Origin of the sequence: Natrialba asiatica DSM 12278, from assembly GCF_000337555.1 — an archaeon.
Taxonomy (GTDB): Archaea; Halobacteriota; Halobacteria; order Halobacteriales; family Natrialbaceae; genus Natrialba; species Natrialba asiatica.
The window spans coordinates 112,638-343,323 of the sequence record NZ_AOIO01000030.1 but is presented as its reverse complement, the minus strand read 5'-3'; the positions used below and the strand labels follow the sequence as shown (position 1 = coordinate 343,323).

Sequence of the window (230,686 nt, the reverse complement as noted above, 5' to 3'; positions counted from 1 at the left end):
GATAACTATCGGTATGGGGAGCCTCACTCAGTCTATGATCGAGAACCTCATCGTGTTCGCGGTTAGCCTGCTCATCGGCGCGCTCGGCATCTTCCTCGGTGCCAGGTTCGTCGTCGACACGGACGACTACACGTACGCGTTCATCACCGCGTTGATCGGGGCAGTCGTCTGGGCGGTCGTCGGATTCTTCCTCGGCTGGATTCCGTTGCTCGGCCCGCTCCTGGTATTCGTCGCGTATCTTGCTGTGATCAACGCCCGCTATCCCGGCGGCTGGGTCGATGCAATCGCGATCACGATCATCGCCTGGATCTCCGTCCTGGTCATCCTGTACGTCCTCGCGGTCCTCGGCATCACCGGTTTCGAGGCCGCCGGCGTCCCGGGCAGCTGATGGCGAGACGGGCGTCGGCTCTTGCTGGCTTCCGCTCACGCGTCGACCTTTCAGTCGGATCATCGTTCGCTGGTAAAACCGAATTACCGACGACTATGGGATCCCTCGAAACCGGACAGAGACGGCTCAGTATCGCGTCGGATTCCCGCACACACCACTTTCTGTGATATACTTACCAAGTAATAACAATACATGACCCATAAAAAATACTTTGAAGGCGGGTGTCGACGGTTCAGAAACGAGTGAGCGAGTCTTCGTTCGTCGTCATCATGAGCATCCACTTTCCCACCACCGTATCCGACGCGGGACTGCTTCGCTCGGCCAGCGACCACGCCGCGGTCGCTGAACGCGTCGGATTCGAGCCGACTTTTTCTGCAGTGCCGCTTCAGACAAGCAGTGGTGCCCATCTCGCAGCACTCCTCGGATTGCTCCTCTTGACCGCCCTGGGCACTATCCTCGTGGCTCGAGACCGGTTACAGAATCGCAGGACCGACAGCTACGGCGACACCTCCGAACGCGATTACGACCACGACAGCGAGCACGGACCCGGCTCCAATCGCCGACAGAAGCACAACCCCAACTACGACTCCCACCGCGACGAGTTCATGACCGACCAGGAGCGGGTCCACAAACTCATCCGCGAGAACGGGGGGCGCATGAAACAGTCCCGCATCGTCGATTCGGTCGACTGGTCGAAAGCGAAGGTGAGCCGGCTGCTGGCTGAACTCGAGGAAGACGATCAGGTTACCAAGCTACGGCTGGGGCGGGAGAATTTGGTCTGTTTGCCGGGGCACGAGCCGACGGCGTCGAAGTCGCCGGAGCAGTCGAACGAGTAGCATATTGCACATCGCGTATCATGTGTCATATGTCATAGTATATGATTCCGAGTAATGTGTGGCGAATCGGGTAACACTAAAGCGAAACAACAGGTACGGCGAATGGCGAACGGCGACTGGTGTCGTTGTGGTTCCCAATCCGTCCTTTCTGCGGGCGGCGGGATTGGCGTGTCTGGCGTCAGGAACGCGTAGTGTACAGTTTCCTGCCGAAATGGTTGTGGCGGTTTAAGCGCCACTCCAGCGATGAACGAGTGCCTTCAACGGCACACTATGAACGTACGCAAGAAGCTACTCGTACTGCTCATCACACTGATGATGATAACCTCGGGTGTTGCGATGGTTGCGGGGGCAACATCGGCAGCGAGTGCCAGTGGGAACACGAGTGACCAGGCACACGAGGAGAGCAGTAACGAGGGAGAGACAGCAACTGAGACGACAGCGTCGGAGACAGAGATGAATTCGGGGGCGACAGACGAGACGGAAGCCACCGATGAGACGGGAACGAACGGCGATGCAGAAGCCGGCAATAATGTGAGTGACGACGGACCGGCACAGACGGCAACGGTGACCTTCGAAGATCAGACGACGGCGGGCGAGACGGTCGTCGTGGAGGAGGCAACGCTTCCTGACGGGGGCTTCGTGACGATTCACAACAGTAGCCTTCTCGTTGGAGAAGCTATCGATAGCGTGATCGGTACGTCAGCATACCTCGAACCAGGGACGCACGAGAACATCGAGATTACGCTCGACGAGCCGCTTACCGAGGACGAAACGCTGGTCGCCATGCCGCACCTCGACACGAACGACAACCAGGAGTACGACTTTGTGGAGACTGACGGTCAAGAGGATGGTCCGTACGTCACCGATGCAGGCGACGCCGTAACTGCTGAGGCAGTTGTAACGGTCGAAGCAAACGGAACGGCCGACAACGGCGCTGCTGAGATGCCAGCTAACGACACCGAGTCGGGAGACGAGCAGCCGGCAGCTAACGAATCGGCCGCCGATGCACCTGAAGACGATCAGCCAGCGAACGAAACGCCTACAGCTGAGCAGCCGGCGGATGACGAACCGACGGATGACCAACCGGTCACCGATCAACCAGCCGACACCACCGCTGGCGATGGTGAACTCACCGTCACGATCAACCGGGCGACCCTTGTCGCACACGGCTTCGAGTGCAGTGACGACGACGCCATGTCCGACGAGAAACAGATCGAAGTGACGATCGAACAGCCAACGATCGCCTCGATCGGTCCAGGCGGAATGGAGTCGTCCATGGGCGACCATGCCGGTGACGGTGCGATGCAGCCGGACGGTGAAAACGAAACGGCTGCGGACACTGAGACAGACACCGAAACCGACACTGAAACTGAAACGACCACCGAGACTGAAACTGACACCGAGACGACTACCNCCCGCTCAGAGATGTGTATAAGAGACAGATCTTCGTCCTACTCCACAGCGCAGACGACCTGCCGGCGGACGAGATGACTAACGGTAACCAGAGCGAGATCACGATCGAGCGTGCGACGATCCTCGTCCTCGTTCAGGGACTCGATTCAGCGGGTGACGAACAGGTCGACACCACTGAATCCGAGGACGAAATGGATGTCGACACCGAAACCGACACTGATACCACCACTGACGCTGACACCGAAACCGACACTAACACCACCACCGACGACACCAACGACACTGAACTCGGCGACGAAAACGAGACGGTCGAGACGGATACCGAAACTCACGCCAACAACAGTGAGTCCGAAACCGCGTGCTGTGGCGCTGAAGACGGCGCGATGAACGAGACGGACACGACCACTGAAACTGAGTCATCGGAAACCAACGATACTGAACACGAACACGAGGAGAACGACACGACTGCTGCCGTCGAAAACGAGTCTGACGAAGCTGCCACGGAAGAGACGTGCTGTGATACTGGGGACGGCGCGATGAACGAGACGGAGACGAACGAGACCGAATCCCTGGAGACGGACGACGAGACTATTGAGACGGAGCCGTCGGAGGAGCGAGACGACGCCGCTGACGATGAGCACGACAACGCAACCGATGAACCAGCGGTCGGAGATGCCGATGCCGGTGAACACGAGATAACCATCGAACAGGCGACCATTTTCGTCTTCAGTGCTGACGGTGCTGATACTGGGGTCGAGAACGGTACCGACACCGGTGAGGACGGCTATGAGACGGATACCGAGACCGATTCGGCGGCGGCTGATACCAATGCTACTGACGACGGTATCGAAGACGACAATGGTGTCGCGGAGAACGACTCCACGACGACCGGCATCGAGGACTCGGACAATGCGAGTACCGAGACTGAGACTGAGGCCGAGAACGGCGTTGAATCGACGGATACCGAAGCGGACGACACGGACGACTACAACGATACCGAGACCAACGGCGATACTGACGATGCGATGACTGACGATACCAACACGGAGACCGACACTGACACCGACACCAGTGACGACTCCGAGATCTCCGTTACGATCGAGCAGGCAACCATCATTGTTGCCAGTATGCATGACTCAGGAATGGACGACATGATGACGAGTTCAGCAGCCGAGGAGTCGGGACCGAGCGCGAACGTGGCTACGGCGCTCGCGTAAGTCGGAAGTGCTGTCAGTCGCCGATTTTTTGTTTTGCGCGGATCAGGTGCAGGTGCTATCGTGAGAGCGAGCGTGGTAGTGTCGTCTCTGTTGTGCCGAGAGCGATAGTTGTAGGGAGTGAAAACGGGTCAGAGAGACAGTGTAGGTGGGTTTCATTACGGTGTTGGGTACGGCGGGCGTTGAGAGTAGCGAGCATTGAGTACGGCTGGCAAGCGGGTACTTGCTGGCGGGAGGACGAGGAGCGGCGGTGTGAGTGGCAGTCGTTTAAGCGAAGAGTCGGTAGAGGCTGCTCACGGCGATGGCAACTAGAATGAGGACGCTCCAGAGGACGGGATCGAGACTGGAAAGCAGCGGGAGGTCGAGACCGGTGAGGACGATGAGGCCGAGGCCGAGGACGCAGGCGGCAAGGTGGAGTTGAAGAACTCGGGTGTGATCACCATCGTGGCCGTCGATGTAGGTGATAACGTCCTCGAAGTTTGGTCCCGGTTGGATCGTTTTGGTATCTGAATCGTACTCGATGACTGCATCTTCCTCGAGTTGAGGGAGATGTGTCTGTTGGAGGGAGACGTAGACGCTTTTGTACAGATTGTTCGGCACTGACGTCGTTTCGGACTCGGTGGCGGCGATTTCGGTCGCGATGTCCGAGACATCGACCTGTCCGGATTGGTGTGCGAGTAGTTGGACGATTGCTCGCCGTCTGTCGTTGCCAAGGATGTGAAAGACCTCGCTTTCTGCGAGCGACTCGGGACGACTCCTCTGGACAGACATTGCTTATGTAACAGTTTGTTGTCGTGTCTCGACGCACAGTCCATCATCGTCTCTCATGCACGTCCTCCACTTTGCTGACCACTGACTTTAACCTGCGGTATTAGTTGTTATATGAATACAGTCGGAATCATCCGGCGGTGAATGCGGTCTAGATGGTACGGATGGCAGGATAACGCGATCACAATCAGATTTCCACACTGGATTGAATTTTATCAAGGACGGACAACTGAGATAAAAGACGGACGTAGTTCGACCGATTCTGGTCGTGTCTCGGCGGGCAGTCGCGAAGTCAGTCGGACTCGGAACCGGGAAGGTGGCCACCGGATTGCATCTCACGATATGTTGTACAGGCCGGACAGCCGTGGACGATGTCGCCGTTGTCGCCGAAGACGCGGGCGAACTGTTGGGTGACGTGTGTATCGCAGTTTCGACAGCGGGCACCTGCGGTCGACGATTCCATCGGTCGCCAGTTTTGGTGTGGAGAGTTCATGGGTGGATGGTGTATATGGGAGCGGTTTAGCGCATTCGAACCGAGGGGGGTAGATCCGAATAAAGGACTGCGACTGTTCACTCTCGTCGGTGGATCTGTGCTGGAGAAATACGCAGTTTCCCGCCGGATAGCGCCGCTCTTCGGATATCCTGGGCGTTCTGTTCGCAATCGATTCAGGTCGACCTCAACCCGAATTTGGATCGGTTAGACTGCGTTCGGTGGGAATCGACGCTGTGTCCGAGTATCTCGCCGATCGAAAGGGCCGATTTCGATATCGAAACCCCATGTTTCGCGCCGGAATGCGTGACTTTCCGTCCCGAAGGCACATCGTTATAAAATACCGCTTTCGCTTACCAATTTGATTGCTGGACCATACCAGGTGAGTACGACGATGTCCACGAAAGCGAGTAATACCCAATCGAACCCGGCGACTGAGTCGACAGTCCAACTCGACGTTCTCGGCGACGAATGTGCGCGGACGATCCTCGTCGCAACGAGTTCAGGACCGAAGACGGCGAAGGAATTGACTGATCGAACTGATAGCTCGTCCGCGACGGTGTACCGACGGATAAATAATTTGCTCGAGGGCGATCTCCTCGCCGAATGCGTTCGGTTCGAGGACGACGGATCGCACACGACGGCGTACGAGGCAACCGTTGAACAGGTGCGCGTCCGGATCGACGACGAGGGTATCGATGTCGCACTCTCTGTGACGGACGAGTGACGGAGTATGCGCGGCGGTGTATGCGTGCGTTTGTCATTCGCGCGTTCGTGATGGTGAGGTGACGCTAATTGGAGAAAACGCAGACAAGCCGATATTCAGGGTTCTTGGACAGTCATGAACGGATGGTTGTCACGGGAACAATCGATTTAGACACTTTGAAAAATACTGAAAGGAGTACTAACAGCGCTGTATGATACGGATAACAAATATCTATTCTGTGGTACGGTCACTGTGATTGAGCAATGCACGATCTGACCGGTTTCCAGCGCGATTTGCTGTACGTCATTGCAGGCGCAGACCAGCCTTCTGGACAGACTGTCAAGGACGAGGTCGAGAAGTACTATAGTTCGGAGATCAATCACGGGCGATTGTATCCGAACCTGGATACGCTCGTCAACAAAGAACTGGTCGAGAAAGGACAGCTCGACAGGCGAACGAACTACTACGCGATTACCGATGACGGGCGCCAACAGATCGATGACCGGCGAGAGTGGGAGGAACAATACGTCGACTTCTGACTGCGGTAGTCGTCTTTTTCTGCAGTTCCGTGTCCGTGCGGTGACGAATTCAGAGCGACTGCTCGAGTCTGTACGCCCCTGAGGGCGGGATAGAACGCCCGAGACGAAGCGGGACATCGGGAACTGCGCCGTGGGTCGTATACCGATGGCTGATAGTGGGATCAAAAAATGATAGTAAGCTGGAATATAGCGCACATAACAAAGCGGACATTCGTGGAGTCGAGAGACGAGATGGTTGTTACAGCGCGTTCGAGTTCCGCGACGAGTTCAATCACTGCGAGTATCGATGGCCCCGTCGGGCGTGCGGTGGTGTTGCACAGATGAGTTTACGAACGAGCACGCAGACCCGGCTCGGGTCTGTACGACGGTATCCGGGCGATCTGGCGATCGTGTCACTCGTTGCGATCGGCGCATACGTCGCCGTCACGGGTGTGGCTGACGAGACGGCATTGCGGCTGCTTGCGGCATTGCCGCTCGTGTTGTTCGTCCCGGGATACGCACTCGTTTCGGTACTGTTTCCAGCGGGCGAGCGCGACGCCCGGGAGACGGCCGCGACGGCCGTCGATGCCGAAACCTATCCGCGCGGCATCGACGTGGTCGAACGACTCGGGTTAGCGCTCGCGGTTTCGGTCGCCGTCGCGCCCCTGCTCGCACTCGGGTTGGCTGTTACCGAGTGGGGACTCGGAACTGCGTCGACCGCGGCAGCACTCTGCGTATTTACCGTCGTGGTGGCACAGATCGGCGTGGTTCGCCGGCTGCGCGTCCCCGAGGCGAAACGGTTCCGGGTCGCACCGCTTGCCGCTCTGGCCGGCTTTCGCCAGGGTGAGAGCGGAGCTGTAACCGTCACGTCGCTGCTCCTTGGAATTGCGGTCATCGTGGCGGCCGGAGCCCTCCTCGTTGGCCTGATCGCACCGGTCTCTTCCGGCGGGTTCAGTCAACTCGCTCTGTACACGGAAAACGAGAGCGGTGACCTCGTCACCGGCGGCATCCAGGACGAGGTCGCACCCGGCGAGTCAGTTCCCGTTACGGTCGAAATGGAGAACCAGGCGGGTGAAGAAATGACGTACACGGCCGTCGTCCAACAACAAACGCTCGAAGACGACGCGGTCGTCGACCGAACTGAACTCGACACGATCAGTGCGACCGTTACGGACGGCTCGAGTGTACAGGAAGAACTCGAGGTGACGCCGACGGCGGAGTCGGGTGAAACCGTCCGTATCAGCGTGCTCCTCTACGAGGACGAGCCGCCGAGTGAGCCGACGGCCGAGGACGCCCTCGCCGAGACGACCTTCTGGGTGACGGTGACCGAAGACCCCGGCGCGTAGCGGGTTCGGTGTCCCGCTCTTTCGTCGCTTCTCGGTAGAGAGTGCCACTTTTATTCAGTAATTTAGCTGTGGCTTCGCGAACGGATGCCCGAGGAGAGTTCTGTCGCCGCTACCGCCATCGCCGCCGTCCAGAGTGGCGATTGCGACGAACTGGAACCCGTGCGACGATGACCGTGTACGTGTTCCCAACATCTCAGAAACGGCGGTTAAGGGGCTCGAGATGACTGTTTCGGTGCTCGTGAGGAAAACGGAGGGTCCCGACGACATCGTGCCGGTCACTGCGGTCAACGCCGGGGGAGACAATCGCACTGGTCGAAGCGCTCGATCGCGAGGGTGCGTTCGCTGACCTCGTTGATAGCGTTTGGAGTCCGACCGAGCCGGACGGATAGTCGTCGAGCAGTTCGAAGTTGCCCCTGCAGACGAGCACGGCCAACTCAACGGGTCGTATCGCGTTCGCTTTCGCACGCGTTTCGTCGCCGATCCTGACGGAACGTGTACCGAACGGTTCGGCGCTGCCGATCTCGTCTACTATCCGCGCTCGTCTTGGCGATGGTTGCGCGACTTGGCGTGAGATACCGTGTGCGGCGTGACCGGCTCTGTCATCCAGCCGTCTTTCAGTCGGCCCGCGTCGCGGCGTTCGCACTCACCGGCGGGGGACGACGCGCCGACGAACGAACGGCTGTGAGAAGAGTGGGCGTTCGAACAGGGTCGAGGGCGCTCCTGTCCGAGAACACTATCGACTCGCGGAACCGAACGGAAACTCGAGGTCGGGCCGCCGCGAGACGTGCTGTGCGATCGAGACCACGAAGACGCCGACACAGACCACGAGTGCGACAAGCGGTGCGACAGCGGTCGTCAGCGGGCCAACGGCGAGCCACGCAACTGCGAACGCACCGACTCCGAGCACCGAGATGGCCGCGTAGAACCGGTGCCAGGGTCGCTGCGCACCGAGTCGTCGATCGAGGTACGGCTCGAAGAGTTCGTCGCTCGGCAAGAGCGTGATGCTGTGGCTGTCGGGGTCCCAGTCGACGATGCCGTGGTCTTCGAGCATCGGCAGGTGAGTCTGGTACAGCGAGATGTAGACCCGTCGGCGCTGGGTCCGCGTGACATCGTCGGGATCGGTATCGTTCTCCCAGGCGGCGACCTGTTCGACGAGCGGTGCGAGATCGCAGGTGCTGCCCTGGCGTTTCAGGTACTGTACCGCGCGACGCCGGCGGGCATTGCTGAACACGTCGAAGAGTTCAGCCTGTGTGAACTCCTGATCAGACATGGGTGCCCTCACGGTCCCGAATCGGCTGTCGATCGGGGGTGTTCGAATACCTCACGTCACTGAGTGAGAGACACTCGTCCTTTACTATCGCGCGGCTACCTGCTCGAAACCCGATTGTACCGGTTAGCACTCGTGAAAGACGCCGGATCCGACGATTCACGGCATCTATGGAGTGATACGATCGACGGGAGTGTCGGGTGTGGCCCGTCCTGTAAGGAGAGCGTAGCCTGGCCTCGTCGCTGTAGTTCGTGGCTACGAACTCGTCAAGACGGGGATAACAAAACCTCGTTACCGGCTGTATCAGGACGATTCCCTCGCGGGTATCGAGTAACCAATGACACAGCATAACCGACGACGATCCGCCGCGGTGGCGTGTACGACGGGGCTTCTCAGTCTCGAGCGGGTGATCGTCGACCGACCGCGGCAGCGACGGACCGAGCGACAGTCACGCGGTGGAGGGCCGAACAGATGACGGCGTTCGAATCCGGTGAGGACTGCACGATCGAGCCCGAGGCGACGGTTGGCTACGGCGAGTTCGACGAACCGACGCTGCTCGGCGACGGCGCGACGATCAGAGCCGGCTCGATCGTCTACGGGGACGTGACGATCGGTGACGAGTTCACGACGGGCCACGACGTGCTCGTCCGTGAGGCGACCGCGATCGGCGACGACGTGCTCGTCGGGACCAAGACGGTCATTGACGGGCAGACGACGATCGGCTCGCACGTGAGCCTGCAGACGAACGTGTACGTGCCGACGGAGACGCGCATCGGCTCGAACGTCTTCATCGGTCCCGGTGCGGTGCTGACCAACGACGAGTATCCGGTTCGTACCGACGACGGTCTCGAGGGACCGACGATCGAGGACGACGCATCGATCGGCGCGAACGCGACGCTGTTGCCGGGCGTGACGATCGGTGAGGGTGCGTTTGTCGCGGCCGGAGCGGTCGTTACGGACGACGTTCCGCCCGGGCGGCTCGCGGTCGGTGCGCCGGCGACGATCGAACCGCTTCCTGGGCCACTTGACGGACCGAACCAGCTCGCATGACTGAGAAATCGCCAGACGATCCGACGGAGGGTGAGACGAAGAGCGAAACGGACCGACCGACTCGACGGGGTCGAATCGCACCCGACGGCGGAACCGAGGCCAGAACCGACACGAGTACCGTCGAACCCGTCGACGACGTTCCGATCGCGGATCCGGATCTCAGTTCGACGGAGATAGAGCGCGTCAGGGCAGTGTTGGAGGACGGGATGCTCGCCGACGGGCCCGAAGTCAGGGCCTTCGAGGGCGAGTTCGCCGGATTCTGTCGGACCCAGGCCGCGGTTGCGACCTCGAACGGGACGACCGCCCTTCACGCCGCGCTCGAGGCGTTCGGCGTCGGCGAGGGCGACGCGGTCGTCACCTCTCCGTTCTCGTTCGTCGCGAGTGCGAACGCGATCCGGCTTACGGGGGCGACGCCCGTCTTCGCGGATATCGATCTCGGCACGTACACGCTCGATCCGACCGCCGTCGAGCGCGTGCTGGCGGAACGCGACGACATCGTCGGCCTCCTGCCGGTCCACCTCTACGGCCTGCCGGCGCGGATGCCGGCGCTGTGCGATATCGCCGAGGAGCACGATCTCTTCGTCCTCGAAGACGCCTGTCAGGCCCACGGCGCGACGGTCGACGGCAAGCGCGTCGGCGGGTTCGGCGACGCCGCTTGTTTCTCGTTCTATCCGACGAAGAACATGACGACCGGCGAGGGCGGCATCGTCACGACCGACCGCGAAGACGTTGCCGAGAGCGTCAGACAGTACGTCAACCACGGCCGGGCCCCCGGCGAAACCGGCGGCTACGACCACGTCGCCCTCGGTCACAACTACCGGATGACGAGCCTGGCCGCCGCCATCGGCCGCGTCCAACTCCAGCGCCTGCTCGAGTTCAACGAGGCGCGTCGGGAACACGCCGCCTCCTACGACGATCAGTTTGCGGAGCTACCGCTCGAGACGCCGACGGTGCCGGAGGGGTACGGCCACGTCTACCACCAGTACACGGTGCGGACCGAGGATCCGGCCGAGCGGGACGCGCTCGCGAACACGCTCGCGGATCGCAACGTCGACTCGGCGGTCTACTACGATCCGCCGATTCACCGCCAGTCGGCCTACGAAACGGTAAGTACGGCTGCTGCGTCGCTGCCCGAGGCGGAGCGAGCGGCCGAGACAGTTCTCTCAGTACCCGTCCATCCGGGTCTCTCCGAGCGCGAGCGCCGAACCGTCGTCGAAGCCGTCCACGATCACTTCAATCTATGAGTACGGAAGGAACGCGATCTCCATCGACACGACCGATCCGGGCCGGCGTCATCGGCGTCGGCTCCATGGGGAAGAATCACGCGCGCGTCTACAACGAATTGCCCGGCGTCGAACTCGTCGGCGTCGCCGATCACGACGCGAGCGTCGCAAAGCAGGTCGCGGCGGAGTACGGCGCGGCGGCGCTCGACAGCGAAACGCTGTGCCGGCGCTGTGATGCCGTCACGGTCGCCGTACCGACGCACGTCCATTACGAGACGGTGTCGGCCTGTCTCGACGACGGCGTCCACGTTCTGGTCGAGAAACCGATCGCCAGAACCGTCGAGGAGGGCCGCGCGCTGGCCGAACAGGCGCAGGACGCGGGACTCGTCCTGCAGGTCGGCCACATCGAGCGGTTCAACCCGGCCGTCCAGACGGTGATGGAACTCATCGACGACCTGGATGTGATCAGTCTCGAAGCCGAGCGCCTCGGCCCGCCGGTCGACCGGACGACCCGCGCAAACGTCGTTTTCGACCTGATGGTCCACGATGTCGACATCGTCGGCTCGATCCTCGATGACCGGCCCACCTCGGTCAACGCGATCGGCACCGACGACGGCCAGTACGCGACCGCAACGATGGCCTACGACGACGTGGTCGCCTCGTTGACCGCGAGTCGCGTCACCCAGAAGAAGGTACGCAAACTCACCGTCACGGCCCGCGAGTGTCTCGTCGAAGTCGACTATCTGGAGCAGTCCGTCTTAATTCACCGCGACTCCTACCCCGAGTACCTCACCGACGACGGGCCGAACCGCTACCGCCACGAGAGCGTCGTCGAAAACGCCCGCGTCGACAACGGGGAACCGCTGTGCCACGAACTGCGCTCTTTCGTCAACGCGGTTCGAACCGGCGTCGAACCGGCGGTTACGGCCGAAGACGGCGTCAGGGCGTTGCGGACCGTCCAGACGATCGAGTCGCTCGTCTCGGGGGAGGCCCCGCGCCGAGAACAGGAGGTGGAGGCCTGATGCAGACGGGCGACGCGCCGGAGCAACCGGAATCGGCCCGGAAGACGGCGCTCTACGGCACGGCCGTCCCAGCCGACCGTCAACGAGAGCTCCTTACCGACGGAGACGTTCCCGTCGCCGTCTACGGGCTCGGGAAGATGGGCCTTCCGCTCGCAGCCGTCTACGCCGAAACAGCCGGCAACGTGATCGGCGTCGACATCGACCCCGCCGTCGTCGAGACGGTGACCGCCGGCGAGAGTCACGTCGTCGGCGAACCCGACCTCGCCGAACTCGTCGCCGAACAGGTCCGGCAGGGACGGCTCGACGCCACGACCGATGGCCCCGCCGCCGCCGCCGAGGCCCGCGTTCACGTCATCATCGTTCCGACGCTGCTAGACGAGGAGAACGAGCCGAATCTGACGACGGTCGAGTCCGTCGCCGCGGACATCGCGGCCGGCCTCTCGCCCGGCGACCTGATCGTCGCCGAGTCGACCCTGCCGCCGGGGACCTGCCGGGACGTACTACAGCCGTTCCTGACAGCCGAAAGCGGACTCGATTCCGAGGAGTTCGGCCTCGCGTTCTGTCCCGAACGGACCTCCTCCGGAACGGCGCTGCGGGACATCCGCGGCCGGTACCCGAAGGTCGTCGGCGGCATCGACGACGAGAGCACCCGCGCCGCGGCGCTCGTCTACGACGAACTCTCGGCCAACGACGTGCACCCGGTCGCCGACGCGACCACCGCGGAGGCGGTCAAGGTGTTCGAGGGGATCTACCGCGACGTGAACATCGCGCTGGCGAACGAACTCGGTCGGCTCGCGGACGACCTCGGCATCTCGGTTCGCGAGGCCATCGAGACGGCCAACGACCTGCCGATGTGCCAGCTCCACGACCCCGGTCCCGGCGTCGGCGGCCACTGCATCCCCTACTACCCGCACTTCCTGCTCTCCCGGATGGACGAGCCGATGGCCCTCACCCGGACGGCGCGAGCAGTCAACGAGGCCATGCCCGCGGTCGTCGTCGACCGGCTCGAACGCGAACTCGCGGCCGTCGACGCCGACCTGGACGGCGCGTCGATCGCCGTCCTCGGAATCACCTACCGTCCCGGCGTCGAGGAAACGCGGGCCTCGCCCGCGCTGGGGGTTATCGACGAACTTCGCGAGCGCGGTGCCGACGTTGCGGGCGTCGATCCCCTCATCGACCCCGCCGACTACGGCGCGCGATCCCTTTCGATCGACGAGTTCGAATCGTCGGCGGTCGACGGCGCGGTCGTCGTCACCCCCCACGACGAGTTCGGTCGCATCGACTGGGACGCCGCGGAGCCGATGGTGGTCGTCGACGGTCGGGACGCAACTGAACTCGAGGAGACGACGCACCGCGTGTACACGCTTGCGGGGTCGCGACGCGGCCGACCGCCGCGGCCCGGCACTCGAAGCGCCAGCGGTGAGGGTGACGCCAGCCCGACGGACGCCGTCGGCGGGGAGAGTGACGACCGGCGGCCGAGCGAGGACGCCGGCGACGACGCGCCGAGCGGATCAGCGGCGAACCGAACGGGTGGTGGAACCGATGTACAGGGGTAAATCGATCGGCGTCGTCGTCACGTCCTACAAGGAGTCGGCGTTCGTCGATCGGGTGATCGAGACGGTGCCGTCGTACGTCGATCGGATCTACGCCGTCGACGACGCCTCGCCGGACGATAGCTGGGCGGTGATTCAGCGGGTTGCAGCCCGCGTCAACGCCGAAAGCGAGCCGGAGCGAGCCGTCGCCGACGGCGGCGACGGTCGCCGCGTCGTTCCGGTCCGCCACGACGAAAATCGGGGCTACGGTGCAGCGGTTAAGACGGGATACGAGCGCGCCGCACGCGACGGGATCGACGTCGTCGCCGTCATGAACGGGGACGGCCAGATGGACCCGACGATCCTCGAGCGGATCATTGATCCCGTCGTCGACGGCGAGGCCGACTACGCGAAGGGGAATCGGCTGCTGTACTCCGAGGACCGCGAAGGGATGTCGACGTTCCGGTTCGTCGGCAACGCGCTCCTCTCCGGGCTCTCGAAGTTCGCCTCGGGTTACTGGACGATCAGCGACCCCCAGAACGGCTACACCGCCATCTCGCGCGAGACCATCGACGAACTCGACCTGGACGCGATCACGGACCAGTACGGCTTTCTCAACCACATCCTCACGCATCTCAACGTCAACGACTGCCGCGTCGCCGACGTGTCGATGTCGGCGCTCTACGGCGACGAGGAAAGCAGTATCAGGTACGTTCCGTTCGTTCGGTTCGTCTCGCTGCTCCTCCTGCGAAGCTTTTACTGGCGGCTCAAACGCCAATACGTGATCGAGAGCTTTCACCCCGCCGTCGTGTTCTACGGGGCTGGAACGGCCGGCCTCGCCGTCGGGAGCGGCGGCCTGGCCGGTTCGATCGTTCAGGTTGCACGGGGAAAAGATGGGGTCACGGGCGCGCTCGTATCCGTTCTCGCAATACTGGTCGGCGTCGTCTCCCTCGGCGTCGCGATCTCGGTGGACGCAGCGGAGAACGAATCGCTCCAACGAACCCGGTACGAGGACAGTACCGACCGCGAACGAGCCGACCTCGAGCAGCCAGCCGAACCGAATCGGACCGGCGCGTCCGAGTAGCCCGTTTTTTGCCTCCCGACGTCACCGTACCGGCGATCGCGGGCGCAACACCGCGCGCGCCGGTGAGTCGAGTTCGGCGAGATCCCCGCGGACCTCCGCGACCGCGACGAGTAGATCGGTCAGGTTCACGAGATCGCCGACGTACGCCTGGCGGCGGCGCTGCCAGCGGTCGGTGGCGTCCGTCCGCACGAGTTCGACTGCCCGGTCGCGGACCGCGGCGTAGTCGTCGAACTGCTCGGCCAGGCCCGCGCGTTCGAGTTCGCTGAACTCGCCGTACTCGTGGTCGTCGGTTCCCTGGTAGCGAAGCGCCGGCGTCCCGAGCAAGCCGGCCTCGTTGACCATCGTGCCCGTATCGGCGACGAGCAGGTCGGCTCCCGCCATCGCGTCGTGGATCAGCGCCGGGTGGAGGTCGTAGGGCCGGGCCGGCAGGTCGCCGAAGTCCATCGTTCCGCTCTCGTCCGAGACGAAGACGGTCGCGTGCTCGCTCAGCCGTTCGAGGAGATCGCGTCGTTGGTCCCGTGAGAAGCCTTCGATGCCGGTATCGTGGAGCGCGTCCATCGCGTTGAAGCGAACGAGCGCGTACGACTCGTCCGGATCGAGCGCGAGGAACTCGTGGATCGCCCGATCCGCCTCGAAGATGTCGGGGTGGAGATACGCACACTCCTTGAACCCGTCGAAGGTGTAGTGATCGTCGCCGAGGTCGCGACGCGTGACTTCCGGCGACAGAATGCAGTCGGCGAACGGTCGGGAGACGGTGTGGTTGAAATCACCCGGCTCGTCGTCCAACACGAGGACGACGGGCGTTCGGGTGACCGTTCCCGCCAGCGCGGCGTAGGGACCACGGCCGAAGACGACATCGGGGTCGAACCGTCTCGCCTCCCAGACGATCCGACCGAACTGTTCGCCCAGTTCGTGAGCGAGCTCAAGATTCGAGGGTGCGCGCGTCTCGTGGGTCCCGTACCGCCGGTAGGGCAACCCGAAGAACTCGAGTAGGTCGGTCGTACAGGCGTACTCCCGGGTCAGAACGAGCACCTCGTGACCCGTCTCCGCGAGGTGATCGACGGCGTGCCGATACAGATGCACGTGCGCGGGAGTGTTGGCAAAGACGAGAACTCGCATCGCCCACAGCTAGACGCTTTGGCTGCTTTGTAATCGTACACGTACAGTAGCACGTGCAAAACGCCCATAATCGGCATATTCACTCCCGTCTGACCGTTCAGAAAAGGTTCTGGATAACAAAACGCCGCCGGTGAGAGACACCGATACCGAGATGCACGTGCTCACGCTGACGACGAACGCCGATGCGCCGTTTTTAACCGAGCAGATGCGTGCACTCGAACGGCGCGGCGTCACCTTCTCGACGCTATCGGTGTCGGGAACGGTCGACGGCGAAACGTCACGAAGCCCGCTCGAGTACCTCAAATTCTTTCCCTCGGTACTCCGCGAGGCCGGTAACGGCTACGACCTGATCCACGCCCACTACGGCCTGACGGCACCGATGGCACTCGCACAGGTCCGCAAACCCGTCGTCCTCTCGCTGTGGGGCTCCGATATTTACGGCCCCGTCGAACCGGTGAGTCGAGCCTGCGCGCCGCTGTGCGATGAACTCGTGGTCATGTCCGAAGCGATGCGGACGTACATGGGTAGAGACTGCACCGTGATCCCCGACGGCGTCGACCTCGAGAAGTTCCGGCCGGCCCCGCAGGATCGCGCCCGCGAGGCGGTCGACTGGGACGGCGACGCTCACCACGTCCTCTTTCCCTACACGCCCGAGCGCGAAGTGAAGAACTACCCGCGGGCGCGGCGGATCGTCAACGCGGTCAACGGCCTGGTCGACCGCCCGGTGCGGCTGCACACGGTCTACGACGTCGCACACGACGAGGTCCCGAACTACATGAACGCCGCCGACGCCCTGCTGTTGACTTCCCACAGCGAGGGCTCGCCGAACTCGGTGAAGGAAGCGATGGCCTGCAACCTGCCCGTCGTCGCGGTTGCCGTCGGCGACGTTCGAGAGCGACTCGAGGACGTCGCTCCGTCCTGCGTCGGAACGAGCGACGAAGCGTTGATCGACGGCCTCCGAGACGTCCTCGAACGCGGCGACCGCTCGAACGGCAGGGAAGCCGCGCGGGAGATCAGCGTCGACCGGACGGCGGATCGCTGGGTCGACGTGTACGAGCAGGTCGCGTACGGGAACTACTGAAAGTCAGTTCCCATCCGGTCGGACAGCCCTCGCGCGACCGATGTGCACGCGGTTCCATGTATTCCTCTAGCGAGGCGATTTACCGACTCTCGCCGGCACGCCCAGCATAACGACGCCGCCGAGTAACGGAACCGTCCCCTCTTCGCCATCCCGTCCCGTGGTGCGTTCGAGCCGAACCGCGGGCAGCCATACCCTTCCGACAGAAGGACCGGTGACAGCCACGCGGGAATCTCGATCTACTCGCCGCCGGCGTCACCGATGCGCCGCTCGATACCAGTCGACCGCCGCCGGCAAGTGCGCCTCGAGCGGCCGAGACTCGTATCCGAGTTCATCTCGGGCCTTGCGCGAACTGTAGAACAGCCGTTCGGTCGCGAGCCGCGCCATCTTCCGGTCGAACGGGAACACGTGCTGTTCCGTGACCGTTCCGACGACTTCCGCGACCGGCCCGGCCGCGTGGATCGCCGCCGCCGGCACCTGCACGCGCGCCGGTGAGCCGTCCGCGTAGTCCGCGATCCGCTCGATCGCCTGCTCGTAGGTGAGGTTCTCGCCGCCGAGGATGTAGTGCTCCCCCGACTCGCCGCGTTCGTACGCCGCCAGCAGGCCGCCGACCACGTCGTCGCGGCCGACGATGCTCAGTCCGCCCGGCAGGTAGGCCGGCATCGTCGGCTCGAGTCCCATCGAGAGCAACTGCGCGGTGAACTCGTCGTCGCCCGGTCCGAAGACCGATGTCGGATGGACGGTCACGGCGTCGCCGCCCTCGGCGGCGTACCTGTCGACGAACTGCTCTGCTGTCGCCTTCGAGCGCTGGTAGGCACCGATCGGTTCGACTACATCCGTCTCGGTCGCGAGTTCACCGGGCTGGTCCGGGCGGCGGGTGCCGGCGGTGCTGGTGAAGATCAGCCGGCCGGTGTCGGCGTCGCGGCAGGCGTCGAGGACGCTGCCGGTTCCCTCGCGATTGACGCGTTCGACCGTTTCGGGGGACGCGCTCCAGAGGCCGACGCCAGCGAGGTGGAAGACGGCGTCAGTGCCGTCGACGAGTTCGCGGAGCGTGGTTCGATCGAAGAGGTCGCCGACGTACCAGTCGACGCCGTCGCGGATGGTCCGTTTGCGATCGGAGGTGGGGCGACAGAGGCCGCGGACGGTCCAGCCGTCAGCGAGGAGTCGGTTGCAGAGCGCGGTACCGAGGAAGCCGGTTGCGCCGGTGACGGCGGCGGTGGGGGTGGCGGTATCGGTATCGGTGTCGGTTTTGGATGTCGTGTCGGTTGTGGCGGTGCCAGTACTGGTGTCGGTGCTGGTGCCTGGTTTGGTCCCGGCCGCAGACCCGTCAGCATCCGACTCCGCCTTCGATTCCGTCATCAGTGCCCACCTCGCGCGTCGAGCTGTGGCGGGACGGCGTCCCCGCCGACCGCAGCGTAAAGGCGGTACGCGGCTGAGACGGCGGGGTGCGTTGCGTCAGATGGCGGCAGCGACGCGCCGTCGAGTCGCTCCCGGAGCGTCGCGAGGTGCTGTTCGAAGTCGACGCCGCTGGCGTCCGCCGCGGTTCCAACCGGTGTGACGCGAACCGTCGATATCTCGCCGGCGCCGTCCGTCGTCCCCATCGCCTCGAGTTCAGCTGCGCGCGTCCGATCGGCGATGCTCGACTGGCCGAGTAGCGATGCGCCGAGGGTGTCGACGGCGGGCGTCGGACCGGAAAACAGGGCGTTCGCCGCGTAGGGCGACTCGCCGTAGGCCGTCGTCGCGTCGAGCAGGGAACCCCGTGGGTCGATCGCGTGGGTTGCTGCAACGGCGGTTGCCGCGGAGTCAGCGACGGCGTCGACCAGCCGCGCGAGCGTTCGCCGTCCGCCCGCGAACGTCCCGGCGTCGGTCGGCCGAAGCGTCGGAACGGCGATCACGGCGCTCTCTCGGAGGGGCACGGGAACCGATACCGCGACAGCGTGGTCGTCGTTCGTGAGGACGTATCGCTCCCGTTCGAGGTCGTCGTCGCTACAATCGACGAGTTCGGCGCCGGTGCGTGCCACCAGCGACGGATAGCCGAGGTAGTCGGTCGTGCGCTCGAACGCGATGGCCGCTGAACTCGTGCCGGCGACGGCGAGCTCGGCGTCCGTTCGGTCGTCGAGGAGGGAGAGGGTTGCACCGACGAGGGCGGGATCGGTCACCATGCCGGTGGAGGGGTGGAACGGGTAGTGCGTGTCGGGGACGAGGGTGATTCGCCCCGGGCCGGCGGTCGAAAGGGCGTCGAGGATCGGCGAGAGAACGTGCTCGACGGACGACTCGAAGGCGGCCATCCGTGCGTCGAGGTCTGGATTCCAGCGTCGAATGGGCGCGTTGTCACCGTCTCCGCCGCGGCCGTCGAGCAGGTCTCGGGGTTCGGTGCCGTCGGTGGTGTCGGCGTCAATATCGGTGTCGTTGGTACTTTCGCCGGCCTCGACGACCGTTCCGCGGACGACCGATTCGCCCGTCATCACGTCACCTCCATCGTCTCGAGTTCGTCGCCGTCGCCGTCGGCGGCCAGTTCGTAGGCGGTTTCGGCCAGTTCGAGGCTCCGCTTGCCGTCCCGGCCGTCGACCGGCGGCCGCTCGCCGTTGCGAATCGCTTCACAGAACGCCGAGAGCGCCTCGTAGTGGGCCTGCAGGTAGAACGTGGGGCCGAAGACGTCGGACTCGGAGCCGGTGACTCTGCTCGCGACGTTCGAGAGTGCGGATTTGGCTGCGCTCGCGTAGAAGTTTCCGGGGAGGTGGTCCTGGTTGCTGATCGTCCCGGTGATGCCCTCGAGTCGGAGGCGCGTGTTCACTTCGGGAAGTTGTTCCCACTGGTAGGAGCCACAGTGGAGCGTGATCGTCGTCTCCGTCTCGGGTGCGCGCAGCAGGACCGTCGCCGCGTCCTCGACGGGGATGTCGAGCGTCGCGTCGGTCGTGGCGTCGCGGACGTCGAGGTCGCCGAAGAGCCACTCGAGCACGTCGAAGCAGTGGATGCCGAGTTCGAGCAGCGAGCCGCCGCCGGCCGCGTCGGCGTCGAGCGGCCACGAGGGGGGCGCGTGTTCGACGGGCGGACGGCCGAGCGGGCCGTCGTTGAGCCGCGTAATCGAGGCGTACGGAACGCGACCGACGGTACCGTCCTCGTATTCGGATTTGACGCCGATCATGTCCGGCTGGTAGCGAAGCGTGTGGTCGACGCCGACGGCGATGCCGGCCTTCCGGGCCGTTTCGAGCAAGCGGTCGGCTTCCTCACTCGAGCGCGCGAGCGGTTTTTCGACGAACACATCGACGTCGTTCTCGGCGGCTCGTTCGACCGCGTCCGCGTGGAGAAACGGCGGCAGCGCGACGACGGCCGCGTCGAGTTCTTCCGCGTCGAGCAGGGTCGTGTAGTCGTCGTACGTGCGCGGGACGCCGGCGCGTTCGGCCCGGTTTCGGTTCTCGGGCATCGCATCGGCGGCGGCACGAACGTCGACCGCGGCCATCGAAAGCGCGGATTTCAGGTGAACCATGCCGATATTGCCGACGCCGAGCACGCCGAGCGCGAGGCCGCTCGAGCCAGAGAAGGGGAATCGACTACGAATTGCAGAGCACATCTACGCAAGAACGGGGCGTGGGTGGGCTTTGTTATCGCCGTCGTACAACGCGCTTCTCAGTCATCACGCGTGTGCCCGCCGTCAACGGCGACGACTCCGCCGTCGACGCCGCGGGCGACGGCTACCCGTCGCGCAACGTCGCCCATCGTTTCGACCGTCAGATCGGTCTCCGCCCGTCGTCGATCGAGATACTCGAGAATCGCCCGCATGCGTCGGTCGTCGCGGCGGTGTGTGAGGTTGTTTGGATGCAGCCACATGTGGAAGATGCCGTCGCTACCGACGGCCTCCTCGATCCCCCGCCTGGCCTGGACGACCATCGGGTCCTGCCAGATCGACTCCGCAACCGTCCGCGCCGGCCCCTCGAAGCCGAAGAGAAATAGCGAGGCCGGCACGTTCACCAACCCGAACTCGTCTCTGTACGGCTCGACCAGCATCGTCTGATCCCGAACCGTCGAAGCGAAGAGCCCGCGCACGCCGTCGTGCGTCGGCGACCGCCCTCTGTACGCGCTGATTCCGAACTCGGCAAGGACGTCCCGGTGACCGATGTCGTTGCGCGGATAGATGAACGAGTCGACGGGCTGGCTCCACGCATCCGCGATCTCGAGACTTCGTTCGAGTTCAGCCACGGCGAGGTCGCGGTCGGTCTCCGGGCGGCCGAAGAGGACGTGCGAGAACGAGTGGCTGGCGAACTCGTGATCGACGTCGGCGGTCAATAGCGCGTCGACGAGATCCGGGCCGAATCGGAGGTCGGGGCGGTCGTTCCAGTCGGTTTGCTCGTATTCGAACCAGCCGTCGGGAGCGGGGTGGTCTGTGTGAACATGGTCGCAGTCCTCGAGCATGAGATGGCCGACGACGGCCCAAGTGGCCGGAATCTTGTACTCATCGAAGAGGTCGAGCATGGTCGACCAGCCGCGGCGGCCGGCTTCGACCCGATCGGCGGGAGGTGTTTCGAAATCGTGAAAGCCCCAACCGAGTTCGGCATCGAGCGAACAAACGACGCTACCCATCGATCCCACCACGCGGTCGTAGCATACTCGTGGCGGATTTGATCTGCCGGTTTTGTTATTGGTCCCTTTGAGTGTGCAGGCGCGCGACCGCAAACGGTATGGTGAGCGAACAGCCGCGCCGTCGCTCGGACGACCTGGTAACGTGACCGAACAACGGTCGTTTCGCCTGATCAGTCCGTGAACGTTGCCTATAACAAAGCGATCATCCCGACACCTCCACGACAGCAGGTTTCTCGACAATCATGAGCGGATCTACTCAACGGACCGGACGAGCGTTCGTCCTCGGCCTCGACGGCGTGCCGTGGCGGTTGATCGAACAGTGGAGCGACGAGGGGGCGCTTCCCAACTTCGCCCGACTTCGAGACGAGGGCGCGTCCGGGACCCTCGAGAGCACGCGCCCGCCGACGACGCCACTCGCGTGGCCGTCGATCGCGACCGGCGTCTGGCCGGACAAACACGGGATCTACGGCTTCCAGAACCTCTCTAGAACCTACTCCCACGAGATGTACACAAGCCACGACGTTACCCAGCCCACCCTCTGGGATCTCCTCTCTCCCGCCCACGTCGGTAACGTCCCCATGACCTACCCCGCGCGTGAACTCGACGAGGGCGGCACGATGGTCACCGGAATGATGACGCCCTCGACCGACCAGGACTTCACCCACCCGCCCGACCTCCAGGCCGAGATCGAGTCCCAGGTGTCCGACTACGAGATCAGTCTCGACTACCCCGAGTACGCCGACCGGCTCGACGACTTCGAGGTCGCCGTCGACGAGATGCTGGCCAACCGCCGCAAGGTCATGGATCTCCAGTTCGATCGCGCGGGCGCGGACTGGCGGCTGTTCTTCTTCGTCTACACCGCCCCCGACCGGTTCCAGCACCTCATCTGGGACATGGACCGGCTTCTCGATCACTACCGCAAACTCGACGCCATCCTCGGCGACGTGATCGAGTTCACCGATCGCCACGACGCCGATCTCTACGTCGTCTCCGATCACGGGTTCGGCTCGATCGACCAGCTGGTCTACATCAATCACGTGCTGGAGCGAGAGGGCTACCTCGCCAGGCGCGAGGACGAGGGCACGCGGGGCGCGCTCGCGAGTCTCGGCATCTCCCGCGACCGGATCACCGACGTGCTGGCACGGGTCGGCATCTCCGAGGAACTGCTCGTCTCGACGCTCCCCCGGACGCTCGTCGACTCGGTCGCCGAACAGATTCCCGGTGATCACGCCCTCTACGATGTCAACTACGAGGAGACGACCGCGTTCGTCCACGGTGCCGGCAACTGCTACGTCAACGACACCGACCGCTTCGAACACGGCGTCGTCCCGCCGTCGGAGATCGACCGCGTCAAAACCGAACTCGCTGAACTCTTCGAGTCCGTCACGGACGAACACGGGGATCGCGTGCTCACCATCGCCGACGGCGACGAACTCTTTCCGACCGACGACGGCTCGCCGGATCTCGTCGTCAACGGCGTCGACGGCTACGACTGCCGGAACGCGATCACCGACCAACTGTTCGGCGATACCGGGACGTACGCGGCTAGCCACCGGAGCGAGGGGATTATTCTCTGTCGGGGTCCGTCAATCGAACCGGGAGCAACCCTTCGCGGTGCCCGCGTCGTCGACGTCGCGCCGACGCTGCTCCACGGCATCGGCGAGCCGGTCCCGAAGAACATCGACGGGCGCGTCCTCTTCGACGCGTTCGATTCGGCGGCGACGCCCTCCCAGACGAAAGTCGAGCGCACCGCCGTCTCACAGCCCGAAAACGAGGACGAAGAGGCGGTCGACGAGGACTTTACGGAGGTCGAAGACCGCCTGAAGGGACTCGGCTACATGGAGTGACCGCGACCGCGGGTCGTCACTCCGGTTGCACCGCTTATTTCGCACCCGATAGCGACCGTTCTAACTCTTGCAAGCACAGCGGCTACCGTTCTCGCGACCAACCCATCACTATGGTCGACGACGACCTCGAACTCGAACGCGACCTCGGTGAGGCAACGATCGTCTACGACGAACCCGACGAGGGAACGGTCCGAAAGACCGTCCCGAACGAACACGTCGCCTACTTCCAGGACCACTGGATCATCAAGACCGACGAGGACGACGAGGGCAACGATATCGTTCGGCGAATCCCGGCCCGACGAGTTCACTACGTCGAACGCTCCGTCGAGGAGTTCCAGTCGGAGGTCAAGACGCTGGCCGATCAGGTGCAGTCGGTCGCCTCGTCGCTCCGGACGAAGATTCCGGTCGGCGGTGAGTCGGGGGGCCGGGGTGGGAAAGCGGCGGACCGAAGCGAGACTGACGAGGAGGTCCACCCGATCGAAATCACGCCCGGGCGGGCGGACGAGTCCGATTCGGATACGGATACAGATGCAGATCGAGACGCAGACGCCGATTCCGACACCGACAACTAAGCAGACCGACGACTCGAATTCCGCTGAACTCGCGGAAAATCTCCGTTCACGGCTCCGCTCGTCGCTCCTTCTTATCGTCCCAGCCGCACCCGGTGGAGACCCGTCTTCATCGTCTTCCAGACCGGATACGCCGTGTTGTAGACGCTCGCGGGTGCGTTCCTCGCGCCCGCGCGAAGCACCCTATGCGACAGCGGCGGCCCCGATTCCGAGACGAGTTCGTCGAGCGACGCCGTCTCGAGCCACGCGAAGAACTCGCGTTCGGCGGCCGATTCGGGCTCGCGGTCCGTTTCGCGAACGCGCCTGCGGATGTCCGCCCACATGTAGCGTTCGTCCTGGCCGAGCACCCAGGCTCCGTTTTCGAGGGCGCGCCGGAGATCGCGGTAGTCGGCGTCGGTAAACGGGTAGCCGTGTGCCTGCGGGTCGAGTCCCGAGAGGCGGAGGCCGACGGCGGTCCGATAGCACTTTTCGCACTGCCCGCAGTTGCCGTCCAGCCGCGTGTTGCAGGTCTGGAGTTCGAGATCCGCGGCCTCGCGCTCGACGTAGTCGGCGATCAGATCGAGGCGCTCCTGGCGGGTGAGGTCGTACGCGTCGTGGTGACACTGCGTGCCGGTCCAGCGGACGTGGTCGTCGATATCGGGTCGCGAGCCCCACTCTAAGTCGATGCCGTCCCAGTGGGTCGCGGCGACGTACAGATCCTCGATGCCGCGAGTGTACGCCATCGGCGCACAGAGGCCGAGCAGACCGAGACCGTGGCCGACCGAGCTGTACCAGCCGCCGTCGACGTAGCGTTTGTAGTGAGCGAGAAGCATTGCGTGGTCGAGCGCCGACAGGGCGTTCGTCTCGATGAACGCCGTGTCGAGATCGCGCTCGTCGGCGAACGTCGAGACCCGCTCTCGCAGCGTCTCCCAGTCCTCGTCGTCGGCCGGATCTGGCGTGATCGTCCAGCCGCGGAGACTGACGAGCGTCGGCTCCTCCTCGCGGTGGCGGACGTACGAACAGGTCGAATCAACGCCGCCGGTGAAGAGGAGTGCGCTGTCGCTGTCGTCGTCGCTGGTGCGAGCGCTATCGTCGGTATCGCTACCATCGGTGCCGGTGCCGGTTCCAGGGACGTCGTCGGAGCCGCCGGAGCGCTCGTGAACTCGGCGAGCGTACAACTCGCCACCCTCGAGAAAGTCGTGCATTCCACACAGCGACTCCTGAACCGCCGCAAGCGCGTGCGCGAACGATCCATCGACCGTCTCGACGTACACGTCCGCACCGTTCGCCCAGGCGACGGGACACACCTGTGCGAGGATCGGAACCACGAGTATCCCGTCCGGAACGGATTCGATCGAACGGTCGTAGTTGACGGTAATCGGCTCACCGGTGAAAAAGCGCTGGAGATCGGACGACGGGTGCACCTCGCACGCGAGCGTCGACCCGGAGACGGTCGGCCGGTCGAGAGTGATCGATGACATAGCTGAACTCGTTGTCCCGAGGACTACGGAGGGCTACAAAAACCATCAGAACCGTTGATCGGTCGGGGACGATGAAATCGATCCATAGCCGACCCTCCGCTGTTCGACAACGACGCCGTACACGGCACAACGTCGTCCTTCACTGATCGGGACCGTCGCCCGGATTCCAGCGCAGTCCCCCGAGTTCAGCGTGTACGACAACCGTACCGGTCACGCGGCGACTCCGAATGGCGGCGGGGAAGTCGCCGGGCAACGCCGTGTCGACGAGTGTCAAACCCGTTCGTTTTTCCTGCACTCACACCCTGTTTGATAGGTTCCCTATAACAAACGCCCCATTCGACGAGGCTCCGAGCAAGCAATGTGTCCAACCAGTTGGCTGCATCGTGGAGGTCTGAGACGATGAACCGATCAGTGCTCAACGTGACGTACGCGGTCGGCTTTTTCGCCCTCGCTGCGGGACTTCTCGTCGCGAGGGCGAATCCGGCAACGGCGTACGAACCGTCGCTGTTTACCGCGACGCCGACGGCCGTCTGGGTCGGATTCGGGATCGCACTCGCAATCGCGCTCGTTACGGCACTCGCCTGCCGCGGCCGCCAGCAAGCGATCGGGATCGCACTCGGTGCGACGACGGTAACGGCGATCGTGAGCCTGCCGCTGATTCGGAACTACCGGTTTGCCGGGATGGGTGACGCGCTGACTCACCTCGGGTGGACGCGGGACATCGTCAGCGGCAACCTGCAGCCCCACGAACTGTTCTATCCGGGGCTGCACTCGCTCGCATCCGTCTTGCACTTCGTCGCCGGCATCCCTATCGAGCGAGCCCTGTTGCTCACCGTCGTCGTCCTGTTCGTTCCGTTCCTGGTGTTCGTGCCGCTCGTCGTCCGCGACATCTCCGGCAACGGACTCGCGGTCGGCGTCGCCGCGATCGTCTCGTGGATGGTCCTGCCGATCAACAACATCGCGACGCACATGGGCGTGCACACGAACTCGAACGCGCTGTTTCTGGTACCAGTCGTGTTGTTCGCCTTCGTCGCGTATCTTCACCGCCGGTCGACGGTCGAGCGGCTTCCGCTCGGACTCTCGCCGTTTAGTGCCCTGCTGTATCTCACCGGGATCGCGCTCTTGCTCGTGCACCCACAGCAGATGATCAACGTCGTCGTCCTCGTCGGTACCGTCGCGGGCGTGCAGTATCTCGCGCGCTGGCGGTACAGCGACCACCCGATGCTCGACCACCCGACGGCCTACACGCACACGATCGTCCTCGGCGTCATCTTTGCGGCCTGGGCGTTGACGAACGAGCGGTTTCAGAGTGCGCTGTCCGGGATGGCCACTGGAATGCTGTCCGCGGATATCAGCGGCGGACAGACGGTCGACCAACGCGGGGCGTCGCTTACCGAAATCGGCGGCAGCCTCGGCGAATTGTTCGTTCGGATGTTCCTCGATGCGGCCGTGATCGGACTGCTGGTCGCGCTCTTCGTGCTGGTCATGTGGCTCGGTTGGACGAAAGTCGACCGCGAGACCTCGGCGTTCGTCACCTACTTCGCGATCGCGCTCTTCCCGCTCGGCGGCATCTTCCTGCTTTACTTCGTCGGGACGCCGACGATGGCCTTCCGACAGATCGGGTTCATCTACGTCGTCCTGACGATCCTCGCGGGTGTCGCGATCGCCCAGGCTATCGGCGGGCTCTCACGATACTTCACGATGCCCGGAGCGAACACGGTCGCCGCCGTCGCCCTCGGCGCGTGTCTCGTCCTCGGGCTGGGGACAGTTTACGCATCACCGTTGATCTTCAGTCCGAACCAACACGTGACCGACCAGCAGTACAGCGGCTACGAGACGAGCTTCGATCACGGCGTCGATGACCAGCCGTACGCCGGGCTCGGATACGACCCGTACCGGTACGATCACGGTATCTACGGCCTCGAACGTGAGGCACCACTGACGAGCGCCGGCACGGCGAGCGGCGAAGTCGATCCCGACGAGTTCGAGGCGGGCAACTACACGGGCGCGTATCGCGGATCCGATTACTACTTCGCCGTCACGGAATACGACGTGACGAGGGAGATCGAGGTCTACCAGGAGCTACACCACAGCGAGGACGCATTGAGTGACGTCTCGCAGCAACCGGGCGTGAACAAGGTGGTCTCCAACGAGGAGTTCGAACTGTACGCGGTCGAGTCGACGAACGCGACTGACGGTGCCACCGTGTAGCGCAACGATCTCCGAAACGATTTCTCCGACCGATCTCGGCTCGCGACCGCGACGGACTGCTGTCAGTTAGCTCCGACACACCGCGACCTCTCCTACAGTTACGCCGGGGAATCCGTACCACAGTCTCTGAACTCTCGCCGACGGCGGCGCGGGTAAGTACGGACTGCCCACTGTTTCAGCGCGGATCAGCCGACCTGCTGTGGCGAGTTAGCACACCGGTCAGAAGACGGAAAACGGGGCGTATAGCTCCTGCAACCGCGAGTAAAAACGTATTGACTCGGAAAGCCCCTGTTGTGAGAACCGTTTTCACCGTTCATCGTTCGTATCTTCGTGAACGAGACGGGCTACATTGTGAGCGAAACCGTAGTGTTACAAAGAATCTCTATAAATTTAATCTTCAGATCCAAAGAAAGGTTTATGGGCATAAGGTGTTGTTACGGAATTGTATGGCGCAGCATTCCCGTACGTCCGAAACGGAGACGACTCCGAACAACGGCTGTAATTCCGGCTTAACACGCCGCAACTACGTCCAATCGGTCGCGGCGGTCGCGGCCGCAGCGACGACGCTCGGTGCAGCCGGGACGGCAGCGGGCCAATCGGACTACGAACGTATCGACGCCGAAGGGCAGACGATCACGGTCGAGTCCGGTGACACGTGGGAGAACAAACTCATCGACATGACCACCGGCCAGGATATCGTCATTACCGCGAAGGGTAGTGACTGGACGATCCGAAACATCGGATTTACCGGTAAAAACACCTCCGGAACCGGCTCCGCTACCTTCGGTATCTCCGACTCCGGGGGCGAGAGTTCGATCGAGAACGTCTACCTCGGAGATGGGACCGGCGAGCAAAACGGCAGCTCGAGCGGCCACGGCCAGACCGCCTTCTGGGTCAATCCGGATCACGCCGGGCACATCGACTTCCAGAACGTCAACATCCAGAACTTCGCGGACAACGCCATCTACGGCTCCGCGCCCGGGACGGGTGGCGGCGGTACCCTCCACATCGACAGCTGTTTCGCCGCAAACTGCTACGTCTCTCACTTCCGCGTCGCGACGGAAGGCAGCAAGATCACGAACTCGAGCGTCCTCGTCGACGACGAGGGTTACCAGGGCCGCGGTATCTGGGCCTGGGCACCCGGTCCGATCGAGGTCGACAACTGCCAGATCGAGATGAACGGCCAGAACACTGCTATCGAGGCCGGTGCGAACGGCTCCGCCACCGAGGTCAAGGTTAGCAATAGCGACTACGGCGAGGAAGCCGGTATCGCCGAAAACGCCGGCTCGACGGTCGAACTCGGTGACAGCGTCGGCACCGACCCCGAGGCAGTCATCCCCGACGGCGTCCCGACCGACGCCGAGGCTGCGGCCTCCGGCAGTTCCGACTGATCGCTCGCCGTCCTCGTCCCCCTGACGGCGGCCCTCCACCGCAGTCCCGCTGACGGATCCTCCTTTTGCTGTGTCGTCTTTCGCCCCCGATCTAGCCGTCGCTCTCCGTTCTTCGTGGCTCCCGCCGACTTACCACTCCCGTCGAAACGAGTTGAGAACGCGTCATGTTCTCGATTCGGACGCGATCGATAGTATAATCCATATGATATTAATTCACTGTGCCGAGCGGTAATACGGTATTACTCGCCAGACTGAGCCGACGTGGCGAAACGCGTTTCGGCTGTGAAGATAGATAGTTTTGTGATCGAATACTCAGACCATATCTACCGTCTGTAAATTTTAGAGATTAGATAAGAGAAAGTTTCTTGTAGTAGTCCCAAATTACTCGTAGTACATGGCACGCGAACGTTCGGTACCGGGTGACGGTTCATCCGGGGATAAGGCAATGACAGACGGTAATACTCAATTACTCGGCCGTCGATCGTATATGAAACTGGCCGGCGCAACGACTGCAGCAACGGCGTTTGCCGGCACCGTCGGCGCGGCCGACGAGGCCGACTACGAAACGATCGACGCACAGGGTCAGGTCATTCGGATCGGGCAGGGCGAGACCTTCGAGAACAAACTGATCGACCTGACGACCGGTGATAGCGTCGTCTTGCTCGTCGAGGGCGGCAATTCGACGATCCGCAACGTCGGCTTCGAGGGACTCCACCGCGGAGACGGCTTCATGATCTCGATCACGGCTCCGAGCGGAGACGTGCTGATCGAAAACGTCTACCTCGGCGATGGCTCGACCAAGGAAGGCGAGAGCTTCGTCCACGGTCCCGGCGCAGTGTTCTACCACAAGGAGTCGTCCTGTAACGTGACCTTCCGCCACTGTAACGTTCAGGGATGGCCGAACAACGGCTTTTACTGCTCCAACACTGCCTCCGGCGGGTCGGCCCACTTCGACCGCTGCTACGGCAAGAACAACGGCGTCAGCACGTACCGTGTCGCCGGCGGCGACGACGCGATCGTCGACTCCGTCGCGTACAACGACGACACCGACTACGGTCCCGGCTGGGGCGGCTACACCGAGGCCCACGGTCGCCCGGTCTGGGTCTGGCCCGGCGACACCGTCACGATCGAGAACTCGCACTTCGCCGACGGGCCGTACCCGCACGCGATGGTCCTCCGCGAAAGCGGGACCGCCCAGATGTCAGGTGGAGCCATCGACGGCAACGTCCAGGGCAGCGGTCTCGAACAGACCGACGTCTCGAGTTCACCTGAACTCTCGGTTCCCGAGGGGACGCCGACGTCGGCGGCGGAAGCCGCCTCTGGCGGGTCGAGCGACGGAACGACCGGCGGCGTGGACGACGCCGAGGACGGCGAAGATACCGAGGACGCCGAAGACGGGCAGTTGCTGCTCGTCGAAGGCGACAGCGCGGACGTGACCCGCTACGAGTTCGCGGTCGACGGATCGGTCGAGCAGGCGACTACCGACGGCGCGACGATCGATGGCGAAGACGAACTCGAAGACGGCAGCGTTCGCGGCGTCGTCGCCGACTGGAAGGACGCGTTCCGGTTCGAGGGCGAACTCTCGTCGCTGACCGTCGACGGCCCCGGTCGAGTGCTCGTCGACGGCGAGGAAGTCGATCCCGCAGACTACGGCGAGGAGCTCCCACACGAACTCGAAATCGACGGCCGCGGCGCACCGACGAGCTACGAGATCACGGTCGACGGCACGATCGAACTCGATGCCGACGAAGATCCGGACGACGAGGCGACGACGATCTCCGGCTCGACGGTCCAGAGTTCGGTGACGGACTCGTCGCAGGTGTTCCGGTTCTCGGGGGCGCTGACGGACGTGACGTTTACCGACGGCGAGGCGGCCGTCTTCCTCGACGGAGAACGGATCGATCCCGCAGCGTACGGCGACACTGAACTGCTGCCACACGCGCTGGTTATCGACGGCTCCGGCACCGACGACCCCACGTCGTACGCCGTGACGGTCAACGGAACGATCGTCAAAGCCGACCCCGGCGAAGCGACCATCGACGCCGATGACACGATTGCGGACGGCACCGTTCGCGGCGTCGTCGATACCGAACTCGACGCCTACTGGTTCGCGGGTGAACTCGGGGACTTCTCGCTCTGTGGGGACGCAACGGTGGACGTGCAGTACAACGCGCGGGATCAGTAGTTACGTCGGAATTGAGGGGTGATACTGTCGGATAGAAGTCGAGACGATGTCAGTCGCGAATCCGCGGCCGTCGAGCAAACCGTCGGTTTGCGATGCCCATCAGAACGCACGCGTTCTGCGGGCGTCTCCACCGGTGACGGCCCCAGCGGAGCGACCGTCTTCACGTCGTTCTACCCGACAGTATACGCAGCGTGCCGAGTCAAAACCACTCCTCTCGGTCGTCGGTCGTGAACGGATCGTGGTATCGTCTCGGCGCTGTATGATAACACACGCGGCGTTCGGTAGTCCCAATCTCTGACTGCCCAGGAGCTAAAGGCTAGTGATCGGTAATTAGATGGCTCCCGCGCGTGGAACAGCAAGCTGGCACGCGAACTGCTCCGGTACTGGATGACGGTCGCCGGGAGCCATCTAATGGTACGAACGGCCCGGATAAAAGTCCTTCTCGATTCTGTTCGTCGTTGAGAACGCCAGCGGGAACGACTGGTCAGATTCCGTGAGTCGTGGACGAGAGGGGGCGGATCCGAACGAAATGGACTTACTCGATTCGGGAGAGTTTGCCGTCGACATCGCGTTCGTGCTGGCGATTCGTCGCGACGTGGGCAAGCGAGAGGGCGAAAAACGCGACGACGACACCGCCGGCGATCGCAAGCGTTGGGAGGGCCGTGAGCCCAGGGAGACCAACCAGTGCCGCACTAACGAGGAGGCCACCGGCCACGCTCAGGCCAGCGTACCACCGATCCCAGCGGTCCTGTCGGTGGGTATCCGTGTCCAGGTACATCATCAGCAGGTCGGCGTTGTCCGCCAGCGAAATCAGTCCGCGATCCTGATCGTATTCGACGATACCGGCATCGTCCATTTTTGGGAGATGGGTCTGATAGAGCGCGACGTAGACCCGCTTTCGCTGGTCCGAACTGAGGGCGTTAACGCTCGTATCGTTCTCCCAGGCGGCGATCTGTTCGGCGAGTTCACCGAGCGTGACGGTTTCGTCGGCCTCGAGCAGGTAGGTGAGGACTTCGCGTCGGCGGCGGTTCTTCAGGAGTTCGAAAATGACGTCTTTGGAGAGTTGGTCGTCAGTTTCGGCGTCGCCGACGGAGGAGGAGAGTTCGTCCGGAAGGGAGGTATCGACGGAGGACATTATCGCGGGCCTCCGCCGGTTGGGAGCTGTCCGGTGGACCGGTTGCAGCGGTTGTGGACGAACTGTTTCCGGGTTGGTCGGGGTTGGGTTTGGTCCTGTGTGTGGGGCTGGTTGTAGAGTCGATTCCGGGGACGATTTTGGTATCGGTTCTGAGTTCGGGTTCGAGCCTGTTCCGGGTGAACACGTCGTCGCTCAGAGTTCGATTCCAGTGGTTCCGCTGGGACGGGTTGAGTCGAGGACTGCCGTCGCCAGGCCGTATCCGAACCACTGGACTGTCGGACCGGCAGCGGCCCCTGTACGCTCGAACGGCAATTCGCAGTCACGATTGACACACCAAGTTGTACACCAACAGAGACACTCTTAAGCACAGCCACGTTTCGCACCGGCTGCAAAGGGGGTACGGACCGGCTTCTCGACGCGACGCTGCCGAGGCGATGAGAGCGTGATCGCTGTCGACGATTCGAGATCGAGTGCAGCGTCAGTATCGATGGATTGGGCGTCTGTATCGACGCCGTACGACTGTGGCTCGAAACGCGGTATCGATGCGGAGAGTGGCGTCGGTGTGCGGGTCGGCAACACAGCACTGTTAGAAAACGTTTGACCCGAGCGACATAAATTCTCCTGACGGTTTGCACTCGAAAGCCATCTTTACGTGTGGAACTACGATGTTACTCGTCGTCCAGTTACTATCTTGACCCAGTCGTCGGTAGTGGACACCGCCTGCACCCTCTAGTATGACCCCGTCAGGAGACGAAATCGCCGGAGGTCCGGTCTGGGACGGGATCGATTCGGGCTCTCTCGCGCGAGACGAATAACCACTCTCGGACACTGCTTCGGGACGCGAAACACGCCGTCGTCGTGCTCTCTTCGGGTGCAGTAAGTCGGCGTTTCTCGCGAAACCATGTGAACCCCTTACAGTGACAGCACGGTTTCCGTCCACTACTGATGACGCAGTCCATCATCGACAAGACCAGAACCGAGGTCCAGGAGGCTGACCAAGGGTTATGTCCAGACTGCGAAACTGAGACGATCATTCACGATCCGGATCGCGGCGAACGCGTCTGCGGAGAGTGCGGGCTCGTCCTCACCGAAGATCCGATCGACTACGGCCCGGAGTGGCGCGCGTTCAACGCCCAGGAACACGACGAACTCTCCCGCGTCGGCGCACCCCTTACGCAGTCGATGCACGACCGCGGGCTGACGACGACGATCGACTGGCGCAACAAGGACGCAAACGGCCACTCGATGTCAGCCGACAAGCACGGCCAACTTCACCGGCTGCGCGTCTGGCAGGAACGCATCCGCACGAAAAACGCCGGCGAACGCAATCTCAAGTACGCTCTCTCGGAAATCGACCGCATGGTCAGCGCCCTCGGCGTCCCGAAGCCCGTCAAAGAGACGGCAAGCGTCATCTACCGGCAGGCTCTCGAACAGGATCTCATCCGCGGCCGCTCTATCGAAGGCGTCGCCACCAGCGCACTCTACACCGCCTGTCGAAAGGAAGGGATTCCGCGCAGTCTCGAGGAAGTAACATCCGTCTCGCGAGTCGACCAGCGCGAGATCGGGCGCACCTACCGCTACATCGCCGACGAACTCGACATCAATCTCGAGCCGACGAACCCGCGCCAGTTCGTCCCTCGGTTCTGCTCCGAACTCGACGTGAGCAAAGCCGTCGAAACCAAAGCCGTCGACATCATCGAACAGACGACCGAACAGGGCCTCCATTCCGGCAAATCACCGACCGGCTTCGCCGCTGCCGCTATCTACGCCGCCGGCCTACTCTGTGACGAAACGATCCCACAACGAGCCGTCGCCGACACCGCCCAGACCACCGTCGTCACCGTCAGAAACCGCTACCGGGAGCAACTCGACGCGATCGACCAGGCTCCGGCTACATGATCGACCGCTCGTTCTCGCTGTAGACGTCTTCGTTGAGCAACGCGTGTAAATTCGCGTACGGGACGAACGCGATGAACTCGCCGTCCTCGTCGTAAAGTCTGAGTCCGTCGTCCGTTCGATCGTAGTCCTCACACATGATCTGTCCCTCCGGGAGGATCGCGCGGAACATACGAGTTCGTACGGCCTCGGTCGGCATATAGTGTTGCGCTTTCACAGGCCACACCACACCGTGGAAACGACCGGCACGACTACTGCGCCCGTGTCGTCAAAACGGAACTAAGCTAAGCGAAATCTGTTTACTCCCGCCACCGCTAGGGTCGGCAGTGACAGACGAACGTTCGTCAGCGACGCGCAGCGACGAGCACCTTCCTGCCGCCGACGCCGCCGAGACCGACAGCGTGGACGCCGCCGACGGGAACGAACACGAGAATCCGAACACAGACTCGGATACGGACGCGGACGCACCCGCTAGCACAAGTGCGGACGGCGAGTCGCGCTCGCCGCTCCCACTCGAGACGTTCCACGACGCCTGCCAGCAAACCGGCCGTCCCGTCCTCACCGCCGGCGAAGTCGCGCGCACGCTCGATCACCACCCGTCGCACGACGCCGTCAGCGACCGCCTCGACGCGCTCACCGAGCGGGGCGATCTCGAACGCCTCGCCGTCTCGGCCGATCCCGTCGTCTGGTACCCGAGCGAACTCGAGGACCTCACCGACCGCGAGCGCGTCGTCGTCTTCCCCAAACGCCGGGAAATCGTCGTCGACCGCCCCGACCAGTTCACTCGCGCCCAGCTCGCCCAGTTCGCCCACCTCGCGGACGGCAACGGCGAGGAGGGTTACCGCTACGTCGTCAGACCCGAGGACGTCTGGCAGGCACCCCACGACTCCTTCGACGCCCTCGCGCGAACCATGCGCCAGGCGCTCGGCCAGCGCTCGGCCGAACTCGAAGACTGGGTCCAGAGCCAGTGGGACCGCGCCCACCAGTTCCGGCTCACCACCCACGAGGAGGGCTACACCGTTCTCGAAGCCAAAAGCCCCGAAGTGATGGGCAACGTCGCCCGCCAGAAACTCGACGAGGAACACGTCCACGCACCCATCTCCGACACCGAAGACTGGGTCCGCGAGGGCTCGGAAGCCGCGATCAAGCGCATCCTCTACGAAGCCGGCTACCCCGTCCAGGACGAGCGCGAACTCGACTCGGGCGAACAGCTCTCCGTCGACCTCGAAGTCTCCCTGCGCGAGTACCAGCAAACCTGGATCGACCGCTTCGCCGAAGCCGGCGAGGGCGTCTTCGTCGGCCCGCCGGGCAGCGGAAAAACAGTGGCCGCGATGGGTGCCATGGCCCACGTCGAGGGTGAAACACTCGTCCTCGTTCCGAGTCGCGACCTCGCCCGCCAGTGGGCCGAGACGCTCGCGGAGTTCACCTCGCTCGCTCCCCACCAGATCGGGCAGTACCACGGCGGCCAAAAGAACGTCCGCCCCGTCACCATCGCGACCTACCAGATCGCCGGGATGGACCGCCACCGCTCGCTGTTCGACGACCGCGAGTGGGGGCTCGTGATCTTCGACGAGTGCCAACACGTCCCCTCGGACGTGTACCGGCGAAGTACGCACCTGCAGTCGCGCCACCGCCTCGGACTCTCGGCCAGCCCCATCCGGGAAGACGACCGTCAGACCGAGATCTTCACCCTCGTCGGCCCCCCGATCGGCACCGACTGGCAGGCGCTCTTCGACGACGGCTTCGTCGCCGAACCCGAACTCGAGATCCGGTACGTCCCGTGGGGCGACGACGAACAGCAAAACGCCTACGCCTCGGCTGAAGGGCGCGAGCGGTACCGAATCGCCGCTCAGAACCGCGGCAAGATCGACGAGATCCGCTACCTCCTCGCCGCGGAGCCGAACTCGAAGGCCCTCATCTTTGTGGACTATCTTGACCAGGGCGGTGAACTCGCAACCGCGCTCGACGTCCCGTTCCTCAGCGGCGAGACGCCCCATCACGAGCGCCGGCGGCTGTTGGACGAGTTCAGGCGCGACGAACGCGACCTGTTGATCGTCTCGCGGGTGGGTGACGAAGGGATCGACCTCCCGACGGCGGATCTGGCGATCGTCGCGTCCGGGTTGGGCGGCTCTCGACGGCAGGGAACGCAGCGAGCGGGGCGAACGATGCGGCCGGCGGGCGGCGCATTGGTCTACGTGCTCGCGACGCGCGGCACGCGCGAGGAGGATTTCGCGCGGCGACAACTCCAGCATCTGGGCCGCAAGGGGATGACGGTTCGCGAGGAGACGATTGATCGAGACGGCGCTGAGAGCGATCAAGAGTGAGATTTCCCGGTGAAGCCGCACGATTTCTCGTCGTGTGCGACGTCCCGCTAGAACGGCAGCGGATCTCCGTGTTCGGCAGGTCTGAGCGGGGCGGGGCTGCATCGGTGAAACCACGGCAGTAAGCGGTCCGCACCGACAGTCTACGGTTCGAACTGCTCCCGGTGGACGACGGTTTCCTCGTCGCCGTCGATCGCGGTGACGACGATTTGGTCGCCCGCAGGATCGACTTCCACGTACAACGTGATTCCCGTCCAGGTTGCACCGAACTCCTCGTTATCGTAGGCACCCGTCTGTCCGCCGGCGACCGTCGACTCGACGCGAACTCGCTCCGCGTCGATCTCGGTCGAATCGGTGAGGACGACCGCCGCCTGGTTCACGTCGCTCGCGGGGCTGTCGTACTCCCAGTTGATTTCCTCGACGACGTCATTTGCCTCGTCCTCGATCGGTTCCTCGAACGCCTCCGACGGATCGTCCGGCGCGTCGTCCGCCGGACCCGAGAACAGATACTTCCATTCGCCGTTCTCGGTGGCGAGTACCCAGACGGTCGGGTCCCCACCGGACGGATCGTCGGCACTGACCTCGAGAAGCGCGAGCCGTTCGTCGGCAAGGTCGTCGTCGAGTTCGTCCCGGTCGAACCAGAACTCGCTTCCCTCGAGTTCGAAGACGGCGTCGGTGGCGGCGTCCCTCGATCGCACGGTGGTCTCGTACTCGTCGGGATCGGCGTCGCCGTTTCCGCCGCTGAACTCCCACCCTTCTTCTTCCCACGCGGCGGGGTCGAGGGGGTTCAGTCGATGGGATACCTCGCTCATCGTCTCCGTGTCCTCTTCGACGGCCGCGTTGAGGTACGTCTCGACCACTGCGGATAGCGCGGCATCGACGCTGTCGTCGCGTTCTTCGGCGGCGTTCTCCTCGGTCGGTTGATCGCCATCGTCGGCGGTTGTCTCATCGTCGGTACCGTCAGTGTCCGCTACAGTTTCGTTTCCGTCTCCGTCTCCGTCTTTCGGAGCCGACTCGTCGGCCAAGTCGCTCACACAGCCCGCAAGCGGCAGGGTCAGCGCTGCGATCCCGGCTTGCAGCGCGCGACGTCGCGAGAACGGGGCCGCTGAACTCGTCTGCTTGTCGGTCGGGTTCGAGAGGGCTGCATCTCGGCTGGGGACCATACGTCTCGTTTCCGTAAGGTATTATTGAGGGTTTGGATTCCTGACTACTTCGAGGCCTGAGACTGGGAGTGCTGTCAGTCAGTTTCGGCGCAACCGGAGAGCAGTTCGCGGTTGCGCCAGGAAATCGGTACAGCAGAGCGTATGAAGCGATGCTCGAAACGGACAGCGGCGACAACCGATGCGTCTCGAGCGACGGTAACGACGAATCCACTCTCTTCAGGGACCACTGCAGTCTGCCGACCGAAACGAGAACTCGATCCGGAACGTTCATCAGACGATCATGACAGTGTCGAGCTAGGTATGTCCGCCACTGCCGGCGTCGAAGTCCCGGATCAGATTCATACAATAACCGAACGGTATAAACGTACTGAACGAATTCTGACGCTTCTCGTCGCAGCGGTTGCTGTAACCGCTGTGTTTGGCGCGTTCATCGTTCTGCCGTATTTCGCGGCCCTCGGGCTTTCGCTCGCAGCTATCGCCCTCGTTCGAGTTCCGCTGCTCGAAACCGAGGGTGAGTTACACTTGCGAACGGATGCCGATCCCGATGCCGTACGGAACGAGTTCGCGAGCGCGCTGCCGCCGGTGCTTCCGTTCCAGTGGGGCGGGGCCGAGAGGGTTCGCTCGACGGCGGACGGCGGAGTGTACGAGTACTCGTATCTGTTCGGCCGGCGGTCGACGACGATGGCGGTAACCGTTCGCTCCGGTTCCGAGACGAGTTCCGCTGGTGCCGACTGCGAACTCGATATCACGGCGGGCGAGAAACCGTGGGGACGATACCGCGTCTCCGTCGAAGACGACGGGGAGAGCACAGCGGTCGTCGTCGCGTTCGAATCAACGCGCCGGTACGCGCTGAACCGGTTGACGCAGTTGGTGGCTGCGAATCGCTATCAGGAAGAAGCGTACGCGGCGCAGGGTTATACGGTGGTGGACAGAGACTGGTCGCTCACGCTCGGGAGCTGAGTTGTCAGCATCTTCGCTTTTCGCTTTCGGTGGTGCTCGCGAATCGCTGCGGTGGGCGTTGGAGCGAGGTCGGCAAGGGCCTGAGACTGGGAGTGCTATCCCGATCGAGTGGCGGCGATCGGAGCGACGAACTAGTCGACGGCCGAGAGCGTCGCGGGCGATCGCTCCGGTTCTGCCGTCTCTGCGGGCTCTGGTTCCACGTTTTCGACGGCTTTGATGCCGACGCCGGCCGCGAGTTCAGTTTTGGCGTCGGTCTCGTCGCGGCGGGCGGGGTCGCTGAACACGACTCGAACGCGGAGGTCGACCGTCGTGTCGTTCAGTGCGGGATCGATGCCGCGAACGGTGGCGTCTTCGAGTCGGTCGACGGCGTCGATTCGTTCGACGACGCGCGCTGCGCCGTCGGCGAGGCTGCCGGTCGCGTTGATCGGCACGCGAACGGTGAGCGTCGCCGCGATTTCGGGTTGGGTGCGATCCATAGGCCCCCGTCGAGAGTCGAACTCGGCGGTCGGACGGCCCGTGTTGTCGGGCGTCCGCCGGTGGCCAGTCCACTGCGGGGGCGTCGCCCCGCGCAGCACTCGCTGGCCGGTGTCGCGTGAACCGAACGGCGGAATCCCCGATTGCGTAACGGAGAAACCGGGAAAGGAACAGTCGTAGCGACCCCGGCCGGCGAAGACGTGCGCGGCGCGGACGGGGTCAGAGACGGCGTGGAGCCGTCAGCGATCCCGTCCACGGCCACCGATGAGCCCATTGCCAGCGAGATACCCGCTGGCGACGGACTCGAGAACTCGCCCGGCAGCGGCGATGACTGCCGCGTGGCGAGTGGATGGTGGCGTGGTCGGGATCATCGGAACGATCGATACGTTGGCCGCAAGTGGCATAATCTTTTCTCAGGTATGCTAGTCATGGACACACTATGTGTCGGTGAATCGGCGTCGAAATCGATCGCCAATCCGAACTCTCACGTCGAGGCCAATATTCAAGGTCGCGTGCCCGGAGTGTACTGATAATGACCGAGTCGCGCGCGGACGAGGTGGGGCGGCGGTGAGCGAGCAACGCGAAGTGCTCGTCGGCGAAACCGATGACGGGACGGACCTGTACTTACCGGTCGTCGAACTGCTGACCGGCCGCGGATTCGTCACCGGGAAGTCCGGGTCGGGCAAGTCGAACACCGCCTCCGTCATCGCCGAGGAACTGCTCGAAGCTGGCTTCCCGCTGCTCATCGTCGACACCGACGGAGAGTACTACGGCCTCAAGGAGGAGTACGAGATGCTCCACGCCGGAGCCGACGAGGAGTGTGACATCCAGATCGGCCCGGAGCACGCCGAACAGATGGCAACGCTCGCCTTAGAGGAGAACGTCCCCGTCATCCTCGACGTCTCGGGCTACCTGGACGAGGACGAGTCGGACGAGTTGTTACGAAAGATCGCCCGCCAGCTGTTCGTCAAGGAAAAGAAGCTCAAGAAGCCGTTCCTGCTCGTCGTCGAGGAGGTCCACGAGTACATCCCCGAGGGCGGCGGCGTCGGCGAAACCGGCAACCTCCTGATCAAGATCAGCAAGCGCGGGCGCAAGCACGGCCTCGGCATCCTCGGCATCAGCCAGCGCCCGGCCGACGTCAAGAAGGATTTCATCACGCAGGCGAACTGGCTCGTCTGGCACCGCCTCACCTGGGACAACGACACCAAGGTCGTTGGCCGAATCATCGACACCGAATACTCCGAGATGGTCTCCGACCTGAACGACGGTCAGGCGTTCGTCCAGACCGACTGGACCGACGTCGACGTCCGCAAGGTCCAGTTCCGCCGCAAGCGAACGTTCGACGCTGGCGCGACGCCCGGCCTCGACGACTTCGAACGTCCCGAACTCAAGTCCGTCTCCGACGCCCTCGTCGGGGATTTGCAGGACATCTCCGAGCGCAAGGACCGCGAACAGGACCGCATCCACGAACTCGAGGCCGAACTCGAGAAGAAAGAGAAACGCATCGAGACCCTGGAGGACGAACTCGAGTCCGCCCGAGACGTCTCGAGCGCGGCCAAACAGATGGCCGACGCGTTGAGCAATCCCGGCACGGTCCAGACGCAACTCGGCGGCGGCAACGACGAGGAACTGCGCCGCCTCCACGAGGAGGTCGTCGACTTGGAAGACGAACGCGACGCCCTCCGGGCTGAACTCGAAACGCGCAAGGAACGCATCGAAGAACTCGAACAAACACTCGAATCCCGGACGGGGACCATCGAGCGACTGCGAGAAGAGGCCGAACGACTGCGGTCGCGAGTTCAGGAACTCGAAGCCGAAACCTCGGCGGACGCTGACGAGGCCGTTGGTGGCGACGCCGACGCAGAGTCGGAGACGATCGTGCAGGCCGGCGGTACCCCCGTCGAACTGGGATACGTCGGTACCGGTGGTGACGGGGGGCAGTCGGCGCTCGTCGTCGCGAACGACGAGACGGAGTACGACATGGGAGATGTCGTCGCTTTGCTCGAGCCGACCTGGATCGGCGGGCGTCTCGAGCGGGCGAGCGAGGGCTCTCGGTGTACGGTCGAGACGGCCGCACACGTGCTCGTGGTGCTGGCTGGCGAGGGGCCACTCGAGACGGAACGGATCGCGACGGCGGTCGACCGCTCGACGGTCGCGGTTCAGAGTCTCCTTTCCGAACTGCGCACGGAAGCCGTCCTCGACCGGACCGGCGTGCGGTCGTACGATCTTGCGGATGCGGTTCGGTCGAAACTGCAGGCGCTGGCTACGGCTGAGGAAGCGGAGACTGCGAGCGACGACGGGGACGACGAGCGCGAACAGCAGCAGGAGACCGGAGGGACCGAGCAGGAAGCCGGTATCCGCCCGGAACGGCGCACGCAGTGATCGCTGTCGATACGACTAGCTGCGGACACAGCCGCTCCGCTGCTGACACGATCGACGACGCTGCTGTCACAACCGGAGAGCGAGTCAGCCACCCGCAACTACGGTCGGCGAAGCGACTCGCCGACCGCCTCGATCGCCGTCGTGTCGATATGCTGGTGAACCGGGAGCGTGACGAGTTCGCGTGAGAGTCGCGTCGCCGTCTCGTACTCGGACTTCCCCCGTACCGCCGTCGAGAGTCGCGGCCAGGTGTGGAGGTCACCGACGCCGCAGCGTTCGAGTTCGGTGATGAACTCGTGGGGGCTGTCGGTGCGGACCGGAACGACCTGGGGACAGATCCCCTCGGGAAGCGTGGTGAACACCGGGTCGACGCCCTCGTGACTGTCGAGGAGTTGCACCCAGGTCCGAAAGTTCGCCCGCCGTGTGCGACGGATCGCGACCGGATCGATGCCGCCGGCGACGAACGCGGAGAGTTTCGACATCGGCGTTTTCCAGGCTTCGTATCGCTGGCGCGGCGTCGGGACGGTCGGCGAACGCCGCCGGCCGGCGAGAAGGCGTTCGAACGAGTGTCTCGCTCCCGGCACGACATCGAGCGCCTCTCGAACGACCGATTTGAGGACGTACTGATAGTCTCGACCGTCGAACGCATCGTGAACACCGGCGAGCGGCGAGGGTTCGTACCGGTCGATCACGGCGTCGTCGGTACGGTAGAGAACCGCTCCGTTCGGAACCGGCAGGAGCTTCCAGAGGCTCGTGATCCCGAGATCGCCGTGCGTTCCGAGCAGCGTGTCGCGGTCGACGCTAAGCGGCGCGTGGGCGTTATCGTCGATGTGATAACAGCCGTAGTCGTCGACGATCGCCATCAGTTCGTCGAGTCCGGGCTGGGGGAACCCGAAGTAGTTGACCGACATGACCGCGAGCGTGTCGTCGTCCAATCGCTGTTCCAGGTCGACGAAATCGGGTGCGAGCGTCCGCTCGACGGCGTAGTATCGCGGTTCGAGTTCGAGTTCACGAATGGGTTCGACGACCGCGTCCGGAAGGTACGCCGGGACGAGAACGTTCTGCTCCCGGTCCGGATCGGCGTCGACGAGCACGGCGAGTCCGTCGCGAAGGGCGAGTTTGCCCGAGCCGTAGAAGCTGAACTCGCGGGCGTAGCGGTCGACGAACGGCTCGATGCCGGTCGACTGCCTGGATGGGAGCGAGGAGGCGAGCAGCGATGGCGTTTCGCTGATCATCGGTCCACAGCACGGGTCGCAATCCTTGTCACCACGAGACACATCACAGCCGAATGTAGCCGAAGACGCCCTTAGTGATGGAGACAGTACACTGGTCGTGCCGGTGACAGGATTGGCTTACAGCCCGGAGTCGTCGTCGGACGGCTGGCGAGTGAGTAAACAGACCCGGCTTACACAGACAAAACGCTCGCATAACAAAGCCCGGACGGAAGCAATCGCTCCGCCATGGATGATTCGACCGACGAAACTGGGCTCTCCTTACTGGTAGTCGGACTCGATGCTGCCTGTCGCCCGATCCTGCACCCGCTGTTCGAGTCGGGTGCGGTCCCGACGCTACAACGCGTGTTCGAAACCGGGACCAGCGGGCCGCTCGAGTCGCAGATCCCACCCTGGACGGCGAGCGCGTGGCCGTCGATGTACACCGGGAAGAATCCGGGTAAACACGGCGTCTTCGATTTCCTCTCGTACGACGGCTACGACTGGGACGTGGTGAACTCGACGCACGTTCGAGAACGGCCGGTGTGGGAGCTCCTGAGCGAGCACGGCATCTCGAGCGTCGTCGTCAACGTGCCCGTCACGCATCCGTCCCGCGAGTTCGACGGCGCGCTGATCCCGGGGATGACCGCCCCCGAGGACCCGGACTGCCACCCCGAGGGGATTCTCGAGGACGTGAAACTCGCCTGCGGGGACTACCGGATCTACCCCCAGAGCGGCCCCGAACCGGACCGCTCGATCGAGGGCTACGAGCGGACGATCGAACTCCGGGGGAAGGCGTTTCGATATCTCTGTCGCCGGATCGACCCCGGCTTCGGCTTCGTCCAGTTCCAGCAGACGGACTCGGTATTCCACGAACGACCCGGCGACAAGAAGGCCATCGAGGCTGTCTACCGCGAAGTCGATAGCCAACTCGCTGAAACGATCGAAGAAACCGACCCCGACAACGTGTTGGTGGTCAGCGACCACGGCATGGGACCAGTTTCGGGCCCCGAGTTCAGGATCAACGAGTTCCTCAGGGACGAGGGCTACCTCGGCGCGCGGAAGGGTGGCGAGGGGATGCCCGACTGGTCGAAAGCCTGGGAGAACGACCTGCTCGAGGGCGACGACGCCGGGTCGGACGAAACCAGCGCGATCGAGACGGCCATGAACGCGGCCGCGAAAGTCGGGATCACCACGCAGCGCGTCGCGACCGCGCTCGATTACGTCGGTCTCAAGGAGCCGATCGGCCGCCGCGTCCCGAACGACATGATCCGCGCGGCGAGCGAGCAAGTCGACTTCCCGAACTCGCAGGTCTACATGCGCTCGAAAAGCGAACTCGGACTCCGGATCAATCTCGAGGGTCGCGAGCCGAACGGCCAGGTAGCCGCCTCGGAATACGAGCAGGTGCGCGACGAGGTTATCGACAACCTGGCCGACGTTCGAACGCCCGACGGGGAGCCGATGTTCGACGCCGTCGCACCGCGGGAGGTGTACTTCGACGGCCCGCACATCGAGCACGCCCCCGACATCGTGACGGTCCCCGCCGCCTTCGACACGGCCGTCGTCGCCGACCTCGGCCAGGCGCAGTTCGGCGAGCCGATGGAATCCTGGAACCACAAACAGACCGGCGTCGTCGCCGCGGCCGGTGAGGCGTTCGACGAACAGGCGGGTCTCGAAGGGGCGACGATTTTCGACGTTGCACCGACGATCTGCTCGCTGTTCGACGTGCCGATCGACGCCGCGATGGACGGCACCACGCTCCCGATCGTCGAGGAAAGTACGACGACTGAGTACCCGGCCTACGAGCCGGCGCCGATCACGGCGACCGACGACGGCACCGTCGAGGATCGGCTCTCCGACCTGGGGTATCTATGACGATCGAAGTCACCGAACTCGATCCGTGGCAGGACGGCGCCGAGTGGGACCGGTACGTCGAGCGCTCGGACGGGACGAACCCGTTTTTTCGGGCGGACGCGATTCGGCTCCAGGCACAGGATACGGGCACGACGCCGCATCTACTCGTCGGCTACAAGGGCCAGGAAGCAGTCGGTCTCTTCCCGCTCTTCGAGTTCACCAGAGGGCCGATCACGGGGGTGTTCTCGCCGGCACCGCAGTCGTGGTCGTGCTATCTCGGGCCGGCGCTGTTGAACGTCGACAAGCTCAAACAGCGCAAGGCGGACCGGCGGATCAAGCGGTTTCTCGAGGGCTGTTTCGCGTGGCTCGATACGGCGGTGTCGCCGCTGTATACGCGGATCGTCGCCGCCGAGTTCGACGACGTGCGCCCGTTCGTCTGGAACGAGTTCGACGTCGAGCCGTCGTACACCTACGTCGTCGACCTCGCGAGCGCGGGTCGGTCCGAAGACGACCTACTCGATCGGTTCAGCAGCGACGCCCGGAGCAACATCCGGAACGCGGACGAGGACGACTACGTGATCGAGGAGGGCGACACCGACGACGTCGAGCGGATCGTCGAGCAGGTCGCCGCCCGCTACGAGAACCAGGGCCGGGCGTTTCACCTGAGTCCGGCGTTCGCCCGGTCGTTGCACCGGGTGCTTCCGGACGGCTCGATCCGACCCTACGTCTGTCGCGTCGACGGCGAGTTCGTCGGCGGTATTCTTGTCGTCGAGTCCGAGACGACCCGCTACCGGTGGCAAGGCGGCGTCAAGCCGGATGCGGACGTGAACATTGCCATCAACGACCTGCTCGACTGGCACGTCATGCGCGACGGACTGCGCGCTGAACTCGAGCGCTACGACCTGGTCGGGGCGGGGGTGCCGAGCATCAACCGGTACAAGGCGAAGTTCAATCCGCGCCTGGTAACGAACTACGTCATCACGTCGGGCGCGTTCGGCTTCGATGTGGCGGTCGATCGGTATCGAAAGTATCGGTAGGCATCGCGATCGCGTTCGAGCCGTTACGGAGATGCGAGAAGAAGACCTTGCTCCGTTGAACAGCGATCTACTTAGCCGATATCACTGGCTTAGCAGGATGAATCTGAGGAGTTCGATTCTGTCCTCTGGAAATCGAGATCCTCGACTTCGTTGAGCAGTGTCGTGACCCATCTAAACAAGTGTTGAGGAAGCACGTGGACGAACCACCAGCGGCGGGTTCGCCCGCTTGGTTCACGTCGTTCTGCACTGCTTTTGGCTCGAAGAAGGCCACAGCCACCGTGAAACGCTGAATCGGCTGAAGTCTCGTACTCAACAACGAAGCGGTCGCTCGGCGACGCCGTGAGAGCGCTAGGCTGGTATCGAGAGTGCCGTGAGATCATCCTAATGTTCATCTCCAGAAGCATAAAAACGCTGTATAAGGGCCTGTAACCGCAACTCAGAATCTATTCAGCAGAGCAGGTTCTTTACTCTCATGTTCGCGTGCGTTCTGTATAACGTCTGGCAACTCGTTGACTTGCTGATAAAACTCGCTATTGAGGGGAGAATCCAACGTACGCGCCACGTGTGGACGCCAATCGGTTCCTGATCGTGGCCAAGAAGTACACGATCTCGACCTGCCGGACTAACGTTGAGTCGTTCTGTATCCGCTGATTCCTGCGCAGTGACACTGTTCTGCGTTCCTCATTTCTGGATGATTATTGATTTCTTCTAAATGATATTTTCCCATTTCCTGACAGCCTTTTCACACTGTCATTGTGTAGTGCAAAGAACAGCGGTTCAACCGGTTATTTGACCACAAGCCTGGCTTCTAAGACACTGAAAGTCACTGCACACCTCTCGCGGTGATTTACCTGAAACCGGCGCATAGCTGCCGATTTCAGGGACCACTTGCGAGCAGCGTGTAACTCATTTAGTTGTTACTATAGTTCTTGAGCCGGGATTTGAAGCCGTCCGTCCGGGACTTTCCGACCTCGTTCCAGATTCACGATGTTCATTCGTTGACTGTAGCTTACTTGAGTCGGTCTATTACAGAGGAGTAGATCAATCCTCTATTTCTAAGACGACGAACCCGACGCTAGTGGATTTGAATGTGAGCTCATTTGTATCTCCGTACGTATCGTGTGTCGTCGCATAGAGTGTGGGCTGTGTCGGATCCCACGGGGGGTTATCATCCTCTTCGTATCCGATTACGGTTTCGGCGTGACCGGTCGGCACATCTGGCAGGTCAATCGATTTTCCAGGGGACGCGGCTGCTGCAGCGTCCGGTGTTTTATCACCAAAGTACCCTACGATACACGGACGCCCGGAGTCAATTTCGCTTTTTATCTCCTTGCGTTTTCCATTCAATTCATAGCCCGGATCGTATGAGGAGTCATAATTGTTGATCCCGCTGAAGAAATCCTTGCCACCGGGAACGTACGGGTACGTGTTTCCGTCGTCGTCTGTGCCCATATTTTCGTTGAGTTCCCACATCAGATCACAATCTGTGTAGCTGATGTTCTCGTGGTATCCGAGACACATCGACGAAGCAACTGGCACACAACCCACCCAGTTACCATTTCGGTCACAGAGATTGCCGTCCCAGTTTGGGACGCCACTGACATTTCCAGTGTCGAATGGCTCAAACGAAATACGTTCATTTTCCATGTTTTGTTCCAGCACATCGTTTCCGCGTCTATCTTGCCTGGATGGAACGGTAGAAGTCAGTACGGAATCGATGGACGACGTTCGACCACTCTTCAGATCAATGTACGTTGTCGAGTTGATCTCAACACCGAAACTCATCGGGTTGTTGTAAATGAACCGCACGTCGTTTTTAGCGTCCAGATTCGGAGCACTACTTAAGACTTGATCTTCAGACAGCCGATTCTGCGGAGCTCTTCCAGTTCCGCATTTAATGATGCCCGGTGACTCCGGTCGTGCGCTAACTGCGATGTGACCGACTTCGACTCCCCCGTTCGTTATCGGATACACCCACGCCCTCGGAAGATATTCTTTCGATAGGGAATCAGACCGGTTTTGTGATTCCGAAACAGCGTAGAACAGCTCCGGTTCAGCAAGGCCATTTGGGTCGAATTCTGAAAACTCCTCACGCTGACTGTTGTGTTCGACACGTGCTCTAGCAAACCGCCTCGCCAGACTCTCTTGAATTCTATTGGATCGGATCGAGCTATCCACCTCTGATTTTGCTTTTGCGGAACTGGCCACGTACGGTGTAGCCAAAGAACCGCTCAGCAACCCGGCACTTTTTAAAACTGTTCTTCGATTGCAGCCATGTTCATCTTGTGACATAGCATCTAAAACTATAGACTCTTAACAATATATTCATTGGAAACATATATGTTGGTCGAATTTTCAATGCATACTGCTCGATAAGTTACAGCGAAAAAGTGCGAACGTTCACAACTGAAGTCGGAGATAAAATCAATATCGGTGCACCCTGGTTTTAAATATTCGGACCTTGACAGAGAATAATAGGTGACACAAAAATTGATTAGCACTACTGGTATCCGAACCGGTGAACTGGCGATAGCGCTTTATATAATCGGATTCAGCGTTCTGTTAGCGATTTTGGAAGTATTTAGAAACTCTCTCCCAAACGTGGATATACTGCTTAAATTTATATTCTGGACAGTGTTCTTCCTTGCCCCCTTGGCACTCGGAAGTACGGTGCTGCTCGGGGAAATTGTAAGCGATACGAATAATAGTTCGTACTTTTTCGGTGGAACCGCAGTACTAACGCTGCTTGGTGTGAGCTTTTGCCTGTATGCGTACTTCAACCCGTCCGAGGGCGGCGGACTAATTGTTGCTCACCTAATCTCGTATGGGATCGGATTAGTATTCTCCGTTATTATACTATCTAAGCATGTAGTACTCCGCATCCTTCCGAGAGACGGTGATCCTGAACCGGTTACCCGTGATGTTAGTTGAGCGGTCGACGAGAATCGATCGCAGTATCAGTACTTCATGAAGCTAGTTAGTTGAAAAACCACGAATCTCGGCCATATACTCCAGCCGATTCGGTGTGTCCCGGTAGCTGTGGTCTTCTTCAAGCCAAAAGAGTGTCGTACGACGTGGACCCAGCGGGCTCGCCCGTCTGCTTTCTCAACTTGCTTGGGTGGGTGGCGACACTGCTCAACGAAGTCGAGGGGGTCTGTCTCCATAGGCAAGAGTCGGATTCCTTGTGTTCACTCGGCCGTCAAGAGTCGATGATCCGGTAAGTCGACTGGCGAGCGTCCTGCAAACAGACGCGGCTCTCGACGTGGTTTCCGTCCTCGAGTTTGCCGAGCGCGTAGCGAACGGTTCGAGCGCAAAGTCGCGACTCGGTAACGAGTTCGTTCTGGGTCATCGTCCCCTCGTATTCGAGGACTTTGTAGACGAGTTTCGCGCTCGGGGGGAGGTCGGTCAGCGCGGTGTCGGCTTGGTCGGCGTCGGGATCGGATTCGAAATCGGGCTCGGGAGTGGTATCGGTTGCGCGCATACGTTCGATCGGTATCTCGCGGTATTCCCGTAACGTCCTATACGGTTTCGACAGTTTAGAAGACTAAGACCCTCCTAATGATAGGACCGTTGTATCCCGGCGCGTTGAGATTGGGGGGCTCCCGGCTATTCGGGCGGATCAACGGCGTTAATCACAACATAGTAAGGCGCGTGACCGCATCACGACAGGTATGTTCGGAACAAGCGGTATTCGCGGGACTGTCGGCGACGAGGTGACCGCGGATCTCGCACTCGCCGTCGGTCGAGCGGTCGCCTCGGAGGGATACGACAGCGTCGTTCTCGGTCGAGACGTTCGCGAGAGCGGGACGATGCTGGTCGATGCCGTCGCCGCCGGGCTCCGCGAGTGCGGCGCGGACGTGATCGAGGTCGGCGTCGAGTCGACCCCGACCGTCGCCCGCTCGATCGCCCACCTCGATGCGGACGCGGGCATCGTTGTGACGGCTTCGCACAATCCCGAAACCGATAACGGACTCAAACTCTGGACGCCTTCGGGGAAGGCCTTCGGTCCCGAGCAGCGAAACGCGATCGAGCGGCGCATCCGCGACTCGGACTACGAACTCGGCGCGTGGGACGAACTCGGTACCCGACGCCGGTACGAGGACGCGGCCGCGTTCCACGCGGACGCAATCGCGGGCGCGGTCGACATCGAGGGATCACCGACCGCCGTCGTCGACGTGGGCAACGGCACCGGCGGCATTACCGCGTCCGTCCTCGAGGACCTGGGCTGTTCCGTCGAAACCCTGAACGGACAGCCGGACGGCTCGTTCCCGGGCCGGCCGAGCGAACCCAACGCGGACACCCTCGAGACGCTCGCAACCGTCGTCGAGCACACCGACGCCGATCTCGGCATCGGTCACGACGGCGACGCAGACCGCATGATGGCCGTCGACGAAACCGGAACGTTCGTCCCGAAAGACGCCCTCCTCGCCGTCTTCGCTCGTGAAGCCGCCGGTGAGGGCGACCGGGTCGCCGCCCCCGTCGACACCAGTCTCGCCGTCGACGACGCTCTGACGGCCGTCGGCGCGTCGCTCACCCGCACGCGGGTCGGTGACGTCTACGTCGCCGAACGCGCCACCGAGGCCGACGTTTCATTCGGCGGCGAACCGAGCGGTGCTTGGATCTGGCCCGACGAAACGCTGTGTCCCGACGGCCCGCTCGCCGCCTGCAAGCTCGTCGCGTTCGTCGCCTCGCGGGGACCGCTCTCCGAACTCGCAGGCGAAATCGAACGGTATCCGATCCGTCGCACGTCGATCGAGGTGGCGGACAAGACGGCAGTCATGAACGCCGTTCGAGAGCGCGTCACCGCGTCGTACGACAACGTCGACACGCTGGACGGGGTCCGAGTCGAAACCGACGACGGCTGGTTCCTGATCCGTGCCAGCGGAACGGAGCCGCTCGTTCGGATTACGGCCGAGGCGCGAGCTGCCGCCGCCGCAGAGCGCGTCTTCGACGAGGCGAGTTCACTCGTCGAGGACGAGAGCTGAACGCGGCGGTGCGCGGAGCGATGCGGTTGTGCGGGGCGATGCGGTTGTGCGGGAGCGAGTAGTGAGGTAATGAGAAGTGATTACTGACTACTGGCTACTGGCTACTGAGAGAAGCTGGCGATTTGGGCGCTGTTTGGACTGGCTGTGAGAGCCGATCGTCATCGAACGAGCGATCGGTGACGAGTCATAAGCGGCGAGTTCAGTCCGTGGACGAAGGGTCGTGTTCGCGTGGGTCGTGCTTATTTGGGTCGTGTTCGTGTCCGTATTCGTTTAAAAAATGGGGGCGGAAGGGCGGAACCGGATGCGGCGAGGCGGGGAGGGGTGGGATAGGGTACAGGGTGGTGATCGGTGGGATCGATGGGGCGTCGCTTGGAGTCTGTGGGTTGAAGCCGGGAGTGGGTGGGTTGGGAGTAAGTGTGGGGCGGGAGGGTAGTGGGAGTGCGGTGAGAGCGGTAGTGTCTGAGCCGAGAGCGAGCTGTGGCAACCGAGCGCTAGCGGTCTTCTTTGGGGATGAAATCGGATGTCTTCATCTCCCGGTAGGTTGCACAGTCGGGACAGGCGTGGACGACGTCGCGATTGTCACCGAAGACGCGAGCGAACTGACGGGTAACCTGATTGCCGCAGTTGACACACCGGGGGGCACTCGTTTGCTGGCGAGACGTCATCGGCGTCCACTTCGCATCAGTTGGTTCCGTCGACATCAACAGGCCGTAGCCACAGAACGGTATTTAATATAGACTGCATAACTCGATTTCTGAAAGGTAGTCCCGGATTTCACCTCCGATTTCCGGCTTAATTCGAAACGGCGGAGAACCGGTTGTATAACCGGTATTCAACCGCGAAATTCAATATTTCTTGAGCGTAATGAATGGTTTTTCCGGAATTTTTTGCCCCGATTGATCGCCGGAGTGCAGTGCACCCGCTCGTACCTCTCAGATCAATCTTCCACGGACCGATATAATAATCCGGTGAAACTGATCTGAACAGATGTGCGCGGGACAACGATGCCGGTTCCGGCAGGTACGTGTGCGTTCCCCGTACATTCAGTGACACCGCTGGCGAGATTAGATGCTGTATATTTATCCCACCGATTGCCGTAGGTCGCGGTCATGAAAGCAGTCGTTCTCGCAGCGGGGGAGGGGACACGAATTCGCCCCCTCTCCGGCTCCGTTCCGAAGCCGATGTTGCCCGTCGCTGATCGTCCGCTCGTCGCCCACACCGTCGATGCCGCTATCGACGCCGGTGCCGACGAAATCGTCCTCGTCGTGGGCTACGAGTCCGAGACCGTCAGAGAGTTCTTCGGTGCTACCTATCGCGGTGTCTCCGTTTCGTATGCCGTCCAGACCGACCAGAACGGCACTGCAGATGCTGTCAACGCGGCTAGTGAGTACCTGGACGGTCCCTTTGCCGTCCTGAACGGTGACAATCTATACGACCCGTCCGCGGTCGCGGCTCTGTTCGACAGCTGCCCGGCCGTCTGCGCGATCGAGGTCGAGAACCCTCGCAACTACGGCGTGTTGAGCACCGACGACGGCACCGTCGTCGACATCGTCGAAAAGCCCGCCGACCCGCCGACAAACCTCGCCAACGCCGGCGCATACGCCTTCCCCGAACGCGCCCGCGACTGGCTCGACGTTCCCGCAAGCGAACGCGGAGAACACGAGATCACCGACGTTCTCGCCCGCGTCATCGACGAGTTCGCCGTCACGCCGGTCACGACCGACCGCTGGATGGACGTCGGCCGCCCCTGGGAACTCCTCGAAGCTAACGAGTGGAAACTCGGTGAACTCGACCGCTCGATCGAGGGCGAGGTCAGCGACGCCGCGCAACTCGAAGGTGATGTGGTCGTCGAGGAGGGTGCAACCGTAAAGCCGGGCGTCGTGGTCGAGGGGCCGGCACTGATTCGATCGGGAGCGACGGTCGGCCCGAACGCGTACGTTCGCGGGGCGACGCTTCTCGGTGAAGACGTGTCAGTGGGTAACGCCGTCGAAATCAAGAACAGCGTTCTCTCCCGGGGTACGTCGGTTAGTCACCTGTCCTACGTCGGTGACAGCGTCCTCGGTCGCAACATCAACTTCGGTGCCGGGACGACGGTCGCCAACCTCCGGCACGACGACGAGTCGGTCAAATTCACCGTCAAGGGCGAACGCGTCTCGACGAACCGGCGAAAGTTCGGCGTCGTTGCCGGCGACGGCGTCAAGACGGGAATCAATACGAGTCTAACGCCCGGATTGAAACTCGAGACGGCGGCGACGACGCGGCCCGGCGAGGTCGTCGAACGCGATCGGTAACGAAGAAACCGACGCTCTCAGGCGGCGATTTTATGTAGTGGTGTCTGGCTAGTCCGACCGGAGGCTGTCGGTCGCTCACAGGGTACACGATCGTCGTCTCCAATAGCCCGGCTCGACGTCGACATCGATCGCAGACCCGTTCGAGTTCGGGCCATCAATTCGCGTTGCCGTACGGATTCGGGGCGACGGGGGTGGCCTCGAATCCCGCGGTTTCGGGCGGTTATAGCAGCCTATTCGACGGTGACGCTCTTCGCTAGATTACGAGGCTTGTCGATCGGTCGGTCGAGTTGGTTTGCCGCGTGATAGGAGACGAGTTGCAGTTGCACGTTCGCGAACAGACCCGCCAGTTCGGAATCGGTCGCCGGTATCGCGATGTGCTGGTCCGCCACCTCGACCGCCCGGTGGTCGTCCGGACAGATCGCGATCACGGGCGCGCCGCGGGTCTGGGCCTCTTCGGCGTTCTTGAGCGTTTTCTCGTCCTCGTCGCCGGTAAAGATCGCAAACACCGGCGTGTTCGGCGTGACGAGCGCGAGCGGCCCGTGTTTGAGTTCACCCGAGGCGAAGCCTTCCGCGTGCTCGTAAGTGATCTCTTTGAACTTTAACGCCCCTTCGAGTGCGACCGGATAGCCGAGTCCGCGTCCGATGAAGAAGTACGACCGACTGTCCCGATAGCGGTCCGCAATCCGCGCTGCGTCGTCGGTGGCGAGCACCGACTCGAGCTGTGCGGGCATTCGAGACAGGTCGGGCAAAAGTGATGTGAGGTCTGCGGGCGACTCGCCGCAGGTATCGGCGGCGATACGCTGTGCTAACAGCGTCAGCATCACCGCCTGTGAGGAGAACGTCTTCGTCGCGGCGACGCCGATCTCCGGGCCGGCACGGATGAACAGCGTGTCGTCCGCCTCGCGGGCGGCGGTCGAGCCGACTACGTTCGTCACGGTAAGCGTGTCCGCACCCGCCGCGGTCGCCTGGCGCAACGCGTTCAGCGTGTCCGCCGTCTCGCCGCTCTGTGTCACCGCGATGACGAGCGTCTCGTCGTCGACGGGCGGTGCCGTTACGCTGTACTCGTTCGCGAGCAGCGCCGTCGCGCGAATCCCCGCCTGGTTCAGGGCGAGCGAGCCGTATAGCGCCGCGTGATAGGATGTTCCGCAGGCGATGAGTTGAACGTTCCCGACTCCCTCGAAAGTTCCCGGCGGGAAGTCCTCGAGCGCAATCCGCCCGTCCTCGGGATCGATCCGGCCTTCGATCGCCTGCGCAAGCGAGGTCGGCTGTTCGTAAATCTCTTTCAGCATAAAGTGGTCGTATTCGCCCTTGCCAGCCTGCTCGGGGTCCCACTCGACCGTCTCCGATTCGCGCGTGATCGACTCCCCCGCGAGATCCGTGAACTCGACGCCGTCTTCGTCGACGATCGCAACGTCGCCGTCCTCCAGATAGACCACGTTATCGGTGTACTCGAGGAACGCCGGCACGTCGCTCGCCAGGAAGAACTCGTCGTCCTCGACGCCGACCACGAGCGGCGATCCCTGCCGCGCCGCGTAAAGGACGTGCTCGCCGTCGAGCATCGCCGTCACCGCGTAACTTCCCTCGAGTTCATCGATCGCTCGCCGGAAGGCCGCCTCGTTTGCCATCCCGGCGTCGAGATAGTACTGAATGAGGTGGGGGATAACCTCGGTGTCGGTGTCGCTCGTGAACTCGTGGCCGCGCTCGCGAAGCCACGATTTAAGATCGGCGTAGTTCTCGATGATTCCGTTATGGACGACGGCGACGTCCGCGGTGTCGCCCGTGTGCGGGTGGGCGTTCTCATCGGTCGGCGGGCCGTGGGTCGACCAGCGGGTGTGGCCGATACCGACGTTCCCCTCGATGTGTCTGTCGGCGATCGAGTTCTTGAGTTCCGCGACCTTGCCGGAGCGTTTCTGGACGGCGATCCCGGAGCCGTTCTGGACGGCGATCCCGGCGGAATCGTAGCCGCGATATTCGAGGTTTTCGAGCCCTGTAAGGAGCGTTTCAAGCGCATTTCCGGTCCCGATGTGTCCGATAATTCCACACATCGATAGATCACCCTCGAAGCGGCCGCCGGAGGTGGCAGCCGGTAGTGGCCACTGGCGAGTCGCGAGTGGTCAGCAGTGCTGTTCCTGGGTGTGATAGCGGTGTCGACGATCGAGTCCGCCGAGCGGGTCGATCGCCCGTTGCGATCCGGTACGGGCGGAAACGGGCCACGGACATGGTACGACCACAGGCAAGCCGAACCCATTACTATAGGTAGACTACCGGAATCAACGGCGTTGCAGGATGCGGACAGTGACTCACTACACGGCACCCAGTCACCGTTTCGTGACTGTTCTACATTTGCGATAATGAGGTGCTGTATTATGCACTATCACTGAATATTGCTATCAACTATCCACTCAGAACCGGATAATCGTGAGTATGTAAACCAAACAGCGATCCGTCGAACGCGTATGCTGTTCCGAACGATCGCGCCAGACGAGTGAATCAGCGGTATGGACTGCCCACACTCGGCCAATAGGCGGACAGCCACCCGTCTCTCACCGCCATCTTGTCTCGCCCCGTTCCCCGACCGTTTGATCGAAAAAAGATTCGCCTAGAGACACGTCTCGTGCGCGTCAACACGCCGCAGAACGGCGTCGAACCGCCACACCTATGTTCTCTCTCGGTCCAGTGTACCCATGGGTTTTGGTAGCTACGACGAATCCGAGCAACAGCAACAAACAGCCGACGAAGACGATGTCGATGCCGTCAACGTCCACCAGAACGACCACGACGGCCAGCTCTCGTTCGAATCCGACGCCTCCACGGACGAACTCGTCTCCCAGCTAGGCGCAATGCGGGACGAGTCCGACGACGCCGACGAGTAACGACCGGCCGTTTTCCGTCCTCCTCTGAGCCCTAGCCGGTCCTGGGAGCGACTCAGGTTCAGCCGCCGTCCGACCGTCTTCCCAGTTTCTACCGTTCAGTGCCGAGAGAATCCCGTCGTTCACGGCATTCGCTGCTCGGATGAAACGAACGCGGCCGAGCCGTCGCAGACGGACTGCTGGCAGTCAGTTTCGTCGCACGCGGAGGACGGTCGCGGGTGCGCTGGGAAATCAGTACGGCAGACCGTCTCAGGTGATCGTCGCCCCGCAGAGTTCACCGATCGCTCGGCGAAGGCGCTGTGAGACCGCCGACTTCGAGACGTCGAGTCGATTCGCGAGTTCATCTTGCGAAATCCCTCGTGGCACGTCGAAGTACCCCTCCTGGTAGGCAACGAGGAGCAATTCCTGTTGTTTCTCGGTCAGGGCGACCACGCCGTCGTCCTCGTCGTCCGAGACCCGAAGGTGCTCGACCGCGACGGAGACGCCGCGTGCACGACAGGTATCGTTGAACTCGACCAGCGCATCACGATCCGGGAAGCGAAGCTGGACGAGCCAGCCGTCGCGCGAACTCGTGATATCGAGAATGTGGCCGTCGACGGGCGTTGTCATCGGAGCGAGCGGCAGTGCGCGGTCGGTGAGTGTCACCCGGTAGACCCGTCTGTCGGAGTAGCAGTCGACGAGGACGGGATCGGTGACGGTCGGGTCGACTGCCAGCGCACGGTCGAACGTCTCGAACTCGGATCCGTAGACGGTGAGGAAGACGACGGTTCGGTCTTGCGGCGTCTGCGTGCGGTACTCGAATTCGATGGTGATCTCGAGTGCGCGCCGCAGGGTTGGGCGCAGGAGGAGGGACTCGTGTTCGAGACGGAGTTGAGCGATGACGCCGCCATCCGCCTCTGTACGCAGGGGCGTCTGCGCGGGGGTCGTTCCGGGAGGATCGGCTGAACCCGTGTCGACTGTAGCCGTCGCCGACTCGGTCGGGTCCGCGGTCACGGACGCGGGTGGTGACTCCGCTTCGGCGTCCGTTCTCGCTCGCTCTCGTTTCTCCGCCGTCTCGGTAAGATCGAGACTCATGGAATCATCCCTCGCTCGCGTCGGAAGCTACTGTAAGGAGTTGTTACCGAACACACGCTCATCGATTCCGTGATTCGACTGTGACTACATGGGCGTGGAGGCTATACACGGAAACATATAAACAAATCAAGTCAATACTGATTCAACCGTCGAAAACCGTGACTGTTCCCGGGCGGAAGAAATAACTGGTTATCAGATTTCGCCGACCCCGCCACGCCGGTACGACTGTATTACGGTCGTCCAACAACATATTACCGGCAGCCGTGGCGCACGCGGACGGCGCCGCTGACCGGCCGCGTGACGATTCTGAACTCGCCTCACTCGCCGGGAGTGCAGGAGCGGTACTCACGTCAATATTCGTCGAAGAGGAGTTCGAAGAGCTTCCGCTGGGCCGTTCGAAGGTGGCGGCTAAACGTCGGCTGCGAGACGGCAAGCGAGTCGGCGATTTCCTCACCCGTGCTCTTGCGGGGCCACGCGAAGAAGCCGCCGTAGTACGCCGCCTCGAGCGTCTGGAATTGGCGCTCCGATAACCGCTCCCGAACGGCCGCGTCGAACGCTCGCGGGGATCGCGTCTCCCGCTCTCGTTCGCGCCGAGACACGAGTTCAGCGCTCGGAAACGCACGCTGCAGCCCCTCGACGAACGATCGAACGTCGACGGGATCGGGCAGATCGAGCGCCACTCGCGTTCGGCCGTCGACCGGGACGAGCGTCCGCACGAGACCGTTGTGGGCCGCGAGCGTGTCCGCGATGGTTTCCGTCTCGATGGTGAACTCGACGACCGAGCCGGTTTCGCCCTCCCCGACTGACCGAACCCGACCGACGCCGTCGAGTTCGGCGAGCGAGTCGAGACGCGACGCCGGCGGGGACTCGAACTCGTCGGACGGCAACGTACAGTAGACCGTCGAGCCGCCCGCCGAGCGCGGAACGACCGCCTGCACGTCGAGCGGCTGGCCGAGTTCGTGGGCGAGCGCGACGAGGACGTCGTCGGACTCACGCAGGACGAGTTCGAGTTCGGTGACGCGGTCCGCGAGCAGCGCCCGTTTGCGTTCGAGCGCGCCGATGGCGTGGCCGGCGACGGCCGCGAGGTGGGCGTACACTCGCCGGCTGTGGTCGTCGAAGGCCGCCGGCCGGTCGGCAGCCACCGTGAGCGTTCCGTAGCTGAACGCGTCGTGTTCGATCGGGACGCTCAGCGCCGAGCGAAGGCCCCGATCGGTCGCGGCGCGGATGAACTCGGTCGTGTCCGGGTTCTCGCCGCCGTCATGGGTCTCCGCGTCAGCAGCGGTCTCAGCGAGGTCGTCGATGACGACCGAGTCGCGTCTCGCCGCCGCTCGGCCGGAGGGGAAAGCCGTGTCAGGGCCGATCGGAATCGTTCGAGAGTCGAGCCACTCGCCGTCTCGACCGGCCGCGGACCCTGACCAGGTCCGGGGGCTGATGGACTCGTTGCCGGCGGTGACACGGCCGACCCAGGCGAGTTCGTCCGCGTCGGCCGGGGCTAGCGCGGCGGCGATTTCACAGAGGCGCCGTTCGACCGCCGTCCGGCTGTCGGCGTCGAGGAGGTGGCGTTCGCCCGCCCGGAGCTGTGCAGCCGCGTCCAGTTTCGATTCGAGGCGCGCGCGCTCGTAGCGGGACGTTCGAACGCGTTCGCGAGCGGCGATTCGGTCGAGAGCGGCGGCTCCGGCAGCGGACACCGTCTCGATCGGCGCAGTCTCGAGCGTGTCGAACGCCATCGGATCGCTGCTCGTCGCAACGATGACACCGCGCTCCGCGAGCGGAACGACGAGCACGCGCTCTGCGCGCAGGCCCGAGCGGGCGAGGAACGGATCGGCAGCGGCTCGATCGACGAGCGCGGCGTGAACGGTGTCGCGGTAACTATCGCCGCCGGTGTCGTCGCCACGGCCGTCACCGTCTCGACCGACTTGCAGCGGCACGTCCTCGCGTTCGACTGCCGGCGGCTCGATTCGGGGCACCGACTCGGCCGTCGTGATCGCCGCGGGGCTGAGCAGGTCGCCATCGTCGGCGGGTCGGTACCAGCCGGTGAACTCGGCTCCGGTATACTCTCGAATTCCGGCGACGACGGCGTGACGCACGGCAGATCGGGACGCTGCCGTCGAGAGCGAATCGATCGTCCGACGGACCGTCGAGAGCGTCCCCGCCGCCGAGCGTCGTCTGTCGCGAACCACACAGAGCGTTCGCTCCGCGACCGACAGCGGCGCGACGACCACGTCGACGGGGACCGACCGTGTCGATCCACCGCCGTCGAGTTCACCCTGGATGGGGTCCATCCACCTGCTGACCGGGGAATCGGCGCGCTCGCGGATCGCCGCCGCGAGTTCGTCGTCGAACAGCGCGTCGACGGCCGTGCCGACGAGCGTCCCGGTACCGGCGAGGTCACACAGCGTCGTATTCGCGATTCGGATCGTCCCGTCCTCGAGAACGGCGATCCCGTCTTCGAGCGCATCGACCGCCTCCTCGAGCAACGCGAGCCGGTCGCGCTCCACACCGTCGTCGGATTCCGATTCCGGGTCGCTGAACTCGCGAGCGAGCACTGTGAGGCGGTTCTCGTCGGGCACGGCGGTCACCACGAGGCGGCGCCGTGCCGTGGACGGGCCGTCAGATGAGGGCGCGAGAGCGGGGAGTCGCTCGGGTAGCGGGGTCTCGAACTGGACGACGGAGCCGGTCGCCCGCGCCTCGGCACAGCGGTCGACGACGGTCTCCCGAATCTCCGCGGGGAGCAGTTCCCAGACGACGGTCCCCTCGAGCGGCGTCTCCTCCCGGTTGCGAACGGTCGCGTCCGATGCACCGCGAAAGAACTCGCGGGCGGCCGCGTTCGCGTACTCGAGTTCACCGGCGGGTCCGAGCGTGAATACCGCAGTGGGGAGGAGATCCAATGCAGCAGCCAGCTGCGCGCCACTGAACTCCGGGACGCCGGCTGTCCCCGAATCCGCCGCACTGTCCCGGTGGTGTCGCAGTTCTGAGACGTTTCGAACCCGGGCCGCGACCGTCGCCCGCGAGTCCGCCGGCGAAATCACGTCGGTCGCCCCGTGATCGAGCGCGTCGTCCGCCCGCTCGTCGTCGGTGATGGCGACGATCGGCGGCAGCGAGTCGATATCCTCGTCCGCCGCCAGCGCCACGAGTTCAGCGAGCGGTGTCGGTTGCGCAGCGTCGGTCTCCGACTCGGGAGTGAACTCGCAGACGAGGCAGTGGATCGCACGGTGTTGTGACGGAGACGCGGCTTGTGACGCGGACGCGAGGTGCTCGCGCGCGGCCGAGACGGTCCGCGCGCGGAGGAGCGCAGTCGAGTCGAGGGTCGCTGCAAGCGTGGCCGCCGTGCGTTCGACTGGCGGCGACGAGCCGACGACGAGGACGGAACGCGGTTCGCCGGCACTCATCGCGGGCCGGTCGCTCATCGGCCGATCACCGCCGAGAACCGTCCGGTCGAGAACCAGTCGGACCGTCCCTGTCCGTCCACTATGCGCGGGTGACGGTGTCCGGTTCGTCGGGGCTGATCGGCGAATACACGGCGCCGACGGCTGGCACACACGGTCACGGATGTCCGTTCGGGGCTGAAGAGGTAAGTATCGGTTCCGTATCGATGGGTAACGGTGACTTTCGTCGCTGCCGTGACTGTTACTCGGTCTCGCGTTCTCTGACTGTAACGACCGGCACGGGTGCGTTTTGGACGACTTCTTCGGCGACGCTGCCGACGATCAGTTTGTCGAGTCCGGAGCGGCCCGCGGTCCCGACGACGATCATATCCACGCCGTTCATCGTTGCGAACTCGACGATTTCGTCCTGTGGGACGCCCTCTCTGACGGTTGTCGTCACCTCGAGTCCGGTGTCTGTGGCAGCCTGCTCGGCTTCGGTGACGGCCCGGGTGATGGCCTCGTCGGCCTCGTTTTCCGGTTCGGTCCGTAACCGATCGCGCTTTTTGCTGCCGTGTGGCCCTTCCTCGGCGACCGAGAGAATGTGTAGTGTCGCATCGAGGCGGTAGGCGAGTTCGATCGCGTGATCGGTCGCCAGTTGTGCGCCCTCGCTGCCGTCGGTCGCCAGTAGCAGGTCTTGGTACATTGCATCAAGCGATTCAAGAGAGAACGGGATACGTGTCTGACTTGCTGTTGCCGGGCCTCTGTTAGAAGATGACCGTCCACTCGTACTCGCAGTTGCGACACACGAACGTTCGCTCCAGTCCGTCGGCCGTGACCTCCCGGCACCGTTCGACGCCGGCTTCCTCGAGGCAGTTGGGACACTGGTACTGACACACGACGAACGGTACTGAACGGGACGGCCTATATGTGCGCGCCGGTAGCGGCGGTCTCGATCAGCCTCGTTCGATATCGAAGGAGTCGCCGCGTCAGACCACGTTGAAGACGAAAATAGAGAGGTAGAGCTGTCCGAGTCCGGCAATGATCATGACCGCGCCGGCGATCCGTTCGAGTAACTTTGTGTGTGCGGTGAGCCGGCCACCGCCGGCAATGAGGCCGACCCCCGTCGCGACGGTCAACGAGACCATGAGGAGCGTGACGGTGCCGACGTACGTGCCGACGAGGAGCGCCGCCTCGCCGACCGGCAGCGTCAGCGAATAGGAGGTCACCGAAATGAAGATCGGGGCGACACAGCCTGCCGCGGCGAGCGCGTAGCCGACGCCGAAAATCCCGAAGCCGAGGATGCTCGACCGTCGTTTGGGCAGCGGAATCGATATCGAGGGTGCCCGATCGAAGACGATGAGCAGGCCGAAGCCGATGAGTAACACACCGGCGATCGGCTCGAAAATCGTCACGCGCGACAGCGTCGAGTGACCGATCCAGTAGGTCGCGCCGATGATGAGCGCGAGCGTCACCAGGACGCCGAGACCGGCGACAAGACCTCTGACAAGCGACCCTGATAACGAGGCCTCGTCACTGTCGGTCTGGCTGGCGTAGAAGCCGACGTATCCCGGCAACAGCGGATACGCACAGGCCGAGAAGAACGTCGAGACGCCGGCGAGCAGCGAGAACATAACCGTCGAGAGAATCGTCGCCTCACCCGTGATTCCGTTCATTGTCCCCCGTCATCCTCGAATACCAGTTCGATCTTCGAGACGAGTTCGTCCGCGCTCTTGATGCCGTTGTCCGACCACTGCAGCCGACCCGAGGCGTCGACGACGGCCGCAGTCGGGTAGCCGTTCCCGCCGTAGCGCACGGTGAGTTCGGCGTTGCGGTCGAGGCCGAGCGTCCAGTTGCCGTCGTGTTCGTCCCACCACGCGACGAGTTCGTCCTCGGTGATCGACCGGCCCTCGCCGACCGCCTCGTTGGTCGCCGAGACGAACTGCACCCGATCGCCGACCTGCGCGTGCGCCTCGGCCAGGGCCGGCATCTGCTCGATGCAGGGTGCACACCAGGTGCCGAAGAGGTCGATGAACGTCGGCTCGGACGGCGACGGAACCAGGGCCGTTCCCGCCTCGCTCCCCGGGGCGTCGACCGTTTCGAGTTCTATCGGCTCGGGCGGCTCTGACGGCTCGGACGTGCCGGCCTCTTCGCCGCCGCTGGAACTGAACTCGTCGGGGGAGGGGACGCCGTAGACGGCGACCGCTCCCGCGCCGGCGAGCACGCCCGCGCTTCCGAGTCCGGCGAGAACGTCTCGTCGGTGCATGGCTACTGTTGGGCGACGGTACTCGTGTCGTCGACGATCTGTTCGACGCTACCGCCGAGTTCGGGATTGAGCGCCTGCGGATAGGATCGTTCGACGGTGCCGTCCTGGTTAACCAGCAGGATCAGGTTCAGGTGGGTAAACGAGTAGCCGTCGTGGTTCTCGTGTTCGGTCTCCTCCTCGGGAACCTTTTCGATTCGCATCCCGATCTGATCGTGGAGCAGTTCCTTGCCGCTCTCGTAGCTCTCCGGGCGGAGGAAGTGCCAGTTGCCGGCCTCGAGGTCGACGCCCTGTTCGTGCGCGTAGCTCTCGAGCGTGTCCGCGGTGTCGCGTTCGGGATCGAACGTCATCGCGAGGAGGCTGAGATCGTCCGTGTAGCCGTTTTCCTTGGCGTCCGCCTGGGCGCGCCGGAGACGCAAGAGCAGAGCGGGACAGGCTCCGTTGGGGCACGACGTAAAGAAGAACGTCAGCAGGAACGACTTCTCGCCGGTGAAATCGGCGGTATCGATCGTCTCGCCGCTCAACGGATCCGGGAGCGAGAAGTCGGGGAACTCTTGGCCGTGAGTGGGATGTGAAATCGCCTCGGGATCGCCGGGGCGGTCCGGCGAACCGAGGATCGTTCCATCGTCGTTGTCAGCGTTGTCGTTGTCGGCGTTGCCGTCCTCACCGAGGCAGCCGGCAAGCCCGGTCAGTCCGGCAGCCCCCACTGCCCCGAGTGAACCAAGGTACGTGCGTCGCTCCATACGGATACGTCGAACGGGGCGAGCAAAGGTTCGTTGGTTCGCCCGCCGAAGCAACGTGTACTATCACCCAACATTCTCCGTCGCCATCGTTTTCGATCGCCGCCGACACCATCGAAGTCAGTACCTACTTCGGTCTCGCCGCCGTCACTCACCGTATCGTCCATGCGCTCGTGGCTGTCACCGACACCCCCGTCCCGTCTCCGACGGCAGTGGCGTTCGATACGTACGCTCGTTGCCATCGCCACGGTCCTCGCCATCGTCTGTCTCGGCATCGGCGCGGCCGCCGATACCGCCAGCGCGTCGAACGCCGCCGCCGGACTCGGCGACGATCGCGAACTCACCGTTCCAGCCTGGCTGACGGTGTTCACCGGCGGCGTCGCCATCGGTGCCTCGGCACTGCTCGCCGCCCTGGTCACCGACCGGCAACTCGTCGACACCCTCCACACATGGTCGCTGCCGCTCTCGCCCTCCGTTCGCGACTCACCAGACCACACCACGCCGAGTTCGGCCCTGGCTCCGCACCTGCGCGAACTCGCGAGCGGGCTGTGGTGGCTCACCGGACTGGTCGGCGTCGCCGCGCTCGTCGGGACCGTCGTCGTCGGTCTGACCGGGCCCGGCCGCGTCGCGCCGACCGCGAACCTCGCGGTCATCCTCTCGTTCGTCGGTCTCCGGTCGCTGCTTCCGATGGTCGCGTTCCTGGTCGGCAACCCCTGGCCCGCGCTCGATCCGTTTCGCAGACTCGCACGCGCGCTGACCGCTCTTGGAGAGGGCGTCATGCACCTGCTCCCGCCGATTCCGTCCTCCGGGAGCACCGGTACCGACGGTACCGATACCCGCGCGATCGCCGACGGCGGACCGGGACTGCTCGCGTACCCCAGCGCCCTCGCCTCGTGGCCCGCCGTCGTCGGCCTCGGCACGCTCGTCTGGCTCGAACTCGTCCTCCCGGTTACGTCCGATCCCGCCCTCCTCGCTCGACTCGCCGCCGGCTACACGATCTACACCGTTGCCGGCGCGATCCTCTTCGGATCGAACGCGTGGTTTCGCCGTGCGGATCCGCTCGCGACGGTCTTCCGGCTCTACGGCGCTGTGGCCCCGATCCAGCGCCGGCGCGACGGACGCGGCCTCACCCTCGTCCTCCCCGGGTCCCGCCTGCGCGACCCCGATCTCGTCACCGACGCCAGCGAGGTCGCGTTCGTTCTCCTCCTGGTCTGGGAACTCACGTTCAACGGCTTCGTCGTCACCCCGCCCGGCAGCCGACTGCTCGCCGAACTCGTCGGCGCTGGGGTACCAGTCGCCGTTGCGACGCTCGCGGTCTTCGTCGGCGGGTACGCCGTCGCCCTGGGGCTGTACTGGCTCGCTGCGTCTACGGCCCGTCGAACCGCGCCGACGTACCTCTCGACGGCGACCCTTGCTCGGCGGTTCGCCCCGCCGTTACTCGCGATCGCGGCGGGCTATCACGTCGCCCACTACGTCGGGGTCGTCCTCTCGCTGTCGCCCGCAGCGGTCGCGGTCGTGACGAGTCCGCTCTCGCCGCCGCTTAATCCGACGACACTGGCGCTACCGGGGTGGGTCGGAACGCTCGAGATCGGCGCGTTGCTCGCGGGTCACCTGCTCGCAGTCTGGGTCGCCCACGCGACAGCGTTCGATTGCTTCCCGGGCCGACTACAGGCGATCCGGAGTCAATACCCACTTATCGCGGTGATGGTCTGTTACACGGCGGTTAGTCTCTGGTTGCTGACGTTACCGACGGTCCAACCCCCGACGCTTGCGGGATAACCGCTCGTCAAACCGAACCACGCCTGCGGATCAAATCGAACCGCGATCGATTGCGATAGTTGTTTTGTTTCCGGGAGTGCACACGTAGCCAATGCATCGCCGGAGCATCCTCCGTCGGACAGCCGTCGCCGGGGGCGGAATCGGCACGCTCTCCCTCGCTGGCTGCCTCGAACGGCTCGGGTTCGAGGAAGAATCCGCCTGGTCGAACCCGCCGCTCGTCGAGGACCGTCCCGACGCAGTCTACCTCCCCGCATCGACCGAGAAAATGGCCCGACTCGGCACCGCGACCGGCGACGAGTTCGCGATCGCTCTCGGGTACACGATCCCGCATCGATTCTGGCTGCTCGCCGGCGAGTCGAATCAGGTCGACGTGCAGCCGTCGGACAGTCTGCATCTCATGGTGACGGTCTGGGATCGGGAGACCGAACTCGTGGTTCCGGCGACGGTCCGTCTCGAACTGGTACAGGAGGGAGAGCGGGCGACGACCGTCGGTTCGCTGTGGCCGATGATCTCCCAGCAGATGGGCTTTCACTACGGCGATAACGTCGAGTTATCCGGCGACGGGGCGTACACGGCGCGCGTTCGGGTCGGTCCCCTCGACGCCGATCGAACCGGGGCGTTCGGGGATCGTCTCGACGGTACCGAGACGCTCACGGTCGAGTTCACCCACGCCCGGGAGGACGTTCATGACCTCGGCGTCGAGTATATCGACACCCAGCGGCGGGGCACCCGGGAAGCCCTCGACTTACGGACGAACGATTCGATGCCGTCCTCGCGCGGCCAACCGCTCGCTGAGTTGCCCGGCGATCACCTCGGAACGGCCGAGAGGGCCGATAGTGGTGATGCGCGCGTGAGGGCGCTCGTGCTCGACGCGGAGCGGGTCGGCGGCTCATCGGAGCGTGCGTATCTTGCGGCGACGCTTCGAACGCCGTACAACGATGTGGTATTGCCGTTTGCCGGACTCTCCGCGACCGTCGATAGCGGCGGTGATGGCGGTGGGGGTGAACGCACCGGCGGCGACGGGACCGAAACCCGCGAATCGCTGACGCTCACCGAAGCCGTCGACCCGACGCTCGGCCATCATTACGGAGCCGAGAGCGACGTGCTTAGTACGGGCCGGTCCACTGCGGACGAGCGAGAGACGACGATCACGATCAGCGTCGAGACGCCGCCACAGGTCGCCCGCCACGATGGCTACGAAACGGCGTTTCGCGCGTTCGACGACGTTCGCTTTCAGGTCCAGCGCTGAGCCGGTCGAAACGCTCCCGAGGTACGACGAACTGGCGGAACGGCGCAACTACCGCGACGAACAGATCGTAAACGAATCCGTATCGATCGGAACGGTCACGAACGGTCGGAAACAACCCCATTATGCCGATGATAACTAACCCCCGATCCGGACTACCCCACGTGCATGTCTCGCTCGGAAAACGCAACCATGCAGATCGGCTGTCCGGAGTGTGATACAACCGTCACCACCGCTGTCCCTGCTGGTCCCGGACTCGTTGACGACCGTACGGCCGACCGATTACGCGGCACTGAAACCGCCTGTCGCAACTGCGGCCACGAACTCGAACTATACTTCTACTGATGGGCCAGGGCAACGAGTTCACCTCGAACTGTCGACGGCTTCGATATCGCCGGGTGCAGTTGCTCGCTGCCGCTCGTGGGCAGAGCCATCGAGAAACCGGACTGTCCGGACGGTGGAGACACTACCAGCGGACTGTTAACCCCCCTGCGGCTGCAGGCCGCGAAGCAACCAGTGGCGGCCCTGTTCTGTTTCAGCGAATGCGAGTTCCCGACTCTCTCACTGTCGTTTCGAATCGGCAGCCGTATCGCCACGAGTACGACACGGAGGCGGAGACGAACGGAAACGCGGACACGGAGACAGACACGGAGACAGGATCGGACGCGGCAGCGATCTCAGTCGACGAACCCACCGGCGGCCTCACCGCCGGTCTCGATCCCGTTCTGCAGGAAACGAGCGGCACCTGGATTGCCTGGGGCGACGGTGACGCCGACTTCGATGTCACCGATGCGCGCGACTGCGTCGGCGTCCCGCCGGACGAAGAGTGCTACACGCTTCGGCGGATCGACCTCTCCGACGACGCCGTCGACTCCTACTACCGCGGCTTCAGCAACCGCGTCCTCTGGCCGCTCTGTCACGGCTTCGCCGAACTCGTCGAGGAACGAGCTGATGACTTCGAGTGGTATCGGACGGTCAATGCGACGTTTGCGGACGCGGTCGCCGAGCACGCGAGTTCGGAGTCGGTCGTCTGGCTGCAGGACTATCACTTCGCGCTCGCGCCGCGGATGATCCGCGAGTCGATTCCGTCGTCGGCGACCGTCGCGCAGTTCTGGCACATCCCGTGGCCCTCGCCGGCGACGTTCGAGTACTGCCCCGACGGTGAGCAGGTGCTCGAGGGACTGCTCGGCAACGATCTGCTCGGTTTTCACGTCAAGCGATACGCCGACGCCTTCCTCGATTGTGTCCGCCGGTACCTACCGGACGCAGCGGTCGACCGCGACCGGCGAACGGTCCGCTACGAGGGCCACACGACCCGCGTCGTTGCGACGCCGATGGGGGTCGATGCCGACTCCTACGATCAGCGCGCACGCACCGCGGATGCGGACCAGCTCCACTCGCTCTTCGAACGCTACGATATCCCGCAGAACGTGACGCTCGGACTCGGCGTCGACCGCCTCGACTACACGAAGGGCATTCCGGAACGACTGACCGCACTCGAGCGCTTCTTCGAGGAGAATCCGAGCTGGCGCGGCGAGTTCACCTTCGTCCAGAAGGCCACGCCGTCGCGCACGGAGATTCCGGCCTACGCTCGTCACGGCGACCTCGTGCGAAGCGAGGTCGACCGGATCAACCGCCGGTTCGGGACCGACGACTGGCAGCCGATCGTTTACACGGAAGATATTCTGCCGGCGGACGACCTCTGTGCGCTGTACCGGCACGCCGATCTGCTGATCGTCAGTTCGCTGTGTGACGGGATGAACCTGGTCGCCCAAGAATACGTGGCCGCGAGCGTCGACGGCGACGGCACCCTGCTGTTGAGCGACCGGACGGGCGCACACGAACGATTGGGCGAGAACGCGATTTCGATCAATCCGACGGCCGTCGACGAGTTCGCCGATCGGATCGAAGACGCACTCACCCTGTCGCCACGGGATCGTACCCGTCGAATGGACGCCCTTCGAACGACGACCTTCGAGAACGATATCGACGCCTGGATGGAAACGCAGTTCGAGTGGCTGTCCCAGGTCCACGACGGCCAGCGGACAGCGCCGAATTCACAGGCCGGAGCGGACAACGCCGATTCGGGTGCCGACTCCGAATCGGATTCCGACTCCGGCTCGCACGAACGAACCTCGCTCGTCTGAACTCGTGTGCGTTCGAACGTCTCTGCACTCGCTTCCCGTGACGGAACGAGTCTCGATCCACCATCCGATCCCCACCCACACCCGATTTGCGAACTATGTCCGATCAGTCAGCGGCCAGCGACGACGGTTCCGACACCAGTATCGATAGCGCCGACACCGGCACCGAGACCGATACCGATACCGATACCGACGAAATCGACACAGACGACGTCCCGCCCGAGACACCACTACAGCCGCCTCCACTCCTGACCGGCGAGTACTTGCCACAGCTCCGGGCCACCCTCGCCGACGCGACGCACCTGCTGGTCTGTCTCGACTTCGATGGGACGCTCGCCCCCATCGTCGACGAGCCCGATGCAGCCGCGCCAACGACGGCAAACGAAACCGCCGTCGCGGGGCTCGTCGATGCCGCTCCCGTCACGACGGCTATCGTCAGCGGACGGAGCCTCGCCGACGTGCGGACCCGCATCGACGGGCCGCGCATCTACGCCGGCAATCACGGCCTCGAACTCGCCTGGAACGAGACCGTCGCCGTTCACCCAGTCGCACACGAACGCGCCGCCCGACTCGAAACCGTCTGCGAACTGCTCGAAACTGTCCTCGACCCGATCTCAAACGTTCGAATCGAAAACAAGCGCCTGACCGGCACCGTCCACGTGCGCACCGTCCCACCCGCTGCTCGCCCCACCGTTCGCCGGCTCACACGGACCGTCGTCGACCGATTCGGCGGCGACGAACTCGAGGTCTCTCCCGGCAAACGCATCCTCGAAATCGGACCGACGATCGACTGGGGAAAAGGCGACGCCGTCGACGTCATCACGTCGACGCTCCCGGACGGAACCGTCCCGCTCTATATCGGCGACGACGTAACCGACGAGTCCGCGTTCCGCGCCATCGACTCCGACGGCATCAGTATTCGCGTCGGCGATGACGATCCCTCCACGGCATCCTACCGCGTCCGGTCACCCGCCGCGGTCGCCCGCGTTCTCGACTGGCTCGGGACCGCCGGCGTTGCACTCGTCGGGCAGCGAACGCAGTTGCTGTCCGGAACTGAGCTATGGAACGACGACCCGCGTGTCGGGCCGATCCCGGAACGCTGGCCGACGCCCGTGGCGAATGAATAAATACCGTTGGCTGCTGGCGCTGACAATCGCCGGCTCCGATGGCTTACGGCCGGCGTTCAGCGGGGGTTTGCTGGCCCCACGCCATCGTTACGCGCGACCACATATATTGTTGCCGATAGTGATTTCCAAAGCGAACTCACCGGGACAAGCCGAAAGTATTAGTTACCAGTGGAAATAAAGGTTCGGTACGAGAGTGACAGAGAGTGAAGCTACGCCAGCCAACTGATTTCCTGATCCTCGAAGCGCTCGAGGATAAGGGGCGAAACGTCGCGACGAATCTCGCCGCCCACACGGGAAAGAGTCGAAAAAACATCAACACCCGTCTTCCCGTCCTCGAAGACTACGGCCTAGTCGAGAAAATCGGCCCAGCGGAACGATCCGGCCTCTACGAGATTTCCTCGACAGGAAAAGCAGCACTCGTCTACCAGGATCAGTACGACGAGGCCGACGACTTCGAAGACCTCATCGAGGGCCCCAGCGCGGGCGATCTCGATCAGGACGCTGACAGCCAGGCTGCCTTCGTCCGTGGGGAAAACGGTGACGTAGACGACGAAAACGTCAACGCAGACGCCGACGAGTAATCCCTTTTCTACCGCTCAGCCGCGATCGATCGGATCATCCGCGGCAGTAGACCGCATTTTATTTGCGCCATCTCACCAGCGGTCATCGTAGCGAGTCGTCCCCCTTCCCGGTGGACGACCCCCGATCCTTCGAGACCGCGGTGAACTCGGGCGGGTACAGGCGTATCGCGGAGACGAGTTCACCGGACAGACGGCTATTCGCGGCTCCAATTTGGAGCCGGTTACTCCGTCGGGCTATTCCCCTCTTCGAAGAATTCGGAAAGGACCGCCTTGAGCCCCTTTCGGAGGTGTTGGTGCATCGTCGGCGGGGTCACACCCATCGTCTCGGCGATCTCCTCGCCGGTGCTCGAGCGCGGCCATTCGAAGAAGCCGCTGAAGTAGGCGAGCCGTAGCGTCGTCAACTGCCGGTCTGTAAGCTCCTCGTGGATCCGATTGCGGCGTTCGACTGCCGTGTGAACCGGCCGGTCAACTTCGCGACGCGCCATGAGTTCTGTATTCTCGTAGACGACCGCCAACGCCTCGGCAACCTCTCGAACATCGCCGTGCTGGGGGACTTCAACGATACAGGTTCCGACCCCGTCTGCGACCGTCACGTCGCGAATCGTTCCCCCGTGATTCGCAATCGTCCGAACGCCGGACTCGACCAATCGCATCTCGATCGTACAGTGATCCCGGCCGTCGTGGATAAGCCGACACGACTCGATCGACTCGTGTTCCGATGCCGCCTCCATTACCGTCTCTCCATCGAGTCCGTCGACGGTCACGTACTGGATCGGTCGGCCATCCGAGGTCGTCCCTGACCATTCGAGGGAACACGTACAGTCGTACTCCGTCGTCAGATCGAACGAAAACGACTCCCCACCGTCGATTCTGAACTCGAGTTCGGTGACGGTATCGGCAAACAGCAACTGGCGGCTTTTGACTGCCATGATCGAAAAGCCCATGGTTTCCCCGAGGAGTTTGAACGCTTCCTGTTCGGTGTCCGAGAACGCATCAGCGCGACTCGCGAGGACGGTCAACACGCCGTAGATCGTTTGCTCGTGGACGATCGGAACGGTGATCGCCGCCCGAACGGTGTCTTCGCTGGCGGCGGCCTGTATCGGCTCGGGTAAGGGCTCTCGTTCGAGGATGTGGTTTGCCGTCAGTATTTCCCCCGTGGTTCCGGTTCGTTCGACCGGTCTCTGGATGTCCGTTGGTGGGACGGGGCCGGTGGTCCCGTTGTCGGTGTCGGTGTCAGTGTCGGTACCGCTGTCTCCATCGTGTTCACTCTCACGATCACCGCCGCCGTTCCCGTCGGTATCATCGTCAGCCTCCTCACCCGCCGCGGTCGCGGTTGCCGTGTCAGCCTCGGACTCTCCACTTGCCCCCGCCTCCGTCCGCTCTTGTGAGTACCCACCGTGCGAGTCGTCGACGTTCCGAACGGCCTCGAGATACGTCGTTGCTTCGCCCGCACCGGTTCGATAGGTGAACTCGCCGTTCGTGGTACGTTCGGCGATCCAGCACGCACAGTAGAGATCCGAATCGACGAGTTCGGCACAGACCTCTCGTTCGATCGCATCCCGGGTGGGGGCGTCGACGAGCGTTTCGATCACTTGCCGAATAACGGCGTTGATCCGGTTGAGCGTCTCGAGATTGGCTTGCTTGGCCCGCAGTCTGCGTTCGCGCTGTGCGCGCTCGGTGATATCGCGGGCGAGCCAGATGACGGCGCGCTGGCCGTCGATGCGTTCGTCGATCGGGACGACACGCGCTTCGTAACGGCGGCGGCCTTCGGTGGTCTCGACGCTGTACTCGACGGATTGGATCTCGCCGGTTCGGAGTGCGCGATCGAGACAGTCCTGCAGTTGTGTCGCGGTCTCCTCCGGGAACGCATCGGTGAGGCGCTTGCCGACGAGTTCAGCTGCGGAGATGGTGTAGAGTTCGGCTGAACTCGGTCGGATTTTTGACTCCAGATACGTTCCGTCGGCACTGATGACGAACGCCTCGTCGGGTAGTTCGTTGGCGATGATCCGGTGATAGGTATCGTCGTGGGCGGCGTTCGGTGTGGCCGTCGATTCGGCGTCGCGTTCCACGCGCTCTTCGGAGTCGGGTTCGGCGCTGGTATCGACGGTTGGTTCGGTGTCTGCGCTCGTCTGCTCCTGTCGCTGGTCCTGTCGTTGTTCTCGATCCTGTTCCCGTTTTTCCTCCGTTTGCTCACCCTCTCTGTCTTGCTCACCCTCTCCGTCTTGCTCTCCCTCTCCGTCTTGCTCTCCCTCGGAGTCACTCCCACGGCTGCTAGTCGCCGCTGTCTCTTCTCGAACCACGTTGAGCACGCGGTTGACGGCGTTATCGCTCGCCGGAACGTACTCGCTCACATCGGCCCGGAGTGCCGCTGCAGCGAGCGTTTCGCTGCCGTTCTGTGGCGTGACGATGATCGGCTGTTCGCCGTCGTCGTCCTGTGTCCTGTCCCGGTTGGACTCTCTCGTCCGCGCTTCCGTTCTCACGTTCTCAACCTGATCAATAGCCGTTTGCAACGACGCAGGCCGATCGACATCGATAACGATCCCATCCGGATCGGACGCGAACGCGGCCCCAGATCGATTCGTCGACCGGAGTTCAGCCAGTGACCGAACGAGAGTCTCCACTGGCGGATCACGGTCCGTCGCCTCGAGTTCCGTGCAGAGTCGGTGTTCGCTCGCAGGTGCGGTCGTTACACAGACGAGTGAGACGGTTTCCTGTGAATGCTCCATGTGTCCGGGGTGTCGGCTATTCGTCACCACGCCAGTGCTCCGAGCTGGTATACTTTCTACCCAACACCGCGACCTGCAATAAAACATAGGGGTCGCCGTGATTCGACGGTCGGCCAACGGGCGGCCGTGCGAGTGAACGACGGCTGTGCTGCTGTCACACCCCCGTCACCGAACCGGTTATAGCTCGTCTGCTGCTTTCAGTTCGCCGATGACATCGTCGACGAACGATTCCGGATCGTCGTACGGGAAGTCGCCGCCGGATATTTTCGTGTTTAGTTCCATCGCGGTCATCGAAAAATCCCCGGATTCGAACTTCGTCCCCGGACCGTTCGGCAGCGCCGGGACGAGGTCCATTGGACTCGAAATCGGGTAGTCAGCGCCTTCGAACGCGTCGATCATCTGCTCACGGATTTCGTCTTCGTCTGCCATTGCGTGACTCCGTTACGTCCGATAAATAATAAATTTGTAGGTAGTTGCGCGTTCGCTGTGAGAGCGCAATTCTCCCCTTCGCTGGGGTTTCTTCCGCTCTCATAGCACTGATAGTGTTTGTCTAGCGTATTCATCGCCTGGAAGATAGTCACCGACGCCGACAGCTCCGAAACAGTAATTATGCCCCGGACTGCATATCGACCCATGGCGAAAGATACCGTCAGGTACCCCGACGAGGTCGTCGAGGAGATCGACACCCTCGTCGACGACGGTATGTTCGAGAGCAAATCCGAGTTCTATCGCTTCTCTGCGGAGTACGTACTCACGCTCATCGACCCCGATCACGACGTCGAGACGTTCAACTTCGACGAGATCAAATCAGAACTCGATATCACTGAAGAAGATCACGCGAAGGCACTGGGAACGGACGGTGGAACGTTCTTCCTCGACGCCGTGATTACAGTCCGCAAACAGGGGTTGCGGGGCAACTACGAGGCTGCAGAGCGGTTTATCGACACCCACTACGAAGCGACCGATCAGGAGTGCATCATTTTAGAGGAGTTGCTTGGAACGTACCGAGAGGGGGCGCCAAACCAACCGTAATCAGGGTCGAACTGACTCGAGAAACGCCGCGTCGACATGCCGTCGAAGTAATTCTGCGGCCCGATCTGCGGGTGCCGTTGCTGTCTCTCCGGGCGAGTTCACGCTCTCCGTATCCCACTCGACGCCTGCAGACCGCGCCACGGCTTCGAGAAACGCCGTGCGGACCACCGTATTGTCGAAGACGCCGTGGAGGTAGGTTCCGAGTACCTGTCCGCGTGCTGCACTCGCGTCACCGAGCGGTCGCTGGACCGGTTCGAGCGCCCGCGTTCGACCGGCGTGAATTTCGTACCCTGACGCGGTCCCATCTACGCCGGCGAGCAGCGGGGTCGTCGACCCGTCGACGGGGACCGTCGTCTGCTCGAGTCGCTTGTCCTCGTCGAACCGCGTTTCGACGGGGAGCAATCCGAGCCCGTCGAGTGCATCGTCGGTCCCGGTTCCTTCGAGCGAGGCGTTGGCGAGTCGCTCGCCGAGGAGTTGGTAGCCGCCACAGATGCCGACGATGGGCCCGTCGAAGGCGTGCAGTGCGTCGCCGAACTCGGCGGCGCGGAGCGCGCGGAGGTCGTCGACCGTGTTTTTGGTCCCCGGAAGAACGACGGCGTCGGCCGCAACTGCGTCCAGGGGATTCTCGCTCGCTCCATCGTCGATCGGCACGTAGACGACCGACACGCCGGGTTCCGCGGCGAGCGCCTCGAGATCGGTCGCGTTGGAGATGCGGGGGAGACGTGGGACGGCAATTCGAAGCCGCTGCTCTCCCGGAACGCCGTCGTCGTCGCCGCGCACTCCTCGTTCTTCGATGCCGGGGAGGCCGACGCTGTCCTCTTCGGGCAGGCCGGGGTCGTCGTAGGGCAATACACCCAGGATCGGGACGCCGGTCCGCGATTCGATCTCCTCGATACCGGGTTCGAGCAACGACGGGTCGCCTCTGAACTTGGTGATGAGCGCGCCGACGACGCGCTCGCGGACGTCGTCGGGCAGGAGTTCGATCGTGCCGTAGAGGCTGGCGAACGCGCCGCCGCGCTCGATGTCGACGAGCAGGAGGATATCGGCGTCGGCGAACCGGGCAGTTTCGACGTTCGCGAGGTCCCGATCGTGGAGGTTGATCTCGGCGATGCTGCCCGCGCCCTCGGCGACGATCACGTCGTGGTCGGCCGCCAGCCGTCGATAGGATTTCTCGGCGGCAACGCGGGCGTCCTCCCAGTGGGTCTCGTAGTAGCTGCCGGCGGGAACGTGCTCGCGGGCCCGGCCCTGCACGACCAGTTGACTCTCGCCGTCGCCGCGCGGTTTCAGGAGGACTGGATTGCAATCCGTCGTCGGGGTGAGCCGCGCCGCGCGGGCCTGCGTGAACTGCGAGACGCCGATTTCGCCCCACCGGTCGTCGACCTCGTTCGGGTTCGCTTCAGCAGCCGACGGGTTGTCGCTGTCTCGTGCCTCCGCGCGGACGACGACGCGGGCGTTATTGCTCATATTCTGTGCTTTGAACGGTGCGACCGAGACGCCCCGATCTGCAAGCAGGCGGCAGAGTCCCGCGACGACGGTCGATTTGCCGACGTGGCTCGCAGTCCCGGCCACCAGAAGCGTCCGCGTCATTCACACGTCCCTGCTGCGTCGCGGCGTATCGTCCTATCGGTTCCGACTCCCCACCGCCGTTCTCGAACCGCCGCAACCGGATCGAGTTCACTGACGGCACGGACTGGTCCGCCGCAGGCCGGACAACTACGTACATCGCCGGTGGAGCGTCCCCCGTCCGATGCCACCGACACTCGACAGCGAGTACGTGAGCGACTGGCGTCCTTGCCGGAGATTCGTCCGTCGGCGTCGATGCCGACGATAGCGATAACGACGGCGACGCGAGCGCGAGTTCAGCGGGGCGTTACTCGTCCCGGTACCGCTCGGCCCACTTCGGTCCCGCCCGGCCAGAGAGCACGACGCCGAGCGCGCCGAAGCCGATTCCGGCGACGGCCAGACCGACCGCGAGCGTCGGCGTCGGCGGGACCACGACGAATCCCGCGACCAGCGTCGGGACGATAGCGACTGCGACGCCGACAGTGAACGTGCCGAAGCGGACCGAGTCGAAGAGGAACTCGTTCGGATCGAAACCGGCGATGTAGACCGTCAGCCCGTAGTAGTACAGGCCGTAGCCGGCGAGCAGTATCGCGCCGACGGCGGCGTCGACGAGCGCCGCCTCGAACCGGACGACGGCGGCGAGGTACGGCACGGCGACCGCCGGCGTTCCCACGAGGACGAACGCCGCCCGCTTGGCGCGGAAGACGTCGTCGATGGCGACCGGGTACGTGAGATAGAACTCGAGCGAGTCGAACTGCGTGAGCCAGTTGTAGGTCGTAAACGCGGCGAGACCCAGCACGCCACCGAAGAAGATGCCGGGCGCGGGTTCGATGCCCGTGATTTCGCGGACGACGCCGACGAGTGCGGCGACCAGCGCCAGCAGGATGCCCGCGGAGACGAACGGCTTCCAGACGCCGCCGGCGGAGCGCGAGAGGTCGAGCAGCGTTTTGACGACGAGGGGATCGTCCGCGAACGGCAGCCGGTCGCCGGCAGCCCGTAACTGGGAAAACCGATCGCTCGCCGTCCGCGTCGGCCGGCCGTAGGTCGGGTCGTACAGCGCGAGCGACCCGGCGGCGACGAGAGCCGTTCCGCCCGCCAGTCCGACCGCCGCGGGGATCGATCCCGACAGCGGGACGGCCAGCGTGCGGACGGATTCGATCGCGGCAGATCCGTCCAGCGCCCAGGTGCCGGCGGCAGCGCTGACGAGAGCCAACGCAATTGTCCAGGTCGGCACGCCCCGAGTTCGGACGGCGATCAGGGCGACGGTCGCCGTCATGCCGGCGGCGAAGACGAGCGAGAGCGAGAACCAGAGCGCGACGAGTTCGGTCGGCGTCGTCGCCGAGCGGCCGCCGATCGGGAGTGCGGCGGTGGCCATCGGGAGGATGAAGACGACGGCGTAGAACAGCGCGTCTTTCACGAGGAACATCCCGAGGAGCCGCCGGCGGGAGAGGGGAAGCGTGGATGCCGACGAGAGGACGAGCGAGAGCCGGCCGAAGACGTTTTCGAGCATGTTCGAGCCGGCGAAGCCGGCGGTGCCGCTGTAGAGGCCGAACCCGAGCGCGAGGGCGTGGAGGCCGAGGACGATGGTCGAGGGGGGCGTGCCGGTTTCGAGGAGCGCGACGGTCGCGGCGGCGGCGAGGAGGACGATCAGGAGGGGAAAGGAGGCAAAGCGCCAGCCGCCGAACAGTTGCGTGTGGAGCCGCCACTCCTCGCGCAGGAGGGTGGTAAACAGGAGGCGATTCGTACCGCTACCGATGCCACCACTGTCGCTACCGATACCGCCGCCGATATCGGTAACACGCTCCAGTTGGCCGGGTTGTTGCTCGTCTTGCCCGGTCTGTTCTCCGCTCATGCTTCGATTTCGGTCCGTTCGAGCGCCGGCATGTCGCGAGCGTCCGCGTCGTCGACGTGCTCGAGGAAGGTCTCGAGCAGTGTGTCACCGGTTTCGTTGGCGAGCGACCGCTCGGTGACGATCCGGCCGTCCGCGACGATGCCGACCCGCGTGCAGATGTCGGCCGCAACGTCGATGTTGTGCGTCGAAACGAAGACGGCGTTATCGTCGGCCGCGTACGCGGTCAGGAACTGCTTGACCTGCTCCTGGACGAGCGGGTCCAGGTTCGCAAGCGGCTCGTCGATCAACACCACGTCGGGTTCGTGGATGAACGCCTGCGCGATCATCACCTTCTGTTGCTGGCCCCGCGAGAGGTCCGTGTGCAGCGTCTCGAGTTTGCTCGCAAAGCCGAGTCGTTCCGCCCAGCGCTCGATACCCGCCGCGACAGTGGTCTCGTCTAAATCGCGCACGTCGCCGACGAACTCGAGGTACTCTCGCGGCGTGAGAAAACTCGGCGGCGAGGCCTGTTCCGGCAGGATGCCGACCCGCCGTCTCGTCTCGAGCGGGGTCGTCGTTGGGTCCGTTCCCAGCACGCTGATCGTTCCCCCATCGGGGACGATTTGGCCGGTCAGCGACCGAATCGTCGTCGTCTTGCCGGCACCGTTCGGTCCGAGAAAGCCGAACAACTCTCCGCGTTCGACGTCGAAAGACATTCCGTCGACCGCCCGGACGGCTCCGTACGACTGGCGCAACTCATCGACTCGAAGGATACCCATCAGTTGAACGGGCATTCACAGTGGCTGGTAATAACTGTGCTGGCACCCGCCCGCCACCGCGGGCGGTGAGAACGGCGGAGCGGTCAAAATCAGGATCAGAATTCCGTTCCGCGACGCGCCCGCTGGCCGGTTTCGATCGGATGTTTCTCCTTTCGGACGTTCGTGATCAGATCCGCGCGCTCCTCGAGATACGTCGGCTCGTCGTGCCCGCCGGAGAGTACGAGTTCGAGATCGGCCGGCTTCGCATCGAGCAGGTCGCGCACGTCGTCCGCGGAGAACAGGTCGCGCTCGACGGCGTAGAGCACTTCGTCGAGGACGAGCATGTGGACGCCGTCCTCGGGATCGCCGTCGAGGTCGAGCGGCGCGCCGAGATCGGCCTCGCTCGCCGCGGTGAGGACCTCGCGGGCGCGTTCGAGGCCCGCCTGCGCTTCGGCCTCGTGCTGTGCTTCGTCGCTGCCGTCTGCCATGCCGTGCCAGCCGTAGTGGCCGAGGTTCTCGTAACTCATTCCCGGTAGTGCATCGATCGCGTTGTACTCGCCGCGGACGGCCTCGACGCTCGATGCCCCGCCTTTCATGAACTGCAGGACGTGTACGCGGTAGCCGTGACCCGCGGCCCGCATCCCCATCCCGAGCGTCGCCGTCGTCTTTCCCTTGCCGTCACCCCACCAGACCTGCACGAGGCCGAACTCCGCCGGCGCTGCCGGCTCGATCCGCTCGGCCTCCGGCGTTCGGCCCTGTCCTGGCGTGTTCTCGACGACGGTCTCAGACGATGCAACCGATTCCGGGGAATCTGTCGTCTCCGACGTCCGATCCTCGCTCATATCCCAGCCGTCGACCCGATCGTACATGTAGCTATTCCTGTCGCACCGCCCGGATCCGACACAACCGTCTTGAGTCCTCGATCCGTACGCAGTTTCGATGTCTCTCGACTGCCCGAACGGTGAAACGCCGCCGCTCGCGGCGATCATCGATGCCCTCGACGATCCCGGCTGTCGAGCCATTATAGCCCTTCTCGAAACCCCACAGACCGCCCGCGAAATCGCCGACGAAACCGACCTTCCGCTGTCGACCGCCTACCGCAAACTCGACCGCCTCCGCGACGCGGCACTCATCGCCGAGACGACCGAACGCCACCGCGGTCGCCACGACAGCACCCGCTACGTCGCCACCTTCGACCGGATCGATATCGAACTCGACGACGACCACGAGTTCAGCGTCGATCTCGGCCGGGCAGCGACGCAGTCGCTCGAGTTACGGGAACGGCTGCGCCAGCAGTGAGGATCGAGAACGACCGACTTGCAGCGACGAAACGTAGCGACGAACCGGTGCGGCCGGCTTATTGTGCGAGGTAGCCGCCTTCGACGGGGAGCGTGACGCCGGTCACGCGCGAGGAGAGGTCGGAGCCGAGGAAGAGCACGGCGTTTGCGATCTCTTCCGGGTCCGCGAGGCCGGGCATCGGCTCGGTTTCCTCGAACTGGGCTTCCATCTCCGGGTGCTCGTCGATCGTCCGTTCGATCATCTCCGTGCGGACGATTCCCGGTGCGATCGCGTTCGCCCGGATTCCCTCTTCGGCGTACTCGATCGCCGCGTACTTCGTGAGTTGACTGACGGCCGCCTTGGCCGCGCCGTAGCCGCTGTACTGGGGCACGGCGACCTCGCCGCCGATAGAGGAGGCGCTGATGATCGAGCCGCCGTCGTCGGCCAGCATCGCCTCGATGCCGTACTTCATTCCGTACCAGACGCCTTTCAGGTTCACGTCGATGACCTGCTCGAAGGCGTCGTTGTCGTACTCGTCGAGTCGCGACACGGGCCCCTCGATCGCCGCGTTGTTAAAGAGCACGTCGATCCCGCCGAACTCGCTGACGGCGGTTTCGATCATCCCCTCGGCGTCCGCAGAATCGGAAACGTCCGCGTGAACGAACGTCGCCTCGCCGCCGTCGTCGGTGATCGCGTCAACGGTCGCCTCCCCGCCGTCAGTATCTACGTCGGCGACGACGACGGATGCACCTTGATCGGCGAACGTCTTTGCGGTCGTGCGCCCGATTCCGGAACCCGCTCCGGTGATAACTGCCACCTGATCTTCGACTAGTCTCATTAGTCATTCTATCGGCCCGCCGAGGGATATCTATTTTGGGCACCTGTCATTCAGTCAAATCTCGGGAGAGAATGCTTCACACGTAAATGTGTATGATCGATAGTTCTGTTTTCTATTGGAGAGGTGGCGAAAATCTTTATAAATCATATATGTCTCCACTACTGTAATGGCGCACTACGAATCGGATTCGCTGACCGTCGAATGGGATCGAACGCTCGATGCGGTCGTCATGAACTGGCAGGACTTCGCGAAGGGCGATACCTACCGCGAGGGCCTCGACGAAGGACTCGGCCTCGTGATCCAGAAGAACGCCCGGAACTGGCTCGCCGACCTCCGAGAAATGGGAACGGTCACCCCGGAGGACCGCGAGTGGACCCAAGATGAGTGGCATCCACGCGCGTTCGATTCGCCTTTGCGGAACATGGCGATTGTCCAACCCGAGAGCGTCGTCGCCAACATGTCCGTCGACGACATGGTCACGGAAGTCGGGGAGAACACGACCTCGCGGATCTTCGACAACCGAGACGACGCCGAGGCGTGGCTTCGAGACCGGTAACTGCCTCCTGCAGACGGTACGGCAGCCTATCGCCCGACGAGATCCGTATCCGTCGGCCCCTGCCCGTCGAACTCCCGAACGAACGCGTCGAGTTCAGCCGGCTTCGACGCGCCCGGTAACTCGCGTTCTGCGGTCGAACTCGTCTCGTCGACGCCGAGTCGCTCGCAGACCAGATCGGCAACGGATTCGGCCATCCGCCGGTACGTCGTCAACTTGCCGCCGACGATACTGACGAAATTCTCGACGCCATCGTCCGCGTGCTCGAGCCGGAAGAACCCGCGCGAAATCCCGCGGCCCCCGCGGGCCGCCTCGTCGGGCTCGTACAGCGGGCGAACCCCCCACCAGGTCCGGAGCTGCGGCGCGTCGGCGACCGCCGGCAGCATGGTCGCACACTCCCGGATCGTCTGTTCGATCTCCCGGTCCTCGCGCGTGAACTCGTCGGGATCCGATACCGGGACGCTCGTCGTTCCGAGAACGACCTCGTCCTCGTGGGGAACGACGATATCCCCGTCCGTGGGTTCTCGACAGCGGTTGAGTACCGGACCGAGCCCGCCGTGTTCGACCGCAACCATCACGCCCCGCGTCGGTCGCATTTCGACCGCGACGCCCGCCAGTTCGGCGACTGCCCCCGCATGAGCGCCGGCCGCGTTCACCACGATCGTCGGCTCGATCCTCTCGCTGAACTCGCCGCCGAGAGAGACGCCGGTGATTCGACCGTCCTCGACGGTCATCGAGTTCACCGGCGCGTGGGTCAGGATGTCGCCGCCGTGGTCGCGCGCATCGGCGGCGTTCGCCGCGACGAGCCGGGAGGGAAGGACGACAGCGTCGGGGACCCACATCGCCCGTTCGACGTCGGCCGAGAGATCCGGAACGGCGTCCCGTGCGGATTCACCGTCGATGATATCGACGGGGATATCGAGGTCCTCGCAGGCCTTGCGCTTCGCGTCGAAGTAGGTCGGGTCATCGTCGGGCAGTTGGACGAAGAGCCCGCGCGTCTCCCGAATACACTCGCCGGCGATATCTCGCAGGATGCGATTTTCTTCGATGCATTCGCGCGCGCCCGTCGCGTCGGATTCGGCGTAGCGAGCGCCGCTGTGGAGCAGGCCGTGCGAGCGCCCGGATGCGCCCGCCGAGAGGCCGCCCCGTTCGGCGAGCGTTACGTCGACGCCGCGGAGCGCGAGGTCGCGGGCGATTCCGGTACCGGTTGCGCCGCCGCCGATGACGAGAACCGAAGTCGAGCGGGTCATACTCGAGCCAGGTGCTCCAGCGGGACGTATGTTTCACTGCCGGGGGATCCCGCTGGAAACGACGGTTGCGGATCGAGCGGCGTTACGGACTGTACTCCGGCGACTGCTGTTCGATCGTCTCGGCGACGTTGTCGAGCTGTTCGCCGATCGTCGCGACGAGATCGTCGAGCGTGACGATTCCGGTCAGTTCGCCGGCGTCGTCGACGACCGGGAACCGACGAGCCCCGTGTTCGTCGATCGCCCTCGAGATTTCGATCGACTCCGCGTCCTCGCGGATCGTCGCCGGATCGGCCGTCATCGCCTCGTCGACCGTCGCGGACGCGACATCCTCGCCGTCGTGGTCGTATATCGCGAGCGCCGCGTCGCGGTCGGTGACGATTCCAACGGGTTCGGTGCCGCTATCGTCGGTAACGACGATCGCGCCGACGTTTTCCTCCGCGAGCAGCCGCGCTATTTCGCCGAGTTCAGTGTCTCGATTCGCCGTGATAACGTCGTCCGGACCGAGGCTTCCAACAGGCATTGTTCGCCGAATTTCACCACGGACCCGGTATTCAAATCGAAGCCTTCGAATGAGCGCACCGCGGTCGACTGCGAGCCGCCGGTTCGACTCCGTCGAAAAATCAGTGTTCCGCGGTCGCGTCGGGGCCGAACTTCTCGCGGACTTTCTCGACTTTCGGTGCCGCGTGCATCGAGCAGTAGGCGTCGTTGGGGTTCTTCTCGAAGTAATTCTGGTGGTACTCCTCGGCCTCGTAGAAGGTCTCGAGCGGGTCGATTTCGGTGACGATCCCCTCGTAGAGCCCTTCGCTCTCGAGTTCAGCCGCGAAGGCCGCGGCCGTCTCGAGTTGCTCGTCGTCGTGGGCGTAGATCGCCGAGCGGTACTGCGAGCCTACGTCTGGACCTTCGCGGTCTTTCGTCGTCGGGTCGTGGATCGTAAAGAAGACCTCGAGCAGGTCCTCGTAGGCGACGTCGGCCGGATCGTATTCGACCTGGACGACCTCCGCGTGGCCGGTGCGTCCGGAACAGACCTCCTCGTAGGTCGGGTTCTCGGTGTGGCCGCCCGCGTAGCCGGAGGTGACCGAGTCGACGCCGTCGAGCGCTTCGAGTGCCGCTTCGACGCACCAGAAACAGCCGCCGCCGAACGTAGCTCGTTCCATACCCGCTCGTAGGTGCTGCGGGAGGATAGATGTGACGGGAGCGGACGCGGACGGCGATGACCGGACGGCGACGGCCGGACAAATGCGATCGGCCGGCGATCGACCGACAACCGGACGAACGCAGGGAGCACCAGATTCAAGCGGCGGCCGGACGAACCGTTTCCCTTCGGCTATGTCGCGCCTTGAAACCTCGCTCACCGAAATGCTCGACCTCGACGCGCCGCTCGTGCAAGCGCCCATCGGCAGTGCAACCTGTCCCGAACTCGCTGCTGCCGTCGCCGATGCCGGCGCCCTCGGTATGCTAGCCATCACCTGGCGGGACGAAGCTCAGACCCGCGAGGTCGCCGCCGAAACCGCCCGCCGAACGGACGGCGTCTTCGGCGTGAATATCGTCGTCGATCCGGACGCGAAGACGGTTCCAACCGAGACGCACATCCAGTGCTGTCTCGAGGAAGGAGTCGACGTCTTCTCCTTCTCGTTCGGCGACGCCGCACCCTACGTCGGGCGGATTCACGACCACGGCGGGACGGTACTGCAGTCCGTCGGAAGCGCCGACGAAGCGATGGCCGCCGTCGACGCAGGCGTCGACAGTATCGTCGCACAGGGTTGGGAGGCCGGCGGTCACGTCCAGAGCAACGTTGCGACGCTCCCGCTGGTTCCCCGCGTGGTCGACGCCGTGCCGGACACGCCGGTTATCGCCGCCGGCGGCATCGCGGACGGGCGCGGAATCGGTGCCGTGCTCACGCTCGGCGCGGCCGGTGCGTGGCTCGGTACGCGGTTCCTGGCGACCCCAGAAGCCCGCGTTCACCGGCTCTATCGGCAGCGAGTGCTCGACGCGAGCGAAACCGAGACCGTCTACGCCACCCTCTACGACGAGGGATGGCCGAACGCCCCACACCGAGTGCTCGAAAACGAAACCGTCGCAAACTGGCGAGCCGCAGGGGAACCCGAAACCGACCGTCCGGGCTCGAACGATACCGTCGCGGAAACCGGAGACGGAACGCCAGTCCGCCGATACGAAGATTCGCTTGCTACTCCAGAGCTACGCGGCGAGGTTGAGCAACTGCCGCTGTATGCGGGCCAGAGTGCAGGCATCACGCGCGACGTTCTTCCCGCAGCTGAACTCGTGCGTGAACTCGCCGACGAAACGATCGCGGCGCTCGACCGAACTCAGTGAGCGCCACGCCGGCGATCTTGAGCCGCGGGTGCCGGACGACCTTACGTTCCGGCTCCGTCCGCGACGCGCCACGTCAACAGCACCCCGTCGTCGAGTCGCTCGACGTTCGCGAGTTCGAGTGCGGGAAAGTCCGCAACGAAGCCGTCGCCGTCGGCTAGCGTCGGCGCGTCCCGACCGCCGATGATCGTCGGACCGACGAAGACGGAGAGTTCGTCGACGAGTCCGGCGTCGAACAGCGAGAAGATGAGTTCGCCCCCGCCTTCGACCATGAGCTGCTCGAGGCCCTGGTTCTGGAGCGCGGCGAAGGCGCGCAGGAGGTCGACCCGTTCGTCGCCCGCGGTCACGAGTTCGGCGCGGTCGGCGAGATCCAGCCGCTGTTCGACGGGTGCGGATTCGGTCAGGCAGACGTACGTCGTCGCGGCATCGTCGAGGACGGCGGCGTCGAGCGGCGTTCGACCGGTGGAGTCGACGACGACGCGGGCGGGGTTCGCCGGTTCGCCTGCGTCGCGGCGCTGCTCGCGCAGGGCGTCGTCCTTGACGGTGAGGTGGGGGTCGTCCGCGAGCACGGTGCCGACGCCGACGACGACGGCGTCGCTGTCGGCCCGGAGTCGGTCGACGCGGTCGAAATCCGCCTCGCCGCTGATGGCGACCTGTTCGCGCCGGCGCGAGGAGAGTTTGCCGTCCGCACTCGTGGCGGCGTTGACGACGACGTGCATACGCCCCCCTCTGGCGGGAGTCCCCAAGAAGCTACGGTGTCCGTCGCCGTCGGCGGCAGCCACGGCGGGCGATCCGTCCGCCACGAGTGGCGAGCCGATGGTGGCGCAGTGAACTCGTGAGTTGTAATCCGTAATCTGTAATCCGTGATTCGTGATCCGTAATCCGTGATTCGTGATCCGTAATCCGTGATCCGTAATCCGTGATTCGTGTTCCGTGATCATTGCGGGCGAATTACGCTCCGTCCCTGTTCACCCGTGTGTCGTCTTCCGTACCGGATAGACCACGCATCTACGGACTCGAACGCTCTCGATCCAATACTCGCAAACGTTCTACCCCTGAGTCGACGGCCACGCTCCCAATTCCTCCCGTGTTTATTGTTTTCGGAAATCTCATTCGGTAATCTTTTAACCGCTGTGAATGAACAGTCATTCATGGCCCTACAGGAAAAGCTGACTACGGCAAAGGGGGCGCTGACGACTCCCTTTATGCGACGCCAACTCCTGCTGTCCTCCGTTCTCGGTCCGATCCAGAAGCGGATTCGGGGAAACGACGGCGAGTACGTGATGGATGCGGACTGGGACAACCTGATTATTCTCGACGGCTGTCGATACGATCTGTTCACGCAGATCTATGCCAAGAACTCGTTAGACGGCGAACTCTCCCGGTTTCAGTCTCGCGGCAGTTCGTCGCCGGAGTTCCTCTCTGAGAACTTCGAGGGACGGACTCACAACGACACCGTTTACGTCACCGCGAACCCCCACGAAAAACGGATCCTTGACGATACGTTCTACGATACGGACCGCCCCTGGATCGACGACTGGGACGACGAGGCAGGGACTGTTCTCCCGGCGGTTCTTTCCGAACGCGCCCGGTCCGCTCACGACACCTACCCGAACAAGCGGCTGATCGCTCACTTCATGCAGCCCCACGTCCCGTTTATCGGCGAAACGCAACTCGATGTCGACAGCGAAATCACGAGCGGACTTCGGGATATGATGCTCGAAGATTCGATGGACGATGCGCCCGGATTCGTCTGGGAGGAGTTGCAAAACGGCGATATCGAGGAAGGCGTCTTCTGGGAGGCCTATCGCGACAACCTGATTCGGGTACTCGAGGAGGCCGTTCCCCTCGCCAAGGATCTCCCGGGGAAGACGGTGATCACGGCCGATCACGGAAACGCGCTCGGTGAGTGGGCGACGCCGTTCCCGGTCCCGGTTTACTTTCACCCGACGAACATCCGGATGCCGGAACTAAACACCGTCCCGTGGTTCGTTCCGCCGTATACGGAGCGAAAACAGATTGTGCGATCGGGCGACGCCCCCGCGGAGGCGATCGAGACGCCGACCGCAGCCGACGAGTCGGCCGAATCCGACGAATCCGACGAGAGCGCCGTCGAGGAGCGTCTCTCGGCGCTCGGCTACGCGGACTAACACCGCCACTCCACATCCGGTCACGTTCGCGGTCCGCCGGAGAACCCGGCCCGCCGAAATCCGTTCGAACGCTTTACTTTCACCCCGTTGCGGGAACGCTTTTGAAGCCCCCACACGAAAGGCAAGTGATGGAACTCGACGATCATGCCGAGGATCTCGCCTCCGACCTCGGCGTTGACAAAGAGGAGGTCAAATCCGACCTGCAGAATCTCGTGGAGTACAGCGTTCCGGTCGACGAAGCCAAACAGAGCCTCCGCCGAAAGTACGGCGACGGCGCGAGCGGTGGAAGCAGTACCCCCTCGAGCAGGGAAATCGGCGAAATCACGCCCGAAGACGGTAACGTCACCGTCACGTGCACCGTCCTCACCGCCGGCAAGCGATCGATCCGCTACCAGGGATCGGACCACGTCATTGTCGAAGGTGAACTCGCCGATGAGACCGGTACCATCGACTACACCGCCTGGGAGGACTTCGGACTCTCACCGGGTGACACGATCACCGCCGGCAACGCCGGCGTCCGCGAGTGGGACGGCGAACCCGAACTCAACATCGGGGAAAGCACCTCGCTTTCGTTCGTCGACGAGTCGCTGCAGATCACGCAGGAAATCGGCGGCGACGCGACACTCGCCGACCTGCAAACCGGCGACCGCGCGAGAGCCGTCGAGGTTACCGTTCTCGAGTGCGAACGTCGGACGATCGACGGCCGCGACGGCGAGACGGAAATCCTGAGCGGCGTCTTCGGCGACGAGAGCGGCCGCCTCCCGTTCACGAACTGGGACCCCGCACCCGAAATCGAGGACGGCGGCCCGGTCCGCATCGAAAACGCCTACGTCCAGGAGTTCCGCGGCGTCCCCGAGATCAACGTCTCCGAGTTCTCGACGGTCACCGAACTCGACCGCGAGATCGAGGTCGGCGCGGACACGACGACGATGGCGATCCGCGAGGCCGTCGAAACCGGCGGCATCTACGACGTTGAACTCGTCGGTAACGTGATCGCGGTGCGGGACGGTTCCGGGCTCATCCAGCGCTGTCCGGAGTGCTACCGCGTCATTCAGAAAGGGCAGTGCCGGACCCACGGCGACGTCGACGGGATCGACGACCTTCGCGTGAAGGCGATCCTCGACGACGGCACCGGCACCGTCACGGTCGTACTGGACGACGAACTGACCGCGGATGTCTACGGCGGCACGCTCGATGACGCCCTCGAGCAAGCGCGCGAGGCGATGGACCAGTCGGTCGTCGCCGACACGATCCGCGAGCGCATCGTCGGCCACGAGTTCAGCGTGCGCGGACACCTCTCGGTTGATGAGTACGGGGCGAACCTCGACGCGGAACGGTTCGGGGAGAGCGACGACGATCCGCAGGTGCGTGCACGCGCCTTCCTCGAGGAGGTTGAGAGGGTAACGGAGATCGATGGTGGCGCGGACGCCGAGGAGGTGGACGCATGAGCGCGAACGGCTCCGACGACGAGGATATTCCGGGCCGCGAGATCGCCTATCGGCTCTTCGCGGCGGAGTACGACGACGCCTCGCTGTCGTACGCGGAGAGCGACGAGGAGCGCGCGCCGAACTACGTCGTTTCACCGACCGGTGCCCGGGTCAACCGCGTCTTCGCCGTCGGGACGCTCACCGAGGTCACGGCGGTCAACGACGAGATGGTTCGCGCCCGCGTCGTCGATCCGACGGGTGCGTTCGTCGTCTACGCCGGGCAGTACCAGCCCGATGCGCTAGCCTTCCTAGAGCAGGTCGAACCGCCGGCGTTCGTCGCAGTGACCGGCAAAGCTCGGACGTTCGAACCCGACGACGGCGACCGCGTCTACACGTCGATTCGGCCGGAGAGCATCGCCGCGGTCGACGCCGAAACGCGCGATCGGTGGGTCGTCACCACGGCCGAACAGACCATCGAGCGCGTCGGCACCTACGCCGAGGCCGCGACGCTCGACTCGCTGCCGGACGCGAGCGACGACGGAGTGACCGATGCCCTGCGCGAGGCCGGCGTCGAGTTCGGTCTCGCGGCGGGCATCCCGCTCGCACGGGATCACTACGGCACGACGCCGTCGTACCTCGCTGCGCTTCGAGACTGTGCGATAGAGGCGGTCGAAGTCGTCGCGAACGACCGCGACGAGGTCGGCGAGTTCACCGTTCGACCGGACGAGACGGGCGGGGACGTGACCGTCGACTCGCTCGCGTCGCTTGCCGCCGGCGACGGCCTCGACATCGACGAGCGTGAACTCGCTGGTGGCGCTGGTGACGCTGGTGGAGCGACGGACTCCGAGTCGGGGCCGAAGGCTGACACAGCCACTGCGGCAACGGCAACAGCGGGCGACGGACCGGCGAGCACCGACGAGACGGCGGCCGCCACCGGCACGGCGACCGAGACGGAAACGACGAGCGTCGAGCTCGACGAGTCCGGTGACGAAGCCACAGCCGACGACGAACTCGAGTCCGACGAGAGCAAGACGGCTGCAGCGAGCGAAAAGCCGGATGCGACCGAGAGTTCGGCGGCTGAAGCCGGTACTACGGATACCGAGGAGACTACTGAGACTGGTACCGAAGGGACTGTGGATTCCGAGGATACCGCGGACGACACGGCCGAAGTCGACGATGCCGAGTCCGAATCGCTCGGCGACTTCGATGCCGGTTCCGATGCCGATGCCGATGTCAATGCTGATGCCGATACCGATTCCGGTTCCGGTCCTGATCCCGGTGACAGCGGCATGTACGAGATGGACGACGAAGAGCGCGAGCAGATCGAAGACGAGTTCGGGACCGAGTTCACGACGGGAACCGAAGTCGACGATCCGGGCGAAGCGGACATCGATGTGCCGGACGCTGCGGACGTCACCGACGCCGATGCGACGGCTGGCGACGATGAATCAAGCGAAGCGAAGACGGATGCGGAGACGAGTTCAAGCGCGAGCGACGACCTCGGCGCACCGCCGGCATCGAATCTCGAGACCGATTCTGCGGAGGACGACGCAGCGGAATCGTCGACGGCCGTGGAGGCCGACTCCGAAGCGGAATCGGAGCCAGAGACGGAGACTGAAGAGACGGATGAGCCGGAGCCGGAACCGGACGACAGTGCGAGTGACGCGGACGCGACCGATGCGGACGAGGCTGAGGCCGAAGCGACCGAGGAGCCGGAAACCGTCGACCTACAGGCGCACGTCGTGGACACGATGGAAGACTTAGACGACGGCGACGGGGCGGACCGTACGGAACTGATCGAAACCGTCGCCGCCGACACCGGCACGTCCGAGGCCGACATCGAAGACGCGATTCAGGACGCATTGATGGGCGGGCAGTGCTACGAATCGGGTGACGAAACGCTCAAAGCGATCTGATCGAGTTCGGCATGCGAGACTCCCGCCCGCCCGACACCCCTGGCACCCCCGAACCCGCCGACACCCGCGTCGAACCCGTCCTCGGCCAGCCGGCCGCACTCGCCGATCTCGGGACCGAGCGGGCGCTTCTCGTTGCGGACTACCACGCCGGCTACGAAGCCGGCTTGCGGTACGAACGCGGCGTCGACGTCCCCAGTCACGCCCCCGAGCGCCGCGAACGCCTCTCCTCGCTCATCGAGCGAACCGATCCCGACCGCCTCGTCGTCCTCGGCGATCTCATGCACTCGATCGGCGACCCCGGCGGTGCCGAGCGCGCTGAACTCGAGGTGCTCTTCGAATCCGAACCGCTGCGATCGCTCGACGTGACGATCGTGAAAGGCAATCACGACGGCGCGATCGAGACGTGGCTGGAGCCAGCCGATGGGACAGCCCCCCCGACGGGTCCACCAGCGGGGTCGGTAACCATCGTTTCCGGCGACGGTATCGCGCTCGGTTCCGAGAGCGCTAGCACCGGTACCGGCACCGGCACCGTCGGCGTCTGTCACGGGCACACCTGGCCTTCGCGCGCCGTTCTCGACTCAGCAGTCGTCTGTCTCGGCCACGAACACCCGTGTGTCCGCCTTGAAGACGAAGTCGGCGGGAGTCGGGTCGAACGCGTCTGGCTCCGCGGTCGGCTCGATCCGGACCCGTTTCGCGACCACTTCGGAGCGACGCTGCCGTGGCTTGCGGACGATTCACCGGCCGAGCCACCACAGATTATCGTCCTCCCGGCGTTCAATGAACTCGTCGGCGGAACGTGGGTGAACCTGCCGGAGCAGTCGTTTCTCTCGCCGTTTCTTCCGGACGGGCTCGCGGACGGGGAGGCGTATCTCCTCGATGGGACCCGGCTTGGCTCCTACGAGTCGGTGTGACCCGGTCTCCGTTGTGTCGTCTCGGTTGCGACGCATGCGCATGTAAGCCGTATCGCCATCCGATGCCCGGGAGAACGGCCACTATGCCGATTCAGACGTACCGACTCGAGGTTCGAGAGACGGATGCAAGCGGGATCGATGCGGACGTATACGATGCGGAAGATATGATCGTCGCCTCGACGCAGGTCGCATACGAGGACTACGGCCTCGAAGCGCCTGCATCGCGGGACGGATCGCCATCTGCGGTAGCCGAGTTCAGTACGGATGTCACGACGATCGATCTGCAGTTCGAACGGGACGACGCGGGGTTCGTCTTTCGCGTGTTCGGCGATCGGGAGGAGGTAGCGACCGTCCGGGCGGATGATGTGGAGTGGGAGGTGGATTGAGCAGCGTCTGGAGGCATCTTCTCGGTTTCTGTGAGTCGAACTGGACTGTGTCTCGGACCGGTTGGGAACGGAGTCAACCGGCAGGAGTAGTGCCCGGCAAAGCGAACTGTCGCACTGGCTGTTCTCGTCCTGTTTGCACGAGTGGATGACTGTGGTTGAGTAAACACGCGTGCGATCCCGTTCTCGATCGCTCAACTGCGGTTTTCACCAAGTTCAGCGAGTTCAGCGGATGAAGAGGGACGGAGAAGCCTCGTCTCGCTCGCTCGGATCGTCTGGATGTGGCACCATAACATATATCATGGTAACATGGGAAACAGTGGCATTACGGAGGGGAATGAATGTCGACTGTAGATGACGCCGTTACACGGGGGAGAAATCTCACAGTAGAGCAACTCCTGTTGCTCGCTGTTGGAACTGGTGCTTTACTCCTGGTGGGAGATCTCATCCTCGGCGTCTTTGACGGGACGTATAACATCTCACGTATCGGGCGATACGTGGTGCAAGGAATACTGTACGGGCTGATCATCGGTCTCGCGGGAATCGGTCTTTCGATGACCTATAGCATCCTCAACTTCGCAAACTTCGCACACGGTGATACGATCACCGTCGGCGCGTTTATCGGCTGGGGTGGCACGTACCTCATCGGCGGCTGGGGCGCGGCGAGTATCGGTCATCTGGCCCTCGTCGGTCCACAGCGGGGCATCGGGGGGCCACAGTTCGGCATTTCGGTTATGTCGACGCCGATCGCGATTTTCGGCGGGCTCTTGCTCGCCGGCGTCGGGACCGCGCTACTCGCAGTGCTGATCGACCGCCTCGCCTATAAACCGATGCGCGGTTCCGACGGCATCCCGCTGTTGATCACCAGTATCGGCGTTGCCTTTGCCCTGCGCTATCTCATCGTGTTCGTGTATTCGAGCCAGTCTCGCGGGACTACCGCGAGCGTCCCGTCGGCCGATCTGTTGCTCGTCGACGGCTACGTGTCGATCGACGCCCACGACGGGACGTTGATCGCGGCGGCCGTGGCGCTGATGATCGGCGTCCACCTGCTGCTCCAGCGAACGAAACTCGGGAAGGCCATGCGGGCGATGTCGGATAACAAGGATCTGGCGCTTGTAACCGGAATTCCGACCGAGCGTGTGATCCGCTGGACCTGGATGATCGGCGGGGGACTCGCCGGCAGCGCGGGATACCTCATGGTGCTGTGGACGGGGACGATCGACTGGCAGTTCGGCTGGCTGCTCTTGCTGTTGATCTTCGCCGCCGTGATCCTCGGCGGGATCGGCTCGATCTACGGTGCGATCTTCGGCGGGCTCATCATCGGCGTTGCCATGCACATGTCGATGATCTGGCTCCCCGGCGGTGACTTTACGACCATCACGGCGTTCCTGATGATGATCCTGGTCTTGCTGATCAGGCCATCCGGGCTCTTTGGAGGGACGACGACAGCATGAGCACGACAACGCACTCCGATTACCGAGCACAACTGGAAACGCTGTGGGAACACGACGCCCTCAAGATCGTCGCGGTTATCGGCGCGATCTACCTCATCTACGCCGCGATCGGCCTCGTCCTCGGCTACTCGCTGGACGGGATCATTAACACGCTCCGGCGGATGACCTACCTGATCGCGGTCTACGGGATGGTGACGCTGGCGTTGAACCTCCACTGGGGCTACACCGGGCTGTTCAACATCGGCATCGCCGGCTTCATGGCAATCGGGCTGTACACCACCATGATGCTCGCGAAGCCGGTCGATCCGAGCGGGGCCGCACAATACTCCGGTCTCGGACTTCCGGTTCCCGTCGCCATCGTCGGTGGCGTCGTCGTCGCCGGCCTCGCCGGACTCGTCGTCGCCCTTCCTGCACTGCGGTTGCGGGCCGACTACTTCGCCATCACGACCATCGCGTTCGCAGAAATCGTCCGTCTCGGGGTTACCTCCGGTGCGCTCCAGGAGTTCACCATTCTCGGTGCCGAACTCGGGACGGGCGGCGGCCGCGGACTCATCCGGAACTACGGCGACCCGATGAACGCTATCTTCGAACTCGAGGCGTTCAGTTCGTTCGTCGACTTGACGAACAGCCTGTTCGGCTTCGGGCCGACGCAGGCGCGGGCGCTCGCGTACTCGATCGTGCTCGTACTCGTCCTGGCGGGCTTTTACTGGCTCATCCAGCGGACGAGCCGGTCGCCGTTCGGGCGCGTGCTGAAGGCGATCCGCGAGGACGAGGAGGCCGCCCAGTCGCTCGGCAAGAACACGAACAGCTTCAAGATAAAGGTGTTCGTGCTCGGCTGTGCGCTGATGGGACTCGCCGGAATTTTGTGGCGATTCCGCCGGACCGGCGTGACGCCCACGGCGTTCCGTCCGCACGTCACGTTCTACATCTGGATCGCGCTGATCATCGGCGGTGCAGGCTCGAACACGGGAAGCGTTCTCGGGTCCGGGCTCTTCGTCGCCGTGCTGTTCGAGGGGCCGCAGTACCTCCGACGGGTGATCGATCAGGTCGTGGCAGTCGACGACGCCCCGAATACCTTCGCGGGCGCGGTCGGACCGCTGCTCTCTGCGGACCCCGGGCCGCTGGTTCGGTACACGTTTGACGAGTTCCTGACGCTCCAGTTCGTGATCATGGGTGTCGCATTAATCCTCCTCATGCAACGGCGGCCGAAGGGATTGCTCGGCCATCGCGAGGAAACGGCGGCTGCAATTCCACTGGGAAGTCGCCCGAGTGGTGTCGGAACAGGCGGTAGTGATGGTAGTGGTGGTGGTGCCGGTAGCGGTGGTGGCAGTCGTGGCGGGGGCAATAGCGGTGGTGAGAACGGCACCGATACCGGTGACGATCCCGGGACAGGCGTCGATCACGACCGCACTCACGACCACCCGGACAGTGCCGGCACTAACGCGCCTGACCACGACCGCGATACCGATCCGAGGACGACTACAGACGCGACGAGCGAGGCGAGTGAGACGAGCGAAATGAGCGAAACGACCCACACCGGCGGTGAGCAACCATGAGTGACCGCTCAGTAAACGTCCGGTCAGCCGAAACGGGAACGAACATCGACGCTGGCGCGGACACCGAATCCGTCTCGAGACCGACGACCGAACACGGTGACGACGTTGAACTCGCGGTCAACGGGCTCGGCAAGCGCTTCGGCGGGATTACGGCCGTCGACGGTGCTTCGTTCGCGGTCGAGTCCGGTTCGATGACGGGGTTGATCGGGCCGAACGGTGCCGGCAAATCGACCACGTTTAACTGCATCACCGGTATCCACCAGCCCGACGCGGGGACCGTCGCGTTTCAGGGTCAGGACATCACCGGTATCAACCCCTACGAGTGTGCCGACTACGGCCTCGTTCGAACGTTTCAGATCGCTCGAGAGATGGCGAACATGACCGTCCTCGAGAACCTGATGCTCCCGGCAAAACATCAGCGGGGGGAGGCCCTCTGGCGATCGGTCATGCCGTTTGCCAGACGCGAGGTGGCACAACAGGAGCGGGAACTCCTCGAGCGCGTCTGGGACGTGCTCGAGTTCTTCGAGATAGAGCACATCGCCGAGGAGAAGGCGGGGACGCTCTCCGGCGGCCAGCGGAAGTTACTCGAGATGTCGCGGGCGCTGATGACGGACCCGGAGATGTTGCTGCTCGACGAGCCGTTCGCGGGCGTCAACCCGACGCTCGAGAAGAAGTTGCTCGAGCATATCCACGAACTGCGAGCGGACGGGTACACCTTCCTGATCGTGGAACACGATATGGATCTCATTATGGACAACTGCGAGCACGTGATCGTCATGCACCAGGGATCGGTCCTGGCCGAAGGCGTTCCCGGACAGATTACGTCGAACGAACGGGTTATCGAGGCCTACCTCGGAGGTGACGTCTGATGGCGATGCTCGACGTGTCCGGGCTCGACGCCGGGTACGGCGACCTGCAGATCCTGAGCGACGTGGATCTCGAGGTCGTCGAGGACGAGTACGTCGTCATCGTCGGCCCGAACGGGGCCGGCAAGTCGACCGCGATGAAGTCGGTGTTCGGGCTGACGACGTACGTGGGCGGCTCGATCGAGTTCAACGGCGAGAATATCACGGGTCATTCGCCCGACGAGATCATTCACAAGGGCATCGGCTACGTTCCCCAGACGGAGAACGTCTTCCCGTCGCTGACGGTGCAGGAGAATCTCGAGATGGGCGCGTACATCCTCGACGAGGTTCCGGGAGATGCACTCGAGGCAGTGTTCGACCAGTTCCCGATTTTGCGGGAGCGGCGGGACCAGAAGACGGGGTCGATGAGCGGGGGTCAACAGCAGATGGTCGCGATGGGGCGGGCGCTGATGCTCGATCCGGATCTGTTGTTACTCGACGAGCCGAGTGCCGGCCTCGCGCCGGATCTGGTCGACGAGATGTTCGACCACGTCGATACGATCAACGACAACGGGACGGCCGTGCTGGTGGTCGAGCAAAACGCCAAGGAGGCGTTGCGTCGCTGTGACCGGGGATACGTTCTCGTCCAGGGGCGAAACCGGTACGTCGATGACGGGGAGGCGTTGCTCCACGACGAGGAGGTTCGCCAGCAGTTCCTCGGTGGGTAACTCACTTTTTAGCGCTCGCTTTCGCCACTACAGCAGTCGGGGTCGAGAGCATCGACCGGGTGGCAGCAAAAATAAGACGTGACGATCGGAGGGTCAGTGGGATGCCTCGAACCGGCGCAGCCTTACTCGGCGAGCGCCGACTCGAGTTCACCGGTGTACGATCCCTGCTCGGGTTCGAACGAGACTTCGTTGAGCGCGTCGCCACCCTGGTCCTCGGTGAACGAACTGACGTACTGCTCGGAGAGTTGCTGGCCGTAATCGTTGTTGACGTACAGCGTGCCGACGGTGTCGGCGTCGAGGCGCTCGGCCGAGACCTGGGCCATGACCTGGCCCTGGAGCAGGTCGCTCGGTGCCGTGCGGAAGAAGTAGTCGTCGTCGTCGACTTGGGACAGCGAAAGTGCCGTACTCGCCGGCGAGCACTGGACGACGTTCGCGCTGCTCGTCTCGCCGACGAGCGGCACCGAGTTCCCGGAGGAGGCCGCGCCGACGATCGCCGGATAGCCGGCGTCGATGAGCGCGCCGCCGTTGGAAATCGTCTGATCTTCGTCGGTCTCGGTGTCTTCGATCGCGAGATCGATTTCGAAGCTGGTCCCCTCGAACTGGGCGGCGGCGAGTTCGCCGGCCTGGATCATCGGGCTGCCGAGTTCACCCAGGTCGCCGGTCTCGGGGAGCAACATCGCGACCATTATCTCTCGGCCCGTCCCGCCGGGAGAATCGTCCGCCATCTCGCCGCCGGCGTTCCCGTCACCGAAGGCGACCGTATCGATCGTCTCGGTTCCGCCGTCCGCAAACTCCCAGACGTCGTAGCCGGCGTCCGCTGGATCGCCGATATCGTCGAAGGTGACGCTGCTCGAGGCACCCTGGTACGAGATTTCGTCGCCGTCGGCGACGGCTTCCGCGGCTTCCTGGAGGTCGCCGGGGCCGTACTCGTCGCCATCGGGGTTTGCGACCCGGCGCATCTGGTCGCGGATCGCCTCGCCGTCGTTATCGCCGGCTGCGATATTCGCGAGGGTGCAGACCGCGACCGCGTCGAACGTGTGCGAGTTGAAGACGCCCGGCGAGTCGCCGAACTCGTCCTCGTAGAGATCGTTGAAGGCGTCCTCGTTCGGTCCTTCCGAAGCCGGTGCGGTCCCGATGACGTTTTCCATCTCGTTGTCGACTTCGCCGGGAAGATCGCCGTCTTGAAGCCCGTCGGGGACGATAATGTCGGTTCCGTTGTCGTAGTTCGAGTAGTAATCCCGAAAGATCTGGATGCCGCTCTCGGGATAGCCGATGACGTTCAGGACGTCCGGCCCGCCTTCTGTGACGTCACTTTCGTCACCGATACAGCCGGCTAGTCCGGCCACACCTGCCGCACCGATACCACTCAGTACCCGCCGTCGGTTGAGTTCCCCAACCATGGTACATGATCACACTACCCATATAAAAGAGTTTAGGTGAACTGACGGTTGGAGACCGTTCTCGTAAGTGGATCAGTGCAGCGACCGACCGAAAAAAGCTCGTCTCTGTTCGATTTCGATACGCAGTTCGGCGCTCGTCTCTCAGCCGAATATCCCCATGAGGCTGTCGTAGTACCCGATCACGTTCTGCGTAAGGACGACGAGCAACACGATGATGACCGGAATCCGGAGCGTCCAGATCCAGACGATCCCCCACGATCCGAGGTCCTGAATACCTTTGCTGAGTTCATCGAGGCCGAGGTCGGTCGCGATCCAGCCGATGTAGATGGCAAGCAGCAGGCCCCCGAGGATGAGCAGGATCGAGTTCGCGAACCCGTCGTACACGGTGAGCCAGTTGAGTCCGTTCGGTTCGTACGCTACCGGCAGACCGACGAGGAAGATTATGATACCGAGACCGACCGTTGCCGGGAGCCGGTCGACGTCATGTTCGTCGATCAGGTACGAGACGACGACCTCCATAATGCTGATTGCGCTCGAAAGCGCGGCGATCGTGACGATGGCGAAGAAGACTGCGCCGAGGATCCCGCCGAACGGGACGTTGCTGAAGGCTTCGGAGAGGCTGACGAAGATGAAGCTCGGTCCGTCGACGACGTCCGTCAGGTCGGCGGTGTAGAGTACCGGAAACGCGACCAGTCCGGCGGTAAACGCGATTGCGGTGTCGAGCGCGACGATGATGGCCCCGTCCTTCGCGAGGTTCCGATCCTCACCGAGATATGACGCATAGGTGATCATCACGCCCATCCCGAGCGAGAGCGTGAAGAACGCCTGTGCGGCCGCAGCGGGGAGGATAGCGGTCCAGTTCGCGGCGATCGTCCCCAGATCCGGCGAGAGGTAGTACGCGTACGCCTCGCCGGCACCGGAGAGCGTTCCGGCGTAGACCGCCAGGCCGATCAGCAGGGCGATGATCGCGGGCACCATGAGCTTGACCGAGAACTCGATCCCGCGCTGAATGCCGAACGCGACGACGGTGATAATTGCGGCCATGAAAATGGCGTGGGTTACGACGGACCCCATCCCCCCAGCAACCGACATGAACTGTTCGCCGGCACCGCCGGCGGCGTAATTACCCTGCAACCCGATGGCCGTGTACCGGAGAATCCACCCGGCGATGACGCTGTAATACGAGAGAATAACGAAACCGGCAGCGATGAACACCCATCCGATTTTCGTCCAAGCCCCCCTCCCGACCCGTTTGAGCGCACCGACGGGGTTCCGTTCGGTGTGCCGACCGATCGTGAACTCGACCATCATGACCGGGAATCCGACAAGCGCGACCAACAGCAGGTAGACGACGAGGAATGCTGCCCCGCCATACTCACCCACCTGGTACGGGAACCGCCAGATATTTCCAAGCCCAACAGCACTACCCACGGCAGCGAGAATAAACCCTGTCCTCGTTGCCCATGACTCACGTTGTGCCATGCCTACGCTGTTTAAATAGGACTTATATATAACTTTCCGTGGCAACGCTGAGTTGTCAATGGAGTGTCTATTAATCGTGATGGAGTTACGGAATCCTTTTCCTATTGGTCCTCGCACAACGGCGTATGAATCCAAGCGGGGTGGTTCCTGCATGACGATGGACGATCGGATCGACGAACTCGAGGCGTTGCGCGAGGAGGCACGCCTCGGTGGCGGCGAGGACCGCATCGCAAAACAACACGATAAGGGCAAGATGACGGCCCGCGAGCGGATCGATTACTTCCTCGATGAGGGTACGTTTACCGAGTTCGACCAACTCCGAACCCACCAGACCCGGCAGTTCGGGATGGACGAGAAGAAGATCCGGGGCGACGGCGTCGTCACGGGTCACGGCGAGGTAAACGGCCGAACAGTTTTTGTATTTGCACACGACTTTACCGTCTTCGGCGGCTCGCTCGGCGAGGTTTTCGCCGAGAAGGTCTGTAAGGTCATGGACATGGCGATGGAAGTCGGCGCACCCGTTATCGGGCTCAACGACTCCGCCGGTGCCCGCATTCAGGAGGGCGTCAAGAGCCTCGCCGGCTACACCGAAATCTTCCGCCGGAACCAGGAAGCGAGCGGCGTCGTCCCACAGATTTCCGCGACGATGGGGCCGTGCGCCGGCGGTGCCGTCTACTCCCCGGCGATCACCGACTTCATCTTCATGGTCAAGGACACGAGCCACATGTACATCACCGGGCCCGGCGTCACCGAGACCGTCACCGGCGAGGACGTGACCCACGAAGAACTCGGCGGGGCGATGACCCACGCCGACAAGACCGGCGTCGCCCAGTTCGCCTGCGAGAGCGAGGAGCAGGCCCTAGACGACATCAAACGGCTCCTCTCCTATCTCCCGCAGAACAACGTCGAGGACCCGCCGCGGGTCGACCCGTGGGACGATCCGGACCGGCGCGACGACCGGCTCACCTCGATCGTGCCGGACAGCCCGCAAAAGCCCTACGACATGACGGACGTGATCGATGCAACCGTCGACGAGGGCTCGTTCTTCGAGGTCGGCGAGAACTTCGCCAAGAATATCGTCGTCGGCTTCGGCCGCCTCGACGGCCGCTCCGTCGGGCTCGTCGCGAACCAGCCGCGAGTCAACGCCGGCACGCTCACCGTCGACGCTTCGATGAAGGGATCGCGATTCGTGCGCTTCTGTGACTCCTTTAACATCCCGATCGTCACCTTCGTCGACGTGCCCGGCTACATGCCCGGAACCGACCAGGAACACCGCGGCATCATCCGCCACGGGGCGAAGCTTCTCTACGCGTACGCGGAAGCGACCGTACCGCTACTCACCGTCATCACCCGCAAGGCCTACGGCGGTGCCTACTGCGTCATGGCCTCGAAAAACCTCGGTGCGGACGTCAACTACGCCTGGCCGACCGCCGAAATCGCCGTCATGGGGCCGAAAGGTGCGGTCAACATCCTCTACCGCGAGGAACTCGCCGAGGCCGAAAACCCCGACGAACTCCGCGAGGAACTCATCGACGAGTACCGCGAAGAGTTCGCGAATCCCTACACGGCGACGGACAAGGGCTTCCTCGACGACGTGATCGTCCCGACGGAGACGCGGCCGCGGCTGATCGCCGACCTCGAGATGTTAGAGACCAAGCGCGAACAGAACCCGGACAAGAAACACGGCAACATCCCGCTCTAGTATGACTGCACAGCATCCGGAGGCGAGCGACAAGACGGGCAGTGACGACGGCACAGAACTCGCCCAATCCGCCGGTACATCCACTGAATGTACTGAATCCGGTGTCGGTGCGTCCGACGCCGAGACGCGGTCGCTCGATATCGGTCTGCCCGCCGGTGTTGAACTCGAGCTGCCGGCCGATGCGGACGATGAGGAGGCGGCGGCGATCGCGGCTGCAATCGGGGCGCACCTGCACGATCAGGCGCGTGCGGCGGCCGCGGCGGCCCGAGAGGAGGAGACGTGGGACGGCAAGCGGTGGGCCTTCTCGGGTCGCGTTCGAGCCCAGCAGGGCGAGTTCAGTCGAGTGCCGCGGTCGGCGCCGACGGACGCGTGGGCCGCTGCCGGCAGAACGGATCGGTTCTGAGCGACAGGCGGATGGTTCGACGGGATTGCGTTCCCGCGGTACCGCCAGTCCTGCCCGGTTATTCGTGAGGAGTACTCGCCTCGTTGCGAAAAAGTAAGGTAGTGGCCACGCAACCGTTCCCACAGGAATGTTCAGGAAGGTTCTCGTGGCGAACCGCGGCGAAATCGCCGTTCGAGTGATGCGGGCGTGCGAGGAGTTAAACGTTGGTACTGTCGCGATTTACTCCGAGGCCGACGCGGATAGCGGTCACGTCCGATACGCGGACGAAGCGTACAACGTCGGGCCCGCTCGCGCGGCGGACTCGTACCTCGATCACGAGGCCGTCATCGAGGCCGCACAGCAGGCTGACGCCGACGCGATCCACCCCGGCTACGGCTTCCTCGCGGAGAACGCCGAGTTCGCGGGCAAGGTCGAAGCCACGGACGGGATCACCTGGATCGGGCCGTCCAGCGACGCGATGGAATCGCTCGGCGAGAAGACGAAGGCGCGCGAGATCATGTCCGAGGCCGACGTGCCGATCGTCCCCGGGACCACGGACCCCGTTACCGATCCCGAGGAGGTTGCGACGTTCGGCGAGGAACACGGCTATCCGATCGCCATCAAAGCCGAGGGTGGCGGCGGCGGGCGCGGAATGAAGGTCGTCTGGGACGAAAGCGAGATCGAGGATCAACTCGAGAGCGCACAGCGCGAGGGCGAGGCCTACTTCGACAACGACTCGGTCTACTTGGAGCGCTACCTCGAACAGCCCCGCCACATCGAGATCCAGATTCTCGCGGACGAGCACGGTAACGTCCGCCACCTCGGCGAGCGGGACTGCTCGCTTCAGCGCCGGCACCAGAAGGTCATCGAAGAAGGCCCCTCTGCGGCCCTCTCCGACGAACTCCGCGAACAGATCGGCGAGGCCGCTCGCCGCGGAGTCGGTGCCGCCGACTACACCAACGCCGGCACCGTCGAGTTCCTCGTCGAAGAAGAGTCGGGCCGCGACGGACCGCTCGGGCCGGACGCGAACTTCTACTTCCTCGAGGTCAACACGCGGATCCAGGTCGAACACACCGTCACGGAGGAGATCACCGGCTACGACATCGTCAAGCGCCAGATTCAGATCGCCGCGGGCGAGGAAGTCGACTTCGACCAGGACGACGTCGAGGTCGACGGCCACGCGATGGAGTTCCGGATTAACGCCGAGAACGCGGCCGAGGACTTCGCGCCCGCAACGGGCGGCCGGCTAGAAACCTACGATCCGCCGGGCGGCGTCGGCGTCCGCCTCGACGACGCGCTCCGACAGGGCGACGACCTCGTGACCGACTACGACTCGATGATCGCCAAACTGGTCGTCTGGGGCGAGGACCGCGAGGAGTGTATCGCCCGCTCGCTGCGCGCCCTGCGCGAGTACGACATCGCGGGCATCCCGACGATCATCCCCTTCCACCGGCTCATGCTCACCGACGAGCAGTTCGTCGCGAGCACGCACACGACGAAGTACCTCGACAACGAACTCGACGAGAGCCGCATCGAGGAGGCCCAGGCGCAGTGGGGCGGCGACACCGGCAGCGGCGGTGACGAGGTCGAGGACGAGGAGACCGTCGAACGCGAGTTCACCGTCGAGGTCAACGGCAAGCGATTCGAAGTTGAACTCGCAGAGCACGGCGCGCCGGCGATTCCGGTCGGTGACGGGGCGGCGGCCGGCACCGGAACTGGGGCGGCAAGTCCACCACGGCCGGCGGGCGGCGACAGCGGCGGCAGCGACGAGTTCGCCGGCGACGGCGAGACCGTCGACGCCGAGATGCAAGGCACGATCCTCGACGTTGCAGTCGAGGAGGGCGACGAGGTCGCGGCGGGTGACGTGCTGGTCGTGCTCGAAGCGATGAAGATGGAAAACGACATCGTCGCTTCCCGCGGCGGGACGGTGACGGAGATCGCCGTCGAGGAGGAACAGAGCGTCGATATGGGCGACGTGCTGGTCGTGCTCGAATAAGGAAACTCGAGCGGGGAGACAGGCACCTCGGGAAACAACGGGTCGATACCGCGAGAACGCTATTCTGACGGTGAGACTTCGACGTCCGGCGGGTGACGTTCGGAGGCGACCGTCGTGGCGACGAGTTCACCGTACGCCGCCGCGGACAGGTCGCCGTCGAGGTAGGCTTCGGCCCACGAGCGTTCGATCGAGGCTTCGCCGAACGAATCGGGGGCGGGGTCGAGGATGGTAACGGCGAGCGCGGTGGCGTCGTAGCCGGCGTCGACGAGGGCTGCGAACGCGCCTGCGATCGGGCCGAGGGTGTGGAGCGTACTCGTCTCGTAGCGCTCCGTCGCGACGTACTCGACCGTCAGCACGTCCCGGTCTCGCTCGACTGTCTCGACGTCGATCCCGTACTCGTCGATCGCCGTCTCGAACTCGGCTTCGTCGGCGATCGATTCGGCAGCCATCGCTTCGATTCCGTTTTCGAGGACGGTGGATCGTTCGGCGATGGGAAGCGAGGGCGTGAGGTCGGCGGTCGGCCACTTTTCGTTCGGCGGGAACTCCTCGCCGATATCCGCGGTACAGCCGCTCAGGGAAATAAGACCGACGAGACCGCCCCATCGGAGGAGCCGCCGCCGGCCCGTCTCGGTTCGGGGACGGTCGCGAGGCTGGGCCTGACGGTCCGAGGAATCGCCGCGTTGTGTCATTGTGTCGGCTCTGCGGCGTCGGCCGCCATAGGAATTCGTTCTGCATCTGCCTGCATCGGCTTCAAGACTCCCGTTGTCGGTAGTTACTGGTCCCTGATGGTACTCGAGTTGTACGACATCGGCCTCGTCCTCGTCGGAATCGTTCTCTTGGGGGTCGCGATCTTGCCCCGTCTCGTCGCGAACCGAGCGATTTCGCTGCCGCTTTTCTTCGTCGCCTTCGGCTTGCTGGTGTTTGGCCTCCCGATCGATCTCCCACCACCGGACCCGCTCGAACAGAGCGAGACGACCGAACGCCTCGCCGAACTCGGCGTGATCCTCGCGCTCATGGGAGTCGGTCTAAAACTCGACCGCCCGCCCGGCCTTCGCGCCTGGGCGTCGACGTGGCGACTCCTCGCGATCACGATGCCGCTGTCGATTATCGGCGCAGCGCTGCTCGGCTGGGGGCTCGCGGGTCTGGTTCTCCCCACGGCCGTCCTGCTGGGGGCGTGCATCGCTCCGACGGACCCGGTCCTCGCCGCGGAAGTCCAGGTCGACGAACCCGGCTCGGGAACCAACGAACAGATCGAGGCCCCGCCGGCCCGCGAAGACGAGGCGGAGGTCCGATTCGCACTCTCCTCCGAAGCCGGCCTGAACGACGGCCTCGCGTTCCCGTTTACGAATCTCGCCATCGCAATCGCCCTCGTCGGTATCGCTCCCGGCAACTGGCTCGGCGAGTGGCTCCTCGTCGCCGTCGCCTACAAAATCGCCGTCGGCGTCGCACTCGGTGCCGTTCTCGGGGCAGTGATGGCCCGCATCGTCTTCCTGACGAACCCGGCCACCCAGATCGCCGAATCGGTCCAGGGACTCGAAGCCGTCGCCGGGACGTTATTCGTCTACGGCCTCACCGAACTCGTCGGCGGCTACGGGTTTATCGCCGTCTTCATCGCGGCGCTGTTGATTCGGAACTACGAGCGTTCCCACGAGTACAACGAGGCGTTACACGAGATCAGCGAGTTGGCAGAGCAAGCCGTGATGGCGATCATTATGGTCTTTTTCGGCGGTGCGATCGTCGGCGGCCTTCTCGCGCCGCTGACGATCGAGGCCGCAATCGCCGCTGTCGTGATCGTCTTCGTCGTTCGACCGGTCGCAGGGCTCGTCGGATTGCTCGGGTTCGATCGCGACTGGGCCGAACGGGGGACGATCGCCTTCTTCGGTATCCGCGGAATCGGCTCGTTTTACTACCTCTCACACGGCCTCAACGAGGCCGTCTTCGCCAACGCGGATCTGGTGTGGGCGCTGGTCGGTGCGGTCGTCTTGCTCTCGGTCGTCGTCCACGGGATTACTGCGACGCCGGTCGTCAATCGTCTCGGATCGGCCGAATAGAACTCGTTCGCGCGGGGGACAGTACGGAGGCACCGCCGCATCGATTCTTACCGGTCTTCGTCGCGAGTTCGTTCTGCAATTCGGCCCTCGCCGGATACCGCGTCGATGTGGACCTGCATCGAGTGGCCGTTCGCTTCGAGCGGGACGATCCAGGAGGCGCTGGTTCGGTGTGGTTCTCCGACGTCCGTCACGTCCTCGTAACCCTCCTGTTCGGCCTGCTCGTGCGCGAGTTCACGCGCCTCCTCGGCGTCGGTGATTCGGATGTCGTCCGTCAGTCGGACGGTGACGACCGGCACGTCGGCCATGCGGACGACGCGTTCGGTGACGCTCCCGACGAGGACGCGGTCGAGGCCGGTCCGCCCCTGGGTCCCCATGACGATGAGATCGATCTCGTTGTCGTCCGCGTAGGCGAGGATCTCCTCGTGTGGGACGCCCTGTACGACGGTGGTAACGGTTTCGAGATCGGCGGCTCTGGTTTCCATTGCGACCCGGTCGACGGCTCGCCGGGCGGCCTCGGTTGCGGCCTCGGTCTCGAACGTTCCGAACGGGCCTTCCGGGACGACCGAGAGTGCGTGAACCGTCGCGCCGAACCGGTCGGCGATGGTCAATCCGTGCGTGATCGACCGCCGAGTTCCATCGCTCCCGTCCGTCGGAATGAGGACGTGGTCGTACATCGCTCGGACGTTTGGCGCACGAACGTAAATAGGCTCGACTCCCACTGAGGCCACGAGACGGCCGCGTTCAGTGTCGGTCTCATCCGCTTGCTCTCGAATGCCAGCGCCGGCGCTGAACTCGTCAGTCTGGTAAGGAGGACTCAATATAGTATAAACAATGTAAATGTTTTTCACACAGTGCGACAACAGTTTGCGTGAGCAATGACAAACCTTGTCACGAACGTCGCGGCAGCCGTCGAGGAGCACGGGGACACCACCGCGATCGGATTCCGGGGGGAAGAAACCAGTTACGACGAGTTCTGGGGACAGACCGGTGCGTTCGCGACCGCACTCGCCGAGCGAGGGATCGGCGAAGACGACCGTATTGCGCTCTATCTGCCGAACGTCCCGCCGTTTCTGATCGCCTTCCACGGAACGCTACGGGCGGGCGGCGTCGTCGTGCCGATGAACCCGCAGTACAAGTCACGGGAGATCAGCCACTTACTCGGCGACAGCGGGGCCAGGGTGGTCGTCACGCTCTCCGATCTCGTGCCGTTCGTCACGGAGGTACGGGACGAAACGAGCGTCGAACACGTCGTTAGCATCGACGGCGAGGCCGAAGGTGCGACAACCTTCGAGTCGTTTCTCGAGCGCGGTGCACCCGACGTCGTCGACCGTGCTGACGACGACGTGGCGGTCCAGCCGTACACGTCGGGGACGACGGGTCAGCCGAAAGGCGTCCAGCTAACGCACGAAAATCTCGCCTCGAACGCGACGGCGGCGGCGAAACTCGTTCCGGACGGAATTCGGCCCGACGACAAGCAACTCGGCGTTCTGCCGCTGTTTCACATCTACGGGATGACCGTCACGATGAACGCCGCGTTGTTCAACGGTGCGGCCTACTATCCGATGGCCGAGTGGGACGCCCAGGACGCCGTCTCGCTCGTCGAGAGCGAGGAACTCACGGTCTTCCACGGCGTGCCGGCGATGTACAACGACGTGATCAACCAGCCCAACGCCGACGAGTTCGATTTCTCCTCAGTCCGGCTGTGCGGCGTCGGCGGGTCCGGCATCCCGACCGAAGTCCTCCGGCAGTTCGAAGACCGCTACGAACCGGCCGTCTACGAGGGGTACGGACTTACCGAGACCAGCCCCATCACGCACTTCAACAGTCCGATCGACGGACGACGCGTCGGCAGTATCGGCAGGACAGTTCCCGGCGTCGATTCGAAGGTCGTCGCTGACGGGTTCGAGGACGTCTCGCCCGTCGCGGAGGGACCGGTCGATGAGGAGGAAGCGGATCTCGACGAGATAACCGGTGAAATCGTCGTCTCCGGGCCGAACGTGATGAAGGGCTACTACGGTCTGCCCGAGGCGAACGAGGAAACCTTCACCGAGGCGGACGGCACGACGTGGTTCCACACCGGTGATGTGGGCTACCACGACGAAGACGGCTTCTTCTACGTCGTCGACCGCGAGAAGCACATGATCGTCACGGGCGGGTACAACGTCTATCCGCGCGAAGTAGAAGAGTTGCTGTTCGAACACGAGGCCGTCGCCGACGCCGCGGTCGCCGGCATTCTGGACGACCGACGAGGAGAGACGGTCAAGGCCTTCGTCGTGCCGACGCCCGCCGCCGACGTGACGGCCGACGAGCTCCGAGAGTACTGCCTGACAAATCTGGCGGAGTACAAGCACCCCCGCGAAATCGAGTTCGTCGAGGAACTGCCGCGGACGACGACGGGGAAGGTCCAGAAGTTCAAGCTTCGCGAGCGCGAGGAGACGGCGGAAGCGGAGACGAACTAACGGCTCCACTGCGCTGAACGCGAAACTCGTCGATCGAACGGGTACCGTTCAGCCTCGTCGGATTCGGACTCGTGCTCGCACTCGGCGTCGTGCTCGGGTCGATCCCGCTGCCGCTCGGTCCGCTCGGCGCGCCGACGCTCGGAACGACCGGCGGCGTCATCATCGCCGCGCTGGTGCTCGGCTACGTCGGCGAACTCGGGCCGATCACGCTGCGGATGGACCGGACGATCCTCTCGGAACTCCGCTCGCTCACGCTCGGCCTGTTCCTCGCAACGGTCGGTATCGAGGCCGGCAGCGGGCTCGTTCAAACGGTCGCCGAGTACGGCGTTCAGATCCTCCTTGCGTCAACGCTGACGAGCCTTGCCGCCATTTTCGTCGGGTTAGTCGTTACGCGACGGCTCTGGGGACAGGATTGGATCACGGCTGCCGGCGGTATCTGCGGCGGCCACACCGACACGAAGGGCCTCGCCGCGGCGATCGACGCTACCGACGCCGACGAGGTCGGGGCCGCCTACGGCAACACCTACCCCTTCGCACTCTTGTTCATGGTGCTGTACGCGAAGGTGTTGGTGTTGCTCGTCCCCGTCACGGTCGGCTGGAAGACGCCCCGGATTCCGGTTTCGGAACGGTTCGCAGGGGCGACCGCACGACGCGGCATCACCCCCCGATCTTGATAGTCTCGCCTGCGTACCACCAGCCATGGTTGACGTACTCACAACCGAGCTCAGTCGCTTCGTCCGTGCAGCAGGTCCCGACCCCGACGACACGCTCACCGAGATGGACGAGTTCGCCCGGGAGGAGGGCTTTCCCCATGTCGGCCCCGAAGTCGGTGCCTTTCTCCGATTCGTCGCCCGCCTCGGCGACGCCGATCGCATCTTCGAGTTCGGCTCGGGCTATGGCTACTCCGCGTACTGGTTCGCCGAGGCGCTCCCCGCTGACGGCGAAATCGTCCTCACCGAAGTCGACGAGGCTGAACTCGAGCAGGCCCGCGAGTACATGGCTGCTGGCGGATACGACGACGTTGCGCGATACGAACTCGGCGACGCACTGGAGACGGTCGAGCGATACGAGGGACCGTTCGACGTGGTGTTGCTCGACCTCGAGAAGCACCGGTACGAGGCGGCGTTCGAGGCCGTTCGGTCGAAAGTACCGGTCGGTGGCGTCGTCGTTGCGGACAATGCGATTTCGGCCAACGTGATCGAGTTCGACGCGCTGCTGGAGATAGTCGAGGCGGCGGACGGCGGCGAGGAGAGCGCAAGCAGGGTTGCGGCCGAGAGCAACGAACACACGCGCGGAATCGCAGCGTATCTAGAGCGCGTTCGAGACGAGCCGGCGTTCGAGACGGTCGTCGTGCCACTCGGCGAGGGAATCGCGGTGAGTTATCGCGTCGAGTAGTCGGACGGCTCGCTCTCGATGCTCTGTTCGTCAAGGGTCTCGGTACTGACGGTTGTCCCGTACTCGCGGAAACCGAGGAACGCGGTCGTCGAGCAGGCGGTCAGGAGCAGTGCCCACGTTGCCGCGGTGGCCGCGATGACGAACACGGCGCTCGGGCCGGGAACGGCGGCACCGATCGTCTGGAGCCCGATGACGTGCAGGGTAGCGACTGCGAGGAATCCGATCCAGAGGACGAGCGCCAGGGCAGCAAGCGTGCGCCGAGAAACGCTGTTTGCGTACTTGGCGAGCAAGTAGACGCCCGCAATGGCGAGTGTCGTCGCGCCAAGCGTTGGGCCGAGTTCGTCGACGGAAGCGCTCAAAGCGCCCGCGACGCCGAACAGGGCGAGCGAGACGGCGACCAGGAGTCGATCCGAACGCGTTGGTGTCAGGATCACGTCGTGCACCGCTTTGCTGGCACCTATGGCTGGGTGGCTATATAGCTGTTGGCTCCGGTACCCCAGTGTGATAGACTGGTGCACTGATGGAGGTATGGCGGTGACACGCGTCGAACGGGTATAATCAGATGGTTGGTCCCTCGGCGAGGGTGGCCCTGTCGTTCGATCGAGTTGCACATGGGCGCGTATACCTGTCGGCCGCGGATGCGGTCACGCCGGTCGACGGGTTCGACCCGATCGGTCGGGGTGGATGAACGCAGTAACTTTACTGTCGTCCACACCAAGGCACAGCCATGTCCTATCGGAAAGTGAACTACGAGGAAGTCGAGCAGGTGTCGAGTGCCATGCACTTCCTGAGCGATCCGCTCGAAACGGAACGGGTCGGCGTAACGGTTGCCCGCTGTGATCCGGGCTGGAAAAGCAAGCCACACGACCACACTGACAACGACCACGAGGAGGTCTACGTCCTCATCGAGGGCGAAGCGACAGTCGTCGTCGACGACGAACCGGTCGCGATGAAAACCGGCGATGCACTCTGGATCCCGCCAACGTCGACGCGCCAGATCCAAAACGGTGACGACGAAAGCGCGTTCGTCCTCGTGAGCGCACCGAGTATTCAGGACGACGATGACGACGGCGAGTGGCCTCTCTCCGGTTTTGCCGGGTGACTGTAGTCGGTAGCTCCGCTTCCCGCTCCCGTCGCTTCGGCACCCACTGCGTGCGGTTCTTCTAACCGAGACGGCGGATATGTAGAAAGAACAATTATTTCTCACACGAGTGCAGTCGTGTGATGGGTCCCGCTGGACACCTGCTTGTGACGCTGGCGACGATCATGGCGACGGCGAGAGGGACGGCGATGACGACGCCAAGGCAGAACCGTATCACACACCCCCCGCTATGAGCCGTCGACAGATTCTCTGTATAAGTCGCGATCGGTCGACGCGAGCAACGCTGACGCTCTCACTGACGGATGCACCCGTTAGCGTCGCCGTTGCACGGGAGCCTGCCGTGGCTATCGACCGTCTCGAACGGGACCCGGTCGATGCCGTCGTCATCGATGCGGGAACGATTTCGGACGTTCCGGCCGTCCGCAGCAGCCTCGAATCCATCGCGCCGGAGCTCTCGATATTCGGCTACTGGGATGCGGACGGCGGCGAGACGACGCCGATTCTCACCCGACTTCCCGCGTCCGGCCCGGAGACGGCTCCCGCAACGGATCTCGCACAGCCGATTCTCGACAGCATCCCCCCGAGTTCGACCGCAGATCGCCGTCCCGAACTCGTCGAGACGATCCGGTGTGAATTGGCCGATGCGACGTCGCCGCGAACCGTCGAGCAGGTGCTTCGCACGGCGTTTACGGCGAGCGATGCGTTCGTGTTCGCCTGGGTTGGCGAGTACGACCGCGGTGAGCAGTCGGTCGTGCCCTGGATTACGGACCCCGATGCGACAAGCTGGCCGACACACCGGACGTTTCGACTCGGCAAGGGTACGAATCCCCTGCTCGAACGCGCGCTGTACACGCAGACGTTACAGACGGCCAGTACTGACTCCACGCGGTCGATTCCGTTTTACGATCGTGCCCGCGATCGCGACGTGCGGACCGCGGCGGTCGCGCCGCTTGCAACGTGTGAGGAGCGCTACGGCGTGCTCGTGGTGTACGCGGCCACAGCGCTGTCGGCGGCCGAGCGCGAGACCGTTCGGTCGGTCGCCGAGGTGGCCTCGCACGTCCTCGAAACGATCGCGATCCGCGGCCAACTCGAACAGCAAGAGCAGACGCTCCACCGGTACGAACGCCTCGTCGAGACCGCGGGCGACGGTATTTACGTCCTCGATACGGCCGGCCACATCATGACGATCAACGACGCGATCGTCGAGATGACCGGCTACACGCGCGAGGGACTGCTCGGCGAACACGCCGGCTTGCTCTTCGACGAGTCGACCATCGACCGTGCCGAAACGGCGATCGGCTCGCTGCTTCGAAGCAACGACCGTTCGACGACGATCGAGGCCCCGCTCGAAACGAAGTCCGGAACCCGGATTCCCTGCGAAGTCCAACTCACCGTCCTCGTCCACGACGACGAGTTCAGCGGCTGCGTCGGCGTCGTCCGAGACGTTACCGAGCGAAAGCGAAACGAGCGCCGCCTTCGCGAACAGAACGAGCGCCTCGACGCGTTCGCCCGCATCGTCAGCCACGACCTGCGCAACCCCCTCGGCATCGCCCAGGGCTATCTCGAACTCGTCGCGGAGACGGAGTCGCTCGAGCACCTTCCGACGGCTCAGCGCAGTCTCGACCGCATGGAGGCAATTATCGACGACGTGTTGGCGATCGCTCGCGACGGGGCGTGGGCGAGCGAAACGGCGTGCGTCGATCTCGAATCGGCCGCGACGGAGGCCTGGAACCACGTCTCGACCGGCGAGGCGACGCTCTCGACCGAGGACACGATGACGCTCACGGCCGATCGCTCCCGACTGTTGCGCGTCTTCGAGAACCTGTTTCGGAACGCGGTCGAACACGGCTGCGACGGCGACGAGTCCGAGCGCGAACTGACCGTCCGGGTCGGCACACTCGAGTTCGGCGCGTGTTCGCTCGCGGCGGACGAGATCGAGAACGGCACCGGCGGGGAACTGGAACCGGACGACCTATGCGGCTTCTTCGTCGCGGACGACGGGGCGGGCCTTCCCGACGAGTTGCGCGCCGCCGCCGAACTCTTCGATCCCTCGGTGTCGACCGACGCGGACGGCCTCGGTATCGGACTCTGGGTCGTCCGCGAGGTCGCGGCGGGTCACGACTGGCGCGTTACCGCAACGGAGAGCGAGGCCGGCGGCGCGCGGTTCGAGTTCGTCACGGTGGCCGGGCGATCGAGTTCGTGATCGGCGTCATCGACAACGCCAAACGAACGGTGCGACTGCGCGACCATCCGTCTAGAACGGGTGTCCAACGTATCACGGTAGGGAGATGAATGTGAGCGGATAGACGCTCGCAGTTCGACTCGAGACGCCCACTACACACCGTATCGGACACGGCCAGAATCGCAAGCGTTCGAGAATCGCAAGAACACGCGAGAGCGTTTCTCGTCGCTCTCGGTCGGACACCGTCGTCTACTTCCCTTCGAACTCCGGTTCGCCGTCGCCCATGAACGCCGTGATGCCCTCCATCAGGTCGTCCGTCGCCATCAGGTGGCCGAACGCGGAGGATTCGTATTCGAGTCCCGCCTCGGTGTCGTCGCGACCGGCGAGCATCGCGCGCTTGGTGAACTTCTGTGCGATCGGCGGCCCGCCGGCGAGGTCGGTCGTCAGTTCGAGCGCCGCGTCCACGAGTTCGTCGTTGCCGACGAGTTCGTTGACGAAGCCGAACTCTTCCATCGTCGCGGCCTCGTAGCGCTCTGCGGTGAGGATGATCTCCTTCGCGCGGCCCTCGCCGACGATGTGTTTCAAGCGCTGGGTCCCGCCCCAGCCGGGGAGCAGACCGAGATCGAGTTCGGGCTGGCCGAACTCGGAGCGGTCGCTCGCGACGCGCAGATCCGCGCAGGTGGCCAGTTCCATGCCGCCGCCGAGACAGTAGCCGTCGATAGCGGCCACGACCGGCATGTCGCAGGCTTCGAGCTTGCCGAACGTCGACTGGCCTTTCTTCGAGAGTTCGACTGCGCCGAGCGGGTTGGCACCGCCGGCGGCCATGCTCTGCACGTCGGCACCAGCGGAGAAGGCCTTCTCGCCCGCGCCGGTGATGAGCAGCGCGCGGACCTCCTCGTCGTCCTCGAGCAGGTCGATGGCCTCGGAGAGTTCGGCCAGCAGGTCGTCGCTGATGGTGTTCATGCGGTGCGGGCGGTCGAGGACGATGTGTCCGACCATGTCGCCGGGGTACTCGACGCGGATGGCGTCGAAGTCGACGCCGGCCCCGTCGTCAGCGGACTCGTAGAAGCCACCGGCTTCGGCGCGCTCCGCGAGGTAGTCGGCCGGCGCGTAGCGCTCGTGGCCGGTCTCGTCGTGGGCGTCCTCGAGCGTTTCCAGGAGCGGTTCGAGACCGAACTCGTCGACGAGTTTGACCGGGCCGTCTGGGAAGCCGGCACCGAGCTGGACGGCTTCGTCGATGGACTCCGGCGGGGCGACGTCGTTGCCGATCAGCTTCGCCGCCTCGTTGGCCATCGTCGCGAGCAGCCGTTCTTTGACGAACTCGGACTGGTCGTCGGTCGGGATATCGACGCCGTCGCCGTCCTCGTAGTCGTAGAAGCCCTTGCCGGTTTTCTTGCCGAGTTCTTCGTTTTCGACTTTCGTTTCGAGGAGCGGAGCCGGCTCGTAGGCGTCGCCGAGCACCTCGTGCATGTACTCGAGGACGTGGTAGCTCACGTCGTTGCCGACCTGGTCGCCGAGTTCGAAGCTCCCCATCGGCAGACCCATGTCGTATTTCGTCGTCGAGTCGACCTCGGCGATGGTCGTCTCGTCCTCGCTGACGAGCCAGCTGGCCTCGTTCATCAGGGGGACGAGGATGCGGTTGACGATGAATCCGGGCGAGTCCTTGTGGACGCGGACCGGCGTCTTGCCGAAGTCTTCGGCGAGTTCCTCGATCACGTCGAGGGTGTCCTCGGCACTTTCCGCGCCGGAGATGACTTCGACGAGTTGCATCCGAACCGGCGGGTTGAAAAAGTGCATCCCGCAGAACTGCTCGGGACGATCCGTCACGTCCGCGAGTTCGGTGATGGAGAGACTCGAGGTGTTCGTCGCGAAGATGGCGCGGTCGGGTGCGTGTTCCTCGACCTCGCCGTAGACGTCCTTCTTGATCTCCATCTTCTCCGGGACGGCCTCGATGATGACATCCGCATTGCCGACGGCCTCCTCGACGTCGACCAGCGGCGTGACGCGTTCGAGCGCGGCATCGGCGTCGTCCTGGCTGAGCTGGTCTTTCTCCGCGAGCTTGTTCAGCGACCACTCGATCTGCTCGTAGCCGTTCTGGACGAACTCGTCTTTGATGTCACGAAGTGCGACCTCGTAGCCCGCCATCGCGGCGACTTCCGCGATGCCGTGTCCCATGTTCCCCGCGCCGAGAACTGCGACGGTGTTGATGTCTTCCAGTTCCATGAATAATCATGCAATGGGCACCCGTTTGAACGTTTCCCTCTTTCGGGTTAGAAACTCTCTTTGCGTTTATAGCCGGTTACAAAGCTCTTTATCGCTCGGATAATAACGATTGACCATGGAATTCGGTCTCACCGAAGAACAGGAGCAGATCCGCGAAGAGGTACAGCGGTTCGCCGAAAACGAAATCGTCCCCATCGCCGAGGAGTACGACGAAGAGGAGAAGTACCCCCACGACGTCATCGACGAGGCCGCCGAAATGGGCCTGACCGGCTCGTACATCCCGATCGACTACGGCGGTGCCGGCTACTCCATCCTCGACACCGCGATCATCACCGAGGAACTGTTCTCCTACGATCCCGGCATCGCGCTGTCGATCATCTCGACTTCCTTCGGCTGCGAGGCGATCATGAACTTCGGGACCGACGACCAGAAGAAGCGCTTCTTAGAGCCCGTCGCGCTCGGCGAGAAAATCTCCGGCGCTGCGATCTCCGAACCCGATACCGGCTCCGACGTGTCCTCCGTCTCGACCCGCGCCGAGAAAGACGGCGACGAGTGGGTGATCAACGGCAACAAGATGTGGATTACCAACGGGACCGTCGGCGACTTCTTCGTCGTCCTCTGTAAGACCAACCCCGACGCACAGGGCCGCTACAACGGCTTCAGTCAGATTGTCGTCGAATCCGACCGCGACGGTTTCTCCGCCGAGAAGATCACCGGCAAACTGGGCATCCGCGCCTCGGACACGGCTGAACTCGTCTTCGACGACGTGCGCGTTCCCGAGGAGAACCTCATCGGGACCAAAGACGCCGCGTTCATGCAGCAGATGCAGTTCTTCGACGAGACCCGAACCGCCGTCGCCGCACAGGGCGTCGGCATCGCCAAGGGTGCCACCCGCGCCGCACTCGAGTACGCCCAGGACCGCGAGCAATTCGGCCAGTCGATCTCGGAGTTCCAGGCCATCCAACACAAGCTCGCCGAGATGGCGACGGATACCGAGGCAGCCCGCAACCTGACCTACAAGGCGGCCTGGAACGTCGACCAGGGCGAGGACATCACCAAACTCGCCTCGATGGCCAAGGAGTACGCCTCCCGCGTCGCCGTCGATGTCGCCGACGAGGCCGTCCAGATCCACGGCGGTGCCGGCTACGTCAACGACTTCCCGGTCGAGCGGTTCTACCGCGACGCGAAGATCACCCAGATCTACGAGGGGACCTCCGAAATTCAAAAGAACGTCATCGCGCGCGAAATGCTTGGCAAGGGCTTCTAAAACCAAACTTTCACTCTGCAGGGGCGGCTTGCCGGCCCTCGGTAAAAGTTTGATGAAAAGCACCCCTCCTTCCGTTTCGGCCCGTTAAGCGGGCCTTTACATTAGTCGTCGGCCCGCTCGCAGCCTGGCTGGTGCTCGCGGTGCGATCGATGGTAGCTCCCGCCGGCGTTCGTACACCTTCGGCGGAACTCGACATTCGCTTGCAACGATCGACTGATGTGCCGGTGGCGCGTCAGATCCCGTGGAGAGCGGACGCAGGTACAGATCTCTTTTCGATATGTTAGCCTCCCGCTGTGGCATCGGCTGGCGCTCAAGGCGAACTGGGTCGACGAATGGGACGAACGAATCGGCTGGAACCCGGTCAGTCGCTCCCTGAACTAGGTGTGGCTGGCTCCGGATCCGGACCGGCGCCATCCTCGGCCGCCGCAGCGTCGAACAGCGGGCTCTGCTCACCGGGGACGAACGTGTTGAGGATCAGCGCCGAGAGCGCGGTCAGGATCACCGGCTGGCCGAAGAACGTCTGGGCCGCGTTCGGGAGGCCGCTGATCGCTTCGGGGGTCGTCGCGATGCCGAGGCCCAGACCGAGCGAGACGGCCACGATGACCATGTTCCGCCGGTCGAGTTCAGTGTGGAGGACGATCAATCGGAAACCGCTGGCGGCGACCATCCCGACCATCAGCAGGGTGGCGCCACCGAAGACGGCGCTCGGAATGGTCGTGACGATGGCGCCGATTTTCGGGCTGAGACCGAGCACCGCGAGGATGACGCCGCTGATGCCGACGACGTGGCGGCTCATCACGCCCGTGAAGGTGATAATGCCGACGTTCTGGGAGAACGAGGTGACGGGGAAGGTGGCGAAGACGGAGCCGAGCGAACTCAGCAGGCCGTCGGTAAAGAGGGCTCCGCGGAACTCGCGGGTGTCGGGATTTCGCCCTTCGGCGGCGGTCACGCCGGACATGTCTCCGACGGTCTCCATCGCGGAGACGAGAAACAGGAAGGCGAAGACGAGGATCGCGATCGGTTCGAACTCGAATCCGAAGCGGATGGGCGACGGAACGGCGATCCATGCGGCCGCTCCGATCGGCGAGAAGTCGACGAGATCGACCGCGACCGCGGCGACGTAGCCGACCGTGATCGCGACGAGGATGCTCAGAAGCCGGGTGATTCCGCGCGTCAACATGTTGAGTCCGACGGCGATGGCCAGAACGAGCGCGGCCAGGCCGATGTGGTGGAGCGCGCCGAACTCGCCGGCCTCTTGGGCGGCGGTGCCGCCGGCGGCGTAGTCCATTCCCGTCGGGATCAGGTACAGCCCGATGATGACGACGACGAGACCGGTGACGAGCGGCGGGAAGAAGGGTTTGATGCGGTTGAACTGCCAGCCGATAAGCCCTTCGACGGTGAAGCCAGTGACGAGGATCGCACCGAACACCGCGGCCATGCCGAAGTCAGCGCCGATCGTCGTCATCGCGCCGAGGAACGTAAAGCTCGTTCCCATAACGATCGGCAGCTTCGCGCCGACGGGGCCGACCGTGTAGGCTTGGACGATCGTTGCCAGGCCGGAAAACAAAAGCACCATCTGGACGATGTAGGCGGTATCGGCACCGCTCAGTCCGACGCCGCCCGCGACGATGTAGGCTACCGCCGTCGCCGGCACGATCATGACCGCGACGTGCTGGAGGCCCAGCAGTACCGACTTCGACAACGGTGGTTTCTCGTCGAGTCCGTACTCGAGCTGAATGCCATCCCCGGGTTCGTTCGACATCTATAGGAATCAGCTTGCAATCGAGAGGTAAAAAGTCTCGTATATGCGCTCAGACTGTGCCCTATCAACCGTGTTTATATCCATGTATGTGCATATATGGGCGTGACACGGAGCAGGGTAGCTACTCGACGGCTCTGTCGGCAAGCGAATGATACGAGAGCGGTTCGCTCTCGAAACCGAGTTCAGAAACGCGATCAGTGAACGGTAACGTCCCCGTCCTCGACCGTGATGTCGATGAGGCTCGTCGCCTCGAACGGCGTCTCGTCGAGGGCGGACGGGCCGACTTTTCGCATAACGACGACGATGTCGGCGATCTCGGCCCCGATGTCGTCGAGCGCCGTACAGATGGCCGCCAGGGTGCCGCCGGTCGAGAGCATGTCGTCGATGATGACGACGCGATCGCCGGGTTCGACGTCGTTGATGTACATCTCCGACTCCGAGTAGCCCGTTTCCTGGTGGAGCGATACCTCGCCTTCGAGGCCGTACTCTCGCTTGCGGATCACGACGAGCGGAATGTCGGTTTGTAGCGATACGGCGGTTGCGAGGTGGATTCCCATCGCTTCGGGAGCGACGATCTTGTCGACGTTCAGGTCGGCAGTTTGCATGACCTCGACGACGACCTCCCGCAACAGCGCCGGATCGAGCACCGGAACGCCGTTGCTGATCGGGTGGACGAGGTACTCGTAGCCGTCTTTGTCGATGATCGGCGCGTCATCAAGCGATGCGAGGAGTCGGTCCATGGCGCGAATTGGGGCAATCGCGGCAAAAACGGTTCGTTCTCGACTCCGAACGGCCGCGCCGTCGTCCTGTCCGTGGACGCCGGTCTTCCCGCCATACCACGCGGATCCGCCGTCGCACGGCTTGTGTCGAGCGACCGCTCCATCGGTGGTCTCCGGACCTCGATCGCCGACGGACTAGTTGTCGCTATCCGAGTCGGTGTCCGTGTCGCCGTCGTCGCTGTCCGAATCCGTGTCCGTGTCGCTGTCGTCGCTATCGGCGTCCGTATCGCCGTCGTCCGAATCCGCGTCCGAATCAGAATCTCGTCCTCCGCCGTCCGCGTCCGGCCCGTTTCTCCCGTTCGGGCGTATCAGCGCCGTCTCGGGTTCGCCCGCTCTGGAATCGGTATCGGTCTCGGGAGTTCGCTCTCGCCGAGTCACCTGCTCACCGTCGCGGTCACTACCGCCCTCCTCCCAGATCGAGTTCACCTCCAGCAGGTACAACGCGACCGGCGGAACGACATAACAGGCGATCGCGATCGCGGCAAACCAGGGGTCGATGAAGATGAGAATCCCGAAGATCGTGAGCGCGGCCGCAGTGGCCGCGTGGATCGCCGTCTTCGTATAGCGGCGATAGAACTCCCAGAACTCCCGGAGTTCCGTTCTGGCGCGCGAGGCTGCCGGCTGTCCCATACCGTTCGGTACGCCGCCCAGCGGGAAACCATTTGTCGCGCGAGCCCCTAGTACCGACAATGAGAGAGTTCGTCTTCGCACTGGAGTACGAGCCGGGAACCAACCCGGTCGCCGACGTGCTTGCGGACTACCCCGAGATGTCGGTCCGCTCGCTGTCGTGTCACGTCAGCGCCGATAGCCTCTGGCGAGTCGACCTCGCGAGCGGACCCGATGCCGCGCTCGCCGAACTCGAACGGGCCTACGAGACGGCCGATTACTTCGCGGACTGTCTCGTCAAGGACCACTGCGGGGCGGATTGTGAGGTACAGGTTCTCGATCGATCGAGCGATACGCTCGTCGTCTACACCTACTGGGAGCGAACCGAGGTCTGCACCTCCGTCCCCCACGTGGCCCTCGAGTACTTGGGCGAAGGATTGCTCTTCGAGACCTACCGCGAGGGCCGTCGCTACCGCTGGCGGATCGTCCTCGGAAGCGACGCGCCGATCCACGAGTTCTTCGACGCGCTGGGCCGGGAGGTCGGCGAATGTACGGGCATCGAAATGCTTCGCCTGACCGAACTCGATCCGGAGCGAAACGGCGTCGAAGCGGCGGTCAATCCGGACGACGCGCTCCCCGACGAGCAGCAGGCGGCGTTGCAGGCGGCGGTCGAGTACGGCTACTACGAGACGCCGCGGCAGATCGACCTCTCGGAGCTTGCCGATCGATTGGACGTCCCGCGGTCGACGCTCTCCTATCGGCTTCGGCGGGCGGAGGCGACGCTCGCGACGACGTTCGTCGGCGAGATGGAAACGATCGAACTAGCGGCGGGGTTGTGAACTCGGGAACTCAGGGCTCGGGGAACCGGGAGTCCGGGGACTCGAAGACTGTCGCGCCCCGAGTCCGGAGTTGGCGCACGCCAAATAATCCGTATACTGGTGGGGAGAGTAGGAGGACATAATGAGAGATTCCACGCCGAGTGTACCGCCCGATTCATCAGGTTCAACGCCATCAGAGACCGAAGCGCTCGAGATTCTGGTCCCCGGGATGGACTGTCCCTCCTGTGCCGGCAAGGTGACGAAGAGCGTCGAGCGACTCGACGGCATCGACGACATCGACCCACGGGTAACGAGCGGTCGCCTGCTCGTCCGGTACGATCCGGCGCGGACGAGCGGATCCGAGATTCGTGACCGCGTGCGTGCAGCCGGCTATCGGATCGCGGACGAGGGCGGTGACGACGGAGCGGCTGACCTCTCGCTGTCGGTCCCCGAGATGGACTGTGCATCGTGCGCGAACAAAGTCGAGAACGCGCTCGCGGCTGCCGACGGCGTCGACGAGATCGAGACGCAACCCACCTCGGGCCGCGTGACGGTCGCGGTCGACGACGAGACGAGCACCGAAGCGGTCGTCGACGCGATCGGCTCGGCCGGCTACGAGGCAACGCCGATGGACGGCGACAGCGACGAAATCGAGTTCGGCGACGACGACTCGATCTGGCGGAGCCGCCGCGCCATCGGGACGGCGATCGGTGGAGTCATCGCGGTCGTCGGTATCGGCGTCGCCTTCGTCGTCCCAGCGGCCGATCCGACCCTCGGAACCGTCGCCGGCAGACCCTACGCGCTCTCGCAGCTTCTGTTCATCGTGGCCGCCGCGGTCGCCGGCGCGCCGGTCCTCCGGAACGCCGTCTATTCGATCCGCAACCGGAGCCTGGATATCGACTTCCTGATGGGCGTCGGTATCGTCGCCAGCGTGGCCGCACACCACCCCTTCGAAGGGGCGATGCTCGCGGTCCTGTTCTCGGTCGCGGAGCTCCTCGAACGCTTCTCGATGGACCGCGCCCGCAACTCGCTGCGCGAACTGATGGACCTCTCCCCCGACACCGCGACCGTCCGCCGCGACGACGGCTCGACGGAGACCGTTTCCGCCGACGAACTCGCGGTCGGCGACGTGGTCGTCGTTCGGCCCGGAGAGAAGATTCCCGCCGACGGCGTCGTCATCGACGGCCAGAGCGCGGTCGATCAAGCCCCCATTACGGGCGAGAGCGTGCCCGCCGACAAGCGCGAGGGTGACGGGGTCTTCGGCGGGACGATCCCCGAATCGGGCTACCTCGAAGTCGAAGTCGAGAGCGAGGCCGACGACTCCACCATCGCCCGCATCGTCCGGACCGTCGAGGACGCCGAGCGCGACCAGACGAAACGCGAGCAGTTCGTCGACCGCTTTGCGAGCGTCTACACGCCGCTCGTCGTCGTGTTCGCGCTCGCCGTCGCGACGCTGCCGCCGCTGCTTACCGGTGCCTCGTGGAACACGTGGTTCCTGCGCGGGCTCACGCTGCTGGTCATCGCCTGCCCGTGCGCGTTCGTCATCTCCACGCCCGTCAGCGTCGTCTCGGGCATCACAAGCGCCGCCCGCAACGGCGTCCTGATCAAGGGCGGTCGCCACCTCGAAGCCACCGGCGAGAGCGACGTGCTCGCCGTCGACAAGACCGGCACGCTGACCACGGGCGATCTCTCCGTGACCGACGTGATCCCGCTCGAGGGAGCCACCGAAGCGGACGTCCTCCGCCGCGCCAGCGCCGTGGAACGGCGAAGCGAACACCCCGTCGGCCGGTCCATCGTCGGCTACGCCGACGAGCGGGGCATCGACGGACGCGACGACACCGTCTCGAACTTCGAGGCCCTGACCGGCAAGGGCGTCCGCGCCGAACTCGACGGCGACACCCACTACGTCGGGAAGCCGGACCTCTTCGATGAACTCGCGGATCTCGACCACGTTCACGCGACGACCGACGGCGGCGTCGCAGTCGTCGACGCACCCGCCCGCTCGCAGTGTGAGCGCGAGGGGTGTCTCGACGTGCTCGAGGACGTCGTTCCNGAACTCGCGGATCTCGACCACGTTCACGCGACGACCGACGGCGGCGTCGCAGTCGTCGACGCACCCGCCCGCTCGCAGTGTGAGCGCGAGGGGTGTCTCGACGTGCTCGAGGACGTCGTTCCGGAACTGGAGCGCGACGGGAAGACGGTCGTCGTCGTCGGGACCGAAGATAATCCGCTCGGCGTCATCGCCGTCGCGGATCGCGTTCGACCGGACGCCGAATGGGCCGTCTCGCGGCTCCAGGAGCAGGGCGTTCGCGTCGTGATGCTCACCGGCGACAACGAGGGAACGGCCCGCGCCATCGCCGAACAGGTCGGTATCGACGAGTTCCACGCGGAGTTGCTTCCCGAGGAGAAACTCGAGTGGATCGAGCGACTCGAGGGCGAGAGCGACGAGACCCGCGTCGCGATGGTCGGCGACGGGATCAACGATGCGCCCGCGATGGCCACCGCGAGCGTCGGGATCGCGATGGGCGCGGCGGGGACGGATACGGCTCTCGAAACCGCCGACGTGGCGCTGATGGGCGACGATCTCACCCGGCTGCCGTATCTCTTCGCCCTCTCGGAGACGGCCACCGGTGTCATCCGGCAGAACATCTGGGCGAGCCTGGCGGTGAAAGCCGTGCTCGCGGTCGGTGCCCCGATCGGCCTCGTGACGGTGATCCACGCGGTCATCATCGGCGACATGGGTATGAGTCTCGGCGTGACCGGTAACGCGATGCGACTGGCAAATATCGAACCCGAGATGCCACCGACCCGTTCGGATTCACCCGACGCGAACTGACTCCTTGTCGTTCTGGTCAGTCGCCGAAACCGGGAGCGCTTTCTCTTTTGAGCACCCTATTACCGTATCCCACATGATGGACGAGGCCGAATCCGTGCTGCGCCGAGACCCGGTGATGAACCGACTGATCGAAACGCACGATCCCTACGTCGAATCCGATTGGACCGCGTACGAACGCCTCTGCATTTCGATCATCAACCAGCAACTCTCGACCGCGAGCGCGGCGGCCGTTCGCGAGCGCGTGTTCGACCTGCTCGGGGACGAGGTCACGCCCGAAACCGTCCTCACGGCAGAGGACCGGGCGCTCCGGGACGCCGGCCTCTCGCGCAGCAAGATCGAGTACGTGCGAAACGCGGCGCGGGCGTTCCAGGAGGACGATTACACCCGCGACGGACTGGCCGACGTCAGTAACGAAGACGTCGTCAGCCGCCTCACCGAGATCAAGGGAATCGGCGAGTGGACGGCCCGCATGTACCTCCTGTTCGTGTTGGAACGGCCCGACGTCCTCCCGCTCGGAGACCTCGCCGTTCGCCGCGGGATCGACGAACTCTACGGCGACGGCGCGGAGTTGTCGCGGACCGAAATGCGCGAGATCGCCGAGGCGTGGCGGCCCTATCGGAGCGCGGCGACGCGGTATATCTGGGCCGAGTACGAGGCGGACTCGAATATCGACCTGACCGACCTTGTCAACGCCGACAGCTAACCGGCGGTCACCAGCCAGGCGAGCACCTGCCGAGCAGTACCAGCCATCGAGTTCAGCGTCGGTAATCAACCACTGTCCGCGTCGATCCTCGCAGCCGATGACTGTCATCGAAGTCGGAACGAGTTCTCAATCCGTGATTACGGTTTTTCGGTCGGCATCGAAACGACACGAGTACTGATTCAGGGACGGAAACCGAGAACTGAGTCGGAGAGACGGCCCCGCCGACTGAAGTACGATCCGATTGCAGGGGCGACTATGTCCGAGGATCCACCCGACAGTTCGTCGAACGCGAGACCGACCGAGAACTCGGGGACCCACCGGCGGCGCGCCCACCGCAAAATGACTACCGATCCCGACCGAATCCGGGAGTGGGCCGAGTCTCGCGACGCCGTTCCCGTCTCGACGTACGGCGGTGAAGGCAGCGGTGGCAGCCACGATTACACGTTCGCCCGTCGAGACGACCTTGCGGATCACCACGAAGCGCAGTCCTGGGACGAGTTCAGCGAGACGTTCAGCAACGAGGATCTGGTGTTCGTCTACGAGGCCACCGAGTCCGCAGCGCAAGACCGCGGCCGCGGCGCAACGGACACGGCCGAAGCGCAGTCGGACGCCGACGATCGCTCGCTCGGCACCTTCGAACTCGTCGACCGAACCCAGGCCTTCGACCGCGCCGAACTCGGCGAGAGCGAACTCGAGGACCAACTCCGACGGGGCGAGCGCGTCACAACTGAACTCGTCGAAACGCAGCGGATCGAGCGCGACATCGTCGAACGCGACACGATCGAGAGCGAGGTCATCGACTCCGAACTCCTCGAACGCCGCGTCGTCGACTCCGAACTCCTCGACCGGAAGGCCGTCGACATCGAGTTCATCGACGAGTCGCTCGTCGAGGTCACGACCGACGAGGCCCGCCTCGAAACGGTCGAGGAGATCGAGCGCTACACGGTCGAAAGCCGCGTCGTCAACGTCGATATCGACCACAACGACGCGCTCACCCGAGACGAGATCGAGACGGACAGCGCCTTCGAGCGCGTCCAGGAATCGATTCTCGAGAGCGATATCGTCCGAACGGACGCCGACCCCGAGGCGGTCATCGAACAGGAGGTCATCGAGAGCAAGCGCGGCGAAGGCGATACCGTTCGGAGCGACCTCATCGAGCGTCGCACCGTTGAAGACGAAATCGCCGAACGGCTCGTGATGCGCTTTGCGCTCGAGGACAGCGACATCCTCGACGCTGAACTCGTCAGCAGCACGGTTCTCGACGGGGAGATTATCGACAGCGAGGAGTACGAGACGATGGCGGCGGCGGAGATGCATTCGCCGGCCGGAGCGGAGGAAGGTGCCGAGTCGGGGGCGGGTGTGACTGGAGAAACGGGAGCGAAAGCAGGACCCGGGGCGGCGGAGACGGCAGAGATGGAGTCACGCAGTACTGATCAGACGGAAGCGCTGGAGACCGGAACCGCCGGTAACGAGGAGACTGCGGCCGGTAGAGGGGAGGGGGTGACTGAACCGAGTGCGGCTGGTGCGGGATCGGCTTCGACGGAGGCTGGAACGGGATCGGCGACTGGTGACGAGATGGAAACGGGTGCGGGAGAGATGGACGAAACGCGAGAGGGGGCTGGAGAGCCCGAAATGGGAGCGGAGCCGGAGTCGAGGTCGTCGGGAGAGTCAAAGTCGGAACCAGGGCCAGAGTCGGAGACCCCGACGGTAGACCCGGATGCGACGGTATCGATTTCGGCTGCGGATCAAGGGAAAGACGTCGTCGACGAGTCGGGAAATCAGATCGGGATTATTTCGACGGTTGAGGAAGGAACTGCGTACGTCGATCCGAAGTCGGGGCTGACGGATCGGTTACGGGCGCGACTCAATTGGGGCGGTCACGGTGACGACGAGTATCCGGTCGAACCGGCACAGATAACGGCGGTGAGAGAGGACGAGGTAGTCGTCAGGAGCAAATGAAATAGCAAGCGCTGAAAGAACAGTATTTGAGTTCGTTCGGAGACCGCAAGTGGCGTTCCTCGAGCAGGCCGGCGTCGGCCGCCGGAAATATCGAGTGGCGGCCGTGTGACGCCCGGCTTCTGCGCGGGGTTACTCGAGGTCGAAGCGATCGAGCATCATCACTTTGTTCCACGCGTCCACGAAGTCACGCACGAACTTCTCCTCCGCGTCGTCGGATGCGTAGACGTCCGCGATGACTCGAAGCCGAGCGTTCGAACCGAAGACGAGGTCCGCGCGGGTAGCCGTCCACTCGACGTCACCCGTCTCACGGTCGCGCAGATCGAAAACCTCGTCGTCCCCGGATTTCGAGGGCGCTTCCCAACCCATGATGTCTTGGGAGTCGTCGGACGCTTCCCACTCGTAGTCCATGTCGAGCAGGTTCACGAAGAAGTCGTTGGTCAGCGTCTCCGGTTGGTCGGTGAGGACGCCGAGCTCGGAGCCCTGATAGTTCGCGTTCAGTGCGCGCATGCCGCCGACCAGAACCGTCATCTCGGGTGCCGTCAGATCCAGGAGATCTGCCTTGTCAACCAACAGTTCCTCCTGCGACTGATCGGCCTCGTCCGAGTAATAGTTACGGAACCCGTCGGCTTCGGGTTTGAGCGCCTCGAAGGACTCGACGTCGGTCTGTTCCTGCGTGGCGTCGGTTCGACCCGGTTCGAACGGAATCTCCACGTCGTAGCCGGCGTCCGCCGCAGCCCGTTCGACGGCTGCGTTGCCGCCAAGCACGATCAGGTCGGCCAGCGAGACCCGCACGTCGTCGGATCGCGAGCCGTTGAAGTCCTCCCGGATCGCTTCGTAGGTCGAAAGCACCGTCTCCAGCTGGTCCGGCTCGTTTACCTCCCAGTCCTTCTGCGGTTTGAGACGGACGCGAGCCCCGTTCGCGCCGCCGCGCTTGTCGCTGTCGCGGTACGTCGACGCCGACGCCCAGGCGGTCTTGACCAACTGGGAGACAGAGAGGTCCGACGCGAGGATCTCCTCCTTGAGCTCGGCGATCTCCTCGTCGCCGATTAGGTCGTAGTCGGCGTCGGGGATCGGGTCCTGCCACAGCATCTCCTCGTCCGGCACTTCCGGGCCGAGGAACCGCTCCGCCGGGCCCATGTCGCGGTGGATCAGCTTGTACCAGGCCTTCGCGAACGCCTCCCGGAACTCCTTCGGGTTCTCCTGGAAGCGCTCGATGATCTCCCGGTAGTCGGGATCCCGCTTGAGCGCGACGTCCGTCGTCAGCATCATCACGTTTTCTTTCTCCGACGGGTCCTCGGTACCGGGTGCGGCCTCGTCGAGTTCGCCGTTCTGCGTGGTCCACTGCCAGGCACCGCCGGGGCCCTTCTCGGGCCACCACTTGTACTCGAGCAGGGTGTTGATGTAGCCCATGTCCCACTGGGTCGGCGTGGTGTTCCACGGGCCCTCGATCCCGCTGGTGATCGCGTCGGCCCCCTTGCCGGAGCCGTGGCTGCTCTCCCAGCCGAGCCCCTGCTGATCGATAGGAGCGGCTTCGGGCTCGGGACCGACGTGTTCGTCGGGATCGGCGGCGCCGTGGACTTTCCCGAAGGTGTGGCCGCCGGCGATGAGCGCGGCCGTCTCCTCGTCGCTCATCGCCATCAGGCCGAACGACTCTCGAATCCGTTCCGCCGACTTCTCCGGATCCGGCTCGCTGTCCGGGCCTTCCGGATTCACGTAGATGAGACCCATCACGGTGGCGGCGAGCGTCCCTTCGAGTTCGCCGTTCTCGTCGAAGCGGTCGGACCCTTCCCACTCGTCTTCGGGCCCCCAGTCGACGGCATCGTCGGGCCGGTATTCGTCCTCGCGTCCGCCGGCGAAGCCGAACGTCTCGAAGCCCATCGATTCGAGGGCGACGTTCCCGGCCAGAACGATTAGGTCGGACCACGAGAGCTTGCGGCCGTACTTCTGCTTGACCGGAGAGAGCAGCCGGCGCGCCTTGTCGAGGTTCGCGTTGTCGGGCCAGCTGTTGAGGGGTGCAAAGCGCTGTCGACCGCCGGACGCGCCGCCGCGACCGTCGCTGGTGCGGTACGTGCCGGCGCTGTGCCACGCCATGCGAATGAAAAGAGGGCCGTAGTGGCCGTAGTCGGCCGGCCACCAGTCTTGCGACGTCGTCATAACGTCCTCGATGTCCGCCTTCACTTCGTCGAGGTCGAGTTTCTCGAACTCCTCGGCGTAGTCGAAGTCCTCGTCCATCGGATTGGACGTGGAGACGTTCTGATCGAGGAGGTCCACGTTCAACCGGTTTGGCCACCAGTCTCGGTTTGACTTAGTCATCAGTGTGTAATTGCTACGTTCGCCTATTAAGATTTGCTAATCCGGTATGATGTCTTCGCTACGACCCAAGCAATCTTCTGAACGGAGGAAGTTTTATCAGTGATCTATTTGCACTGTGCCTTCGGCACAACCGCTGAGACTGGTGCTAGATGACCGTCGGTACGGACTGGTTTTCAACAAGGATCTCGAAATCGAAACGAATATTCGCGGGTCGGTCGGTCAACTACCGGTCTATTCTTCTTCCGGTAGATCATCCGCGTCGCGGTCTGCACGTCGACCGACGTCGACGCGGTAGTGAGAAAGAATGTCCCGTCCGAGTAAGACCGGGTAATCCATATGGTCCCGATCTTCGACGCTTGCAGTTACCGTGTGCTGATTTCCACCGACGCCAACGACGACATCGACGACCGGACGGCTCCGCGCGGACTTGCTGCTACCGGATTTGACCCGCGTAATCGACTTGATCGGCCCGGCTCCGATCTCGGCTGCGAGGCCGGTGTCGATGCTCGTTCTGGTCGCGCCCGTGTCCGATTTTGCCAGGACCCCCGTCGACCCGCTCGTTCCCGAGAGGATAACTTCCTCGGTGTAGCCGATCACCGCTGGCTCCGTTTCGGGTTGCGTTTGCCTGATCGGTTGTGCGCCCGGCTGGGAGTCGTCGAGTTCAGTCGCGAGTTCGTCGACGCGGTCCTGGTCGACGGTGCCGCCGGCGTGTTCGATGGCGAGTTTGGCGATGTAGGGGGCGGGGCTGATCCGGGTGGCTTCGTAGAGCCCTTTGAAGCCGGCCGTCGGGTTCACTTCGAGGACGTACCAGCCGTCGTCGCTTTCGACGAGATCGACGCCGGCGTAGTCGAGGCCGATGGCGTCCGCGGCGCGGGTGGCGAGCCGTCGAGCGGGTTCGGGGAGGTCGTCGGTTGCGTCCTCGACGGTGCCGCCGAGGGCGACGTTCGTCCGCCAGTCGTTGTCGGGCGCGTAGCGGTACATCGCCGCGATAATCGTGCCGTCGACGACGTAGATGCGCACGTCGCGGTGGCGCTGGTCGTCGCGGTCGATGAGTTCCTGGAGGAACGCGTAGCGGTTGCCGACCTTGGCGTTCACGGGATCGCCGGGGCCGACTTTCCAGGTGCCCCCGCCGTGGGTGCCGATCGCCGTCTTATAGACTGCTTCGTCGCCGTATCGGTCGCGGACCGCGTTCAGTTGGTCGCTGCTGAGGGCGAGGACGACGTTGGGGACCTGCACAGCAGCCGTTGCAAGTGCGGTCGCTGTCGAGAGTTTGTGCATTGCAGTGAGCACCGTCGCGGGGTCGTTGAGCATCGGGACGACCTGGGCGAACGTATTCGCGAGACCGAGTTCTTCGGCGGGTTGTTCGGTGTTCGAAAGGAGCATCCGGTTGGCGATGACATCGACAGCGGGTTCGAGGTCGACGCGACCGTCGGTGACGCTGATCGAGGTGTTTTCGTGGCGGAGCCACTCGGTATCGTGTCCGAGTTCATCGACGGCGTTGAGTATTGCTTTTGTCTCCTTGCTCGTGTGAAGACTCAGTACCCCGACGGTGACGGGCTCGGCAACGGCCATACCACTTCCACACCAACGGACGGGAAAAGTATTGGCTGGCGCTGTTCGCAGTGAGAGAGTCGTGCGGGCGTGATTGCCCGCTGTCACCGCGCTGTCACCGGATCGCTGCACGGACCTCACGTGGATCGACGAGACCGCTCACGACGGCGAGGACGGCCCACGTGGCCGCGCCGAGTGCGACTGCACCACCGAGCATCACGAGGTTCGACACCATCGGCGTGACGAGCAAGACGGCGACCGCCATCACACCGGTGATGAGACAGATCAGGCCCATCGACCGCCCGAGTCGATCGAGGTGCAACGAGAGTTCGGCGTGGACGATGTAGAGGTTCACGGCGACGTAAACCGTGTGGGTGATGACGGTTGCAATCGCGGCTCCGACGACGCCGAGCATCGGGATGAGCAGGAGGTTAAGGCCGAAGTTGGCGGCCGATGTGCCGCCCTTCGCGATGGCACGAGCGCGTGCACGACCGAGGTAGTCGAGACTGTCGCTGGTCAGGTTCGTAATCGCCTGCAGGACGACGAATCCGGCGAGGACCTGCAAGACGGGGATGGCACCGGCGTAGTCGGCGCCGAAAACCATTCTGACGAACGGCTCGGCGACGATCACGAGACCGACTGCGGCCGGCACGTACAGGAGCATCGTCTGTATGAGCGAGGTTTCGTAGATCTGCCGGGCCTGTTCGAGTTGGTCCGCGGCCTTCTGTTCCCCGAAGTTCGGCGAAATCGTGAAGCCGAGCGCCTCCGCGGGCGCGAGGACGAAATCGGTGATCTGCTTTCCGAGCGTATAGAAGGCGACCGCGGTCGGCGTCAGGAGCGCCCCGACCAGTACCGTGTCGATTTGCTTGTCGATGACGTTGGCGCTCCGCGTCGCCGTCAGCGGAACGCTGTACTTGAGGAGGCGGCGCGACAGGCCGGACTCGAACTCGTCTGCCGGCTCGTACTTGCGGTAAAACCGTTCGTAGAGGATGGTTATTCCGACCGCGGCGGCGATCGTATAGCCGATGACGTATCCGAAGAGTGCGCCGAGCGCGCCGAAACCGGCGAGGACGAGCGCGATGACGAAGGCGAACCGAGCAACGCCGGCGATCGCCTGAATCGCAGCGCTATAGCCCAGTGCATTGAATCCCTGGAACGCAACCTGCGAGAAGGCATTGAACGAGTTCACCACGATGTAGAGCGCGCCGATAGCGAGGAACGAGGCGACGCCGGGATTGCCGAGAGCGGCGGCGAGGTCGTCGTAGACCACCAGGAGAACGAGCGCGACGACGCTAACGACGCACAGTTTGGCGATGATCGTCGTCCGGAGGAGGTGGGGGATCTGACCGGGGTCTCGCTCGCTGTATTCGGAGATATACCGGGCGCTCGATTTGCCGAGTCCGATGTCGGCGAACAGTTGGATGACGGCGAGGATACCGATCACCCAGTAGAGTGCACCGTAGCCGTCCGGATCGAGCAAAAACCGGGCGAGGACGAACATCAGCAGGGCGCTCGAGACCATGTAGATGGCCCGAGCGACGAGCGTTGCCTTGAATCCGCGGACGATGTGATTCTGTGTCTCTGAGCTCATAGCGTGGGAACTGGTCCGGTAATCCCGATGTGCAGTAGGCGAGAGGCTGCGTCGAGTGGTCGAGCGAATCGGACGAACCGCTTGCGGTAGCGCGACCACAGCCGAGTACGCACTGCGTGTCCGGATGCGAGAGGTGCCAATTGTAATGCACAGACAACAGGAGTAGGCTCAGCGTACCGACCGGAAAAGAGACCGGCGTGACGAACCCTCGATCAGTAGTCCGGCGCACAATCCGCACGACCCGCCGCGAGTTGCCCCCCATCACGAGTTCTCCTGCAGCCGAGTTCACCGCACTCCGATCACGGATTACGACTGCTGGCGATCACAGATACGACGCATCCCAGCGCGTCGCCTTCCGCTGGTTCCCGCAGACGTTACACTCGATCTGTCCCATCGAACCCATCGCGTTTTCGAGCGAATCGCAGTTGCCACAGAACCAGCCGTACTGCGTCGTCCGCTCCTGATCCTCGTAGGCGACGTAGAACGGCGACTGCGATCCGCGGGCCGCCTCGCCGTAGTTGACGTAGACCGTCGTCCCGTCGATATCGAGTTCATCGACAGTTCCCCACCCCTCGTCGCCAAGATCTTGTTCGACGTAGACGTTCTCGGTGAACGTCTCTTCACCGATGTCGACCTTGCGCTGGCCGGCCCGTTCGAACCCGTGTTCCCGGTAGAACTCGTTGCCGCCCTCGTTATCCGCGAGGACGAAACACTCGATCTGATCGGCCCCCGAATCGAGCAGTTTCTCGCGAGTGCGGACGAGCAGGCGGACGCCGGTACCGCTGCCGCGTGCAGCCGGGTCGATATGGAGCCAGAGAATCCGCCCGGTGCCGTACTGCTGGCCGACGAGGTCGCTTTGGGAGTAGCCGACGAGTTCATCGTCGCGTTCGACCACGAGAACGACCGCATCGTCGCTCTCGAGTTCGTCGGCGAAGCCGTCGCTGTACCACTGGTCGATGGCGTCATCGATCGTCTCGCTGTCGAGAAAGTCGGTATACGTCGAGTGCAGTGAATCACGTGCGATCGATCGAATCGTCTCGACATCGTCGATAGTTGCCTCGCGCAGTTCCATGCGCGAGTGTATCATGACCTCGTATAAAACGTATGCCCCGGCTTGAACAATGTCTCTACTGCGCGCCAGTACGGACGAAGATTCACGTAACTGCCGGTCGAGAAACGCCCATGGGAGGCGACACGCCGACCGACGGCTCGTCGGGGACGGAACTGAACTCGTCGTCGTCGGCGACGGATGGGGACGGTAACGCGGCTGAGTGCGACGATGTGTTCACATACAACGGTGGCCGAGTCGATCCCGGCGAATCGGCGAACATCCGGTACGGTATCAGCGAAACCTATCTCGGGGACCCGATCAGGGTTCCAGTGACGATCATCAACGGGGCGAAACGGGGACCGACGGTCTGCCTCTCCGCTGCGGCCCACGGGGACGAACTCAACGGGATCGAGGTCGTCCGCGAGGTCGCCCACGACTGGGATCATTCCGAGTTACACGGAACGCTGGTTTGCCTGCCGGTGATGAACGTTCCCGGTTTTCTCGCCCAGGAGCGGTACCTGCCGATTTACGATCGGGACCTGAACAGATCGTTTCCCGGTCGCGAGGGGTCGACGAGCGCCCGGCGGATGGCATACCAGATCTTTACGAACTTCATCGAGCCCTGCGATCTGGGGATCGACTTTCACACATCCACTCGCGGGCGAACGAACATGCTACACGTCCGAGCAGATCTCGATAACCCAACGGTCGTTCGGCTCGCGAACGCGTTCAGTTCGAACGTCATCATCGGCGGCGATGGCCCTGCTGGAACGCTTCGCAGCGAGGCGACCGAGGCCGGTATCCCGACCATTACCGTCGAGATGGGGGAGGCCCACCGGTTTCAACGCCGCCTGATCGATCGCGCGCTGACCGGCGTCGCGAGCGTCCTCGCCGAGTTCGGCTGCCATCGCGAGTCCGCGGTTCACTGGCCCGGCTGGCGGGTCGTTATCAGCGACGACGACGAAAAGACGTGGTTGCGCGCGGATGCGGGCGGAATCGTCGACATGAAACACGGACGCGGCGCGCTGGTCGAAGAGGGCGACGTGATCTGTACGATCACCAACCCGTTCAAAGAGGAGGACGATATCGTCGCCGTCGAGGCCCCGTTCACCGGGCTCATCGTCGGCGTCCTCGAGAATCCGGTCGTGTATCCGGGGAATCCGCTCTGTCACCTCGTCGGCCTCGAACGCGACACGCGCACGGCATTAGAGCGCGAACAGCGGACCGAGCGGTCGCGGTCGGAACTGCGATAAGCGAGATTCACGGCCGTTCGAGCGGTGAACTCGGGTGCGAGTGAATTCGGTGTCCGGTAGAAACGGAGACGGGACGAAGAGGCAATGAGAGCGATAAAAGTAACTTCTATACCCCCGCGGTCTAACCGTCCACATGAGCGTATGAGTCAGTCTTACAATCGCGGCCTCATCGAGGACTTCGGTCGCTGGAAGGAGTTCTCGGCCGGCATGTGGGCGTGGATCTTCCACAAGTTCACCGGGTGGATGCTTATCGGCTATCTCTTCACCCACATCGCCGTGCTGAGTAGCGCCATCGCAGCGGCGAACGGAGAAACGATGATGATCGCCGGAGAACAGGTCAACGCATACACCGGGACGATTCAGGGCCTCGAGGGGCTCTTTATCATTCGCGTGCTCGAGGTCGGACTGCTTGCGGTCGCCGTCTTCCACATCTTAAACGGCATTCGACTGTTGATGGTCGACCTCGGCGTCGGTCTCACTGCCCAGGATAGGAGTTTCTACGCCTCGCTCGTTCTGACGGGCGTCATTACCGTTGCGAGCGTGCCGACCTTCCTCTCGGGGGTGGGCCTCTGATGGCGGAACGGTACTCCTCGTTCACGCCCGGCGGGACCGCGTGGTTCCTCCAGCGCGTCACGGCGGCGTTTCTGATCGTCGTGCTCGCGTTCCACTTCTTCCTCTTGCACTTCGTCAACCACGCCTCCGAGGTCACCCTCTTGGGAACACAGCAGCGCATGGACCACATCGGCTACTTCCTGACGATGGTCCTGTTCCTCGTGGCCGGTGCCTTCCACGGCGTCAACGGCGTCTACAACGCCCTCGTCAACCAGGGGCTGAGCGGCACCCCAAAGAAGGTTGTACTCGCAGTGCTTAGCCTCGCAGGACTCGCGCTCGTCGCACAGGGAACCTACGTTGCGCTCGTCATGGCGGAGATGATCTAATATGAGTACCCAGCAACAAGAGCCGGAGAGTCAGGAATCGCCACAGGATCCGGAGATGAAAGGCACCGAGTCGCCCCAGCAGCGGCGACTCCGAGAAAAACAGGAGGGAATGGTCGAGGACCAGGCCGAAAAGGAGGCCGAAGTCGAGGGCGAGACGGTCCACCTCAAGGTCTTCCGATACGATCCGGAGATCGCTGACAAGCAGGAACCTCGCTTCGACGACTTCCACGTCCCCTTCGAGAAGGGGATGACCGTCCTCGACGCTGTCATGTACGCCCGCGACGAGTTCGATTCGTCGCTGACGTTCCGTCACTCCTGTCGGCAGGCCGTCTGTGGGTCGGACGCCTTCTTCGTAAACGGCAAGCAGCGACTCGGCTGCAAGACGCAGATTTCGGACCTACAGCAGCCCGTTCGCATCGAACCGCTGCCCTACCAGGAGGTCGTCAAGGACCTGGTCGTCGACATGGACCACTTCTACGACCAGATGCACGCCGTCGAACCGTACTTCCAGAACGACGACACGCCGGACTCGAGCGACTTGGAGGAACAGCGCCAGTCCCGCGAGAACCGCGAGAAGGTCAAGATGTCCACGCGGTGTATCTGGTGTGGCGCGTGCATGTCCTCGTGTAATATCGCCGCGGGCGACAACGAGTACCTCGGACCGGCAGCGATCAACAAGGCCTACAAGTTCGCGATGGACGACCGCGAACCCGAGGACGTCAAGGAGCACCGACTCCGCATCATGGAGCAGGAACACGGCGTCTGGCGGTGTCAGACCCAGTTCTCCTGTACCAATGTGTGTCCGAAGGACATCCCGCTGACCGAGCACATTCAGGAGCTCAAGCGGGAGGCAGTCAAGAAGAACCTGAAGTTCTGGTAATATGTACGAACACGACGTCATCGTGGTCGGCGCTGGCGGCGCCGGCCTCCGAGCCGCGATCGCAGCGAACGAGGCAGGCGCCGACACGGCGATCGTCTCGAAACTCCATCCGGTCCGCAGCCACACCGGCGCGGCAGAAGGGGGGATCAACGCCGCACTTCAGGAGGGCGACGACTGGGAACTCCACGCCTACGACACGATGAAGGGCTCCGACTACCTGGCCGACGCGCCGGCGGTCGAGACCCTCGCCCAGGACGCTCCCGAGGACACCATCACGCTCGAACACTGGGGGATGCCCTTCTCCCGCGAGGACGACGGCCGCGTTTCCCAGCGCCCGTTCGGCGGCCTCTCGTACCCTCGTACCACCTACGCCGGCGCGGAGACCGGTCACCACCTGCTGCACACGATGTACGAGCAGGTCGTCAAACGCGGTATCCAGGTCTACGACGAGTGGTACGTGATGAACCTGGCGACGACCGACGAGGACGATCCCAACGACCGCCGGTGCGAGGGCGTCGTCGCCTACGACGTGCAGTCCGGTACCGTGGAGGGATTCAAGGCCAACCAGAGCGTCATCCTCGCGACCGGCGGCCCCGGCCAGGCCTTCGATCACACCACCAACGCCGTCTCCTGCACCGGCGACGGCCACGCGATGGCATATCGTGCGGGCGCGCCGCTCGAGGACATGGAGTTCATCCAGTTCCACCCGACCTCGCTCCCATCGACCGGCGTCCTCATCTCCGAGGGCGTCCGCGGCGAAGGCGGTATCCTCTACAACAACGAGGGCGAGCGGTTCATGTTCGAGCACGGCTACGCGAACAACTCCGGTGAACTCGCCTCCCGCGACGTTGTCGCCCGAGCGGAACTCACCGAAGTCAACGAGGGTCGGGGGATCGAGGACGAGTACGTTCACCTCGACATGCGCCACCTCGGCGAGGAGCGAATCATGGACCGACTCGAGAACATTCTGCACCTCGCGGAGGACTTCGAGGGGGTCGACGGCCTCGTCGAGCCGATGCCGGTCAAGCCCGGCCAGCACTACGCGATGGGTGGTATCGAGGTCGACGAGAACGGCCAGACCTGCGTCAACGGCCTCTACGCGGCCGGCGAGTGCGCCTGCGTCTCCGTCCACGGTGGAAATCGCTTAGGTGGCAACGCGTTGCCCGAACTCATCGTCTTCGGCAAGCGTGCGGGCCGTCACGCCGCCGGCGAAGACCTCGGCGAACCCGAGATTCGGACCGGCTACGGCGACGACGTCGAGGACGAAGACGACACCGAGTTACCGGTTGCACCCGGTGCGGCCGGACTCGATTCGACCGACGATGTTGCCGCCGACGGCGGGGTTGCCGCCGAGACGGGAACGCTCGAGCGCGCCGTCGAACGCGAGCGCGAGCGCGTCGACCGCCTGATGGAGCGCGACGAGGGCGTTCAACACGCCGAGATTCGCGCAAAGCTCCAGAAAGCGATGACCNGGCATCAAGAAAGCGCTGAAGATCATCCGCGAGTGCCGCGAGGAGTACCAGAACGTCTACGTCGACGATCCATCGCGGACGTTCAACACCGACCTCCAGCACACGATCGAGACGCGCAACCTGATCGACGTCGCAGAGACGATTGCACTCGGCGCACTCGTGCGAAACGAGTTCCGCGGCGCACACTGGCGACAGGAGAACCAGATCCGCGACGACGAGAACTGGCTCAAACACACGCTCGTCTCCTGGGACGACGGCGCGCCCGGCATCTTCTATCGCCCGGTCATTCTCGAGGGCCAGGATAAGACCTACGAGCCGAAAGAGCGCAGTTACTGACGTCTCTCTGCGGTTCTGCTCGCGGCCGATTCTTCGAACTCGTTCCCTCGTGTTCCCGTTTTCGACACCCACCAACCACCAGAGCTAAGGCACCCGCCAGGCTATCCTGGGCCGGTATGTTGCTGTCGGGGACCGTCGTCGCCGACGCCGACACCGTGATTCCGGACGGTGCCGTCGTCGTCGAGGGCGACATCATCGTTGCCGTTGGAGACCGTTCGACGTGTCGCGACCAGTATCCGGGCCACGAGCACCACGCCTGTGACGTGCTCGTGCCAGGCACAGTCGGCGGACACGTTCACTCCGTCCAGAGCCTCGGTCGCGGTATCGCCGACGACACCGAACTGCTCGAATGGCTCTCCGAGTACGTCCTCCCGATGGAGGCCTCCCTCTCGGCCGACGGGATGCGCGCCGCCGCCGAACTGGGGTATCTCGAACTGATCGAGAGCGGGACGACGACCTGCATCGACCACCTCTCCGTCGCCCACGCCGAGGAAGCCTTCGAGGCCGCTCGCGAGTTCGGCATCCGCGGTCGACTCGGGAAGGTGTTGATGGACAAGGATTCACCGGCCGGCCTGCTCGAAGAGACCGACGCGGCACTCGAAGAGAGCGAACGGCTCGTTCGACGGTATCACGGCGTCGACGACGGCCGCATTCGGTACGCCGTGACGCCGCGATTCGCCGTGAGCTGTACCGAGGCGTGTCTCCGCGGCGCGAGAGAACTCGCGGACGCCTACGAGGGGGTGATGATCCACACGCACGCGAGCGAGAATCGCGGCGAGATCGAAGCTGTCGAGGACGAAACCGGCAAGCGAAACATCCACTGGCTCGACGAGGTCGGGTTGACCGGGGAGGATGTCGTGCTCGCTCACTGCGTTTGGACCGACGAGGGAGAACGCGAGGTGCTCGCGGAGACGGGGACCAACGTCACCTACTGCCCGTCGTCGAACATGAAACTCGCGAGCGGGATCGCGCCGGTTCTCGACTACCTTGACCGCGGGATCAACGTCGCGCTGGGGAACGACGGGCCGCCGTGTAACAACACGCTCGATCCGTTCACGGAGATGCGACAGGCCAGTTTGCTCCAGAAGGTCGACCACCTCGATTCCGAGGCGCTGCCGGCCAAGACGGTGTTCGAGATGGCAACCGTCAACGGTGCGCAGGCGGCCGGCTTCGACCGCGTCGGGAAACTCCGCGAGGGCTGGAAGGCGGACATCGTCGGCCTCGAGACGGACATTACTCGCGCGACGCCGCTTCACGACGTCCTCTCACATCTCGCGTTCGCCGCTCACGGAGACGACGTGCAGTTCTCGATGGTCGATGGGGAGGTCCTCATGCAGGATGGCGAGGTGCTCGTTGCCGACGCTGACGCGATCAGGAGTCGCGCCCGCGAGTTCGCGGCCGAGATGGATGTCACCGCGTGACGAATAGTCGTTCGACAGTCGACGTGAACTAGCGTTAGAAACCGATCGAGTCGAGAATGCCGAGGCTGAGGCCGGTCGCGGTAACAGCTTTGTAGCCGAGATAGATTCCGACGATGCCCATGAGACCGGGGAGCTCGGGCGGGGCTGGAATCGGGACGTCGACTAGCGCGAAGAACGCGCCGGTGAGTGTGCCGGTGAGCAGTCCCAGAACGACGAGTTGGAAGTCCATACCGGGGAGAACGTGGGAAGCGACAAAAACACGCTGGCTCGCGTTCGGTCCACCGGTTTCCCCGTCGACACGATATACCCCGTTCTCGTCCCAGGCATTTCGACGAACAACGATACCCAATTTTAATATCGTCGAACAAGGGATGGTGTAGTATGCAACTCAGTGAACGACCGACGGCGGATGTCTCGATCCCAGACGAGTTCGATTCGGCGCAGGCGAAAGTCGTCTATCTCTACTTGCACGTTTGGCCGGGATCGACAGCCGACGACCTCTGTGCGGCATTGAGTATTAACAAGGGGACCGTTCTTTCGATCATCCGGACGCTTCGCAAGCGCGGCTACGTTGAGCGGGATGAGGGCCAGTATCGGCTCTGTTGACGGCTATAACTGGCAGTGGGGGGAAAACGGTCGCCGATCGATCAGGGAAGCGCCTAGAGTTCGATCCGCTCGACCAACTGATCGTGGTTCTCGTTCGTGTTGACCGCGACGATACGAATCTTGTCCTCCAGCCCCGAGTCACGGAGTTTCGCCTTGAGGAGATTGTCCACCTGATAGACGCCGGCGGCGTTGGTCATCGCGATTTCGACCATCACCGGACTGGTTTCGCCTTCGTAGAGCGAAACTTGACTGATCGCCTGACTCGAGAGCGTGTTGATCCCGCGACCGCCGTGTTCGTAGGGGATGCGCGAGCGGCCGCTTTCCATATCCAGCGCGTCGGCAACGCGGATGATGCCGGCCTCGGTCGTCAGCGGCGTCTCGGCCGTATGATGACAGAGAATCGCGTGCAGAACCTCCCCTTTCATGCGGACCTGCTCGGCGAGATCGTAGAACTCGGGGAGGATCCGGTCGAGAATGTCGGCAGCGAGCGGGATCGAGTAGTAGACGTGTTCGTCCCGATGGACCACGTGGCCGATGTCGTGCAGCGTCGCCGCGAGGGCGATGATCACCGATTCGTCCGCCTCGCCGAGTCCTTGCTGGCGTGCGCCGTTGAAGTCGACGTTACCCGCTTTGAGGAGGTCGTACAGACAGAGCGCGCGATTGCGAACGATCTCGATGTGCTTTCGACCGTGATCGTTGTAGCGCATCCGGTCGACGGCGTTGACGTTCTGGGCCTCGAGATACGTCTGAATCTCTTCGTCCTCTTCGAGGCGTTCGAGGACCGTATTCAGTTTCTCGTCGGGGAAATTGTGCTCGCTCTCGGGAACGTAGACACGGCTTCCATTATCGTCACCAGCAGTATCGCTCATACCGTCCACGTCGGTTGCAGGCTAAAAAAGCGCTGCGCCGGTTGCCGATTTGGCGACGACGCGCTTAGGCGAGGTCTTCGACAGCCGCCTCAACCTCCGCGTATTCCGGTTCGACGCCCGGATCGTCGCTGACCCAGGAATACGTAATTTCGCCGTCTGCATCGACCACGAACACCGAGCGCTTGGCGACGCCGTAGACGCCGAGGTCGTCGAAGTCCATCGCGATCCCGTACTCGTCGATGATCTCCTTGTTGAAGTCGCTGATCAGGCCGAACTCGAGGTCGTTCTGCGCGCGGAACTCGTTAAGCGCGAACGGCGAGTCACGGCTGACTCCGTAGACCGACGCGTCGAGGTCATCGAAAGCAGCGAGCCGGTCCTGGAACGTACACATTTCTTCGGTGCAGACGCCCGTGAACGCACCGGGGAAGAACGCAAGGACGATCGGTGCCTCCTCGTCGAGTTCAGCCGAGAGACTGAACTCGTCGACGTCGCCGTTTGCGAGCGGTGCGGTAAAGTCGGGTGCGGCATCACCAGTTGCTGGCATCGTCACCACCTTACGTACAGGTAGGAAAGACAGTTTCGTTCGCGGACCGAACCCGCGTGGCGGATTGTGGCGAGTTCAGTAAAGAGTACTGTGCGCATGATTATTTCTGTCTCGCCGGGGAAGCGCTGAACCGGGGCTGTAGGGACCGCTTACTGACCGGTAGTCCCCTTCCGACCGGCTGTTCGGCGGGATTCGCTGGACGGAACCCGTTGTGAATACTGGTGGTGATCGCCGGCTGAACTCGTCAGAGAGTGACCTGTTGGCGGCCCCTGAAGGACTGGGAGGTCCAAAAAGGTTATAATTGCCAGCGGGTAAGCCACGCATAGAGATGGTAGCCGAAATCGCACCGCTGTTCGCTCCTGTTCCAGGGGGCCCAGAACTACTGATCATCCTTTTCATCGCCATTCTGCTGTTCGGGGCGAACAAGATCCCGCAACTAGCACGCTCGACCGGCGAGGCTATGGGCGAGTTCCAGAAGGGGCGTGAGAAGGTCGAAACAGAACTCGAAGAGATGCGCGACGGTGACTTCGAGGGCGACCTCGACGACGAGGACGACGATTTCGTCGACACGGAGCCGGTCACCACTGAAGACGACGAGACGGAGACGGAAACCAGCACAGACACCACGACCAACTAACCGTCTTTTTGCGGGGCGTGTGGCCTAGCGGAGAGGGCAGGAGGTTCCTAACCTTCTGATCGTGGGTTCGAATCCCGCCACGCCCGTGCAGCGAGGAACGAAGTGACGAGTGAACCGGCATGGCGGGATTCCTGAACCCTGCAAGCCGCAGCGCCGAGCGAAGCGAGGTGATCGTCTTGCTCCGGTTCGAATCCCGCCACGCCCGGTCTCTACCAGTGACTACACACCGTGCGAGTGAAACGCCGATTCTACAGACAGTTCAGTCTCAAGTACGAACCCAACCACCTCGCCCAGCGGCTCTCACGGCGTCTCTGCCGAGCCGACCAACCGAGTTCACTCCAACTGTTCACGCCGACGCAACGGTCCTTCACCGCGCAGTCCACCCGCCATCGACCGCCAGACACGACCCCGTGACGTAACTCGCCGCTGAACTCGCGAGGAAGACGACGGGGCCGGCGATCTCTTCCGGATCGGCGAAGCGATCGAGCGGGGTTCGGTCGAGGATCGATTGGCGGAGGCGGTCGTTCGACTCGAGTTCGGTGGTCAGGTCGGTCGAGACGTAGCCGGGGGCGACGGCGTTGACGCGGACGTCGGGGGCCCAGTCGAGTGCGAGGCTCTTCGTGAGTCCGACCAGGCCGTGTTTGGAGGCGACGTAGGGATGCTGGCGCGGGAGGCCGACGAGTCCGCCGACGCTGGCGACGTTGACGACTGCGCCGCCGTCGTTTTCGTGGAGGGACCGGGCTGCGGCGGTTGTTACCTCGTAGGCACCAGTGAGGTTGACGCCGAGGGTCCGCTCGAAATCCGCGGTCGAGACGCCTTCGGGTCGGCCGAGTGCGTCGTCGGGGTTGAAGCCGGCGTTGTTGACGACGACGTCGACGCTGCCGAACTCGGCTTCGGCTCGGTCGACGGCGTCCGCAACGGCGTTCGGGTCGGTAACGTCTGCGGTGACGGGAAGGGCGTCGCCGCCATCGGCGGCGATCTCCTGAGCGACTGCTTCGAGTTCAGTTGTCGAGCGAGCGGCGGGGACGACGGCGGCGCCGGCGGTTGCGAGTTCGAGTGCGATGGCGCGGCCGATGCCGCGGCTCCCACCGGTAACCAGTGCGACGGTGTCGTCGAGGTCGAACGGGGTTGTCATGGGGTGTTTGTAGTCCTGTGCGGGGCGTATATCAAACTGACTTCGGGTCCGAGGTGAGCAGTCGACCCCGAAAACATATACTATCTAACAATTGTGCGAGAAAGACATACTCACGAGTTCCGAAAAGAGACACCCGTATCGCAGTACATGTTGATTCCTTGACCCCCCAAGTTATCAGATATGGTAATGAGCGGATGAATTTTTTGAAGGGTGACTGAGAGGGTAGGTGCAATGGCTATTGACGAAGCCGACCAACCGGATGCAAAACAGGCGTCTGCGGCTGGGGCGCCTGCATCTGGGTCGGGGGACGTGGACTCCGACGAGTCGGATGCCGGTTCGGGATCCGGCGTTCGTGTCGGCGAGTATACGTGGGCGGATTTTATGGAGGAGTATGGGTACGGGGACGAGGTTTCGACGCTCTATTCGGCTGTGCGAGACACCGACGAGCCGACGGATCAACTCGGTCTCGACACTGACGAGGAACCGGAGCCGGCGGTTCCCTCGGGCGGAGACTGGGACCGCGTTTCGTTCGATCCGGAGCCGTATCTCGGCTACCAGCCCGAGGAGTTAGTCGACCGGGTATTGCCGATCGCCGGATCGAACGCCGACGCTCTCGAGACGCCGTTCCTGGAGTACGTCGACCCGGAGACGACGCCGGTCGTCAAGGACGTCTGGACCTGGGAGCACTACAAGTGGGAGTACTACTACGACGAGGATGGAAACCGGCCCCGCGATGACGAGGGCGACATCGTTCGCCACGACAAAGAAGAAGCACTCGGCTTCGATCCCGACACGCTCGAGGATCGGTTCTCGATCGCCGACGATATCGCGATGGAACTCGACGACGTCGTCGAGGAACGGACCGTCAACATCCAGGAGGACATCGACGAGGACGAGTTCTTCTCGACCGCAGCCGGTAATACGACGGTCAGCAATCGCTACGACCTCGAGAAGACGGTGCCGTTCGAGAAGAAGACGCACTTTCGAGAGGTCGAGCGCTACTGGGTGAACAAACCGTACGCCTACGTCGTCGTCTTCCACTCCGAGAAGGAAAACGAGAAGAAGTACTACATGGTCGAGCCGTACCTGAACGAGATCGAGGTGGAACTTCAGGAGTTCCTCTCGGGCAAGCTCAGGAAGGCGATCAAGTACTCCGACGACGGCGTCAAGGAGAAGGCAAACGAGGACGGCCGCCGGGTCGTCATCGAAGACGAGACGCGACAGTTGTTGAAGCGCTACGACCTCTTCGAGAAGCAGTCGGGGAGCAAGAAAGCGGGGCTTCTGGAGACCGTCCAGACGCTGCTAGACGATGGTGACGATGGAGATGCCGACGCGGACGAAGATGCGGAGACGGCGGACGACGTGGTCCTCTCTCAGAACCAACTCGAGGGTATCGAGGTCCGCCCGGAACCGATCCTCCTCGCGGAGGACCCGGACACGCTAAACGAGTACCAGGTCGAGAAGCTCCTGTACTTCCTCAAACGGAACTTCATCGGCTACGAGCGCATCGACGGCATCAAACACGACATCAACGTCGAGGACATCTCCGTCGACGGCTACAACTCGCCCGTCTTCGTCTATCACTCCGAGTACGAACAGATCATCTCGAACATCTACCACGGCAAAGATGAACTCGACGACTTCGTCGTCAAACTCGCCCAGCGGTCGGGCAAGGGGATCAGCAAGCGACTGCCGCAGGTCGACGCGACGCTGCCGGACGGTTCGCGCGCGCAACTGACGCTCGGACAGGAGGTGTCCGACCACGGGACGAACTACACGATCCGTCAGTTCAAGGACGTGCCGTTTACCCCGATCGACCTCATCAACTGGAACACCTTCAGCTTGGACGAGATGGCGTTCCTCTGGCTCGCCATCGAGAACCACAAGAGCCTGATCTTCGCCGGCGGTACCGCATCCGGGAAGACGACATCGCTGAACGCGGTTTCGCTTTTCATCCCGAGCAGCGCAAAGATCGTCTCGATCGAGGACACGCGCGAGGTCGAACTGCCACAGCGCAACTGGATTGCAAGCGTCACTCGCCCCTCGTTCGCCGACGACGAGCAGGGTGACGTCGACGAGTTCGATCTGCTCGAAGCCGCCCTCCGCCAACGGCCGGACTACATCGTGATGGGCGAGATCCGCGGTGAGGAGGGGCGGACGCTGTTCCAGGTCATGTCGACGGGCCACACGACCTACACCACGTTCCACGCGGACTCCGTCGACGAGGTGCTCAAGCGATTCACGACGGACCCGATCAACGTCTCGAAGACGATGTTCACTGCACTGGACCTGGTCTCGATCCAGACCCAGACCCGGGTTCAGGGCCGGAAGGTCCGCCGGAACAAGTCGCTCACGGAGATCAACCACTACGAGGCCGAACACGACGAGATCAACGTTCAGGACGTCTATCAGTGGCAGGCCGAAACGGACGAGTTCCTCAAGATGGGGGACTCGAACACCTTAGAGGAGATCCAGTTCGACCGCGGCTGGAGCACGGAGAAACTCGAGGAGGAACTGTTCAAACGCGAGGTCATCCTCGCCTACCTCATTAAGAACGGCCTCAACACCTACGCCGAGGTCGCCGCGACGGTCCAGGCGTTCATCAACGATCCCGACACGATCCTCACCCTTATCGCGAACGGCCAACTCGAGGAGAGCCTCGACGACCTCCGGGAGATGGAAAGCGTTCTGATCGACGTCGATCAGGAGAAAGAAGAACTCGTTCCGCGCCCGGATTCGACCTCCGAAACGTACAATCTCTCGATGGACCTCCTCGAACGAGCCGAGGAGTCGCTGTTCGAAGACTATCGCGGGAAGGTGCCGAGCGGTCTCGCGAGCGCACTGGGAGAAGTCGCCGACGACGACCCGATCGAAGTCGACGGAACGGACGACGAGTTCGACTTCGAGAGCGGTATCGAGGACGGCATCGCGGAGGAGTGGACGTTCGGCGATGGGGCGACCGACCTTGCGGAGGCGGCGGCCACGGTGCCGGTCGGTGAGGACGACGACGAGCCGGACTGGTTCGCAGAGACGGACAGCAGCGGGTTTGGTATCGAGGCGACGACTGCTGAGACGACCGCTGGCGGTGGTGTCGGTGCCGGTGCGGGTGTCGGTGACGGTACTGGTTCGGATACCGGAGCAGCCGACTCCGGTGTTAGCCCCGGAACCGAGACCGCCACCGGAACCGACACGACGACTGACCCCGCGTCTCCGAACTCGGCGTCCGCCGAGAGAGACAGCCTGGAGACGGCAGACGAGTTTGCCGCGGGCGAAGCGCCAGCCTGGAGCGATGGGACTGCCGGAGCAACAGCGTCCGGTTCTGGAGAGACGAGCGACGTTACCGTCTTCCCATCCGACGATGCTGACGGTGATCTGGGCGGGCTCTTCGACGACATGGGCGAAACGCTCGATGAACTCGAATCGGCTACTGCGGGTGGGGAGTCAGCGGACCAAACCGTCGATACAACCGCCTCGGATGAGGTGTTCGCCGGCGACGAGTTCGATGACGTGTTCGATCCGGATCCGGATCCAGATCCGAAGCCGGAGTCGATGGACGACACTGTGGGTGGTGAAACTAACGAGGCACCGTCACAGTCGCCGAGCGAGACGCCGTCTGCGTCGAGCGGATCAGCTGACCCGGAGGGTGCCGAGGGCGACCGCCGGACTACTGGCGAGTCGGTAACGGAGCCGAATGCGCAGTCGGGTTCGACGTCTGCGGAGGCCGACCGAACAGCCGCTGACTCGACTACCGACGACGAGACGACGGAATCGGGACAGCCGACGATTCCCGAAAGCGCCGTTCCGTCGATCGAACTCGGCTCTGGAACACCGGTCGAAGAGCGAGGGCCCGGACCGACGACGGAGGTTTCGACGGGGCCGCCCGAATCGGCGTCAGATCAGGACCGGTCAGACGAGCACGAATACGAACACGAGACGACGGAGGACTCTGAGTCCGACCTCGGTCCGGATCCGTCATCGCCGTCTTCGACCCCTGCTAACGGAACGGGGGCCGATCAAACGGACGACACAGGTGACACAGGCGACGTAGTGACGTTCGACGAGGCGACGATCGAATCATCCGCTGATACGGGTACGAGTGCGGACACGGACACAGGAACCGATACAGAGACGGACAGTGATCGGGGTAGGGCCGTGGAGACGAGTGACCGAACTGCTGATCCGAACGAGGACGAAACCAGCGACACATCGAACTCCATCTTCGGCGAACAATCGGAGTCGGTCTTTAGCGACGACGAGGACGGGAGTCGCGCCGATTCCGGCGACGGGTCGATGTTTGATACAGAACGAACGAACGAACCCGACTCGAGTATTTTCGCAACCGAGGACGAGACGAGTGCCGGTACGGACGACGAGACTCCGACTGAACCCGCCAGCCAAACCGACGAAGACGAGGCGGGCGACGAATGAGCCTGCAAACCGACACGGGCGACTCCGGAAGTGTCGCCGGTGGATCCGATATCCTCGGTGAAACGTTCTATCCACTGTATAGCCGTCTCTTCGGCGAGGACAGCGAGTTCGTCGCCGACGTCGAGACGAAACTCGCCCAGGCCCGGATGACCGACACGGTTGAACTCTATCTCTCTCGTGCGCTCGGCATCGGATTCATCAGCGGTCTCGCGCTGTGGCTGATTGGCCTCACGCTCGGATACACGCTCTTTGCCACCGGGCTGATCGCCGTCGACACCATCATCGGGTTCCCCGTCGGGAACGATACGCTACTCGCGATTATCGAGGCGCTTCGAGTGCCGGCGCTCGTCTTCATCACCGGAATCATATTCGGGACGATCGGCTTTGCACTCGGCTTTGGCTCGCTCACTGCGATTCCGTACTCGCGCGCGTCGGCACGCAAGCGCGAGATCAACATGTTGCTGACCGACTCCGTCTCGTTCATGTACGCGCTGTCGGTCGGTGGGCTAAACCAACTCGAGATCATCGACGCGATGGCCCAGGCCGACGACACCTACGGCGAGGTCGCAAGGGAGTTCCAGAGCATCGTCAAGGAAACCGAGTACTTCGACGTCGACTACCGGACCGCGATCCGCACTCAGGCGATCGAAACGCCGAGCGATGAACTCTCGCAGTTCCTGACGGATATGCTCTCGATCGTCAACAGCGGCGGTGACATGGAGAGTTTCCTCGAAGACAAGAAAGAAAAACACATGCGCACGGCCAAGCAGGAACAGGAACTCACCCTCGAGACGCTCGAACTCTTCGGGGAGATGTACATGACGCTGTCGCTGTTTCCGCTCTTGCTCATCATCATCATGGTCGTGATGCAGATGATCCCACAGGCGGACGTCACCAACAACATGCTATACATGACCGTCTACGGCCTGATTCCGCTCACCGGGGTCGGATTCCTCATACTGGTCTCGACGGTCAAACACGACGAGCCCGGCGACGGCTATCTCTCGAATACGACCGGCAACAGATACGTCGAGAGCAAGGCGGAACAGGGACTGCTCAACCTCGGCCTCGTCGAGCAGTTTACCGGCGAGCACAGCGTCTTCGACCGGATCAAGAACCGCGAGGGGACCCACGAGACGATCGAGGTCGTAAAGCGACCGCACATCTTCTTCAGGGACAACCCGCTGTACACGGTCGCGCTTTCTATCCCACTGGCGCTCGTCGTCGTGACGACGGCGATGATGACCGGTTCCGCACCACTCTCGTGGAGTTCCCTGCTCGATAACGTCATCTGGGGAACCGTTATCTACGTCTACATTCCGTTCTATATCGTTGCGATCCCGCTCTCGATCTTCCGCGAGTGGAACGTCCGCCACCGAAATACCGTCGTCAACACGCTCTCGGAAGACCTGCGGAAACTCTCGAGTGCGAACGACACTGGACTCACACTCCTCGAATCGTTCAAGTCCGTCGCCGACACGACGAGTGGCAAACTCGCCCGCGAGTTCGAACTCATGCACACGAAGGTCAACTACGGGACGAGTCTGAAGTCGGCGCTCATCGAGTTCAACAACAAGTACCACATTCCGCGACTCGCCCGGACGACCCGCCTCATTACGGAGGCACAGGAGGCTTCGAACCAGATTACGGACGTGCTCCGGACGGCCGCAAGCGCGAGCGAAAACCATGACGACATCGAACGCGAGCGAAAGTCCCGCACCCGGATGCAGGTCGTCATCATCGTCATGACGTTCCTGACCGTCCTCGCCGTCATTGCGATCCTCAAGACGCAGTTCATCGATACGATGGCCGGTCTCGAAACCAACAGCGGTGGTGCCGGCGAGGCCAACAGCGAACTCGCACAGGCCGACCTGAGTAACAATATCCAGATCGATATGTTGTCGGCACTGTTCTTCCACGCGGTGACGCTACAGGGGATCATCTCCGGATTCATCTGTGGCTATATCCGTGATGCAGACGTACTGAGCGGGCTCAAATACGCGATCATCCTGGCAACGATCGCCCTTTTCGGCTGGACGATGGTGGCCTGACATGTACGGGAAACGGACAGAGACGAGTTCGATCGAGACTGGAACCGGAACCGGAACCGGAACCGAACGCCGGTCCCCGACTCGCAGACAGCGTGGACAGACCACGCAGGACTTCGTGGTCGGAATCGGGATCTTCATCCTGGCGATGGCGTTCGTGTTCTCGTTTCTCCCCTCGTTGATCACGCCGTTCGATTCGTCGGCCGGCGGTGCGGAGATCGCACAGGCCGATCGGATCGCAGATCGGGTCGTCACGAACCTCTCCGATGGCGATCGGCCAAACGAGATCAACGCCAGCGAGTTCGAAGACCGCTATGCGGGACACTCGGCCGCGGAGTTGCGCACTGAACTCGGATTGCGTGCGAGTGAGAACGGGGGTGACACGGTGGCTTTCGATCGGGTAAACGTGAGCGTTGAGACGCTTACCGATGGACCACCTGACGAGCAGCACGTGAACTCGACGGCGCTGGCCGCCGGAGAGACGTACAACAATCAGTCAGCAGCGAGTACCGCGAGAATCGTTACAGTGGCCGATGAAGAGGGGGCCCTCGACGACGGCGACTGTGAGCCAGCCTGCAGACTCGTCGTGAGGACGTGGTGACCGTATGAGGAACCGACAGTCACCAACCACGAACGCAGCTCACACTGATCGCGGTCAGGCCTATACGCTCGAGGGATTCATCGGCGCGATGGTCGTGCTCTTGGCCGTCCTCTTTGCGCTCCAGTCGGTGGTCATCACGTCCTCATCCGGCGGACTGGCCGAGCGATCGGTTCAGTCGCAGGTCCAACAGGAAGCCCAGGACGCCCTCGTCGTCGCCGACCACGATGAGAATTTATCAGCGTTGCTCCGCCATTGGGACGAAGACGGCGGCTTTGCAGGTACGAACGGGTCCGTTGCACCCGGTGAGGACTACGAGACGTTCACGCAGAACGATCTGGAGAACGCTTCCGCCCTGGGTCAGATTCTGAACCAACGGTTCGCAACCCAGGGATGGAATTACAACCTCGAGTTCCACTACACGGACGGAACTGAGATCGAAACCGAACACAAGACGGCGGTCTATCAGGGGAGTCCGTCGGCAGACGCGATTACAGCGAGTTACACTGTGACTTTGTATGATGACCAGTACGTTACGCCAGATAATAATCAAACACTCGAGGAGTTTGCATCGGATCCGGAGAACGAGGATCCCGTGATTCCTCCCGCAGAAGGTATCGGTAATTCGGTCTACAACGTCGTGGAGGTGCGACTGGTCGTATGGTAGCGGATCAGCCTGCCGAATCCCGGAATCGGTCCCGGAATCGGAAACGGACTCGTAACCGTGTTCAACCCGTGCAAGGATCTCCCGATGACCATCAGCAGCGCCGCGATCGCGGCCAGATTATCCTCATCGGCGCTATCGCACTCGCGTTCATCATTCTCGGCATCGTCGTCGTCTTCAACGGCGTTCTCTACACCGAAACCATTTCCTCGAGTTCAACCAGCCAGGGTGCTTCCGATGTCGAGGTGACCCAACACGAACTCGAGACGGGTGTGTCGGGGATCGTGCATCGATCCAATCTCGATGATGATGACTATCGCATCAACGGCTATCCATCGCTCTTCCGGAACGTAACGGCGAGTGGGGGCGCTGTGATGACCGATATTGATATCGAATCGGACCCAGCCAGTGAGGCAACGGGTGCAACTGGAGATGTTGACGATCTCAACGGTGGGAACATCTCTGGCGACGATGACAACGTACAGGTCGGCCACTTCGTCCTCGAGATAGCGGAGTTCGACGGCGATGGGATAGTTATCGACAACTCGACCGACTCGACGAGAATCGACAGCGGAACGGTCGGGTCGACTCCTGCACGAATCGATCTTGTCGCTGGCACGGTCAATGGAACTCCTCGATCGGACGTTCCGCAGGTATTCGATCCCGACACGGAATACGACGACGTGACCGTCACCGTCGGCTCGAACGTCGATGGGACGTACGAACTCGTCGCGAAAGGGGACCGTAGCCTGGATGACAACAGGTTGAGAACACACAGCGGTGCGTGGGCAGTAACGGCCACGATAACATACGAATCGAACACGATCTCGTTCGAGCAAACAGACGATGTTCCGGTCTACGGAGGCGGCACATGAGTTCCGATCCCAGTTCCACCACCCATACCCTCGAACGCAGCGATGCCGACCGAGCGATGTCGATCGCCGTCACGCACGTGTTAACGATCGGGATCACGACGATTTTAATCGCGCTCTTGCTCACCAGCGCTGGCGGGTTACTCGATACGGAGACGGATCGGTCTGCAGAGCACTCATTAGAGACGATCGGTGAGCGAATTGCCGGTGAAATCGAGAGCGTCGACCGGCTTGGCGATGATACCGTGACGATCAGAGCACCCCACCCACGAACGGTAGCAAACTCCGGATACACCGTCGAGGTAGCCGAAAACTGCGAGGCACCGCTTCTCGACGGCGAGACGGACTGTGTCAAACTCACTTCGAACGGAGCCGATACTGTCGTTTACGTCCCCGTTGTCGTCACCGAAGTAGAGATCGACGAGAGTTCAGCGCCGGGCGGAACGATCGAGATCAGTACTGATGGAAGCACCCTTACGATCGACGGTGGAAACTGATGAGAGGGCACGATCCGAAACCGCCACGTTCGTTCCACGCCGACGAGCGCGCGATCTCCGAAGTCGTCGCGTTTATCCTCGTCTTTGGAATCATCCTCTCGTCCGTCGCGCTCCTCTCGGTAACCGGCTTTCAGGCGATGGAAGACTATCAGGAGAACGAACAGTTGCGAAACGCCGAGCGAGCAATTGACGCCCTCGCGGAGAACTTCAACGACGTACTACAGTACAGTGGGATCGAAGAACGCGATAGCGAACTCTCGTTACGGGAGGGGACGGTGACAACCGGAAACGGCGGGACTAAGCTGAACATCTCCGTCGATGGAACCCCGATCAAAAACCGCTACGATAGCGAGTTCTATGATCCTGATACGGAAACCGTTACACTCGGCGAGTTCAGATACGAAGCCGGCTCGGAGACGATCGCCTACGATGGCGGTGCCGTCGTTCGAGAGGGCGAGACCGGCAGTGCGGTCGTAAGACGGCCGCAGGTGATGTGTGCACCAGAGCGTGATCGCGCAGTACTCTCACTGGTGTCGCTCAATGCGACCGAACGGTCGATCCAGAGCAGCGATGGGCTTCAGTTCACAATGACTACCAGTGACCGAACCGTCGATCGTATCGACGTTTCGGAGAACGTCTCGATCGACGTCGAGGAGTCAACGGCCGAACGGGCCTGGGAAGAGGGCGTTCTCGAGCGCGACGGCTGGGATAACGGCGTGTGTGACAGTGCCGATGAAGTGCTCGTGACGGTCGTTGAAGCGACGATCGAGTACTGAGCTGAGATACTGCGTCTACGCCCACGCTTCCGTCAGCATCGCTCGCAAGCCGGCCCGTGCCGTAAGGGATTCGACGCGAGCAGCGTGCTCGTCGGCGGTCCCCCCCGTTTCGAGATACAGTCCGTTCGAGAGTTGCTGTGGCGACTCCATCGAAGACCCATCGGCGACGATCGGCTCGTCGTTCAGGACCGTCCGCTCGCCATCCGGCGGCCGCCACGGCACGGCGACACCACTCAGTCCGTGTTCGAAGAGGTACTCCGCCGTCTGGGCGAGCGCCTGCTGTGAACTCGAATGGCCGATCGCGCCGATCGAACCGCGGTCATTGAAAAAGCGAACGACGTAGCTACCGTCGGTCGTTTCGGTTTCCGTCTCGGTGTCGAGTTCAGTTTCAGTATCGATCGCTTCGGTCTCTGACTCCGCTGTCTCCGTCGGACGATCGGCGTCACTATCGGTGTCCGACGAGCTTTGCGCATCCGACGTCGCTGTCCCTGCCCCTGTCCTCGTCCCTGGCGTCTCCTCGTCTGCCGTTGACGAGTCGGTCNTCCCTCGCGCCATCAGAGATGTGTATAAGAGACAGGTCCTCGCTAGCTGTCGCTACATGGCTGTCGTCGTCTGCAAACACCACAATGAGTTGCTCGACGAATCGCTCTGTCAACGCCTCGAGTTCGTCAGTTCTGTCGCCTTCCGACCGCGTCATCGCAACGAGTTCAGTGACGATGGCGTCGACGACTGCCCGGCGCTCGAAGGCGAGTTGCCGGGCTACTGTAGCGCGTGCGCTGGGGTCGAGTTGCTGGCCGATGGTCGATCGGGTGAAGTGATCGATCGAGGGAGCGTGGTCGGCGAGCGAGGCGAGGTCACAGACGAGATGGTCGACACCGACGGTGTCGATGTCGGTGTCGGTACCGGTACCAGTAGTTCCAGTACTGTCGGCAAGCCAGATGAACTCGTGACCGTTCGTGTAGAGAGCGCGGTCGATACCGCTCCAGGTCATCGTTTCGAGGAGGGAGACGGCGCGGGACCGTTCGAGTGTGGCCGTGGCTGGTTCGACGGCGACGAGGAGGGCGGGGACGCCTTCGATTTCGAGGACGTACTCGAGTGGCGTGCCGTCGATAGTCGTATCGGTCGTACACGAGTCTGCGTGGACGTTCCAGCCGAGCGTTTCGAGGAGTGGATCGACGAGCCAGACGCGTGTCGAGGGGCGGTCGGCTGGCGGCGAGGAGTCGATCACGGACTGTGATCGAGCGATGAACGACTGAAGCGCAGCGCCAGTCATGAATCTGTCTCGGGAGAGCGTACTCGGTGGAGGATCATGTAACGCTCGACTACTCTCAGGTGTGGAGGACGGATCTCACGAGCACTGTCACTCGGCTCTTACTCCGAGTTGCCTGTTGGTTCGACGACAGCGGTTTCGGCGTCCGTTTTGGAGTCAGAATCGGTGTCACCCTCGCTACCGGTCGATCGTGTCTGGGTCGGTCGCTGACGAGTCTGTTGAGCATCGCCCCGCTGGTAGATCCGAAGGCGGGCATCGCGGACCTCGAAGGCGGATTTGAGCGTCGGTGGAATCGTCTCTGCCTTCCCGATCACCAGATAGCCGCCCGGCGTGAGCGATCGGGCGATCGTCTCCAACATCGGCCGTTTGTAGGCGTTGTCGATGTAGATAAACAGGTTTCGGCAGACGACGAGTTCGAATCCGGATTTGGGAGCGTCGTTGATTAGGTCGTGTCGTTCGAACGAGACGGAGCGGCGAATCGTTTCGTTGACTCGGTAGGTGCGGTCGCGTTGCTGGATGTACTGATCGTAGGACCCGTAGTCGTCGAGAAACGACAGTTGGTCGCCCAGATCGACGGTGCGTGGTTCCTCGTAGATGCCCGTCCGAGCCGTCTCCAGTGCGGGGACACTGATATCCGTTCCGAGAATCTCGACCCGCTCGGCGTCGATCGACGGATCGGCGTGTGCGAGCAGCGATAGCGAGTACGGTTCGCGTCCATCTGCACAGGCAGCACTCCAGATTCGGATCGGCTCGTCGTCTCCCACGGCGCTGTAGTGGCGAAGGATCTTTCGGATTCCGTCCCAGACCTCGGGATTCCTGAAAAAGCCGGTTACGTTGATGCTAAACGCCCCCAGCAGCGCCTCCCGTTCGTCCGGGTCGGAGCGCAGTGTCTCGAGGTACTCGAGATACGTGTCGCTGCGCGTTCGGCGCATCCGTGAAGCGACCCGTCGGTCGAGATAGCTATCGTTGTAGTGACTCGTCGCAAACGCGAGTTCGTCCTCGACGTAGCCGATCAGGTCGGCGAATTGCTCGGGATCACCACGGACGTCACTGGGGTTGACGGCGGTCTCACCGCTCATAGTTCCGTCACACCGTGATCGCCGTTCTCGTCGGAGCTTTTCACGAGCAGGGTTCCCGTTTCAGGAGTGAACTCGACGGTTCGGCCGCGATCGCCGCCGAGATCCGATGCGACGAGTGGGACGCCTAACTTCTCGAGTTCAGCTTTGGCGGCGTCGATGTTGCGTTTCCCGACGCCGTCACCGAAGCTATCGAACTCGAACATGTCGCTACCGCCGGCGAGTTTCGCCTCGACGGTGGTGTAGCTTGCACCGCGTTCGACCATGCGTCGAAGAAGGGCCCGGATAGCGGTATCTGCGTACTTGCCGGGTTTGCGGTCGCTGTTTTCGGCCTCATCGCCGTCGGGTAACATGGTGTGGGCGAGACCGCCGATCTCCGTTTCCGGGTCGTACAGTGCGATCGCCACGCACGACCCGAGCCCGTAGGATTTGAGTGTATCGTCGCCGTCGCTGACGGTCAGTTCGGAGATTCCGACCTGCACCGACGTCGGCGCGCCCGGTTCTGTGCCGTAGGTCTTCATGTGTCGGTATCTGCCCCAGTACCAGCGCCGCCGTCAGTGCCGGTACCGGTAACGTTCTGGAATTCGGCCGTCGTCGGTTCCTCTTCGATCCGATCCACGTCGAGATCGTTTAGCGCCCGTTCGAGGTCAGACTCGTCCGGGATCGCATAGACTTCACAGTCGAACTCGCGTCCGGCGGCCACGATAACGGTATCGAAGACGAACGCAAACTCCTGGTCCTCGCCGAGTTGGATCACGACGGGATCGACGGCCGCAGCCCCGATATCGTGGATGAACTCGGGCGTCGAGTGGTCGATCGTCGTATCGAGCACGTTCGCCCAGCCGTCCAGAAACCCGCTTGCCATGATGTTGCCCAGTTCCTGAATCGCGCTCTGGCCCATCTGGCCGAAACCGTCCGTCTCCGCTGTATCACCAGCACCCGTCGGAACCATGGCGTCGACGATTTCGTTCGCGGATTCCTCGTCGAACAAGAATAAGAGGTAGCCACTGGGCACGCCGTCGAACTCGAAGGCGACGCCGACGAGTCGCTCGTCGGGCACCTGCTCGGGAATCGTCTCCAGAGACACGAAATTGAGGCGGCGAATCTCGACGCTCGTATCGATGCCGGTCAGCGTCGTCGCCGTCTTGGCAACCTCTTCGGCACCGCGTTCGGCCATCCGGTCGAAGCCATCGAGCTTGTCGTACTCGATACCGCCGCTGGTCCGGAGTCGATCGAGCAACGCCGCCATCGACTCGCGCTCGGGAAACAGATAGTGGCTGAACCCGACCTGGGTCTCGACCGTCTCGATCTGACTTTGAAAGAGCAATGCGAGGTCGTCGCCCGCAGGTGCCTTTTCGACCTCGTCGAAGAAGGTATCCGCCGAGCGTCCCTCGACGAACTCCGGCGTCGAGACATCGATAACGGTTTCGAGCACGTCGGCCCAGCCGTCGATGAACCCGTTGTTCATGATGTTTCCAACCTCCGTCGCAGCACTGCGGGTCATCTCGTTGAACTCGTCGAGTTCACCGGCCTCGTCCGACAGATCGGAATCCGTGTCCGTGGCCGACTCTTCGAGTAGGCTCTCGACGATCCGCAGGGCGTTCTCGCGCTCGAAGACGATGACCGAGTAGCCCTCGATCGCCCCGGTGAGTTCGACCCGAACGCCGACTTTCGCTGTCGAATCCTCGAAGTCGCGCCGGATTTCCCGCCCGCGCATGAAGTTGAGTTTCGTCACGCCAGCCCGCGTCTCGACGTCAGTCATGTGTGTCAACCGCCCCGCTGCCAGGCCGGCCCCCTCTCGAGCCATTCGGTAGAACGTCCCGAGTGCGTTGACGTCGAGTTTCATGCGGTTTGAACGTCGATGCCGTTGACCAGTTCGACGAACTCTTCTAGGTCCGGGAACGCGTAGATCTCGGCCTCGATCTGGTAGCTCGGCACCGTCAGGTCCGAGTCGAAGAACAGGGCGAGATCGTCGTTTCCGAGCCCGGCTGTTCGGGTGACGATTTCTTCGCCGGGAGCATACACGAGCTGTGGTGCCGCGGTATCGATCATCCGCCCCATCACGTCGGCCCAGCCGTCGATGAAGCCACTCGCCATCATGTTCCCCATCTCCTCGACGGCGCTTCTGGCCATCTTTCCGGAGACATCGGACATGTCATCGACGACATCGTTGAGCATAATCGCCGTGATCTTCTTTGCGCTCTCCTCCGGGAACAGGATGAGAATATGCCCGTGTGGCGGGTTGAGAAGGCGAACGCGCACCCCGACCCGCTTGCCGGGTTCGAGTTGCGAATCGATGTCGTCGACATCGATAAAGTTCGTCTTCATCACCTCCATCTGGGCGTCCTCCCCCGTCAGTTTGGTCATGTTGTCGGCGACGCCGTTCGTCCCGACCTTTGCCATTTCGTTAATGAAACTCAGTTTCCGAATGTCGACCATCAGCGTCATGAATTCCTCCGTCGATATGCGTCAGTGTCTGCGTCTGCAACCGCAACCGGTTCTCCGTGTCTCGATTTTGATACCGTTCCGTTCATAGTGTCGTCACATCCAGAATATTGACAATTTTCCCGCGGCCACGAACCGTTGCCCCGCTGAGTCCCGGCAGATTTGCCATGAACCCTTCGAAAGGCTTGACAACGACTTCTTGCTGACCGTAAACGGCGTCACAGCGAAGCGCGATCGGTCGCACATTCTCGCGGATCCGAACGACCATCCCGCGTGCCGGACTTCGCGGTCCCGGCCTATCGTCTCGGCTGCCCGTCGCAGCCAGCCCGGACCGTGTTCCGGTCGTGGCTGTGTCAGGCGCGCTGCCTGCACTCGTCTCGGTGCTGGCACTGGTGTCCGTTTCCGAGCCGGCTGCCGACTCGTCGATCACACCGAGTTCTTCGCCGAGTCGAATCACCGGCGTTCCCCGTTCTTGCGTACGCTCGTCGGTATCGTCATCGTCGGTGGCTGTCGCATCAGTATCATCATTGCTACCAACATCATCTCCGTCGGCCTCTACAGCCCCGTCCCCAGCCCCGGATTCGACCTCGACACCACGGTCCGACTCACTACTTCCAGCACTATCCAGCAAGACCGCCTCACCATCGACTTCCTCGACCAACTCGACCGGAACGATATCCGAAACCGCCTTCGTCGGAATGCCGAACTCTTCGCCGCCGCTTTCGACGAATAGCACGTCGTCGATCGCGATCGACACGGGAACCGACATCGTCACGGTCGTTCCCTCACTCGGGTCGGTCTCGATCGAAACGGACCCATCGAGATCTTCAATCGTCCGCTTAACGACGTCCATGCCGACGCCGCGGCCACTGACATCCGTGACCTCCTCGGTCGTCGAGAAGCCAGGATGGAAGACGAGATCTGCGACCGACTCGTCGTCCAGTTCCGCGGCGTCATCCGCAGAGAGGACGCCTTCTTCGATCGCTTCGGAGCGAAGTCGTTCGGGATCGAGACCACTGCCGTCGTCCGACACCGTGATCACCACTCGATCCCGCGAGCGAGACGCCGAAACCTCGACGGTCCCCTCTTCCGGCTTGTCAGCGGCGTCCCGTTCTTCGGGGGATTCGATCCCGTGATCCACCGCGTTTCGGACGAGATGGATCAACGGATCTCGAAGCCGGTCGAGAATGCTCCGGTCGAGTTCAACGTCCTCGCCGCTCATCTCGAAGGCGACGGTCTTGCCCTGATCGCGGGCGATATCGCGCACGACGCGCGGCAGTCGGTTCGCGACCGTCCGCAGCGGAACGAGTCGAACGTCCATCACCGTCTCCTGAAGATCCGTCGTCAGGTCCTCGAGATCGTCGAGTTCGTCGGTTATCGCACCGGCGTCGGCGACGGACTGGCCGAACTGGCCGGATTCGACCTCGTGGCGGAGTCTGACGCGACTCGTCACCAGTCCCTCGACGAGCGTGAGCAGTTCGTCGATCTGCTCGACATCGACCCGGACGGACTGGATTTCGTCGGTCTCCCGGTCCGTGTCCGGCCGCTCGACCGTTTCGGGGACGGTGATCTCGGGGATCTCGAGGTTCGGTTCGTCGATGCGTGGCGAATCCGTCGCGGAGGATTCTCCGCTGGATACAGCACCACCGTCCGAACCGTCTGCGCTCGATTCGGGAGTCGTCTCGAACCCGGAATCGGTCCCGACAGCGGCGGCTGAATCGAAGTCGGATTCGAACGTCTGTGGCTCGCTCTCGAGTGACTCGTCGAGGTCCGCGAACGCGTCGTCGTCGAAGCCATCGAATCCGTCCAGGTCGTCCGTTGCGGAGTCACTCCCGAGTGCCGATTCGGCTGGCGTTTCTGTTCTCGAAGTCGACGAATGGTCGTCGACTTCTGTATCGAGGCCACTCGTGAACGCCTCGGCATCGGCGGCGTCCGCTCGGTCGATATCGTCGAACGCGACGTCATCGTCGGTGACTGCTGGGTCGAAGTCCGTCTCGACTTCGCTGAACTCGTCGTCTCCACCGGCCTCCTCGTCACTGCCGCTCTCGATATCGGTGGTGTCGGAGTCGGCGTCCGCGGGTTCGAACTCGGGAGTCGTCGATCCCGACTGCGAATCAAACCCGGACGCCTCGGCAACTGGTTCCGACTCGTCGAACGCTGAGGCATCGCTATCCTCGGCGTCGAAACCAGTTGTAGCGGTTGTGTCGGCCGTATCGTCTGCCTCGGTCGCCGCTGTTTCAACTCCCGACTCGATCCGCTCGTCCTCCTCGCTTGCCACAGTCTCATCGGTTGAGTCATCGGTCGGCGTCGACACCGTCGAGTCAGACTCGAGTTCACCGCCACGATCGGCCTCACTGAACTCTCCAGTATCGCCCTCAGCGTTCGACTCGATACCAGCGTCCGATTTCTGGGTACGATCCGCTGATTCGGCATCGACCGCGGACGCATTGTCAGCGTCGACACCGGGATCGTCAGTGGCGGGTGATGCCGCCTCATCTGGCTCGACCGTCTCGTCCGCCTCGTCCGTCTCGTCGAACCACGCCGCAGTCTCACTATCGTCGATCGACGATCCATTGAGCGGATCGGTGTCGGTCTCGGCCGTCGTCTCCGATTCCGTCGCTGACTCCTGCGTCGTGGCCGCTGTAGACTCGGCATCCGACTCGAACTCGAACGCGGATGCTGTTTCGGGTGCGGTGTCGTCCGCACCATCCGTCTCGACGGACGTTTCTGAATCGAACTCGAACGTATCGTCAGCAACCGATTCGGCCGCCTCCTCGGGAGATTCGGTCGACTCGGCCGATTCGGCCAGTCCGTCCGCAGCGTCGGTCTCGGGGTCAGATTCAGCATCACATTCGGACGCAGACCCGGATGTGGCTGCGGATCCAGATGCAGATGCGGACTCGGCAACCCCACCAGCATCAGTCTCGCGTTCCTGCGCATCGGCTGGCTCGTCTGTACCAGCAGACTCCTCACCGACAGCATCGGACGCCAGCGTCTCACCACCGTCATCGTCCGCAGATACCGACGCGTCGTCGGCGACCACCAACTCATCGAGTTCAGCATCGGACACGGACTCGACTTCGTCCGCGTTCAGGGAGTCACCGGCGAGGAAGGGCTCATCCGCGTCGGCCGCATCACCGAGGAGTTCGTCCATGCCGACCTCGTCCTCCTGGTCGAACTCGTCGAACTCGAGTTCGGCGAGTTCCTCCTGGAGTTCGTCGAAGCCGACGGTGTCGACCTCGTCTTTGAGTTCTGCGAAGACGGCCTCCGCGTCGTCGACGTCGTCGCTTTCGTCGGGGGCAGCCGTCGCCGAGGCCTGCTCCGTCTCGGTCGCCGTCGTCGAATCGTCAGCGGTGTCGGAGGCGTCGGTTTCGGTGCTCCCGTTGGCTGGCTCTGGGTCTGCGCCCGTACTTACGCCCGCATCTGCCGTTGCAGATGGCTCCGATGGTGCCGGACTCCCGAGGTCGAGATCGTCGACATCCGCGTCGGCGTCTGCAAGCAAATCGTCGAACGCGCCCGCATCGCCCATGTCGTCGAAGACGTCGAGGTCGCTATCGTCGACTTCCTCGACTTTCTCGTCTAAGTCGTCGAACTCGGTGAACTCGTCGAGAAGGTCGTCGACTTCGAGTTCCTGTGCCTCGTCGGCGCTGAGTTGGCTGCCGGGTTCGGCGGTCGTTGTGTCGGCTGTCTCCTCTCTGTCGGCGACGAGATCCTCGAACTGCGTCGTTACGTCGACGAGTTCGAAGTCGGCGACTTCGCCGACGGGATCGAGTCCGGAGGCGATCGCGCCCTTGCCGACTGCACTGCCGAAGACGGCGTCGAAGGTCGTGCCGTAAGCGCCGTCCGCGATGGTCGATCGATCGGGATCGGTCCCGATCAGATCGAACGCGTCGATTAGCGCTTCGACGACCAGAATGCCGTTGTCGATCTCTTCGTGATCATCTTTCGCTCCATCGTCAGCCACCTCGATTCGCGCGAGGTAGGCGCTGTGGTTGTCGTCCGCCGGGGGCTCGAAGTGTGAGAGAATGCGCTCGATTTCAGCCGTCGAGGGTGAGGAAAGACCGTCCGTTTCCGCGGTTGGTTCGAGTTGTGCCCGGAGGGAGTCGATCGTCGCCGAGGGATCGGTTTCGATCTCGCCCTCGAGGGCGACCTCCTCGACCATCCGTTCGAGTTCGTCGACGGCGTCGAAGATGGCGTCCATCAGTTCCGGCGAGACCGTCAGCCGGTTCCGGCGAACGGCATCGAGAACGTCCTCGATTGCGTGTGCGAGGTTACTTGCGGATTCGAGCCCCGCAGCGCCGCAGTTGCCCTTGAGCGTGTGCGCGATCCGGAAGATCTTGTCCATCGCTGCTTCGTCGTCCGGATTGCGCTCTAAGGTCAGCAACGCGTTGTTCAGTTCGGTAATACGGTCTTCGCTCTCGCGAACGAAATCGCTCCAGTAGTCAGTCATCGGTCTCACCCTCGCCGCCGTTGCCGGCGTCAGCGGCCGTAAACGTCTCCAGGATCGTCGGTACGACTTCCGTGTCGGGAACGACCGTATCGACGCATCCCGTTTCGATCGCCTGACAGGGGATCCCAAAGACCGGGCTCGTCGCCTCGTTCTGGGCGATGGTGTAGCCACCAGCGCCCTGGATCGCTTCGATTCCGGCCGCTCCGTCGCTTCCCATTCCCGTTAGCACGACGCCACAGAGCGGCCCCGTGACCTGCTCGGCGGCGGTCTCCATCGACACGTCGATCGCCGGCCGCAGTCCGTGGCGACGCTCGCCATCGTCGAGTGCGACCCGAAGCGACTGCGAGTGTGTTTGGCCCGCGCCCGAAGTTTCGGGGCCGGGGTCGAGGTCGAGGTCGTGAGCGGGATCGGGTCCCAATTCACGCTCGCTATCCACCACCTGCAGATGGTAGCCACCCGCGGCGACAACCGCCTCGCCGGGTCCGATCCGTGCACCGTCCGTCGCCTCGCGGACCGCGTACTCGCTGTGCGCGTCGAGTCGCGCCGCGAACCGGTCGGTGAACTCGGGCGGCATGTGCTGGACGACGACGACCGTCGCCTCGAGCGCGAGCGGCAACCGAGCGAACAGTCGTTCGACGATCTTCGGGCCGCCGGTCGAGGCACCGATAACGATAACCGGCGCATCGGTCGCGCTGAACTCGTCCGTGTCGGCTCGAGCGCGGTCAGTCACCGGCGTTGCGGTCGCCGGCGGTGACGGCGTCTCGGGGCCTGCCGGAGACGAGTTCACCGACGAGGTTGCCGAGCTGACGCTCGTGCTCGCGGTTGTCCCCGCCGGCGTCGCGGATCGGGACGGCGCGTCGGCGACGTGCGTCGATGTCGCGTGTGCACTCGCCGCAGCACGGGCGAGTGCGAGTGACGACACGTCGGCGGCCGCGAGTTCGTCGACCTTCGCGACGACATCATCGGCGAGGTGGCCGATGTTTCGCGATCCCGAGCCGTCGGGCTTGTGCAGGAAGTCGATCGCCCCGCGTTCGAGAGCGTCGAGCGTCGCGTCGGTGCCCTCGCTGGTGTAGGCGCTGAGCATGAGAATCAGCGTCGGATTATCGGCCATGATTCGTTCCACGGCCTCGATACCGCCCAGCTCGGGCATTTCGACGTCCATCGTCACGACGGCCGGATCGAACGACGTGACGGTTTCGACCGCTTCGACACCGTTCGTCGCCGTTTCGACCTCGTAGCCGGCCTCGGTGAGCGCGTTGCCGATGACTGTTCGCATGAATCTCGAGTCGTCGACAACGAGTACCCGCGTCATGCCGCAATAACGTCTGTCAGCGCCTTCCTGACGCTTGGCTCCTCGAACGGTTTCGTGACGTAGCCGTCAGCGCCGGCCTTGACGGCGAGTTTCATCTTCTCTCGCTGCCCGACACTCGTACACATGATGCGCGAGCGTCGGGATCGATCTTCTTGATCGCCGCCGTCGCCTTGATCCCGTTGCACTTGGGCATCACGATGTCCATCATCACGATGTCGGGATCGTGTTCTTTGTACAGCTTGACCGCTTCAGCACCGTTTGACGCCTCCCCGATGATGCGGTGATCCTGTTCCAGGATCTGTCGCAGTAAATTCCGCATAAAATGTGAGTCGTCTACGATGAGCACCCCTGTCGACATTCACTAGTACACCACAGTCCGGTAGCGATACAACTACCATAAATGCTGTCTCCCGATTATCAGACGTGATAAGTGTCGATACCGATCCGACGCCGCTCTCGGGTCAGGACTCGAGTTCAGCCGACGAGGGCTCGATCGAGCCGGAGGCGAGCAGGAGTTTCTCGACGTCGATGACCGGCGTCACCTCGATGATCGTCCGCGGATCGGCCTCGCGTTCGTCTTCGGCGCGATCCGCGCTGGCGGCCGTCGGTGATTCCAGCGCAGAGTCGACGGCGGCGTCACCCTCGGCGCTGAACTCGTCGGCGGATTCGATGACGGCTGCATTGCTCGCTCCCACGCTGTCCGCGTTGGCTGCTGTCGGTCCCGAACCCCGCGTTCGGTCGCCGCGTCGTTCCGGTCGTTCTTTCGTGACGAGTTTGCTGACGAGCGGGTGTTCGAGCGCGTCACCGGAGAGGTCGCTGTCGTCGATGGTGGTCAAGTCGAAGACGTTACTTTCGGGGACGGCATCGACGCCGTAGACCTGCTCGACGCGAATCGCAGCGGACTGGTCGTCCGAGCCGCGGTCGAAGACGAGGAGTTGTTCCCGCTCGGCGGTGAGCGCGGCCGTTTCGGACGGCGAGTGGGGCGCGTTTTGCTCTTCGATGGCATCGGAAGCCGCTTTCGAGGCCGAGGCGTCCGCTGTTTTCGGCGGGAAGTGCACGGTGGGGTCGATTACGGCCGTGATCTCGCCCCGAAGATCCGTGATGCCCGCGATCGCCTCGGGGGTACGCGGGACGCTTGTCAGGTCGTCCGGCCGGTCGGTCGTCGTCCGCACGTCGGCGACGGGAACGGCGAGCCGGTAGCCACCGACCCCGAACCCGACGACCCGAACACGGTCTTCTTCTTCCTCCTGATCGATCGTCGACTGGCGTGAACGGGCGTCTGCATCGTCGATGTCGATTCCAAGCAGTTTCTCGGGCAGATCCGGGGCCATGTTCCTGTTGGTGTATTCCAGTCCAGTGGTAAAACGTTGACTCCTGTGGATGTCAGCTTTGCTGACTTGCTGACCCGCCTCGGGTCACCGATACTTCACCCCGCCATCGACTGTGACTCGCCGTCGCCGTCGCCGGTCCTTCTTTCGAACTGCACAAAGTACTTGGCACCACCCTCGAAGGTCACACATCACTATGACGTCGGCTGCAGACGACCCCACGGTCGACACAGCGTCCTCCAGCGATTCCGACCAACTCCGCGTTCTCACCTTCGCCCTCGGCGACACCCGCTACTGCGTCCGCGCCGACGCCGTTGCCTCCGTTCTCAGTATCGCGGATACCGACGGCCTTGACGCAACCGCCGATCCGTGGAACGCCGGCAGCGTCGCCGTTTCCGGTGAACGAGTTCGCGTCGTCGATCTCCACCGCATCTTCGAATCGACACATCGCCCCGTCTCCGAACTCCCGGAGCCGCTTCTTCTCGTGTTCACCGACACCGACGCCGACGGGCGACACTACGGCTGGCTCGTCGACGATGTGGACGTCACGAAAACCGTCCCTCGCACTGAACTCGAACCGACGCGAACGAGTACCCGATTCGTTACCGGCCGGATCGAGTTCAGCGCGGACGGGGACGACGATGGAACAGAGGTCGTCCTGCTCGACGAGGAAGCGATTCACGGCTAACTCGAACCGGTCTCTCGAATAGCGAACCGCGTGTAGCTTCGCCGCGTGTGACCGTTACCGGAGTCCTGGCGGCGGGCCGTCGTTGTCGTCGTCTTCGAGTTCGACATCGAGTCCTAACTCCTCGCGCTCCCGTTGGAGTTGCTTGACCTGCCGGTAGTAGTAGGCGATCCCGATGGAGCCGATCACGACGACCAGGCCGACGAGCCCGAGGAACAGCGGGATATTGCCCGTCTGATAGTAGCGAAGCGAGATCGTACCGTCGAGTTGGTCCCAGGTGAGTCGCTCTCGGTCGTCGACGACCTCTCGATCGTAGCCGCCCGGTCTGGCGTTTCCGAGGAGGAAGTTCGACGTGCGGTGGCCCTCCGGCACGGTAACCTCGTAGGATCCCGAAACGTACGCGGGCAACTGGAACGTGTTACTCCCGGCCTGCCCCGACAGCGCAAGCGTTCCGTTGCCGTCCGGTACCTGGACAGTAGTACTGGACTGACCCTGGTCGATTTCGAGTTCGGATCCCGTCACCTCGGTGCCGTTCGGATACCAGTAGCGGACGCTGTGGATGTCGAGCGGTTCCTCCTGGTAGAACGACGATCGGTACAGCGAGAGTTCGTCGGTGTCGTTTAGATCGTAGACGGCGCGGAACTCGCCGTTGCTGATGAGGTTGCCGCCTTCGATGTCGATGGTCACGTCGGAATCGGCGTCGCGGAGATCGTCGTAGGACTGGTTGCGGTCGAGTTCGTCGTCGGAGATGCCGCCACCGAAGGCCGAACACCCGGCCAGGCCGACGAGGAGGACGACTGCGACCGAGGCGAGAACGAGCCGGCGGTTCATGTTAGGGGACGACGCATCGCAGTTCGGCCGGGAGGTACTCACCGATGCTCGCGAGCAACCCGGGCGGGTCCGTGTTCTCGGTGCAGATGACGCTCTGTTCGAGGAGCCCGAGCCGTTCGATCGTGACGTAGTCGTGGGCGTGGCCCGCGCGGTTGAGCGTGGCGCGAACCTCCGCGCGGGTCGCGCTGTTGACGTTGAGCCGACCGTCCCCGCGGCTCCATTCATAGAGGCGGTCGCGTTCGTCGTCTGCGAGCCGCGAGGTGGTTTCGGTTCCGGCCTCAGGCTCGCCACCACCGCCGCTACCGCCGTAGACGAACCGCATCGGCATGTGTTGAACCAGCCCGTACCGATCGCGGATCTGCGTCGGCGAGCCGGGGCCCAGCCCGAGTTCGGCCGCCGGAATCCGGACCGGCTGGCCGGCATCGAGGACGAGTCCGTCCTCGTCCCAGGATTCGAGCGTGCCGGCGTAGGTCTCGCCGGCCTCGAGATCGGGGACGATTTCGCCGAACTCCTCGCGGAGCACGTTTCGCGCGACGGTCGCGTCGTCGCCCTCGATGGTCACCGAGGGAAAGTCGTCGTGGCGCACCCCGAGTTCGAACTCGACTTCGAGGTCGCCGATTTCGTTCCCGACCAGCGACCGCAGCGAATCGAGTGCACGTTCGCGGGCGTCGCCCTCGACGTACAGTTTGGTTGCGAGTACGACCATTACTATCGATCAGGCGTCCACATCCACGTCGGTATCGATATTGAGTTCGTCCTCCAGCGCCGTGAGGCGGTCTTCCATCGCCGTCACGAGCCGGTCGTTGTCCATCGATTCGAGCGGCGAGCCACACTCGGGACACTCGAAGCCGAAGTCCATGGCCTCGCCGAACTCGAATCGGATCGAGCAGATTTCACAGAGGTAGAACTCGTGGTTGCGTTCGTACTCCTGGCGCTGTTCTAAGGCCTCGTGGAGTCGATACATCTCCGATTCGAGGTTTTCGGGGATGTTGTCGTACTCGAAGGTCCACAGGTAGGTGAGCCAGCCCGAGTCCTCGTCGCGCAGCCGGCGGTAGCTGGCGAGATCGTTCTCGTACAGGATAAACAGCGCACGCCGCACGTCGTTCAACTCGAGATCTAGATCCTCTGCAAGCTCCTCGTCGGTCACTTCCCCGTCCGGCGGTGCCGCCGCGACGGGCATCCCCTTGGGACCGACCAGCTCGTGCAAGTACTTCTGGATGACTGGATCCTCGAGCAGGTCCTCAAAAGCCATTACCTATCCGTAACGCCATGTGGCAATTAAGTCTTTTGAGCGACGACGCCTGAATTCGGTGGCGGTATCGATCCCAGCGCGTCGCCGGCTTAGAGCAGGCTGTCGTCTTGCTCGCTCTGAGTCTCGGATTCCCCGCTTCGGTCGTTCTGTGCGCGCTCTTGGCCGGTGTCTGGATCCTGGTCCCGGCTACGATCGGAGTTCTGTTCTTCCTGTGGGGTGGCTTCCTTCCAGCCGAGCGTGACCGTGATCTCCTCGCGCTCCCCACCGAGCATCGGCGAGCGCTCTTCGACCTCGATTGCGTATTCGATCGGGTCTCCCGGTGAGAGCGCCAGGCGTTTGTTTCCGACCTGGATGTCTGCAGCGCCGTCGTCCTCGAGTTCAGCGGCGATGGCTCGCAGTCGGTCGGCGGCCGCTTCCCGTGACATTTCGTCTTCGTACGTCGTCGTGTCGCCCATAGGGTACGTACCACCGAACGGACACAAATAGGTTGGCTGGGAAGAAGCAGGCTCGGGCCGCGTCGACGAGGGGTGTACCGAAGTGACTGGCGCTTTGGGGGGTCGACGAGCCCGTTGATAGGCGATGTCGGAGCGAGATTTGTTACGAACGCAATCCGGCCACAACGATTAGCGCGCACAAGTATGATTACCTAGCGGAATGCAGAGGGATACCGATGGGTCTTCGCGTCGAGTACGGTATTTCGGTGAGCCTGGTCGGAACGGTGCTGAAGTACATGACCATTCCGCTTCTCGCACCCCTTGTCACTGCGCTCATCTATGGGGAACGCGTGCTCCCGTTCGCCATCACGATCGTGATAGCGATCGTCGCGGGGACCCTTCTCGAACGACTGCATCCGGAGCCGAAACTCGGCCACCGTGAGGGGTTCCTGTTCGTGGCGCTCACGTGGCTCGCCGTTCCGATACTGGGGATGATTCCCTATCTCGTTGCCGGCCAGGGGACGATCGGTCATCCCGTCGATGCCCTTTTCGAAAGCATGAGCGGCTTCACGACGACCGGCGCGACGGTACTCGCCGATATTTCGTTCGAAACGCATTCCCGCTCGGTGTTGCTGTGGCGGCAGTTTACCCAGTGGCTCGGCGGCTTGGGAATCATCGTTCTAATGGTCGCAATTCTGCCCCAACTTTCGGTCGGCGGGGCGCAAGTGATGGAAGAGGAGGCACCCGGATTCAGCATCGAGAAGTTGACGCCCGGCATTCAAGAGACCGCACGGGCGCTGTGGAAGATCTATATCGGATTTACGGTGCTCGCGATCGCCCTCTATTACGGGTGGAATCTCGCCGGATTCGCCCCCGAAATGACGTTCTACAATGCGGTCGCTCACGCCATCACCACGATGCCAACGGGCGGATTTTCGCCCGAGGCGCGGAGTATCGAAGCGTTCAGCCCGGTAATACAGTGGACGATCATGCCGTTTATGCTCATCGCGGGGACGAACTTCGCCCTCTTTTGGTACGCGTTCCACGGGAAGCCGGGACGCCTCGTCGAAAACACGGAGTTCAGGTCCTACGTGAGCACGGTTACCGTCGCCGGTGGCGTCCTCTTTTTGCTTCTGGTCACCGGTGCCGGGGTCACGGAGGTCGCGGTCCCCGTCGGATCGCTCACCGGCGAGTTCGAGTCGGCGGCCAGACACGCGCTCTTTCAATCGCTGTCGTTCATCACGACGACCGGGTACGCCAGTCTCGATTTCAACGCGTGGAGCCCCGCAACACAGACCGTGCTCCTGTTTATGATGTTTTTCGGAGGATCGGTCGGATCCGCCGCCGGATCGATAAAGATCATCCGGTGGTACGTGATCCAGCGCTTCGTTCGTCGTGAACTCTACACGACCGTTCACCCTGATGCGGTCGTTCCGATCCGTACCTCGACCGAGGTCCTCGACGAGGAGACGATCCGCGGACTCCTCGCGTTCACGTTCCTGTTTCTCGTCCTGTTCGCGGTCTCCACGGTATTGCTCTATTTCGATTCGCTCCGGGCCGGCCCGTCGCTCTCGACGCTAGAGGCGATGAGCACGACGATGGCGACGCTCGGAAACATCGGTCCGGGATTCGGGACGGTCGGCCCGATGAATAATTATCTCCCGTTCTCGAATACGGCGAAACTGTACATGGTCTTCCTGATGTGGATCGGTCGATTGGAGATCCTGTCGGTGCTGATCATCCTCACGCCGACGTACTGGTGGCAGTAACTGGTCGCTGTCGCGCTCGACCGCTCGTCGCTCGCCGGAACGCATCGCTACGACGCGGAGGTGTCGGGACCGTCGTCTGTTGGCACCGATTCGACCCGCTTGCCGGTCTCCATCGGGATGACCGTCCGATCGGCGTCCACCCACTCGCGCTCGAGTTCAGCGCCCTCGGACAGTCGGTCGAGAAAGACCGCCAGGCCGGCGACTTCGGAGTGGGGCTGGTTGGTGACGCCGACGTTCCAGTCGGCTTCTTCGTAGACATCGAACGAGACCTTTTCGGAGCCGACGACGAGGAGTAGCGGCTCGCCGTCGTCCCGGTGGGCCTCGCGGATATCGCCCTCGACATCTTGGACGCGTTGGCCGTACATCGTGAGGTGGACGACTTGCCCCTCCCAGTTGCGGAGTAGGGAGTGGGGTGAATCCGTCAGTTCGGCCGTGAAAGGGCCGCCGAAGCGGTCCGTGATGTCGTCGACGGTTTCTTTCGACTGGCCGGCGTTGTCGGAGAACCAGACGCGGTCGGCACCGAGCGCGCGGGCGGTCAATCCCACGTGGGTCGTCATTCGGTCGTCCCGGCCGGGACGGTGGCCGAGTCGGAGGACGGCGACCCCCGGGCCGTTCGAAGCGTCGTCGTGCATGCTCGTATGCNGTATGCAGTTCCGGACCGGGTTAGGGGGTTTCGCTTTCGAATCGGCCCGTGCACGGCCAGCGATCGTCGGTGAACTACTTTGAGACTCGATGGCGATACACGCGCATGGACAAAATCAACGACGCCGCGCTCGAGTGGGACGAGTACGATCACGGAGCCACGGCCTTCCGGCGAAAAGAACTCTCGAACGCCGTCGGCGCGAGTGAACTCGGCTGTAGCCTCTACGAACTGCCGCCGGGAATGCGCTCGTGGCCCTACCACTATCACACGGCGAACGAGGAGGCGTTGTACGTGCTGGCAGGAGCGGGACGACTCCGCTGTACCGACGGCGAACAATCGCTGACCGCGGGCGATTACGTGACGCTTCCGGCCGACGAACGGGGCGGCCACCGCGTCGTCAACGATGGCGACGACCCGCTTCGCTATCTGGCACTGTCGACGATGAACGAGCCTGACGTGACGGTATACCCCGAGATGAACAAATTCGGCGTCTTCGTCGGTTCGCCGCCGGGTGGACGGGGCGAGCGGTCGTTTCACGGCTACTACCGAATCGACGACGAAACGGAGTACTGGGACCCCTAACGCGATCCGAAGCGATCGATATTAGTTAGCACGCGACTAGTAGACGGTATGCCCAACGAACCGAACGACGAGCGGTGGTCGTCGATCACGGGCGGTTTCGTCGTTCCGATTGCCGGTCTGCTGGCGCTGTTGTTCGCCGTGATGGCCGGAATGAGCGTCCAACCGGCTCTCTCCGGATCGCCGTCGGATCTGGCGACGCCGATCATTTTCGCCGGCGTTGCGCTGCTGTGTTTCCGGGTGAGACAACGAGGGCTCGCGGCTCGAGCGGACGACTGAGACGCGCCGTCGCGCTCGGGCAGGCCCGCGTCACTGCCGTTTGGCCTGCTCGAGCGAGAAGAAAAACCCGTAGTAGGCGATGACACCCGAGAGCATGAACATGTAGTATGCCCACGTGGGCGCGTCCAGGAAGACGAACTCGAAGAGGAAGCTCACGAGTCCGACCCAGACGACGGCGAACAGCAGGTCGTAGACCATTCCGGTCCCGTTCTCCGTGACGTGTTCGCGCAGCCGATCGGCGACGCTCATGAGCGGACTCCTCTCGACTGGATGACTGCTGTGCGTATCATGTCGAAATAGTGTGTGATCGATTGACTGCTGTCGTGTGTCCGATTCAGTCGTCCTCGACGTGGTCGACGACCAGCACGGGAACGTGCGTCGAGCGGAGCACGCGTTCGGTAACGCTACCGAGCAATGCTCGTCGGACGCCCGACCGGCCGTGGCTCCCGATCACGATCAGGTCGATGTCGTTGTCCTCGGCGTAGTCCGCGATCATTCGATGTGGCTGGCCGCCGGCGTGGCGCTCGTAAGCGGTCAGCCCGGCCGCTTCGGCCGCGTCCGTGACGTAGCCGGTCGCCGCCTCGGCGTCCTCGCGCAACTCCGTCATCTCCCTGAACTCGCCCTGTCGAATGCGGTCGACCTGTTCGGTGCCGAGTCCGTAGGCGATCGCGTCGGTGTCGGCGACGAACAGCGAGTGAACCTCCGCGTCGTACTGCGTGGCGATATCGATCGCCTGTTCAACCGCCGCCTGTGCGACCGTGCTCCCGTCGGTCGGAACGAGTATACGCTCGTACATGATCAGTCGTCCGCGGGCGCGTTAGCATTGCCGTTCTTTTCGGCGACGATGTCCGCCGCGGTCTTGTCGCTCGGCATCGGTTCGGGGCTGTGACACTGCCGGACCATCTGTTTGGTCTCGAGCGGCGGTTCGGTGGTCGCGAGCGAGACGACGATCGTGATCGCGAACACGATCGGCGTGCCGATGAGCGCCGAGCCGATAGCCGGCATCCAGGTCGTAAGCGCCTCGATACCCCAGCCGGAGCCGAAGTGGCCCTCGTTGAACATCGGGATGAGCCAGATGATCAGGCCGGAGATCATCCCGGCGAGCGCGCCCGGTCGGTTGGTGTTCTCCCACCAGAGACCGAGGAAGAACATCGGGAACAGCACGATGGCGGCCAGCGAGAACGCGAACGAGACCAGCGCGGCGATCGATGCCGACGGGTCAAGCGCGAAGATGATCGTGAGCGCCCCGATCAGGATGATGCTCAAGCGACCGACGAGGACCTGCTGGCGCTGGGTCGCGTCCTCGTTGATGATGTTCGCGTAGATGTCGTGGGAGATCGCCGACGAGGCGGCGATGAACAACCCGGCCGTCGTCGCGACTGCTGCGGCGATACCGCCGGCGGCGACGAAGCCGACGAACCACTCGGGTAATCCCGCCAGCTGGGTCGCCAACACGACGAGCACGTCGCCGGCCGCGCCGGTCATGCCCGGATCGCCGTAGACGGGACCGATCTGGTCACCGTACAGCGCGGTTCCGAACGCGGCGAAGGCGGGTGCGCTCAGGTACAGCAGCGCGATGAAGAACAGCCCCCAGGTACACGACCAGCGGGCGACCCGTTCGTTCTCGACCGTGTAGAACCGGACCAGCACGTGCGGGAGCCCGCACGTGCCGAAGACGAGGCTGAAACACGTCGCGATCCACAGGTAGTAGCTCCCCTCCGCAAACGGTTCGGAGAACTCGCTTGAGAGGCTGTCGATCATCATGCCGTACTCGAGCTGCGGTAACAGCGTGGAGAACCCGGCAGACCAGCCGGTAACCAGCAGTCCGAGCAGGAACGCGCTGATGAGGATGACGTACTGCAGGACCATGTTTTTGGTCGCGCCGAGCATCCCCGACAGCGACAGGTACGCGACGGTGATGACCATGAAGATCACCATCATCGTCTGGTAGCCGGTCAGCACGCCGCCGGTGATCTCCGACCAGTCGCCGAGAATGTACATTCCGACGAGCCCCATCCCGCGGGCCTGCCCGAGCGCGTAGACGAACCCGATCAGGAACGTGGTGACGGCTGCGAGCGCGCGTGCCGTATCGGAGTTGAATCGGTCGCCGACGAAGTCCGGCGCGGTGTACTTTCCGAACCGCCGCATCTGGGCGGCCATGAAGATCAGCAGGACGAAGTAGCCGGTCGTCCAGCCGACGACGAACGCCAGGCCGTAGACGCCCGAGACGGCGACGGTAGCCGCCACCCCGAGATACGTCGCGGCCGACATCCAGTTGGCCCCGATCGCCATTCCGTTCTCGATATTCCCGATCGAACGGCCGGCGACCCACATATCGTCCGTGTTCGCGGCCTTGAACATGAAGCCGGCCACGATGAACAACAGCATCATGCCGATGACGATGATCGATGGCACCAGCTTGAACGAAATATCGAGCCCTTCCGGAAGCAACGCTTCGTCCGATTGCAGCGGAACCGTCTGTAGTGCACCGACCGCAGAATCCGCCAGCAGCGGGATACTGCCACTCATTCGCCGATCCCCCCATCAGCCGCGGCCGCGTCGTCCGCAACGGTCTCGGTCATCTCCGGTTCGGCAACGTCCTGTGAGATGCCGTACTTTTCGTCGATCTGATCGCGCTTTCGCGCGTACCAGACCGAGAGGACGAGTGCCGCCCCCGGTCCGACGACCGCAAGCAGGAAGTAGTGCAACGGAAAGCCGATTACCGGTATCTGCGTCGTCATAATCTCGGGTGCGAGACGCGTCGCCGTAATCGGGGCAAATGTCGTCAGGACCCAAATCGTGAAGCCAATCCATATGATGCGGAGATGATCCCGCATAAATGGGGTCGCCGGCTTCAACAAGTTGATTTCGACGTCCATATAGTCGATCTGCTGTTCGCGCTCGACGTCGGTCATCCCCCCGTCAGTCGCAATGTCTTTACTCCCGTTCCTCGCGTCATGAGTGTTTTCATCTGGCATGGGTATCTGTGTCGTGTCGCGTCTGCGTCTTGTTTCAGTCCGAATGAATCGGTGGAAACGAACTGATTCAGTCCGTTTCGACCTGCGCTGCGATGTCGTCGACGACCTCGGGGTTCCGAAGCGTCGACGTATTTCCGAGTTCGTTTCCGCTCGCGATGTCTTCCAAGAGTCGGCGCATGATCTTGCCCGAACGCGTCTTCGGGAGTTCGGGCGTGAAGACCACGTCTTCGGGTTTCGCGATGGGGCCGATGGAGTCGAGCACTGCGTCCATAGCCCGTTCTTCGAGTTCAGCGTCGCCCTCGTAGTCGTCCTCGGGAATGGCGTAGACGTAGACGGCTTCGCCTTTGACCTCGTGGTCGCCGCCGACGACGGCGGCTTCGGCGATGCCGTCGACGCCGACGACGGCGGATTCGATCTCCATCGTGCCGAGGCGGTGGCCGGAGACGTTAATCACGTCGTCGACGCGGCCGAGGATCGTGATGTAGCCGTCGTCGTCGATCTTGGCCCCGTCCTCGGGGAAGTAGACCCATTCGTCGGCGTCTTCGTCGGAGTACTCCTGCCAGTACTCGGAGAGGAACCGCTCGTCGTTGTTGTACAGCGTCCGGAGCATGCCGGGCCACGGTTTGTTGACGGTGACGTAGCCGGCCTGGCCGGCGTCGACCTCCTCGCCTTGTGCGTCGACGACGCGGGCGTCGACGCCCGGCAGCGGCGGCCCCGCGGAGCCGGGTTTCATGGTGTTGACGCCCGGCAGCGTCGTGATCATCATCCCGCCGGTTTCGGTCTGCCACCAGGTGTCGACGATCGGGCACTCCTCGTCGCCGATGTGTTTGTAGTACCACTTCCAGGCGCGCGGGTTGATCGGTTCGCCGACGGTGCCGAGCAGGCGCAGCGACGAGAGGTCGTGTTGCTCGGGGTAGTCGCTGCCCCACTTCATGAACGCCCGGATCGCGGTCGGCGCGGTGTAGAAGACGTCGACGCCCTCGCGTTCGACGATCTCCCAGAGGCGGTCCTTGTCGGGATAGTCCGGCGTCCCCTCGTACATCACCGACGTGGTCCCGAGCGCGAGCGGCCCGTAGACGATGTAGGAGTGACCCGTGATCCAGCCGATGTCGGCCGAACACCAGTAGGTGTCCTCGGGTTCGAGGTCGAGCACGGCGCGGCTGGTCCAGGCCGTGTAGGCGAGGTAGCCGCCGGTCGTGTGTTTCACCCCCTTCGGCTGCCCCGTCGTTCCCGAGGTGTACATCAGGAACAGCATGTCCTCGGCGTCCCGCGAGACGGGCTCGACCGACTCGCCGTCGTACTCGGCGACGAGTTCGTCGTAGTCGCGCTGGTTGTCGGCGAGCGAGTGGTCGAGGTCGTCGCCCAGTCGGTCGACCACGACGACGTCGGAGACCTCGTGGTCGACGCCCTCGAGGCCCTCGTTGGTCTTCGAGAGGTGATCGAGCGCGTCCCCGCGGCGGTAGTAGCCGTCGCAGGTGACCAGGTACTCGCTGTCGGCCGAGTTCATTCGCGTCGCGAGCGCGTCCGCGGAGAAGCCGGCGAAGACGACGCTGTGGGGTGCCCCGAGCCGGGCGCAGGCGAGCATCGCGATCGGCAACTCCGGAATCATCGGCAGGTAGAGCGTGACGACGTCGTCTTCCTCGACGCCGAGACCGCGAAGCGTCGCGGCGAACGTCTCTACCTCCTCGAGCAACTCGCCGTAGGTGTAGCTGCGGGTCTCCCCGAGTTCGCCTTCCCACTTGATCGCCTCGCGATCGGCCGCGCCGTCCTCGACGTGCCGGTCGAGGCAGTTGTACGAGGCGTTGAGTTCGCCGCCGGTGAACCACTCGTAGAACGGTTCGTTTCCGTCGTCGAGGACGGTATCGTACGACTCGTCCCACGAGAGGAGATCGGCGGCCCGCTCCCAGCACTCGGGCCAGTTCTCCTCGAACTCGTCGTAGATCCCCGGATCCGTAACGTTAGCCTGCTCGACGAACGACTCGGGCGGTTCGAACGCCTCCTGCTCCGCGAGCCGCGCCTCGAGCGTGGCATCCTCCTGTGACATGATACAAACTATCAATGCGGGACAGCCATAGTAAAGCCAGCCTCTAGGTGTACAAACCAACGCGGCCGGTTTTGCGGACGAGTCGCTACGGTCGCCGCCCGAACTGACCACAACCGGCGAGATTACGCGGCCAGAATCGCCAATCGATCGAACGAGTAACCACCGTCTGAACCGCGCTGTCCGGCCGATAGCCGATCCACCCTAGAAGCCTAGTCGATTGCTGCGGTCACTCGTGCCGTTCGGTTTCCGACGGATCGTCGAAGAACGTCCGCAACAGTTCGTGTTGGCCCTTTCGCAGATGATTGTGTAGCGTCGGCGAGGAGATCCCCATCGCGTCCGCCACCTCCTCGGCCGTGCTCTCCCTGGGCCAATCGTAGTACCCCCCGAAGTACGCGGCTCGCAACGCTGCAACCTGTCTGTCGGTCAATCGATCCTCGAGTCCCTCCCTGAACTCGCGGGCCGTCTGAACGGCTCGCTCGGCCTCGCGCTTGCCGATCAGCGATGACTCCGGAAACACCGACTGCAGCCCCTCGAGGATCGTCCGCAGGTCTGCCTCGGCCGCACACTCGGCCGTGATCGTCGTCGTTCCGTCGGCGGTAACCGCCTCGCGAACGGTTACGCCGTACTCGGTCAGCGTCCGCGTCGGCGACGAGCCCTCGACGACGACTTCGATGCGCCACCCGTCCGGTTCAGTCTCTAGGAGGCGACAGTCTTCGATTCCCGGATCGGCCGCCGCCAGGTCGAACACGTCGGCGGGCGGCGCGTCCGCGAGCCGAAGATAGTACAACTGCGTCGACTCCGAGATCGGCACCAGCGAATCGAGTTCGAACCGGCAGCCACACTGGCGGGAGGCCTCGACGAAGAACGAACTCGCGTCCTGGCAACGGATGTCGACCTCGACGACGCGGTCCGAGAGCAGCAGGTTCCGCCGCCGAACGGCGGTGATCGCGTAGCCGGTCTGCCGACCGATCGTCGCAAGCCACCGTCGCTCACCCTCCGTAAACGCGTCCTCGCGGGTCGTCCCGACGCCGAGCGTGCCGTAGGTCGTATCGCCGTAGGTCAGCGGGACGCCGGCGAGTTCAGTGCCGGCGAACTCCTCGACGGATTGATCGACGACCGTCGTCGCGATCGGCGCGTCGGAATCGGACCCCCCTGACTCCGCTTCCTCGCTGTCAGCCGGAGCCCTGTCTCCGTCTCCGGTGCCTATTCCCCACTCTGCCGGCACGAGGCGATCGATCACCGCCGCATCGACGCCGCTCGTCGTCCGCCACCCGTCGCTCTCGGCCGTCGCCGTCGTCCGGTCGATCCAACTGAACTCGTAGGGCTGACCGTCCGCGAGCGCGCGACAGGCCGCCGCTTCGACCGCTTCGTGGTCGCTCGCATCGAGTAGCCCCCGTGTCACCGCCCGGTACCGGCGAGCAACCGCTGCCCGGCGCTCGAGGGCGGTACGCTCCGACCGGACCGCCTCGAGTTCGTCGTGGTGGGTCGAAATGTCCCGGACGAAGACGGCGTAGCCGTCGTGTCGACCCCGCTCGTCGCGCAGCGGCGAGACGACTTCGGTCGCACGAACGCGGGAGCCGTCCCGGTGAACGCGCCACCCTTCCTGTTCGATGCCGGACTCTTCCAGCGCGGTCGCGAGCGTCCGCTCGGGGACGCCGTCTTCGACCGCCTCGTCGGTGTAGAAGGCGGAGACGTGCGTGCCGACGATCTCGCCGGCCCGATAGCCGAACAGGGCGGCGGCACTCCGATTCCACCGTTCGACGTACCCCTCCTCGTCGAGTCGGACGAGGGCGTACCGGTCGCTCGCGGCCAACAGTAACCGGACGACGCTGTCGTCGCTCATCGGTCGTCCGGAGCGGGCGTTCGACGCTCCGAGTCGCGGTGACGACGGGCGTTCGACGGCGTCGAACGCCTCGACGAGTTCGGAATCGGTCGGCGTCGGGAAGTAGGATTCGAGCGTCTCGAAGCTCTGCCAGCCGCCGGCGGCCTTGACGGCGCGCGGATTGATGTCGCGGTCGACGAGCGCTCGGCGCGCGAAGTATCGGCGCAGATCGCTCGAGGAAACGTCGGCGAGGGCCGGCTGATCGAACCGTTCGCTCGCCCGCGTCGCCACCTCGGCGACGAGCATCTGCAACCGCCGGGCCGTCACGTCGAAAATCCGGTCGTCGGCTCCCAGCCCGTTGCTCCGGGCGTACCGACGCGCCTCCTGCTCGACCCGCGTCGGGAGGTACGCAGTGTGGCCGGTCCCCTCCCGATCACCGACGGCGGGAACGCGAACCACGTATCGCGGCGGATCGATCCGCACCTGCTCGATGTCGCCGACGGTGAGCGCGGCGAGTTCAGCCGGGCGGAGACCGACTTCGCCACAGCAGCGCACGACGAGTCCCTCCCGGTAGGTTTCCGCGGCGTCGAGGATGAACTCGTACTGGCGGGGCGAGAGTGGGGCCGTGTCGGCTGCCTCCGCAGTCATGTTTCGCGCTTTGAGCTGAGAGGAATATAATTGTATCGGCTATACTCGCCGTATTCAGGCAGTACCTGGAGCGAGTGCGATTCGACCCCTTATTCCATTTCGCTGTATTTGAAATCGCGAAACTCAGGATCGGTCTCGTTCGCTCTGGATTTCGCCGACGATTTCCGGGTTCCGGAGCGCGCTCGTGTCGCCCAGTTCTTCGCCGTTTGCGATGTCCTCCAGGAGGCGGCGCATGATCTTGCCCGAACGCGTCTTCGGGAGTTCGGGCGTGAAGACGACCGCTTCGGGGGTTGCGATCGGTCCGATTGCATCCGCGACGCTCTCGAGGATTCGCTCGCGGAGGCCGTCACTGGGGTCGCCTGCGGCGGAGACGTACGCGTAGATTTCGGTGCCGCGGCGCTCGCTCGATCGGCCGACGACGGCCGTCTCGGCGACGCCGTCGACCTCGGCGATTGCGCTCTCGATCTCCATCGTGCTCAGGCGCTGGCTGGCGACGTTGATCACGTCGTCGACGCGCCCCAGCACGGTGACGTAGCCGTCGTCGTCGACGGAAGCGGTATCGCCGCTGAAGTACCACCAGTCGTCGGCGTCGGGGTCGGAGAATCGGTCCCAGTACTCGGCTCGGTAGCGCTCGTCGCCGTCGTACAGCGTCCGCGCCATGGCGGGCCACGGGCGGGGAATCGTGAGATAGCCCGCCTTTCCGGGATCGACCTCGTTGCCGTCTTCATCGACGACTGCGACTTCGATTCCGGGGAGCGGCGGTCCCGCAGCCCCGGGTTTCATCGGATCGACGCCCGGCAGTGTCGAGACCATGATCGCCCCGGTTTCGGTCTGCCACCAGGTGTCGACGATCGGACACTCCCCGTCGCCGATGTGTTCGTAGTACCAGCGCCAGGGCCGCGGACTGATCGGTTCGCCGACGCTCCCGAGGAGCCGTAACGACGAGAGATCGTGGCGGTCGGGATACTCCGTCCCCCACTTCATGAACGCGCGAACCGCCGTCGGAGCGGTATAGAAGATGTCGACCGCGTTCCGGTCGATGATCTCCCAGAGCCGATCCCGGTCGGGATAGTCCGGCGTCCCCTCGTACATCACCGTCGTCGTCCCGAGTGCGAGCGGTCCGTAGACGATGTAGGAGTGACCCGTGATCCAGCCGATGTCGGCCGCACACCAGTAGGTATCCGCCGGCTGGATGTCGAGGACGGATCGAGCGGTCCAGGCGATCTGTGCGAGATAGCCGCCGGTCGAATGGACGACCCCTTTCGGATCGCCCGTCGTCCCCGACGTGTACATCAGGAACAGCATGTCCTCGGCGTCTCGCGAAACCGGCTCGACGCTTGCACCCGCAAACTCCGCACAGAGGTCGTGATAGTCCCATTCGTCGTCGCCGAGGACGTGTGGAAGCTCCTCGCCCAGGCGATCGACGACGACCGTCTCGACGTCCTGCTCGACCGCGAGTCGGGCGTTGTCCGCCTTGCTTTTCTGGTTGAACGCATCACCGCGGCGGTAGTAGCCGTCGCAGGTAACCAGATACTCGCTGTCGGCCGCGTCCATCCGCGTCGCGAGCGCATCGGCCGAGAGCCCCGCGAAGACGACGCTGTGGGGTGCGCCGATCCGAGCGCAGGCGAGCATCGCGATCGGCAACTCCGGGATCATCGGCAGATAGATCGTCACCACGTCATCGGCCTCGACCCCAAGCTCTCGGAGCGCTGCGGCGAACTCGTTGACCGCGACGAAGAGATCCTGGTAGGTGTAGGTCTCGCGCTCGCCGCGCTTTCCCTCCCAGCGGATTGCGGCGTGGTTCTTCCGGCCAGCCTCGAGATGCCGGTCGATGCAGTTGTACGAGGCGTTGAGTTCGCCGCCGGTGAACCACCGGTAGAACGGCGCGTTGCTGTCATCGAGGACAGTGTCGTATGCCTCGTCCCACGAGAGCAGGTCGGCAGCCCGCTCCCAGCACGCGGGCCATGCATCCTCGAACTGGGCGTCGAGTGGCTCATCGTCGGCCGCGTTCGTAACCGTGGCTTGCTCGACGAACGACGTGGGCGGGTCGTGTGGCGACCCGGTGGGCTCGGGACGGTTCCGTCCCCACCCGTTCCGATCGTCCATATCTCGTTCGGACCGAAGTCGGTCAACGGAATAAACGTTCCTCCGTCGGAAAGGCGGACGGCGACGCGACTAGTTCGACCGAACCGGTTCGGCATCGTCTTCAACGACGAGCACCGGCCGATCCGCAAAGCGGACGACGGCATCCACGGTACTTCCGAGTAGTGCCCGTTTGAGTTCTGAACTCCCGCGAGCGCCCACGACGATCGCCCCCGCGTCGCGCTCGCTCGCAACCGCGAGAATCTCCTCGTGTGGCACGCCAGAGCGAATCTCCGTCTCGACCGGCACGCCGGCTGCAGTCGCTTCGTCCGCGAGTTCAGCGAGCGCGGACTCGGCCGCCGCGCTCCGTTTGCGCTCGCGTTCGTCGGGGTCGACGATGGCGTTGTCGTACTCGGTGCGCGATTCGAGAACGGCGAGCCCGTACACGGCCGCATCCAGTTCGGTTGCGAGGGAGACGGCGTGACGGGTGGCCCTCGTTGCGGCGTCGCTGCCGTCCGTCGCGACGAGAAGTGAGTCGTACATACCGGCCCGTATGCGGTCCTCGGTGAAAGAGGTGAACCCGGATTCGGTATCGACAGCGCGTCCGGTGGTCAGTCCTGTTTTGGCATCGTCGAAAACCGGGTCGGCGTCTTCATGTCCGCGCGGTCTCCCGGTGGCGGTGCGACGGTGGAGTATCGGGCGACGCCGCGCGAAGTTCGTTCGTCGCCTGAACCGGAACCGAGATCCGTACTGAGATCCGGATCGAGAAGGCCGTCATCGGTATCGGTATCGTCACCACCAGTCCCGTCGCCGTCGCTCTCGTCGCCCCCGTCCTCCCCATCATCGTCTCCCACACCGACATCGACGCCGGCCGCAGCGAGTCGCTCCTGTAACCCCTCGATATCCTCGGTAAACGACGCCAATCGCTCGCCCACCGCCGACCCGAGTTCGTCTTCGATGAACTCGAGTGCGTCGCTGTCGGTATCGGTGTCAGTGTCGTCAGCAGCGTCCGCGTCGTCAGCTGCAGCGGCTGTAGCGTCGCTCTCGGATGTGTCTTCGCTCCGGTCGCCATCGCCGTCGGTGTCGCCGTCTGCATGAATCGCCGCCTGCAGTTCACCGACCGCGTCGTCCAGCGTCTCCGCATCCGAACGCTCGTCGAGCCGTGCGAGCCGCAACAGGCGCTCGAGATCCTCGACGTGCGCCGGGTCGCCGTGTGTGATCGCCTCCGGGAGCGTCTCCGGCTCCGTTCCATCCGGCAGCGTCCCCAGACCGATCGCCTCGAGTAGCTCCCGCGGGTCGGTCGACGCGAGCAGGTCGCTGGCATCGGCCGCAGCCGCCGTCACCGTCGACCCAGTCGGGGAATCGTCGCCGTCGACCAGCGACCCCGCCTGGGCATCGGCCGTCTCGAGTATCTCGGTCACCCGCGTCCGGAGGTCGGTGGTGTCACTCATGATTCTCACCCGGTCTGTGTGGGGTACTCGGGTGCGAGCGTCGTGAACGTTTCCCGGCCAGTTCCGGGTTGGGGTTGGATTTCCACCGGAACTCGGTAGTCCACAACGGGACCACGCTGTCCTCGATACCAGGAGATGGGAGTCCGGCTTCGGTATTCAGCATCGACCGGCATACCGTCTCTTGTAAGCAGCACATAGTGCAAGAGGGGAGAAGCTTTCACGACTTGAATGGTCGATATGTATGTGGCGCGCAGTTCTGAAGAATTCGAGACCCGAAGGGGTACCCTGGATTTAAAGCTCGAAATTACTTCCTTGAGCTGTATTTTGTGATGGTATTAATCGGGGTTATTTGGTATAGTCTCTACCGTAGCACAGGCAAGAATGACCAGTATCGCAGCGAGTGTAGTCGACAACCCAATCCGTCTACCGTACCGGCGTATACGGACAGCCAGTGGGCAGTACGCACCCGTAGTTGCCGAACCGAGTGCTTCGCTTTTCGGGCGTATTCCGGCTGAACGAGTCAGGTCATCAACCACTGTTGTTCGATTACTTACTCGGTATCACTCCCGCCTTCACCGCCATCACCGTCGTCACTATCGCCATCGCCCTCCTCACTCTCACCGTCCGTCTCATCGGCATCCCCGTCTTCTCCGCCTCCATCACCGTCCGCCCCATCGCCCTCCTCGTCAGCCACCGTTTCGATAATCTCGTCCGTCATCTCCTCACGGCTGAGATTCGCCTTGACGCCGACTTCCTTGGCAACGGACTGGAGATCCTGGTACGACATCACGCCCAGGAAGTCCACCAACGTCTCCCGTCGAAGGTTCTCTAGATCCTCCGGTGCCTGCTCGAGTTCAGTCTCGGCGTCGGTGGCTTCGTCACCCTCGTCATCAGTCCCGGCCTCCTCGTCACTGCTCTCATCGTCCGCTTTCTCCTCCTCTCCTTCCCCTTCCTGCGCCGGCTCGGTTTCTGAACTCGTCTCGAAAACGCCCTCGAGACCGGTACCCTCGGTGACGTTCTGGGCGATCGACTCGACCGAGTCGCGCGCATTGCTATCGTCGAGCGCCGTCACGAATCCGGTCCGAATCGCCGTGACGAGTTCAGCGAGGAGTTGTTTGAGTGTGAGGCTGTCGGCTGCCGTTTTTGCGTCTCCGTTCCCGTCTTCACCTTCGTCTTCGCCTTCGCCTTCGGCCGCATCCGACCCTGACTCGAACGCACTCGAGAGCGTGTCGTGAATTTCGCCACCGACGGAGGCACCGATGGTTCGCCCGAGTTGCTCACCGAACCGACGGCCGACGGAGGCACCGATTTCGCTGGCGTCGATTCCGTCCTCGATGGAACCGCCGTCGATGAGGTCGGCGACGTCGAGTTGTTCGGTGACTTCCTCGGCGACGAGCTCCCGGAGCCCGGTGTCCTCACTCACGGGCCTCACCTCGATTCGCGGGGAGGGGTTGCTGGCGGTGTCGTTGGTGGTTGTATCGCTGCTGAAGGGCCTGAGAGCAGGGATCGAGGTGGGACTGGTGGGTGCGGTTATTCATCCTCTGTATCGGTGTCTTCGCCGTCGTCACTCTCGGCGTCACTGGTCTCGTTCGAGTCGGTTGTGTCGGTGTCCCCGTCTCCATCTTCGTCTTCGTCTTCATCGTCGCCCGAATCGTCGTTACCTCCGTTACGCTCCACGTCATCGGCCTCCTCCCCGCCGTCTCCGCTCTCTGCGTCTCCGTCACCCTCCTCGGCGTCATCGGTGTCTTCAGTATCCGCAGTGTCAGCCTCGCCTTCGGCCGCTTCTTCCGACCCCTCGTCTTCGCTTCGGTTGAGAATCTCCTCGAGTGAGAGTTCGCCGATCGTCCGCCCGAGACTCGCACCGAGCTTGCGTCCGACAATCGCCCCGAGTAACGCGCCAAGCGCCTCTCCCAACGGTTTGTCGTCGTCGATCTCGTCCTCCCACTCCGTCCCTTCGAGCAGTTCGTGAAGATCGACGTTCTCGGCGATCTTTTCGTAGTCGATCCGTTCCGTTACCGAGTTTGCGTCCGTGTCTGTGTCCGTGTCCATGTTCGTGTCAGAATCAGACTCTGAATCTGTCTCAGCGCTCATACTTAGGCCTCCGGCTGTGCGTCGGCGTTCGAAGATTCCTGTCCGCTCGATTCCTCACTACCCGTCTCCGCCCGTTCGACCAGTTGCTTGATGACCTCGCGGACGACCGTCGCGATGAGTTCCTCGACCGGCAGACCGGGGAGCAACCCGACCGCCTTCTGTTTCGCCGCGTCTCCCGCCGACGAAAGCGAACTCGTGATCGGGGCGAGCGGCCCGGTATCCGTCGCGGTATCGTCGCTTTCATCGCCGTCTTCCGCGTCGGAGTCGTCGCCCTCGTCGTTGTCACCGTCTTCGGCCTGGGCATCCTCGTCTTCACCCTCGGCTCCGTCGCTCTCGCCGTTATCACCGTCTTCGGCCGCAGCCTCCTCGTCTTCACCCTCGGATTCGTCGCCCTCAGGTTCCTGCTCGCCGTCCGCACCGCTTCGAAGTCCGCCGAGCAACGACTTCACCCTGCCCAGCAGCGCCCCCGGGAGCGATTTGAGCCAGTCGAGCGCGGTACCCGGAGCGGATTTCAGCCAGTTGATCGGCTTTCCAAGCGCCGACTGTACCATGTTCACCGGCTTTTTGAGCAGCGACGTGACCTTGTCCAACAGCGCCGCTGGGCCGTCCAACAGCCCGGTCACGCTCGAAAGCAGATTACCGAGTAAGTTGTTCTCGCCCGGCCGGGCCGACACGTCGAGCGTGACCGGATTCAGATTGACCTCGAGCCCGAGTAAATCGAGAAACAGGCCGTCGAGATCCAGGTGGAGGACGCCGCTCGCCTCGTCGTCCTGGTAGACGTCTTCGGCGTCCTCGACGTGGGCGCTGGTCGGCTCCTCGCGTTCGGCGTCGCCCTCCTCGTCTTCTCCCTCACCCTCGTCACTCTCGTCGCTCTCCGAACCGTCCTCGGCCCCGCCGGCCTCGGATTCGTCACCGGCCTCCTCGTTCCCGTCCTCAGCTTCGGTCCGTTGCTCCTGGTCCTCGTCGGCCGCTTCGCCGTCGTCGGAGGTCCCGCTCTCGTCTTCGGCCTGGGCATCCTCGTCCCTCTCCTCGCCACCATCAGTTACGAACCGTCCGGTATTCATCGACCCGAACTCATCTCCGTCTCCGGCTCCGCCGCTCTCCCACACGCGCGTCTCACCTCTGGAGCCGGCCTGTTTACTGGTGTCGCCGCTGTCTGTCCCATCTATCATTATCTGGAACAATACACGAGAAACAGCGCTGTGGTAATTTCCCTTGCGTGTGCACCCGTTTTGGCCGATCCGTGGGTTTCTCTCCGCCATCGGTACCGCGATCGTGACAGTCGCCGCTGAGAACCGGTGACCGGAACCGCCGAGTTCACCGCGGCGACGGCGGGACGAAACCGGTCGGCGGGCGCTGCACTCGCCTACTCGCGAGTGCCGGCGGCGAACTCGAGGAACCGGTCGAACGCCCCGCTCTCGGGATGGACGTGAGCGTAGGTGCCGAGCGAGTGATACGCCACGAGCCCGTCGTGGTCGCCGTCGATCCCCGATCCGCGGACCGTTTCGAAGGCGAAGCGCGCGTCCGAGTCGACGGTCGCGCTCGAGTAGTGGAACTCGTGGCCACGGATCGTCTCGCCCGCGCGGGCGGTCAGCGTGTCGTCGATCGCCTCGAGTTCGACGTGGTCGAGCGACTGGTAGCGATCGTGCATGGTTACGTCCGCGGGCAGGATGCCGGCCATCTCGTGGGTCGTCCCGGTCCCGGGTTCTCGCTCGGCGTCGTCTTCGCCAGTCGTGGTCAGCGACTGGCTCATCGCCATCAGGCCGCCGCACTCGCCGAAGACGGGTAGTCCCTCGCTCGCCCGCGCCCCGAGTTCGGCGAGCGTCCCCGCGGATTCGAGTGCAGCGGCGTGCAATTCGGGATAGCCGCCGGGGAGGTAGACGCCGTCGCAGTCCGGCACGGGATCGCCGGCGACCGGCGAGAACGTCACGAGGTCGGCGCGGTCGCGGAGCCGTTCGATCGTCGCGGGGTATCGAAAGCAAAAGGCCCGATCGCTGGCCACGGCGATCGTCGCATCGACGGCGGTCGGATCAACGCGCTCGCGCTCGGGCGCGGTCGGTTCGCGGGCGGCCGCGAGCAATCGGTCGGTCTCCAGGGTCTCGGCGGCCTCCCGGAGCGCCGCGCGCGGGAGCGCCGACTCCGACCCCATCTCGAGCCCGAGGTGGCGGTCGGGAATTTCGAGCGCCTCGTTCGGCGGAATCCGCCCGAAGAACTCGAGGTCATCCGGGAGCGCCTCGCGAACGCCCCGTTCGTGGCGGCCGCCGTGGGCGCGCTGGGCGATGATCCCCGCCACGTCGATGTCGCGGCCGATTTCGGCGGCGTACTCGCGAAAGCCGAGCGCGGTCGCCGCCACGCTTTCCATGCCCGCTTTGGCGTCGACGACGAGAACGACCGGCAGGTCGAGTTCAGCGGCGACCATCGCCGAACTCGAGGCGTCGCCGTCGTACAGCCCCATTACGCCCTCGACGACGCAGATGTCCGGGGTTGGGGTCGAGGGTTCGGTTGCGGTGCCAGCGCGTGCGCCGTCGGCGAGACCGGCGCGAGCGTAGTTCCGTCGGAGCCCGTCGGCCCCGCAGAGCCACAGGTCGAGCGTTCGCGAGGGACGACCCGCGACCGCCTCGTGGTGGCTCGGGTCGATGAAGTCCGGCCCCGCCTTCGCCGGTTGCACCTCGCGGCCCGCATCCGAGAGCGCCTGTATCGTCGCCAGCGTCGCGACCGTCTTGCCGACGCCGGAGCTGACGCCGCCGAGCACGAGCCCCTTCATCGAACTCGGCCCCAAACCCAGTCTCGGCCCCGGTTCCGTCCCGCATAGGTACTGCTGTACGCCGCGATTCCGCTCGGTCGCGAACGACGGTCTGCCATTGTGGTTGTCTTCGCGCAACTCTACTTGAACTCGTCGGTGGGAGGGGAGATTCGACGGCGACCGTTCGCCCGAGCGACGTGGCACGTCGGTACCGGCGACGAACTTAACGGCCTGAATCGGCTACACCGTGTTCCGGGTGCGACTATGACAGACGACCACGACAGCGAGACTGCAACCGAGACCGAGATCGGCGATCACCTCCGCGAGGCGCTTCGCCACCTCGATGCGGCGCAGGAAGGCGACCTCCGGAAGACGAACGCCGTCGCTCTCGAAGAGGTCTCACGGACGATCACGTCGGTGTTGCGAGAGTACGAACAGGACGGCCACCCCGGCCGTTCCGACGACGGCGAGTAGCTGCACCGTCTGGTCAGTGGCAACAATCGGTGTAGCGGAGCGGACATCAACACGTCTTTGAGCGCGCTCGCGCGTTATCCGGTGAGTTCACGATGACGGGGGAAGACACAGCAGGGGGGAAAGCGGGCGCGGACGACATCGAGTACGGTATCGACGACCAGCCGCCGCTCGGCGAGTCGGCCGTGCTCGGCGTCCAGCACTATCTGACGATGGTCGGCGCGAACATCGCCGTGCCGCTGTTTCTGGCGGATGCAATGGGGATGCCGGATCCACTGTGGCCGCAGTTCATCGGGACCTTCTTCGTCGTCTCGGGAATCGCGACACTCGCCCAGACGACGTTCGGCAACCGGTACCCAATTGTCCAGGGCGCGCCGTTCTCGATGCTCGCACCCGCGCTCGCCATTATCGGCGTCGTCACCGCCGGCGGCGCGGGCGGGGACTGGCAGGCCGCACTGGTGCAGCTACAGGGTGCGATCATCCTCGCCGCGGTCGTCCAGGTCGCGATGGGGTACTTCGGCTTGGTCGGGAAACTCCAGCGGTACCTCTCGCCGGTCGCCATCGCGCCCACCATCGCCCTGATCGGGCTGGCGCTGTTCGACGCCGACCAGATCACGTCGCCGGAGCAGAGTTGGTGGCTCCTCGGGCTCACGCTCGGGCTCATCCTGCTGTTCTCGCAGTACCTCGATCTCAAACACCGGGCGTTCAGATTGTATCCGGTCATCCTGGCAATCGGCATCTCATGGATCGTCGCCGCGGCGCTGTCGGCGGCCGGCGTCCTCGGCAGCGGCCACCCCGGCTTCGTCCCGCTGGGCGACGTTACTAACACGTCGCTCGTCCTGCCGATCCGGCCGTTCCAGTGGGGTACCCCCGAGGTTACGACCGCGTTCGTCATCGGCATGTTCGCCGGCGTGCTCGCTTCGATCGTCGAAAGCATCGGCGACTACTACGCCGTCGCGAACCTGACCGGTGCCGCCGCACCCAGCGAGAAGCGGATCAACCACGGCATCGGCATGGAGGGCCTGATGAACGTCTTCTCGGGCATCATGGGTACCGGCGGCTCGACCTCCTACTCCGAGAACATCGGCGCGATCGGCCTCACCGGCGTCGCCTCGCGCTACGTCGTTCAGCTCGGGGCTGTCATCATGCTGCTCGTCGGCTTCATCGGCTACTTCGGTCAGCTCATCGCGACCATTCCCGACCCCATCATCGGCGGCCTCTTCATCGCCATGTTCGCCCAGATCGTCGCCGTCGGCATCGGGAACCTCAAACACGTCGACCTCGACTCCTCGCGCAACGTCTTCGTCGTCGGCTTCGCCCTCTTCGTCGGACTCGCGATTCCGTCGTACATGGGCAACTTCGAGAGCACGATCACCTTCCGCGAGGCCGTCGGCCTCGCTGGCGCGATCGACCCGCTACTCAGCGCTGACGTCATCGCCGGCACCGTCCTCGTACCCGTTATCGAGGGCGCGGCCATCGCCGTGGTCGACACGATCTACATTATCGGCTCAACTGGCATGGCCATCGGTGGCCTCGCCGCGCTCGTCCTCGACAACACAATTCCGGGGACCCGTACCGAGCGCGGCCTCGCTGAACTCGATCGGCTGACCGAGGACGAAACCGAGTTCAACACGTTCTGGGACCGCTGGATCGGCGGGAGCGAGTCGCAGGCGGACTGAATCGCCGTCGAGAACGCTCCGCTGTCGTCCTGTCGACCGCCGAAGCGCCGGCTCACGGTATCTGCGAATCGATAGCTACCCACAGTATTACGTCTGTGTCTCCGAACAGGTATTCAACGACGTTTATGGCCGACCGAGACCCGTCGATTCCCGACCGCGAGGCGTTCGATCGTCCGGACCTCCCGCTTTCGCCGGAAATGCACCGGATACAGGCGGAAATGGCGGCACCGCGCGGCGAAGAATACGATTTGTACGCGTTCGAGCGAGCAATCGAGGCCGAAGACGAGCCGCATCCGATCGACGACCTGGAACCGGTCGAGTGACTCCGCCGACCGTCGCGAACGGGGAGCAGCAGCGTTCGGGTCGCAGTTGCGGCTCGGATCCCGGTCGATGCGTGGTTTCGAACGGTGGTGGATGGTGGTGGTCGGTGAGGGCTCCGATGGCAATCGTCTCCGCTCACCGGGCACACCGACCGAAATCCGATTTCCCGCCACGACCCGACGACGGGCGTGCAACGGCCCCGGAAGGCGTTACACGCGACTCACGTCAGGTCTCGTCGGATTGCTCCGGGACGGGCGGCGCAACGCGACACCCACACGGCCCCGCAACCGCGTCCGTGGGGCCGATCATCGTCGTTCGCGTGATCGGCTCCCCGCACCGCGGGCACGTTCTGAACTCGGAGTCGGCCGCGCTATCGGGATTCTCGTGTTCATCACCGGGATTTTCGTGCGCGTCGGCCCGGGTTTCGGTCGGTTCGGTGTCCGGTTCATCGTCGTCACGCAGCCCCATTGTTACACCTCGTAATTCCGCCGAATTCGACGGATAGCGGCGGCGCTACGCGGACGGTTCGATTCATCAATCGTGCGGGATGTTTATATCCCGTGAGAATGTACGCAAACATGGCTTCGAGCCGCACAGTAGAAGCCACGTCTCGGGTGTATCAGCACCCGGGGCACTTTCGTACCCAACGTCGTGGCTTCCGTTCTAATTGTTAACTGGTATCGACTTATATCTACCGTTGGCTGTCGGGAAGGAGTGTTGCGGTCACTCTCTACAAACGAAATAGAATGCAACCGCAACCCCGATCCCTGTTCTAAAAGCATGAATAACCAATCTCTGTTGAAATTCTTAGAGGTTTTAGATTCAACAAGTAGAGTAACCGAATGCAGTCTCTTCCGAAGTTTTGGATATGTCGGTTCGTCGAGCAGACATTTCACTTGGCTCAGCGAACTGTTACACAGTATTCGAGCGTGTCATAGAACAGTTTACACGGTTCGCTAAACGAACCTCATCGTCTGAAAATGACGTACACGCTCCTTCTAGTGAATCTTAGGCATGACAAAGGAGACATTCAGCGTCGCTGCCGACGAATATACCGTGCAAGAAGTGGACGAGTTGGCCGCTGAGTGTGATGGTCTGAGTGCTAGCCGCTCCGTGAGATCGTCTTAGGTTGTCTCATGATCTTGACCAGACACTCTGATTATTAAATTCGGATTTTGTGTGTTGAAATCTAAATGTCCAGAGTATCGAACGCTTGTGTTGGTGGTGGTGAACTCGAATTTATCTCCCATTCGAAGCCTTGCTTGTCCTCGAACGTTCGATGATGAGGAGCATTTCGCTCAACGGGACAGCCAAGCTTCTCCGCTCTATTTGTCACCGATTCAAAAGTCACTTCATCGACAGCTATCGCTATATGGTCTACTCTGCGGCTTGTAGCCTCGGATTCAACCTCTGCGACCGAGAGAAAGAACTCGTCCCGGCCCAGAAAGGACATTGTTGGCGTAACATCCTTTGAGAGAGCATCTTCCCAGTCGATGCGCTCTGGAATGGTTCCAACTTCACCATCTAGTATACCTTCCCGGAACAGTACCTCCATATCAAACAACTCCTCGTAGAACGCCTCACCATGAGGAATGTTAGAAACAAGAAGCACTACGTGGTGAACGCCGTGGATTGGCATACCCATTTTCTTCCCTGGAAGCTGAAAAATCTACTCTCGATAAGTATGCGTACTATACCTAACGGACAGTCCCAATTCTGTTAGCAGCTGAGGATTTCAACAGAGTCCGACAACACACAGTAGGACGAGTTCACCCGCTCCTTCTCTATTGTAAACTGCACACTCACAAAGGACTGGTTCTCAATTGATAGGTGAGATAGTGTGATGACCGATCATATCATCCATCAGTAACTCGGATGTAAACGATCCCTGATACCGCTCCTCAATACCGCTTATTGCTCAACCGCCGAAACGTCGGAGCCATGACACCGGCTCTCCCCCAACTCACCGCATTTCTCGACCAGGCCGGCATCGACGGCTACCTGCTCGACGCCGACGGAAACGACAGCCACCAGTACTACCTCTCCGGCTACCACATGCTCGACGAGTTCGTCACGCTCTACGCCGACGAGCGCGTCACCCTCCTCCTTCCAGGCCCCGAATGTAACCAGGCCGAACGCGACAGCGCCGGCGACGAAATCCGCTCCCGCGCCGAGTTCAGGAACGCGGCTGAACTCGAGGACATGGACCCGCGGAAGGCCAGGAAACGCGTGACCGTGGACTTCCTCGACGCCGCCGGTATCGACTCGGTGTCGGTCCCCGTCTCGTTTCCTGTCGGCACCGCCGATCTGCTGCGCGAGCACGGCATCGAAGTCGTGCCGGAGTACGAGTACGTCCTCGACGAGATCCGCGCCGTCAAGGACGACCGCGAGATCGAACGCATCAGGGAGACACAACGGGCGGCCGAAGACGGGATGGCCGCCGCGGAGGACCTACTCGAACGCGCAACCGTCGCGGACGGCGTCTTGCACCTCGACGGCGATCCCCTCACGAGCGAGCGGGTGCGCGACCGCATCGAACGCGCGGTCCTGGACCGGGGTTGCGGACTGGACCAGTGTATCGTCGCGTCCGGACCGGCGGGAGCACGCGCCCACGATCCCGGCACTGGGCCGCTGCAAGCGAACGTCCCGATCATCATCGATATCTTCCCCCGAAACAAGCGGACGCGGTACTTCGGGGACATGACTCGCACCGTCGTGAAGGGCACCCCCAGCGATCGCACCCGGGAATGGTACGCCCTCGTTTCCGAGGCCTCCGAGGCAGCGCTGGATACCGTCCGGGCGGGCGTCACCGGCGAGACCGTCCACGCCGCCGTCTGCGACGTGTTCGAGTCGGCGGGCTACCCCACGGATCGCACGGCGGACGATCCCGACAGCGGGTTTCCCCACGCAACCGGCCACGGCGTCGGCCTCGACGTTCACGAAGCGCCGTACCTCGCACAGCAAGCCGGTGAACTCGAGGCCGGCCACGTCGTCACGGTCGAACCCGGACTGTACGAACAGGGGACCGGCGGGGTTCGCCTCGAAGACCTCGTCGTCGTCACCGACGATGGATACGAAAACGTGACCGACTATCCGAGGGACCTTCGCGTCGTCTAACGTGTGCCTTGCCGTTATTTTCTAATCAGAGTCCAGTACTATCCAAAAATAATAGAGCCTCAATCATACACGGTCGGATTGCTTCTCGCGAGTTCTTTTCAGGGGGTTAGCTCCCGGTATACTGGATCAGATAGTACATCGCAACCCCAAAAATAAGACCGCCGACGATCCCTTGGCTAATTGCATTCGTCCAGTTTCCATCGGCGAATACCGTTTCAAAGACGCCTGCTACGATTATCCAGGTGGTGATCATGGTGAGGATATACAGTAGCGGGTTATCCAGGTCGATACTGCGTATGTTGTTCATGGCTCACGCTCCATACTCGGCAGTAAATGTTTTTCCGACATTCATCGAAACTATCACACATATTTTTGAATAACACCTGAATTTGTTCGCACTAGTACTCAGTGTCGACACTGAACGTTCCATATCAACCCCAACACTGACCGAACTGCCGGTCTACCCGAAAGCCGGAAGCGATTCCGAACGGCCGTTACTGAACGCTTCGAGAGAATTGGGCTGTTACGATAAAAGTAACCGCTCCTGTCGGTAGTCGCTCAGGCCCGCGTACCGACCATCTCCGTGGCGGTCCGGCGACCCTTGGCCCACGAGCCGATCGCACCACCCAGCACACCGGGGATGGCGTAGAACGCGAGCATGAGTAAGCCGAGGACGACCACGCTGAACATCGGAACGACGCCTGCAAACAGGAGCGTCGTAAACGCTGCGATAGCTAACAGGATGAGCGATCCGAAGACGGTCGCGATACCGCCGTGGAGCGCACCGGAACCCATGTTTTCACCAGCGATGTAGCCGGCGGTGAGGCCTCCGAGGATACCGATGGTTCCCCAGTGTAAGACCGCGACCGAGGCATCAGATCCCATATAGATCATCCCGCTGATGAACCCGAGCACGAGGGTTACGACGAATCCAGTTATGACTGCTGACCAATTAATTCTCATGATCAATTATTAGTACGCTGTCATAGAACATAAACTCCACCTCACGGAATACGGAGAGTACGATCGCCGTGAGTAGACAGTAATCGCACACGGCACGAGCGAACGAATCCACTCCGAAAGCTGAGACTTTCGTGTAACACCAGAAACATTAATCGCCCTCGGCGGCCTACTACTCTTCGGTCGCGAATCACAGTGATGGTGGACAGTATATACGCTTCCAAAAATGGAGGGCCCGATCGGCGTACCAAATTGGATCACGGCAAGTACAAGCCATGAGTTTCCTGGAAGTCCTCCCGTTAGCCGTCGTGATGATCGCGGGCCCGCAGATACTGTCCCCGATTTTCCTCGCCACGAGCGAGCAGTGGCGGGCGAACTCTGCGGCCTACGTTCTCGGTGCGTCTCTCTCTATCAGTCTCGTTGTCGTTATCGCGTACCTCTTCGGGAACCGTTTCGGTGCTGGCGGCGGTCTGTTAGGGGCGAGCGCAAAGCAACTGCTCTATGTTCTCGTCCTCGTTTTTCTTCTTTACGCGGCAGTGGATACCTACCGAAAACGGAACGTGTCGAAGCCACCGGCGTGGATGGGAAAACTGACTAACGCGACACCACAGCTCTCGTTGAAACTGGGATTTCTCCTCCTCGGCGTCTTTCCGACCGACATCGTCACCTCGGTCAGCGTCGGAACCTACCTCGCGGCAAACGGCGATCCGGTCACGGATGCGGCCGGGTTCGTCCTGCTCACGCTGTTCATCTTGGCGGTTCCATCGCTCAGCGTGTCGCTTCTCGGAGAGCGAGCAGAAGCTGCCCTCCCGAGGGTCCGCAACTGGATGAACGAGAACTCGTGGGTTATCTCCGAAGCGGTGATTCTGCTCTTCGTCGCCCTGACGCTCCAGAACCTCTTCGGATAGGTCTCGCAGTGGTCACGGGTTGAGTGATCGACCGACGGACACGGAGCGATCGTCACACCGACCGCCCCCTATTTGTGAAAAGAATCGCACGACGTGACGGGGGCGCAACCCGTTCCCTGTTGGGAGCATATTTCGGGCACCCTCGACAGACCACCAATACCAGCGAAAATGGCCCTCCTGATACCTTTACGGTCGAATTAGTGTTAGTTGAGGATCGAGCCGTCTGCGAGTGGGCGCTACAGGATTTGAACCACGGTCGCAGCACAGCTGCTCCCTGATTCAAATCGTTCGCGGACGTGATTTGCTCCTCACGTCCGTTCGTCGCAAAATCATGGGCGCTACAGGATTTGAACCCGTGACAGCTTGGTCCGAAGCCAAGTACTCTGTCCAGACTGAGCTAAGCGCCCGCACCCCTTCGTATCCGGTGGTTCCGTATAAGTCACTCGATTTTCACCGGATCCGACAGACCCCATCACACCCCGCCATTCCCACCCACTGAAAACCACCTCGAAGGTCTTGACCCCGGCCCGCCAATCCCCGGCTAATGACAGCCGAGTTCACCGCGGCCGACGACCACGGTTCGCCCGGTCCCGACGAATCTGAACCCGAACTCGAGTTCAGGACGGACGAGACGGGGACGGTGACCGTGGTGCCGGCGGACGCGACCGCGCTCGAGCGGGAGGAGGCGTGGCTGACGGTTTCGTCGGAGCTGTGTTGTGAGCTCGGGTCCTGGCGGTAGCGGGTCCGGTATCAGTGCCGGCGTCGATGTCGATATCGATATCGATACCGGTGCCGACGCCGACACCGACGAACACGACGGTGACGATGATGATAGGCGCGCCCACGGGAGGCACACGCCGGCTGCGCCCGCGAATCGTACCGTTTAACCGGTCGGCCTGAGCAGTATCGCCAATGACAGCGGGGGAGACGATCCGCGGGCTGGCCGAGTTGACGCGGCCGGTGAACGTGCTCGCCGCGAGCGTGTTGACCTTCATCGGGGCGTTCGTCGCCGGCGGTGTCACGACCGAGACGCCGGCGACGGTGGCAGCGGTCGCGGCGACGGGACTTGCAGTCGGTGCGGGAAACGCGATCAACGACTACTTCGATCGGGAGATCGACCGGATCAACCAGCCCGGGCGAGCGATTCCCCGCGGCGCGGTGAGCCCGCGCGGTGCGCTCGCGTTCAGCCTCGTTCTCTTCGTCGCGGCCGTGGCGCTCGCGCTACGGCTCCCGCGACCCGCTATCGCCATCGCGGGGATCAACCTGGTGGCGCTGGTGGCCTACACCGAGTTCTTCAAGGGACTGCCCGGGCTGGGGAACGCGCTGGTGGCCTACCTCGTCGGAAGCACGTTTCTGTTCGGCGCAGCGGCGGTCGGCGAGATCGGGCCGGCGGTCGTCCTCTGTGCGCTGGCGGCCATCGCGACGCTTACCCGCGAGATCATCAAGGACGTCGAAGACGTGGAAGGCGACCGCGAGGAAGGGCTGAACACGCTCCCGATTGCGATCGGCGAGCGCCGCGCGCTGTACGTCGCCGCGGGGCTGCTCGCGATCGGCGTTCTCGCGAGTCCGCTGCCCTACGTCCTCGGACACTTCGAACTCGCGTATCTGCTCGCGGTGATACCGGCGAACGCGATCATGATCGTCGCGGCTTACGAGAGTTTCGAGGACCCGACTGCGGGCCAGTCCCACCTCAAGTACGGCACTTTTCTCGCCGCACTCGCGTTCATCGTCGGCCGTGCGGCGCTCGAACTCGAGTTCGGCTGGATCTGAGTCGAGCGGAACGGGGAGGGATACAACCGTCCGGAGCCCGTAGGCCGAAATATGCCACTCGAATCGGACGCTGCGCTCCGGGAAATCCTCGGACTGGAGACGATCGCGGTGGTCGGCTGTTCGCGAACGCCGGGAAAGGCGGCCCACGACGTGCCGGCGTATCTCCGGGACCACGGCTACGACGTGATTCCGGTCAACCCCTTCGCGGACGAGATTTTCGGCAGAAAAGCCCCGGATACGCTCGCGGACGTAGAAGACGAGATCGATATCGTCTGTCTGTTCCGGCCGAGCGAAGAGGTCGCTGGAATCGTCGAGACGGCGCTCGAGCGGACGGACGCCGACGTGATCTGGACCCAGCAGGGCATTCGAGACGACGAGGCGGCCGCCCGCGCCGAGCGGGCAGGGCGACAGGTCGTGCAGGATCGCTGTATGAAAGTCGAACACCGACGGCTGCACGCCGGTTCGTCGCGCGTTTGAACACCGGGGGGTACCACCGACAGAGACTTACATACCAGTAGACTACACAAGAGACGTACCTATGTGTGACCGGTCCGGGAACTGCTCGAACGACGGGGTCTGTCAGCTCGTCCTCCGGAACCGGACGACGGGCATGGATGTCGTCGAACACCACTGCAAGGCGCATCTCGTCCTTCGGGTGTGGGAGGTCGAACGCGACGACGACCTCGAGGTCGTCGACGCGACGACGCTCCAGCAGTCGTCCGCGGCGGATGAGCCCGTCGGTCAGGAACTCCACTCCTCGAACGAGCGGTAGATCCCCTTCGAGAGATAGCGTTCGCTCGAATCCGGAAACACGGTAACGACCGTGTCGTGTGTTGCGTCGAGTTCGCCGTCGGCGATTTCTCGGGCGACGTGTTTGGCGGCGACGCTTGCGGCTCCGGCGCTCGAACCGGCGAGGTGACCTTCTTCGCGTGCGAGTCGCTCGAGTTCGTCGTGGGCGTCACGGTCGGAGATCGGATAGACGGCGTCGACGAGTTCGGGATCGAACAGCTCGTTGGTCTCGACGTTGTGGGTGCCGATGCCTTCGATTTTGTACTCGCCTTCCTCGCGGTCGTCGCCGAGGAGTTCGCCGTAGACGGAGCCCTCGGGTTCGACGGCACCGACGAAGGTATCAGGGTCCTGTTCTAACGCGTAGCGGGCGATGCCCATGAGTGTGCCTGCGGTGCCACAGCCGGCGACGACGGCACCGACTTTGTCGTCGAGTGCGTCGTAGATTTCGGGGCCGGTAGTGGCGTAGTGGGCTTCGGTGTTGAGCGGGTTCGAGAACTGCTGGGGGACGACGGCGTCGTCGAGTTCAGCGGCCAGTTCGTGGGCGCGGGCGATTGCGCCGTCCATGCCGTCCTCGGTCGGGGTGTTGATGACTTCCGCGCCGAGGGCGGCCATGAGTTGTTGTTTCTCGACGCTGAAGCGTTCGGGGACGACGAAGATAGCGTCGAGACCGAGTTGCTGGGCGGCGGTTGCAAAACCGATGCCCGTGTTTCCGGCGGTCGGTTCGATGATCGTGCCGCCTGCAGTGACGTCGCCGCGCTCGAGCATGCGTTCGAGCATGTAGCGGCCGATTCTGTCCTTGACGCTTGCACCCGGGTTGAACGACTCGAGTTTCGCGTAGATCCGGACGCCCTGCGGGCCGTCGCGGATGCGAACGAGCGGGGTTTGCCCGATCGTCTCGAGCACCGAGTCCAACGGTCGCTCGTGGGTCGTCATCGTGCTGGCAAATGTTGCCACTGTTGTTAGGTCTTCCCTTTACGCTCGACCGGTGCACGTCGGACGGGCGGCGCTGGTCGGGAGCAGTCCGAAGAGACAACAGCGAACGGCTCGGAGAAGCGCCGTCGTAGTGATCGCCGCTCCAATACGAGTTTCTGAGGCTGTCGTATTCGGCGGTCTATTCGCCCTGTGTCGTCTCGGCTGGTTCCGTAGTCGCGTCACCGTCGCCATCCGTCTCGTCCGCGGCAGGTTCCTCGTCGAGTTCAGCCTCGTCGATTGCGGCCTCGGCAAGGATCTGTTCGCCGTCGATGCCCTGCTCCTCGGCGATGGCGAGCAGCAGTTGGCGTTGTTCGGATAGCTGGTGGTCGATGCGCTCGACTGTGTCGTGCGTGTCGTCGACCTCCCCCTCAAGGTTCGTGATGCGCTGTTGCAGTTGCTGTACCTGCTTGTACATCGCTTCGGCGCGGTCGGAGAGGCCCTGGATCTTCTTTGCGGTGCTGCCGAGTCCCATGTGTCAGTGATGCATCGGCTGGCTAATGGGCTTTTTCCTCCGGCCGGCGAACGAAACGAGGTCCCGGGAGCACGCGCTGGCAACGGCCAAAAACATATCGTCGCCCGGTGTCGGGTTCCTATCCGATCGACTACCGACTACTCGCTACCGGCTACCGGCTGCCGACTACCGGCTGGCCGGATTGCACGCAGGTGAACGCACGTGGCACCACTAACGAGACGAATACTCGTCTACCTGGCGTCGCTGCTCGCCCTGACCGCGCTGTACACGGTGACGTATCAGTGGGGAATGGCCGTTTACGAGGGCGAGTCGCGCACGTGGTATCAAGCGTTCGAGATCGTCGTGCAGTCGATGACGACTACCGGCTACGGCCAGGACGCTCCCTGGGAAAGTCTCTGGATGAACGTTCTGATGGTGCTGATCCAGGTGACCGGCATCGCGTACATCGCGGTCGCGATTCCGCAGTTCATCACGCCGTGGCTTCGGCAGGTAGTCCAGCCCGCCCCACCCGCCGAGACCGAGGCCGTCGCCGACCACGTCGTCATCATCGGCTACTCCGACAATTGCGAGCGACTCGTCGACGAACTCGGAGCAAACGGAACGCCCCACGTCGTTCTTGAGGGGGAAACGGAGCGCGCGCAGACGCTTCACGAGGCGGGGCTGACGGTCGTCCACCGCGACCCGTCGACGGCAGCCGGACTCGAAGCCGCCCGACTCGGAGACGCTCTCGCCGTCGTCGTCGACGCCACCGAACGAGAACTCATTAGAGCTGTCCTCGCGATCGAACGGTACGAGCCGACCGCGACCGTTCTGGTGCTCGTCGCCGACCCTTCCGACGCCCGATACTTCCGCTACGCCGGCATCGACGAGGTCATCTCGCTGAAACACCGCCTCGGAAAGGCTCTCGGCGACAAGGTCCGCGACGTCGTCACCCTCGACATCGAGGAGGACGCCGACTTCGAAGCGGCGTTCGATATCGTCGAATACCACGTCGATCCCGGGTCGGACCTCTTCGGCGAAACTGTCGCCTCTACCCGACGGCTCGAACAGACCGGCGCGACGGTCCTCGGCGCCTGGATCCGGGGCGATTTCGTGACGATTCTCCCGGAACGCGTTCGCGTCGACGAGAACACGTCGCTGCTGATCGCCGGCACCGAAAGCGAACTCAACGGCGTTGCCAAGCGAACCGGCACGCCGGGCAGCCACTATCGGGAGATAGGAGACCCCGTCATCGTCGTCGGTACCGGTCTCGTCGGCACAACGGCCGCCGGCACCCTCATCCGGGCTGGTCTGGAGACGACCGTCGTCGACACTGCACCCGCGGAACGCGTTGACGTAGTCGGCGACGCCACCGAGGAGGAGACGCTGCTCGAGGCCGGTATCCGGGACGCACGAACGCTCATCCTCGCGCTCGATACCGACGAACGAGCTATCTTGACGACGCTCACCGCCCGCGCGCTGAACCCGGAACTCGATATCATCGTCGGCGCGAACGCGACGTCGAGCGTGGCGGTCCTGCACACGGCGGGAGCGGACGACGTGCTCGCCCTCCCCAATGTCGCCGGTCGAATGGTCACCCTCCGCATCTTCGAACACGAAACGATGACCCTCGGCGACCGACTCCGCGTTGCCCGCGTCAGCGCGCCGGCCCTTGCCGGCGAAGAACTCTCGGCCGCGGATATCCGACTCGAAACCGGCTGTACCGTCATCGCGCTCGATCGGGACGGGACGTTTTTCTCCACCCCCGACGGGATGGAACTCCAGCCGACGGACGTACTCGTCGTCTCCGGCACCGGGAGGCAGGTTCGTACATTTCGGACGCGATACGGGAACGGAAGGGCGTCCTGACCACCCGATTTGAGGTCGTCCGGGCGAGTATCCCCGTCCCGTCCCGGGGTTCTCGAGACGAAAGGTCCTTAAGTACGGCCCGTCTAGGGGAGAATGGATAGGTTGGGCAGTTAGGCCCTGCTCACTACCCGCAGTATGGCCTTTAGCGGGGACCAAACACCGCGGGCGTCCGGTCAGACCGGCCGGGGCCCCGGGAGCCAACGTGGAAGCCTCGTCCGTCGGGGACAGCGGTCTACGGTGGCCGTCCGCAGGGACGTCCCATCGTAGTTAGTCGGCGACAGCCCATCAGGCGCGGAAGCGAGCAGTGGACCGCCGGACACCTGTCGCTCGACGGGTCGCGGGGTGGAGGAGGCAACCGAGATTCCCCCGGCCGGAACGCCGGGCAATCGCGGCTTCCACATTCATACTTCATCTGCCGTCACATCGATCCGGAGCGATGGCGCCGAGTGCCTGCTGTGTCTCCTATTCGACCCACACAGCCTCCAGCCGTAGCATTCGCCGAGACCACAATACGATTATTCCCCCGGGGCGTGGCGTCCGTATGATCAGTCTCGCGCTCTCGATTCGACAGGCCGATTGCCCGTTGAGCGCGGCGAGTTCAGCGGCCGAGGTCGCGTTCGTCACGCCACACTGGCACTACGATCACGACCGATCACAGCTCGAGTTGCGCATCCTCGCCGACGGGAGCGATCGAGCGGCCGTCGAACGCGGCTTGGACGTGATTCGGAGCCACGACGAAACCGACTCGTTCGAACTGCTGGCAAAGCAGGGCGGCACCGCCCGCGTTCACCTGACGATGGGAACGACCGACACGATGGGAACGGTCGTCGCCAACGGCGGCTACCTCACCGCCCCCTTCGAAAACGTCGACGGGAGCGAGCGCTGGGAGATCGGCTTCGACGACGCCGCGGCCGCGGAGCGAACGCTCACCGTCCTCGCCGACCTCGACGACGAGTACGAAATCCGCAGTCGAGAGCGAGTCGATCCGACGACCGTCCTCGAAGACGTTCGCGCCGACACCGTCGGCCGAGCGGTCCTCGACGGTTCCCGACGACTTACTCCAACCGAACGCGAGACCATCCACCGCGCCGTCACCGGCGGCTACTACGATGTCCCGCGCGAGGCCACGCTCGGTGACCTCGCAGCTGAACTCGGCGTCTCGGACGCCGCCGTCTCGAAGACGCTCCGTCGGGCCGAACGGAAGCTCCTCGTTTCGACCGTCACCGCCATCGGATCGGCCGATCAGTCCGATCACGCCGAATCGGACGGCGGGCGCTGAGCCGACCGGGGTTAACATCCTAACGAGAGCAGCCATTCTCGGGCAGTCCATACTCCTCTGTGTTCACACCGTGTACCGGAACTCCGTTTCACTGCCGTCGGTATCGACGTATCTGTTCGCACTGGCACCGCTTACCGCCGCAGCGCTCTGGGGCGGCCTCTACGGGGTGAGCAAGTGGGGATTCGACGCCATCCCGCCGCTGACGCTCGCGTTCTTGCGCGTCCTGGTCGGTGCAGCCGCACTGTTGCCCATCGTCCGCCTTCGGTATCCCCGGCGCGAGTTCACCCGCCGCGACCGCCTCGCCTTTCTCACTCTCGGGGCCGTCGTCGCCGCCTCGCTCGCAACCCAGTTTCTCGGCACCGCCTTCACGACCGCGAGCCAGGGGTCGCTCATCACCGTTCTGACGCCGATCTTTACCATCCTGCTCGGCGTCGTCCTCCTCGGCGAAGACCTCTCGGCGCGACGAGTCGCCGGCATCGCGACCGCGACCGCCGGAACCGTCATCGTCCTCTCCGGACAGTACCGCCTCGCCGAACTCGCGGGGGTCGCGACGACGGGGATTCTCATGCTCTTGCTCGCGAGTGCGACCTGGGCGCTTTATACGGTGCTGGGAAAGCCGCTGATCGAACGCTATTCGGCGTTAGAAACGGCAACGTACTCCTGCGTGGCTGCCGTGCCGATGCTCGCGGTTCTCGTCCCGTTCGAGTTCACTTGGACGGAGACCTCACTTCGGGCGATCGAGTTCACGCCCCGGGTGGTCCTCGCGGTGCTCTATCTGGGGGTTCTGGGGACGGCAGCGGCGTGGTATTGCTGGTACAAGGGGTTGGAGTTCGTCGACGCGAGCGTTATCTCGGCGTTCTTTTTTATCCAGCCGATCGTCGGTGCGGTCTTCGGAGCGACGTTGCTCGGCGAGTCGCTCGGCTCGCGGTTCGTCCTGGGCGGGATCGTGATGGCTGCCGGCGTCTATTTCGTGTCGACGGAGTCGAATCCGTAATCGCCGGTCGTGTAGGTTACGGCGACCATCGGCTACACCATCACTTTCGACTAATCCGAACACCTATCGGTGCATGACGGCCGTATGCCCGCGTGTCTCGACGAGGTCGGCGCTGACGCGGTCTGCAAGCGTCCGTGCTTTCTCCTCGGTCGGGCTTCCGGCGCGGGCCGCACGGAGGAATTTCACTTTTACGAGGTTGCGGTTCGAGAGCTGATCGTTGAGTTCGTCGACGACGGCATCGGTGCCGCTTTTGCCGACCCAGACCGTGACATCGACATCGTGGGCCTGCTCTTTGAGTCGCTGGTTGTCCATGCGTCCCGTATCGTATCCAGGTGGTTAATCCTCTCGAAGGAGCGCGCCGTTTCACGCCGCAAGTCGCGTTAGTCCGTTAGTCCGTCAGTTCATCAGTTCGTTACTCGTTACTCGTTACTCGGTACTCGCGTCGGGCGTTGACTCCGAATCGGCTGTCGCCGTCCCGGCTTGCCGGGTGCCGTACGGATACCTAGCATGCGCGCCGCACTCGCAGGTAATCACGACGTGGCCGTTCTGAAGCCGAATACGGGCGTTCGCGCCCGGCCGAAGATACGCATCGCAGGCGTCGCAGGTGAACCGCCGGAATTCGCGGGGCAGCGCCAGACGGTTTCGTTCCGCCACACGTCGAGCCAGACGCACGTAGTATCGCGCCCGGTCGTCCTCGCCATCGGCTGCTGCCGCTCGAGCGAGTTCGTGTAGCCGGTCGATCCGTTCTGCGGCGACGGTCATACTGCTGGTTGGACGCCACGACCTATTGATGTTGTGTTCTGCCATTAATTCGGGCCGTACCGATGCTGATCTCGGGAAACAGCGCGATCACACACGTCTAGTTTCAACCAACGTTCAAGAGAACATGGTTTCGAAGCGTTTTATACTGGGGGTGTTGACCCTTTGAAGTGTACGACTGATCGAACCGTCCTACTACGGAACCGAACTCGTGGCACGAAGGTCCCCCACAATTTAACGAGATGAACCGTGACCGTTTCCCAATCCCTCTCTCCACGTTCGACGATTGGCCCTCCCGCGCTCGACTCGCCGGTCCGACTTGCTGGGTCCGGGCGCTCGATGAGACGTGACGCGCGAGCACGCACGGTATCCACAGATTCTTCACAATCGAAACCGATGTCCAACCGACTGTTAGCCGACAACCGACCGAGGTGCACCGAATCGATATGAACTCGCCACCAGATGAGTCCGACGAGTCCGCCGAGGGGATTAGTCGACGGGCGATGCTGGCTGCCGGCGCGACTGGCCTCTCGGTCGGAGCAAGTGGCTGCATCAACCGCGTCCAGAGCGTCGTCGACCCGGACAGTTCCACAGGGATGGCCGTCTCCATTCTCACACTGCCCGGTGCGGATGGCGACAGAGAAGGAGCCCAGATCGCACGCCATCTCGAGGAGAATCTTCGCTCCGTCGGCGTCAACGCAACGATCAACACGCGGTCGCGGTCTGAACTCCTCAAGACAGTCCTGCTCGAGCAGGATTTCGATATCTACGTCGGGCGTCACCCGGCCGACTTCAATCCCGACTTTCTCTACGAGGCGTTACACTCGACATACGCGTACGAAAGCGGCTGGCAGAATCCGTTTAAGTTTATGGACCCCTCCTTCGATGGCGAGGTTCGATTTATGGACCCCTCCTTCGATGGTGCCCTCGAGCGACAACGCACCGTCGAGGGAGCCGAGCGCGAGGAGGCTATCGCTGAACTCCTCTGGCGGTTCGCCCTCAACCAACCGTTCATTCCGGTCTGTATTCCGAACGAGTATCGACTCGTCCAAACGGACCGCTTTAGCGGATGGGAGGATGGACATCTCGCAACCCGACTCGGTTATCTCGGACTCGAACCGGCGGCGAATGTCGAGCAGCTACACGCGCTGATCACCGACGCTCGACCGACGCGAAACCTCAATCCCCTCTCCGCGACGGCCCGAGAACGAGGAACTATCACTGATCTGCTGTACGACTCGCTCGCGACCTACGAAGAGACGGACGACGACAGCGAGAGCAACCTGAGACCGTGGCTCGCAGCCGACTGGGACTGGGACGGATCGACCGCAACGATCGAGTTGCGCGAGGACTGTACGTTCCACAACGGCGATCCGCTTACGGCCCAGGATGTCAAGTTCACCTATCGGTTCCTCGCCGACACGACGCTCGGTCGTGCACCGGAGGCATCGCCGGCACCGCGCTATCGCGGTCAGGTCGCTGCGATCGACTCGATCACCGTCGAGGACGACTACCGCCTGACGATTTCGGCCTCGACAAGTCCCGAAGTTGGCGAGCGTGCGTTTACGGTACCGATCCTGCCGCGGCGCATCTGGTCGGAACGCGTCGATAGGCGCGTGACCGGAAACGACGAGTTCTCACCGCCGCAAGGGACCTGGTCGCTCGTCACGGCCAACAATATTCCACCGGTCGGAAGCGGTCCCTTCCAGTTCGCCGACCGAAGCGAGGGCGAGTTCTTGCTCCTCGAACGCTTCGAGGACCACTTTTCGGTGGGCACGGACGACGTTCCGGAACCGACTGTCCCCGAACTCCGTCTCGAGGTCGACCCCGGGACGGCCTCCTCCATCGACCGGATCGCAAGCGGCGGGGCGGACATGACGACGGCCCGCCTCGAGACGTACGCTCTCGGTGGAATTTCGGATGACGATCCGGTCGAGCGGGTCGAGGATACGTCCTGGACGTTCTACCACATCGGGTTTAACACCCTCAAAGAGCCGTTTAGCAACCCCCGGTTTCGCCGTGCCGTCGCACGGCTGGTCGACAAGGGGTGGATCACCGAAACGATCTTCAACGGCCACGCCCGACCTGTCGCCGCGCCCGTCGCCGAGAAATGGACTCCCGACAGCGACTCCGAGATCGACTCCCTCGTCTGGGAGGACAAAGACCCCGTTACCCCGTTCCTCGGAACCGACGGCGAACTCGATGTCAAGGATGCCCGAGATCTGTTTGCCGAAGATTACGAGTACGACGACAGCGGAAACCTGCTGAGGTAACACAATGCTCACGCAGCTTCTGTTGCAGGTCGTCGTCGCTGTTTCGATCCTCCTTTCGGTCGCGCTCGCGGGCGTTGTCGGTCGTGACCGCCTCTCACTGCTCCGCGAGGAGTGGAGGTCTCGCCTTCGCACCAGCGCACCTGCAATCGCCTTGCTTCTTGCGATCTTGCTGCTCAATCGGATCATGCGACAGCAGGGACGCAGTCTCTCTCAGGACTACGGCATCCACATGACCGAGGTGTTTTACACCATCGAGGGCGAGTTCGTCTTGCTCTTTCAGGCGATCGCCTCGCCCGAAGCGAACACGTACTTCTCGATCAGCTACGTCTACGGCTACGTCTTTTTGCTCATCTTTCCCGTCGTTGCGTACGCGGCACGGTCGAAGACGATCGACTTTCGGCGGCTCCTGATCGCCTACTCGCTCAACTATGCGATCGGTCTCGTCTTCTACATCCTGTTTATCGCCTACGGCCCGCGAAACGTGTTTGTCGAAGAACTCACCCAGACGATGCTGTACGATAACAGCCCGCAGTACAAGTATCTCACCACCGAAGTCAACCGAAATACGAACGTCTTTCCCTCGCTTCACACGTCCCTTTCAGCAACCGTCGCCACGTTCGCCTACCAAACCCGCTCGACGTATCCTCGATGGTTTCCCATCGCTGTCTGTCTCAGTATCAGCATCATGATCTCGACGATGTATCTGGGCATTCACTGGGGTATCGACGTGCTCGCCGGACTCGCGCTCGCCGGGTTCTGTGTTTCCCTCTCGACCTATCTCGTCGATCGGTGGTCGCTCACAGCGATCCTCGAACAGGTCCGCAAGCGACTTCACGAGTACCGTGATACCGTGACGACGGCATCGCAGGAGAACTCGTGAGACAGCGACCAGATACCGTTTCGTCAGCCGGCCGTTCTGAACGCACACGGATACCAACAGTGGAACCGCAGACAGCGCAATACTGTTATATCGTCCCCGGCGAACTGTGGCAACGGACGATATGAGCGATTCCTCACCGTCCTCCAGTCCGGACCGCCGCCGTACCCCGTCTGCAGGCAGCGATAGCGGCGGTCTCAGCCGCCGAGCGATGCTCGCCGCGTCGGTCGGACTTTCCGTATCAACCAGTGGCTGTCTCCGACATGTCCGCAGTATCGTCAATCGAAACGAGGTCGAACAACTCTCGCTGACGATCACGACGCTTTCCGCCGATGGGGACAGGGAGAGCATCCAGCTCGCACAGGACATCGGCGCGACGCTGGAAGCCGCCGGAATCGACATCGAGATCGATATGCAGTCGCGGGAGGCGTTTCGCCGCAGTATCCTGATTAACCACGACTTCGATATCTACGTCGGTCGCCACCCCGGAGATATCCGCCCGGACTTTCTCTACGAAACCCTCCACTCGAAATTCGCCGACGAATCGGGCTGGCAGAATCCGTTCGGCTTTACGAATCTCACGTTCGATACGTATCTCGAGCGCCAGCAGCGCGCCGGCGGCGAGGAGCGCGAACAGGCCGTCAACCAAACCCTCGAAGCACTCGCGCTCGAACAACCGTTCGTCCCCATCTGCGTTCCACACGAGTTCAGACTCGTTCGAACCGATCGGTTCGACGGCTGGAAGCAAGGCCATCTCGCAACCCGCATGGGGTATCTCGGACTCGATCCGCCGACGACGGAGGAGGCCGTGCTTCGAGCGGCCCATACGGATTCTCGGCCGTCGCAGAATCTCAACCCGCTCGCAGTGGAGTTTCGAAATCGTGGGCTGGTCACGGGATTGCTGTACGATTCGCTTGCGGTACCGAGATGGAGCGAGGGTGGGACGGATGCCGGAGATAGCGACGACGAGGAGCCGAACGGTATCGATGAGGACGGTGATCGGACATATTCTCCGTGGCTCGGGGCCGATTGGACGTGGAACGAGAACGAGAACGAAGATGGGGACGAACGCACCGAGAACGGGAGCGGTATCGATACCGACCTCGATCCCGACGCCGATCTCGAGCCCACCGGCACGCTGACCGTCACGCTCCGAGAGGGCTGTCAGTTCCACGACGGCCACGAACTCACCGCCGACGATGTCGCCTTTACCGTCGACTTTCTGTCCGATACGACACGGGACGACAACGAGTTCCCCGCGCCGTCGCCACGCTACCGCGGTCACATCGATCCGATCGCGGACGTAACCAAGCAGGGCAACGAACTCGAGTTCACCTGTACGGCGAGCGAACCCGTCGCCAAACGCGTCCTCGAGATTCCAATCTTACCCGCGCACATCTGGGGCGAGCGGACCGAGACGGCGAGTATCCCCGCTATCACCGTCGCAGACGGAACGACGGAAGCCCTCATCACCGATAATCTGCCGCCGATCGGAAGCGGCCCCTTCCAGTTCGAAAACCGGACCCAGCGCGAGTTCGTCACGCTCGAGCGCTTCGACGAGCACTTTACGCGACGCGAGTCCGTCGCACTCCCCGAAGCCAGCGCCGAGACGCTCCGGATACGGATCGATCCGCGGAGTACGTCCGCGATCGAACTCGTCGAGACCGACGAGGCGGACGTGACGAGTCTCGCCCTCGAATCCTACGTCGTCGACGACGTGCTCGAAGCCGAAAGCGAACGCGAGCAAATCAGCGACTCGGATCCGCTCGAAGTGATCGAGTCGTCGACGGGATCGTTCTACCACCTCGGTTTCAACGCGCGGACGGCACCGTTTTCCAATCCGCGGTTCAGACGGGTGATCGCCCGGTTGATCGACAAAGAGCAGTTAGTTTCGGACGTCTTCTACGGTCACGCGCGGCCGATCGCGGCACCCGTCACCCGAGAGTGGACGCCCGACTCGTTGGCGTGGACGGGAACCGACCCCGAGACACCGTTCCTCGGGACCGACGGTGAACTCGATGTGGAGGCGGCACGAGCGGCGTTCGAGGAGGCGGGCTTTCGATACGACGACCAGGGGCGGCTTCGGGTGAGATACTGATGCTCACACAGGTTCTCGTCCAGTTGGTCGTCGTCGTAACGCTCATGATCGCCGTCTCCGTGGCTCTCTTCGTCGGCCGCCACCGACTGCGAGTGACGCGCACGGAGTGGCGCACCCGCCTTCGCGATACGGCACCCGCGTTGGCCGTCCTCACCACCGTCTTGCTGTTCAACAGTATCGCCAGGCAGATCGTTCCCGACCTCTCGTGGATGATCGGCTGGAACCTCACCTGGGCCATCTACGACATCGAGGGCCAGTTCATCCTCTGGTTACAGTCGTTCGAGACGCCGGCCGTGACGGCCTACTTCTCCTTTATGTACATCTACGGCTACGTCTTCGCGCTCACGTTTCCGGTCGTCGCCTACTTTGCCCTCGCTGATACGCGCCCGCTCCGCGAACTGTTGGCCGCCTACACGCTCAATTACACCCTCGGACTCGTCCTCTACGTCTTCGTCATCGCCTTCGGACCGCGGAACATGATGCCTGAACTCGTCGAGGCGCTGCTGTACGATACGTATCCGCAGTACCAACACCTCACGCGACAGGTCAACCGAAACACGAACGTTTTCCCCTCGTTGCACGCCTCCCTCGCGACGACCGTCACCCTCCTCGCCTACCGAACTCGAGACCGGTATCCGACGTGGTTTTACGTCACTCTCGGATTGGGAACCTCGATCGCGCTTTCGACGATGTATCTCGGCATCCACTGGGCGATCGACGTGCTCGCGGGCTTCGGACTCGCCTACGTCAGCGTCAGTCTCGCTCGCGTACTCGTCGACCGCTGGTCCGTCTCCGCCTGGCTCGCCTCGATCCGGGGTCGAGACGCGGACGACGACTGTGAGGTGGATTCGAGTTCGGATCACACCTGATCGGTGGCGTCGCTGATCGTCGAGGTTACGCCGATGCCGGATTAGCATCCGATACTTATGTGACGAGTGAGGAGACGTGCAGAAACAACACGCTGGCTGTGAAAACTGGGCTCGAGCGTGGTGTCTCGAGGGGCGTCGCGTACCGAACCGTGGCTTCCGGAAGCCGAGAGCGGTCGGTTAATTCGTCGCTCAGTTGTCTTCGATCGCGTCCGCGATCCGCTTGAGCGCGCGCGTCTGGTCGCGCATTTCGTCGCGGAGTTGGCGAACCTCGCGGACGAGTTCTTCGTTGCCGACTTCGTCGCTGCCGCCGGGACCGCCGCCCATGCCGCCAGGACCGCCGGGGCCGCCCCCCATCATGCCGCCCATCATCTGTGCGAACGGGTTCCCGCCGCCGCCCATGCCGCCGGGACCGCCGCCGCCACCGCCGAACGGGCTCTCCGGAGGCTCGCCCTCGCCTTCGCCCTCTTCAGCGCGCTTTTCGCGGATTTCTTCGACTCGTTCGCGGAAGGACTTTTCTTCGCCGTCGTTTGCGTCGGCGTCACCGTTGTCGTCGACAGCGGTATCGGGTTCGTTTTCGTCCGTCATACTCTCGGATTCTGGACCGCCGGGGAAAAGGATTGTCATGTTTTCGGGGCTGCTGACGTGTTTCGTGGCTTCGAGGGTGAGGGCGAGGGCAGCAATGACGCCGTCCGTGAGGGGATCGAACTCTGCGAGCCGTGGTCGTACCTCGAGCGCCATCTCGACGAAGCGGGAGTCGGCGAGGCGTTGGTCCACCGTGGCGGCCTTCGAGCACGGATTTTGGAGGGTGCATCGATCGCCGAAACCGACCGGACCGGGAATTCACGTCACGAATTCGGGACAGAATATGACGAATAGCTGCGTTTGAGTTGGGGTGCCGAACATAATCGGACCAGATCGACGCATCTTCCGGGACCGGTACAATTTTCGCCGGCTACTCCTGAACGTCCAATACGTTATCCAAGGAATCAACTCATGAACGAGCCAGGACTTCAATCGCTACTAGATCAGGAAACGCTCGACCGACGAGTACGGGCTGAGGACGCGCCGCAGTGGGTTATCGACCACTGGGAGACGTTTCAGTCCGGACTGCTCGGCGAGCGGAACGATTCACCGTTCCCCTGTTTCTTCGGTGCCGAATCCGTCGGCAACGGGGAGCCGCTGTATACGACGGTACCGTCGATGAGCGACGCCGACGCGCTGCTGACGCTTCGCGATCGCATCCTCGACTATCTCGACGTGTATCGGGAGCATGCCGACCGCGCCTCGCTCGTCACCTTCTTCAAACCGCCCGCAGACCCGCTCCCAGAGCGAGCGTACCACGACGCGCTTTGGCATATCCTCCAGACGCTTCACCTCCACGACCCCGAGCCCTGGCCCGAAGACATCCCCACGGACCCCGATGACCAGTACTGGGAGTTCTGTCTCGGCGGCGAGCCGATGTTTCCGACCTGCCGCGCCCCGTTCTACGACACGCGCAAGAGCCGCTACTGTCCGGTCGGGCTCGAGATCACGTTCCAGCCGCGCGCACTCTTCGAGGGGCTGAACGTGACCGCCGACGACGAAGCCGGACAGCGTGCGCGCGACATCATCCAGGATCGGCTCGAAGATTACGACGGCGTCTGCCCGCACGCAGATCTCGGCGACTGGGGCGTCGACGGCGACCGGGAGTGGCCCCAGTACATGCTCTCGGCCGACGACGAACAGGCGCCCTCAGAATGCCCGATGACGGTGACCCGAGACCATCCCAAGCCGGCCGCGAAATTACCATGACAGGGAATACCGATTCCACCGCCCCCGACGACGCCGCGTTGCTCCTGATCGACTTCCAACGGGGGTTCGACGACCCGTCGTGGGGCTCGCGGAACAATCCCGACGCCGAGGACCGCGCCGCCGACCTGCTCGCACACTGGCGCGAGACCGACCGGCCCGTCGTCCACGTCCGCCACGACTCGACCGAAGCGGCATCGCCGCTTCGCAGCGACCAGCCGGGGTTCGCGTTCAAACCCGAGACGGAACCGCGCGCGGACGAGCGGACGTTCGTCAAATCGGTCAACGGCGCGTTCGTCGACACCGAACTCGAAGCGTGGTTACGCGACCGAGACCTCGAGACGCTCGTCGTCGCCGGACTGACCACGGACCACTGCGTCTCGACGACGACGCGGATGGCCGAGAACCGCGGGTTCGACGTGCGTCTCGTCGCCGATGCGACCGCCACCTTCGGGCGGACGTTCGACGCAGAAGCGTTCGACGCGGAGACGATTCACCGAACCGCCCTGGCCCAGCTCGAGGGCGAGTTCGCAACAGTCGTCCGGACGGCGTCGATTGTGTCCGAGTGAGTCGGTGAGCCGGCGTTTCGGGATCGGAATCGTTTCGCGTTGCGGACCAGTTCTCCACGGATCGACTATCGTCGGCGGGCGGTCCGTCTCCGTCGTCCGGAGGGAGCGCCACGCGACGGGACGGGCGTCCGCGCCCGCGAGCAACCGCCATAAACGAGTCACGAGCGACCGTCCCTATCATCCCACTCTTCGCGGAGCAGTCCGTACTGGATCATATCGCGGTGCTTCCCGTTGACGAACATGTACTTGCGGCGGCGACCCTCCTCGGCGAACCCGAGCGACTCTAGCAGGCCGCGGGAGGCGCCGTTGAAATCGTAGGCCTCCGCCCCTACGGCTGGTATATCGTATGTCCGAAAGACGTACTCGATGGCGAGCGAAACGGCCGCTTTGCCGTACCCCTCGCCGTGAACCGCCGGCACGAGCCAGTAGCCGAGTTCGGGACGTTTGTAGTTCGTATCCGCTACGGTCACCTGGCCGATCCGTGTCACGTCGTCAGTGCTCGGGGACCCAGCGGGAACACCGTCTTCGAGCGTGACGAGAAGTCGGTCCGTCCCCGACTCAGCGATATCGAACTCTTCCTGACTTCTGATCGGGTTCCCGAGCGGATACCGAAGGTCGGGATTGGCGCTTGCCCGCTGTAAAAACGGTATATCCTCGCTCTCGACGATTCGAAGGGTGACTCGCTCGCCGCTCGTAACTCGCGCACCTGGCATGACTGCAGCCAGGCGATGACGTCGCATCAGTGTTGTGCGAAAGCGGGGGAATCGGTTCGGGATACGCTACTGCGATCGGCGACTTCCGTCTCACCCGAAGGAACCGAGCGACGACTGCAGATTCCGCTCCGACTCGCCCTCGGTGAACTCGTAGCCGACGAGATCACGCATGTCCACGGCGTAGGTCGTTCCGCCGTTTTCGAGGACGAGAAGTCGCCCCTTCACGCCGACGACCGTCCCCCTCGCCACCGTCTCCTGAACTGGGCGAGCGTCGAGTTCACCGTCGGCTGCCAGTCCGTAGTCGAACGCGAACCGATCGATGACGTCGAACGGTTCGAGGACGGCCTCCCAGGCGGTCGCGTCAACCTCGTCTACGAGTGCGTCGACCTTCGGGTCGGTTCGCACGCGGTCGACGAGTCGAGTCGCGATTTTCGCCTCGATCTCGCGGGCGATCTTTCCGTTGGGGACGGTGTGGACGTGGGCCGCGCGGTCGGCCCCCTGCTCGCGGAGGCGGGTCTCGAGTCGCCAGTGACGGGTGACCCCGACCTTGAACGTATCGGGGGCGAACGCGGCGATGTAGACGGCGTGGTCCTCGTAGCAATCCATCTCGTCTTTCAGACAGGTGCCCGTACAGCGGGCGCAGACCCAGGTGCTCGTGTGGAACTCGCAGTAGGGTGCTGACGGGCGGTCGCAGGCGATGTGCTGGCCGTCGTCGATAGTGCCGGCGCAGTGGCGTGCGCCGAGCGCGTAGGCGAGTTCGTCCCCGTGCTCGAGTTCGCGGCGCTCGACTGCGTCGCCGTCGGCGAGCAGGAGCGCACAACCCCGGCCGCTGGGTTCGTAGCCGACCAGTTGCACGCGTGCGCGTTCGCAGCGCGAACGGATAGGCGTAGCGTTCCGGGCGAATCGGTCGTCGAGTAGTTGTTTCGAGTCTCATCAGTGTCTCCGCTGATATCAGTACTCGAGCGGTTCTCTCGGGAGCACTACCGAGCACTTCGGTCGGCTTCTCGGCGAAGCGAATGTCCCAATACCTCTCATATCGAACATGTTTATATTTATATAAAATATATAAGTTATTGAGTGAGTTCGGTGCCGGATTTACTGCGACATGAGAGACACGCACGCAGCCACGGAGGACGCGGCGGCAGATGACCGACGGACGTTTCTGCAGGCGATCGGCGCGGCCGCGACGGTGCCCGCCCTCGTGGGGACCGCGGTCGGAGACGCGAGTTCGGAATCGGACGCGCCGGAGCCGATTCGCTCCAGCGACGAAATCGTGCCGATCACGCACGGGATCGCCGTCGGTGACGTGACGGCGACGACGGCGGTCGTCTGGGCGCGCGCCGAGCGCGAGGCGACGATCCACGTCGCGTACGCGCCGATCGAGTCGGCCGATAAGGCCGGCTACGAGCGAGTCAGCGTCGACGGCGAGACCGACTACACCGGTCGCGTCCGCCTGACCGAACTCGCGTCCGGGACGGAGTACCGGTACTTCGTCTGGGCGATGCCCGCCGCGGCCGGGCCGATGTCGAAACGGCCGCTCGACGTCGACGAACTGACGGCCGACGCGATGCCCGACGCGATCGAATACGGAACCTTCCTCACGGCACCGTCGTCGACCGAGGAGCGATCGGTCACCTTCGCCTGGAGCGGCGACACCTGGGGTTACGGCGACGATCCGATCGAACCGCCGTTCCCCGGCCTGCGATCCATCGCGGAACGCGAGCCGGACTTCTTCCTCTATCACGGGGACACCATCTACGCCGACGCGCAGACGCCGGCCGGGAAGATTACGGAGAACACGCCGCTCGACGAGGCGCTCGAGATCTACCGGGACAAGTACAAGGAGATGCGAGACCCGCCGGCGAGCGTCGCCGAGCGGACGAACCTCCGCGAACTCTTGGAGTCCACGTCGGTCTACACCGTCTGGGACGACCACGAGGTCATCAACAACTTCGCCGGGCCGATCGAACCGCTGATGCCCGAGGGGCGGCGCGCGTTCCGCGAGTACTGGCCGCTCGACCGGGACGAGGACGCCGCACCCGGCGACTCCAACCGGTTCTACGACTCGTTCCGCTGGGGGAAACACGTCGAACTGTTCCTCATCGACACCCGCCAGTACCGCGATCCGAACGTCGAACTCGACTCGAAGACGCTGCTCGGACGCGAGCAACGCGAGTGGCTGAAGGACGCGCTCGCCGACTCCGACGCGACCTGGAAGGTACTCGCCTCGCCGGCCCCGCTCGGCTATCCCTCCGACTCGTGGGCCACGTCGGCGGACCGAACCGGCTACGAGGCGGAGCTTCTCGAACTCGTCGAGTTCGTCCAGACGGAGGAAATCGCGAATCTGGTCGTCGTCGCCGGCGACGTTCACAAGTCCGTCGTCGGGGCGTTCGACCCGGACGACGACGGCGAGTTCGAGTTCGTCGAGGCGGTCGCCGGGCCGCTCGGCGCGCCAAGCGGTCCCGCGGACGAACAGTACGCGCCGTTGAACCCGACGACGTTCTTCGCCAAGGGCGAGTACGCGAATTTCGGGACCGTCGAAGTGGCCGAATCCGGAGAGGCGATCACGATCGGCATCTACGACGAGTTCGGCGACGAGCAGTTCACGAAGGAGGTGCAGGCGGCCGATATCGATCCCGGCCCGACGCCGACCGACAGTATCGAGAGTTCGTTCGACGACGGGACCGACGGCTGGCTCGTCTCGCAGAACGGCGGCAGCGATCAGCCGGAATACTACGAAACGGGCGGCAATCCGGGCGGCCACATCGGCGACGAGGAGAATCAGGGCGGTATCGCCTGGTACTACCAGGCGCCGTTCTCGTACCTCGGTGACCGCGAGTCGTTCTACGGCGGGACGCTCTCGTTCGACCTGCGACAGGAACAGCCCGATCAGCAGTTCGACGCCGAACCGATCGAGGGCGGGGACGTGCTGCTCGCCGGCGACGGCACGCAACTCGTCTACGAGTTCCGCGACCCCGAACAGGTACCGGGCGAGGAGTGGACCTCGTTCGAGGTCCCGCTGACGGCGTCCGTGCCCTGGATCGACCTGACGAGTCAGGACCCCCTGGCGACCGAAGAGCGGTTCCGCGACGTGCTCGCCGATCTGACCGTGCTCCGCATCCGCGGGGAGTATCGCTCGGGAGACGACGCGAGCTACCTCGATAACGTGGTCCTCTCGAAGTGACGCCGCACTAACGCGGCGGTCCCGTCCGCCCGTCGAGCACCGACGCCGAACGGACAACACCTATCACCAATGGTGACCAAGTGAGCCCAATGATATCATCGCTCACCGGGTCGCTCGAGGCGGCGACGCCCGATTCGGACGCCGGCGTCGTGCTCACGTTTACCGTCCGAAACGAGGGCCCCGAAACGATCACAATCCAGTTCACCGACGCCTGCAAGGCGGACTTCGCCGTCGCGGACGAGGAGACGGGCCGGGAGGTCTGGCGCTTTACCGACGGGCGCATGTTCGCCCAACTGCTCAGCGCGGACGAACTCGAGCCGGGCGAGGCGACGACCTACGAGGCCGAATGGGAGAATCCGCAGTCGGGCGAGTTCACCGTGGTGGCCGAGTTGCGAGCGCGGGAGACGACGTGTGAGGCACGGACGGCGCTGAGCGTGTGACGCTGTCGCGCCGCGCTGCCGGTCGGCTGTGGCGACGGCTACCGCGAACAGCGAAGTCGATAAACCATCCCTCTCCTAAGGGTTCGATATGCAAGCGCTGGTCATCGCGGCGCACGGATCGCACCTGAATCCGGATGCCTCGAATCCGACGTACGCCCACGCGGATACCGTTCGCGAGACGGGCGCGTTCGACGAGGTCCGCGAGGCGTTCTGGAAGGAGGAACCGCACTTTCGCGAGGTGATCCGCACGCTCGAATCCGAGGAGGTGTTCGTCGTCCCGCTGTTCATCAGCGAGGGGTACTTCACCGAGCGGATCATCCCGCGCGAACTCCGCCTCGACGAGTTCGAGCCCGAGCAGTGGGAGTCCGACGGGACGAGTGCCTCGCAGGTAACGTTCGAAGCCGAGGACGTCGGGAAAACCATCCACTACTGCGGGCCGGTCGGCACCCACGATGCGATGACGGACGTGATCGTCCAGCGCGCCGAGAGCGTTACCAGCGATCCGTCGGTGGGCAAGGGAGTCGGCCTCGCGGTCGTCGGCCACGGCACCGAGCGCAACGAGAACTCGGCCAAGGCCGTCGAGTACCACGCCGACCGCATCCGCGAGCGCAGGCGCTTCGACGAGGTCGAGGCGCTGTTCATGGACGAGGAACCGGAAGTCGACGACGTGACGGACTTCTTTGCAACCGAGGATATCGTCGTCGTCCCGCTGTTCGTCGCCGACGGCTACCACACCCAGGAGGACATCCCCGAGGACGTGGGACTCACCGAGGATTACCGCCTCGGCTGGACCGTCCCCGCCGAGGTCGACGGCCACCGCATCTGGTACGCCGGTGCCGTCGGCACCGAGGGACTGATGGCGGACGTGATCCTCGAGCGCGCGGCCGACGCCGGGGCCGAACTCGGCGACGCGATCGAGCGCGTTCGACAGATCACGAGTTCAGCGACCGAATCGGATCCCGAACGGACCTCGCAGGCGGGTGACTGACGATGGTCGCGACGAGACACGTCGAGGAGTTGGTACAGCGCGTTACCGGCGGCGGTGACGACAGCGACATCGCGTTCGATGGACTCCGGATTACGCGCGACGAGTCCGACGACGAGTTCACGTTCACCCTCGCGATCGACGGGGGGCGCGTCGACCGGACCGGACTCGACGCGGACGGTCTTCGGGCGGTTCTGGCGGGTGAGGCCGGCGAGGCGGGTGCGGTCGTCGAGCCGTACGTCACGAACTGGCACTACTGGCAGGAGACGGTCGGCGGCGAGGGAACGGCCCGGCGGGCGTTCCTGCGGTGGTGTGAGGACGCGCCGCTTGCCGACGACGACGCAACCTCCGTTCCGGCTCGCTACGCGGACGTACGCGACGGTATCGACCGCGAATGGGGGCAACTCTGTATCACCGCCCGCTTCGTCGACGGCGACGAACCCGACGGCGAGCGCGCCTACGACCTCTGGCACGTCGACGACGCCGACGCGGATCTCGACGCCCTCGAAATCCACGACGAGCCGCGTGCGGCCCGCGAACTCGCGACCTACGACGAGGACGGTCGCTACCGGCCGCTCAAGACCGCGCCGACGCTCGAAACCGGCTGGGCGTTCACCGGCCTCTCCGGAACCGAACTCGTCGACGCCGTCGGCTTCTTCTACCCGGCGACGATCGCCAACTGGCACCGCGAACGGGAAGGCGAACTGGATGTCGACCACTGGAGCGAGACCGCGGCCCGCCAGAGCGGCATCTACGAGGTCGTCTCCGAACTCCCGCGCGAGGCCGTCGACTGGCTGGCGGAGGCCTGCTGCGTCGACTCCCAGTGTCTGCGCCGGCGCGAGTGGGAGTACGAAGCGGGCGACGACCTCGACCCCGACGGCGGCGACGGCCCCTTCCCCTGCCGGGAACCCTGTTCGCTCGTCATCGCCGCCGCGCGCAAGTGGGCGATCGCGGAGTCCGAAACGGAGCGCACGTACGAACTCGAGTTGACCCCGAGCGAGCGCAACCAGCTCGAGGAACTGATCGACGCGGTCGCAGACGATCGAACGGACGAGATCCGCGAAGCCGACGTCAACGACGGCGCGAATCGGTACCGCGCCCGGTATCTCCGGGCGAAGCGATTCGCCGACGGTGAACTCGAGATGCGAGAACAGTAGACCGATCGCGTGATCGACACGGACTACGTCACGAGCAAGAACAGTGCGACGATAACACCGACGACAACGACGCCGACGCCGAACGTCGCCACCGGACCGCCGATACTCGCCGCCGTCGTCATGGCGAGAATCAGCGCGAGCGCACCGAGTGCGAGCACGGCGAACGTGGCCGGTTCGAGCCCGAGCTCAGCACGGAGACGCGCAATCGATGAGCGGTCCGCGGTCGTGCTTGCGGTCGCGTCACCGGCGTCGGCTTGCGGTGAACTCGAAAGCGACTCGTCGATGTCGACATCCGGCGGAGTCGGTGAGACCGTAACGGTAATCGTGACCGACTCGGACCCGTAACCGGTCAGGATCTCCAGTTTACCGCGGATCGGCTCCTGAAGCGAGTCGGCGCTAATGCTGATGGGAATAGGGGTTATGCTGTCCGCCTCGATGTAGTAGTTCGGGCTATCGAGCGTGGCGACGCGGGCGAGTGTGTCGTCGAGTCGGCAGTGGACGTGTGCCGGCGCCGCGTGGCCGTGCAGTTCGAGGACGAACGAGTCGTTCGTCTCGAGAGCCGTCGTTTCGGCGGTGAGCGTGTCGGGTTGGTTGCGGTTGACGTGAACGTGGACGGGCGTCGGTACAGCACTCGACGGGGACGAGGGGGATGATTGTGAACGCGAGGAGTCAGTGGGCTGTGTCCGATCGGTATCACTACGGGCTGACGATGCAGCTGTCGGCGACTCGGACTCGCGGGCGGAAGTGGGGTCAGACCCAGTCACGAGACGATACAGAGAGTGGTATCGGGCCAGTCACAAGTAGTTACCGTCGATCGACTCGACTGTCTTAGGCCGGGGATTCCTCGCGCATGTCCGGCGGGAGCAGGTTCGGAATCCCGTCGTCGATGGGATAGCGCTCGCCGCAATCGGTACAGACGAGTTCACCGGAAACGACTTCGGCAGCATCAGTATCACCGTCAGTGTCCGCGTACGTCGCGTTTTCGAGCTCCAGTTCGTGCTTGTCGAGCGGACAGCGGAGGATATCAAGCAACGACTCTTTCATACTTCGTAGGCGTATCGCATACAGCAAAAGGCTTCGGGAACGGATGCACCGAAATGGGCAACCAGTGAACATATATACGACACTGTGTATCTCATTCCCAATGGGGCAGCGAGTCGCACGGAACCGAACACTATCCAGCGGGGTGATCGTGATCGATGGAGTCCGGTCATCTCGGCGATAGTGTTGCGCAGCTGGGCCGCCTCGCGACCGATCTCGAGGCCTGTGAGTCGGTCGCGGAAGTCTATACGCGCGCCGTCAGCGGCGTCGATCGCATTATCGAGTTCGATGCCGCGAGTATCTGTACCGTCGAGGACGGCACGTTCGAACCACGGGCGGCGAACACCGCGGGATTGATCCCGGCCGAACCGCTCGCGGCCGACGCGGGTGTCGCGGGGAAGACATACCGCGAGGACAGGACGTACGTCGTCGACGATCTGACGACGGCTCCTAACGCCGCACCCACGAGCGACGCGTTTCGATCGGTGCTGTCGATCCCGCTCGAGTTCGGCGGCGTCGTCCAGTTTCACGCGACGGAGCCGGCCGCGTTCTCGGAGGCCGATCGCCACCTCGGCGAACTCTTCGTCGCGACGGTCACGAACGCTCGCAACCGGGTTACCTACCAGAGCGCGCTCGAGACCGAACGGGATCAGTTCGCGGCGCTGTTCGAGAACGTTCCCGACGCCGCCTTGCAGTATCGAATCGAAGACGGCACACAGTTGGTCGATGCTATCAACTCCGCGTTCATCCGCGTCTTTGGGTACGACGCCGCAGACGCCGTCGGCGAACCGCTTACGGAACTCCTCCTCCCAGCGCGGATGACGGCGACTGAGGCGGGGGCTGACACGACGGGAGAGAGAGGGACAGGAACGAGAACGGGAACGGGACCGGAACCGGAACCGAAACCGGAATCGACCGATACCGCCGGTGTACCTGGGCAGGAACGGACACAAACACGGCCACAATCACACCCAACACACCTCGTCGAAACCGAACTCACCGAACGCGCCGACGTCGAGGTCGTCCGCGAAACCGCCGACGGCCCGCGCCCGTTCTTGCTTCGAAACATCCCCGTCGCAACCACCGACGGCACGACCCGCGGCTACCTGATCTACACCGACCTCACCGAACTCAAACTGCGCGAGCGCGAGCTCCAGCGCAAGAACGAACGCCTCGACCAGTTCGCGAGTATCGTCAGCCACGACCTCCGAAACCCGCTCGGCGTCGCCGACGGCTATCTCGAACTCGCACTCCAGAAGGCCCGGGAGAGCCAAACGGACGAGACCGTTCCAACGACTGAACTCGAAGAAATCCAGCGTGCACACGATCGCATGAAGCGACTGATCGAGGACGTGCTGACGATGGCCCGCGGCAAGCGCGTCGAGGACCCACCGCCAGTCGATATCGACACGATCGCAACGACCGCTTGGAACAACGTCGACACCGACACGGCCTCACTCGAGGCCACGAGCGACACCCAACTCGCAGCCGACCGCGGCCGCCTCCTCCAACTATTCGAGAACCTCTTTCGGAACGCGATCGAACACGCCGGCCCAGCGGTCAGCGTGCGCGTCGACTCCCTTCCGAACGGCTTCGCCGTCGAGGACGACGGCCCCGGCATTCCGCCGGCCGAACGCGACTCGGTCCTCGAACCCGGCCAGTCCAGTACGGCCGACAACACCGGCCTCGGCCTCGCGATCGTCGCACAGATCGCCGCGGAACACGGCTGGACCCTCGAGCTATCGGCGGCGAATACTGCCGATAACGCGACTCCCGGCGCACGATTCGAGTTCAGCGAAGCGTCTAGGCCGCTCGAACGGCCGGGCGAACTCGACCGCGAACGCGGTTCTGGAGTGGCGTTTGGAAGCGAGTCGACCGCCGGTTTGGTCGACGGATCGGAAACGCGCTCCAGATTCGAACTCGAAGCCGACTCTGATTCTGAGGCGGGCCCTGCGCCCGGCTCCACGACCGATCCGGAAAGCGATCGTCCCGCCCACCAATCGGAACCGACCGGCGAGGCCAGTGACGGTGATAGCGAGAGGGACAACGGCGGAAGCAGAGACAAAACCGAGGACGAGCACACANGCTCCACGACCGATCCGGAAAGCGATCGTCCCGCCCACCAATCGGAACCGACCGGCGAGGCCAGTGACGGTGATAGCGAGAGGGACAACGGCGGAAGCAGAGACAAAACCGAGGACGAGCACACGAACGCGGCTGATGAGGACACACGATGAGCCGCTCCACAAGTACCGATCCCGTGACCGTTTCGATACGCGGGACAACGCTTCGAGCCAGTGATATCGCGGGAAACACCGTTTCGTTCGGTCTCGTCGGCTGGGATCGACTGGACGACCCCCACTCGTTCGACGAACCGATCGACGCCACGGCCGTCGGTCGCGTCTCCGAACTCCGATACGACCTGTTGAATATGGTCGATATCACGCGCCTGGACGAGGCCGGCGACCGACACGGCACCGGCGGTGACGGCAACGGCGACACAGCCGCCGATCGCAGCCCCGACTCGGCGTTCGAATCGGTCACGCAGCGGGACGACTCGTCGTTTCAGAACTCGCGGCTCTCCGTCGAGGCCGGAGACGAGGAGCTGACGCTCTCGGACGGCTCCTACGTCTGCCGGTTCGAGTCGAATATCTTCGTCCGACTCCGGTTCGATGGCCCGGCCACGCTTCGAAACCGCTCGCGCGGCCCGCTGACGATTTCGTTTCCCCACCCGACGCGAGTGACCGTGGGCTTCAAATCACCCGTCGATTATCCGCGCGACGAACTGACGGTCGCTCCAACCCCCGACGGCGTCGCCACCGCACTCTCGCACCTCTCCGCCTCGATCGAGACGACGACCGTCGACCGCGTCCACCGTAACTACCGGGGCTATCCGCCGCTGCTCTCGATCGACGCCGATGCGGACGAAACCCGCGTTCCCGACGCGGTTCGCGACGCGACGCCCGAGACCGATCTCGAACTCGTCGTGCCGAACGAGCTAGCAGCACTCTTTACGGTGGCACCGCTTGCGTACTATCTCAGTGCGCGCGTCCGAACGCCGGCCCGTACCGACCGGCTCGCGACAGACGCACCTGTTCTTCGGTCTCTACAACACGGACTGCTCCACGAGTTCAGCGATGGCCCCGCGTTCCCGACGGCGGTTCGAGCGCTTCTGCGGCGGACGTTTTTCCTCGATCTGCTGGCGTCGTGGGTCGAGCCGACGGAACTCACTGTCGTCGAATCCGAGCAGCTTCGGCGCGCCGGAATCGAACTGACGGACTGTTCGGGAAAGCCGATCGCCGAGCGCGTCCGGACGTATCTGTCCTTTTCCGACGGGACGATCGAGGAGGTTCTACCGCGATGGCCCTATCGGATGACCGTCGTCCCGACGATCGAGCACGTCAGCGCGCTTCCGCATCTGCTCTATGACCTCGCTGCGATCGATCCGCCGTCGGAACGGGCACGGGAAGGGGGCCGGGATCGGGGTCAGGGTCGAGCTGTCGAGACGGCAACCAGTGCGGACGAACTGGCTGTGCGGCGACGAATACATGGCGTGCTTGGATCGCATTCGGCTGTGAAGACGGAGGCGGAGACGGGGCCAGGGACGGAGACGGAAACGGGCAATGAGACGAAGACGACAGAAACGGACGCGGCCAAGGCGGTGACGGAAACGAACGTGCACCCAAACGCAGACGCCACCCAGCTCCCCCAACCCCGTTCTACGCCCGTCACTGCCGCCCAGCGGACGACCTTTACAGCCAGTCTCACAGCCTACGAGAACCGACTCTCCGATCTCGAACAACAATCGGACGACCGCACCGTCGTCATCGTGTTCGCAACCGACCGCGTTCCGGAATCGGCACGAACCGCCGTCGTCGACACCTATACCCGCCGATCTGACGCCGTCTCGCCACGCGTCGAACGCGTCGACGAACCGACGCGCGCTGAACTCGATGCCGTGTTCGAGACCGGAGCCGATTTCCTGCACTACATCGGCAACTGCGACGAAACGGGACGCGGACTGGCGTGTACCGACGGCACGCTGCATCCGGACGATCTCTCCGAAAACGAGGTGGGGTTGTTCCAACTCGATGCGACGAACGCCACGACGGTCGCGACTGAACTCGTCGAGACGGGGAGCATCGCCGGCGTGGCGGGCTACAACACGCCGGAAGCGCCGGTCGAGGCCAGCGGTGATGAGGAGGTTGCAATCTCGACGACGATCGGCGAACTGCTCCTGTACGGCCAGAGCCTCGCGACGGCACACACCTGTGCGACCGTCGGTTCCGGTGGCGACGGTAGTAACGGCGATGGCGATGGTGCCAGCGGGATCGTCGTCGGAGATGGAACGCACCGATTCGTTGCGAAATGGCGACCGTCGGAGATCCAGACACTACATACGTCCCCCGATGGCACTATTGAAGGGGTCTCCGTCCCGTTCCCGGTTGATCCCGTCGGTGCCCACTGGCGAGGAAACCGACCGGAGCGAAAGCGCTTGATCCCGGCGACGATCACACACGAAATCGAACCGGACGGTCTCAACGAGTACATCTCGAACACGATCCGTCCGATATACTACGACGGACAGTTCTACTGGCCGGAAGAGCAAAAACAGTTGCTGTACCCGATCTCGTAGCCGCCACGAGCGGCTGTGACCGGAGACAGATCGAAGACCGTCGAGTAGCTACTCGTCGGGCGTCTCGACGATAACGGTTTCCTCGCGGCCCGGCCCGACGCCGACCGCGTAGATCGGCGTCTCGAGTTCATCGCTGACGTACTCGAGGTAGGTGCGGGCGTTCTCCGGAATCGCGTCGTAGCCCTCCTCGGCCACGGCGGCCCAGTCGACGTCCGCCCAGCCGTCGAACGTCTTGAGCGTCGCCTCACAACGGCCCCACTGTTCGGTGGTTGGGGGCATCGTCAAGAGTTCGTCGTCATCGGAACGCATCGCGTTCTGAGTGCCCGCCGAGGATTGCTCGGCGGTGTCGAACTCGTAGCTGTGGCCGACTTTCACTTCATCCAGACCGGCGAGCACGTCGATGTGGTTGATCGCGAGGCCGGTAAAACCGTTCGCGCGCGCGGCGTGGCGCAACATCGGCATGTCGAGCCAGCCGACGCGGCGGGGGCGACCGGTGACGGTGCCGTACTCGCCACCCTCGTCGCGGATGTAGGTCGCGAGTTCTTCCTCGTCCGCACTGGCCCCAGCGGGATCGTAGTCGGGAGTCTGACCCTCGACGCCGCCCAGTTCGGTCGGGAGCGGGCCGGTGCCGACCCGCGAGAGGTAGGCTTTGATGATGCCGACGACCTCGCCCTGACCGACGACCGTCGGCCCGAGGCCGGTGCCGACCGTCGCCCCGCCCGCGGTCGGGTTCGAGGAGGTGACGTAGGGATAGATGCCGTGGTCGATGTCGATCGATGTTCCCTGTGCGCCCTCGAGCATGACGCTCTCGTCAGCGTCGATGCGTTCTTGCAGGAAGGAACCGCAGTCGACGGTCATGTTCTCCTCGGCGAGGCGCTCGCCGAACTCGCGGTAGGTGTCGTAGAGAGCGTCGATGTCGAACGCCTCGCCGGTTTCCTTCTCGAAGACCTTCTCGGCGAGGGCTTTCTTCTGGGGGACGACGTATTCGAGCCGTTCGCGGAGGGCGTCGGGATCGAGCAGGTCGCCGATGCGGACGCCGCGTCGGCCGGCCTTGTCCTCGTAGGTCGGCCCGATGCCGCGCCCGGTCGTCCCGGCGGCGAGGTCGTCCTTTTCTTCCTCTTCGATCCCGTCGAGCGCGCGGTGGTACGGGAGGATCACGTGGGCGCGCTCTGCGACGCGAACGTCCGGGTCCAACCCGCGCTCGCGAAGCGCGTCGATCTCCTCGAACAGCGTCTCGGGGTTGACGACACAGCCGTTCCCGAGGACGCCGACCTTGTCCCGGACGGCTCCCGACGGAACGAGTGATAGCTTGTACTCCTCACCGTCGTGGACGACGGTGTGTCCAGCGTTGTCGCCGCCCTGATAGCGGGCAACGACATCGGCGGTGTCACCGTAGAGGTCGACGACGCCGCCCTTGCCTTCGTCGCCGAGTTGAGCCCCGACGATTGTGACGGTCATAACAGCGGCGGATTCTTGCCGATCCGATAAACAGATTACGGTATCACCGGGGCGTCACCCGGAACGAGACCGTCAATATACGCACGATTATGCCCATGTTTCCGCGAGCCAAGCGAGAGAATACACGCATCCATCCACGTTTGCAGCGGTCGACAGAGAACGAGCCGATAACTGACCCGAATTCGTCCGCACACACTCGCTACCCGGTAGAATCGATCATCATCGTTCATGTGTATGACTCGCAAGCGGAAGCGTTAACTACTATCAAAAACGACCACCGAGTTGAGAGTGGACAGCTCTCTCCTAGAGAGTAACTTTTAAAAGCTACAAAGACAAGTTAACAAATGCCATGATAGACCGACTTGAGAAGGAAGTCGATATGCTCGAACGACATCTGCAGGTCCTGAAGATGGTCATCGAAAACGAACCCATCGGTATCGTAAAGATGTCCAACGAAACCGGCTACCCCCACCACAAGGTTCGCTACTCCCTCCGCGTTCTCGAGGAAGAAAACCTCATCGAGCCCTCCAGCCAGGGTGCCATCAAAACCGAGCGTACCGTCGAGTTCGTCGATGAACTCGACGGCAAAATCGACGACATCGTCGACAAGCTCGAGGGTATGAAGATCGAAGACGTCGCAGAGGCCGACAGCTAACGCCTGGAAACTGATCAGTCGACAGCGCTAGCTCGCCTCGAACAGATCGATCTCAATCCTTCACCGTCCGCACGACCATCTCCGGCCGGTGAAGCATCTCTCGATCCGGACTGTTCTCGACAGCGAGAGCCTGCATCCGCTTTCACCTGGTGGTATCAGTGGACGCTACTAATTCGGTTCGGAGATAGCAAAAGCCGTCGGCTAGAGTTCTGGAACGTTCATGTGGAACCCTTCGCTGCGCGATTCGACCAGACAGAGGTGGTAGCCGCTCTTTCGGGAGAGATTGACGTAACTCAACTTCGAGCCGCGGCTGAGAAAGCCGCTGCTCGTTGCCTGTTCTGCGACCTCGAGTGCGCCGGGCTCGAAGTAACTCGATGTTACGGCGACGGCGGCCGCGAGATCCGGATAGTTCGCCTTCACTGCCGAAGCCGCCTCCTCGAGTTCTTCGAGCAGTTCCTGGCTGGCGGGTTCGCGGGAGTCGTTGAACGTCGCGAGGACGAGCGGGTTCCCCATTTTGTCGAAGGCGACAACATCGAATGTCACCTGGTCGGGGACGTCGTCGGTATCGTCGTCCGAGAGCGAGATCGTCGCCCCGAGTTCGGCGCGATCGATGCGCGGGATCGCATCGTAGAGATCGGCCAGGCCGTCGGCGTGGCCGGTATCGCGGATCTCGTAGAGAACCCGTTCGGTGAGCCAGTCGACGAAGCGGTGCTCGATCGTCTCGGTGAGAAACGCCTCGTAGGGTTGGTCCTCGACGGCGACGCTCGCGGCGTCGAACTCGGTGTGGTGTTCGAGGCGCAGGTTCGTCGCGACCTCGCTCCGGTCGGCACCGCCGTCGTGTGCGGTTTCGAGGGTCGGTTGGCTCTTGGATGCGTAGCGCACGAAGAGGTTCGTTCCCGAGAGTGCCTGTGCGGGGGAGAGGTGGGTCTCGGCATCGACTGCTCCCCGGGAGCCGGAACCGGTACCCGATCCCGAACGAGCCTGCTCGAGTTCAGTCTCGAGTTCCGAAACGCGCCCGCGAAGCTGTTCGATCGTCGCCGCGAGTTCCTGATTCTCGGCGCGTAACTCGTCGCGTTCGGATTTGAGTTCGCGGGCCTTGTTCGCGAGCGCGTCGTGTTTCGATTCGAGTTCTTCGATGCGGCGCGTATACTGGGTGAGCTGGCGTTTGTGTCGGTCGTCGGCGGGGGTGGGATCGGTCGACGTCGTGTCCGAACTGTTCGACCGTCGCGTCCCCTCCGTCGAGTGCGATCCCTGAACGGACGACGATGAACTCGATCCGGTTTCAGCGTCCGTCTCGCGGGTCTTTCGATCGCCGGCCGGAGGGTCTTGCTGGGCGTTGGTGGGTCGGGTTGGGGCCGTTACAGCGGATGCGGACTGAGCACTGCCGGTGGAATCCGAGTCCGCGTCCCCACCCGCGGCCGCCGAGTTGTCGGGATCGATCGAGGGAATCGATCGGGTTTCGCGCCACTGCTCTTCGGCTTCGAACTGCTGGTCGAGTTCTGCTGCGTCGGGATCGTCTGCATCGGGATCGACGGGATCGGCAGGATCGTCGGGATCGGCGGACCGGTGTGGAGACTGGGGCGGTTCCTGTGATCGAGACGAGGGCGAGTTTCGGTCTCGATCTCGATCTCGATTCCGATCCTGGGGTTGGGGCTGGTTCTGGTGCTGCCGGCGGCCGTTCGACTGTTCCTGCGTTTGCTCCTGGGACCGGGTTCGGGCCGAGTTCGCTGTCTCCGGGTCGGGACTGGCAGGTGGCTCTGCCGTCTCCGAGTCGTCAGCATCGCCCCCCTCATCCCCGTCGTCTTCGAGCCAGGAAATATCGTTCTGATCCAGTTCCTCCGCTGCTGCTTCGACCGTCTCTGGGTCCGGATTCGCTGTTATTCCGCTCTGGGCCGGAGACCCGTCGGGAGCGCCTGACTGTGCTTGTGGGGAGTCGGTTGGTGAGTCGGCGTCCGTTGCACTGGCACCATCTACCGGTGTCGTGATTCCGTCCGACTCGCCGGAATCAGGCGCTGTAAGTGTCGAATCTTCGCCATCTGTAATACCGTTTCCCGAGACGGCTGGCTCGGTGCCAGAGACATCGATCGGATCGATCGCTGACTCGGTCGGGTCGGCGGTCGGCTCCGCCGTGGTCGTGTCGTCGACGGGTCCGTAGTCGTCCGCCGTCGGATCGGACACATCGGCGTGTTGGCTCGTCGCTGTCCTACCTTCGGTAGTTTCGCCGTCGTCCGTGGCCGTCTCCGTTCCGGTCTCCACTGCCGGCGCTTCGGTTCCCGGCACGTCGGTGACCTCGATTTCGACGTCGATGACCTCGTAGATACCGACCTCATCGTCGGCTCGTTCGAACGCCTCGTCGCCGGTAATCAGCCGTTCTGCGTTCCCGATGTAGGCGGCTGCCATCCGACGGCCACCGTAGTAAACCGCGTAGTAATCGCCGCTGAGAACGTTCTCGCTCAGTTCGATATAGCCCGTAAACGATCCGTTCTGGAGCGTCTCGTCGACCTCCCGGAGCGGCGTCTCGTTCGTGTAGTACTTCGCCTGAACGTCGCCCCCGTGTGCTTCCATCGTACAGAGCAACGGTAACGACGGGTGCGGTGCCTGGTAAACGGTTCCCGTAGCATCCTCGAAGTCCGTGATTTCACCGCCGAGAACGCCGACGATGCGGCCGTTAAGCAGACACAGCCACGACCCACCCGCAGCGACGGCTCCCGAAAAGCCACCGTCAGCGAGATCAGAGAGGCCATCGAAACCACCACTGAACGAGCGAGAATCCCACTCCTCAACGCGCTCTTGCGTGCGCGAGTCCATAGTTCAACAAGCGGGAAGTGCAACAAATACGTTTCGCCTATATTTTCGATTCGGCATCCTCGGCAAGTTCTTTCATTCGCTTGCCAATTCGGCCCGCGCTCGAGAACTCGTCTTCGCTCATTGCCCCCGCCAGTGCGTTTCCGAGGACGAAGACGGCGTGTTTGTGCTCGCTCTTTGATTTATGGACATGCGAGGGATCGACATCGAGCTGGTGGTACGCTTCGAACAGGCTCTCATCGACCTCCTCGCGCTCTTCGAAGTACTCCATAATGACGACGAGTTCTTCGTGTAGCTCGAGGAGTTCGTCCTTATGCATACCCACAGGTACGAACGGTTTCGGCTTAAGGATTGTGTGGCGGTCGGTCGCAAAACTGTTGGCGGCAGGCACGCGCTCGGATGTAATTCCAAGCGCCGTTAGTGTGGCTCGTTACTGGCGTGGCCGAACACGGAACCGGCTTCGAACGTGGCGGCTCAGTCCGATTCGGATGGGGAGCATCTGGCGCGTTCGATTAGAGTTCGACGCCGCTCGGGATCAGACTGTGTTGTCGGAGGAGACTGCCTTCGTCGTCGTAGACGAGAAACGTCCGTTTGTCGTAGGTGACAAAGGAGTCGCCATCGAGCGTGATTTCGACCTCGTACCGGCCCTCGTCGTCGGCTGCACCCTCGCCGTACCCACGGGCCGCCCGAATGAACTGAAGGACGTCGGCCGCGTCCTCGTTGAGTTCGAGAATGAAGTCACCCGTGATGCGGTTCGTGACGCTGACGACGCCGGTGGTATCGTTTCCGAGCGGTTCTTGGAGCCGCAAGGCGACGTCGGTTTCACCCGCGTCAAGGATTTCGTCGTCGGAACCAGTAAGGCGCTCACGGAGTGTCGCTGCTGGGCCGGTAAAGTCGATCGATACCGAGGGTTTGCTCGGGTCCTCGCCAGTTTCGACCCAGTCAATATTGCTGACGTGTAACGTGAAATGCTCGCGCCTCATTCCGTAATCACGGTTAGCGCTCCCATCGTATGAACGTAACGCACAGCTGATCACGTCGGTGGACAGACACGATTTGCAGACGCTCTTTTCGGCGGAACGATCCGTCCAGTTGGTACGAACGGTCGAACGCAACGCTTTTTGCACGCCCGAGGCCGACACCCGGTAATGGAGGAGGACGACAGAGCGACCCCCAGCACGGTCCGTGACACCTACGATCGCATCGCGAGTCACTTCGCAACGACCCGCGAATACGCCTGGCCCGAAGTCGAGTCGTTCATCGAAACGACCGACGCACTCGCCGATCGGACTGTACCGGCCACTTCGGCGACCCGGCCGATCGTCGGTCTCGACCTCGGCTGTGGTAACTGTCGCCACGCCGAACTGCTCGCCGCGACCGACGCCGTCGACCGCGTCCTCGGTCTCGACATCAGTCGCAACCTCCTCGAAACCGCTCGGGAACGCGCCCGCACGAACGAGTTCAGCGTCGCTCTCTGTCAGGGCGACGCCGCCGCGCTCCCGCTTGCGACGGATGCCATCACCGTCGGCGTCTACGTGGCAACTCTCCATCACCTGCCAACACGGGAACTACGACGACGGAGCCTCGACGAACTCGGGCGCGTCCTCCGACCCGACGGCCGAGCGCTGGTCAGCGGCTGGTCGACCGCTCACGACCGCTTCGACAGCGACGCCGTCGCCGAGACGGGATTCGATACGACGGTCGAGTGGACCCTCCCCGGCGGCGAGACCATCGACCGCTTCTATCACATCTACTCGCCGCCCGAGTTCGAACGCGACCTCGAACGGAGCGCGCTCGATCTCTGCGAGTGGGAGCTCTCAAGCGGCAACTGCTATGCGGTCGTCGCGGGAACCCGGGAGTGAACTCGTGGGGGCGACCCCGCTCCGGGCACGCGATCAGATCGAAAAGGAAGAGCCTTAAACGTGGAGCCAAAATCGGGGAGTGCGCGCGGATGGTCTAGTGGTAGGACCTGAGCCTTCCAAGCTCATGGCCCGGGTTCAAATCCCGGTCCGCGCATTTTTGACGAACGGACGCGAGGAGAAACTGCGAAGAGGGATTTGAAGCGCGCGAGTCGCAGCGTCCGAACGAAGGGAGGACGACCGTCTTGCAGTCGGGTTCAAATCCCGGTCCGCGCATTTCTGTTGCGAGCAAACTCGCGAGCAGCAGCGATCCCGATCCGAGCAATCCCGGTCGACGCTGTTTTGGTGGGCGTCCAACCGTAAGCCGTTGGCTCCGACTACCCTTCGAGTGGCGTCTCGGGCGAGCGCGAGCGAAGGTCGGTGACGAGCGCGAAGACGAGACCGAGAACGGACCCGAATATGACATGCCCGAGCATGCTCTCGATCGCAGTGGTCGGAAACTCGGTCGCGGTGCCGGTGCCGATCGCTTCGATCCAGACCGGGAGGACGAGCAACGGCAGGATCGCCCAGATAGCCAATCCGAAGACGAACCCGGCCCCGATGAGGCGAAGTGTGAGGCCGGTTCGCGAGAGTGCACCCGTTTCGGGACTCGTCATGATCACGCCGAGAAACACGTTGCGAGTAACAAGTAGTCCGAAGAGGAGCCCCAGCAGAATTCCGTGAACGATGTGGATGCCCCAACCGACGACGCCGACCGGATCGAGCCCGTATATGCCGGGGATCGCAGCGGACACGGTATCCGGGTCGTAGACCCACATGAGGAGCCCGAACGCGAGTGCACCGATCGCCCCGCCGAGCGCGCTCCCGAGCGGCCACCCGATCGCGTTCTCGATACCGACTGCGGACTGTGTATCGGATTCGGCACTCATACTGGTTCTGCGTTCCGTACCACAACTGACGCCATAATTGTTCGTCCAAATGGACATCGTGGCTACCATTCCCCCGATTCGGCGGGTCGATGTCTATTAGTGGCTCTCGACCCAACGACCGCTCGATTCCACCGTGGACTACGAACTGCTCGCGTGGCCGCCGAACGGACCGAAACTGCGCCTCGATCACACGCGGTTCAGCTACGCCGGCAAGTTCGTCATGACGAATACAGGGAAGGCCGTCGCCCGTGAGGGCGACACCACCGTCGGAGCCATCGCGTTTAACGAGGACCGAACCGACGAGAACACGCTCTGGTTGCGCTACATCACGGTCGCCCGCGACCGCCGCGGCGAGGGGATCGGTCCCGAACTCGTTACCCTCGTCCGCGACCGCGCGAAAGAGCGCGGCTACGACCGCCTCCGCATCGCCGTCAACAACCCCTTCGCATACGAGGCGCTCTACCGCGCCGGCTTCGGCTACACCGGCGAGACGACCGGCATCGC

General features: G+C 63.3%; 204 protein-coding genes, 3 tRNA genes, 1 other RNA gene and 7 pseudogenes (1 of these 215 running past the window's edge). 114 read left to right on the top strand and 101 right to left on the bottom strand.

Going from position 1 to position 230,686, the window contains the following annotated elements; genetic code table 11:
* The first annotated feature begins 34 nt into the window (after positions 1-34).
* The 4 genes from C481_RS13065 to C481_RS22705 all read left to right on the top strand — a co-directional run bounded on the left by C481_RS13065 (position 35) and on the right by C481_RS22705 (position 3,854).
* Positions 35-388 carry a hypothetical protein gene (locus tag C481_RS13065; RefSeq protein WP_006109699.1) on the top strand — a complete coding sequence of 118 codons (354 nt, stop codon included), beginning with the start codon at positions 35-37 and terminating at the stop codon, positions 386-388.
* Positions 389-630: 242 nt separating this feature from the next.
* Positions 631-1,224, top strand: coding sequence for a helix-turn-helix transcriptional regulator (locus C481_RS13060; protein WP_006109698.1), 594 nt, complete (start codon positions 631-633; stop codon positions 1,222-1,224).
* A gap of 243 nt (positions 1,225-1,467) precedes the next feature.
* On the top strand, positions 1,468-2,715 hold the full coding sequence (locus tag C481_RS23325) for a DUF7282 domain-containing protein (RefSeq protein WP_449406455.1): 1,248 nt from the start codon (positions 1,468-1,470) through the stop codon (positions 2,713-2,715).
* A complete protein-coding gene (locus C481_RS22705) occupies positions 2,712-3,854 on the top strand; it encodes a hypothetical protein (protein ID WP_006109696.1) in 1,143 nt (380 codons plus the stop codon). Before C481_RS23325 ends, C481_RS22705 begins: the two co-directional genes overlap by 4 nt.
* A 264-nt stretch (positions 3,855-4,118) precedes the next feature.
* Here C481_RS22705 and C481_RS13050 read toward each other — a convergent pair whose 3' ends face one another.
* Complete coding sequence (locus C481_RS13050; RefSeq protein WP_006109695.1) at positions 4,119-4,622, bottom strand: DUF7344 domain-containing protein; 504 nt, start codon at positions 4,620-4,622, stop codon at positions 4,119-4,121.
* Between the two features lie 289 nt (positions 4,623-4,911).
* Entirely contained in the window at positions 4,912-5,082 is a 171-nt protein-coding gene (locus tag C481_RS13045; RefSeq protein WP_006109694.1) for a DUF7563 family protein, read from the bottom strand.
* Between the two features lie 421 nt (positions 5,083-5,503).
* Here C481_RS13045 and C481_RS13040 point away from each other — a divergent pair, with 421 nt between their 5' ends.
* From C481_RS13040 to C481_RS13030, 3 genes are all read left to right on the top strand, one after another.
* Positions 5,504-5,836, top strand: a complete 333-nt coding sequence (locus tag C481_RS13040) for a winged helix-turn-helix domain-containing protein (RefSeq protein WP_006109693.1) — start codon at positions 5,504-5,506, stop codon at positions 5,834-5,836.
* Between the two features lie 242 nt (positions 5,837-6,078).
* Positions 6,079-6,354 (top strand): PadR family transcriptional regulator, encoded by a 276-nt coding sequence (locus tag C481_RS13035; RefSeq protein WP_006109692.1) that lies wholly within the window; start codon positions 6,079-6,081, stop codon positions 6,352-6,354.
* Positions 6,355-6,674: 320 nt separating this feature from the next.
* Entirely contained in the window at positions 6,675-7,679 is a 1,005-nt protein-coding gene (locus C481_RS13030; protein WP_006109691.1) for a DUF1616 domain-containing protein, read from the top strand.
* 733 nt (positions 7,680-8,412) lie between these two features.
* Here C481_RS13030 and C481_RS13020 read toward each other — a convergent pair.
* A complete protein-coding gene (locus tag C481_RS13020) occupies positions 8,413-8,949 on the bottom strand; it encodes a DUF7344 domain-containing protein (RefSeq protein ID WP_006109689.1) in 537 nt (178 codons plus the stop codon).
* A gap of 468 nt (positions 8,950-9,417) precedes the next feature.
* Between C481_RS13020 and C481_RS13015 the strand changes: the two genes are divergently transcribed.
* From C481_RS13015 to C481_RS12995, 5 genes are read left to right on the top strand one after another with little or no spacing between them, the layout of a single operon-like run.
* Complete coding sequence (locus C481_RS13015; protein WP_006109688.1) at positions 9,418-9,996, top strand: acyltransferase; 579 nt, start codon at positions 9,418-9,420, stop codon at positions 9,994-9,996.
* Positions 9,993-11,240: a DegT/DnrJ/EryC1/StrS family aminotransferase gene (locus C481_RS13010; protein WP_006109687.1), complete on the top strand. Its 1,248-nt coding sequence runs from the start codon at positions 9,993-9,995 to the stop codon at positions 11,238-11,240. Before C481_RS13015 ends, C481_RS13010 begins: the two co-directional genes overlap by 4 nt.
* Positions 11,237-12,241, top strand: coding sequence for a Gfo/Idh/MocA family protein (locus tag C481_RS13005; RefSeq protein WP_006109686.1), 1,005 nt, complete (start codon positions 11,237-11,239; stop codon positions 12,239-12,241). Before C481_RS13010 ends, C481_RS13005 begins: the two co-directional genes overlap by 4 nt.
* Positions 12,241-13,797: a nucleotide sugar dehydrogenase gene (locus tag C481_RS13000; RefSeq protein ID WP_006109685.1), complete on the top strand. Its 1,557-nt coding sequence runs from the start codon at positions 12,241-12,243 to the stop codon at positions 13,795-13,797. The genes C481_RS13005 and C481_RS13000 overlap by 1 nt, the downstream gene beginning before the upstream one ends.
* On the top strand, positions 13,784-14,857 hold the full coding sequence (locus tag C481_RS12995) for a glycosyltransferase family 2 protein (protein ID WP_006109684.1): 1,074 nt from the start codon (positions 13,784-13,786) through the stop codon (positions 14,855-14,857). The genes C481_RS13000 and C481_RS12995 overlap by 14 nt, the downstream gene beginning before the upstream one ends.
* A 21-nt stretch (positions 14,858-14,878) precedes the next feature.
* Here the strand turns inward: C481_RS12995 and C481_RS12990 are convergent, their stop codons facing one another.
* Positions 14,879-15,976, bottom strand: coding sequence for a DUF354 domain-containing protein (locus C481_RS12990; protein WP_006109683.1), 1,098 nt, complete (start codon positions 15,974-15,976; stop codon positions 14,879-14,881).
* Between the two features lie 151 nt (positions 15,977-16,127).
* On the opposite strand from C481_RS12990, the gene C481_RS12985 reads away from it, so the two are divergent.
* The gene (locus tag C481_RS12985; protein ID WP_006109682.1) at positions 16,128-17,057 is read left to right on the top strand and encodes a glycosyltransferase; all 930 of its coding nucleotides are present in this window, start codon (positions 16,128-16,130) and stop codon (positions 17,055-17,057) included.
* A 252-nt stretch (positions 17,058-17,309) separates the two neighbouring features.
* Here the strand turns inward: C481_RS12985 and C481_RS12980 are convergent, their stop codons facing one another.
* From C481_RS12980 to C481_RS12965, 4 genes are read right to left on the bottom strand one after another with little or no spacing between them, the layout of a single operon-like run.
* A complete protein-coding gene (locus tag C481_RS12980; protein ID WP_006109681.1) occupies positions 17,310-18,413 on the bottom strand; it encodes an NAD-dependent epimerase/dehydratase family protein in 1,104 nt (367 codons plus the stop codon).
* Positions 18,413-19,519 (bottom strand): hypothetical protein, encoded by a 1,107-nt coding sequence (locus C481_RS12975; RefSeq protein WP_006109680.1) that lies wholly within the window; start codon positions 19,517-19,519, stop codon positions 18,413-18,415. Before C481_RS12975 ends, C481_RS12980 begins: the two co-directional genes overlap by 1 nt.
* The gene (locus tag C481_RS12970) at positions 19,519-20,625 is read right to left on the bottom strand and encodes a Gfo/Idh/MocA family protein (protein WP_049904635.1); all 1,107 of its coding nucleotides are present in this window, start codon (positions 20,623-20,625) and stop codon (positions 19,519-19,521) included. Before C481_RS12970 ends, C481_RS12975 begins: the two co-directional genes overlap by 1 nt.
* Positions 20,626-20,681: 56 nt before the next feature.
* Positions 20,682-21,632 carry a polysaccharide deacetylase family protein gene (locus tag C481_RS12965; RefSeq protein ID WP_006109678.1) on the bottom strand — a complete coding sequence of 317 codons (951 nt, stop codon included), beginning with the start codon at positions 21,630-21,632 and terminating at the stop codon, positions 20,682-20,684.
* 242 nt (positions 21,633-21,874) lie between these two features.
* Here C481_RS12965 and C481_RS12960 point away from each other — a divergent pair, with 242 nt between their 5' ends.
* A complete protein-coding gene (locus C481_RS12960) occupies positions 21,875-23,479 on the top strand; it encodes an alkaline phosphatase family protein (RefSeq protein WP_006109677.1) in 1,605 nt (534 codons plus the stop codon).
* A 110-nt stretch (positions 23,480-23,589) separates the two neighbouring features.
* On the top strand, positions 23,590-24,051 hold the full coding sequence (locus C481_RS12955; protein ID WP_006109676.1) for a hypothetical protein: 462 nt from the start codon (positions 23,590-23,592) through the stop codon (positions 24,049-24,051).
* 71 nt (positions 24,052-24,122) lie between these two features.
* Here the strand turns inward: C481_RS12955 and C481_RS12950 are convergent, their stop codons facing one another.
* Both C481_RS12950 and C481_RS22970 read right to left on the bottom strand, forming a co-directional pair.
* A complete protein-coding gene (locus C481_RS12950) occupies positions 24,123-25,508 on the bottom strand; it encodes a hypothetical protein (RefSeq protein WP_006109675.1) in 1,386 nt (461 codons plus the stop codon).
* Between the two features lie 139 nt (positions 25,509-25,647).
* Positions 25,648-25,782 (bottom strand): hypothetical protein, encoded by a 135-nt coding sequence (locus tag C481_RS22970; protein ID WP_275040067.1) that lies wholly within the window; start codon positions 25,780-25,782, stop codon positions 25,648-25,650.
* A gap of 125 nt (positions 25,783-25,907) precedes the next feature.
* Here C481_RS22970 and C481_RS12945 point away from each other — a divergent pair, with 125 nt between their 5' ends.
* The 3 genes from C481_RS12945 (at position 25,908) to C481_RS12935 (ending at position 31,295) form a co-directional block, all read left to right on the top strand.
* Positions 25,908-27,719 carry a hypothetical protein gene (locus tag C481_RS12945; RefSeq protein ID WP_006109674.1) on the top strand — a complete coding sequence of 604 codons (1,812 nt, stop codon included), beginning with the start codon at positions 25,908-25,910 and terminating at the stop codon, positions 27,717-27,719.
* A 446-nt stretch (positions 27,720-28,165) separates the two neighbouring features.
* Entirely contained in the window at positions 28,166-29,110 is a 945-nt protein-coding gene (locus tag C481_RS12940; RefSeq protein WP_006109673.1) for a hypothetical protein, read from the top strand.
* A 487-nt stretch (positions 29,111-29,597) separates the two neighbouring features.
* Entirely contained in the window at positions 29,598-31,295 is a 1,698-nt protein-coding gene (locus C481_RS12935; protein ID WP_006109672.1) for a hypothetical protein, read from the top strand.
* Between the two features lie 535 nt (positions 31,296-31,830).
* Here the strand turns inward: C481_RS12935 and C481_RS12930 are convergent.
* Entirely contained in the window at positions 31,831-32,430 is a 600-nt protein-coding gene (locus tag C481_RS12930; RefSeq protein ID WP_006109671.1) for a DUF7344 domain-containing protein, read from the bottom strand.
* 945 nt (positions 32,431-33,375) lie between these two features.
* On the opposite strand from C481_RS12930, the gene C481_RS12920 reads away from it, so the two are divergent.
* Positions 33,376-34,329, top strand: coding sequence for a transcription initiation factor IIB (locus C481_RS12920; protein ID WP_006109670.1), 954 nt, complete (start codon positions 33,376-33,378; stop codon positions 34,327-34,329).
* On the opposite strand, the gene C481_RS22220 is transcribed toward C481_RS12920, so the two are convergent.
* On the bottom strand, positions 34,322-34,498 hold the full coding sequence (locus C481_RS22220) for a hypothetical protein (RefSeq protein WP_006109669.1): 177 nt from the start codon (positions 34,496-34,498) through the stop codon (positions 34,322-34,324). The genes C481_RS12920 and C481_RS22220 overlap by 8 nt on opposite strands.
* A 154-nt stretch (positions 34,499-34,652) precedes the next feature.
* Here C481_RS22220 and C481_RS12915 point away from each other — a divergent pair, with 154 nt between their 5' ends.
* Complete coding sequence (locus C481_RS12915) at positions 34,653-36,650, top strand: DEAD/DEAH box helicase (protein WP_006109668.1); 1,998 nt, start codon at positions 34,653-34,655, stop codon at positions 36,648-36,650.
* 140 nt (positions 36,651-36,790) lie between these two features.
* Here the strand turns inward: C481_RS12915 and C481_RS12910 are convergent, their stop codons facing one another.
* Positions 36,791-37,810: a hypothetical protein gene (locus tag C481_RS12910; RefSeq protein WP_006109667.1), complete on the bottom strand. Its 1,020-nt coding sequence runs from the start codon at positions 37,808-37,810 to the stop codon at positions 36,791-36,793.
* A gap of 300 nt (positions 37,811-38,110) precedes the next feature.
* On the opposite strand from C481_RS12910, the gene C481_RS12905 reads away from it, so the two are divergent.
* Complete coding sequence (locus tag C481_RS12905; RefSeq protein WP_006109666.1) at positions 38,111-38,770, top strand: hypothetical protein; 660 nt, start codon at positions 38,111-38,113, stop codon at positions 38,768-38,770.
* 131 nt (positions 38,771-38,901) lie between these two features.
* Here C481_RS12905 and C481_RS12900 read toward each other — a convergent pair whose 3' ends face one another.
* Together C481_RS12900 and C481_RS22965 are read right to left on the bottom strand one after the other, a co-directional pair.
* A complete protein-coding gene (locus C481_RS12900; RefSeq protein WP_006109665.1) occupies positions 38,902-39,246 on the bottom strand; it encodes a hypothetical protein in 345 nt (114 codons plus the stop codon).
* Between the two features lie 237 nt (positions 39,247-39,483).
* A complete protein-coding gene (locus tag C481_RS22965; RefSeq protein WP_275040066.1) occupies positions 39,484-39,615 on the bottom strand; it encodes a hypothetical protein in 132 nt (43 codons plus the stop codon).
* A gap of 196 nt (positions 39,616-39,811) precedes the next feature.
* Here C481_RS22965 and C481_RS12895 point away from each other — a divergent pair, with 196 nt between their 5' ends.
* Positions 39,812-41,626, top strand: a complete 1,815-nt coding sequence (locus tag C481_RS12895) for a helicase HerA domain-containing protein (protein ID WP_006109664.1) — start codon at positions 39,812-39,814, stop codon at positions 41,624-41,626.
* A 98-nt stretch (positions 41,627-41,724) separates the two neighbouring features.
* Here the strand turns inward: C481_RS12895 and C481_RS12890 are convergent, their stop codons facing one another.
* On the bottom strand, positions 41,725-42,858 hold the full coding sequence (locus tag C481_RS12890; RefSeq protein WP_006109663.1) for a DegT/DnrJ/EryC1/StrS family aminotransferase: 1,134 nt from the start codon (positions 42,856-42,858) through the stop codon (positions 41,725-41,727).
* 225 nt (positions 42,859-43,083) lie between these two features.
* On the opposite strand from C481_RS12890, the gene C481_RS12885 reads away from it, so the two are divergent.
* From C481_RS12885 to C481_RS22700, 4 genes and pseudogenes are all read left to right on the top strand, one after another.
* Positions 43,084-44,709, top strand: a complete 1,626-nt coding sequence (locus C481_RS12885) for an alkaline phosphatase family protein (protein ID WP_006109662.1) — start codon at positions 43,084-43,086, stop codon at positions 44,707-44,709.
* Positions 44,706-45,725 carry a lipid II:glycine glycyltransferase FemX gene (locus C481_RS12880; protein ID WP_006109661.1) on the top strand — a complete coding sequence of 340 codons (1,020 nt, stop codon included), beginning with the start codon at positions 44,706-44,708 and terminating at the stop codon, positions 45,723-45,725. Before C481_RS12885 ends, C481_RS12880 begins: the two co-directional genes overlap by 4 nt.
* Positions 45,726-45,850: 125 nt before the next feature.
* Positions 45,851-46,026: pseudogene (locus tag C481_RS21275) on the top strand (IS5/IS1182 family transposase); the annotation flags it as partial.
* Positions 46,020-46,154 (top strand): annotated as a pseudogene (locus C481_RS22700) (IS5/IS1182 family transposase); the annotation flags it as partial. The pseudogenes C481_RS21275 and C481_RS22700, both read left to right, overlap by 7 nt.
* A 612-nt stretch (positions 46,155-46,766) precedes the next feature.
* Here C481_RS22700 and C481_RS21270 read toward each other — a convergent pair.
* Entirely contained in the window at positions 46,767-48,017 is a 1,251-nt protein-coding gene (locus tag C481_RS21270) for a C39 family peptidase (protein WP_083860917.1), read from the bottom strand.
* Positions 48,018-48,203: 186 nt separating this feature from the next.
* Between C481_RS21270 and C481_RS21725 the strand changes: the two genes are divergently transcribed.
* Positions 48,204-48,656, top strand: coding sequence for a hypothetical protein (locus C481_RS21725; protein WP_152422180.1), 453 nt, complete (start codon positions 48,204-48,206; stop codon positions 48,654-48,656).
* A gap of 60 nt (positions 48,657-48,716) precedes the next feature.
* Here the strand turns inward: C481_RS21725 and C481_RS21265 are convergent.
* Both C481_RS21265 and C481_RS12870 read right to left on the bottom strand, forming a co-directional pair.
* A pseudogene (locus C481_RS21265) lies at positions 48,717-48,889 on the bottom strand (IS5/IS1182 family transposase); the annotation flags it as partial.
* Between the two features lie 35 nt (positions 48,890-48,924).
* Positions 48,925-49,206, bottom strand: a complete 282-nt coding sequence (locus tag C481_RS12870; protein WP_006109659.1) for a MarR family transcriptional regulator — start codon at positions 49,204-49,206, stop codon at positions 48,925-48,927.
* Positions 49,207-49,396: 190 nt separating this feature from the next.
* On the opposite strand from C481_RS12870, the gene glmM reads away from it, so the two are divergent.
* Positions 49,397-50,710 (top strand): phosphoglucosamine mutase, encoded by a 1,314-nt coding sequence (gene glmM, locus C481_RS12865; protein ID WP_006109658.1) that lies wholly within the window; start codon positions 49,397-49,399, stop codon positions 50,708-50,710.
* Positions 50,711-51,201: 491 nt separating this feature from the next.
* On the opposite strand, the gene C481_RS12860 is transcribed toward glmM, so the two are convergent.
* Entirely contained in the window at positions 51,202-51,411 is a 210-nt protein-coding gene (locus C481_RS12860; RefSeq protein WP_006109657.1) for a DUF7563 family protein, read from the bottom strand.
* Positions 51,412-51,819: 408 nt separating this feature from the next.
* Here C481_RS12860 and glmU point away from each other — a divergent pair, with 408 nt between their 5' ends.
* Positions 51,820-53,001 carry a bifunctional sugar-1-phosphate nucleotidylyltransferase/acetyltransferase gene (gene glmU / locus C481_RS12855; RefSeq protein ID WP_006109656.1) on the top strand — a complete coding sequence of 394 codons (1,182 nt, stop codon included), beginning with the start codon at positions 51,820-51,822 and terminating at the stop codon, positions 52,999-53,001.
* Positions 53,002-53,231: 230 nt separating this feature from the next.
* Here the strand turns inward: glmU and glmS are convergent, their stop codons facing one another.
* Positions 53,232-55,046 carry a glutamine--fructose-6-phosphate transaminase (isomerizing) gene (gene glmS, locus C481_RS12850; protein WP_006109655.1) on the bottom strand — a complete coding sequence of 605 codons (1,815 nt, stop codon included), beginning with the start codon at positions 55,044-55,046 and terminating at the stop codon, positions 53,232-53,234.
* Positions 55,047-55,685: 639 nt separating this feature from the next.
* On the opposite strand from glmS, the gene C481_RS12845 reads away from it, so the two are divergent.
* The gene (locus C481_RS12845) at positions 55,686-55,874 is read left to right on the top strand and encodes a DUF5786 family protein (protein ID WP_006109654.1); all 189 of its coding nucleotides are present in this window, start codon (positions 55,686-55,688) and stop codon (positions 55,872-55,874) included.
* Between the two features lie 246 nt (positions 55,875-56,120).
* Here the strand turns inward: C481_RS12845 and C481_RS12840 are convergent, their stop codons facing one another.
* The 7 genes from C481_RS12840 to C481_RS12815 form a co-directional block, all read right to left on the bottom strand.
* Positions 56,121-56,945, bottom strand: a complete 825-nt coding sequence (locus C481_RS12840) for a helix-turn-helix domain-containing protein (RefSeq protein WP_006109653.1) — start codon at positions 56,943-56,945, stop codon at positions 56,121-56,123.
* Positions 56,946-57,295: 350 nt separating this feature from the next.
* Complete coding sequence (locus tag C481_RS12835; RefSeq protein WP_006109652.1) at positions 57,296-60,352, bottom strand: bacterio-opsin activator domain-containing protein; 3,057 nt, start codon at positions 60,350-60,352, stop codon at positions 57,296-57,298.
* A 220-nt stretch (positions 60,353-60,572) separates the two neighbouring features.
* Positions 60,573-61,013 (bottom strand): universal stress protein, encoded by a 441-nt coding sequence (locus tag C481_RS12830; RefSeq protein ID WP_006109651.1) that lies wholly within the window; start codon positions 61,011-61,013, stop codon positions 60,573-60,575.
* Between the two features lie 61 nt (positions 61,014-61,074).
* Complete coding sequence (locus C481_RS22960; protein WP_275040065.1) at positions 61,075-61,206, bottom strand: hypothetical protein; 132 nt, start codon at positions 61,204-61,206, stop codon at positions 61,075-61,077.
* A gap of 90 nt (positions 61,207-61,296) precedes the next feature.
* Positions 61,297-61,983 (bottom strand): cytochrome c biogenesis CcdA family protein, encoded by a 687-nt coding sequence (locus C481_RS12825; RefSeq protein WP_006109650.1) that lies wholly within the window; start codon positions 61,981-61,983, stop codon positions 61,297-61,299.
* Complete coding sequence (locus C481_RS12820; RefSeq protein WP_006109649.1) at positions 61,980-62,573, bottom strand: TlpA family protein disulfide reductase; 594 nt, start codon at positions 62,571-62,573, stop codon at positions 61,980-61,982. Before C481_RS12820 ends, C481_RS12825 begins: the two co-directional genes overlap by 4 nt.
* Before the next feature lie 2 nt (positions 62,574-62,575).
* Positions 62,576-63,313, bottom strand: a complete 738-nt coding sequence (locus C481_RS12815; RefSeq protein WP_006109648.1) for an SCO family protein — start codon at positions 63,311-63,313, stop codon at positions 62,576-62,578.
* A gap of 162 nt (positions 63,314-63,475) precedes the next feature.
* On the opposite strand from C481_RS12815, the gene C481_RS12810 reads away from it, so the two are divergent.
* The 6 genes from C481_RS12810 to C481_RS12790 all read left to right on the top strand — a co-directional run bounded on the left by C481_RS12810 (position 63,476) and on the right by C481_RS12790 (position 70,187).
* Complete coding sequence (locus C481_RS12810) at positions 63,476-65,089, top strand: hypothetical protein (protein WP_006109647.1); 1,614 nt, start codon at positions 63,476-63,478, stop codon at positions 65,087-65,089.
* A gap of 91 nt (positions 65,090-65,180) precedes the next feature.
* The gene (locus C481_RS12805; RefSeq protein ID WP_006109646.1) at positions 65,181-66,338 is read left to right on the top strand and encodes an iron transporter; all 1,158 of its coding nucleotides are present in this window, start codon (positions 65,181-65,183) and stop codon (positions 66,336-66,338) included.
* A 165-nt stretch (positions 66,339-66,503) separates the two neighbouring features.
* The gene (locus C481_RS22215) at positions 66,504-66,680 is read left to right on the top strand and encodes a hypothetical protein (RefSeq protein ID WP_006109645.1); all 177 of its coding nucleotides are present in this window, start codon (positions 66,504-66,506) and stop codon (positions 66,678-66,680) included.
* A 197-nt stretch (positions 66,681-66,877) separates the two neighbouring features.
* Positions 66,878-68,482, top strand: a complete 1,605-nt coding sequence (locus C481_RS12800) for an alpha,alpha-trehalose-phosphate synthase (UDP-forming) (protein WP_006109644.1) — start codon at positions 66,878-66,880, stop codon at positions 68,480-68,482.
* Between the two features lie 95 nt (positions 68,483-68,577).
* A complete protein-coding gene (otsB, locus tag C481_RS12795; RefSeq protein ID WP_006109643.1) occupies positions 68,578-69,606 on the top strand; it encodes a trehalose-phosphatase in 1,029 nt (342 codons plus the stop codon).
* Positions 69,607-69,809: 203 nt separating this feature from the next.
* Complete coding sequence (locus C481_RS12790) at positions 69,810-70,187, top strand: winged helix-turn-helix domain-containing protein (RefSeq protein ID WP_006109642.1); 378 nt, start codon at positions 69,810-69,812, stop codon at positions 70,185-70,187.
* A 221-nt stretch (positions 70,188-70,408) separates the two neighbouring features.
* Here C481_RS12790 and C481_RS12785 read toward each other — a convergent pair whose 3' ends face one another.
* Entirely contained in the window at positions 70,409-72,913 is a 2,505-nt protein-coding gene (locus tag C481_RS12785) for a bacterio-opsin activator domain-containing protein (protein ID WP_006109641.1), read from the bottom strand.
* A gap of 177 nt (positions 72,914-73,090) precedes the next feature.
* A complete protein-coding gene (locus C481_RS12780) occupies positions 73,091-73,342 on the bottom strand; it encodes an MTH865 family protein (protein WP_006109640.1) in 252 nt (83 codons plus the stop codon).
* Between the two features lie 204 nt (positions 73,343-73,546).
* Here C481_RS12780 and C481_RS12775 point away from each other — a divergent pair, with 204 nt between their 5' ends.
* Positions 73,547-73,945, top strand: coding sequence for a CopG family transcriptional regulator (locus C481_RS12775; RefSeq protein WP_006109639.1), 399 nt, complete (start codon positions 73,547-73,549; stop codon positions 73,943-73,945).
* Here C481_RS12775 and C481_RS12770 read toward each other — a convergent pair whose 3' ends face one another.
* The 4 genes from C481_RS12770 to C481_RS12755 all read right to left on the bottom strand — a co-directional run bounded on the left by C481_RS12770 (position 73,946) and on the right by C481_RS12755 (position 78,963).
* Positions 73,946-75,532, bottom strand: a complete 1,587-nt coding sequence (locus tag C481_RS12770; RefSeq protein ID WP_006109638.1) for a cobyric acid synthase — start codon at positions 75,530-75,532, stop codon at positions 73,946-73,948.
* A 283-nt stretch (positions 75,533-75,815) separates the two neighbouring features.
* Positions 75,816-77,360 (bottom strand): hypothetical protein, encoded by a 1,545-nt coding sequence (locus tag C481_RS12765; RefSeq protein ID WP_006109637.1) that lies wholly within the window; start codon positions 77,358-77,360, stop codon positions 75,816-75,818.
* Positions 77,357-78,115 (bottom strand): ABC transporter ATP-binding protein, encoded by a 759-nt coding sequence (locus C481_RS12760; protein ID WP_049904633.1) that lies wholly within the window; start codon positions 78,113-78,115, stop codon positions 77,357-77,359. The genes C481_RS12765 and C481_RS12760 overlap by 4 nt, the downstream gene beginning before the upstream one ends.
* 95 nt (positions 78,116-78,210) lie before the next feature.
* Positions 78,211-78,963 carry a cob(I)yrinic acid a,c-diamide adenosyltransferase gene (locus tag C481_RS12755; RefSeq protein ID WP_006109635.1) on the bottom strand — a complete coding sequence of 251 codons (753 nt, stop codon included), beginning with the start codon at positions 78,961-78,963 and terminating at the stop codon, positions 78,211-78,213.
* 70 nt (positions 78,964-79,033) lie between these two features.
* Here C481_RS12755 and C481_RS12750 point away from each other — a divergent pair, with 70 nt between their 5' ends.
* Positions 79,034-79,393, top strand: a complete 360-nt coding sequence (locus C481_RS12750) for a winged helix-turn-helix domain-containing protein (RefSeq protein WP_006109634.1) — start codon at positions 79,034-79,036, stop codon at positions 79,391-79,393.
* Positions 79,394-79,451: 58 nt separating this feature from the next.
* On the opposite strand, the gene C481_RS12745 is transcribed toward C481_RS12750, so the two are convergent.
* Positions 79,452-80,210, bottom strand: coding sequence for an SDR family NAD(P)-dependent oxidoreductase (locus tag C481_RS12745; RefSeq protein ID WP_006109633.1), 759 nt, complete (start codon positions 80,208-80,210; stop codon positions 79,452-79,454).
* A gap of 166 nt (positions 80,211-80,376) precedes the next feature.
* Here C481_RS12745 and C481_RS12740 point away from each other — a divergent pair, with 166 nt between their 5' ends.
* A complete protein-coding gene (locus C481_RS12740) occupies positions 80,377-80,766 on the top strand; it encodes an STAS/SEC14 domain-containing protein (RefSeq protein WP_006109632.1) in 390 nt (129 codons plus the stop codon).
* A gap of 26 nt (positions 80,767-80,792) precedes the next feature.
* On the opposite strand, the gene C481_RS12735 is transcribed toward C481_RS12740, so the two are convergent.
* The 3 genes from C481_RS12735 to msrA form a co-directional block, all read right to left on the bottom strand.
* Positions 80,793-82,013 (bottom strand): FAD-dependent oxidoreductase, encoded by a 1,221-nt coding sequence (locus tag C481_RS12735; protein ID WP_006109631.1) that lies wholly within the window; start codon positions 82,011-82,013, stop codon positions 80,793-80,795.
* A gap of 82 nt (positions 82,014-82,095) precedes the next feature.
* Positions 82,096-82,533 carry a CBS domain-containing protein gene (locus C481_RS12730; RefSeq protein WP_006109630.1) on the bottom strand — a complete coding sequence of 146 codons (438 nt, stop codon included), beginning with the start codon at positions 82,531-82,533 and terminating at the stop codon, positions 82,096-82,098.
* Between the two features lie 100 nt (positions 82,534-82,633).
* Positions 82,634-83,167 (bottom strand): peptide-methionine (S)-S-oxide reductase MsrA, encoded by a 534-nt coding sequence (gene msrA, locus C481_RS12725; protein ID WP_006109629.1) that lies wholly within the window; start codon positions 83,165-83,167, stop codon positions 82,634-82,636.
* A gap of 172 nt (positions 83,168-83,339) precedes the next feature.
* On the opposite strand from msrA, the gene C481_RS12720 reads away from it, so the two are divergent.
* The gene (locus C481_RS12720; RefSeq protein WP_049904651.1) at positions 83,340-84,344 is read left to right on the top strand and encodes an NAD(P)H-dependent flavin oxidoreductase; all 1,005 of its coding nucleotides are present in this window, start codon (positions 83,340-83,342) and stop codon (positions 84,342-84,344) included.
* A 41-nt stretch (positions 84,345-84,385) separates the two neighbouring features.
* Here C481_RS12720 and C481_RS12715 read toward each other — a convergent pair whose 3' ends face one another.
* Positions 84,386-85,060, bottom strand: coding sequence for a 2,5-diamino-6-(ribosylamino)-4(3H)-pyrimidinone 5'-phosphate reductase (locus C481_RS12715; RefSeq protein WP_049904632.1), 675 nt, complete (start codon positions 85,058-85,060; stop codon positions 84,386-84,388).
* A gap of 486 nt (positions 85,061-85,546) precedes the next feature.
* On the opposite strand from C481_RS12715, the gene C481_RS12710 reads away from it, so the two are divergent.
* The 9 genes from C481_RS12710 to C481_RS12670 all read left to right on the top strand — a co-directional run bounded on the left by C481_RS12710 (position 85,547) and on the right by C481_RS12670 (position 95,711).
* Positions 85,547-86,491, top strand: a complete 945-nt coding sequence (locus C481_RS12710; RefSeq protein ID WP_006109626.1) for a hypothetical protein — start codon at positions 85,547-85,549, stop codon at positions 86,489-86,491.
* Positions 86,492-86,619: 128 nt separating this feature from the next.
* Positions 86,620-87,939 (top strand): Single-stranded DNA binding protein, encoded by a 1,320-nt coding sequence (locus C481_RS12705; protein ID WP_006109625.1) that lies wholly within the window; start codon positions 86,620-86,622, stop codon positions 87,937-87,939.
* The gene (locus C481_RS12700) at positions 87,936-89,834 is read left to right on the top strand and encodes a hypothetical protein (RefSeq protein WP_006109624.1); all 1,899 of its coding nucleotides are present in this window, start codon (positions 87,936-87,938) and stop codon (positions 89,832-89,834) included. Before C481_RS12705 ends, C481_RS12700 begins: the two co-directional genes overlap by 4 nt.
* A gap of 11 nt (positions 89,835-89,845) precedes the next feature.
* Complete coding sequence (locus C481_RS12695; RefSeq protein ID WP_006109623.1) at positions 89,846-90,745, top strand: metallophosphoesterase; 900 nt, start codon at positions 89,846-89,848, stop codon at positions 90,743-90,745.
* A gap of 83 nt (positions 90,746-90,828) precedes the next feature.
* Complete coding sequence (locus C481_RS12690; protein ID WP_006109622.1) at positions 90,829-91,131, top strand: hypothetical protein; 303 nt, start codon at positions 90,829-90,831, stop codon at positions 91,129-91,131.
* A gap of 338 nt (positions 91,132-91,469) precedes the next feature.
* A complete protein-coding gene (locus C481_RS12685) occupies positions 91,470-92,582 on the top strand; it encodes a branched-chain amino acid ABC transporter permease (RefSeq protein WP_049904631.1) in 1,113 nt (370 codons plus the stop codon).
* Positions 92,579-94,138, top strand: a complete 1,560-nt coding sequence (locus C481_RS12680) for a branched-chain amino acid ABC transporter permease (protein ID WP_006109620.1) — start codon at positions 92,579-92,581, stop codon at positions 94,136-94,138. The genes C481_RS12685 and C481_RS12680 overlap by 4 nt, the downstream gene beginning before the upstream one ends.
* Positions 94,135-95,007, top strand: a complete 873-nt coding sequence (locus tag C481_RS12675) for an ABC transporter ATP-binding protein (protein WP_006109619.1) — start codon at positions 94,135-94,137, stop codon at positions 95,005-95,007. The genes C481_RS12680 and C481_RS12675 overlap by 4 nt, the downstream gene beginning before the upstream one ends.
* Positions 95,007-95,711 carry an ABC transporter ATP-binding protein gene (locus C481_RS12670; RefSeq protein ID WP_006109618.1) on the top strand — a complete coding sequence of 235 codons (705 nt, stop codon included), beginning with the start codon at positions 95,007-95,009 and terminating at the stop codon, positions 95,709-95,711. Before C481_RS12675 ends, C481_RS12670 begins: the two co-directional genes overlap by 1 nt.
* Positions 95,712-95,833: 122 nt before the next feature.
* Here C481_RS12670 and C481_RS12665 read toward each other — a convergent pair whose 3' ends face one another.
* Together C481_RS12665 and C481_RS12660 are read right to left on the bottom strand one after the other, a co-directional pair.
* A complete protein-coding gene (locus C481_RS12665; protein ID WP_049904630.1) occupies positions 95,834-97,111 on the bottom strand; it encodes an ABC transporter substrate-binding protein in 1,278 nt (425 codons plus the stop codon).
* A 141-nt stretch (positions 97,112-97,252) separates the two neighbouring features.
* Positions 97,253-98,593: a sodium-dependent transporter gene (locus tag C481_RS12660; RefSeq protein ID WP_083860916.1), complete on the bottom strand. Its 1,341-nt coding sequence runs from the start codon at positions 98,591-98,593 to the stop codon at positions 97,253-97,255.
* 157 nt (positions 98,594-98,750) lie between these two features.
* On the opposite strand from C481_RS12660, the gene C481_RS12655 reads away from it, so the two are divergent.
* The 3 genes from C481_RS12655 to C481_RS12645 all read left to right on the top strand — a co-directional run bounded on the left by C481_RS12655 (position 98,751) and on the right by C481_RS12645 (position 102,673).
* Positions 98,751-100,295: an acyl-CoA carboxylase subunit beta gene (locus C481_RS12655; RefSeq protein ID WP_006109615.1), complete on the top strand. Its 1,545-nt coding sequence runs from the start codon at positions 98,751-98,753 to the stop codon at positions 100,293-100,295.
* A 1-nt stretch (position 100,296) separates the two neighbouring features.
* Entirely contained in the window at positions 100,297-100,698 is a 402-nt protein-coding gene (locus C481_RS12650; protein ID WP_006109614.1) for a hypothetical protein, read from the top strand.
* Positions 100,699-100,825: 127 nt separating this feature from the next.
* Positions 100,826-102,673: an acetyl-CoA carboxylase biotin carboxylase subunit gene (locus tag C481_RS12645; RefSeq protein WP_006109613.1), complete on the top strand. Its 1,848-nt coding sequence runs from the start codon at positions 100,826-100,828 to the stop codon at positions 102,671-102,673.
* 59 nt (positions 102,674-102,732) lie between these two features.
* Here the strand turns inward: C481_RS12645 and C481_RS12640 are convergent, their stop codons facing one another.
* A complete protein-coding gene (locus C481_RS12640) occupies positions 102,733-103,362 on the bottom strand; it encodes a hypothetical protein (protein WP_006109612.1) in 630 nt (209 codons plus the stop codon).
* Between the two features lie 96 nt (positions 103,363-103,458).
* On the opposite strand from C481_RS12640, the gene C481_RS12635 reads away from it, so the two are divergent.
* On the top strand, positions 103,459-104,724 hold the full coding sequence (locus C481_RS12635) for a cation:proton antiporter (protein ID WP_006109611.1): 1,266 nt from the start codon (positions 103,459-103,461) through the stop codon (positions 104,722-104,724).
* A gap of 47 nt (positions 104,725-104,771) precedes the next feature.
* Here the strand turns inward: C481_RS12635 and C481_RS12630 are convergent, their stop codons facing one another.
* Positions 104,772-105,398: a universal stress protein gene (locus C481_RS12630; RefSeq protein ID WP_006109610.1), complete on the bottom strand. Its 627-nt coding sequence runs from the start codon at positions 105,396-105,398 to the stop codon at positions 104,772-104,774.
* 201 nt (positions 105,399-105,599) lie between these two features.
* Here C481_RS12630 and C481_RS12625 point away from each other — a divergent pair, with 201 nt between their 5' ends.
* From C481_RS12625 to C481_RS12615, 3 genes and pseudogenes are all read left to right on the top strand, one after another.
* Entirely contained in the window at positions 105,600-107,183 is a 1,584-nt protein-coding gene (locus tag C481_RS12625) for a long-chain-fatty-acid--CoA ligase (RefSeq protein ID WP_006109609.1), read from the top strand.
* Between the two features lie 26 nt (positions 107,184-107,209).
* Positions 107,210-107,770, top strand: a pseudogene (locus C481_RS12620) (aspartate-alanine antiporter-like transporter); the annotation flags it as partial.
* A 112-nt stretch (positions 107,771-107,882) separates the two neighbouring features.
* Positions 107,883-108,578: an O-methyltransferase gene (locus C481_RS12615; RefSeq protein ID WP_006109607.1), complete on the top strand. Its 696-nt coding sequence runs from the start codon at positions 107,883-107,885 to the stop codon at positions 108,576-108,578.
* Here the strand turns inward: C481_RS12615 and C481_RS12610 are convergent.
* Complete coding sequence (locus tag C481_RS12610; RefSeq protein WP_006109606.1) at positions 108,563-109,021, bottom strand: hypothetical protein; 459 nt, start codon at positions 109,019-109,021, stop codon at positions 108,563-108,565. The genes C481_RS12615 and C481_RS12610 overlap by 16 nt on opposite strands.
* Before the next feature lie 284 nt (positions 109,022-109,305).
* On the opposite strand from C481_RS12610, the gene C481_RS12605 reads away from it, so the two are divergent.
* Positions 109,306-109,680 carry a cupin domain-containing protein gene (locus tag C481_RS12605; protein ID WP_006109605.1) on the top strand — a complete coding sequence of 125 codons (375 nt, stop codon included), beginning with the start codon at positions 109,306-109,308 and terminating at the stop codon, positions 109,678-109,680.
* 229 nt (positions 109,681-109,909) lie between these two features.
* The gene (locus C481_RS12600; protein WP_006109604.1) at positions 109,910-111,883 is read left to right on the top strand and encodes a PAS domain S-box protein; all 1,974 of its coding nucleotides are present in this window, start codon (positions 109,910-109,912) and stop codon (positions 111,881-111,883) included.
* A 228-nt stretch (positions 111,884-112,111) separates the two neighbouring features.
* Here C481_RS12600 and C481_RS12595 read toward each other — a convergent pair whose 3' ends face one another.
* Positions 112,112-114,085: a 3-hydroxyacyl-CoA dehydrogenase/enoyl-CoA hydratase family protein gene (locus tag C481_RS12595; protein ID WP_006109603.1), complete on the bottom strand. Its 1,974-nt coding sequence runs from the start codon at positions 114,083-114,085 to the stop codon at positions 112,112-112,114.
* A 115-nt stretch (positions 114,086-114,200) separates the two neighbouring features.
* Between C481_RS12595 and C481_RS12590 the strand changes: the two genes are divergently transcribed.
* On the top strand, positions 114,201-115,352 hold the full coding sequence (locus tag C481_RS12590; protein ID WP_006109602.1) for an acyl-CoA dehydrogenase family protein: 1,152 nt from the start codon (positions 114,201-114,203) through the stop codon (positions 115,350-115,352).
* Positions 115,353-115,713: 361 nt separating this feature from the next.
* Here C481_RS12590 and C481_RS12585 read toward each other — a convergent pair whose 3' ends face one another.
* From C481_RS12585 to C481_RS12575, 3 genes are all read right to left on the bottom strand, one after another.
* Complete coding sequence (locus tag C481_RS12585) at positions 115,714-117,114, bottom strand: uracil-xanthine permease family protein (protein WP_006109601.1); 1,401 nt, start codon at positions 117,112-117,114, stop codon at positions 115,714-115,716.
* Between the two features lie 194 nt (positions 117,115-117,308).
* Positions 117,309-117,854, bottom strand: a complete 546-nt coding sequence (gene hpt / locus C481_RS12580; protein ID WP_006109600.1) for a hypoxanthine/guanine phosphoribosyltransferase — start codon at positions 117,852-117,854, stop codon at positions 117,309-117,311.
* Between the two features lie 174 nt (positions 117,855-118,028).
* Positions 118,029-118,523, bottom strand: a complete 495-nt coding sequence (locus tag C481_RS12575) for a hypothetical protein (RefSeq protein ID WP_006109599.1) — start codon at positions 118,521-118,523, stop codon at positions 118,029-118,031.
* A 59-nt stretch (positions 118,524-118,582) separates the two neighbouring features.
* On the opposite strand from C481_RS12575, the gene C481_RS12570 reads away from it, so the two are divergent.
* The 4 genes from C481_RS12570 (at position 118,583) to C481_RS12555 (ending at position 124,815) form a co-directional block, all read left to right on the top strand.
* Entirely contained in the window at positions 118,583-119,338 is a 756-nt protein-coding gene (locus C481_RS12570) for a helix-turn-helix domain-containing protein (RefSeq protein ID WP_006109598.1), read from the top strand.
* Positions 119,339-119,459: 121 nt separating this feature from the next.
* Positions 119,460-122,153 carry a heavy metal translocating P-type ATPase gene (locus C481_RS12565; protein WP_049904629.1) on the top strand — a complete coding sequence of 898 codons (2,694 nt, stop codon included), beginning with the start codon at positions 119,460-119,462 and terminating at the stop codon, positions 122,151-122,153.
* A 73-nt stretch (positions 122,154-122,226) separates the two neighbouring features.
* Entirely contained in the window at positions 122,227-122,856 is a 630-nt protein-coding gene (locus tag C481_RS12560; protein WP_049904628.1) for a DNA-3-methyladenine glycosylase family protein, read from the top strand.
* Positions 122,857-123,111: 255 nt separating this feature from the next.
* The gene (locus C481_RS12555) at positions 123,112-124,815 is read left to right on the top strand and encodes a hypothetical protein (protein WP_006109595.1); all 1,704 of its coding nucleotides are present in this window, start codon (positions 123,112-123,114) and stop codon (positions 124,813-124,815) included.
* A 129-nt stretch (positions 124,816-124,944) separates the two neighbouring features.
* Here C481_RS12555 and katG read toward each other — a convergent pair whose 3' ends face one another.
* The 4 genes from katG to C481_RS12535 form a co-directional block, all read right to left on the bottom strand.
* Positions 124,945-127,128 (bottom strand): catalase/peroxidase HPI, encoded by a 2,184-nt coding sequence (gene katG, locus C481_RS12550; protein WP_006109594.1) that lies wholly within the window; start codon positions 127,126-127,128, stop codon positions 124,945-124,947.
* A gap of 231 nt (positions 127,129-127,359) precedes the next feature.
* Positions 127,360-128,700, bottom strand: a complete 1,341-nt coding sequence (locus C481_RS12545; protein ID WP_006109593.1) for a RimK family alpha-L-glutamate ligase — start codon at positions 128,698-128,700, stop codon at positions 127,360-127,362.
* A 94-nt stretch (positions 128,701-128,794) separates the two neighbouring features.
* Positions 128,795-130,270, bottom strand: a complete 1,476-nt coding sequence (locus C481_RS12540; RefSeq protein WP_006109592.1) for a flippase — start codon at positions 130,268-130,270, stop codon at positions 128,795-128,797.
* Positions 130,271-130,592: 322 nt separating this feature from the next.
* A complete protein-coding gene (locus tag C481_RS12535) occupies positions 130,593-131,342 on the bottom strand; it encodes a GNAT family N-acetyltransferase (protein ID WP_006109591.1) in 750 nt (249 codons plus the stop codon).
* 110 nt (positions 131,343-131,452) lie between these two features.
* Between C481_RS12535 and C481_RS12530 the strand changes: the two genes are divergently transcribed.
* The 6 genes and pseudogenes from C481_RS12530 to C481_RS12505 all read left to right on the top strand — a co-directional run bounded on the left by C481_RS12530 (position 131,453) and on the right by C481_RS12505 (position 137,621).
* The gene (locus tag C481_RS12530; protein WP_006109590.1) at positions 131,453-132,574 is read left to right on the top strand and encodes a succinylglutamate desuccinylase/aspartoacylase family protein; all 1,122 of its coding nucleotides are present in this window, start codon (positions 131,453-131,455) and stop codon (positions 132,572-132,574) included.
* Between the two features lie 141 nt (positions 132,575-132,715).
* Entirely contained in the window at positions 132,716-133,147 is a 432-nt protein-coding gene (gene sdhC, locus C481_RS12525; RefSeq protein ID WP_006109589.1) for a succinate dehydrogenase, cytochrome b556 subunit, read from the top strand.
* A complete protein-coding gene (locus tag C481_RS12520; protein ID WP_006109588.1) occupies positions 133,147-133,512 on the top strand; it encodes a succinate dehydrogenase subunit D in 366 nt (121 codons plus the stop codon). The genes sdhC and C481_RS12520 overlap by 1 nt, the downstream gene beginning before the upstream one ends.
* Before the next feature lies 1 nt (position 133,513).
* On the top strand, positions 133,514-134,392 hold the full coding sequence (locus C481_RS12515; protein WP_006109587.1) for a succinate dehydrogenase/fumarate reductase iron-sulfur subunit: 879 nt from the start codon (positions 133,514-133,516) through the stop codon (positions 134,390-134,392).
* Between the two features lies 1 nt (position 134,393).
* Positions 134,394-136,200: pseudogene (locus tag C481_RS12510) on the top strand (FAD-binding protein).
* 116 nt (positions 136,201-136,316) lie between these two features.
* Positions 136,317-137,621 (top strand): 5'-deoxyadenosine deaminase, encoded by a 1,305-nt coding sequence (locus tag C481_RS12505; protein WP_006109586.1) that lies wholly within the window; start codon positions 136,317-136,319, stop codon positions 137,619-137,621.
* Between the two features lie 34 nt (positions 137,622-137,655).
* Here the strand turns inward: C481_RS12505 and C481_RS12500 are convergent, their stop codons facing one another.
* A complete protein-coding gene (locus tag C481_RS12500) occupies positions 137,656-137,850 on the bottom strand; it encodes a XapX domain-containing protein (protein WP_006109585.1) in 195 nt (64 codons plus the stop codon).
* 152 nt (positions 137,851-138,002) lie between these two features.
* Between C481_RS12500 and C481_RS12495 the strand changes: the two genes are divergently transcribed.
* On the top strand, positions 138,003-138,227 hold the full coding sequence (locus C481_RS12495; RefSeq protein ID WP_006109584.1) for a helix-turn-helix domain-containing protein: 225 nt from the start codon (positions 138,003-138,005) through the stop codon (positions 138,225-138,227).
* A gap of 53 nt (positions 138,228-138,280) precedes the next feature.
* Here C481_RS12495 and C481_RS12490 read toward each other — a convergent pair whose 3' ends face one another.
* Together C481_RS12490 and C481_RS12485 are read right to left on the bottom strand one after the other, a co-directional pair.
* A complete protein-coding gene (locus C481_RS12490; protein ID WP_006109583.1) occupies positions 138,281-139,096 on the bottom strand; it encodes an HD domain-containing protein in 816 nt (271 codons plus the stop codon).
* 64 nt (positions 139,097-139,160) lie between these two features.
* On the bottom strand, positions 139,161-139,640 hold the full coding sequence (locus C481_RS12485; RefSeq protein ID WP_006109582.1) for a redoxin domain-containing protein: 480 nt from the start codon (positions 139,638-139,640) through the stop codon (positions 139,161-139,163).
* A 328-nt stretch (positions 139,641-139,968) separates the two neighbouring features.
* Here C481_RS12485 and tatA point away from each other — a divergent pair, with 328 nt between their 5' ends.
* On the top strand, positions 139,969-140,277 hold the full coding sequence (gene tatA, locus C481_RS12480; protein ID WP_006109581.1) for a twin-arginine translocase TatA/TatE family subunit: 309 nt from the start codon (positions 139,969-139,971) through the stop codon (positions 140,275-140,277).
* Between the two features lie 13 nt (positions 140,278-140,290).
* Positions 140,291-140,363: transfer RNA gene (locus C481_RS12475), tRNA-Arg, on the top strand.
* Positions 140,364-140,644: 281 nt separating this feature from the next.
* Here the strand turns inward: C481_RS12475 and C481_RS12470 are convergent.
* The gene (locus C481_RS12470) at positions 140,645-141,412 is read right to left on the bottom strand and encodes an SDR family NAD(P)-dependent oxidoreductase (RefSeq protein WP_006109580.1); all 768 of its coding nucleotides are present in this window, start codon (positions 141,410-141,412) and stop codon (positions 140,645-140,647) included.
* Positions 141,413-141,643: 231 nt separating this feature from the next.
* On the opposite strand from C481_RS12470, the gene C481_RS12465 reads away from it, so the two are divergent.
* The 7 genes from C481_RS12465 (at position 141,644) to C481_RS12435 (ending at position 151,295) form a co-directional block, all read left to right on the top strand.
* Entirely contained in the window at positions 141,644-145,840 is a 4,197-nt protein-coding gene (locus C481_RS12465) for an ATPase, T2SS/T4P/T4SS family (protein WP_049904627.1), read from the top strand.
* On the top strand, positions 145,837-147,891 hold the full coding sequence (locus C481_RS12460) for a type II secretion system F family protein (RefSeq protein ID WP_006109578.1): 2,055 nt from the start codon (positions 145,837-145,839) through the stop codon (positions 147,889-147,891). The genes C481_RS12465 and C481_RS12460 overlap by 4 nt, the downstream gene beginning before the upstream one ends.
* A 1-nt stretch (position 147,892) precedes the next feature.
* Complete coding sequence (locus tag C481_RS12455) at positions 147,893-148,489, top strand: DUF7287 family protein (protein WP_006109577.1); 597 nt, start codon at positions 147,893-147,895, stop codon at positions 148,487-148,489.
* Between the two features lie 4 nt (positions 148,490-148,493).
* Entirely contained in the window at positions 148,494-149,153 is a 660-nt protein-coding gene (locus C481_RS12450; protein ID WP_006109576.1) for a DUF7288 family protein, read from the top strand.
* 68 nt (positions 149,154-149,221) lie between these two features.
* Positions 149,222-150,025, top strand: a complete 804-nt coding sequence (locus C481_RS12445; protein WP_006109575.1) for a hypothetical protein — start codon at positions 149,222-149,224, stop codon at positions 150,023-150,025.
* A complete protein-coding gene (locus C481_RS12440; RefSeq protein WP_006109574.1) occupies positions 150,022-150,519 on the top strand; it encodes a DUF7266 family protein in 498 nt (165 codons plus the stop codon). The genes C481_RS12445 and C481_RS12440 overlap by 4 nt, the downstream gene beginning before the upstream one ends.
* On the top strand, positions 150,519-151,295 hold the full coding sequence (locus tag C481_RS12435; protein WP_006109573.1) for a DUF7289 family protein: 777 nt from the start codon (positions 150,519-150,521) through the stop codon (positions 151,293-151,295). Before C481_RS12440 ends, C481_RS12435 begins: the two co-directional genes overlap by 1 nt.
* Positions 151,296-152,666: 1,371 nt before the next feature.
* Here the strand turns inward: C481_RS12435 and C481_RS12425 are convergent.
* The 8 genes and pseudogenes from C481_RS12425 to C481_RS12390 form a co-directional block, all read right to left on the bottom strand.
* Positions 152,667-153,644, bottom strand: a complete 978-nt coding sequence (locus C481_RS12425; protein WP_006109572.1) for a CheR family methyltransferase — start codon at positions 153,642-153,644, stop codon at positions 152,667-152,669.
* Complete coding sequence (locus tag C481_RS12420) at positions 153,641-154,162, bottom strand: chemotaxis protein CheD (protein ID WP_006109571.1); 522 nt, start codon at positions 154,160-154,162, stop codon at positions 153,641-153,643. The genes C481_RS12425 and C481_RS12420 overlap by 4 nt, the downstream gene beginning before the upstream one ends.
* Entirely contained in the window at positions 154,159-155,487 is a 1,329-nt protein-coding gene (locus C481_RS12415; RefSeq protein WP_006109570.1) for a chemotaxis protein CheC, read from the bottom strand. Before C481_RS12415 ends, C481_RS12420 begins: the two co-directional genes overlap by 4 nt.
* Positions 155,484-156,089, bottom strand: a complete 606-nt coding sequence (locus C481_RS12410; protein WP_006109569.1) for a chemotaxis protein CheC — start codon at positions 156,087-156,089, stop codon at positions 155,484-155,486. Before C481_RS12410 ends, C481_RS12415 begins: the two co-directional genes overlap by 4 nt.
* Positions 156,090-156,171: 82 nt before the next feature.
* On the bottom strand, positions 156,172-160,536 hold the full coding sequence (locus C481_RS12405) for an ATP-binding protein (protein WP_006109568.1): 4,365 nt from the start codon (positions 160,534-160,536) through the stop codon (positions 156,172-156,174).
* Positions 160,529-161,848 carry a chemotaxis protein CheB gene (locus C481_RS12400; RefSeq protein ID WP_006109567.1) on the bottom strand — a complete coding sequence of 440 codons (1,320 nt, stop codon included), beginning with the start codon at positions 161,846-161,848 and terminating at the stop codon, positions 160,529-160,531. The genes C481_RS12405 and C481_RS12400 overlap by 8 nt, the downstream gene beginning before the upstream one ends.
* Positions 161,845-162,206, bottom strand: a pseudogene (gene cheY, locus C481_RS12395) (chemotaxis protein CheY). The gene C481_RS12400 and the pseudogene cheY overlap by 4 nt, the downstream one beginning before the upstream one ends.
* Before the next feature lie 103 nt (positions 162,207-162,309).
* On the bottom strand, positions 162,310-163,179 hold the full coding sequence (locus tag C481_RS12390) for a chemotaxis protein CheW (protein WP_006109566.1): 870 nt from the start codon (positions 163,177-163,179) through the stop codon (positions 162,310-162,312).
* 193 nt (positions 163,180-163,372) lie between these two features.
* Here C481_RS12390 and C481_RS12385 point away from each other — a divergent pair, with 193 nt between their 5' ends.
* Positions 163,373-163,864 carry a chemotaxis protein CheW gene (locus tag C481_RS12385; protein WP_006109565.1) on the top strand — a complete coding sequence of 164 codons (492 nt, stop codon included), beginning with the start codon at positions 163,373-163,375 and terminating at the stop codon, positions 163,862-163,864.
* A gap of 54 nt (positions 163,865-163,918) precedes the next feature.
* Here the strand turns inward: C481_RS12385 and C481_RS12380 are convergent, their stop codons facing one another.
* The 4 genes from C481_RS12380 to C481_RS12365 form a co-directional block, all read right to left on the bottom strand.
* A complete protein-coding gene (locus tag C481_RS12380; RefSeq protein ID WP_006109564.1) occupies positions 163,919-164,692 on the bottom strand; it encodes a DUF5803 family protein in 774 nt (257 codons plus the stop codon).
* 1 nt (position 164,693) lies between these two features.
* Positions 164,694-165,398, bottom strand: a complete 705-nt coding sequence (locus tag C481_RS12375) for a DUF2110 family protein (protein ID WP_006109563.1) — start codon at positions 165,396-165,398, stop codon at positions 164,694-164,696.
* A gap of 9 nt (positions 165,399-165,407) precedes the next feature.
* Complete coding sequence (tfe, locus tag C481_RS12370) at positions 165,408-165,944, bottom strand: transcription factor E (RefSeq protein WP_006109562.1); 537 nt, start codon at positions 165,942-165,944, stop codon at positions 165,408-165,410.
* Positions 165,945-166,033: 89 nt separating this feature from the next.
* Entirely contained in the window at positions 166,034-166,399 is a 366-nt protein-coding gene (locus tag C481_RS12365) for an amphi-Trp domain-containing protein (protein ID WP_006109561.1), read from the bottom strand.
* Between the two features lie 215 nt (positions 166,400-166,614).
* Between C481_RS12365 and C481_RS12360 the strand changes: the two genes are divergently transcribed.
* The gene (locus tag C481_RS12360) at positions 166,615-168,147 is read left to right on the top strand and encodes a TrkH family potassium uptake protein (protein ID WP_006109560.1); all 1,533 of its coding nucleotides are present in this window, start codon (positions 166,615-166,617) and stop codon (positions 168,145-168,147) included.
* Positions 168,148-168,194: 47 nt separating this feature from the next.
* On the opposite strand, the gene C481_RS12355 is transcribed toward C481_RS12360, so the two are convergent.
* Positions 168,195-168,779: a tRNA (cytidine(56)-2'-O)-methyltransferase gene (locus C481_RS12355; RefSeq protein ID WP_006109559.1), complete on the bottom strand. Its 585-nt coding sequence runs from the start codon at positions 168,777-168,779 to the stop codon at positions 168,195-168,197.
* A gap of 116 nt (positions 168,780-168,895) precedes the next feature.
* On the opposite strand from C481_RS12355, the gene C481_RS12350 reads away from it, so the two are divergent.
* Positions 168,896-169,372: a cupin domain-containing protein gene (locus tag C481_RS12350; protein WP_006109558.1), complete on the top strand. Its 477-nt coding sequence runs from the start codon at positions 168,896-168,898 to the stop codon at positions 169,370-169,372.
* Between the two features lie 48 nt (positions 169,373-169,420).
* Positions 169,421-169,648 (top strand): hypothetical protein, encoded by a 228-nt coding sequence (locus tag C481_RS12345; protein WP_006109557.1) that lies wholly within the window; start codon positions 169,421-169,423, stop codon positions 169,646-169,648.
* Positions 169,649-169,678: 30 nt separating this feature from the next.
* Here C481_RS12345 and C481_RS12340 read toward each other — a convergent pair whose 3' ends face one another.
* The 13 genes from C481_RS12340 to C481_RS12280 form a co-directional block, all read right to left on the bottom strand.
* Positions 169,679-169,897: a hypothetical protein gene (locus C481_RS12340; RefSeq protein WP_006109556.1), complete on the bottom strand. Its 219-nt coding sequence runs from the start codon at positions 169,895-169,897 to the stop codon at positions 169,679-169,681.
* 85 nt (positions 169,898-169,982) lie between these two features.
* Complete coding sequence (locus C481_RS12335) at positions 169,983-170,444, bottom strand: universal stress protein (RefSeq protein WP_006109555.1); 462 nt, start codon at positions 170,442-170,444, stop codon at positions 169,983-169,985.
* Positions 170,445-170,446: 2 nt separating this feature from the next.
* Positions 170,447-172,177 (bottom strand): sodium:solute symporter family transporter, encoded by a 1,731-nt coding sequence (locus C481_RS12330; protein ID WP_006109554.1) that lies wholly within the window; start codon positions 172,175-172,177, stop codon positions 170,447-170,449.
* Positions 172,174-172,626 carry a DUF4212 domain-containing protein gene (locus tag C481_RS12325; RefSeq protein WP_049904626.1) on the bottom strand — a complete coding sequence of 151 codons (453 nt, stop codon included), beginning with the start codon at positions 172,624-172,626 and terminating at the stop codon, positions 172,174-172,176. Before C481_RS12325 ends, C481_RS12330 begins: the two co-directional genes overlap by 4 nt.
* A 67-nt stretch (positions 172,627-172,693) precedes the next feature.
* Positions 172,694-174,670 (bottom strand): acetate--CoA ligase, encoded by a 1,977-nt coding sequence (gene acs / locus C481_RS12320; RefSeq protein ID WP_006109552.1) that lies wholly within the window; start codon positions 174,668-174,670, stop codon positions 172,694-172,696.
* Between the two features lie 226 nt (positions 174,671-174,896).
* On the bottom strand, positions 174,897-177,140 hold the full coding sequence (locus tag C481_RS12315; RefSeq protein WP_006109551.1) for a bacterio-opsin activator domain-containing protein: 2,244 nt from the start codon (positions 177,138-177,140) through the stop codon (positions 174,897-174,899).
* Between the two features lie 123 nt (positions 177,141-177,263).
* Positions 177,264-179,246 (bottom strand): acetate--CoA ligase, encoded by a 1,983-nt coding sequence (gene acs / locus C481_RS12310; RefSeq protein ID WP_006109550.1) that lies wholly within the window; start codon positions 179,244-179,246, stop codon positions 177,264-177,266.
* Between the two features lie 69 nt (positions 179,247-179,315).
* Positions 179,316-179,765: a universal stress protein gene (locus C481_RS12305; protein WP_006109549.1), complete on the bottom strand. Its 450-nt coding sequence runs from the start codon at positions 179,763-179,765 to the stop codon at positions 179,316-179,318.
* A 68-nt stretch (positions 179,766-179,833) separates the two neighbouring features.
* Positions 179,834-180,673: a hypothetical protein gene (locus tag C481_RS12300; protein ID WP_006109548.1), complete on the bottom strand. Its 840-nt coding sequence runs from the start codon at positions 180,671-180,673 to the stop codon at positions 179,834-179,836.
* Positions 180,674-181,223: 550 nt separating this feature from the next.
* Complete coding sequence (locus C481_RS12295) at positions 181,224-182,096, bottom strand: hypothetical protein (RefSeq protein ID WP_006109547.1); 873 nt, start codon at positions 182,094-182,096, stop codon at positions 181,224-181,226.
* A gap of 107 nt (positions 182,097-182,203) precedes the next feature.
* Positions 182,204-182,764: a hypothetical protein gene (locus tag C481_RS12290; RefSeq protein WP_083860915.1), complete on the bottom strand. Its 561-nt coding sequence runs from the start codon at positions 182,762-182,764 to the stop codon at positions 182,204-182,206.
* Between the two features lie 2 nt (positions 182,765-182,766).
* Complete coding sequence (locus C481_RS12285; protein ID WP_152422179.1) at positions 182,767-183,936, bottom strand: hypothetical protein; 1,170 nt, start codon at positions 183,934-183,936, stop codon at positions 182,767-182,769.
* Between the two features lie 194 nt (positions 183,937-184,130).
* Positions 184,131-185,528: a cobyrinic acid a,c-diamide synthase gene (locus C481_RS12280; RefSeq protein ID WP_006109544.1), complete on the bottom strand. Its 1,398-nt coding sequence runs from the start codon at positions 185,526-185,528 to the stop codon at positions 184,131-184,133.
* Positions 185,529-185,771: 243 nt separating this feature from the next.
* Here C481_RS12280 and C481_RS12275 point away from each other — a divergent pair, with 243 nt between their 5' ends.
* The 3 genes from C481_RS12275 to C481_RS12265 all read left to right on the top strand — a co-directional run bounded on the left by C481_RS12275 (position 185,772) and on the right by C481_RS12265 (position 187,980).
* Positions 185,772-185,981, top strand: coding sequence for a hypothetical protein (locus C481_RS12275; protein ID WP_049904648.1), 210 nt, complete (start codon positions 185,772-185,774; stop codon positions 185,979-185,981).
* Between the two features lie 92 nt (positions 185,982-186,073).
* Positions 186,074-187,657 carry a uracil-xanthine permease family protein gene (locus C481_RS12270; protein ID WP_006109542.1) on the top strand — a complete coding sequence of 528 codons (1,584 nt, stop codon included), beginning with the start codon at positions 186,074-186,076 and terminating at the stop codon, positions 187,655-187,657.
* A gap of 125 nt (positions 187,658-187,782) precedes the next feature.
* Positions 187,783-187,980, top strand: coding sequence for a hypothetical protein (locus C481_RS12265; RefSeq protein ID WP_006109541.1), 198 nt, complete (start codon positions 187,783-187,785; stop codon positions 187,978-187,980).
* Positions 187,981-188,203: 223 nt separating this feature from the next.
* On the opposite strand, the gene C481_RS12260 is transcribed toward C481_RS12265, so the two are convergent.
* Both C481_RS12260 and C481_RS12255 read right to left on the bottom strand, forming a co-directional pair.
* Complete coding sequence (locus C481_RS12260) at positions 188,204-188,446, bottom strand: hypothetical protein (RefSeq protein ID WP_006109540.1); 243 nt, start codon at positions 188,444-188,446, stop codon at positions 188,204-188,206.
* A gap of 721 nt (positions 188,447-189,167) precedes the next feature.
* Positions 189,168-189,617 (bottom strand): VOC family protein, encoded by a 450-nt coding sequence (locus C481_RS12255; protein ID WP_049904647.1) that lies wholly within the window; start codon positions 189,615-189,617, stop codon positions 189,168-189,170.
* Positions 189,618-189,919: 302 nt separating this feature from the next.
* Between C481_RS12255 and C481_RS12250 the strand changes: the two genes are divergently transcribed.
* Complete coding sequence (locus tag C481_RS12250) at positions 189,920-191,095, top strand: M24 family metallopeptidase (RefSeq protein WP_006109538.1); 1,176 nt, start codon at positions 189,920-189,922, stop codon at positions 191,093-191,095.
* Positions 191,096-191,201: 106 nt separating this feature from the next.
* On the opposite strand, the gene C481_RS12245 is transcribed toward C481_RS12250, so the two are convergent.
* Positions 191,202-191,402 (bottom strand): hypothetical protein, encoded by a 201-nt coding sequence (locus C481_RS12245; RefSeq protein ID WP_006109537.1) that lies wholly within the window; start codon positions 191,400-191,402, stop codon positions 191,202-191,204.
* A gap of 251 nt (positions 191,403-191,653) precedes the next feature.
* Positions 191,654-192,058, bottom strand: a complete 405-nt coding sequence (locus tag C481_RS12240; RefSeq protein WP_049904625.1) for a DUF5518 domain-containing protein — start codon at positions 192,056-192,058, stop codon at positions 191,654-191,656.
* 272 nt (positions 192,059-192,330) lie between these two features.
* Here C481_RS12240 and C481_RS12235 point away from each other — a divergent pair, with 272 nt between their 5' ends.
* A complete protein-coding gene (locus tag C481_RS12235) occupies positions 192,331-192,963 on the top strand; it encodes a GAP family protein (protein ID WP_049904624.1) in 633 nt (210 codons plus the stop codon).
* A gap of 332 nt (positions 192,964-193,295) precedes the next feature.
* Here C481_RS12235 and C481_RS12230 read toward each other — a convergent pair.
* Positions 193,296-193,370: transfer RNA gene (locus tag C481_RS12230), tRNA-Arg, on the bottom strand.
* A gap of 137 nt (positions 193,371-193,507) precedes the next feature.
* Between C481_RS12230 and C481_RS12225 the strand changes: the two genes are divergently transcribed.
* The 5 genes from C481_RS12225 to C481_RS12210 all read left to right on the top strand — a co-directional run bounded on the left by C481_RS12225 (position 193,508) and on the right by C481_RS12210 (position 195,505).
* A complete protein-coding gene (locus C481_RS12225; protein ID WP_006109534.1) occupies positions 193,508-193,702 on the top strand; it encodes a DUF7511 domain-containing protein in 195 nt (64 codons plus the stop codon).
* Positions 193,680-193,850 carry a hypothetical protein gene (locus C481_RS21965; RefSeq protein WP_161605634.1) on the top strand — a complete coding sequence of 57 codons (171 nt, stop codon included), beginning with the start codon at positions 193,680-193,682 and terminating at the stop codon, positions 193,848-193,850. The genes C481_RS12225 and C481_RS21965 overlap by 23 nt, the downstream gene beginning before the upstream one ends.
* Before the next feature lie 25 nt (positions 193,851-193,875).
* Positions 193,876-194,733, top strand: a complete 858-nt coding sequence (locus C481_RS12220) for a geranylgeranylglycerol-phosphate geranylgeranyltransferase (RefSeq protein ID WP_006109533.1) — start codon at positions 193,876-193,878, stop codon at positions 194,731-194,733.
* Positions 194,734-194,784: 51 nt separating this feature from the next.
* Positions 194,785-195,210: a CoA-binding protein gene (locus C481_RS12215; protein WP_006109532.1), complete on the top strand. Its 426-nt coding sequence runs from the start codon at positions 194,785-194,787 to the stop codon at positions 195,208-195,210.
* Positions 195,211-195,271: 61 nt separating this feature from the next.
* Complete coding sequence (locus C481_RS12210; RefSeq protein ID WP_006109531.1) at positions 195,272-195,505, top strand: hypothetical protein; 234 nt, start codon at positions 195,272-195,274, stop codon at positions 195,503-195,505.
* Here the strand turns inward: C481_RS12210 and C481_RS12205 are convergent.
* Together C481_RS12205 and C481_RS12200 are read right to left on the bottom strand one after the other, a co-directional pair.
* On the bottom strand, positions 195,475-196,455 hold the full coding sequence (locus tag C481_RS12205) for a PLP-dependent cysteine synthase family protein (protein ID WP_006109530.1): 981 nt from the start codon (positions 196,453-196,455) through the stop codon (positions 195,475-195,477). The genes C481_RS12210 and C481_RS12205 overlap by 31 nt on opposite strands.
* A gap of 178 nt (positions 196,456-196,633) precedes the next feature.
* Positions 196,634-196,966: a DUF5798 family protein gene (locus tag C481_RS12200; RefSeq protein WP_006109529.1), complete on the bottom strand. Its 333-nt coding sequence runs from the start codon at positions 196,964-196,966 to the stop codon at positions 196,634-196,636.
* Positions 196,967-197,167: 201 nt separating this feature from the next.
* Here C481_RS12200 and C481_RS12195 point away from each other — a divergent pair, with 201 nt between their 5' ends.
* The 4 genes from C481_RS12195 to C481_RS12185 all read left to right on the top strand — a co-directional run bounded on the left by C481_RS12195 (position 197,168) and on the right by C481_RS12185 (position 201,087).
* Positions 197,168-198,814, top strand: coding sequence for a potassium channel family protein (locus C481_RS12195; RefSeq protein ID WP_049904623.1), 1,647 nt, complete (start codon positions 197,168-197,170; stop codon positions 198,812-198,814).
* Positions 198,815-198,904: 90 nt separating this feature from the next.
* An RNA gene (gene ffs, locus C481_RS21255) (signal recognition particle sRNA) lies at positions 198,905-199,216 on the top strand.
* Between the two features lie 139 nt (positions 199,217-199,355).
* On the top strand, positions 199,356-200,093 hold the full coding sequence (locus C481_RS12190; protein WP_006109527.1) for a helix-turn-helix domain-containing protein: 738 nt from the start codon (positions 199,356-199,358) through the stop codon (positions 200,091-200,093).
* 70 nt (positions 200,094-200,163) lie between these two features.
* Positions 200,164-201,087 carry a DMT family transporter gene (locus tag C481_RS12185; protein ID WP_006109526.1) on the top strand — a complete coding sequence of 308 codons (924 nt, stop codon included), beginning with the start codon at positions 200,164-200,166 and terminating at the stop codon, positions 201,085-201,087.
* Positions 201,088-201,150: 63 nt separating this feature from the next.
* Here the strand turns inward: C481_RS12185 and C481_RS12180 are convergent, their stop codons facing one another.
* Together C481_RS12180 and C481_RS12175 are read right to left on the bottom strand one after the other, a co-directional pair.
* Positions 201,151-201,399 carry a YhbY family RNA-binding protein gene (locus tag C481_RS12180; RefSeq protein WP_006109525.1) on the bottom strand — a complete coding sequence of 83 codons (249 nt, stop codon included), beginning with the start codon at positions 201,397-201,399 and terminating at the stop codon, positions 201,151-201,153.
* 114 nt (positions 201,400-201,513) lie between these two features.
* On the bottom strand, positions 201,514-201,849 hold the full coding sequence (locus C481_RS12175; RefSeq protein WP_006109524.1) for a ribonuclease P protein component 4: 336 nt from the start codon (positions 201,847-201,849) through the stop codon (positions 201,514-201,516).
* 443 nt (positions 201,850-202,292) lie between these two features.
* Between C481_RS12175 and C481_RS12170 the strand changes: the two genes are divergently transcribed.
* The 4 genes from C481_RS12170 to C481_RS12155 all read left to right on the top strand — a co-directional run bounded on the left by C481_RS12170 (position 202,293) and on the right by C481_RS12155 (position 207,963).
* Entirely contained in the window at positions 202,293-204,119 is a 1,827-nt protein-coding gene (locus C481_RS12170) for an ABC transporter substrate-binding protein (RefSeq protein WP_006109523.1), read from the top strand.
* A 4-nt stretch (positions 204,120-204,123) separates the two neighbouring features.
* Entirely contained in the window at positions 204,124-204,999 is an 876-nt protein-coding gene (locus tag C481_RS12165; RefSeq protein WP_006109522.1) for a phosphatase PAP2 family protein, read from the top strand.
* 121 nt (positions 205,000-205,120) lie between these two features.
* Complete coding sequence (locus C481_RS12160) at positions 205,121-207,094, top strand: ABC transporter substrate-binding protein (RefSeq protein ID WP_049904646.1); 1,974 nt, start codon at positions 205,121-205,123, stop codon at positions 207,092-207,094.
* Positions 207,094-207,963, top strand: coding sequence for a phosphatase PAP2 family protein (locus tag C481_RS12155; protein WP_006109520.1), 870 nt, complete (start codon positions 207,094-207,096; stop codon positions 207,961-207,963). Before C481_RS12160 ends, C481_RS12155 begins: the two co-directional genes overlap by 1 nt.
* A gap of 189 nt (positions 207,964-208,152) precedes the next feature.
* Here the strand turns inward: C481_RS12155 and C481_RS12150 are convergent, their stop codons facing one another.
* Positions 208,153-208,587, bottom strand: coding sequence for a hypothetical protein (locus C481_RS12150; RefSeq protein WP_193787839.1), 435 nt, complete (start codon positions 208,585-208,587; stop codon positions 208,153-208,155).
* Positions 208,588-208,644: 57 nt separating this feature from the next.
* Between C481_RS12150 and C481_RS22680 the strand changes: the two are divergent.
* The 3 genes and pseudogenes from C481_RS22680 to C481_RS12140 form a co-directional block, all read left to right on the top strand.
* Positions 208,645-208,839, top strand: a pseudogene (locus C481_RS22680) (MOSC domain-containing protein); the annotation flags it as partial.
* A gap of 117 nt (positions 208,840-208,956) precedes the next feature.
* Positions 208,957-209,754: a YqcI/YcgG family protein gene (locus C481_RS12145; protein WP_006109518.1), complete on the top strand. Its 798-nt coding sequence runs from the start codon at positions 208,957-208,959 to the stop codon at positions 209,752-209,754.
* Positions 209,751-210,320: a cysteine hydrolase family protein gene (locus tag C481_RS12140; RefSeq protein WP_006109517.1), complete on the top strand. Its 570-nt coding sequence runs from the start codon at positions 209,751-209,753 to the stop codon at positions 210,318-210,320. Before C481_RS12145 ends, C481_RS12140 begins: the two co-directional genes overlap by 4 nt.
* A gap of 158 nt (positions 210,321-210,478) precedes the next feature.
* Here C481_RS12140 and C481_RS12135 read toward each other — a convergent pair whose 3' ends face one another.
* Together C481_RS12135 and C481_RS12130 are read right to left on the bottom strand one after the other, a co-directional pair.
* The gene (locus tag C481_RS12135) at positions 210,479-211,033 is read right to left on the bottom strand and encodes a GNAT family N-acetyltransferase (protein WP_006109516.1); all 555 of its coding nucleotides are present in this window, start codon (positions 211,031-211,033) and stop codon (positions 210,479-210,481) included.
* A gap of 90 nt (positions 211,034-211,123) precedes the next feature.
* A complete protein-coding gene (locus C481_RS12130) occupies positions 211,124-211,888 on the bottom strand; it encodes a DUF2797 domain-containing protein (RefSeq protein ID WP_006109515.1) in 765 nt (254 codons plus the stop codon).
* Positions 211,889-212,138: 250 nt separating this feature from the next.
* Between C481_RS12130 and C481_RS12125 the strand changes: the two genes are divergently transcribed.
* The 4 genes from C481_RS12125 to C481_RS12110 all read left to right on the top strand — a co-directional run bounded on the left by C481_RS12125 (position 212,139) and on the right by C481_RS12110 (position 216,799).
* Positions 212,139-214,217 carry an alkaline phosphatase D family protein gene (locus tag C481_RS12125; protein ID WP_006109514.1) on the top strand — a complete coding sequence of 693 codons (2,079 nt, stop codon included), beginning with the start codon at positions 212,139-212,141 and terminating at the stop codon, positions 214,215-214,217.
* Between the two features lie 89 nt (positions 214,218-214,306).
* Positions 214,307-214,657: a BsuPI-related putative proteinase inhibitor gene (locus C481_RS12120; protein ID WP_006109513.1), complete on the top strand. Its 351-nt coding sequence runs from the start codon at positions 214,307-214,309 to the stop codon at positions 214,655-214,657.
* 88 nt (positions 214,658-214,745) lie between these two features.
* The gene (locus C481_RS12115) at positions 214,746-215,645 is read left to right on the top strand and encodes a CbiX/SirB N-terminal domain-containing protein (RefSeq protein ID WP_006109512.1); all 900 of its coding nucleotides are present in this window, start codon (positions 214,746-214,748) and stop codon (positions 215,643-215,645) included.
* A gap of 2 nt (positions 215,646-215,647) precedes the next feature.
* Entirely contained in the window at positions 215,648-216,799 is a 1,152-nt protein-coding gene (locus tag C481_RS12110) for a DR2241 family protein (protein WP_006109511.1), read from the top strand.
* Positions 216,800-216,822: 23 nt separating this feature from the next.
* On the opposite strand, the gene C481_RS12105 is transcribed toward C481_RS12110, so the two are convergent.
* Positions 216,823-217,563 carry a DUF7524 family protein gene (locus C481_RS12105; protein WP_006109510.1) on the bottom strand — a complete coding sequence of 247 codons (741 nt, stop codon included), beginning with the start codon at positions 217,561-217,563 and terminating at the stop codon, positions 216,823-216,825.
* Between the two features lie 64 nt (positions 217,564-217,627).
* Positions 217,628-217,843 carry a methytransferase partner Trm112 gene (locus C481_RS12100; protein ID WP_006109509.1) on the bottom strand — a complete coding sequence of 72 codons (216 nt, stop codon included), beginning with the start codon at positions 217,841-217,843 and terminating at the stop codon, positions 217,628-217,630.
* A 155-nt stretch (positions 217,844-217,998) separates the two neighbouring features.
* On the opposite strand from C481_RS12100, the gene C481_RS12095 reads away from it, so the two are divergent.
* Both C481_RS12095 and C481_RS12090 read left to right on the top strand, forming a co-directional pair.
* Positions 217,999-220,077: an ATP-binding protein gene (locus C481_RS12095; protein WP_006109508.1), complete on the top strand. Its 2,079-nt coding sequence runs from the start codon at positions 217,999-218,001 to the stop codon at positions 220,075-220,077.
* Positions 220,074-222,476 (top strand): hypothetical protein, encoded by a 2,403-nt coding sequence (locus C481_RS12090; RefSeq protein WP_049904622.1) that lies wholly within the window; start codon positions 220,074-220,076, stop codon positions 222,474-222,476. Before C481_RS12095 ends, C481_RS12090 begins: the two co-directional genes overlap by 4 nt.
* 48 nt (positions 222,477-222,524) lie before the next feature.
* Here the strand turns inward: C481_RS12090 and C481_RS12085 are convergent, their stop codons facing one another.
* Positions 222,525-223,934: an adenylosuccinate synthase gene (locus C481_RS12085; protein ID WP_006109506.1), complete on the bottom strand. Its 1,410-nt coding sequence runs from the start codon at positions 223,932-223,934 to the stop codon at positions 222,525-222,527.
* 349 nt (positions 223,935-224,283) lie between these two features.
* Between C481_RS12085 and C481_RS12080 the strand changes: the two genes are divergently transcribed.
* Positions 224,284-224,589, top strand: coding sequence for a hypothetical protein (locus C481_RS12080; RefSeq protein WP_006109505.1), 306 nt, complete (start codon positions 224,284-224,286; stop codon positions 224,587-224,589).
* Between the two features lie 201 nt (positions 224,590-224,790).
* On the opposite strand, the gene C481_RS12075 is transcribed toward C481_RS12080, so the two are convergent.
* The 3 genes from C481_RS12075 to C481_RS12065 form a co-directional block, all read right to left on the bottom strand.
* Positions 224,791-227,397: a DUF7527 domain-containing protein gene (locus tag C481_RS12075; protein ID WP_006109504.1), complete on the bottom strand. Its 2,607-nt coding sequence runs from the start codon at positions 227,395-227,397 to the stop codon at positions 224,791-224,793.
* 37 nt (positions 227,398-227,434) lie between these two features.
* On the bottom strand, positions 227,435-227,713 hold the full coding sequence (locus C481_RS12070) for a UPF0058 family protein (RefSeq protein WP_006109503.1): 279 nt from the start codon (positions 227,711-227,713) through the stop codon (positions 227,435-227,437).
* Between the two features lie 193 nt (positions 227,714-227,906).
* Positions 227,907-228,377 carry a DUF5793 family protein gene (locus C481_RS12065; protein WP_006109502.1) on the bottom strand — a complete coding sequence of 157 codons (471 nt, stop codon included), beginning with the start codon at positions 228,375-228,377 and terminating at the stop codon, positions 227,907-227,909.
* Between the two features lie 165 nt (positions 228,378-228,542).
* On the opposite strand from C481_RS12065, the gene C481_RS12060 reads away from it, so the two are divergent.
* Positions 228,543-229,256: a class I SAM-dependent methyltransferase gene (locus tag C481_RS12060; RefSeq protein ID WP_006109501.1), complete on the top strand. Its 714-nt coding sequence runs from the start codon at positions 228,543-228,545 to the stop codon at positions 229,254-229,256.
* An 83-nt stretch (positions 229,257-229,339) separates the two neighbouring features.
* Positions 229,340-229,410, top strand: a tRNA-Gly gene (locus C481_RS12055).
* A 220-nt stretch (positions 229,411-229,630) separates the two neighbouring features.
* On the opposite strand, the gene C481_RS12050 is transcribed toward C481_RS12055, so the two are convergent.
* Positions 229,631-230,182, bottom strand: a complete 552-nt coding sequence (locus C481_RS12050) for a hypothetical protein (RefSeq protein WP_006109500.1) — start codon at positions 230,180-230,182, stop codon at positions 229,631-229,633.
* Positions 230,183-230,315: 133 nt separating this feature from the next.
* Here C481_RS12050 and C481_RS12045 point away from each other — a divergent pair, with 133 nt between their 5' ends.
* A protein-coding gene (locus C481_RS12045) for a GNAT family N-acetyltransferase (protein WP_006109499.1) crosses the window boundary here: on the top strand, positions 230,316-230,686 show its 5' portion. 217 nt of this gene lie beyond the right edge of the window; the window shows 371 of its 588 coding nt (coding positions 1-371); the start codon lies at positions 230,316-230,318; the stop codon falls past the right edge of the window.

Coding starts and splice junctions, on each gene's coding strand:
- C481_RS13065 (WP_006109699.1), top strand. CDS start 35: ATGATCGAGAACCTCATCGTGTTCGCGGTTAGCCTGCTCATCGGCGCG.
- C481_RS22705 (WP_006109696.1), top strand. CDS start 2,712: ATGACTAACGGTAACCAGAGCGAGATCACGATCGAGCGTGCGACGATC.
- C481_RS13050 (WP_006109695.1), bottom strand. CDS start 4,622: ATGTCTGTCCAGAGGAGTCGTCCCGAGTCGCTCGCAGAAAGCGAGGTC.
- C481_RS13045 (WP_006109694.1), bottom strand. CDS start 5,082: ATGGAATCGTCGACCGCAGGTGCCCGCTGTCGAAACTGCGATACACAC.
- C481_RS13040 (WP_006109693.1), top strand. CDS start 5,504: ATGTCCACGAAAGCGAGTAATACCCAATCGAACCCGGCGACTGAGTCG.
- C481_RS13035 (WP_006109692.1), top strand. CDS start 6,079: ATGCACGATCTGACCGGTTTCCAGCGCGATTTGCTGTACGTCATTGCA.
- C481_RS13030 (WP_006109691.1), top strand. CDS start 6,675: ATGAGTTTACGAACGAGCACGCAGACCCGGCTCGGGTCTGTACGACGG.
- C481_RS13020 (WP_006109689.1), bottom strand. CDS start 8,949: ATGTCTGATCAGGAGTTCACACAGGCTGAACTCTTCGACGTGTTCAGC.
- C481_RS13015 (WP_006109688.1), top strand. CDS start 9,418: ATGACGGCGTTCGAATCCGGTGAGGACTGCACGATCGAGCCCGAGGCG.
- C481_RS13010 (WP_006109687.1), top strand. CDS start 9,993: ATGACTGAGAAATCGCCAGACGATCCGACGGAGGGTGAGACGAAGAGC.
- C481_RS13005 (WP_006109686.1), top strand. CDS start 11,237: ATGAGTACGGAAGGAACGCGATCTCCATCGACACGACCGATCCGGGCC.
- C481_RS13000 (WP_006109685.1), top strand. CDS start 12,241: ATGCAGACGGGCGACGCGCCGGAGCAACCGGAATCGGCCCGGAAGACG.
- C481_RS12995 (WP_006109684.1), top strand. CDS start 13,784: ATGTACAGGGGTAAATCGATCGGCGTCGTCGTCACGTCCTACAAGGAG.
- C481_RS12990 (WP_006109683.1), bottom strand. CDS start 15,976: ATGCGAGTTCTCGTCTTTGCCAACACTCCCGCGCACGTGCATCTGTAT.
- C481_RS12985 (WP_006109682.1), top strand. CDS start 16,128: ATGCACGTGCTCACGCTGACGACGAACGCCGATGCGCCGTTTTTAACC.
- C481_RS12980 (WP_006109681.1), bottom strand. CDS start 18,413: ATGACGGAATCGAAGGCGGAGTCGGATGCTGACGGGTCTGCGGCCGGG.
- C481_RS12975 (WP_006109680.1), bottom strand. CDS start 19,519: ATGACGGGCGAATCGGTCGTCCGCGGAACGGTCGTCGAGGCCGGCGAA.
- C481_RS12970 (WP_049904635.1), bottom strand. CDS start 20,625: ATGTGCTCTGCAATTCGTAGTCGATTCCCCTTCTCTGGCTCGAGCGGC.
- C481_RS12965 (WP_006109678.1), bottom strand. CDS start 21,632: ATGGGTAGCGTCGTTTGTTCGCTCGATGCCGAACTCGGTTGGGGCTTT.
- C481_RS12960 (WP_006109677.1), top strand. CDS start 21,875: ATGAGCGGATCTACTCAACGGACCGGACGAGCGTTCGTCCTCGGCCTC.
- C481_RS12955 (WP_006109676.1), top strand. CDS start 23,590: ATGGTCGACGACGACCTCGAACTCGAACGCGACCTCGGTGAGGCAACG.
- C481_RS12950 (WP_006109675.1), bottom strand. CDS start 25,508: ATGTCATCGATCACTCTCGACCGGCCGACCGTCTCCGGGTCGACGCTC.
- C481_RS12945 (WP_006109674.1), top strand. CDS start 25,908: ATGAACCGATCAGTGCTCAACGTGACGTACGCGGTCGGCTTTTTCGCC.
- C481_RS12940 (WP_006109673.1), top strand. CDS start 28,166: ATGGCGCAGCATTCCCGTACGTCCGAAACGGAGACGACTCCGAACAAC.
- C481_RS12935 (WP_006109672.1), top strand. CDS start 29,598: ATGAAACTGGCCGGCGCAACGACTGCAGCAACGGCGTTTGCCGGCACC.
- C481_RS12930 (WP_006109671.1), bottom strand. CDS start 32,430: ATGTCCTCCGTCGATACCTCCCTTCCGGACGAACTCTCCTCCTCCGTC.
- C481_RS12920 (WP_006109670.1), top strand. CDS start 33,376: ATGACGCAGTCCATCATCGACAAGACCAGAACCGAGGTCCAGGAGGCT.
- C481_RS22220 (WP_006109669.1), bottom strand. CDS start 34,498: ATGTTCCGCGCGATCCTCCCGGAGGGACAGATCATGTGTGAGGACTAC.
- C481_RS12910 (WP_006109667.1), bottom strand. CDS start 37,810: ATGGTCCCCAGCCGAGATGCAGCCCTCTCGAACCCGACCGACAAGCAG.
- C481_RS12905 (WP_006109666.1), top strand. CDS start 38,111: ATGTCCGCCACTGCCGGCGTCGAAGTCCCGGATCAGATTCATACAATA.
- C481_RS12900 (WP_006109665.1), bottom strand. CDS start 39,246: ATGGATCGCACCCAACCCGAAATCGCGGCGACGCTCACCGTTCGCGTG.
- C481_RS22965 (WP_275040066.1), bottom strand. CDS start 39,615: ATGATCCCGACCACGCCACCATCCACTCGCCACGCGGCAGTCATCGCC.
- C481_RS12890 (WP_006109663.1), bottom strand. CDS start 42,858: ATGATCAGCGAAACGCCATCGCTGCTCGCCTCCTCGCTCCCATCCAGG.
- C481_RS12885 (WP_006109662.1), top strand. CDS start 43,084: ATGGATGATTCGACCGACGAAACTGGGCTCTCCTTACTGGTAGTCGGA.
- C481_RS12880 (WP_006109661.1), top strand. CDS start 44,706: ATGACGATCGAAGTCACCGAACTCGATCCGTGGCAGGACGGCGCCGAG.
- C481_RS21270 (WP_083860917.1), bottom strand. CDS start 48,017: ATGTCACAAGATGAACATGGCTGCAATCGAAGAACAGTTTTAAAAAGT.
- C481_RS12870 (WP_006109659.1), bottom strand. CDS start 49,206: ATGCGCGCAACCGATACCACTCCCGAGCCCGATTTCGAATCCGATCCC.
- glmM (WP_006109658.1), top strand. CDS start 49,397: ATGTTCGGAACAAGCGGTATTCGCGGGACTGTCGGCGACGAGGTGACC.
- C481_RS12860 (WP_006109657.1), bottom strand. CDS start 51,411: ATGTCGACGGAACCAACTGATGCGAAGTGGACGCCGATGACGTCTCGC.
- glmU (WP_006109656.1), top strand. CDS start 51,820: ATGAAAGCAGTCGTTCTCGCAGCGGGGGAGGGGACACGAATTCGCCCC.
- glmS (WP_006109655.1), bottom strand. CDS start 55,046: ATGTGTGGAATTATCGGACACATCGGGACCGGAAATGCGCTTGAAACG.
- C481_RS12845 (WP_006109654.1), top strand. CDS start 55,686: ATGGGTTTTGGTAGCTACGACGAATCCGAGCAACAGCAACAAACAGCC.
- C481_RS12840 (WP_006109653.1), bottom strand. CDS start 56,945: ATGAGTCTCGATCTTACCGAGACGGCGGAGAAACGAGAGCGAGCGAGA.
- C481_RS12835 (WP_006109652.1), bottom strand. CDS start 60,352: ATGAGCGACCGGCCCGCGATGAGTGCCGGCGAACCGCGTTCCGTCCTC.
- C481_RS12830 (WP_006109651.1), bottom strand. CDS start 61,013: ATGTACCAAGACCTGCTACTGGCGACCGACGGCAGCGAGGGCGCACAA.
- C481_RS12825 (WP_006109650.1), bottom strand. CDS start 61,983: ATGAACGGAATCACGGGTGAGGCGACGATTCTCTCGACGGTTATGTTC.
- C481_RS12820 (WP_006109649.1), bottom strand. CDS start 62,573: ATGCACCGACGAGACGTTCTCGCCGGACTCGGAAGCGCGGGCGTGCTC.
- C481_RS12815 (WP_006109648.1), bottom strand. CDS start 63,313: ATGGAGCGACGCACGTACCTTGGTTCACTCGGGGCAGTGGGGGCTGCC.
- C481_RS12810 (WP_006109647.1), top strand. CDS start 63,476: ATGCGCTCGTGGCTGTCACCGACACCCCCGTCCCGTCTCCGACGGCAG.
- C481_RS12805 (WP_006109646.1), top strand. CDS start 65,181: ATGCATCGCCGGAGCATCCTCCGTCGGACAGCCGTCGCCGGGGGCGGA.
- C481_RS22215 (WP_006109645.1), top strand. CDS start 66,504: ATGTCTCGCTCGGAAAACGCAACCATGCAGATCGGCTGTCCGGAGTGT.
- C481_RS12800 (WP_006109644.1), top strand. CDS start 66,878: ATGCGAGTTCCCGACTCTCTCACTGTCGTTTCGAATCGGCAGCCGTAT.
- otsB (WP_006109643.1), top strand. CDS start 68,578: ATGTCCGATCAGTCAGCGGCCAGCGACGACGGTTCCGACACCAGTATC.
- C481_RS12785 (WP_006109641.1), bottom strand. CDS start 72,913: ATGGAGCATTCACAGGAAACCGTCTCACTCGTCTGTGTAACGACCGCA.
- C481_RS12780 (WP_006109640.1), bottom strand. CDS start 73,342: ATGGCAGACGAAGACGAAATCCGTGAGCAGATGATCGACGCGTTCGAA.
- C481_RS12775 (WP_006109639.1), top strand. CDS start 73,547: ATGGCGAAAGATACCGTCAGGTACCCCGACGAGGTCGTCGAGGAGATC.
- C481_RS12770 (WP_006109638.1), bottom strand. CDS start 75,532: ATGACGCGGACGCTTCTGGTGGCCGGGACTGCGAGCCACGTCGGCAAA.
- C481_RS12765 (WP_006109637.1), bottom strand. CDS start 77,360: ATGAGCGGAGAACAGACCGGGCAAGACGAGCAACAACCCGGCCAACTG.
- C481_RS12760 (WP_049904633.1), bottom strand. CDS start 78,115: ATGGGTATCCTTCGAGTCGATGAGTTGCGCCAGTCGTACGGAGCCGTC.
- C481_RS12755 (WP_006109635.1), bottom strand. CDS start 78,963: ATGTACGATCGGGTCGACGGCTGGGATATGAGCGAGGATCGGACGTCG.
- C481_RS12750 (WP_006109634.1), top strand. CDS start 79,034: ATGTCTCTCGACTGCCCGAACGGTGAAACGCCGCCGCTCGCGGCGATC.
- C481_RS12745 (WP_006109633.1), bottom strand. CDS start 80,210: ATGAGACTAGTCGAAGATCAGGTGGCAGTTATCACCGGAGCGGGTTCC.
- C481_RS12740 (WP_006109632.1), top strand. CDS start 80,377: ATGGCGCACTACGAATCGGATTCGCTGACCGTCGAATGGGATCGAACG.
- C481_RS12735 (WP_006109631.1), bottom strand. CDS start 82,013: ATGACCCGCTCGACTTCGGTTCTCGTCATCGGCGGCGGCGCAACCGGT.
- C481_RS12730 (WP_006109630.1), bottom strand. CDS start 82,533: ATGCCTGTTGGAAGCCTCGGTCCGGACGACGTTATCACGGCGAATCGA.
- msrA (WP_006109629.1), bottom strand. CDS start 83,167: ATGGAACGAGCTACGTTCGGCGGCGGCTGTTTCTGGTGCGTCGAAGCG.
- C481_RS12720 (WP_049904651.1), top strand. CDS start 83,340: ATGTCGCGCCTTGAAACCTCGCTCACCGAAATGCTCGACCTCGACGCG.
- C481_RS12715 (WP_049904632.1), bottom strand. CDS start 85,060: ATGCACGTCGTCGTCAACGCCGCCACGAGTGCGGACGGCAAACTCTCC.
- C481_RS12710 (WP_006109626.1), top strand. CDS start 85,547: ATGCGACGCCAACTCCTGCTGTCCTCCGTTCTCGGTCCGATCCAGAAG.
- C481_RS12705 (WP_006109625.1), top strand. CDS start 86,620: ATGGAACTCGACGATCATGCCGAGGATCTCGCCTCCGACCTCGGCGTT.
- C481_RS12700 (WP_006109624.1), top strand. CDS start 87,936: ATGAGCGCGAACGGCTCCGACGACGAGGATATTCCGGGCCGCGAGATC.
- C481_RS12695 (WP_006109623.1), top strand. CDS start 89,846: ATGCGAGACTCCCGCCCGCCCGACACCCCTGGCACCCCCGAACCCGCC.
- C481_RS12690 (WP_006109622.1), top strand. CDS start 90,829: ATGCCGATTCAGACGTACCGACTCGAGGTTCGAGAGACGGATGCAAGC.
- C481_RS12685 (WP_049904631.1), top strand. CDS start 91,470: ATGTCGACTGTAGATGACGCCGTTACACGGGGGAGAAATCTCACAGTA.
- C481_RS12680 (WP_006109620.1), top strand. CDS start 92,579: ATGAGCACGACAACGCACTCCGATTACCGAGCACAACTGGAAACGCTG.
- C481_RS12675 (WP_006109619.1), top strand. CDS start 94,135: ATGAGTGACCGCTCAGTAAACGTCCGGTCAGCCGAAACGGGAACGAAC.
- C481_RS12670 (WP_006109618.1), top strand. CDS start 95,007: ATGGCGATGCTCGACGTGTCCGGGCTCGACGCCGGGTACGGCGACCTG.
- C481_RS12665 (WP_049904630.1), bottom strand. CDS start 97,111: ATGGTTGGGGAACTCAACCGACGGCGGGTACTGAGTGGTATCGGTGCG.
- C481_RS12660 (WP_083860916.1), bottom strand. CDS start 98,593: ATGGCACAACGTGAGTCATGGGCAACGAGGACAGGGTTTATTCTCGCT.
- C481_RS12655 (WP_006109615.1), top strand. CDS start 98,751: ATGGACGATCGGATCGACGAACTCGAGGCGTTGCGCGAGGAGGCACGC.
- C481_RS12650 (WP_006109614.1), top strand. CDS start 100,297: ATGACTGCACAGCATCCGGAGGCGAGCGACAAGACGGGCAGTGACGAC.
- C481_RS12645 (WP_006109613.1), top strand. CDS start 100,826: ATGTTCAGGAAGGTTCTCGTGGCGAACCGCGGCGAAATCGCCGTTCGA.
- C481_RS12640 (WP_006109612.1), bottom strand. CDS start 103,362: ATGACACAACGCGGCGATTCCTCGGACCGTCAGGCCCAGCCTCGCGAC.
- C481_RS12635 (WP_006109611.1), top strand. CDS start 103,459: ATGGTACTCGAGTTGTACGACATCGGCCTCGTCCTCGTCGGAATCGTT.
- C481_RS12630 (WP_006109610.1), bottom strand. CDS start 105,398: ATGTACGACCACGTCCTCATTCCGACGGACGGGAGCGATGGAACTCGG.
- C481_RS12625 (WP_006109609.1), top strand. CDS start 105,600: ATGACAAACCTTGTCACGAACGTCGCGGCAGCCGTCGAGGAGCACGGG.
- C481_RS12615 (WP_006109607.1), top strand. CDS start 107,883: ATGGTTGACGTACTCACAACCGAGCTCAGTCGCTTCGTCCGTGCAGCA.
- C481_RS12605 (WP_006109605.1), top strand. CDS start 109,306: ATGTCCTATCGGAAAGTGAACTACGAGGAAGTCGAGCAGGTGTCGAGT.
- C481_RS12600 (WP_006109604.1), top strand. CDS start 109,910: ATGAGCCGTCGACAGATTCTCTGTATAAGTCGCGATCGGTCGACGCGA.
- C481_RS12595 (WP_006109603.1), bottom strand. CDS start 114,085: ATGGAACTGGAAGACATCAACACCGTCGCAGTTCTCGGCGCGGGGAAC.
- C481_RS12590 (WP_006109602.1), top strand. CDS start 114,201: ATGGAATTCGGTCTCACCGAAGAACAGGAGCAGATCCGCGAAGAGGTA.
- C481_RS12585 (WP_006109601.1), bottom strand. CDS start 117,114: ATGTCGAACGAACCCGGGGATGGCATTCAGCTCGAGTACGGACTCGAC.
- hpt (WP_006109600.1), bottom strand. CDS start 117,854: ATGGACCGACTCCTCGCATCGCTTGATGACGCGCCGATCATCGACAAA.
- C481_RS12575 (WP_006109599.1), bottom strand. CDS start 118,523: ATGGGACAGCCGGCAGCCTCGCGCGCCAGAACGGAACTCCGGGAGTTC.
- C481_RS12570 (WP_006109598.1), top strand. CDS start 118,583: ATGAGAGAGTTCGTCTTCGCACTGGAGTACGAGCCGGGAACCAACCCG.
- C481_RS12560 (WP_049904628.1), top strand. CDS start 122,227: ATGATGGACGAGGCCGAATCCGTGCTGCGCCGAGACCCGGTGATGAAC.
- C481_RS12555 (WP_006109595.1), top strand. CDS start 123,112: ATGTCCGAGGATCCACCCGACAGTTCGTCGAACGCGAGACCGACCGAG.
- katG (WP_006109594.1), bottom strand. CDS start 127,128: ATGACTAAGTCAAACCGAGACTGGTGGCCAAACCGGTTGAACGTGGAC.
- C481_RS12545 (WP_006109593.1), bottom strand. CDS start 128,700: ATGGCCGTTGCCGAGCCCGTCACCGTCGGGGTACTGAGTCTTCACACG.
- C481_RS12540 (WP_006109592.1), bottom strand. CDS start 130,270: ATGAGCTCAGAGACACAGAATCACATCGTCCGCGGATTCAAGGCAACG.
- C481_RS12535 (WP_006109591.1), bottom strand. CDS start 131,342: ATGGAACTGCGCGAGGCAACTATCGACGATGTCGAGACGATTCGATCG.
- C481_RS12530 (WP_006109590.1), top strand. CDS start 131,453: ATGGGAGGCGACACGCCGACCGACGGCTCGTCGGGGACGGAACTGAAC.
- sdhC (WP_006109589.1), top strand. CDS start 132,716: ATGAGTCAGTCTTACAATCGCGGCCTCATCGAGGACTTCGGTCGCTGG.
- C481_RS12520 (WP_006109588.1), top strand. CDS start 133,147: ATGGCGGAACGGTACTCCTCGTTCACGCCCGGCGGGACCGCGTGGTTC.
- C481_RS12515 (WP_006109587.1), top strand. CDS start 133,514: ATGAGTACCCAGCAACAAGAGCCGGAGAGTCAGGAATCGCCACAGGAT.
- C481_RS12505 (WP_006109586.1), top strand. CDS start 136,317: ATGTTGCTGTCGGGGACCGTCGTCGCCGACGCCGACACCGTGATTCCG.
- C481_RS12500 (WP_006109585.1), bottom strand. CDS start 137,850: ATGGACTTCCAACTCGTCGTTCTGGGACTGCTCACCGGCACACTCACC.
- C481_RS12495 (WP_006109584.1), top strand. CDS start 138,003: ATGCAACTCAGTGAACGACCGACGGCGGATGTCTCGATCCCAGACGAG.
- C481_RS12490 (WP_006109583.1), bottom strand. CDS start 139,096: ATGAGCGATACTGCTGGTGACGATAATGGAAGCCGTGTCTACGTTCCC.
- C481_RS12485 (WP_006109582.1), bottom strand. CDS start 139,640: ATGCCAGCAACTGGTGATGCCGCACCCGACTTTACCGCACCGCTCGCA.
- tatA (WP_006109581.1), top strand. CDS start 139,969: ATGGTAGCCGAAATCGCACCGCTGTTCGCTCCTGTTCCAGGGGGCCCA.
- C481_RS12470 (WP_006109580.1), bottom strand. CDS start 141,412: ATGACAACCCCGTTCGACCTCGACGACACCGTCGCACTGGTTACCGGT.
- C481_RS12465 (WP_049904627.1), top strand. CDS start 141,644: ATGGCTATTGACGAAGCCGACCAACCGGATGCAAAACAGGCGTCTGCG.
- C481_RS12460 (WP_006109578.1), top strand. CDS start 145,837: ATGAGCCTGCAAACCGACACGGGCGACTCCGGAAGTGTCGCCGGTGGA.
- C481_RS12455 (WP_006109577.1), top strand. CDS start 147,893: ATGTACGGGAAACGGACAGAGACGAGTTCGATCGAGACTGGAACCGGA.
- C481_RS12450 (WP_006109576.1), top strand. CDS start 148,494: ATGAGGAACCGACAGTCACCAACCACGAACGCAGCTCACACTGATCGC.
- C481_RS12440 (WP_006109574.1), top strand. CDS start 150,022: ATGAGTTCCGATCCCAGTTCCACCACCCATACCCTCGAACGCAGCGAT.
- C481_RS12435 (WP_006109573.1), top strand. CDS start 150,519: ATGAGAGGGCACGATCCGAAACCGCCACGTTCGTTCCACGCCGACGAG.
- C481_RS12425 (WP_006109572.1), bottom strand. CDS start 153,644: ATGAGCGGTGAGACCGCCGTCAACCCCAGTGACGTCCGTGGTGATCCC.
- C481_RS12420 (WP_006109571.1), bottom strand. CDS start 154,162: ATGAAGACCTACGGCACAGAACCGGGCGCGCCGACGTCGGTGCAGGTC.
- C481_RS12415 (WP_006109570.1), bottom strand. CDS start 155,487: ATGAAACTCGACGTCAACGCACTCGGGACGTTCTACCGAATGGCTCGA.
- C481_RS12410 (WP_006109569.1), bottom strand. CDS start 156,089: ATGACGCTGATGGTCGACATTCGGAAACTGAGTTTCATTAACGAAATG.
- C481_RS12405 (WP_006109568.1), bottom strand. CDS start 160,536: ATGACTGACTACTGGAGCGATTTCGTTCGCGAGAGCGAAGACCGTATT.
- C481_RS12400 (WP_006109567.1), bottom strand. CDS start 161,848: ATGACGCGGGTACTCGTTGTCGACGACTCGAGATTCATGCGAACAGTC.
- C481_RS12390 (WP_006109566.1), bottom strand. CDS start 163,179: ATGGCCCCGGATCTGCCCGAGAAACTGCTTGGAATCGACATCGACGAT.
- C481_RS12385 (WP_006109565.1), top strand. CDS start 163,373: ATGACGTCGGCTGCAGACGACCCCACGGTCGACACAGCGTCCTCCAGC.
- C481_RS12380 (WP_006109564.1), bottom strand. CDS start 164,692: ATGAACCGCCGGCTCGTTCTCGCCTCGGTCGCAGTCGTCCTCCTCGTC.
- C481_RS12375 (WP_006109563.1), bottom strand. CDS start 165,398: ATGGTCGTACTCGCAACCAAACTGTACGTCGAGGGCGACGCCCGCGAA.
- tfe (WP_006109562.1), bottom strand. CDS start 165,944: ATGGCTTTTGAGGACCTGCTCGAGGATCCAGTCATCCAGAAGTACTTG.
- C481_RS12365 (WP_006109561.1), bottom strand. CDS start 166,399: ATGGGCGACACGACGACGTACGAAGACGAAATGTCACGGGAAGCGGCC.
- C481_RS12360 (WP_006109560.1), top strand. CDS start 166,615: ATGGGTCTTCGCGTCGAGTACGGTATTTCGGTGAGCCTGGTCGGAACG.
- C481_RS12355 (WP_006109559.1), bottom strand. CDS start 168,779: ATGCACGACGACGCTTCGAACGGCCCGGGGGTCGCCGTCCTCCGACTC.
- C481_RS12350 (WP_006109558.1), top strand. CDS start 168,896: ATGGACAAAATCAACGACGCCGCGCTCGAGTGGGACGAGTACGATCAC.
- C481_RS12345 (WP_006109557.1), top strand. CDS start 169,421: ATGCCCAACGAACCGAACGACGAGCGGTGGTCGTCGATCACGGGCGGT.
- C481_RS12340 (WP_006109556.1), bottom strand. CDS start 169,897: ATGAGCGTCGCCGATCGGCTGCGCGAACACGTCACGGAGAACGGGACC.
- C481_RS12335 (WP_006109555.1), bottom strand. CDS start 170,444: ATGTACGAGCGTATACTCGTTCCGACCGACGGGAGCACGGTCGCACAG.
- C481_RS12330 (WP_006109554.1), bottom strand. CDS start 172,177: ATGAGTGGCAGTATCCCGCTGCTGGCGGATTCTGCGGTCGGTGCACTA.
- C481_RS12325 (WP_049904626.1), bottom strand. CDS start 172,626: ATGCCAGATGAAAACACTCATGACGCGAGGAACGGGAGTAAAGACATT.
- acs (WP_006109552.1), bottom strand. CDS start 174,670: ATGTCACAGGAGGATGCCACGCTCGAGGCGCGGCTCGCGGAGCAGGAG.
- C481_RS12315 (WP_006109551.1), bottom strand. CDS start 177,140: ATGACTGCGGAGGCAGCCGACACGGCCCCACTCTCGCCCCGCCAGTAC.
- acs (WP_006109550.1), bottom strand. CDS start 179,246: ATGGACGATCGGAACGGGTGGGGACGGAACCGTCCCGAGCCCACCGGG.
- C481_RS12305 (WP_006109549.1), bottom strand. CDS start 179,765: ATGTACGACTCACTTCTCGTCGCGACGGACGGCAGCGACGCCGCAACG.
- C481_RS12300 (WP_006109548.1), bottom strand. CDS start 180,673: ATGAGTGACACCACCGACCTCCGGACGCGGGTGACCGAGATACTCGAG.
- C481_RS12290 (WP_083860915.1), bottom strand. CDS start 182,764: ATGAGCGCTGAGACAGATTCAGAGTCTGATTCTGACACGAACATGGAC.
- C481_RS12285 (WP_152422179.1), bottom strand. CDS start 183,936: ATGATAGATGGGACAGACAGCGGCGACACCAGTAAACAGGCCGGCTCC.
- C481_RS12280 (WP_006109544.1), bottom strand. CDS start 185,528: ATGAAGGGGCTCGTGCTCGGCGGCGTCAGCTCCGGCGTCGGCAAGACG.
- C481_RS12275 (WP_049904648.1), top strand. CDS start 185,772: ATGACAGACGACCACGACAGCGAGACTGCAACCGAGACCGAGATCGGC.
- C481_RS12270 (WP_006109542.1), top strand. CDS start 186,074: ATGACGGGGGAAGACACAGCAGGGGGGAAAGCGGGCGCGGACGACATC.
- C481_RS12265 (WP_006109541.1), top strand. CDS start 187,783: ATGGCCGACCGAGACCCGTCGATTCCCGACCGCGAGGCGTTCGATCGT.
- C481_RS12260 (WP_006109540.1), bottom strand. CDS start 188,446: ATGGGGCTGCGTGACGACGATGAACCGGACACCGAACCGACCGAAACC.
- C481_RS12255 (WP_049904647.1), bottom strand. CDS start 189,617: ATGCCAATCCACGGCGTTCACCACGTAGTGCTTCTTGTTTCTAACATT.
- C481_RS12250 (WP_006109538.1), top strand. CDS start 189,920: ATGACACCGGCTCTCCCCCAACTCACCGCATTTCTCGACCAGGCCGGC.
- C481_RS12245 (WP_006109537.1), bottom strand. CDS start 191,402: ATGAACAACATACGCAGTATCGACCTGGATAACCCGCTACTGTATATC.
- C481_RS12240 (WP_049904625.1), bottom strand. CDS start 192,058: ATGAGAATTAATTGGTCAGCAGTCATAACTGGATTCGTCGTAACCCTC.
- C481_RS12235 (WP_049904624.1), top strand. CDS start 192,331: ATGAGTTTCCTGGAAGTCCTCCCGTTAGCCGTCGTGATGATCGCGGGC.
- C481_RS12225 (WP_006109534.1), top strand. CDS start 193,508: ATGACAGCCGAGTTCACCGCGGCCGACGACCACGGTTCGCCCGGTCCC.
- C481_RS12220 (WP_006109533.1), top strand. CDS start 193,876: ATGACAGCGGGGGAGACGATCCGCGGGCTGGCCGAGTTGACGCGGCCG.
- C481_RS12215 (WP_006109532.1), top strand. CDS start 194,785: ATGCCACTCGAATCGGACGCTGCGCTCCGGGAAATCCTCGGACTGGAG.
- C481_RS12210 (WP_006109531.1), top strand. CDS start 195,272: ATGTGTGACCGGTCCGGGAACTGCTCGAACGACGGGGTCTGTCAGCTC.
- C481_RS12205 (WP_006109530.1), bottom strand. CDS start 196,455: ATGACGACCCACGAGCGACCGTTGGACTCGGTGCTCGAGACGATCGGG.
- C481_RS12200 (WP_006109529.1), bottom strand. CDS start 196,966: ATGGGACTCGGCAGCACCGCAAAGAAGATCCAGGGCCTCTCCGACCGC.
- C481_RS12190 (WP_006109527.1), top strand. CDS start 199,356: ATGATCAGTCTCGCGCTCTCGATTCGACAGGCCGATTGCCCGTTGAGC.
- C481_RS12180 (WP_006109525.1), bottom strand. CDS start 201,399: ATGGACAACCAGCGACTCAAAGAGCAGGCCCACGATGTCGATGTCACG.
- C481_RS12175 (WP_006109524.1), bottom strand. CDS start 201,849: ATGACCGTCGCCGCAGAACGGATCGACCGGCTACACGAACTCGCTCGA.
- C481_RS12170 (WP_006109523.1), top strand. CDS start 202,293: ATGAACTCGCCACCAGATGAGTCCGACGAGTCCGCCGAGGGGATTAGT.
- C481_RS12165 (WP_006109522.1), top strand. CDS start 204,124: ATGCTCACGCAGCTTCTGTTGCAGGTCGTCGTCGCTGTTTCGATCCTC.
- C481_RS12160 (WP_049904646.1), top strand. CDS start 205,121: ATGAGCGATTCCTCACCGTCCTCCAGTCCGGACCGCCGCCGTACCCCG.
- C481_RS12155 (WP_006109520.1), top strand. CDS start 207,094: ATGCTCACACAGGTTCTCGTCCAGTTGGTCGTCGTCGTAACGCTCATG.
- C481_RS12150 (WP_193787839.1), bottom strand. CDS start 208,587: ATGACAATCCTTTTCCCCGGCGGTCCAGAATCCGAGAGTATGACGGAC.
- C481_RS12145 (WP_006109518.1), top strand. CDS start 208,957: ATGAACGAGCCAGGACTTCAATCGCTACTAGATCAGGAAACGCTCGAC.
- C481_RS12140 (WP_006109517.1), top strand. CDS start 209,751: ATGACAGGGAATACCGATTCCACCGCCCCCGACGACGCCGCGTTGCTC.
- C481_RS12135 (WP_006109516.1), bottom strand. CDS start 211,033: ATGCCAGGTGCGCGAGTTACGAGCGGCGAGCGAGTCACCCTTCGAATC.
- C481_RS12125 (WP_006109514.1), top strand. CDS start 212,139: ATGAGAGACACGCACGCAGCCACGGAGGACGCGGCGGCAGATGACCGA.
- C481_RS12120 (WP_006109513.1), top strand. CDS start 214,307: ATGATATCATCGCTCACCGGGTCGCTCGAGGCGGCGACGCCCGATTCG.
- C481_RS12115 (WP_006109512.1), top strand. CDS start 214,746: ATGCAAGCGCTGGTCATCGCGGCGCACGGATCGCACCTGAATCCGGAT.
- C481_RS12110 (WP_006109511.1), top strand. CDS start 215,648: ATGGTCGCGACGAGACACGTCGAGGAGTTGGTACAGCGCGTTACCGGC.
- C481_RS12100 (WP_006109509.1), bottom strand. CDS start 217,843: ATGAAAGAGTCGTTGCTTGATATCCTCCGCTGTCCGCTCGACAAGCAC.
- C481_RS12090 (WP_049904622.1), top strand. CDS start 220,074: ATGAGCCGCTCCACAAGTACCGATCCCGTGACCGTTTCGATACGCGGG.
- C481_RS12085 (WP_006109506.1), bottom strand. CDS start 223,934: ATGACCGTCACAATCGTCGGGGCTCAACTCGGCGACGAAGGCAAGGGC.
- C481_RS12080 (WP_006109505.1), top strand. CDS start 224,284: ATGATAGACCGACTTGAGAAGGAAGTCGATATGCTCGAACGACATCTG.
- C481_RS12075 (WP_006109504.1), bottom strand. CDS start 227,397: ATGGACTCGCGCACGCAAGAGCGCGTTGAGGAGTGGGATTCTCGCTCG.
- C481_RS12070 (WP_006109503.1), bottom strand. CDS start 227,713: ATGCATAAGGACGAACTCCTCGAGCTACACGAAGAACTCGTCGTCATT.
- C481_RS12065 (WP_006109502.1), bottom strand. CDS start 228,377: ATGAGGCGCGAGCATTTCACGTTACACGTCAGCAATATTGACTGGGTC.
- C481_RS12060 (WP_006109501.1), top strand. CDS start 228,543: ATGGAGGAGGACGACAGAGCGACCCCCAGCACGGTCCGTGACACCTAC.
- C481_RS12050 (WP_006109500.1), bottom strand. CDS start 230,182: ATGAGTGCCGAATCCGATACACAGTCCGCAGTCGGTATCGAGAACGCG.